Source organism: Sphingobacteriaceae bacterium, from assembly GCA_002319075.1.
Taxonomy (GTDB): Bacteria; Bacteroidota; Bacteroidia; order B-17B0; family Aurantibacillaceae; genus Aurantibacillus.
The window spans coordinates 4,321,594-4,552,279 of the sequence record NVQB01000001.1; the positions used below are offsets into that span (position 1 = coordinate 4,321,594).

At 38.4% G+C, this 230,686-nt stretch carries 209 protein-coding genes, 1 tRNA gene, 1 other RNA gene and 1 pseudogene (2 of these 212 running past the window's edge); 129 read left to right on the top strand and 83 right to left on the bottom strand.

The annotated features are described in order from the left end of the window. On the bottom strand, positions 1-276 hold the 5' portion of the coding sequence (locus CNR22_18675; GenBank protein PBQ33719.1) for a hypothetical protein. Its footprint begins 141 nt before the window's first position; the window shows 276 of its 417 coding nt (coding positions 1-276); its start codon is at positions 274-276; its stop codon lies off the left edge, out of view. Between the two features lie 140 nt (positions 277-416). Here CNR22_18675 and CNR22_18680 point away from each other — a divergent pair, with 140 nt between their 5' ends. The 7 genes from CNR22_18680 to CNR22_18710 all read left to right on the top strand — a co-directional run bounded on the left by CNR22_18680 (position 417) and on the right by CNR22_18710 (position 5,214). After that, the gene (locus CNR22_18680; protein PBQ33720.1) at positions 417-794 is read left to right on the top strand and encodes a hypothetical protein; all 378 of its coding nucleotides are present in this window, start codon (positions 417-419) and stop codon (positions 792-794) included. A 10-nt stretch (positions 795-804) separates the two neighbouring features. Next, positions 805-1,473, top strand: a complete 669-nt coding sequence (locus tag CNR22_18685; protein ID PBQ33721.1) for an ornithine aminotransferase — start codon at positions 805-807, stop codon at positions 1,471-1,473. Between the two features lie 426 nt (positions 1,474-1,899). Continuing rightward, positions 1,900-2,337 (top strand): hypothetical protein, encoded by a 438-nt coding sequence (locus CNR22_18690; protein ID PBQ33722.1) that lies wholly within the window; start codon positions 1,900-1,902, stop codon positions 2,335-2,337. A 175-nt stretch (positions 2,338-2,512) separates the two neighbouring features. Beyond that, on the top strand, positions 2,513-3,244 hold the full coding sequence (locus CNR22_18695) for a hypothetical protein (GenBank protein PBQ33723.1): 732 nt from the start codon (positions 2,513-2,515) through the stop codon (positions 3,242-3,244). 67 nt (positions 3,245-3,311) lie between these two features. Further along, positions 3,312-3,641, top strand: a complete 330-nt coding sequence (locus CNR22_18700; GenBank protein ID PBQ33724.1) for a hypothetical protein — start codon at positions 3,312-3,314, stop codon at positions 3,639-3,641. Positions 3,642-3,782: 141 nt separating this feature from the next. Beyond that, complete coding sequence (locus tag CNR22_18705) at positions 3,783-4,484, top strand: transglutaminase (protein ID PBQ34947.1); 702 nt, start codon at positions 3,783-3,785, stop codon at positions 4,482-4,484. A gap of 151 nt (positions 4,485-4,635) precedes the next feature. Beyond that, positions 4,636-5,214 carry a cyclic nucleotide-binding protein gene (locus CNR22_18710; GenBank protein PBQ34948.1) on the top strand — a complete coding sequence of 193 codons (579 nt, stop codon included), beginning with the start codon at positions 4,636-4,638 and terminating at the stop codon, positions 5,212-5,214. A gap of 11 nt (positions 5,215-5,225) precedes the next feature. Here CNR22_18710 and CNR22_18715 read toward each other — a convergent pair whose 3' ends face one another. Beyond that, positions 5,226-6,194, bottom strand: coding sequence for an NAD(P)-dependent alcohol dehydrogenase (locus CNR22_18715; protein ID PBQ33725.1), 969 nt, complete (start codon positions 6,192-6,194; stop codon positions 5,226-5,228). Between the two features lie 367 nt (positions 6,195-6,561). On the opposite strand from CNR22_18715, the gene CNR22_18720 reads away from it, so the two are divergent. The 6 genes from CNR22_18720 (at position 6,562) to CNR22_18745 (ending at position 9,425) form a co-directional block, all read left to right on the top strand. Further along, on the top strand, positions 6,562-7,008 hold the full coding sequence (locus CNR22_18720) for a hypothetical protein (GenBank protein ID PBQ33726.1): 447 nt from the start codon (positions 6,562-6,564) through the stop codon (positions 7,006-7,008). A gap of 58 nt (positions 7,009-7,066) precedes the next feature. Beyond that, positions 7,067-7,645, top strand: a complete 579-nt coding sequence (locus tag CNR22_18725) for a bacteriocin-protection protein, YdeI/OmpD-associated family (GenBank protein ID PBQ33727.1) — start codon at positions 7,067-7,069, stop codon at positions 7,643-7,645. 124 nt (positions 7,646-7,769) lie between these two features. Next, positions 7,770-8,093: a transcriptional regulator gene (locus CNR22_18730; protein PBQ33728.1), complete on the top strand. Its 324-nt coding sequence runs from the start codon at positions 7,770-7,772 to the stop codon at positions 8,091-8,093. A gap of 5 nt (positions 8,094-8,098) precedes the next feature. After that, on the top strand, positions 8,099-8,506 hold the full coding sequence (locus CNR22_18735) for a hypothetical protein (protein PBQ33729.1): 408 nt from the start codon (positions 8,099-8,101) through the stop codon (positions 8,504-8,506). Continuing rightward, a complete protein-coding gene (locus tag CNR22_18740; protein PBQ33730.1) occupies positions 8,503-8,937 on the top strand; it encodes a hypothetical protein in 435 nt (144 codons plus the stop codon). Before CNR22_18735 ends, CNR22_18740 begins: the two co-directional genes overlap by 4 nt. Beyond that, positions 8,934-9,425, top strand: coding sequence for an activator of HSP90 ATPase (locus tag CNR22_18745; GenBank protein ID PBQ33731.1), 492 nt, complete (start codon positions 8,934-8,936; stop codon positions 9,423-9,425). The genes CNR22_18740 and CNR22_18745 overlap by 4 nt, the downstream gene beginning before the upstream one ends. Positions 9,426-9,459: 34 nt before the next feature. On the opposite strand, the gene CNR22_18750 is transcribed toward CNR22_18745, so the two are convergent. Both CNR22_18750 and CNR22_18755 read right to left on the bottom strand, forming a co-directional pair. Beyond that, positions 9,460-10,320 (bottom strand): hypothetical protein, encoded by an 861-nt coding sequence (locus CNR22_18750; GenBank protein PBQ33732.1) that lies wholly within the window; start codon positions 10,318-10,320, stop codon positions 9,460-9,462. A 57-nt stretch (positions 10,321-10,377) separates the two neighbouring features. Then, entirely contained in the window at positions 10,378-10,563 is a 186-nt protein-coding gene (locus tag CNR22_18755) for a hypothetical protein (GenBank protein PBQ33733.1), read from the bottom strand. Between CNR22_18755 and CNR22_18760 the strand changes: the two genes are divergently transcribed. From CNR22_18760 to CNR22_18775, 4 genes are all read left to right on the top strand, one after another. Further along, positions 10,562-10,894: a hypothetical protein gene (locus tag CNR22_18760; GenBank protein ID PBQ33734.1), complete on the top strand. Its 333-nt coding sequence runs from the start codon at positions 10,562-10,564 to the stop codon at positions 10,892-10,894. The genes CNR22_18755 and CNR22_18760 overlap by 2 nt on opposite strands. Before the next feature lie 230 nt (positions 10,895-11,124). Beyond that, positions 11,125-11,316, top strand: coding sequence for a hypothetical protein (locus CNR22_18765; GenBank protein ID PBQ33735.1), 192 nt, complete (start codon positions 11,125-11,127; stop codon positions 11,314-11,316). A 158-nt stretch (positions 11,317-11,474) separates the two neighbouring features. Next, a complete protein-coding gene (locus CNR22_18770; GenBank protein ID PBQ33736.1) occupies positions 11,475-12,038 on the top strand; it encodes a cyclic nucleotide-binding protein in 564 nt (187 codons plus the stop codon). A 314-nt stretch (positions 12,039-12,352) separates the two neighbouring features. After that, the gene (locus CNR22_18775) at positions 12,353-13,495 is read left to right on the top strand and encodes a two-component sensor histidine kinase (GenBank protein ID PBQ33737.1); all 1,143 of its coding nucleotides are present in this window, start codon (positions 12,353-12,355) and stop codon (positions 13,493-13,495) included. A 51-nt stretch (positions 13,496-13,546) separates the two neighbouring features. Here the strand turns inward: CNR22_18775 and hemN are convergent, their stop codons facing one another. Genes hemN through CNR22_18790 form a run of 3 tightly spaced genes read right to left on the bottom strand, consistent with a single transcriptional unit; the run spans position 13,547 to position 17,062 of the window. After that, the gene (gene hemN / locus CNR22_18780; GenBank protein ID PBQ33738.1) at positions 13,547-14,899 is read right to left on the bottom strand and encodes an oxygen-independent coproporphyrinogen III oxidase; all 1,353 of its coding nucleotides are present in this window, start codon (positions 14,897-14,899) and stop codon (positions 13,547-13,549) included. Beyond that, a complete protein-coding gene (locus CNR22_18785) occupies positions 14,896-16,146 on the bottom strand; it encodes an aspartate aminotransferase family protein (GenBank protein ID PBQ33739.1) in 1,251 nt (416 codons plus the stop codon). Before CNR22_18785 ends, hemN begins: the two co-directional genes overlap by 4 nt. A 22-nt stretch (positions 16,147-16,168) precedes the next feature. Next, a complete protein-coding gene (locus CNR22_18790) occupies positions 16,169-17,062 on the bottom strand; it encodes a hypothetical protein (GenBank protein PBQ33740.1) in 894 nt (297 codons plus the stop codon). Positions 17,063-17,248: 186 nt separating this feature from the next. Here CNR22_18790 and CNR22_18795 point away from each other — a divergent pair, with 186 nt between their 5' ends. The 3 genes from CNR22_18795 (at position 17,249) to CNR22_18805 (ending at position 19,296) form a co-directional block, all read left to right on the top strand. Continuing rightward, the gene (locus tag CNR22_18795; GenBank protein PBQ33741.1) at positions 17,249-17,734 is read left to right on the top strand and encodes a hypothetical protein; all 486 of its coding nucleotides are present in this window, start codon (positions 17,249-17,251) and stop codon (positions 17,732-17,734) included. After that, positions 17,731-18,855, top strand: a complete 1,125-nt coding sequence (locus CNR22_18800) for a hypothetical protein (GenBank protein PBQ33742.1) — start codon at positions 17,731-17,733, stop codon at positions 18,853-18,855. The genes CNR22_18795 and CNR22_18800 overlap by 4 nt, the downstream gene beginning before the upstream one ends. Positions 18,856-18,972: 117 nt before the next feature. Then, positions 18,973-19,296 carry a hypothetical protein gene (locus CNR22_18805; protein ID PBQ33743.1) on the top strand — a complete coding sequence of 108 codons (324 nt, stop codon included), beginning with the start codon at positions 18,973-18,975 and terminating at the stop codon, positions 19,294-19,296. 208 nt (positions 19,297-19,504) lie between these two features. Here CNR22_18805 and CNR22_18810 read toward each other — a convergent pair whose 3' ends face one another. From CNR22_18810 to CNR22_18845, 8 genes are all read right to left on the bottom strand, one after another. Beyond that, the gene (locus tag CNR22_18810) at positions 19,505-21,379 is read right to left on the bottom strand and encodes a hypothetical protein (protein PBQ33744.1); all 1,875 of its coding nucleotides are present in this window, start codon (positions 21,377-21,379) and stop codon (positions 19,505-19,507) included. After that, positions 21,318-22,253 (bottom strand): hypothetical protein, encoded by a 936-nt coding sequence (locus CNR22_18815; GenBank protein PBQ33745.1) that lies wholly within the window; start codon positions 22,251-22,253, stop codon positions 21,318-21,320. The genes CNR22_18810 and CNR22_18815 overlap by 62 nt, the downstream gene beginning before the upstream one ends. Positions 22,254-22,257: 4 nt before the next feature. Beyond that, positions 22,258-23,601, bottom strand: coding sequence for a hypothetical protein (locus tag CNR22_18820; GenBank protein PBQ33746.1), 1,344 nt, complete (start codon positions 23,599-23,601; stop codon positions 22,258-22,260). 12 nt (positions 23,602-23,613) lie between these two features. Then, the gene (locus tag CNR22_18825; protein ID PBQ33747.1) at positions 23,614-24,057 is read right to left on the bottom strand and encodes a hypothetical protein; all 444 of its coding nucleotides are present in this window, start codon (positions 24,055-24,057) and stop codon (positions 23,614-23,616) included. Between the two features lie 50 nt (positions 24,058-24,107). Then, positions 24,108-25,109: a hypothetical protein gene (locus tag CNR22_18830; protein PBQ33748.1), complete on the bottom strand. Its 1,002-nt coding sequence runs from the start codon at positions 25,107-25,109 to the stop codon at positions 24,108-24,110. 8 nt (positions 25,110-25,117) lie between these two features. Further along, positions 25,118-35,170 carry a hypothetical protein gene (locus CNR22_18835; GenBank protein ID PBQ33749.1) on the bottom strand — a complete coding sequence of 3,351 codons (10,053 nt, stop codon included), beginning with the start codon at positions 35,168-35,170 and terminating at the stop codon, positions 25,118-25,120. Between the two features lie 395 nt (positions 35,171-35,565). Then, positions 35,566-36,690, bottom strand: a complete 1,125-nt coding sequence (locus CNR22_18840; GenBank protein ID PBQ33750.1) for a hypothetical protein — start codon at positions 36,688-36,690, stop codon at positions 35,566-35,568. A 103-nt stretch (positions 36,691-36,793) separates the two neighbouring features. Then, positions 36,794-38,005: a hypothetical protein gene (locus tag CNR22_18845; GenBank protein ID PBQ33751.1), complete on the bottom strand. Its 1,212-nt coding sequence runs from the start codon at positions 38,003-38,005 to the stop codon at positions 36,794-36,796. Between the two features lie 602 nt (positions 38,006-38,607). Here CNR22_18845 and CNR22_18850 point away from each other — a divergent pair. Together CNR22_18850 and CNR22_18855 are read left to right on the top strand one after the other, a co-directional pair. Next, entirely contained in the window at positions 38,608-39,024 is a 417-nt protein-coding gene (locus CNR22_18850; GenBank protein PBQ33752.1) for a hypothetical protein, read from the top strand. Between the two features lie 186 nt (positions 39,025-39,210). After that, complete coding sequence (locus CNR22_18855; GenBank protein ID PBQ33753.1) at positions 39,211-39,624, top strand: hypothetical protein; 414 nt, start codon at positions 39,211-39,213, stop codon at positions 39,622-39,624. Here the strand turns inward: CNR22_18855 and CNR22_18860 are convergent. From CNR22_18860 to CNR22_18925, 14 genes are all read right to left on the bottom strand, one after another. After that, positions 39,621-40,262 (bottom strand): hypothetical protein, encoded by a 642-nt coding sequence (locus CNR22_18860; GenBank protein PBQ33754.1) that lies wholly within the window; start codon positions 40,260-40,262, stop codon positions 39,621-39,623. The two genes, CNR22_18855 and CNR22_18860, sit on opposite strands and share 4 nt — an antisense overlap. 57 nt (positions 40,263-40,319) lie before the next feature. Then, positions 40,320-40,691 (bottom strand): response regulator, encoded by a 372-nt coding sequence (locus CNR22_18865; GenBank protein ID PBQ33755.1) that lies wholly within the window; start codon positions 40,689-40,691, stop codon positions 40,320-40,322. 8 nt (positions 40,692-40,699) lie between these two features. Beyond that, positions 40,700-41,779 carry a chemotaxis response regulator protein-glutamate methylesterase gene (locus tag CNR22_18870; GenBank protein PBQ33756.1) on the bottom strand — a complete coding sequence of 360 codons (1,080 nt, stop codon included), beginning with the start codon at positions 41,777-41,779 and terminating at the stop codon, positions 40,700-40,702. A gap of 1 nt (position 41,780) precedes the next feature. Beyond that, entirely contained in the window at positions 41,781-42,245 is a 465-nt protein-coding gene (locus tag CNR22_18875; GenBank protein ID PBQ33757.1) for a chemotaxis protein CheD, read from the bottom strand. Continuing rightward, complete coding sequence (locus CNR22_18880; GenBank protein PBQ33758.1) at positions 42,246-43,145, bottom strand: histidine kinase; 900 nt, start codon at positions 43,143-43,145, stop codon at positions 42,246-42,248. It abuts the gene before it with no gap. 1 nt (position 43,146) lies between these two features. Beyond that, a complete protein-coding gene (locus CNR22_18885; protein PBQ33759.1) occupies positions 43,147-44,007 on the bottom strand; it encodes a chemotaxis protein CheR in 861 nt (286 codons plus the stop codon). Between the two features lie 26 nt (positions 44,008-44,033). After that, positions 44,034-45,737, bottom strand: coding sequence for a chemotaxis protein (locus CNR22_18890; GenBank protein ID PBQ33760.1), 1,704 nt, complete (start codon positions 45,735-45,737; stop codon positions 44,034-44,036). Next, positions 45,734-47,077 carry a hypothetical protein gene (locus CNR22_18895; protein ID PBQ33761.1) on the bottom strand — a complete coding sequence of 448 codons (1,344 nt, stop codon included), beginning with the start codon at positions 47,075-47,077 and terminating at the stop codon, positions 45,734-45,736. Before CNR22_18895 ends, CNR22_18890 begins: the two co-directional genes overlap by 4 nt. Beyond that, positions 47,064-48,842 (bottom strand): chemotaxis protein, encoded by a 1,779-nt coding sequence (locus tag CNR22_18900; protein PBQ33762.1) that lies wholly within the window; start codon positions 48,840-48,842, stop codon positions 47,064-47,066. The genes CNR22_18895 and CNR22_18900 overlap by 14 nt, the downstream gene beginning before the upstream one ends. A 106-nt stretch (positions 48,843-48,948) precedes the next feature. Continuing rightward, a complete protein-coding gene (locus tag CNR22_18905; GenBank protein ID PBQ33763.1) occupies positions 48,949-49,464 on the bottom strand; it encodes a chemotaxis protein CheW in 516 nt (171 codons plus the stop codon). Further along, complete coding sequence (locus CNR22_18910; GenBank protein PBQ33764.1) at positions 49,449-51,518, bottom strand: chemotaxis protein CheA; 2,070 nt, start codon at positions 51,516-51,518, stop codon at positions 49,449-49,451. The genes CNR22_18905 and CNR22_18910 overlap by 16 nt, the downstream gene beginning before the upstream one ends. Further along, the gene (locus CNR22_18915) at positions 51,518-51,886 is read right to left on the bottom strand and encodes a two-component system response regulator (protein ID PBQ33765.1); all 369 of its coding nucleotides are present in this window, start codon (positions 51,884-51,886) and stop codon (positions 51,518-51,520) included. The genes CNR22_18910 and CNR22_18915 overlap by 1 nt, the downstream gene beginning before the upstream one ends. Positions 51,887-51,896: 10 nt before the next feature. Next, entirely contained in the window at positions 51,897-52,283 is a 387-nt protein-coding gene (locus CNR22_18920) for a hypothetical protein (GenBank protein PBQ33766.1), read from the bottom strand. A 1-nt stretch (position 52,284) separates the two neighbouring features. Next, positions 52,285-52,773: a hypothetical protein gene (locus CNR22_18925; protein ID PBQ33767.1), complete on the bottom strand. Its 489-nt coding sequence runs from the start codon at positions 52,771-52,773 to the stop codon at positions 52,285-52,287. Between the two features lie 212 nt (positions 52,774-52,985). On the opposite strand from CNR22_18925, the gene CNR22_18930 reads away from it, so the two are divergent. Both CNR22_18930 and CNR22_18935 read left to right on the top strand, forming a co-directional pair. Further along, on the top strand, positions 52,986-56,414 hold the full coding sequence (locus tag CNR22_18930) for a hypothetical protein (GenBank protein ID PBQ33768.1): 3,429 nt from the start codon (positions 52,986-52,988) through the stop codon (positions 56,412-56,414). Beyond that, complete coding sequence (locus tag CNR22_18935) at positions 56,411-57,067, top strand: DNA-binding response regulator (GenBank protein PBQ33769.1); 657 nt, start codon at positions 56,411-56,413, stop codon at positions 57,065-57,067. The genes CNR22_18930 and CNR22_18935 overlap by 4 nt, the downstream gene beginning before the upstream one ends. Positions 57,068-57,078: 11 nt before the next feature. Here the strand turns inward: CNR22_18935 and CNR22_18940 are convergent, their stop codons facing one another. Genes CNR22_18940 through CNR22_18955 form a run of 4 tightly spaced genes read right to left on the bottom strand, consistent with a single transcriptional unit; the run spans position 57,079 to position 68,014 of the window. Continuing rightward, on the bottom strand, positions 57,079-58,944 hold the full coding sequence (locus tag CNR22_18940) for a hypothetical protein (GenBank protein ID PBQ33770.1): 1,866 nt from the start codon (positions 58,942-58,944) through the stop codon (positions 57,079-57,081). 20 nt (positions 58,945-58,964) lie between these two features. Beyond that, entirely contained in the window at positions 58,965-60,554 is a 1,590-nt protein-coding gene (locus CNR22_18945) for a hypothetical protein (protein ID PBQ33771.1), read from the bottom strand. Then, positions 60,547-63,660, bottom strand: a complete 3,114-nt coding sequence (locus tag CNR22_18950) for a hypothetical protein (protein PBQ33772.1) — start codon at positions 63,658-63,660, stop codon at positions 60,547-60,549. The genes CNR22_18945 and CNR22_18950 overlap by 8 nt, the downstream gene beginning before the upstream one ends. A gap of 19 nt (positions 63,661-63,679) precedes the next feature. Further along, positions 63,680-68,014: a hypothetical protein gene (locus tag CNR22_18955; GenBank protein PBQ33773.1), complete on the bottom strand. Its 4,335-nt coding sequence runs from the start codon at positions 68,012-68,014 to the stop codon at positions 63,680-63,682. A gap of 189 nt (positions 68,015-68,203) precedes the next feature. On the opposite strand from CNR22_18955, the gene CNR22_18960 reads away from it, so the two are divergent. The 9 genes from CNR22_18960 to CNR22_19000 all read left to right on the top strand — a co-directional run bounded on the left by CNR22_18960 (position 68,204) and on the right by CNR22_19000 (position 76,895). Continuing rightward, on the top strand, positions 68,204-69,190 hold the full coding sequence (locus tag CNR22_18960) for a hypothetical protein (GenBank protein ID PBQ33774.1): 987 nt from the start codon (positions 68,204-68,206) through the stop codon (positions 69,188-69,190). A gap of 2 nt (positions 69,191-69,192) precedes the next feature. Then, positions 69,193-69,753, top strand: coding sequence for a hypothetical protein (locus CNR22_18965; protein ID PBQ33775.1), 561 nt, complete (start codon positions 69,193-69,195; stop codon positions 69,751-69,753). Continuing rightward, a complete protein-coding gene (locus CNR22_18970) occupies positions 69,737-70,279 on the top strand; it encodes a hypothetical protein (GenBank protein PBQ33776.1) in 543 nt (180 codons plus the stop codon). Before CNR22_18965 ends, CNR22_18970 begins: the two co-directional genes overlap by 17 nt. A 53-nt stretch (positions 70,280-70,332) precedes the next feature. Next, complete coding sequence (locus tag CNR22_18975; GenBank protein PBQ33777.1) at positions 70,333-70,710, top strand: nuclear pore complex subunit; 378 nt, start codon at positions 70,333-70,335, stop codon at positions 70,708-70,710. A gap of 5 nt (positions 70,711-70,715) precedes the next feature. Further along, a complete protein-coding gene (locus CNR22_18980) occupies positions 70,716-71,789 on the top strand; it encodes a hypothetical protein (GenBank protein PBQ33778.1) in 1,074 nt (357 codons plus the stop codon). Continuing rightward, positions 71,786-74,803: an ABC transporter gene (locus CNR22_18985; protein ID PBQ33779.1), complete on the top strand. Its 3,018-nt coding sequence runs from the start codon at positions 71,786-71,788 to the stop codon at positions 74,801-74,803. The genes CNR22_18980 and CNR22_18985 overlap by 4 nt, the downstream gene beginning before the upstream one ends. A 152-nt stretch (positions 74,804-74,955) precedes the next feature. Beyond that, a complete protein-coding gene (locus tag CNR22_18990) occupies positions 74,956-75,888 on the top strand; it encodes a hypothetical protein (protein PBQ33780.1) in 933 nt (310 codons plus the stop codon). A 17-nt stretch (positions 75,889-75,905) separates the two neighbouring features. Continuing rightward, the gene (locus CNR22_18995; protein PBQ33781.1) at positions 75,906-76,385 is read left to right on the top strand and encodes a hypothetical protein; all 480 of its coding nucleotides are present in this window, start codon (positions 75,906-75,908) and stop codon (positions 76,383-76,385) included. 12 nt (positions 76,386-76,397) lie between these two features. Beyond that, positions 76,398-76,895, top strand: coding sequence for a hypothetical protein (locus CNR22_19000; GenBank protein ID PBQ33782.1), 498 nt, complete (start codon positions 76,398-76,400; stop codon positions 76,893-76,895). A 7-nt stretch (positions 76,896-76,902) separates the two neighbouring features. Here the strand turns inward: CNR22_19000 and CNR22_19005 are convergent, their stop codons facing one another. Further along, entirely contained in the window at positions 76,903-78,150 is a 1,248-nt protein-coding gene (locus CNR22_19005) for a Na+/H+ antiporter (GenBank protein PBQ33783.1), read from the bottom strand. Positions 78,151-78,297: 147 nt separating this feature from the next. On the opposite strand from CNR22_19005, the gene CNR22_19010 reads away from it, so the two are divergent. Next, positions 78,298-78,660 (top strand): sulfurtransferase, encoded by a 363-nt coding sequence (locus CNR22_19010; GenBank protein ID PBQ33784.1) that lies wholly within the window; start codon positions 78,298-78,300, stop codon positions 78,658-78,660. A 38-nt stretch (positions 78,661-78,698) separates the two neighbouring features. On the opposite strand, the gene CNR22_19015 is transcribed toward CNR22_19010, so the two are convergent. Then, a complete protein-coding gene (locus tag CNR22_19015; GenBank protein PBQ33785.1) occupies positions 78,699-79,151 on the bottom strand; it encodes a hypothetical protein in 453 nt (150 codons plus the stop codon). Between the two features lie 190 nt (positions 79,152-79,341). On the opposite strand from CNR22_19015, the gene CNR22_19020 reads away from it, so the two are divergent. Then, complete coding sequence (locus CNR22_19020; GenBank protein PBQ33786.1) at positions 79,342-79,950, top strand: hypothetical protein; 609 nt, start codon at positions 79,342-79,344, stop codon at positions 79,948-79,950. A 299-nt stretch (positions 79,951-80,249) separates the two neighbouring features. Further along, the gene (locus tag CNR22_19025; protein PBQ34949.1) at positions 80,250-80,531 is read left to right on the top strand and encodes a DNA-binding protein HU; all 282 of its coding nucleotides are present in this window, start codon (positions 80,250-80,252) and stop codon (positions 80,529-80,531) included. Positions 80,532-80,595: 64 nt separating this feature from the next. On the opposite strand, the gene CNR22_19030 is transcribed toward CNR22_19025, so the two are convergent. The 6 genes from CNR22_19030 to CNR22_19055 form a co-directional block, all read right to left on the bottom strand. Further along, positions 80,596-81,651, bottom strand: coding sequence for a serine hydrolase (locus tag CNR22_19030; protein PBQ33787.1), 1,056 nt, complete (start codon positions 81,649-81,651; stop codon positions 80,596-80,598). Beyond that, positions 81,642-82,268, bottom strand: a complete 627-nt coding sequence (locus CNR22_19035) for a hypothetical protein (protein PBQ33788.1) — start codon at positions 82,266-82,268, stop codon at positions 81,642-81,644. The genes CNR22_19030 and CNR22_19035 overlap by 10 nt, the downstream gene beginning before the upstream one ends. A gap of 44 nt (positions 82,269-82,312) precedes the next feature. Beyond that, complete coding sequence (locus CNR22_19040) at positions 82,313-83,950, bottom strand: hypothetical protein (GenBank protein PBQ33789.1); 1,638 nt, start codon at positions 83,948-83,950, stop codon at positions 82,313-82,315. Between the two features lie 74 nt (positions 83,951-84,024). Further along, positions 84,025-84,228, bottom strand: a complete 204-nt coding sequence (locus CNR22_19045; GenBank protein ID PBQ34950.1) for a hypothetical protein — start codon at positions 84,226-84,228, stop codon at positions 84,025-84,027. A gap of 109 nt (positions 84,229-84,337) precedes the next feature. After that, positions 84,338-85,306 carry a heptosyltransferase gene (locus CNR22_19050; protein ID PBQ33790.1) on the bottom strand — a complete coding sequence of 323 codons (969 nt, stop codon included), beginning with the start codon at positions 85,304-85,306 and terminating at the stop codon, positions 84,338-84,340. A gap of 111 nt (positions 85,307-85,417) precedes the next feature. Then, the gene (locus tag CNR22_19055) at positions 85,418-86,002 is read right to left on the bottom strand and encodes a tRNA 2-methylthio-N6-isopentenyl adenosine(37) hydroxylase MiaE (protein PBQ33791.1); all 585 of its coding nucleotides are present in this window, start codon (positions 86,000-86,002) and stop codon (positions 85,418-85,420) included. A gap of 58 nt (positions 86,003-86,060) precedes the next feature. On the opposite strand from CNR22_19055, the gene CNR22_19060 reads away from it, so the two are divergent. The 7 genes from CNR22_19060 (at position 86,061) to CNR22_19090 (ending at position 95,149) form a co-directional block, all read left to right on the top strand. Beyond that, entirely contained in the window at positions 86,061-86,771 is a 711-nt protein-coding gene (locus CNR22_19060; protein PBQ33792.1) for an SAM-dependent methyltransferase, read from the top strand. A 195-nt stretch (positions 86,772-86,966) separates the two neighbouring features. Then, positions 86,967-88,955 carry a hypothetical protein gene (locus CNR22_19065; GenBank protein PBQ33793.1) on the top strand — a complete coding sequence of 663 codons (1,989 nt, stop codon included), beginning with the start codon at positions 86,967-86,969 and terminating at the stop codon, positions 88,953-88,955. Positions 88,956-89,017: 62 nt separating this feature from the next. After that, positions 89,018-89,767, top strand: coding sequence for a hypothetical protein (locus tag CNR22_19070; protein PBQ33794.1), 750 nt, complete (start codon positions 89,018-89,020; stop codon positions 89,765-89,767). Positions 89,768-89,776: 9 nt separating this feature from the next. Beyond that, on the top strand, positions 89,777-92,197 hold the full coding sequence (locus CNR22_19075) for a hypothetical protein (GenBank protein PBQ33795.1): 2,421 nt from the start codon (positions 89,777-89,779) through the stop codon (positions 92,195-92,197). Continuing rightward, positions 92,197-92,742, top strand: coding sequence for a dTDP-4-dehydrorhamnose 3,5-epimerase (rfbC, locus tag CNR22_19080; protein PBQ33796.1), 546 nt, complete (start codon positions 92,197-92,199; stop codon positions 92,740-92,742). The genes CNR22_19075 and rfbC overlap by 1 nt, the downstream gene beginning before the upstream one ends. 40 nt (positions 92,743-92,782) lie before the next feature. Further along, complete coding sequence (locus tag CNR22_19085) at positions 92,783-93,844, top strand: hypothetical protein (GenBank protein PBQ33797.1); 1,062 nt, start codon at positions 92,783-92,785, stop codon at positions 93,842-93,844. Between the two features lie 78 nt (positions 93,845-93,922). Then, on the top strand, positions 93,923-95,149 hold the full coding sequence (locus CNR22_19090) for a murein transglycosylase (GenBank protein ID PBQ33798.1): 1,227 nt from the start codon (positions 93,923-93,925) through the stop codon (positions 95,147-95,149). 76 nt (positions 95,150-95,225) lie between these two features. Here the strand turns inward: CNR22_19090 and CNR22_19095 are convergent, their stop codons facing one another. From CNR22_19095 to CNR22_19105, 3 genes are all read right to left on the bottom strand, one after another. Next, the gene (locus tag CNR22_19095; GenBank protein PBQ33799.1) at positions 95,226-95,849 is read right to left on the bottom strand and encodes a hypothetical protein; all 624 of its coding nucleotides are present in this window, start codon (positions 95,847-95,849) and stop codon (positions 95,226-95,228) included. A gap of 500 nt (positions 95,850-96,349) precedes the next feature. Beyond that, entirely contained in the window at positions 96,350-96,976 is a 627-nt protein-coding gene (locus tag CNR22_19100) for a hypothetical protein (protein ID PBQ33800.1), read from the bottom strand. A gap of 117 nt (positions 96,977-97,093) precedes the next feature. Then, positions 97,094-97,306, bottom strand: a complete 213-nt coding sequence (locus tag CNR22_19105; GenBank protein PBQ33801.1) for a hypothetical protein — start codon at positions 97,304-97,306, stop codon at positions 97,094-97,096. A gap of 89 nt (positions 97,307-97,395) precedes the next feature. Here CNR22_19105 and CNR22_19110 point away from each other — a divergent pair, with 89 nt between their 5' ends. Further along, positions 97,396-97,614, top strand: a complete 219-nt coding sequence (locus CNR22_19110; protein PBQ33802.1) for a transcriptional regulator — start codon at positions 97,396-97,398, stop codon at positions 97,612-97,614. Between the two features lie 15 nt (positions 97,615-97,629). Here the strand turns inward: CNR22_19110 and CNR22_19115 are convergent, their stop codons facing one another. From CNR22_19115 to CNR22_19130, 4 genes and pseudogenes are all read right to left on the bottom strand, one after another. Continuing rightward, entirely contained in the window at positions 97,630-97,956 is a 327-nt protein-coding gene (locus CNR22_19115) for a hypothetical protein (protein ID PBQ33803.1), read from the bottom strand. Between the two features lie 184 nt (positions 97,957-98,140). Further along, complete coding sequence (locus CNR22_19120) at positions 98,141-98,746, bottom strand: hypothetical protein (protein PBQ33804.1); 606 nt, start codon at positions 98,744-98,746, stop codon at positions 98,141-98,143. Between the two features lie 287 nt (positions 98,747-99,033). Beyond that, positions 99,034-99,630, bottom strand: a pseudogene (locus CNR22_19125) (hypothetical protein). Between the two features lie 226 nt (positions 99,631-99,856). Continuing rightward, positions 99,857-100,645 (bottom strand): hypothetical protein, encoded by a 789-nt coding sequence (locus CNR22_19130; GenBank protein PBQ33805.1) that lies wholly within the window; start codon positions 100,643-100,645, stop codon positions 99,857-99,859. A gap of 329 nt (positions 100,646-100,974) precedes the next feature. On the opposite strand from CNR22_19130, the gene CNR22_19135 reads away from it, so the two are divergent. The 3 genes from CNR22_19135 (at position 100,975) to CNR22_19145 (ending at position 102,181) form a co-directional block, all read left to right on the top strand. After that, positions 100,975-101,319, top strand: a complete 345-nt coding sequence (locus tag CNR22_19135; protein ID PBQ33806.1) for a single-stranded DNA-binding protein — start codon at positions 100,975-100,977, stop codon at positions 101,317-101,319. Between the two features lie 92 nt (positions 101,320-101,411). After that, positions 101,412-101,756, top strand: coding sequence for a single-stranded DNA-binding protein (locus CNR22_19140; protein ID PBQ33807.1), 345 nt, complete (start codon positions 101,412-101,414; stop codon positions 101,754-101,756). A gap of 92 nt (positions 101,757-101,848) precedes the next feature. Then, positions 101,849-102,181, top strand: a complete 333-nt coding sequence (locus tag CNR22_19145; protein ID PBQ33808.1) for a single-stranded DNA-binding protein — start codon at positions 101,849-101,851, stop codon at positions 102,179-102,181. A 61-nt stretch (positions 102,182-102,242) separates the two neighbouring features. Here the strand turns inward: CNR22_19145 and CNR22_19150 are convergent, their stop codons facing one another. Then, positions 102,243-103,505, bottom strand: coding sequence for an MFS transporter (locus CNR22_19150; GenBank protein ID PBQ33809.1), 1,263 nt, complete (start codon positions 103,503-103,505; stop codon positions 102,243-102,245). 59 nt (positions 103,506-103,564) lie between these two features. Between CNR22_19150 and CNR22_19155 the strand changes: the two genes are divergently transcribed. The 4 genes from CNR22_19155 to CNR22_19170 all read left to right on the top strand — a co-directional run bounded on the left by CNR22_19155 (position 103,565) and on the right by CNR22_19170 (position 107,915). Next, entirely contained in the window at positions 103,565-104,263 is a 699-nt protein-coding gene (locus tag CNR22_19155) for a hypothetical protein (GenBank protein ID PBQ33810.1), read from the top strand. 40 nt (positions 104,264-104,303) lie between these two features. Beyond that, positions 104,304-106,112 carry a DNA helicase gene (locus CNR22_19160; protein ID PBQ34951.1) on the top strand — a complete coding sequence of 603 codons (1,809 nt, stop codon included), beginning with the start codon at positions 104,304-104,306 and terminating at the stop codon, positions 106,110-106,112. Between the two features lie 144 nt (positions 106,113-106,256). Further along, positions 106,257-106,493: a hypothetical protein gene (locus tag CNR22_19165; GenBank protein ID PBQ33811.1), complete on the top strand. Its 237-nt coding sequence runs from the start codon at positions 106,257-106,259 to the stop codon at positions 106,491-106,493. Between the two features lie 270 nt (positions 106,494-106,763). Continuing rightward, a complete protein-coding gene (locus CNR22_19170) occupies positions 106,764-107,915 on the top strand; it encodes a UDP-N-acetylglucosamine 2-epimerase (non-hydrolyzing) (protein PBQ33812.1) in 1,152 nt (383 codons plus the stop codon). Positions 107,916-107,940: 25 nt separating this feature from the next. Here CNR22_19170 and CNR22_19175 read toward each other — a convergent pair whose 3' ends face one another. Further along, the gene (locus CNR22_19175; GenBank protein PBQ33813.1) at positions 107,941-108,660 is read right to left on the bottom strand and encodes a transporter; all 720 of its coding nucleotides are present in this window, start codon (positions 108,658-108,660) and stop codon (positions 107,941-107,943) included. Between the two features lie 33 nt (positions 108,661-108,693). On the opposite strand from CNR22_19175, the gene CNR22_19180 reads away from it, so the two are divergent. The 9 genes from CNR22_19180 to CNR22_19220 all read left to right on the top strand — a co-directional run bounded on the left by CNR22_19180 (position 108,694) and on the right by CNR22_19220 (position 116,711). Continuing rightward, entirely contained in the window at positions 108,694-110,517 is a 1,824-nt protein-coding gene (locus CNR22_19180) for a hypothetical protein (GenBank protein ID PBQ33814.1), read from the top strand. 29 nt (positions 110,518-110,546) lie between these two features. Continuing rightward, positions 110,547-111,179 (top strand): hypothetical protein, encoded by a 633-nt coding sequence (locus tag CNR22_19185; protein ID PBQ33815.1) that lies wholly within the window; start codon positions 110,547-110,549, stop codon positions 111,177-111,179. Further along, a complete protein-coding gene (locus CNR22_19190) occupies positions 111,176-112,402 on the top strand; it encodes a hypothetical protein (protein PBQ33816.1) in 1,227 nt (408 codons plus the stop codon). Before CNR22_19185 ends, CNR22_19190 begins: the two co-directional genes overlap by 4 nt. Before the next feature lies 1 nt (position 112,403). Continuing rightward, positions 112,404-113,447 carry a magnesium chelatase gene (locus tag CNR22_19195; GenBank protein PBQ33817.1) on the top strand — a complete coding sequence of 348 codons (1,044 nt, stop codon included), beginning with the start codon at positions 112,404-112,406 and terminating at the stop codon, positions 113,445-113,447. Next, the gene (locus tag CNR22_19200) at positions 113,447-114,775 is read left to right on the top strand and encodes a DUF58 domain-containing protein (GenBank protein ID PBQ33818.1); all 1,329 of its coding nucleotides are present in this window, start codon (positions 113,447-113,449) and stop codon (positions 114,773-114,775) included. The genes CNR22_19195 and CNR22_19200 overlap by 1 nt, the downstream gene beginning before the upstream one ends. A gap of 114 nt (positions 114,776-114,889) precedes the next feature. Next, positions 114,890-115,255, top strand: a complete 366-nt coding sequence (locus CNR22_19205) for a DUF805 domain-containing protein (protein ID PBQ33819.1) — start codon at positions 114,890-114,892, stop codon at positions 115,253-115,255. Positions 115,256-115,428: 173 nt separating this feature from the next. Further along, the gene (locus tag CNR22_19210; protein PBQ33820.1) at positions 115,429-115,851 is read left to right on the top strand and encodes a hypothetical protein; all 423 of its coding nucleotides are present in this window, start codon (positions 115,429-115,431) and stop codon (positions 115,849-115,851) included. A 19-nt stretch (positions 115,852-115,870) separates the two neighbouring features. Next, positions 115,871-116,287: a hypothetical protein gene (locus CNR22_19215; GenBank protein PBQ33821.1), complete on the top strand. Its 417-nt coding sequence runs from the start codon at positions 115,871-115,873 to the stop codon at positions 116,285-116,287. A gap of 10 nt (positions 116,288-116,297) precedes the next feature. Then, positions 116,298-116,711, top strand: coding sequence for a hypothetical protein (locus CNR22_19220; GenBank protein ID PBQ33822.1), 414 nt, complete (start codon positions 116,298-116,300; stop codon positions 116,709-116,711). A 103-nt stretch (positions 116,712-116,814) separates the two neighbouring features. Here CNR22_19220 and rnpB read toward each other — a convergent pair. Both rnpB and CNR22_19230 read right to left on the bottom strand, forming a co-directional pair. Next, an RNA gene (gene rnpB, locus CNR22_19225) (RNase P RNA component class A) lies at positions 116,815-117,215 on the bottom strand. A gap of 67 nt (positions 117,216-117,282) precedes the next feature. Next, complete coding sequence (locus CNR22_19230; protein PBQ33823.1) at positions 117,283-117,903, bottom strand: NUDIX hydrolase; 621 nt, start codon at positions 117,901-117,903, stop codon at positions 117,283-117,285. A gap of 43 nt (positions 117,904-117,946) precedes the next feature. Here CNR22_19230 and CNR22_19235 point away from each other — a divergent pair, with 43 nt between their 5' ends. The 4 genes from CNR22_19235 to CNR22_19250 all read left to right on the top strand — a co-directional run bounded on the left by CNR22_19235 (position 117,947) and on the right by CNR22_19250 (position 120,199). After that, positions 117,947-118,600: an orotate phosphoribosyltransferase gene (locus CNR22_19235; GenBank protein ID PBQ33824.1), complete on the top strand. Its 654-nt coding sequence runs from the start codon at positions 117,947-117,949 to the stop codon at positions 118,598-118,600. Between the two features lie 134 nt (positions 118,601-118,734). Further along, positions 118,735-119,457, top strand: coding sequence for a hypothetical protein (locus tag CNR22_19240; protein ID PBQ33825.1), 723 nt, complete (start codon positions 118,735-118,737; stop codon positions 119,455-119,457). A 45-nt stretch (positions 119,458-119,502) separates the two neighbouring features. Next, positions 119,503-119,913, top strand: coding sequence for a hypothetical protein (locus tag CNR22_19245; protein ID PBQ33826.1), 411 nt, complete (start codon positions 119,503-119,505; stop codon positions 119,911-119,913). A 4-nt stretch (positions 119,914-119,917) separates the two neighbouring features. After that, positions 119,918-120,199, top strand: coding sequence for a hypothetical protein (locus CNR22_19250; GenBank protein ID PBQ33827.1), 282 nt, complete (start codon positions 119,918-119,920; stop codon positions 120,197-120,199). A 155-nt stretch (positions 120,200-120,354) separates the two neighbouring features. Here the strand turns inward: CNR22_19250 and CNR22_19255 are convergent, their stop codons facing one another. Then, positions 120,355-120,870: a hypothetical protein gene (locus tag CNR22_19255; protein ID PBQ33828.1), complete on the bottom strand. Its 516-nt coding sequence runs from the start codon at positions 120,868-120,870 to the stop codon at positions 120,355-120,357. 117 nt (positions 120,871-120,987) lie between these two features. Between CNR22_19255 and CNR22_19260 the strand changes: the two genes are divergently transcribed. Both CNR22_19260 and CNR22_19265 read left to right on the top strand, forming a co-directional pair. Further along, entirely contained in the window at positions 120,988-121,680 is a 693-nt protein-coding gene (locus CNR22_19260; protein ID PBQ34952.1) for a hypothetical protein, read from the top strand. 88 nt (positions 121,681-121,768) lie between these two features. Further along, positions 121,769-122,227, top strand: a complete 459-nt coding sequence (locus tag CNR22_19265) for a hypothetical protein (protein PBQ33829.1) — start codon at positions 121,769-121,771, stop codon at positions 122,225-122,227. Positions 122,228-122,293: 66 nt separating this feature from the next. Here CNR22_19265 and CNR22_19270 read toward each other — a convergent pair whose 3' ends face one another. The 5 genes from CNR22_19270 to CNR22_19290 all read right to left on the bottom strand — a co-directional run bounded on the left by CNR22_19270 (position 122,294) and on the right by CNR22_19290 (position 132,749). After that, positions 122,294-123,160: a hypothetical protein gene (locus CNR22_19270; GenBank protein PBQ33830.1), complete on the bottom strand. Its 867-nt coding sequence runs from the start codon at positions 123,158-123,160 to the stop codon at positions 122,294-122,296. Further along, positions 123,161-125,608: a TonB-dependent receptor gene (locus CNR22_19275; protein ID PBQ33831.1), complete on the bottom strand. Its 2,448-nt coding sequence runs from the start codon at positions 125,606-125,608 to the stop codon at positions 123,161-123,163. A 138-nt stretch (positions 125,609-125,746) separates the two neighbouring features. Further along, positions 125,747-126,892, bottom strand: a complete 1,146-nt coding sequence (locus CNR22_19280) for a hypothetical protein (GenBank protein ID PBQ33832.1) — start codon at positions 126,890-126,892, stop codon at positions 125,747-125,749. Continuing rightward, positions 126,893-128,341 carry a membrane-bound O-acyltransferase family protein gene (locus CNR22_19285; protein ID PBQ33833.1) on the bottom strand — a complete coding sequence of 483 codons (1,449 nt, stop codon included), beginning with the start codon at positions 128,339-128,341 and terminating at the stop codon, positions 126,893-126,895. Between the two features lie 322 nt (positions 128,342-128,663). Further along, positions 128,664-132,749, bottom strand: a complete 4,086-nt coding sequence (locus tag CNR22_19290) for a hypothetical protein (GenBank protein ID PBQ33834.1) — start codon at positions 132,747-132,749, stop codon at positions 128,664-128,666. 230 nt (positions 132,750-132,979) lie between these two features. Between CNR22_19290 and CNR22_19295 the strand changes: the two genes are divergently transcribed. Further along, on the top strand, positions 132,980-135,874 hold the full coding sequence (locus CNR22_19295; protein PBQ33835.1) for an excinuclease ABC subunit A: 2,895 nt from the start codon (positions 132,980-132,982) through the stop codon (positions 135,872-135,874). 94 nt (positions 135,875-135,968) lie between these two features. Here CNR22_19295 and CNR22_19300 read toward each other — a convergent pair whose 3' ends face one another. The 3 genes from CNR22_19300 to CNR22_19310 all read right to left on the bottom strand — a co-directional run bounded on the left by CNR22_19300 (position 135,969) and on the right by CNR22_19310 (position 137,978). Then, positions 135,969-136,604, bottom strand: a complete 636-nt coding sequence (locus CNR22_19300; GenBank protein ID PBQ33836.1) for a methyltransferase — start codon at positions 136,602-136,604, stop codon at positions 135,969-135,971. A gap of 1 nt (position 136,605) precedes the next feature. After that, the gene (locus CNR22_19305; protein PBQ33837.1) at positions 136,606-137,175 is read right to left on the bottom strand and encodes a hypothetical protein; all 570 of its coding nucleotides are present in this window, start codon (positions 137,173-137,175) and stop codon (positions 136,606-136,608) included. 83 nt (positions 137,176-137,258) lie between these two features. Further along, on the bottom strand, positions 137,259-137,978 hold the full coding sequence (locus CNR22_19310) for a hypothetical protein (protein PBQ33838.1): 720 nt from the start codon (positions 137,976-137,978) through the stop codon (positions 137,259-137,261). 185 nt (positions 137,979-138,163) lie between these two features. On the opposite strand from CNR22_19310, the gene CNR22_19315 reads away from it, so the two are divergent. The 18 genes from CNR22_19315 to CNR22_19400 all read left to right on the top strand — a co-directional run bounded on the left by CNR22_19315 (position 138,164) and on the right by CNR22_19400 (position 157,462). After that, positions 138,164-139,600: a hypothetical protein gene (locus CNR22_19315; protein ID PBQ33839.1), complete on the top strand. Its 1,437-nt coding sequence runs from the start codon at positions 138,164-138,166 to the stop codon at positions 139,598-139,600. Positions 139,601-139,631: 31 nt separating this feature from the next. Continuing rightward, positions 139,632-140,834: a hypothetical protein gene (locus CNR22_19320; GenBank protein ID PBQ33840.1), complete on the top strand. Its 1,203-nt coding sequence runs from the start codon at positions 139,632-139,634 to the stop codon at positions 140,832-140,834. Positions 140,835-140,836: 2 nt separating this feature from the next. After that, on the top strand, positions 140,837-142,348 hold the full coding sequence (locus CNR22_19325) for a hypothetical protein (protein ID PBQ33841.1): 1,512 nt from the start codon (positions 140,837-140,839) through the stop codon (positions 142,346-142,348). Further along, positions 142,348-143,145, top strand: a complete 798-nt coding sequence (locus CNR22_19330) for a hypothetical protein (GenBank protein ID PBQ33842.1) — start codon at positions 142,348-142,350, stop codon at positions 143,143-143,145. Before CNR22_19325 ends, CNR22_19330 begins: the two co-directional genes overlap by 1 nt. Then, positions 143,142-144,074, top strand: a complete 933-nt coding sequence (locus CNR22_19335; GenBank protein ID PBQ33843.1) for a hypothetical protein — start codon at positions 143,142-143,144, stop codon at positions 144,072-144,074. Before CNR22_19330 ends, CNR22_19335 begins: the two co-directional genes overlap by 4 nt. Next, positions 144,071-144,850 carry a hypothetical protein gene (locus CNR22_19340; protein ID PBQ33844.1) on the top strand — a complete coding sequence of 260 codons (780 nt, stop codon included), beginning with the start codon at positions 144,071-144,073 and terminating at the stop codon, positions 144,848-144,850. The genes CNR22_19335 and CNR22_19340 overlap by 4 nt, the downstream gene beginning before the upstream one ends. Positions 144,851-144,856: 6 nt before the next feature. Further along, the gene (locus CNR22_19345; GenBank protein PBQ33845.1) at positions 144,857-146,176 is read left to right on the top strand and encodes a hypothetical protein; all 1,320 of its coding nucleotides are present in this window, start codon (positions 144,857-144,859) and stop codon (positions 146,174-146,176) included. Between the two features lie 48 nt (positions 146,177-146,224). Further along, the gene (locus tag CNR22_19350; GenBank protein PBQ33846.1) at positions 146,225-147,358 is read left to right on the top strand and encodes a glycosyl transferase family 1; all 1,134 of its coding nucleotides are present in this window, start codon (positions 146,225-146,227) and stop codon (positions 147,356-147,358) included. Positions 147,359-147,407: 49 nt separating this feature from the next. Beyond that, a complete protein-coding gene (locus CNR22_19355) occupies positions 147,408-148,511 on the top strand; it encodes a glycosyl transferase family 1 (protein ID PBQ33847.1) in 1,104 nt (367 codons plus the stop codon). Positions 148,512-148,592: 81 nt separating this feature from the next. Then, complete coding sequence (locus tag CNR22_19360) at positions 148,593-149,417, top strand: phosphate ABC transporter permease (GenBank protein PBQ33848.1); 825 nt, start codon at positions 148,593-148,595, stop codon at positions 149,415-149,417. Positions 149,418-149,603: 186 nt separating this feature from the next. Next, entirely contained in the window at positions 149,604-150,833 is a 1,230-nt protein-coding gene (locus CNR22_19365) for an ABC transporter (GenBank protein ID PBQ33849.1), read from the top strand. Beyond that, complete coding sequence (locus tag CNR22_19370) at positions 150,834-151,685, top strand: nucleotide-diphospho-sugar transferase (protein PBQ33850.1); 852 nt, start codon at positions 150,834-150,836, stop codon at positions 151,683-151,685. Then, the gene (locus CNR22_19375) at positions 151,669-152,517 is read left to right on the top strand and encodes a hypothetical protein (GenBank protein ID PBQ33851.1); all 849 of its coding nucleotides are present in this window, start codon (positions 151,669-151,671) and stop codon (positions 152,515-152,517) included. Before CNR22_19370 ends, CNR22_19375 begins: the two co-directional genes overlap by 17 nt. Before the next feature lie 81 nt (positions 152,518-152,598). Beyond that, entirely contained in the window at positions 152,599-153,666 is a 1,068-nt protein-coding gene (locus tag CNR22_19380; protein ID PBQ33852.1) for a hypothetical protein, read from the top strand. Between the two features lie 4 nt (positions 153,667-153,670). Further along, positions 153,671-154,489: a glycosyl transferase gene (locus CNR22_19385; GenBank protein ID PBQ33853.1), complete on the top strand. Its 819-nt coding sequence runs from the start codon at positions 153,671-153,673 to the stop codon at positions 154,487-154,489. A 5-nt stretch (positions 154,490-154,494) separates the two neighbouring features. After that, a complete protein-coding gene (locus CNR22_19390) occupies positions 154,495-155,586 on the top strand; it encodes a hypothetical protein (GenBank protein ID PBQ33854.1) in 1,092 nt (363 codons plus the stop codon). A 10-nt stretch (positions 155,587-155,596) separates the two neighbouring features. Then, positions 155,597-156,460: a hypothetical protein gene (locus CNR22_19395; GenBank protein PBQ33855.1), complete on the top strand. Its 864-nt coding sequence runs from the start codon at positions 155,597-155,599 to the stop codon at positions 156,458-156,460. A 15-nt stretch (positions 156,461-156,475) separates the two neighbouring features. Beyond that, on the top strand, positions 156,476-157,462 hold the full coding sequence (locus tag CNR22_19400) for a hypothetical protein (protein PBQ33856.1): 987 nt from the start codon (positions 156,476-156,478) through the stop codon (positions 157,460-157,462). Here CNR22_19400 and CNR22_19405 read toward each other — a convergent pair. Together CNR22_19405 and CNR22_19410 are read right to left on the bottom strand one after the other, a co-directional pair. After that, complete coding sequence (locus tag CNR22_19405; protein ID PBQ33857.1) at positions 157,452-158,597, bottom strand: hypothetical protein; 1,146 nt, start codon at positions 158,595-158,597, stop codon at positions 157,452-157,454. The two genes, CNR22_19400 and CNR22_19405, sit on opposite strands and share 11 nt — an antisense overlap. Next, positions 158,587-159,387: a hypothetical protein gene (locus tag CNR22_19410; GenBank protein PBQ33858.1), complete on the bottom strand. Its 801-nt coding sequence runs from the start codon at positions 159,385-159,387 to the stop codon at positions 158,587-158,589. Before CNR22_19410 ends, CNR22_19405 begins: the two co-directional genes overlap by 11 nt. Before the next feature lie 144 nt (positions 159,388-159,531). On the opposite strand from CNR22_19410, the gene CNR22_19415 reads away from it, so the two are divergent. Genes CNR22_19415 through CNR22_19445 form a run of 7 tightly spaced genes read left to right on the top strand, consistent with a single transcriptional unit; the run spans position 159,532 to position 164,718 of the window. After that, positions 159,532-160,626 (top strand): glycosyl transferase family 1, encoded by a 1,095-nt coding sequence (locus CNR22_19415; protein ID PBQ33859.1) that lies wholly within the window; start codon positions 159,532-159,534, stop codon positions 160,624-160,626. Further along, positions 160,623-161,582, top strand: a complete 960-nt coding sequence (locus tag CNR22_19420) for a hypothetical protein (GenBank protein ID PBQ33860.1) — start codon at positions 160,623-160,625, stop codon at positions 161,580-161,582. The genes CNR22_19415 and CNR22_19420 overlap by 4 nt, the downstream gene beginning before the upstream one ends. Then, on the top strand, positions 161,582-162,484 hold the full coding sequence (locus CNR22_19425; protein PBQ33861.1) for a hypothetical protein: 903 nt from the start codon (positions 161,582-161,584) through the stop codon (positions 162,482-162,484). The genes CNR22_19420 and CNR22_19425 overlap by 1 nt, the downstream gene beginning before the upstream one ends. A 19-nt stretch (positions 162,485-162,503) precedes the next feature. Then, positions 162,504-162,734: a hypothetical protein gene (locus CNR22_19430; protein PBQ33862.1), complete on the top strand. Its 231-nt coding sequence runs from the start codon at positions 162,504-162,506 to the stop codon at positions 162,732-162,734. After that, the gene (locus tag CNR22_19435) at positions 162,731-163,537 is read left to right on the top strand and encodes a hypothetical protein (GenBank protein ID PBQ33863.1); all 807 of its coding nucleotides are present in this window, start codon (positions 162,731-162,733) and stop codon (positions 163,535-163,537) included. The genes CNR22_19430 and CNR22_19435 overlap by 4 nt, the downstream gene beginning before the upstream one ends. A 35-nt stretch (positions 163,538-163,572) precedes the next feature. Continuing rightward, positions 163,573-164,058: a hypothetical protein gene (locus CNR22_19440; GenBank protein PBQ33864.1), complete on the top strand. Its 486-nt coding sequence runs from the start codon at positions 163,573-163,575 to the stop codon at positions 164,056-164,058. A gap of 9 nt (positions 164,059-164,067) precedes the next feature. Then, positions 164,068-164,718 carry a DUF4956 domain-containing protein gene (locus tag CNR22_19445; protein PBQ33865.1) on the top strand — a complete coding sequence of 217 codons (651 nt, stop codon included), beginning with the start codon at positions 164,068-164,070 and terminating at the stop codon, positions 164,716-164,718. A 4-nt stretch (positions 164,719-164,722) separates the two neighbouring features. On the opposite strand, the gene CNR22_19450 is transcribed toward CNR22_19445, so the two are convergent. The 3 genes from CNR22_19450 to CNR22_19460 all read right to left on the bottom strand — a co-directional run bounded on the left by CNR22_19450 (position 164,723) and on the right by CNR22_19460 (position 167,417). Further along, a complete protein-coding gene (locus CNR22_19450) occupies positions 164,723-165,052 on the bottom strand; it encodes a hypothetical protein (GenBank protein ID PBQ33866.1) in 330 nt (109 codons plus the stop codon). 83 nt (positions 165,053-165,135) lie between these two features. Next, positions 165,136-165,981: a hypothetical protein gene (locus tag CNR22_19455; GenBank protein PBQ33867.1), complete on the bottom strand. Its 846-nt coding sequence runs from the start codon at positions 165,979-165,981 to the stop codon at positions 165,136-165,138. 377 nt (positions 165,982-166,358) lie between these two features. Continuing rightward, positions 166,359-167,417 (bottom strand): 16S rRNA (cytosine(1402)-N(4))-methyltransferase, encoded by a 1,059-nt coding sequence (locus CNR22_19460; GenBank protein PBQ33868.1) that lies wholly within the window; start codon positions 167,415-167,417, stop codon positions 166,359-166,361. Between the two features lie 319 nt (positions 167,418-167,736). Here CNR22_19460 and CNR22_19465 point away from each other — a divergent pair, with 319 nt between their 5' ends. Next, complete coding sequence (locus CNR22_19465) at positions 167,737-167,928, top strand: cold-shock protein (GenBank protein ID PBQ33869.1); 192 nt, start codon at positions 167,737-167,739, stop codon at positions 167,926-167,928. A 70-nt stretch (positions 167,929-167,998) separates the two neighbouring features. Here the strand turns inward: CNR22_19465 and CNR22_19470 are convergent, their stop codons facing one another. Next, a complete protein-coding gene (locus CNR22_19470; protein PBQ33870.1) occupies positions 167,999-168,526 on the bottom strand; it encodes a glutathione peroxidase in 528 nt (175 codons plus the stop codon). Between the two features lie 70 nt (positions 168,527-168,596). Between CNR22_19470 and CNR22_19475 the strand changes: the two genes are divergently transcribed. Further along, positions 168,597-169,025, top strand: a complete 429-nt coding sequence (locus tag CNR22_19475; GenBank protein ID PBQ33871.1) for an esterase — start codon at positions 168,597-168,599, stop codon at positions 169,023-169,025. A gap of 146 nt (positions 169,026-169,171) precedes the next feature. Continuing rightward, a complete protein-coding gene (locus tag CNR22_19480) occupies positions 169,172-170,035 on the top strand; it encodes a hypothetical protein (GenBank protein ID PBQ33872.1) in 864 nt (287 codons plus the stop codon). 57 nt (positions 170,036-170,092) lie between these two features. Here CNR22_19480 and CNR22_19485 read toward each other — a convergent pair whose 3' ends face one another. After that, a complete protein-coding gene (locus CNR22_19485; protein ID PBQ33873.1) occupies positions 170,093-170,863 on the bottom strand; it encodes a TIGR02757 family protein in 771 nt (256 codons plus the stop codon). A gap of 103 nt (positions 170,864-170,966) precedes the next feature. Beyond that, positions 170,967-173,000 (bottom strand): hypothetical protein, encoded by a 2,034-nt coding sequence (locus CNR22_19490; GenBank protein ID PBQ33874.1) that lies wholly within the window; start codon positions 172,998-173,000, stop codon positions 170,967-170,969. A 426-nt stretch (positions 173,001-173,426) separates the two neighbouring features. Between CNR22_19490 and CNR22_19495 the strand changes: the two genes are divergently transcribed. Then, entirely contained in the window at positions 173,427-175,325 is a 1,899-nt protein-coding gene (locus CNR22_19495; protein PBQ33875.1) for a molecular chaperone HtpG, read from the top strand. Positions 175,326-175,461: 136 nt separating this feature from the next. Here the strand turns inward: CNR22_19495 and CNR22_19500 are convergent, their stop codons facing one another. Continuing rightward, entirely contained in the window at positions 175,462-175,860 is a 399-nt protein-coding gene (locus CNR22_19500; protein PBQ33876.1) for a hypothetical protein, read from the bottom strand. 23 nt (positions 175,861-175,883) lie between these two features. Further along, positions 175,884-182,273: a hypothetical protein gene (locus tag CNR22_19505; protein PBQ33877.1), complete on the bottom strand. Its 6,390-nt coding sequence runs from the start codon at positions 182,271-182,273 to the stop codon at positions 175,884-175,886. A gap of 165 nt (positions 182,274-182,438) precedes the next feature. Here CNR22_19505 and CNR22_19510 point away from each other — a divergent pair, with 165 nt between their 5' ends. The 5 genes from CNR22_19510 (at position 182,439) to CNR22_19530 (ending at position 188,305) form a co-directional block, all read left to right on the top strand. Next, on the top strand, positions 182,439-183,869 hold the full coding sequence (locus CNR22_19510; GenBank protein ID PBQ33878.1) for a hypothetical protein: 1,431 nt from the start codon (positions 182,439-182,441) through the stop codon (positions 183,867-183,869). Positions 183,870-183,973: 104 nt separating this feature from the next. After that, a complete protein-coding gene (locus CNR22_19515) occupies positions 183,974-185,416 on the top strand; it encodes a hypothetical protein (GenBank protein ID PBQ33879.1) in 1,443 nt (480 codons plus the stop codon). 162 nt (positions 185,417-185,578) lie between these two features. After that, complete coding sequence (locus CNR22_19520) at positions 185,579-186,562, top strand: pyruvate dehydrogenase complex E1 component subunit beta (GenBank protein PBQ33880.1); 984 nt, start codon at positions 185,579-185,581, stop codon at positions 186,560-186,562. Between the two features lie 95 nt (positions 186,563-186,657). Then, on the top strand, positions 186,658-187,806 hold the full coding sequence (locus CNR22_19525; protein ID PBQ33881.1) for a glycosyl transferase family 1: 1,149 nt from the start codon (positions 186,658-186,660) through the stop codon (positions 187,804-187,806). Positions 187,807-187,828: 22 nt separating this feature from the next. Further along, positions 187,829-188,305, top strand: coding sequence for a hypothetical protein (locus CNR22_19530; protein ID PBQ33882.1), 477 nt, complete (start codon positions 187,829-187,831; stop codon positions 188,303-188,305). An 18-nt stretch (positions 188,306-188,323) separates the two neighbouring features. On the opposite strand, the gene CNR22_19535 is transcribed toward CNR22_19530, so the two are convergent. After that, positions 188,324-190,207 carry a hypothetical protein gene (locus CNR22_19535; protein PBQ33883.1) on the bottom strand — a complete coding sequence of 628 codons (1,884 nt, stop codon included), beginning with the start codon at positions 190,205-190,207 and terminating at the stop codon, positions 188,324-188,326. Between the two features lie 317 nt (positions 190,208-190,524). Between CNR22_19535 and CNR22_19540 the strand changes: the two genes are divergently transcribed. The 6 genes from CNR22_19540 to CNR22_19565 all read left to right on the top strand — a co-directional run bounded on the left by CNR22_19540 (position 190,525) and on the right by CNR22_19565 (position 197,062). Beyond that, positions 190,525-191,079: an RNA polymerase subunit sigma-24 gene (locus CNR22_19540; protein ID PBQ33884.1), complete on the top strand. Its 555-nt coding sequence runs from the start codon at positions 190,525-190,527 to the stop codon at positions 191,077-191,079. 1 nt (position 191,080) lies between these two features. After that, positions 191,081-192,646 carry a hypothetical protein gene (locus CNR22_19545; GenBank protein PBQ33885.1) on the top strand — a complete coding sequence of 522 codons (1,566 nt, stop codon included), beginning with the start codon at positions 191,081-191,083 and terminating at the stop codon, positions 192,644-192,646. After that, the gene (locus CNR22_19550; GenBank protein ID PBQ33886.1) at positions 192,643-193,752 is read left to right on the top strand and encodes a hypothetical protein; all 1,110 of its coding nucleotides are present in this window, start codon (positions 192,643-192,645) and stop codon (positions 193,750-193,752) included. Before CNR22_19545 ends, CNR22_19550 begins: the two co-directional genes overlap by 4 nt. Before the next feature lie 2 nt (positions 193,753-193,754). Beyond that, on the top strand, positions 193,755-195,662 hold the full coding sequence (locus CNR22_19555) for a hypothetical protein (GenBank protein PBQ33887.1): 1,908 nt from the start codon (positions 193,755-193,757) through the stop codon (positions 195,660-195,662). A gap of 375 nt (positions 195,663-196,037) precedes the next feature. Beyond that, complete coding sequence (locus CNR22_19560) at positions 196,038-196,814, top strand: hypothetical protein (GenBank protein ID PBQ33888.1); 777 nt, start codon at positions 196,038-196,040, stop codon at positions 196,812-196,814. 173 nt (positions 196,815-196,987) lie between these two features. Continuing rightward, positions 196,988-197,062, top strand: a tRNA-Met gene (locus tag CNR22_19565). A 297-nt stretch (positions 197,063-197,359) separates the two neighbouring features. Here CNR22_19565 and CNR22_19570 read toward each other — a convergent pair. Further along, positions 197,360-198,187 carry an AraC family transcriptional regulator gene (locus tag CNR22_19570; protein ID PBQ33889.1) on the bottom strand — a complete coding sequence of 276 codons (828 nt, stop codon included), beginning with the start codon at positions 198,185-198,187 and terminating at the stop codon, positions 197,360-197,362. A 108-nt stretch (positions 198,188-198,295) separates the two neighbouring features. On the opposite strand from CNR22_19570, the gene CNR22_19575 reads away from it, so the two are divergent. From CNR22_19575 to CNR22_19595, 5 genes are all read left to right on the top strand, one after another. After that, on the top strand, positions 198,296-198,859 hold the full coding sequence (locus tag CNR22_19575; GenBank protein ID PBQ33890.1) for an acetyltransferase: 564 nt from the start codon (positions 198,296-198,298) through the stop codon (positions 198,857-198,859). Between the two features lie 10 nt (positions 198,860-198,869). After that, entirely contained in the window at positions 198,870-199,910 is a 1,041-nt protein-coding gene (locus CNR22_19580; GenBank protein ID PBQ33891.1) for a hypothetical protein, read from the top strand. 345 nt (positions 199,911-200,255) lie between these two features. Then, complete coding sequence (locus CNR22_19585) at positions 200,256-201,122, top strand: hypothetical protein (protein ID PBQ33892.1); 867 nt, start codon at positions 200,256-200,258, stop codon at positions 201,120-201,122. A 46-nt stretch (positions 201,123-201,168) separates the two neighbouring features. Further along, complete coding sequence (locus CNR22_19590) at positions 201,169-201,645, top strand: hypothetical protein (protein PBQ33893.1); 477 nt, start codon at positions 201,169-201,171, stop codon at positions 201,643-201,645. Between the two features lie 322 nt (positions 201,646-201,967). Continuing rightward, a complete protein-coding gene (locus tag CNR22_19595) occupies positions 201,968-202,414 on the top strand; it encodes a GNAT family N-acetyltransferase (GenBank protein PBQ33894.1) in 447 nt (148 codons plus the stop codon). A gap of 75 nt (positions 202,415-202,489) precedes the next feature. On the opposite strand, the gene CNR22_19600 is transcribed toward CNR22_19595, so the two are convergent. Then, positions 202,490-203,437: a hypothetical protein gene (locus CNR22_19600; protein PBQ33895.1), complete on the bottom strand. Its 948-nt coding sequence runs from the start codon at positions 203,435-203,437 to the stop codon at positions 202,490-202,492. A 189-nt stretch (positions 203,438-203,626) separates the two neighbouring features. On the opposite strand from CNR22_19600, the gene CNR22_19605 reads away from it, so the two are divergent. After that, a complete protein-coding gene (locus CNR22_19605) occupies positions 203,627-204,364 on the top strand; it encodes a hypothetical protein (protein PBQ33896.1) in 738 nt (245 codons plus the stop codon). 131 nt (positions 204,365-204,495) lie between these two features. Here CNR22_19605 and CNR22_19610 read toward each other — a convergent pair whose 3' ends face one another. Together CNR22_19610 and CNR22_19615 are read right to left on the bottom strand one after the other, a co-directional pair. Beyond that, entirely contained in the window at positions 204,496-207,048 is a 2,553-nt protein-coding gene (locus CNR22_19610; GenBank protein PBQ33897.1) for a hypothetical protein, read from the bottom strand. Between the two features lie 9 nt (positions 207,049-207,057). After that, complete coding sequence (locus tag CNR22_19615; protein PBQ33898.1) at positions 207,058-208,230, bottom strand: site-specific DNA-methyltransferase; 1,173 nt, start codon at positions 208,228-208,230, stop codon at positions 207,058-207,060. An 86-nt stretch (positions 208,231-208,316) separates the two neighbouring features. Here CNR22_19615 and CNR22_19620 point away from each other — a divergent pair, with 86 nt between their 5' ends. Genes CNR22_19620 through CNR22_19635 form a run of 4 tightly spaced genes read left to right on the top strand, consistent with a single transcriptional unit; the run spans position 208,317 to position 211,680 of the window. After that, positions 208,317-208,544: a transcriptional regulator gene (locus CNR22_19620; GenBank protein PBQ33899.1), complete on the top strand. Its 228-nt coding sequence runs from the start codon at positions 208,317-208,319 to the stop codon at positions 208,542-208,544. Next, a complete protein-coding gene (locus CNR22_19625) occupies positions 208,531-209,133 on the top strand; it encodes a restriction endonuclease (protein ID PBQ33900.1) in 603 nt (200 codons plus the stop codon). The genes CNR22_19620 and CNR22_19625 overlap by 14 nt, the downstream gene beginning before the upstream one ends. A 15-nt stretch (positions 209,134-209,148) precedes the next feature. Beyond that, positions 209,149-210,810: a hypothetical protein gene (locus CNR22_19630; protein PBQ33901.1), complete on the top strand. Its 1,662-nt coding sequence runs from the start codon at positions 209,149-209,151 to the stop codon at positions 210,808-210,810. A 3-nt stretch (positions 210,811-210,813) separates the two neighbouring features. Next, the gene (locus CNR22_19635; protein ID PBQ33902.1) at positions 210,814-211,680 is read left to right on the top strand and encodes a hypothetical protein; all 867 of its coding nucleotides are present in this window, start codon (positions 210,814-210,816) and stop codon (positions 211,678-211,680) included. Between the two features lie 376 nt (positions 211,681-212,056). Here CNR22_19635 and CNR22_19640 read toward each other — a convergent pair whose 3' ends face one another. Both CNR22_19640 and CNR22_19645 read right to left on the bottom strand, forming a co-directional pair. Beyond that, a complete protein-coding gene (locus CNR22_19640; GenBank protein PBQ33903.1) occupies positions 212,057-212,407 on the bottom strand; it encodes a growth inhibitor PemK in 351 nt (116 codons plus the stop codon). Continuing rightward, positions 212,404-213,171, bottom strand: a complete 768-nt coding sequence (locus CNR22_19645) for a hypothetical protein (protein ID PBQ33904.1) — start codon at positions 213,169-213,171, stop codon at positions 212,404-212,406. Before CNR22_19645 ends, CNR22_19640 begins: the two co-directional genes overlap by 4 nt. 153 nt (positions 213,172-213,324) lie before the next feature. On the opposite strand from CNR22_19645, the gene CNR22_19650 reads away from it, so the two are divergent. Beyond that, positions 213,325-214,422: a hypothetical protein gene (locus tag CNR22_19650; protein ID PBQ33905.1), complete on the top strand. Its 1,098-nt coding sequence runs from the start codon at positions 213,325-213,327 to the stop codon at positions 214,420-214,422. Positions 214,423-214,494: 72 nt separating this feature from the next. Here the strand turns inward: CNR22_19650 and CNR22_19655 are convergent, their stop codons facing one another. Continuing rightward, complete coding sequence (locus CNR22_19655; protein ID PBQ33906.1) at positions 214,495-214,686, bottom strand: hypothetical protein; 192 nt, start codon at positions 214,684-214,686, stop codon at positions 214,495-214,497. 367 nt (positions 214,687-215,053) lie between these two features. Here CNR22_19655 and CNR22_19660 point away from each other — a divergent pair, with 367 nt between their 5' ends. Continuing rightward, positions 215,054-216,262, top strand: coding sequence for a hypothetical protein (locus tag CNR22_19660; GenBank protein PBQ33907.1), 1,209 nt, complete (start codon positions 215,054-215,056; stop codon positions 216,260-216,262). A 1,044-nt stretch (positions 216,263-217,306) separates the two neighbouring features. On the opposite strand, the gene CNR22_19665 is transcribed toward CNR22_19660, so the two are convergent. Further along, complete coding sequence (locus tag CNR22_19665; GenBank protein PBQ33908.1) at positions 217,307-220,195, bottom strand: PAS domain-containing sensor histidine kinase; 2,889 nt, start codon at positions 220,193-220,195, stop codon at positions 217,307-217,309. 135 nt (positions 220,196-220,330) lie between these two features. Here CNR22_19665 and CNR22_19670 point away from each other — a divergent pair, with 135 nt between their 5' ends. Further along, complete coding sequence (locus CNR22_19670) at positions 220,331-220,708, top strand: response regulator (GenBank protein PBQ33909.1); 378 nt, start codon at positions 220,331-220,333, stop codon at positions 220,706-220,708. Positions 220,709-220,714: 6 nt separating this feature from the next. After that, on the top strand, positions 220,715-220,939 hold the full coding sequence (locus CNR22_19675; GenBank protein PBQ33910.1) for a hypothetical protein: 225 nt from the start codon (positions 220,715-220,717) through the stop codon (positions 220,937-220,939). Positions 220,940-221,052: 113 nt separating this feature from the next. Here CNR22_19675 and CNR22_19680 read toward each other — a convergent pair whose 3' ends face one another. Beyond that, entirely contained in the window at positions 221,053-222,318 is a 1,266-nt protein-coding gene (locus CNR22_19680) for an MFS transporter (GenBank protein PBQ33911.1), read from the bottom strand. A 127-nt stretch (positions 222,319-222,445) separates the two neighbouring features. On the opposite strand from CNR22_19680, the gene CNR22_19685 reads away from it, so the two are divergent. From CNR22_19685 to CNR22_19700, 4 genes are all read left to right on the top strand, one after another. Continuing rightward, positions 222,446-223,381: an oxidoreductase gene (locus tag CNR22_19685; GenBank protein PBQ33912.1), complete on the top strand. Its 936-nt coding sequence runs from the start codon at positions 222,446-222,448 to the stop codon at positions 223,379-223,381. A 4-nt stretch (positions 223,382-223,385) separates the two neighbouring features. Continuing rightward, entirely contained in the window at positions 223,386-224,294 is a 909-nt protein-coding gene (locus CNR22_19690; protein PBQ33913.1) for an AraC family transcriptional regulator, read from the top strand. Between the two features lie 397 nt (positions 224,295-224,691). Then, on the top strand, positions 224,692-225,261 hold the full coding sequence (locus tag CNR22_19695; GenBank protein ID PBQ33914.1) for a hypothetical protein: 570 nt from the start codon (positions 224,692-224,694) through the stop codon (positions 225,259-225,261). A gap of 66 nt (positions 225,262-225,327) precedes the next feature. Continuing rightward, positions 225,328-225,699, top strand: a complete 372-nt coding sequence (locus tag CNR22_19700) for a hypothetical protein (protein ID PBQ33915.1) — start codon at positions 225,328-225,330, stop codon at positions 225,697-225,699. 217 nt (positions 225,700-225,916) lie between these two features. Here the strand turns inward: CNR22_19700 and CNR22_19705 are convergent, their stop codons facing one another. Continuing rightward, the gene (locus tag CNR22_19705) at positions 225,917-226,291 is read right to left on the bottom strand and encodes a transcriptional regulator (GenBank protein ID PBQ33916.1); all 375 of its coding nucleotides are present in this window, start codon (positions 226,289-226,291) and stop codon (positions 225,917-225,919) included. 81 nt (positions 226,292-226,372) lie between these two features. On the opposite strand from CNR22_19705, the gene CNR22_19710 reads away from it, so the two are divergent. From CNR22_19710 to CNR22_19725, 4 genes are all read left to right on the top strand, one after another. Further along, positions 226,373-227,278 (top strand): NAD-dependent dehydratase, encoded by a 906-nt coding sequence (locus tag CNR22_19710; GenBank protein ID PBQ34953.1) that lies wholly within the window; start codon positions 226,373-226,375, stop codon positions 227,276-227,278. Positions 227,279-227,312: 34 nt separating this feature from the next. Continuing rightward, positions 227,313-227,690, top strand: a complete 378-nt coding sequence (locus tag CNR22_19715; GenBank protein PBQ34954.1) for an extradiol dioxygenase — start codon at positions 227,313-227,315, stop codon at positions 227,688-227,690. A 527-nt stretch (positions 227,691-228,217) separates the two neighbouring features. Further along, positions 228,218-228,808: a cyclic nucleotide-binding protein gene (locus CNR22_19720; GenBank protein PBQ33917.1), complete on the top strand. Its 591-nt coding sequence runs from the start codon at positions 228,218-228,220 to the stop codon at positions 228,806-228,808. Between the two features lie 55 nt (positions 228,809-228,863). After that, on the top strand, positions 228,864-229,436 hold the full coding sequence (locus CNR22_19725; protein PBQ33918.1) for a hypothetical protein: 573 nt from the start codon (positions 228,864-228,866) through the stop codon (positions 229,434-229,436). A gap of 262 nt (positions 229,437-229,698) precedes the next feature. Here CNR22_19725 and CNR22_19730 read toward each other — a convergent pair whose 3' ends face one another. After that, positions 229,699-230,686, bottom strand: the final stretch of a protein-coding gene (locus tag CNR22_19730) for a hypothetical protein (protein PBQ33919.1). It continues 1,472 nt past the right edge of the window; only the last 988 of its 2,460 coding nucleotides appear in the window; its start codon lies beyond the right edge, outside the window; it ends in the stop codon at positions 229,699-229,701.

Below are 230,686 nucleotides of genomic sequence, written 5' to 3' on the forward strand. Positions count from 1 at the left end.
CAGGAGGAGGTCGAGGCCAAGCGCGTAGAGTGTATAATTAGTCAGGAAACCGCAGAGTAAAAATAACCCACCGAAAAATTCTGCAAAGCTGGTGTAATAGGCCATAGCGCCGAGCAGGGAAGAGGGAATACGTTTGCTTTGGGCCTCTGCACTAAATGCCTGGATTACTCCCGAAATTTTTATGCGGAACAATTTATCATAACCCTGGAACAAAAACAAGATCCCTATAAATAAGCGAATCAGCAGTTCGGCAATGTGTTGATTGGTAGTTGTCATTTCTTTTTTATTCAAAGTTCGGAAAGGCTGCAGTCAAAAAAACTGATTTAGATCAGTTCTGCTGCTGATTGATCTCATTGGTATGCGAGGTCTGTGTTACGACCTTTACGGCAGTATTAACCCCTAATAAGAAAATAAATATGAAAACCTCTCTTTATAACCAACACAGCGAACACACAGAATGGCAAAACAAATTGGACTTTTACAAAGACGAAATTAAAGTCATGGAAAACCGTCTTGCAGAAGTGAGCCAAAAAAACACCGCCACAGAGATCCGCATGGAGATCGAACATTTCCAGAACCAGTTTTTGATCCAACGCGATACTATCAGCAAGATCAGTCATCATATTTCTGCAGAAGAAAAACAAATTCAGGCAGAAATTAAACATAACCCCGTTGCTTCTGATCACCGTAAAGCCGAAGACCACGTGACAGAGCGCGAAATGGTAAGCGATTTCGAAAACAACTTTACCAATTTGCGCAAAGAGTACAACACCTTTTTAAGTAAACGTTTTTAAAATTATTATCATGAAAACAGATTTCGAAATTCAACAGGATGTTATGGCGGAGCTTCTTTGGGAGCCCGCCTTAGATGGAACACAGATAGGAGTGGCCGTAAACCAGGGCGTAGTAATGCTTTCGGGAGTAGTGGATACTTATTATAAAAAAGTGGTAGCCGAGAAGGCCACAAAAAAACTCAGTGGAGTAAAAGCCGTAGCGGAAGAAATCAAAGTGGTTGTTCCCGGCAGTAAAACACGCAGCGATGTAGACATTGCCAAAGCGGTTTTAAACGCCTTGAAATGGAACAGCACGGTAGATGAAAGCAAAATTAAAGTACAGGTGGAGAATGCAGAAGTAACTTTGGAAGGCGAAGCAGAATGGAATTTTCAGAAAAGCTCCGCGCAAAAAGCCGTTGAAAACCTTGAAAGCGTCAGCCGCATCACCAACAACATCCGCGTTACCAACAAAGTAATAGCAGAGGATGTAAAACATAAAATTGCCAGTGCTTTTCAACGTCACGCGAGTTTAGACGCCAATAAAATTACAGTAGAAGTACTCGGCGATAAAGTGATCTTAACGGGTACCGTGCGTTCGTACGCCGAGAAGAGAGATGCCGAACTAACGGTTTGGTCCTCACCGGGCGTAATGAGCATCGAAAACCGCCTCGAGCTTTCTTCAGAAATTCCGGTTTATTAAAGAAAGGCCTTTTTCAACAGGGAACAATAGCGCGGAGTTTTTTATCTTTTTTTGCCACGAGTCAGAACATTTATGCTCCGCATCAAAGAAATAAAATTCAAAACAGTTTTGTGAAACGGATGGGCTATTTCTTTTTTATAGTTTTTGCCCGGTTAATTGTAAATTCGTTCAGACATCGGAGGCTTTGAAAACCGGCAAATATTTTATTTTCGCCGGCGCTTAGTCGCAATCCTTTATGCGCAAGTGGCGGACAAAACCCGCCGGACAATGTAGACAGACATGAAAAGAATTTACATATCGACTATATTACTTCTTATAGCCTCACAAATTATTTACGGACAGACGTCGACATTTACAGTAGTTCCTGGTAAAGGCTTTAATGACTTTATAATCGGAAAGACAACTTTCGAGGAAATAATAGCCAAAATGGGTACAAACAATCATGTCGACACTTTCTATGTTAAACCTTTAGGCGACGTTTTTTCAGACGATACTGTAAATATCAGGATATCAAAAACGGACATCTATTCCTACGGACTTTATTACGACTCACTAGGCATTTCTTTTTTCAGGCACAAAAACATAAAATCAATATTCTTAATCCATTTTCAAACTCCCGCTTCCGTGACCACTGACAAGAACATAAAAATAAATTATGACAACTTCAAAGAAGTGGTAACTAAATACGGACAAACACAATGGACTTATACTGCTTACAAAATATTTAAAGAATACAATGGAATCCGTTTTGAGCAATCTTCTAAAGCTAAATTACCCCTTGTGATGGACAAAGACTCGACTTTTTATTTATCAAAGAATGTTACAGGTATTAGCATTATTAAGAAAACAAAAAAGTATAAATAATAACGGCAGACACGTCAACGTGACTTATCTGTGCCGCCACCTCGCACATAACAGCGGTCTGCTCCATTTTTTGCGTGTTTACGCTCAAATGCATAATTTGGACTTAGCAAAAAAACGGCGCAAGGCCGCCAAACGTCACCAGCCATTTCAACAAACCACCATATAGACAGACAATATGTTTCACTTTGACAAAAACTTTGGGCTATTTATTGGGCAATTGACTGATAATAAATTTCACAAACATTACGCTTTGCAAATAAGTGTTGCGTCAAAATCAAATTTTACACTTTCTGTAAAAGATCACCCGGATAATATTGGTAAAGCCTTTTTTCTAAATTCAAAAGTTGAACATAAGTTAATCTGCAACACTAAGCAATTAACCATTCTCATAAATCCATTAAGTGCAATAGGACACCAGTTGTATTTAAAATATGGAACATCAAGCCATTTAACTCTGAACGGCTATTTATCTGATGAACTGATTGAAGTTCTTAATAAGTTTGAGAGCCGGGAAATAACATTTGAAAACCTATGTGTTCTAACTTTACAAATTCTGACAAAATATAAATGCAATTGTGAATTGGATAATCATTTGCAAGACGACAGAATTATCAAAGCTTTTGAGTTTATAGACAAAAATTTTGGAAAAGTATTGAGTTTAGAAGAAGTTGCCGAACATTGCTACTTATCGCCAACTCGTTTTTTGCATTTGTTTAAAGAAAAAACAAATCTAAGTTTTAGAAGGTATCAACTTTGGAATAAGGTAGTAAAATCGCTCCCTTATTTATTGAAAAATTCAATTACTGAAACAGCTTACACATTTGGCTTCTCTGACAGTTCTCACTATACCCGAACCTTCATAGAAACATTTGGAGTAACACCGAAATTTTTTCTACATCGGGAATAGCCGTTTCATGCAATTCTGAGTCTGAAATACTTCGCATTTTTGTAGTGTATAAAACCACTATGAAAGTATGAATAGATTGCAGAATGGAAGTTTTACCCCAAATTTTAATTATCAAACTCATTTTGATAATGAATCCAAAGAATATTTCACAGAAAGCCAAAATAAAAAAAGTAGTATCTTCTTCTTACGCTATGTTGGTTGTTTAGCTTGTAAGCTTGATAGTAAGCGTATTGATGACAACTTATCTTCATTTAGAAATAAAAACACAGAGGTTTTTGTTGTCTTACAAAGCACGAATGAAAGTATTGAATCTTACAAGGAAGTACAGCAAATTAATTTCTATGGGAAAAGTATTAGCGATTTACCTTCAATCGATGAATTATTACAAAAAATATAATTAGCCAGTTTATACAATTATAAGTTTTAAATGCTTCGCACCTTTGCAATGTAATTAAATCAATAAAAAATGCGAAGTATATTATTCATTTTGCTTTTGGCCTTACAAGTAAAAGCATTTTCACAATCAAACTTAAAAAGTATGAACAATTATTTAAAGGAAACCCCAATTTTAAACTTTTCAGACAGTTCCATTCAGTCGTTAGTGAAAAACAAAAATTGGTTAACAATGGACACTATTGAACGTATAAAGTCAATCTACAACTATGTTAGAGATGACATTAAATTTGGCTACAATGTGTCTGATGACATAACTGCAAAGCAAGTACTGCAAGACGGTTACGGACAGTGTAACACAAAAGCAACTTTGCTAATGGCACTTCTACGTGCCACAAAAATTCCAAATAGAATTCACGGTTTCACTATTGACAAAGCATTACAAAAAGGTGCAGTTACAGGAATTTGGTATAAACTTTCGCCAAAAAGCATCGTTCACAGTTGGGTTGAAATTTATGTTAACGACAGTTGGTATTTTCTTGAAGGTGTTATTCTTGACAAAGAATATTTAACCAAATTGCAAGAGGAAAATAAAGATTGTAAAACAACTTTTTGCGGATACGGTGCTTATACGGACAATTTTGCAAATCCGCCAATTGAATGGAACTTAAACAACACTTACATTCAAGACAAAGGGATAAATCAAGACTTTGGATTATTCGACACACCAGACGAATTTTACGCTAAACACCAGCAAAAACTTGGAGCATTTAAGAAATTTATTTTTCGTAAAATTGTAAGACACAAAATGAATAAAAACGTGGAAAGAATAAGAAATGGCAGGTAACGGCGGTTTGGCAAAAGTGCCGGTTAAGTGATCCGCAGACACATTTATGGTTAATCAAAGTTTGGTTCTCTGCATCAACGTTTGTGATAAAAGTCGCCACCTTCGCCAAGCCGCCGGCTCGTTATGCGGCAGCTTAAAAGACAAATCCAGAATGGAAAATAAAATTGTTAAATACTTTTCTCAAATTACCACCCTTAACCAAGACGAAGTAAAAGCTTTGGAAGAAGGAATGGTAGTAACCAGTGTAAAGAAAAACACCTTTTTAATTAGGGAAGGGCAAACTTCAATGGACACTTATTTTGTTTTAGAGGGATGCTTGCGTCAATATTGCACGGCTGACGGAGAAGAAAAAACAACCAATTTCTTCACCGAAGGACAATGGGTTATTTCATTGAATGGTCTAACACAAAATACACCATCATTTCATAATTTGGTTTGTATGGAAGACACTTCATTAGTTATAGGCAACGAACAAAAGGCTCAGGAACTATTTAAAAAGTTTCCTCGATTTGAAACCTTAGCCAGAGTTGTGGTTGAAAAATCTTTTGCTGATCAACAACAACTAATGACCTCTTACCATACCGACACCCCTGAACAGAGGTATTTAAAATTATTAAAATCTCGACCCGACTTGTTTCAAAGAGTTTCGCAATATCATATGGCAAGTTATATTGGTGTTAAGCCTGAATCTTTAAGTAGGATAAGAAAAAGAATAATTGGCAAACAGTAACCTGTTTTCGGTTATATAGTAATAATAACATTTCCTTTTTTGTGTCCTTTTTCTACATATCTATGTGCATCACCCATTTGCGACAAAGGATAGGAAGTATCAATTATAGTTTTAATCTTTTCAGCTTTCAGCATTTCTTTTATCTCTAATAAATAATCTAAACGCACTTTAGCCGGCAACATACCAGTTGATGAGGACTTTACCTTCCTTTTGCCAAATAAAGATGTTTTAATCATTTGAAACAAAAGTGGCATACTTATAACAGAGGAAATATAAATACCATTTTCGCCAAGCGATTTTTTACAAGATGAAAACGTGAGTTTCCCTACTGTGTCAAAAATAATATCATACTGTTTGCCATTCGTTGTAAAATTTTCACTTGTATAGTCAATGACAAAATCTGCTCCCAACTCCTTAACCATTTTTATATTTGTTGTGCTGCAAATTCCCGTTACTTCGGCGCCAAAATACTTCGCAATTTGAACGGCATAAGTTCCAAGACTTCCTGAAGCACCGTTAATCAATAACTTGTCTCCTGCCTTTATTTTAGCTAGACCTTTTAAAAAATTCATCACAGTAATGGCACTTCCACTCACAGGTGCAGCAGACTGATAATTGATATTTTCGGGTATGGTCGTTATTACATCATCAACATTGACGCAAGTGTACTCAGCATAACACCCCAGAGCTGTTGTTCCACCAAAGACTTTATCACCAACATTAAATGAAGTAACATCTTTTCCTGTTTCGACTATTTTACCAGCAAAGTCAAATCCGAGTAGTGTTGTTTTAGGTTTACTCAATCCTAAATATAACCGACCCACATAAGGTTTGCCTATTCTCATCATAATATCTGACCCTGTAACAGTGGCGGCATAAACTCTAACCAACACTTCATTAGGTTTCGGGACAGGTTTGGTGACATCTTCAATTTTGAACACCTCTGAACTTCCATAAATTTTACTTATGCTTGCTTTCATTATTTTCCTTTTTGTTAAATGAATTATTTCAAAGGACAAAATTACCTGCTCAACTTTTGCTATTCGTTGACTTTGGTTAAGAAATGAAATGAGTGACAAAAGACGAAGAAAGCCGACCGCATAACAGCGGTTTGGCAAAAGTGGCGGCCTGGATTATATACTTTAGTTTCAGAACCCGATGGACACAAGCTAAGGGTCGTAGTAGGCAACCCATAATAGCCACTAACAGAAAACATGGCGTCACTGCTTAATAGAGAAGGCTTCGTTAGATGCAAAACAATTTTATTTGCTACGCTAAGCATGGGAGGCCTCGACAAGCTATAGTTTTGCATTTGCTCAAAATAGTTTAACTTCACTGTTAGCACAAATGAAAAACATGAAACCACTATTCACTTTATTTTTCTTAGCAACAACAGCGCTAGCTTTCGCGCAAAACAGCCTTGACTACGGGCACCTTATTACGACGTGGACCCAGGGAAAAATCGATCCAAACGGTACGGTGATTCAGGCCGACGCCAGCAGGGGCGGTTCGTACCAGTTAACTCTAAACCAGGATGCAAGTGCAAGTTTTGCTAATCCCTTTACCTGTGGCTCCGGATACGAACGTCAGGGAAGTTGGAATCTTAACGAAAAAGACGGAACGCTAACACTGACATTTTCAAAAAGAGTGGGCTATATGAATGCTCCGGGAACAGCTGCGATCAACAAAATAGAAAATTACAAAATCATGAAGCTGACATCCAGTGAATTAATTTTAGTATTAACCCATAACGGAACAGACAAGATCCTTCCTTTCATCCAGGGATTACACTAGCTACAGTTTTCATTGCTTGTTAAGCCTTAATAACCTGTTGTAGAGAAAAAAACAGCCCATGTCAACAACAAATCTCCTCCCAACCCTGGAATTTAAAACGACCAAAACCTTTGAGAGCTGGCTGGAGAAAAATCACGAAAACTCCGCCGGACTTTGGCTCAAAGTGTATAAGAAAGATTCCGGGCAAAAGACCATCAGTTATGCAGAAGCATTGGAGGTAGCCCTTTGTTATGGCTGGATCGATGCTCAAAAAAAATCTTATGACGAAGTGGCCTGGCTGCAAAAATTTTGTCCCAGGAAAACAAAAAGCATCTGGTCTAAAATAAACACAGAACATGTGGAAAGATTGACACGGGAAGGCAGAATGAAAGCCGCAGGAATAAAAGCGGTGGAGCAGGCCAAAGCAGGGGGCAGCTGGGCAAAGGCTTATGATTCTCCAGGCAAATCCACCATCCCAGAAGATTTTTTAAAAGAGCTTCACAAAAATAAAAAAGCAGAAACGTTTTTTAAGACGCTCAACAAAACCAATCTTTTCTCTATCAGCTTTCGGCTTCAGACCGCCAAAAAAGAAGAGACCAGGAATAAGCGTATGAAAGAAATTATCCTGATGCTTGCCAAAGGGGAGAAGTTTCATTAAAGAGCCCGGCTTCTTCACTAAAAGCGTTTTCTTGAAAGCGCTTATTTAGTAGTTCCACAAAAAAATGAAAATAAATTTGTTTCGTCAAATGACGACATGTATATTTGTCGTCAAATAACGAAATATGGAATTAAGAAGAGATGTGTTCCAGGCCATTGCCGATCCTACAAGAAGAACAATTTTGGTGCTGCTGGCTGCAAATACGATGACGGCGGGGGCCATAGCAGACTCTTTCGATTCTGCCCGCTCCACAGTTTCTAAACATTTACAAATTCTTACCGAATGTGAGCTTTTAAAACAAGACTCTAAAGGCAGGGAAATCTACTACCAATTAAACCCCTTAAAGATGAAAGAAGTCACTGACTGGGCAGAACAGTTCCGCGAGTTGTGGGAAGGAAGATTTAAACACATGGATGCAGTTTTAAAAAAAATAAAAACTAAAAAATAGAAACGATGAAGTATTCACTTTTAAAAAGCGCGGGCGCTATCGTGGCAGGTATGGCGGCAGGAGCTGTGTTGTCTGTGATGACAGATAAAATTTTAGAAAGTACAGGCCTTATGAAAACCGATCCCTTCGATGCAAATCCTCCGGGTCTCATAGCAGTGGTTGTGTTCTACCGAACATTATTCAATCTTTTGGGTGCTTTTGTAGCCGCTAAACTGGCTCCGTCAAAACCCATGAAACATGCTCTGATTCTTGGAGTTATTGGAACGGCGATTGGAATACTTGGTACTGTAACCATGTGGCACATACCGCCGCATTGGTATCCTATCTCCCTGGTAATACTTACCATGCCTGCTGCCTGGCTGGGAGGACAATTAGCTATTAAAACCTCTAAACTTAAAAACATAGAAAAATGATTCATCCGCTTTATCCCTGTTTGTGGTTTGAAAATCAAGCCCAACAAGCTGCAAAGTTCTATTGCAGCGTATTTCCAAATTCAAAAATTTTAAACGAATCACAGATGGTGGTAAATATAGAATTAAACGGCAAACGGTTTATGCTGCTTAACGACAGGCGGCCGCCACATAAATTTAACGAAGCCGTGTCTTTTGTCATTACATGTGAGAACCAGGAAGAGATAGACTATTATTGGAATAAGCTAACAGCAGATGGAGGCGAAGAAAATATGTGCGGCTGGTGTAGTGATAAATACGGTTTATCCTGGCAGGTGATTCCTGCTGTGTTGGGAGAGCTGATGGCTGATCCTGAAATAGCTCAAAAGGTAGTTCAGGCCTTTATGAAAATGAAAAAGTTTGATATTGAAACATTAAAACAAGCAGCTTTATGACAAAACATCTTTCAGTTAGTAAAATTTTTGATGCCCCTGTAGAAGACGTCTGGCAAATTTGGACCGATGCCGGGTTATTAAAATTGTGGTGGGGTCCCGATAAATTTATTTGTGATATAGCGCAGGTAGACTTTCGGGTAGGCGGCACCACCCTTATCAATATGAAAGCTCCGCAAGCCTTTGGAGGAGCTGAGCATTTCAGTACTTGGACTTACACAAAAATAGATTTGTATGAGTCGATAGAATACATTCAAAATCTTGCAGACAAGCAAGGCGTGAAACAGAAACCCACAGCAGTAGGAATGCCCGCTGATTTTCCCGAAGACATAAGAACCCTGGTGACTTTCAAACGCATTTCTGAAAATACCACCGAGATGACTGTAAATGAATATGCCGATTTCGGACAAACGTCACACTTTGCGAAAATTGGGCTGGAACAATGTTTTGAGAAAATTGCGAAAATCTTCGCCGATCGCAAAACACAATAAAACGAAAGATCGCGAATGCTAGCCGTGAATTGCTTTAGAAGATCTTGAGGACGGGTTTGGCCTGGTAATGAAAAGCAACCACGGGAATAGTGGCATGGCGGCTTACCGTCCTGGTGATACTTTTTCCGAACACGTGATCGAAAAAGCTCCGGTAATGTGTGGCCATCATCAACATGTCTGTCGATTGATCTTCCAGGTACTCTTCGAGGCGTTGTGCGATGTTAAAACCATGAATGATCTGGAAAGATAAGTTAAAATATGTAGTGACATTTTCTACCTTCTCCATAAAGTTTTTCATCAATGTTTTTTCTTCGTCAGCACCAATAATAGAATCGCAGATATGTAATATGGTAAGTTGAGCCCCACTTACCTGGGCCAGGTCAACGGCTTTTTGAATGGCTTCCAAATCACTTTTATGATAATCGGTAGCGTAAGTGATTTTTTTAATGGTTTTGCCAGGGTTAAACTCCGCAGGGATTGCCACTACAGGGCAATCCGCCTTTTCTATCACTTTAAGACTCACGCTTCCAAAAGCCATGCTGGCGGCGCCGGTTTTTCCCTTGTTGCCCATCACTATCATTTCTGGTTTTTCAGCGCGGGCATAGTTTAAAATTGTATCCGGGGCAATTCCTTCTTCCATAAGGCATTCATAAGCGGTAAGTCCTGAAGCTTTTAGTTTTTGTTCCATGAGTTTTAAATTCAAGTCAGCTTCTTCTTTCAACATGCGTCGTTCTTCGTTAAGTACCGCAAACGATATTTCTGCTATAGGGGCAACCACCTGGTAAACATGCAGTATGCTCAATTTATAATTTAAATTTTTGGCCAGAGAGAGTGCGTAGTTAAAAGCGGTATCTGCAGGTCCTGAAAAGTCAGTGGGAATAAGAATAGTTTTCATGGTTATAATTTATACCGCAAAGTTATTTGTGGAATAAGAAAGCAGCAAGGACGAATGTCATAGATGAAACTGATCTATATCAATCCTGCAAGCTAGCTGGTTAAGAGCTGTTTCGTGCAAATGAAAAAGGATCGTGTTTAATAAAAGTTTAAAAATGATTAAGATCATCTTTTGTACCTGATCTGTGTCACCTTTCAGCAGAAGAAGGGGACGTAATTTTGAGCTATAAAAACCAATCATCATGACTACTCTCACTAAAACCTACAATCCTTCGCACAGCAATGCTCAAACAGATCACTCCGCTACTTTTTACGCACGCCTGATAAAAAAATTAGAGTTCAGTTACTTCGGTCTGATCGCTTTAAGTATTCTTATCAGTAGTTGTTTAGGAGGAATTACGACTATGCAAATTTTTGAACACGATGCTCCTTTAATTGAATTTATTTTAAGTGTAAGCTTTACAATGGCTGTGCTTGTAGCTTGCCTTTCGCAGGCTCCGGCAAAATGGATCGTAAATCTCTTCACATTAAGTATCCTCGTAAATACTGTTTTGTTGATTATTAACCTGATCTAAACAAAGCTGCATCCGGCCTTGACTTGTGGGTTGAGGCCGGATTTTTTATGCTTGTAATTTTGTGAGATGCTAACTGGCAGATCATAGAAAATTGGGAGCATGATGGTAAAAGGATGTTAGGAGTTTTTTAAAAAGCGGGAGAAGGTGCCCAAAAAGGCCCGGAATCAATCAGCAGCTTCACCATTTAGTTGATTTCCGTCAATATTTCGCATATTGCTGAATAAAAGAAGTTGGCAAAAGGGAGTGTTATTCTAGTTAACAAAAATTATAAATTTATAACTAAAACTAAAAAGCAGGATTTGGTTTTTTGCGAACTCAAATCCTATACTTACATCCTATTTAACGACTATGCAGTGTTCGAAACAGCATTTAAAAATAATCAGGTTAGTTGTTCAGCTCAAACCAGCTGCGCGTGGAAGTGACGTGGAGTGTGAAGTACACCAGAATAAATGAATTTAAATAAACATGTTGATTCATGAGTATAAATTTTTCAACCACTTCAAATGAAGTGTTGACGCCCGGTTTATAAAGTTCTTAGCGCATTCGCACAAACAGGCAGTGAAGTAAGTTCGTAAAAAGTATGGAAAATTTATTTAGATTTTTTGATCAGTTTAACCCCCTTTCTGCAGAGGCTAAAAAAGCTATCACAAGCATTTCAAAAGTGGTTTCCGAAAAAAAGAATGGTGAACTGCAATCTATTGGGCATACCTGCAAAACCATCTACTTTATTAATAAGGGCAGTGCCAGAATATATTACTTCAAAGATGGCAAGGACATTACAGAAAGTTTTTCTTTTGAAAACAACATGATTGTCCGGGTAGAAAGTCTTCTTTCCGGAGAACCGTCGCGGAAGGCTATCCACGTGCTGGAAGACACAGAATTTATAGCAGTTGATTCCCACAAACTCTTTCAGCTCTACGATACCCATCACGACATAGAACGTTTATTCAGGAAATTATTCGAAGCCGGGTATCTTGAAACGGTACATCGTCTCGAAAGTATTCAATTTCATACAGCCGAACAGCGCTATGCTAAACTCATAAAGGAGATGCCGGATATACTTAAACGTGTTCCGTTAAAGCATGTTGCTTCTTATCTGGGTATTACACAGGTAAGTTTGAGTCGTATCAGGGCAACGAAATAATTATTTATCATATGTTAAACAGTTCTACAGGATTGTAAAATATCTTTACTTTTTGTTGGTTAGCTACATGGAACACTTGCATTTTAAGAATTGCCGGAAAAACATATGTCCAAACCAAAGGCTTCAAGCAAACACCTAGGGGCAATCGAAGCCGCTTGTTTTTTAAAGTTTGATGGAGAAGCTTACTGATCTAAGTATAATGTTGAAGGTGTAGAAATCTTTGCACGAAAAAAAAAATTGGGGAACAAAATAAAATTACAAGAAAAATAATAAACTTTGTCTGTCTAAATTTGTTACACTTCCAAGCTTTTAGTATGAACCAAATAGAGGAGTTTTTAAGCAGTATCTTTGAAAGCAGTTTATGGCCAGCAAGGTGGCATTGTGGTTACTGGTCTGACTTTCACGGCTGGCTCTATATTGTGAGTGATCTTCTTATATGGGCGGCGTATTTTACCATACCACTTCTTATTCTCAATTACCTTTCAAAACGAAACAGTATTCGGTTTCATAAGGCGTATTTATACTTTGCTGCGTTTATACTGGCGTGTGGTTTAACGCATCTGGTAGATGCGGTGATGTTTTGGATTCCCGTTTACCGATTTAATGCTTTGCTTAGATTTGCTACGGCAATAATCAGCTGGTTAACCGTCTACCATTTATTTAAACTGCTCCCTACAGCTTTTTCTTTAAAGACTTCAGAAGAACTTGAAAAGGAGGTTGAGAGAAATGCCCGGTTGTTTAAAGAACTTGAGCAGTATAATTTGGAGCTAACAAAAGCAAATTCTGAACTCGAACATTTTACCTATATCTTGAGTCACGATTTAAGGGAACCCCTTCGTAAGATCCTCATATTTTCTGACGCACTTTCGAATTCAATAACGTTGCCGGCAGAAAAAAATACAGTCTTAAAAATCCAACGCAGTGCTGAACGGATGAAAAGTCTGATTCAAAATGTTTTGGAGTATGCGAGTACCGGTAAAGTAGACTCTATTACAGAAACGGTAGATCTCAACAGGATTATAAATGATATTCTGGTAGATCTTGAATTAACTATTGCTGAGAAAAAAGCGGTAGTAAAATTCGCTTCTTTACCGGATGTTCAGGGTGTAAAGTACCAAATAGGTCAGGTAGTACTCAACCTTATCACCAATGGTTTAAAATACTGTACGGAAATTCCCTGTATAGAAATTTCACACACTACTGTTGTGAAAAATAGTGATGGAAAAGACGTTCGCTTTTTGGAGATAAGTTTTAAAGATAACGGTATAGGGTTTGACGAGAAATATAAAAGCGATATATTTTTTCCTTTCAAACGTCTGGCAAACAAATCAGAATTTGAAGGTACCGGTATTGGCCTAGCCCTGGTAAAAAGAATAATTGAAGATCATAAAGGTTATGTGGATGTTGAGAGCAAACCAGGGGTGGGATCTGTTTTTAAGATTGCCTTGCCTTTATAAAGAAACGTGCCGGAGGAAACGAAGAAGCATGGCTTTAAATTCTGATGTGATTTAAGCTACCTTACTAAAAACGCCTTCTTTTGGAATGGTTTGCCAATAGCGCTTGTCAAAGCACAAACAAATATTTCTCAGGAAAGATTTTCCTGCTTCCGTCACATACAAATGTCCGGGTATCAGGTTAAGAAGTCCATCTTCTTCAAGAGGTATACAGCGTAATACGCCTTCCTGCAAAACGGAAAAATTATAGGAATCTTTTTCCCAGGTGGTTTGGTACTGACACATGAGGTTTAGAATGTGTTTGCGTACGATTTTATCTTCGTTGCTAAGACAATGTCCTTTAAAGATGGGAAAAGTATTTTTATTTACTGCTGCTGTATAAGCTTCCACTTCCTTTATATTTTGAGCAAAGGCATCCCAGGTATCGCTGATAGAAGAAGCGCCCAGGCCGATCATTAATTCGGTGTAGTTGCTGGTGTAGCCCATAAAATTGCGGTGTAGCGTTTTATTCTGAAAAGCTTTATATAAACTGTCGGAGGCCAGGGCAAAATGATCCATGCCTACATCGTGATAACCGGCGGCTTTAAATAAATTCAAACCGCTTTCATAAAGCATTCTTTTTTGTACTCCATCGGGCAGATCGCGTTCTGTAAATTTCCGCTGTCCGGGCTTAAGCCAGGGCACATGGGCATAACTGTAAAAGGCAATGCGTTCTGGTTTTAACTCTATAACGGATTGAATCGTTTTGAGGAGTTTGGCTTGTTCCTGAAAGGGAAGACCATAAACAAGATCGAAGTTAATACTGGTGTAACCTATTTCGCGCGCCATGGCTACCACCTTTTGCACATTCTCAAGTGGTTGAATGCGGTTGATGGCCAGCTGAACTTTTTCGTCAAGATCCTGCACACCAAAACTTACACGTCTGAATCCCAGGTCGTACAGCGTTTTCAGATGTTCTTTACTTGTATTGTTAGGATGGCCCTCAAAGCTAAATTCGGCATCGTCGCAAACTGCAGCGTTTGTGAGCAGTCCGGAGATTAATTTTTTGAGATTGGAGGCTGAGAAAAAAGTGGGAGTTCCGCCGCCCAGGTGCAGTTCGCGGATTCTTGGCACCTCTTTAAACAAATCAAGATACAAACTCCATTCTTTGAGCAAAGCATTTATATAGGGCTCTTCTACACCATGATTCACGGTAATGCGCGTATTGCAGGCGCAATAGGTGCACAGGCTGTCGCAAAAAGGAAGATGAATGTAAATGCTGATGCCATCTGCATCATTGGTTTTTAAAAAGGTTTCTTTTACGCTTTGTTTCCATTGCTCTTGGCTAACACGGTTTTCCCAATAGGGCAGCGTGGGGTAGCTGGTATAACGGGGCACTGCAACATTGTATTTGTCTATGAGCTTCATGCTAATAAGCGTTTAATTAGTAACTCGTCAGAAAGCTGGGAGATAAATTGATCCAATACCCCTGGTTTTACATGGGGCATCATCACGATCTTATACCAGGCAGGTTCTTCATGGTTGTCGGGTACCAACATGTATTTTCGCGCAATGTCTACGGAAATAAACTCACTTTTAATACTGATCATATTTAAGTAAGGATTGTGGTAATAGTCAACGAGCAATGCATCCAGCGCTGAACAAAGTGACCTGGTTTTATCCAACAGGTTATGCATTTTCACTGTCCAACCCACCGATCCATACATGTGAAGGATCATCCACATGCAAGCTGCATTAGCGCCAGATCTGCTTCCGCATAAGGTATAATCTTTTCCCATTACATAAGAGGCTTCGTTGGTACAAACGTATTGAAGCATGTTTTTTCTCACTAAAAAAATACCTGTACCATATGGCGCCTGAAGCATTTTATGTCCATCAACTGTTATAGAGCTTACGTGTGGGTTATTAAAATTATGTTTGCTTTTAGAATTCGTAAAGGGATAGATAAATCCTCCAAAGGCAGCATCTATATGTAATTTGTAGTTAATGCCCAGCAGATGTAAAAGATTCGTGATCTTATCAATATCGTCGACACTGCCAAACATGGTGGTAGACAAATTTATGTTAACTATAAAATAGTTTACTCCACGGTGTAATTCTTTCACCAGCTTTTGTTCGAGGTCTTGAATGTTTACTTCGCGCGTGGCTTCGTCTACGGTAAATACCAGGGAGCGGAGACCCAGTAAATTTGCAGCTTTAGGAAAAGAGTAATGCGAGTCCTGCGAATAGACGGCTACAATTTCTTCCGGTTTTGCAGCATATTCCTGCATGTAGTAATTACGGTAAATCCAAAGCGCTTCTATGTTTGCTTCAGTTCCGCCAGAAGACACATAGCCATCGCAGCTACCTTGTTCTGCACCAAAAATTTCTTCAGAGCAAATGCGTATAAGATCGCGCTCAATTTCCTGCGTGCCTTTAAACACCGGTTCTCCTTCATGGTCAAGAGTATGACACCCAATGTGATTGGGATTAGCGATCAACATGGAAAGAAAAGGGGCTTCTTTTAAAAAAGGTGCGTCTTCATAAAATACTTCACTGTCAAGAAAAGTTGCCGGAACACCGAGAATATACTCACTGCGGTAATTCAGGTTTTTTCCGAGTGCTTCAAAAATTTTTAATTTAATTTCCTGAGTACTAAGTTTTGGCCAGTTCATAAGCGTGTTTTAGAGAAATAAATTACCAGAGTCCGCCAATGCTGGCAGGTTCAATGTTTTCATCGTGCGTTTCAGGGGGAATAGATAATACCGGAATCTCAGAATCATCTACCAACTCGCGTACATAAGAACGTGAAATCAGGGAGGAAGATCCTGAATCCTGATCGGTCATTGTAACAATAAGGTCGGCATTTTTACGTTTCGCCGCGGCAAGGGTTCTGAGTGCGGGACTGTCGGTCTTTATCAGTTCGGTGCTATAAGGGAGTTCTTCTTCTTGTAAACGTTTTTCAATCTGATGCATAATTTGTCTCAGTCTGAATTCATCTTCTGCATCTCCTTTTACTAAAAGTCCAAGCAGGTCGATGTTCGCACCAAAGAGTTTTGCGACCTGAATGGCAATGATCATTTTTTGACGGGTATGTTCTGATAAATCTATCGGCACCAGAATGTTTGAGTAACCGGCACTGTGTGACTCTGAGCGAATGGTTATAACGGGTAGCGTAGATTTTGAAACGACTTTATGAGAGTTACTTCCACTTAAAAGATTGCTGACAGATTCAAAACCTTCTGTGCCCATAACAATGAGTCCAACGTTATTTTTCTCGCAAAATTTGGAGATCCCTGAAACATGTCTTCCGGTTTTAACGAGTACTTTAACTGGAATGGCATACTCTTCCCGCACTTCTGCGGCGGTTTCTTCCATTTGTATCTCGTAGTTTTTTTTCTCCTCAGCCATTTGACGGAGCTCAGCCTGAGAAAGCCCCATGTTTATAAAGGAGCGGGGTTTGCTTAAATAAAGAAGTACTAGTTCCCCTTTGTTTGCCTTTGCCAGCAATGCCGCATGGCGGATAGCTTTTTTTGCAGTGAATGAAAAATCAAAAGGAACCAGGATCCGGGAAATGTTCAGCTTTATCATGATGTCTGTATTAGTGGAACAAATGTCATTTACAAATGCTCTTGCGCGGATGATGCGGGTCAGTGAGAAATATGATTTAAGTCAGTCAATAGTGGCATAACAAAATTTACCGTTTCAGGTGTATCTTTTTCGTAGAGATTACAGTTTTCAGGGAAAAGACTCAATGAGTCGCTAACTCTTAACTTTATGGAAACACCTGCAATTCAACCAGCGATACTAGTTTCTCCTTTTAAATTTCACGAGAGGGATATAAAAATTAAAAACATTTTATGGTCTTGTTCAAGGCTCACTTTGCTTTTGATGCTGCTGAGTGCAAATTTAGCGAGCCAGATTTGCGACAAAAAAACTTCTGTTTTTTTTGATGCTGATAAATACAACATCTCAGGCAACGAAGGTCAAAAGCTGGAGAAGCTTTGTAAAGTCTTTGCGCAACAAACGGACACATTTATGCTCGAAGTTTATTCTTTCAGCGATAGCATTGCGTCTGTTGAATACAATTACAAACTGGCGGGCAAAAGATTGAAAACGATCGTGAGCTATTTAAAAAAGAATTCCTCTGCTTATTTTGAAATTAAAGAAACTATTCGGGCGAGGAAATGCCTTCGGGTAGCAATGCTACGGAGGAAGGTAGGGCAAGGAATAGACGCGTTGATATTTTTTACTGGAAAATGAAGGGTGATAAAATTACTTTAAAAGCTAAAGGTGGTACGGAGATAGACCTGGATAAAAATTATTTTGGATCGTGTGGTGTTTGTGGAAGCAAACCCGTAATGACCGAGGTGTTTACTAACGAACAGGCTGCGCAACAAGGCGTTTCACTGCAAACAACAGATGGGGATAATCTTATAACCGGCGGGATGATGAATTTAGAATTGAATTGCCCGGATAGAATTGACCGTAATAGAAAAAAAACCTGGCCGTGTTCGGATGTAGTGATCAGAATACCCGCTGCAAACTTTGACCCGGAGATGGGAGTGTGGAAGGTGAGTAGAGAAAGTACCACAGGTGCTATCAAGTGGGAGCAAGACGAGAAGGGCGAACTAGAATACGATGCCAAAAATAAATGCTACATCATGCGCGCTAATTATTGTCCCGGATTAGGCAATATGCTTTCAGGAATAAATTGCGATAAGCGGGGCGGAATGGGTACGAGTACCGGACGGTTGAAAGATTCCATAGGCCTTATTGCTGTTCCCGAACTTGCACGAAGCAGGAGAACAACGAATGTAAGAGCTGTTAATTCGGGACTTATATATGGCAATGGTGTAGAGTCTGTGAATATATGGAGGTTTAGCTACAGAGGAAAAGGAAGTGTGTTTTTTGAGGACCAGGGGCTTGCGAAAAATAACATAGGTTACATGTTTTCTGGCAACATCGATCGTTACGAGGCAGAATGTGACAGTGGGCGCATCAAAGAAAAAAAGTGCTGGTGTTTTGAAATACCTATTGAGGCTTACGACAAAATAATTTATTTTAAAAAGAAGAAAGAAATCCGCTTAAAAGTCCCCTATAAGTACAGGAACTATGCCGTGAAATTGTTTATTCCTGCGGCTGACACGCTGCTTCCGCTTAAAAAAACCGGAAACTCAGAAAGAAAATATGCCTTTAAAGAACCGTTGCCTGAGACCTATATAGTACTGTATAATGAAACTGCAAACGCTTCGGATAAGAGAGCTTATGACGGACATGTATATCTTGGAGAGGTAAAAACAAAGTACAATAAGCGTCACCACTACTACAAAGCCAAACTAAAGAGGAGACAAGTAAGGAAGGCTATCTCCAATAATTCCTGAAGCGCAGTGTAGAAAAAATTAGCACAAATGTTTTAAATTTTACTCACTTTATGCGAATACCGCGGCTTTAGCGCTGGCACGGGTTTGTAACAGTAGAGTAGAACTAAATTACCACTAATGAAAAATACTTTTCTTTCCACTATAAAAGTTGCAGCGATAACTTTTTTGCTTAGCGCTGCAGCTTGCAACGAAAACACTCCTTCGGAGGTTCCGGGCGAAACATCTACCACTTTGAGCGACACTTTAGATAGTCAATTAACGCCTGCTACAAGCACCGTTATGAATGCAGAAGGGACAGGGACAGTAGAGTCGAGACAGATTCAGGGAACAGATGGAGCAGGTGGTGCGCCCGGATCAGATGCAGTAATGTCCGCTTCGGCCCCTGCGTCAGCCAGTGCAAACGGATCGACACCAACACCTGCTGGAGCAGCTAAAAAATAAGTTTGATTTTGAAAATGACTGGTAAATCTGAAGATCCGATAGTTGTCAGGTTGGCGCAATAGCAACGAGAACAGGGCAATTTCCCAACCTTCCTGCCCTGACCAACGAAACGGTAGACGAGCTTGTACCCTATTGATGTCAGACATTCCGATTTTTCCAATCCATTTTCCGGAAAAGGAGCAGAGATTTTTGCTCCTTTTTTTATTCATTAATCTTTTCTTGGAACTTCCCTGATAACATCATCAGAACTTATTTTGGTTTCTGTGCCGCCTGAAATGAATGCGCTGAAGGTGAAGTAACCGTCTTTTGAAAGGCCAATGTTTTTTTCACCGGGATACCCGGAAATTTCTGTGGAACGAAGAGGCTCGTAGTTGGGCTCTTTTAAAAGGCTGGTAGTTTTTGTTCCAACGTAAAAACTACCAAAAACCTGGATGTCTTTTTCAGTTTTGAAGTTTAGGGTCATGCTTGTATCAGCGGTATTTTTTGAAAAATTAAAAATTACGGTGTTATGTTTCATGCCGTATCTGCTGGCTGTGAGTTGATAGGTTTTTTCTTTCTCCAGCAAAACCGTCATGTAACCTGATGTAATTTCTAAGTTAAGGGCAAGCGAATCTGTTTGGTTAGAGAGTTTGTAGCTGGTATTGTCAAAAATAGTGAGATCTCTTAAAATCAGTGAATCGTTCCTGATTGTAAATGTGAGAGGTAATTCTTCAGAAAAGCTATAGATATCTTCCGCTCCTTTACCGTTGAAACGATCGGAACTAAAAAAACCGCGGGGCTGATCTCCGTCGAAAACAATTCCAAAGTCGTTGGCGATAGAGTTAATGGGTGGTTTCAAATTGTGTACATTGTTCCATTCCCCATTTATTTTAGTGGCTCTGAAGACGTCCAATTGCCCCATTCCGGGATGTGCGTTTGAAGAGAAGTATAATTCTCCTGTAGCAGAAATGTTAGGAAATAATTCGTGACCGAAAGTATTTACTTTGTTCCCTGCATTCACAGGAGCTCCCCAGCTACCTTTAGCGTTTTTCTGAGAATAATAAATATCTGTTTTTCCAAAACCACCGGGCTTATCCGACATAAAATAAATGGTTTGTCCGTCTTGCGAAATACTGGGGTGACCTACCGAATAATTAGCACTGTTAAAATCGAAAGCGCTAACCGGAACAGACCAATGGCCTGCTGTATCTTTTTTACTATAAAAGACCTGAAGTGTTCCAAGTATTTCATTGGTTTCTTTATCGCGTTTGCCTTTAATGGTTTTCGTAAAATACAGTTCAGTGCCTTCGTTTGAAAAACAAGCGGGCCCTTCGTGCAAGGGAGTGTTAATCTCTTTGAAATTAACAAGAGTGTTTTGTATGTTTTGCTTTTCTTCAATCTTATCAATGTTGATGGTGTAAAGATCAAGTCGGTGGATGTCGCCGCCACCATCAAAGCTTATCAGGGCCCGTTTACTTCCTTCGCGCGAAGAGGAGAAGTAAAGTTCTTTTGGAGTTAAAAAGGTTGGACTGAAATCAGCAAGCTCTGTATTTATGTTTTCCAGGTTTTTCACTTCCTTTCCTAAGGTTTGGTCGAGCCAGAGTTGAGCAGAATCGCAGGATTGTAAATATACAAGACCCATTTTGTCTTCTGGTTTCATTTTAACGTACTCCTGCAGCTGAACACTGGCCTCTGCATACTTTGCACTGTTTTTTAAAGCCAGGCCATAATTTAAATAATTAAGAGGTTCTTTCTTTTTCTTTCTCAGAATTTTTTTAAATGTTTCTTCCGCCTTTTCAAATTCGCCGCTAATACGGTAACAGTTAGCCATTTTTTGAAGTGCATATTCCGCTACTTTTTTACTTTTTGAATGAATGTCCATTTCATAGTATTTAATAGCCATTTCAAATAAATTCTGATCAAAATAGCGGTCTCCTTTTTCTGAATTTTTCTGTGAATACAGCAAGGAAGTCATGCATAAGAAGAGCAAGATGACTTTTGTTTTTAGTATAGCGGGTAAATTCATAAAACTGTTTTCTGAATTAAAAATAATAACGGGGGTGAATTTCTTTTTGTGTGGGTGGCGGAGGCAGTTTAATACCATAAGTGATCATGAGTTCGTGCGCTCCTTTAACAAATGGTGAAAGTTTGGAAAGCGTGATGTCATAAGCGTAAGAAATACGAAGGCTTTCAGTAATATTTATTCGCAGCATGGTTACAAGTGCATCACCTGTACGGTACTGAATGCCTGCCCCAAAGCGTTCGTTATAATAAACCAGTGCGTTTAAATCAAGTTGTAAAGCGCTTGAAGGCTGGTATTTTAAAAGCAGCGAAGGTTCAATACTTAAGTTTTTAGAGATATCGAAAATATTACCGGCCAGGAAATAATAATGGTTATAAAGATGTGCCTGCGAAGTAAAAGGTGCAGCGTGATCAAATGTTTTATTGAAAAGATGGTAATTTGAGAAGCCTGCATAAAATTGTTTTTTTTGATAGTAGATTCCGAACGAAGCGTCAGGGATAAGAGAGGAAGCGGCATTGGGAGGAAGAGCATTGTCGCCGCGATCGTTTACAATAAGACTCTGGTAATTTGTTTTTTTATTGTAGAGGCCTGCTTCAATGCCTACTGATAATTTTCCACCGGCAAAATTGAGATGATAAGAAAGCTGCGCCGCTGCATTAAGGTTTGTCATTACACCCATTTTATCATTCACAAGTTTAAATCCAACACCGATGTGTTTTTTTTGAATGGGTGCGTGAATATTAAAGGTTTGAGTTTTGGGATGGCCGTTGATACCGGAAAATTGATTGCGGTATTTCAGGGTTGCAGCAACCCAGTTTGAACTGCCTGCAAATGCTGGATTTATAAGCATTTTATCAAACATGTAAAGTGAGTACATAGGATCCTGCTGCGCAGAAAGTGTTAGAGTTAGCCCAAGGGTAATGGTCCACAAAAAAAGCCGGGTAATGTGTTTCATTTTTTTATCGTTTTATGAGGATACAGTTGGATACAATTTTTTCACCATTCCCGAAATCAAATATGTAGTAGTACAGAGCGTCAGGAAGGTCATGGCCGCTTTCTGATTTTCCATTCCAGTTATTGGTGTAGGGGGAAGCTTTATAAAGGAGTAGTCCCCAGCGATCAAAAATCATGAGTGAGTTTTGTGGGTAATCAGTAATCTTATCGATTTCAAAAAAGTCGTTCAGGCCATCACCGTTCGGTGTAATAGCAGTTGGCAGAGGTACTATTACAGTGATAGTAACAGAATCTTTTGTGATACAGCCATGTTCATCTGTTAGTGTAAGTTGGTAAAGCGTTGTATTTAAAGGGTCGGCAAGGGGTGTAAAACTTTTTGGATCACCCAAGTATTCGGGATTATTCCATTCGGGATTTCCATTTCCACTGCCCTGGAGATTTATTTTTTCGTTTCGCGTTATAGTAACATCCTCACCGGCACTGGCTGGATTTGCATTGTGCAGGGCTATAACTGCAGGTACTGTGGTCTCAGCAGGGCAAATGCCGTTTTTTACAGTGGCTTTATACCAGTTGGTTTGTGTAACATTTGAATAAGTGGTAAAAGCACCAGTGTCTGGCAGCAGATTCCAGAGGGTTCCGTCTTTGGATGAAAACCAGGAAACTATTTTCCCGGCATATCCTGTGAGTCGCAAAGTATCGCCTGGCGCCCCGTAACAAAGAGAATCGCTTTTTGCAATGATTCCTGCTATGGTTTTTTGCTGGATGTTAAAAGAAAGAGCGGAAGTGGTGTCATCAGGACAACCAGGAATGGTATGAAGTACAACTCTGTATTTTGTGTTTTGCGTAATGACGCCGTGATTTAATTGGGTGGAGGTGTTGTTAATTGAACTCCAGTCTGCTCCTTCAGTAGTAGAAAATTGCCAGTATTTGATGTTGCCGGGTGGATTATTAAGGGCCATACTTCCAGGCTCTGCCTGATTGCAAAAATTTCCACCACCGCTTAAAGTACCAGTGTTTCCTTTCACATAAACGGTTACCGTTGAAATTGAAGAAGTGTCTTCCGGCAATTGTCCGTCGCGAACAATAGCTCTGAAGCTACTTGTTTGCTTTAGCCTGTTGTAACTTTGTGTGGAAGTGGTATTGGGTAAGTTAATCCAGGTTAGTCCTTTGTCGGTAGAAACTTCCCAACGCTGAATCTGGCCTGAATGAAGGGTCAGAGAGATAAAGCCGGAGTTTAAGGAATCGCAATATTGCACAGCACCGGTTGTAATTCCCCCCACAGATTGGGCGGACATGCAGGATGCGAGTGGGGCAGTAACGAATAACAGAACTATTTTTCTAAAGGACATGGCAGAGTTTATCTATTTTTTAAAACCTAAGATATTTAATCCGCAGCCTTTTTTTTCTCCTTCAAAAAAAGCTTCAACATAATACACACCTGTAGCAGAGCAGATGTAATTTAATGTGCCGTAAAATTTTTTGTTGCTTTTTAAATAATTTGTGGCAATGAGTTTTTTATTGCGATCTAATAAATTAACCACCATTTTTTTTCCGGCTTCGTCCTGGTCGCAAACAACAATGCGATAGTTTATACCACGGCTTAGAACATAGGAGTACTCATCTTTGTCGCCTGTTTTAGAGGTTTCGATTGGAAAAGATTTGATAAAAACATAGTCATCGAGTGATGCCGCGTATTTTTTTAAGAGTTCCTCCGGATCGCAGGTATCGCTTAAAGTAAAGGAACTGATCAATAAACAAACGCTGATTTTCGCTAAAAGTTTTGAGAATTTTGTAAGTGATGTCATGGATACTGAATTTTAAAATATATTTCTGTTTGAATTATTTTTTTTAAGCGTTAAAATTTGGGGCAGGAAACAAGTACCAATTTTGTTTTTCGCTTCTTGGGATTGCAGAGCTGAAACGACAGTGTGACTTCGTGCGCGCCCTTTGAGTAGCGGGAGAGATTAGAAATAGTTTTATCGTAACTGTAACCCACTTTTATTCTTTCGGTTTGCAAGCCCACTATAAGAGAAATTGCATCGTTGTTAGCGTAGCCTTTTTTATAGGCTTTTAAGCCCGGAATCCCTCTGTACCAAAGGCCCACAGTAAGAATGTGCTTTGTGAAATAACAGCCCAGGTCAACCTGATCAAATTTATTTTCGGCACGGTAATGAATTACCGGACTGATGTATCTTTTCAGACGTTTTTCTTTTTCTTCTTTGTCGAGGTCATATTTTGTACCCATGTGCAGGCTGTATTTTACGGGCAGTGTATTTAAGGGGTCGTTATAAAAGGACTCATTAGATTGAGTAAGGTGATAGGCGGAAACGCCTACCCAATAATCGGAGTTAATGTAGAGTGCGCCCGCACCAAGATCAAAGTAGGCTTTGCTTTGAGGGAGCTGTTCAACCGTTGCAACATTGCCGCCACGATAAATCTGATCGCCAAAAACAAGATTATTAAAATTGATACTTTTAATGGCGAAACCCGGTTGCAAGCCGAAGCGAATGGCGGAAACGCGATTGATTTTTGCCTGGTAAGAGACAGATGGATTAATGAGTGTTGTTTTTAAATTTCCTGAACCGGCATCATCCTGAGCAAAAGTAATTCCCATCCCAAAATTGCTGTTCTTAATACCATGCTCAGCCGAAACGAGTTTCGAGGTGTAAACATTCGAAATGCCCGGCCATTGACTTCTGTAGATAAGCGTTACTTTTGAGCAGGCGTTTGCTCCTGTAAAAGCAGGATTTAAATACATGGGAGCCGCGTAGAATTGCGTGAACTGAATATCCTGGGCCACAGAGCGCTGCAGCTGTAAAAGCAGAATTAAAAAACTGAGTTTAAGTAGTGAGTTCATCTATTAGTTTATCTTAATAAGGTAAGGTTGCCAGACTTTCTGAATTTTTTTCCGTTACTCAGGTGCACATTTGCTTTCCACACGTATACTCCCACCTGGCACAACTTTCCTTTATAGTAGCCGTCCCAGCCATATGCAAGGTCTGTTGATTCAAAAATTAATTCGCCCCAGCGGTTAAAAATCTGGAGGTTGTAATCCGTTACACCGGATGTGTATGGAAAAAATACGTCGTTGCTGAGACTTGAAGCACTGTAAGCGCCAAGGCTGGAGCCGTTAGTATTAGGTGTGAATGCATTAGGAAAAACAATGTCTGCGTTTGTGTTCACATACCTGTAAGCAGTGTCCAGGCAACCATAGTTTGAAATGGCTATCAATTGAATTTTTATATCACCTAAACTTTGCAGCTCAAATTGAGGGCTGTGAAGGGATGAATTCCCATCCTGCCCGAAAGTCCAGTTGTAATTAACAGCGCCGGTAGACTGGTTGGTAGCTTTCAGAATATCGTAAGGGAGATCCAGTGAGTCTGAATTTAAAACAAAGGCTGCAAAGGGTTTTGGGTAGGCATGAATAATAACAGGAGTTGAAGTGTTTGTATTGGTGCACCCTCTATCTGTGGTTACTTCCAGATTTACAGTATAGGTTCCAGCCTCTGTATAGGCATGTGTTGGGTTTTGTTCTCCTGAAAATGTTCCATCGCCAAAGTCCCACATCCACGACATAAGCGGATCTGCTGAGTTTACAGGTTTTGATTTATCGGTAAAATGAATGTTACCAGGCGAACATGTACGCAGCGTATCGGATAAAAGATCTACCAGCGGAAGGTCGTTAATTTGCACCGTAATAGAGTCCGCCAGAGATAAACCACAGGAGTTTGAAACGTTCACAATATAAGTTGTTGCTTTTTGAGGTGTAACAATATGAGGGCCGGCTTTGGGTTGAAGGCTATTGTTCCATGAGAATTTAAGCGGACCTGTGTTTCCATAGGTGGTAGCTTCGAGTATGCTGCTTCTGCCAGGACATACAAGATCGAGGCCGTCGATAGTAATATTTGCAGCGGTAAGATTATAAACGGTTATTGTGCTGGATGCATCTTTACCAGCGCAGCCGTTCTCGTCGAAGGCGAGTACTGTGTAAATTACGTTCGCAGAGGCAGTAAAGCTCAGAGATCCGGAATTGGTAACAGCTCCTGGAAGCCAGGTGTAATGATAGTTACCGGCACCGCCACTACCAATGGCTGTGAGAACTCCGGTTTGTCCATAACAGATAGTATCTGTTTTAGTTACTGAGGTCATAACCTGTGAGGGCTGTGTTATGCTAATAGTTTTTTGAGTGACACAATTGTTCAGATCTTTTATTTTAACTGTATAGTTTCCACTCACAACCGAACTCAGGATGTTTCCGGTTTGCACGGGATTGCTGTTCCATGAATAGCTATAAGGGATTTCACCGCCCGCAGCAGAAACAGTAGCGTTTCCGGTGCCACTGTAACAATGCGCGTTTTCTATACCGGTAACGGTGGATGTAGTTGGTTCGGGTTGCGGTATATTAGCAGAGATAGAAACAGTACAGTTGTTTGCGTCTTTTAATTTTACCGTGTAAGATCCTGCCGCCAGATTAGTAATGTTATTTCCGGGGAAGTTTGTATTCCAAAGATAAGTGTAGCCCGGTGTTCCTCCAGTAGCTATAACAGACACAGAGCCGTTAGTACCCGCAAAACAGGATACTTTTTTAAGCGAAATAACCGATGCAACCAGCATAGACGGTTCGTTGATTAAAGTTGTTTTTGTAGCCACACATCCTAAAGCGTCAGTAACGTTGGCGGTGTAAGTCCCAGCCAGTAAAGAAGTTGCTGTGGTAGTACTGCCGCCAAATGGAGCCCAGCTTATGGAAAAAGGCGCTGTTCCCTGGCTGATATTTAAGGTGGCAGAACCTGTATTGCCTCCAAAGCATGAAGCGTTTTTAGTAAAAGGAATGGTAAGTCCTGGACCTGGGATATTGATAAGCGAAGCCGTGAAGTTTTTTATACAACTTTGTGCATCTGTAGTTTGAAGTGTATAGGTTCCGGGTGCAAGATTATTTAAACCATTAGGGGTTAAAGCACCAGGTTGCCAAAGATATGTGTAAGGTCCCGTACCGCCCGAGATTTGAGGGAGGATGGAACCATTGGGAAGATCGCACGAAGAATTAATGGCTACCAGACTTCCTGTAATTTCAGAAGGTTGTTGGATGATAACAGGGAGACTCGTCTGGCAAAAATTTTGATCCGTTACTACTACTGTATAGGTTCCGAAACTCAAGCCTGTGGCTGTTTGTGAAGATCCGCCAGAAGGTGACCAAAGATAGGAATAACCAGGGGTTCCTCCCGCAGGCGTTACTGTAGCTGAACCATTTGTACCCCCAAAGCAGCTCACTGCAGATGTACTGTCGATTACTGAAAGGGCCTGGGAGGGTTGAGTAATACTAACGGTTGCGTCAGTAGTGCATCCATTATTATCGGTAATAATTGCGGTATAGGTTGCCGCTGAAAGAGAAGTGGCAGAAGCGGCGTTTCCTCCTGAAGGAAGCCAGTTATAAAAGTAGACCGGTGTTCCGCCATTTGCAGCAATAGTAACGCTTCCGCTTGATGCTCCAAAACAGCCCACCTGACCTGATGATACCAGGGCTACATTTAAAGCCGATGCGGGTTCGGCGATTGCAAACGTTGCGCTTTGAACGCAGGAGTTTGCGTCCTGTGCTAAGATCGTATAATTACCGGCACTTAGTGCTGAGAGAGGACTCGTAAACGAAGCTCCTGCAGGCAAAATATAAGTATATCCGGGCGTTCCACCGGCGCTGATAAAAGATGCAGAACCATTGTTGCCACCGAAACAGCTTACAGAAAAGGTTGTAACGTTCGTAGCTATAGGCAGGGGTTGGGTGATGACTGAGCTGGACGAAATAACTGTACATCCATTGGAGGCAATCACCTGGATGGAATAGATTCCCGCAGGAAGTCCAGAGGCTGTCGCAGAACTTCCTCCAGCCGGTAGCCAGGTATACAAGAAAGGACCGGAACCACCCGAAACAGAGGCACTCGCTATGCCATCGGCTCCGGCAAAGCAGCTCACATGGCTTAATGTTGCAATCGAAACCAAGGGTGCGGGATTATCGATTACTGTTTCTGTAGCAGTGCTTACACAACTGTTTGCATCGGTAACGGTTACCGTATAGTTGCCGGAGATCAAGTTAGTAGCCTGTGCATTTGTTCCACCTGAAGGACTCCAGGTATAAGTGAACGCATTGGCGCCGCCGCTGGCCGTTACAGAAAGTTGACCGTTAGCCAAACTGCAATTGGAATTTAACGCGGCGATGCTAAGTTGTATAGCGGGAAATTGACTTACGGTAATGGCGTCTGAAACAGAACAGCCTTTTGCATCGGTCGCACTTAATGTATAACTGTTTGCAATTAAATTAGAGATAGAGGAGCCGTTAATATTACCGGGCAACCAGTTAAAACTATAAGGGAATGTTCCGCCAGAAGATGCAACAGTTGCTGAACCGTTAGTTCCTCCGAAACAAGACACGGGAAGACTTGCAAGAGAAATGCTCAGTGCTGCACTTGGCTGAGCAATGGCAAACGTAGCTGTTTTAACACAAGCATTAAGGTCAGTTACTTCTATAGAATAAGTTCCGGCGCTAAATCCTGCTGCAGTACTGGTTGTTGAAACACCTGTTTGCCAGGTATAAGCAAAGGCTCCAGTACCTCCGCTTACAAAAGCAGATGCTACACCATTAGTTCCATTAAAACAACTTACCTCTGTTGTAGTAACAGCTATAAATAATTGAAAAGGTTGTGTGATCAAAGGACTTTCAGTCATAACAGTGCAGCCATTTGCAGAGCTTACTAGTACCGAATAATTTCCTGCAGTTAAACCCGTTCCGGTGTCAGCTGTTCCGCCATTCGGCATCCAGGAATAGGTAAATGGTCCTGTACCTCCTGTTACTACTGCGGCAGCGGCACCGTTGGCACCATTAAAACAACTCACATTTGTAACGGATGAAATGGAAACAAGCGGTTCGGGATTATTTAAAAGCGTTTGACTCGCACTGGAGACGCAGTTATTCCCGTCGGTTGCGATAACCGTGTAATTCCCGGCAAATAAATTGGATGCAAGAGAGGATGTTCCACCAGCGGGTAACCACGTATAAACAAACGCACCTGTGCCACCGGCAGCGGTAACAGAAACCTGACCATTTGCCAGACTACAATTTGCGTTTACGGCGCCCGTACTCAGACTTATAGGTAGAGGTTCGATAACCGAAATAACTGTTGATGCAGTACAAGATTTAAAGTCACTTGTAAGAACTGTGTAGGAGCCCGCACTTAAATTCGAAATAGTTTGGCCGGCACTATTCACTGGCTGTAAAACATAATTGTAAGGAGCTGTTCCGCCCGATGCTGTGGAAGAAACACTTCCATCACTTGCTCCAAAACAAGAAACCGAATACGCCACAGCGGAAACACTTAAAGGTGCTGCAGGCTGCGTAACTGCAAACGTTACACTTTCTATACAGCTCTGCGCATCTGTCACAGAGAGTGTATAGACATTTGCAGAGAGTCCTGAAATGGTTGTTACGCCGGATGCGCTTGGTAGCCAGTTATACGTATAGCCAGGAGTTCCACCCGATATATTTGCAGAAGCCCCTCCGTTACTACCTCCAAAACAATTTACGTTTGAAGGAAACACACTCAACACAATAGGAGGGGGTTCTGCAAGTAGTGAACTTGTTGCCAGACCTATACAACCGGCATTATCTGTAATTTGAATAACATAAAGGCCGGAGCTCAGATTGGTAGCGGTTAAGGCGGTGCCGCCAGACGGACTCCATGAATACGTGGTAGCACCCGTTCCGCCAGTGAAAGCAGCACTTAGAGCACCGTTAGATCCGCCATTGCAGGTTACATTGGTGTACGATGAAATACTTACCACGGGGCCGTTGACATTATTAATATTTACAATTTTAGTAGACACACACCCTATGGAGTCTGTTACCTGTACCGAATAGCTGCCCGCAAACAAAGCCCCTGTAACAGAAGAAGTGCCTCCCGCCGGTAACCAGTTATAGGTGAATGGCGGTGTTCCGCCACTGGTAACAGAAATAGAGGCAACACCGTTTTGCTGCGCACAATCGGCATCTGTAAAACTTGTGGCTGTGGAAATATTGATGGGTTGATTTATCGAAATGGTAGTGTTATTGGAACAGTTTTGCGCATCGCTGGTAAGGATGGAATAAGTTCCGGGTTGCAAGTTGGTAAAGTTGGCGCCAACAATATTTCCAGGCATCAGAACATGTGTGTAAGGAGAAGTGCCGCCACTCATAGCAATGGATATGGCACCGTTCGATCCACCATTACATATAACATTCGAAATGGAAGGGATTAAATTTAAAGGTGCGGGCTCCGCGATACTAACGGTATTCCCTGTGACGCATCCGTGACTATCGGAAGCAGTAACGCTGTAAATTCCTGTTGAAAGGTTATTGGCCAGGTTCGCGGTCACGGCTACAGGACTCCAGGTATATGAATAATTAGGGGTGCCACCAGAACCAACGGCAGTGGCAGAGCCGTCGTTGCCTCCATTACAACTTACATTTACCAGATTTGTAAATGAAATAGCTACAGGCGCGGGCTGACTGATAATTGCAGTTGTACTGGAAGTGCATCCCAGAATATCGCTTGCATAAACTGTATAAGTGCCACTGGCAAGATTGGAAATAGACGCCGTTGTGAACGAACCAGGCTGCCACAGATAAGAGTAACTAGCTGTACCACCCGAAGCCTGGGCAACGGACGTTCCGTTATTTAAATAATCGCAGGTCTCATTGGTAACAGTAGCAGTTATAACTAAGAGAGAGGGCTGGGAGATGCTAACCGTTTTACTTGCGCTGCAACCCAGGTTATCGGTTACTGTAAGAGTATAGATTCCTGCTGGCAAACCACCAATGCTTGGGGTAGATATAGCGCCATAACTCCAGTTAAACGTATAGGGGGCATTGCCGCCAGTTATCGAAGAAGTTATTTTTCCGTTAGTGCCGCCAAAACAGCTCACCTGCGTAGTGGTAAATACAATGGTAATGCTGGCTGATTGGCTCAGGGCATATGTGGAGCTGGCGGCGCAATTATTGGCGTCGAGTACATTAACCGTGTAAGTGCCTGCTGTTAAATTGGTGGAAGAAGGAGTTGTTTGACCTCCTGGTAACCAGAAATAAGTATAGGGAGATGTTCCTCCCGCAGGACTAAGAGAAAGAGAACCGTTGTTGCCTCCAAAGCATGCTACCGGGCCGGCAGTAATGGCGAGGGTGATAGAAGAGGGCTGAGTAATGGTAACCGTGGCTTGCGCTGCACAGGATTTACTATCGGAAACAAGCACCGTGTAAATTCCCTGACTAAGATTGGCAAGTACCGCTCCGCTAGAACCTGAAGGCAACCAGGTATAAGAATAATTGGCTGTTCCTCCGCTGGCGCCGGCGCTGGCAGATCCGTTAGTACCGCCGGGGCAACTTACCTGGGTTACATTGCTTATAGTGGCGCTTAAAGGGGCCGGCTCTCCAATTGTTACCAGGGTATTAACTGTGCATCCATTAGAGTCAGTGGCTGTAACGCTGTAATTGCCGCTTGCTAAATTTGAAAGTGTTGCCGTTGTTACAGCGCCGGGTTGCCATAGAAAAGAATAGCCAGGAGTGCCGCCCGACAACGTAACACTTGCTTTTCCATCGTTTAGATAGTTGCAGGTTTCGTTGGTAAAGCTTGTTGAAATTACAAGTAAAGAGGGTTGAGTGATGCTTACTGTTTTTTCAGCGCTGCAATTAAAAACATCGGTAGCATAAAGTGTATAGGTTCCTGCGGTTAAGCCCGAGAGAGCAGATGCTGTGGATGTTCCAGGGCTCCAGCTGTATGAAAAGTTTCCGTTTCCGCCTGATAATAGCGAGCTTAATGCTCCATCACTGCCGTTGAAACAAGTTACAGGTGTTTGTGTAAACGCTATGGTTATAGAGTTCGTTTGCGTCAGTGTCTGCGTGGCGGATATGGTACACCCTTTTACATCCGTTACCAGGGTGGTGTAAGTACCGGCACTAAGTCCCGTTATAACGGAAGCTGTCTGACCGGAAGGTAGCCAGAAAAAGGAGTAGGGCGAAGTGCCACCAGTAACTGTAGAGGTGGCGCTGCCATCGCTGCCTCCGAAGCAAGTAATGTTTGTCTGCGTGTTGCTCAGTGTTAAGGAAGAAGGTTGAGAAATGGTTAAGGAGGCTGTGGTAGTGCAGGATTTTGTATCGCTCACCACCAGCGTGTAACTTCCGCTGCCAAGATTTGTATAGGTTGCCGAAGACGAAGCTAAAGGCGACCACGAATAAGTATAGCTGGGAGTTCCGCCGGAAACATTGGCTGTCACACTGCCTGTAGTTCCGCCAAAACATTTTACAGCTGTTGGATTGATAAAGTTTATGAGTAACGGGCCAGGCTCTGTCACAGTGAGTACCGTTGTTTGCGAGCATCCTTTCACATCCGTAACCTGTAACGAATAATTTCCACTTGTTAGATTCGAAATTGCACTTGTTGTGAAAGAACCGGGTAGCCATAAATAAGTGTATCCTGCGGTGCCACCCGAAACAAGTGCTCCCGCAGATCCGTTATTAAGATAGCTGCAGCTTTCATTAGTTACTGTGCTTGTTACGGTTAATGAACTGGGCTGTGTGATACTAACGGTTTTTGCAAGCACGCAGTTGAGATTGTCTGTTATGGTCAAACTGTATATAGCAGCTGTCAGGTTTGAAATGGCTGGAGAGCTTGCTCCACCGGGATTCCAACTATAGGTGTAAGGAACCGAGCCGCCGCTTACTAGAGCACTGATACTGCCATTTGATCCGTTAAAACAGCTTACCTGTGTTTGAGTAAAAGCAACTGCAAGCGAAGAAGGTTGAGTAACAGGCAGAGTACTGGTTAATATGCAGTTTTTTGAATCGGTTACTTTAACCGAATATGTGCCTGCGGTTAAATTTGTAAGTGTTGCAGTGGTTTGGTTTCCGGGTGTCCAGGAGTAAGTGTAAGGCGCTGATCCTCCAACTACAGCAACACTAAGTGAACCGTTAGTTCCCGCAAAACAGGAAACATTGCTGAGAGTTGAATTTAGTGCTATGGGCAAAGGTTGGGTAATTGCAACAGTTTCCTGCCGTTCGCAGCCAATAGCATCTTTAACCGTTACAGAATAAATACCCAATGAAAGATTGGATGCAGTTGCTGTGCTCTGCGTGGGCACGGTGGTCCAAAGATAAGTATGAGGTCCCTTTCCTCCGGCCACGTTTACCGACGCAGTACCATTACTTCCACCATAACAACTTATTGGATTTGTAAAACTGGAAACCGTTCCGGTGAATCCTGAATAATAGATGGTAATTAAATCTGTTGCAGAAGGACAGGCGCCGCTACCAGTAGTGGTTAGAGAAAGAGTTACGAAACCTGCCGATAATTCAGAAGCGCCGGGGGTGTAGAATAAATTAGAAGTGGTAGTATTATTGGGGCTAAAAGTTCCTGTACCACCAGACCATAGGCCTCCACTGGCGCCAGTTACAGTGGCATTTAAAGAAGTAACAGGACTTGTAATACAAACCGTTTTGTCGGCTCCCGCATTAACAGAAACAGGAACAGAATAAGAAATGACAACGGCTGAACTATAGGCGGGCGGACAACCCGAAGCATCTGTTAATTTAATGTTGTAGGTGCCAGCGCCCACACTAATGGTTTGCGTTGGATTTATATTGTTCCATAAATAAGTATAAGGCGGCGTTCCCCCGGATCCAAGGGCAGAAAGAGTAGTGGAGGTTTGTCCATTGCAAAGGGCAGGATTTCCGGGAGTTATAGACACACTGAGTGGTGGATTAAAATACACTCTGAAAGTATCGCAAACATTATTTGCCAGGCAGTTAGTGGCGATACCGCAAACAACAAAGTCGGCGTAGGGAGGCGGAGTGCCAGTTGTAGCTGCTATTGTGGGACTGAGGCAGCCGGAGGTGCAGGATAAATATCCGTTATAGGCTCCCGGTGTACCTGGATAAATCGATTGCCAGGTTGCAGAGGTTGATGTAATACCGGTAGCAGTTACTTTTACCGAGCAGCCATTATTAATTGTCATGTTTGAAACAGCCAGTGTTGGCGGAGGAGCGGGGCAGTTTAACACATTAAATTGAAAGTCGCGAAGGGTTTGAGAAATGTAAACGCCGTTACGGTATTCTTTCACCCGGACACCTACAACAAACTGCCCTATTGTGGTGGGAGTACCCGTTAATATTCCTGTGGCAGAATTTAAATTAAATGGCGTAGCCCCCAATGGATTGTTGGTGGTGTAACCACTTTGATAAACAACTTGCGGAAAAAATGCAACGTTGTTAGTGTAGGTAGGAGCAGTATTGTCGTCGTAAGGCGTGTATAAAGAGTATACCAGCGAATCGCCGTTGGCGTCGGTGGCAGAATGATTAAATGAAAAAGGCTGGTTTGCACAAATAAATAAAGGAGGAAAAAGCGAAAAGACCGCATTGCTGTTTGAATTAGAGCTCACGGTATTGTCCGGTATATACGCATAGAAGCTTTCTCCAATGCAGTTGCAGGCGCCATTAATATTGGTGAGAGAAAGATTACGTGCAGAAACCTGGTAGTATAGATGATAGCCGCCCGTATTTGCAGGCAATGAAATGGTTTGTGTATAGATGCCTTGCTGAACACATGGAACCGGATTGGGCGCCACCGCACACGGCATAAGGTTAGCTGATAAAGTCGTTATTGTTCCAAGACTTATAGTCAGGTCTTTGCTTGGCGAAAAGTTGGCGCCATTGTTTCCTTTAATTTTAATGGTTGCACTATTGGGAAAAGAAGCCGAAGAGGAACCGCAATCGCGGTAAAGCTTTAAGGTAATTGTATAAATGTTTCCGCCGTTGTAGGTGTAGTTTAATACGCCACCCACAATATGCGTAGAAAATGATAAATATGGTAGTGATAAGAAAATCAGCCATAGTGTTATTTTTTTTAGCATGTTCGGTTCTCGTTTTTAGATTAATAGAGATGGTTTTGATAGTAACGTTAGGTTTAACTGATTAGCAGATATATCAAGCAGATATTCATAACTATGGCGAAAATGGCAAACGCTATTCTCAATAAGATTTCTCTGGGATCCAGTTCAGATTTTAGCTTCAGATTCATAGGACAAAATTATCCCCGCAACCCTCGTAAATGTGTAAGGCAATAATTTAAAAACAGATAAAAAAACGCTTAAAAGCAAATGCAGATTTCTAAGGAAAAAGCCTTAGAAGGATCTAAATAAAACACTTAGAAAGAGCCTCTCCGGTTTACCGGTAAAGTGGAATAAAAAAATCCTGAAAGTTTTCTTTCAGGATTTAAATGAGAATTTGATTTAAAATGCAGTGGGGCTTAGGCGCTGATAAGATCGGCTGGTGAAGTTGAAATGAAATTGAATGATCTGTTAATAATTGAGGCGTAGTGCTCTCCGGTTTCTTTCATTTCCTCATCATCTTCTTCAAAGTGCCAGTAAAATTTTACAGAACATCCTTTCGTTTCGAGCTCCAGAGACTTTTGCATAAGTTGAAGGATAATTTTTGAGGCGTAGGTATTGAAGAAGTTAAGGTTAAAATGGACTGAGAAACTGTCGGGTGCTGTATCTTTTAATTTCTCAAGCCAGTAAAACACAGGTTTGTAAAAATTAAGCGGATGATTGGTCATAGAAATTCCTTCCATTTCAATACGATTCTGAAGACTATTTAAAATAACTTTCGGACTCCGCTCTGTTGCTGGAATTTCAATACGCGGAAGGCTGCTTATGTTTACAATTATTTTTGATGAAAGGTCGTTAAGAGTCAGGTTATACTCTCCAAGTAAATTCATTACCGCACCTGCGTACGGCAGAACATCGCCTTCCTTTATTCCGTAATTACAATCGTGGTCGCAAAGGGATATGATTTTAAAAAGCATGTTGTTAACCGATTTTATGTTTCGGACCCAGATCTTAAAACGGAAAGCAGGATTGTAGATAACTCTAAAGCCATCTATTACTTTAATATAATCAGGTGGTTCATGTGTAAGTAGTAACGAGTCGTGGTAGTCTTCTTCCTTTGGCTCATCAGAAAAAAATAATTCTTTGATCCTTCTTGTTTGATTTTGATTGTAAGAGAATATTTCTGCAATACAAAATAGAGCCCGGTCAAGATGTGTGTTGTTTTCTTGCTTATTGTATTTAATGAGTTTGAGAACAAGTGTTATAAAGATAAGTTTCTGATGCGGATTCATGTTCAGGCGAACCTTATCCGCTAGCCGGTTTATCTCGATAATAAGTTTGGTGGGATGCTGATATTTTTCCAGCAGGAAATAATGATCGGCAAGATTAAAAATAGACTTTAAGATAGCATGGTATTCAGACTCGTTAACCAATGAGCTGAGAGAAGATCTCAATTCATTGTAGTTTATCCTTTTGGGTTTGGCAATCAGTTTTTGGCAATGCAAAAACAAACTGACATTATTTTTTTGAGTTTCTCTATTCATTATCAGGGGTAGGTTTGGTAAGTGGTACTTGCTGTTTTTTTTCAAAAGAATATTTTTTTAACTGCTTATTGCTTTTAGTTCTTACTTACCAGTACTCAGTTTATTATTTTGACCTGCTTTTATTTTTCATGGCTTTATTAAAGGCATTAAAGCGAACTGAAATTCCAGCTGAAATAAAATAATCAGGAGATATTTCACTTAAACCAATTCCACCAGAACAGTCTAACTGGATATTGTTGTTGATCAAATAAGTAAAGCCCCCATCCAGGCGATTATCTGCTGCTGCATTTTCTTTGAGAAAGCCGTATGCTTCTACAAACATTGACAAATTGCGGCATACAGATATTCCCAGTGAAGCTGTGTAGATCTCTGTAGACACACTAGAGCCGTCTTCCCATTCAGCACCAAGATTATAAGAAAAAGTAAATCTGTCATTTAAAGTATGTGCAAACAAAAAACGAAAACGTGGAATGATATTTATGGGTTTATAATTGTCGGAGCCGAAAAACGGAAGTTCAAGATGTGTAATTAAGCTAATTTCGGGTATTATACCATGTTGTTTCTGAAGTGCTATTTTCGAACCTATTGCAATAGGATTAAATCCACTCATGGTAAAAGTAGTGTCAGGCAGATCGGAGCGGCCTTTAAATTGCATTTTATCTGCAGCATATTCGGTAATCAAACGTAATTCAAAATTTTTCGTAACCCCATATTTCCAAAGCGTTGTGTTGTACAGGGAGCTTTGTGTTTTCACTTTATTGATTTTATCCTCGTCGTATTCTGTTTGAGTACCAATTTCTATCTGAAAAAATCCAACCGGTGTTAATTGAGGGGCTTCTGTTTGATCGGGACGATCGGTTACAATATTTTCAGGAAAGTCTTCGTAAAGATTAATTGTGGGAGAGGCGATGCCACCGGTATCATGCGTGGTGCTTAATTTTGGCTTAAGATCAGCCGGATAAGGTGCATTTGTAAGATCGAAAAATTTATTTGCATAGTAAACTTCAATAAACCGTTTAGCTGCCACTGATCTTTTAATATCGCTGCAACTTACACCTTCAAGATAACTTATTAAATCTATAACTGTTGATTCTACGTCTTCCGTTAGATCATTTTCAAGGGTTCTTGCCTCGTTAGACAAATAGTGTTCGAAGATAACGATAGCTTCTTCCAAAGAAACAATTTCATCTTTGTTTTTATCTACGTATTTGATACTTGGAGGCAGTTTCATTTTATCGTCGTTGCCATCTTCACCCGCAATTACGAGTTGGTTCATCCCCAGGAAAACCATCAGTAAGAGTATTATTTTTTTCATCTTGCTTTGTTTTTTAAATTTTCGGTATTTTTTTTGTAAAGGTAGATGGGCCCTTATGCGCGACTTATAGTGACTTTATATAATTTTTGTAAGTGATTTCTACTACAGTTTTATTTTCGGCTTAAGGTTTTTCAGAGGCAAAAAGTTGCTGACTGCTTTTCTTGTTGGGGGAGATTGAACGAGTTGGCCTGGTGTTTTTTTATAAAGCCGAACAACTTACATGAATTGCAGTAACCAGGTTTGGAAATGAAACTATGGCAGAAATTATTTTAAGAGGCAAAATGGATCATTAAACGACGCAATTTTGGATCTTAAACAGCGGTTTTCGTCTTATTTTTTCTTGTTTGAAGATTAATATTCTTACTTTTGATAGACACACCGTTTATTTATAGTATCTGGCAGCTGAGTCTGTTTAATTTCTTTGTTAGTTTTTTTAATTAGAAATGTGTTTATGCGCATGCTTCCCGTAAAAAAATATCTCTCACCCGTTATGTAAAAGAAGATAATTTGGCTGCGCTATTTAAATACAAACAGATAGGATTTGAAATGGAGTGGATTGATAAAAGAGTTTGCAATTTGTGAAACATTTAATTGATCAATTTATGACGATAAAGGATTACAATACCGGCGTTAAAATTTTGGCTCAAGCTACCATTACGATTTACACAATAACCTATAGAGACGATGGCATTTTGAACGGCCATGTATCTAAGGGCGGTAAATGGAAACCCGAAGATTACGAAATCCTGTTTCCCGCGATTGGTGAAATGGTAAATTATAAGAAAGTTCCGCTGCTGGCTACTTACGACAAAGGTGTGTTCCCTACCGCCGAATCTACTGCCTATTGGGCTGATCCTAAGACTACCTGTCCGTATTTTTCCTGCGAAGCGTTAATTATGGATTCTCTTCCATTAAAAATTCTTGGCAATTTTTATGTGGAGTATAAAAAGCCTGCCCGCCCAACAAAGATTTTTGACAATCATGAAAAAGCAGTGGAGTGGCTAAAATCATTTTTGTAACATTACGCAAACGTTTGCGTAAAGGGGAAATTAATTTTTGCATAAAATTAGGCCCCCAAAACGTTGGGTTTATCTAAAATACGGGCAGAATTGTGTTTTTATTTGTGAAAATTATTTCTTTAACATCTGTATACCAGATCATCCTGATACCTTTGCGCTTTATTTTCCAGTACGGAAAACAATGCAATGAAAAATTCAACAAAATCAAAACGTCAAACAGAGAACGAGGCCCTTATTTCTCTGAAATTAAATTCAAAAAACATTGTTGAGATCGAGTTAGCGCCAACTCTTTCTAAAATCAGAAAAAGCCATCTGCTGTATATTAACAAAAATATCCAGGATCTGGGTGGAGGTAAAAAATTGCCTGCATGCATTCATTTTACTGGCTTTATGATGCTTTCAAAAAGTGCAATTAAATACCGTTCAACAGAGGAGTACGCCAGGTACAGGCTTGCTAACGCGTTTTTAGTCGATTCCTTTTCCAAAGCTGTTATCTATAATTTTTACCTCGAGGCCGACACTTCCAGCGTACCGGTGGCCTCCTTTAAAGAACAAAAAAAAGCGTTTGACTGGTTAGAAACCTTTATGGTAGCGGCTTAGGCAAAATCATTCACCTCCAGTTTTGTAATGTTCGCATTGTCAAGTGCAAAAGATTTGATACTATCTAAAAACGTTGTGTCAAATAGCCAAATAAATTCCGGATTAAAATTTAGTTGCGAAGACTTGAACTGCGTATTGAAATTAATAATGTAAAGGTCTTGCAAAAAATGAGAGGTCATGTAGTCGTTCATTTCCACAGAGCTAAGTTTTTTCAGTTCAGGCACGCCACCATATATTTTATGGTTGAGAATGTTTGAGAACTGAGTAATTACTGAAGCCGAAATGATATTGTCGACTTCCAGCATAATGGCGTCTGACATTTCAGCCATGAGCTCAGGGTTAGAAACTATTTCAGGAGGAAGGGCAGTATGACGTAATTTGTCGGCTTCCTGCTCTGAAAAAATCAAACAACATACTCCTTTTAATTCGCCAATAACATTTGTGATTAAAAGGTGAATATTTTCGCCTGATTTTTGTGTGAAGTTTGTATCCGGGTTTAATTTATTAATACTAAAACTCAGTTCTTTGAAGCTGATTTGTTCTTTCATAAAAAATGAAAGCGACTCGGCAGCCTTCGATAGCCCCTGGTTGATGATTGATTTTGCAGCAAATAATTCTGTGGTATTTAAATTTTCCATTACTCTTTTTAATTCTTTATTTTAAATTTTACTTTAACCCAAAGGCGTAACTCCTGACTAGTTAAGATCAAGTGCCAGCTTATCCATGCGTTCGATAAGACTTTCGTTGCTGAATGGCTTAACGAGGTAATCATCGGCACCTGAATTTCTGCACTCCTGAATAATACTTTCCTGGCCAACAGCGCTTACCATAATTATTTTTGCCGAAACTTCTTCTTTTCGCAGTTCTTTAATAATGTCGATACCAAGCATGTCTGGTAAAATATTATCCATTGTGATAATGTCGGGTTGAAGATCAAGCGAAAGTTCAATGCCCTGGTCGCCCGTTGCTGCCTCGCCTACCACGAGGTATTTTCCGCTGTTAATCAACGTGCTTTTAATAGATTGTCTCATAAATAGAGAGTCGTCAACGATAAGTACTTTTTTCATGGTTCTGTTTAGTTTTTAATTTTATTGATTATATAAGTTGATATGTGATCGAGTGGTAATATTTCGTTCGCGGCGTTTAATTTTATGGCTTCCTTAGGCATACCAAAAACAACGCACGATTTTTCATCCTGAGCAATCGTGAAAGCACCGGCCTCTTTCATTTCCAGTAAGCCTTTAGCACCGTCGTCGCCCATGCCGGTCATGATAACGCCAAGAGCATTTTTTCCGGCATAGCGCGCCACCGATCTGAACAGCACGTCTACAGCCGGACGATGCCTGTTTACTAATGGTCCGTCTTTCACTTCCACGTGATATCTTGCCCCGCTGCGCTTTAGCAATAAATGCATATTACCCGGTGCAATAAGGGCCTGGCCGGGAAGTACAGCGTCTCCATTTTCAGCTTCTTTTACAGTGATAGCGCATAAGCTGTCCAGGCGTTTAGCAAATTGTTTGGTGAAGAGTTCAGGCATGTGCTGAACAATAACAATTCCGGGAGCATCCACCGGCATATTTACCAGAAACGTTTTAAGGGCCTCAGTGCCGCCTGTGGAAGCACCAACAGCTATAACTATTTCTGTGGTTTGAATTAAACTTTGGGATGTTTTTTTGCTTAACATCGCATCTGCAGATAATTTCGGCGCAACCTTTGCCGAATGAGTGCCGTCAGAAATGGCTCTTCTTTTTACAAATGCCATGGAGGCTATTTTAATTTTCTCACAAAGCTCGTTACTCACTTTTTCAAGGAGATCTTTTGTGTTTACTTTAGGCTTAGCTACCACTTCCACCGCTCCTGATTCCAAAGCATGAAGAGCTGTATCGGTTCCTTTTTCTGTTAGCGTTGAAATGATCACAACGGGTATGGGATGCTGCGACATCAGTTTTTTGAGAAAAGTAAGCCCGTCCATCCGTGGCATTTCTACATCGAGTGTAATAACATCGGGAGTAACTTCGTTGATTTTTTGTGCGGCAATGTATGGATCGGCGGCCGTTCCCACCACTTCTATAGCAGGGTCAGCAGAAAGAATATCCGACAAGGTTTGCCGTACCAGTGCAGAATCGTCGATGATCAATACTTTTATTTTTTTCATCTTATTGTTTTGATAGAAATTTCATTAGTACTTCTCCGGTTGACGAATCGAAACGGATTTTCCGGCCAATAGTACCACCCAGATTTTCCTTCGCTATTTTTATTCCATAAGAAGAAAGTTGCTCTTTCGCTATCTGGATATTTCTGTCGCCGACATTGATCGACGAGTTTATCTGATTGGCTCCTCCGAATATTTTTGCAATCAGATTTTGTTTTGATGAGCCCAGTTTGATTATTTTTTCAATTAATTTTTCATTCGCAATATTACCGTACTTTGGTGAAGCGAGTCCTTCACCATTCCAAAGAGGCAACATGTAGTGATTCATGCCTCCAATTTTAAGTTTCGTATCATACAAACAAACAGCCACGCACGACCCCAGAATGGTGTCGATAAGGTATCCTTCCTTCTCCACAAAAAGTGTGGATGGAAATAAATAGTGTTTGTTTAATAAATCTGTTGTTGTCATTTAAAATACGATGTTTTCACTATCTGCAAATAAAAAGTCATTACCATCAGAAGAAAAGATGTCGTTTTGCGATCCTGAGTTTTCAGATTCTTTAATGCGAATAGAGAATAAACTGCCTTTATCTTTTTCACTTTCCAGCATTATTTCGCCTTCCAGAAGTTCCAGCAGCGATTTTGTAATGCAAAGTCCAAGCCCATGTCCACCATAAGTTTTGGTCGATCCTTCTTCTATCTGGCGAAAGCGGTCAAAAATAATAGTTCTGTTAACTTCACTTATTCCCGGCCCACTGTCTAAAATGGCAAAGCATAATTGTCCTTCTTCGATTTCAAATCTTATTTGAACAGATCCGCCCACCTTACTAAATTGTATAGCATTAGAGAGAAGGTTGCTCAGAATTAAATGGAGTTTTTCAGGGTCGGAGCAGAAGGTAGCGTTCGTATTTATGGAGCTGCTAAGATGTAAATGGATGTGTTTTTTCTCTACCTGATGTTTAAAAGAAGAGATCGTGTTCTCTACCAGCGATACTATGTTCACTGAAACAGCAGATACGATTGCTTCGCCGGCTTCAATTTCTGCTGAAGCGAAAATATTACGCAACTGAAAGTCTAAACCAAAGGTTTCACTATAAATAAGCTTGGCGAATTTTTTAATGTTTTCTGCACTCATGTTGCCTTCCGAAATATTTTTTGCCAGTTCGAGAATAGATGCTACCGGGTTATTAATTTCGTTTCGTATGTTGGATAAAAAATTACTTTTTAATCCTTCAGAAACTACCAGTTTTTCATTGACACTTTTAAGTTCTGTCATTAGCAAAAGCTGCTCTCTGAATAGCTGTTCGTTTTTTTCGAAACGCTCTTTTAATTCATTTATGAGTTCTGTATCTGTAAGCGTAGTTGTCATGCTATTTGATTTTTCTGAAAATGGTGGGTTTAATTTGTTTTAGCGGAACATTAATTCCGGTGATGGACTCAGAGTGGCCCAGGAAAAAGTATCCATCGGGCTTTAGGTGCTCACACAATTTATTTATTACTTTTTCTTGTGTGGGTCTGTCAAAATAGATCAGCACGTTTCTGCAAAAAACCACGTCGTGATTTCGGGGAATCTGCTGATATTCATTATCCATCAGGTTAAGGCGCGTAAAGTTTGTTCTCTGTCTTATGTCTGAAACAATGCGCACGCTTGGGTTTTCTCTGTTTTTGCTTTTTAGTAAATATTTTCGTTTAAGACTTAAAGGGATATTTGCCACACGGTCTTCGGTGTATACTGCGTTAGCTGCTTTATCGAGAATACGTGTAGATATATCGGTTCCTAGGATAGAGTAATCAAAATGATTTTTACCATTCAGGTATTCATTAATCACCATGCCAATAGTGTAAACTTCTTCGCCGCTCGAACAGGCAGAGCTCCATACTTTGAGTGTGTCTCCCGACGAGGTAGTTTGAAATTCAGGCAAAACAGTGGAGTGCATAAAATCAAAATGGGCAGCTTCACGGTAAAAATCTGTTTTATTCGTTGATACCACGTCGATCATCTGAATTACTTCCAGATCGCCATTTTTCATAGAAAGCACAAAATCACAATAGTCTTTAAAAGAACTCATATTGTTTTCACGCAACCTTCCCTGCAGTCTTGCTTGTAGCATGCCTTTTTTAGCGGGAGGCATTTTTATTCCGTAGTTGGAATATATAAACTGACTCAGCCGTCTGAAATCAGCGTCGCTCAACTCTTTATTATACTGATTTATAAAATTCTGTGCTTGCATGATAATTTTTGCGTTGAGTCTTTTTATTAAAAACTTTCGTAATCACTGTCTGCCAAATCTAACTTCTGAGTTTTAGCAGTCGGTTTTCGTGATACAGGCATTTTAGAGTAGGGCGATGTTTTTTGTTTTACCGGATTAGTTTTGGAAGTGGTGGTAACCGTTGAACTGGTTTCTTTTTTTGTGTGCAAAGAAAGATTCTCTTCTAATTTAAAAAACGAAACCATCTCTTTCAGGCTTTCTGCCTGGGCGTTTAACTCCTCTGCTCCGGCAGCCATTTCTTCTGCGGTGGCAGCGTTTTCCTGAACTACCTGGTTTAACTGTTGAATAGCATTATTTACCTGGTCGGCTCCGGCATTTTGCTCCACACTCGAAGCGCTTATTTCCTGAACCAGGTCGGATGTTTTTTGAATGTTGGGAACCACACTGTTTAAAAGCTCGCCAGATTTTTGTGCAATGTCTACACTAGCGGAAGACACTTCGTTAATTTCTGTAGCAGCTAACTGACTGCGTTCGGCTAATTTTCTTACTTCTGCAGCTACCACAGCAAAGCCCTTTCCGTGTTCTCCTGCTCTGGCAGCTTCTACAGCTGCATTTAAGGCCAATAGATTTGTTTGGCGCGAAATTTCTCCGATGATTGAAATTTTAGTGGCAATGGTTTTCATAGAGTGTACTGTTTTACCAACGGCCTCATTGCTTTCTGTTACGTCTTTTGCCGCATTTCGTGCAATTTTTTCGGTTTGCTTTGAATTATTGGTGTTTTGTTGAATGTTAGCCGCCATTTCTTCCATCGACGAAGAGATTTCTTCTACCGAACTCGCCTGTTCGTTTGCTCCTTCCGACATTTGTTGGGCCGATGAACTCATTTGATTGCTGGCTGTAGAAATGCTAAGCGATGTTGCAACTACTCCCGAAATAACTTCATTCAGTTTTTCCATCATCACTTTAAGATCTTTGTATAAACCTACTTCACGTGTTTTTGTATATTCCCAGGTTAATTTACCGTTGGCCAGGTTGTTGGCAATGCTGGCAGCTTCGTATGGTTCACATCCTAACTGTCGTACAATGCTACGGGTTAGTAAAACACCCGAAAGGACAAGAAATATCAATACTACAGCGAAGAAAAGAAAAGCTATCTGTTTTATTTTTTTGGCCTGATCTATACTGGCAAGGTATTCTACTTCAGTTTGTTTCGAGCTTATTTCGGTGAGTTCGTTAATAGCTTCACGCATTTTATCAAAGTCGTTAATGTATTCACCGAAGTACAAAAGGGATGCGTCTGTGAATTTTTTATCCTTAATAAGCTGCTCCAGTGAAATTGACATGTCTTTTACGGAGTTGAATTTTTTGTCAAACACATCAAATGAGGAAGTGTTTTTTCCGCCCGTAGAAAGAAAAGTTGTTTTGAATTTACCAAAGCGTGTATTAAGCTGCTCAAGATTTTCATTAACATCTTTAAAGTCTACTGTTAACTTCTTGCTGCTATCGTCTTTTGCTACAAATGCCGTATTAATAACTTCACTGATGGTGAGGCGCGACTGGTAGGCGTCACGGTCGCCTTCTAATAAGGCAGTAATACTCAGCAAGCGATTGCTGTATATGCTGGTAACGTTTTGCGTGATCCCATCCAGATTAATAATGTTATAAGCAATGTTTACAATGTAAAGCGTGGTAATAACAATAAAGGTTATTAATACGCGCTGTCCTACTTTTAAATTTGAGAGTGATTTCATTTTTGTATGTCTATTTTTACGTTTGGTTGGTTTTCTGATTTTTTACTTTTAAAAAAAGTGGGACTAATGGTTACTACTGCATAAACATATTGTTTTTGTTTACTGACTTTTCCGCCAAAAAAGGCATCTAATGTAGGAGTACCAAACATAATGCAATGGCCCAGACTTGCTTTTATTGTTGATGACACTTTATAGTGTAAACTAAAATCATTTTCTGTGCCCAGGTAGCTTGGCAGTGTTATGTCCTTGTTTTTAGTGTCGTTTATTTTCGCATCTGTTTCAAAATAGTGTACATCATTTTCCAGAGAAAGTTTTGATGTAATCTTTAGTTTTGTTTTAAGATACATGTCTCTGATGCCGCAGAGTGTTGGTGTGTTTACATAAAAATAATCGAGTTGTCCGAAGTGCGCATGGGGCGATCCATATAGCCTGTCGAAGGTTTGCGATTTAGTATAAGAAGCGTCTTTCTGGTGGTTTTGACTCGTACCTGATCCAACATCCAGGCCCAGTGTCAGATCAAGAAATTTAGTCATCTTATAAGTAAGGTTCGCAGAATAGAAGTAGGCCGATACCTCTTTTTTGCTGGTGTTTTTTCCCATTTGGTAATAGAATAAACCTTTGAAAGAAAATCTTTTGCTGATTTCAAAACTCAGGTCAGGGCCAAACGTTTGGGTATAGTATATATTTGTAGTCGTGTCGCCTTTTTCCATACCATGGTTAAGGAAGATAAAAGAGACTTTAGCTTTTGTGAAATCCTGGTGCAACCATAAAAATTGCATGTTTTTGTAGAACTTATAAATATAGGGTTCGCGCTTCAGGTCCTGTCCGTTAGCGTTAAAAGCAAAACCCAGGTGCGACTTGAACGAAAATTTTTCAAATTTCAGTAAGCCGGCATCGTGCGCTCTTGTTCCCACCCAGTTAGGATCACTGAGTAAATATTCTGAATCATAAACAAATCCTTGTCTGCCTGCACGCACTGAAAAAGAAGGCGTAAAATGTTTTTCTACCCATCCCCTGTATAGCGCTATGTTTGGTAAATCGTCGCGGTCGCTTTGATCTCCCCAGAAGCGTCTATCCTGAATGATAATTTCGGCATCGAGATCATTTTCTTTTTTAAATCCAAAAATGATCCGGGTACGTTGAAGATTAAAAAAAGACGGTTTGTCTCCGGCATAGTGTGGCTTTCTGAAGCCCATGGAGTATAAGGGATTTAGTCTGAACTCGCCGTCAATACTTATCTCCTGTGCCTTTGTAGCAGTGTTGAATGCCATTGCCAGGCTGAAACAAAAAAGCAATCGGGTAGGAAGCTTCATCCTTGTTATAATCTTAAAATTTTTCATAGTCGCTATCTAATGCTAATACGGGCTCCGCCTGCAGGTCTAGTTTTACTTCTTTTATTTTTTTTGCCATTTTTGATGTGGTTGCGTGCAAATTTCGCAGCGCTGAAGGTTGGTGTGATTTTTGTTTTACGAGGTTTAGCGTACCCGATTCAATTTTAAAAAACGAAACCATGTCTTTAAGACTTTCCGCCTGCGCATTTAATTCTTCCGAACCGGCGGCCATTTCCTCGGCGGTAGCGGCATTTTCCTGAACTACCTGATTGAGTTGTTGGATGGCGTTATTCACCTGGTCGGCTCCGGCGTTTTGCTCCACGCTTGAAGAACTGATTTCCTGAACCAGATCTGATGTTTTTTGAATGTTAGGAACTACACTGTTTAAAAGCTCACCTGATCTTGTTGCAATATCAACACTTAGAGAAGAAAGCTCGTTGATTTCAGTTGCAGCTAGCTGACTTCTTTCGGCTAGTTTTCTTACCTCGGCAGCCACAACAGCAAATCCTTTTCCGTGTTCGCCGGCTCTTGCGGCTTCTACTGCTGCGTTAAGAGCGAGTAAATTAGTTTGTCGAGAAATTTCACCAATAATTGAAATTTTATTGGCAATTGTTTTCATTGAACCTACTGTTTTTGCTACGGCCTCGTTGCTTTCAGTAACATCTTTTGCTGCACTGCGCGCTATTTTTTCTGTCTCTTTTGAGTTGTTTGTGTTTTGTTGAATGTTAGCGGCCATCTCTTCCATAGAAGAAGAGATCTCTTCTACTGAACTGGCTTGCTCGGTGGCTCCTTCAGACATTTGTTGGGCTGACGAACTCATTTGGTTGCTGGCCACGGAAATGCTTTGAGAAGCGCTAACTACAAAGCCAATAACCTCCTGGAGCTTGGTTGCCATTTTTTTCAAAGAAGCTGCCAGGTCTCCCACTTCATCTTTTTGCTCGATAGTAATGGTCGCCGTAAGGTCTCCGTTTGCAATCTTTTCTGCAAGTTCCGAAGCTGCTTTTAAAGGACCGGCAATAGATTTGGTAATAGCCATGCCAATGAGTATGGATACTAAAATACTTGCCAGTGAAGTTATAAGAATGCCTGTAATAGAAGCCGCTACCAGGTCATCGGTGGCTTTCGCAGAACCTTCAACGATAAGGGCAATGTCATCCTCTGTCTTGAGTAATTCTGCATTCACACTATTTGCAATTTTGTCGAAAGCGTGGTCAGTCTTACTAAGTTCCTTCTTAGTGGTTTCAAGTAATACTTTAAATTTCTCTGTTTCCACGGGATTTGCTATAGCGTGAACCTGGCTTGTGTTTTCTAAAAGTTTTAGGTACTCGATTTTCTGAGCATGAAGTTTATTAAATAGGGGGGTAAGCTCTGTGTTATGCGTTTCATCAAGGGTTCGGGCTATTTTACTGACCCTTTCTTTTATGGTATCAAATTTTAAACCCCATTCTTTAGTACCACAAAGCTCTTGTATGATATTAATATTTTTGTCGAATCCTTTTATGGCCTCGGTGTGATTGGTTACCTGCTCCTCTACTTCTTCAGTAGCTTCAGAAGCTAAAACTTCCATTACCAGTTGTTTATCCCAGGTGAGATTATATTTCGCTTCGTTAAGCGCATCTGAAAGCTTCATGCTTTCGGTGATGTCGTTGCCTTGCTTATCGATCTGGTTAAGAGTGTAAACTATAGAGCAGGAGAGACCAATGAGTATTAACGTCACGAGTCCAAAAGCAACGGTTAGTTTAAATTTTATTTTTAAATTTTTTAATAATTTCATTTTTGTTTTATTTAATGTTTGTAAAAGTAGGTCCAGTACCAACGTTAACTTGTAATTGCTTTATACAGTTTTTGTAAGTGATTTCCCTTAGCTACACTTACAAGTTTTAAGCGACCTGGTTTTCGGTTTTAGGTTCCAGAATCGCTTCCAGGTCTTGCGAGGTGAAAACTTTATCAATGTCTAACAGCATCATGAACTGATCTTTCTCCTTAATCATTCCCTGGATAAAATCTGCGCGGTATTTTGAGCCAATGCTTGGAGAGGGTTGAATGTATTTTTCCTCCATTTCAAATACTTCGGATACAGAATCCACCATGGCGCCAACCGTTACTGTTTCGTCATTCAGGCCAATACTTAAAACGAGAATACATGTATCCACAGTCATTTCAATGGGTTGTAAGCCAAATTTGATACGGGCATCGATTACCGGCAACACGCCGCCTCTCAGGTTTACCACGCCTTTTAAAAAGTCGGGCGCGTGTGGAACTTTGGTGATTTTTGGAACTTCCAGAATTTCCATAATTTTCATTACTTCTATGGCGAAATGTTCTTCCGCTAGTTTGAACGATAAAAATGATTTTGTAGCTTCTGTTTTTTCGTCCCTGATTAATTTAGTTGCCATGATTTTTCTTCGGTTTGAATTTTTTTAATGAATAATTCTATTAGTTTGTTTGTATCGAGTACAAGCGCAATAGTGCCATCACCCAGAATGGATGCGCCTGAAACAAAATCTTGTTTTGTATAGTATTTGCCAAGGGGTTTTACAACTGCCTGGTATTCTCCAATAATAGTGTCAACACTTATTCCTACTTTACGTTCGCCGTTGTTAACCACTATCATTTGCGATTGAGCGTTTGGCATAGAAGAGTAGCCAAATTCATCTCTTAAATGAATAAAGGGAACTTGTTCTTCATCGAGTATGAGCAGGTTATTAAAACTACCCATCATGTCTTTATTATTTACTGCATAGCATTTGGTTATCACCGATAGTGGAATGATATAATTTACATGGTCGATCACTACCAGTAAGCCGTCAATAATAGAGAGGGTAAGTGGAAGTTTAATGGTAAGGGTAGTACCTTCGTCTATTTTCGACTCTACTAAAATCGTTCCTTTTAAATCCGTTATATTCCGTTTTACAACGTCCATTCCTACGCCTCTCCCTGAAACGTCTGTTACTTTTTGCGCTGTTGAAAAACCCGGGTAGAAGATGAGGTCGAAAATTTCTTTCTCACTCAAAAAGTCGGTTGATTTAATAATTCCTTTGCTGATGGCTTTAGAACGAACAGCGTCTACATCAATTCCTTTACCATCATCCACAATCTGAATGTATACAAACACTCCTGAATAAAAGGCTTTTAGTACTACCTTGCCTGAACGGGATTTACCTTTAGCCTCGCGCTCTTCGGCCCTTTCGATACCATGATCAAGACTGTTTCGGAGAATATGCATCAAAGGGTCCGTCAACGTTTCGATAATGGTTTTATCAAGTTCTGTTTCGCCGCCTTCTGTCAGAAATTCAATTTCTTTTCCCAGCACTCCCGATACATCTCTTACCATGCGTTGAAAACGTCCGAACATATTATTTATGGGAACCAGCGTCATTCCAAAAGCAATGTCTCTTAATCTTCTTGAAAGTTTTTCAACGTTTTCGGTAATGACTTCTAATTCGGTAATTTTATTGTTAGCTGCAAACAAAGACAAGCCCGCTTGCGTTGTTACAAGCTCACTCACAAGGTTCATGAGTTCATCCAGTTTGTCAGATGAAACGCGTATGCTGGAGATGGTTTTTTCTACTTTTTCCTTTTTAACAGATTTTAGTTCTGTTGTTTTTACCGTTTCAGCTGTTTCCGTTTTACCACTGCTTAGCTCCTGTAGTTTTCCTGCGAAAGCTTTTATTTCTTCCAGGTCGGTTTTTACATGCTTATAAATACCACGGTTAATGAATGCATCAAATTCTTTATTGTTTACAAGGTCTAGCGATCCTAGTTCTGTTATTTCTATTTTTGAACTGTCTTCTACAAATACAAAAACATCCATAAGGTCTTTGTCATTTTTTTCTGTTTCGAGGTAGATATCCCAGTAGGTAAAACAGCTTTCTGAAGCAAATTCCTGATTTTCTTCCGGCACTTTAAAATGGGGAATCATTTTACTTACGCCCATCGCCGCGAGTTCGCTTATTAAGAAAAGTGGATTGGTACCATTGTTAAAGATGCTCGCGTGAGGTTCAAAATAAATATGATAGGTTTTTAAAGTGTGTTCTGAGTTTGCCTGCTCTTGTTTGCCTGTGCTTAAGCCTTTTTGATTAATAAAATTAGTGATCTGGTGAATGAGCGTTTCGTGGTTGTTTTTATTTACAGGGTTCGAAAGATCTGAGTCGTGAATAATTATTTTTAGGTGATCGAGACATGAAAAAGTACAGTCGAGCAATTCTTTACTTAACTGCATTTCCCCCAGGCGGATCTTGTCATAAATGGTTTCGAGGTCGTGCACAAATTCGGCTATTACAGGCAAGCCAAACATGCTGCTATTGCCCTTAAGCGTGTGCATAACGCGAAACACTTCTTCAATGTAGGATTTATCGTTTGCGTTTGTTTCTAAAGCAAGCAAAGCTCTTTCCAGGTTCGATAGCAAATCGTTTGCTTCTTCCAGGTAGGTAGTTCTCATTGCGTCCATCAGCGTACAACTTTTTTTATAACGTTTATAAGTTTTTCTTTAGAGAATGGCTTTATGATCCAACCTGTAGCACCGGCATTGCGAGCCTCCTGTTTCTTTGCTTCCTGCGATTCGGTGGTTAGAATTATAACGGGCAGGTATTTGTGTTTTTCAGATTTACGAACCTCTTTCAAAAAACTAATGCCATCCATTACCGGCATATTTAAATCGGTGATAATTAGCTCAAGTGAAGGGTTGGCAGCAAGACATTTTAGTCCGTCTTCACCGTTTATTCCTTTAATAACAGTGTAGCCTGCACTTTCAAGTCCTGTAGCAATTACTTCACGTATGCTCTCAGAGTCATCGATTATTAAAATGTTTTTTTTCATGCGTTTTTCGTTAATCCGTTAATTTTGTTTTTGTAAGCAATGCCATTAAACCGGCATTAAATAATAATGACCTGTCTTCTTTTGATAGTTCAGCATCAAGACTGATATGTTTGTTAGAAAGGGCAGCGTTTGTTTTGAGTAAATGCGCTACCTGAATAGCAGCAAGGTCTATCTGCTCAATGTTTTTTAAAGTAATATCTATGAAATCATAGGCGTGCAACGACAGGGATATTTTTTCCTTAACAAACCCTGCGTTTTGAAGAGTAAACATTCCTTCAATAAGAATACTTATCTTTTTTGTTTTTTTTCTTTTTGAAGGCTGGAAAGACAGTTTTACGCCCTGTTCCTCTACGATGGAAGGAAGAAAATCGGCATTGGTATCGAATTCTGCTGACATTTTATTGTAATGAAGTGTTTAGTTGTGTTGGGTAGTACGAAATTTTCTTTTCCGCGTCTGACGCATTTTGATCTGAAACAGACAGTGTGCCGCTGGTGTAACTTTCATGTACAAACTCATAGTAGCTGGTAATTAACACCCTGTCGGGGTGTCTTCTGTAATGAAATTTTACCAGCTTCTTGAGCTCATCTTCTTTTATTCTTTTATCGTCAGCCACGCAGAGTAGCTGATTATCTTTTAAAATCCAGCTTCCGGCTTTATACCATACATAAAGATCTTTCTCAATTTTGTTATCATAGATTCCAAAATTGAGAAAACTGCCATCTGCGTAGAAAATGAGTTCAGCAGATTTGTGCGCCGAGAGGGAATCACGGAGCGCGAATTTTTTATAGATGGCCTTTTCCTGGGTTTGTGTGTGTATGGCGCCGGTTGACAGTAAATACAACACGCATATCAGGAGGGTTTGTTTTTTATAAAGGAAATTGAACATACTTTCGCTAATTGATCAGGACTCAAAATTACCGGCTCTATTCTGAAAGAAAGTAAGGGTTGTTTTTAGAAAAACTAAGGGTTTTATTTAGTGCAAAATAGGTGATTAACTCCAGTGGAATCCTTTACCGGTTTTTTACTTTTGTCTGAAATGAGCCGGTATGCCCAATAACCAGTAAATAGAACCTAGGAATGACACTTTGTAAGTGAAAAATGACAAGAACGAATACTATACTGTTATTGGAAAAAGATACCGTTATAGCGAGGGACATTGAGTCGACTCTTCGCAATTTTGGGTATGGTGTTTCAGATCATAAAACTAAATCATCCGATGTTTTTAGTTGGATATTGAAAGAAAAACCTGACTTACTTATAATGGAGGTAGAGTCTGGTGAAGAACAAAAATATTTAGAAACCGCCAGGTTGGTTTATCAAAACTATCAAATTCCGGTGGTGTTTCTCACAACAGTGGAGGGTAAGGAAGTAATGCGAAAATTAAAGTCTTCCACCTTACACGATTTTGTTTTAAAACCTGTTGTAGAAAAAGAGTTGGTTGACACCGTAGAACTAACTTTGTTTCGTCATGCCATGAAATGCAAGCTCCAGGAAAGCGAAAAAAAATACAATGAACTTTCTAACGCAATTCTTCAAACCGTTATCGAATGTGACCTCGGGGGAAAGATACTTAAACTCAACCGGCATGGTATGGAGATGTTTGGCATTACGGAAATTGAAATAGAACGTGGCCTTATGCTAACGGATTATATTTCCGGCAATGAATCGGGCTCTGTTTTAGAAGTAAGTAAGCAAAGTTGTTTTATTGATTCTGTGAATGTTAAGAGAGAGTTTTTGCTAGTAAACACCTTCAAAAAGGAATATAGTATTGAGGCAGCTTTAACTCCTTTATACGTAGATTACAAGCATAGCGGCTATAGGGGCATTTTGGTAGATGTAACGCACAAAAAGATTAAAAAAGAATTATTTGAACTTTTAGATAAGCTGAGTTTTTTATATGATCGTTCCGATGCCGACATCACAGAAGTAACAACCTATGTTGCCAGCGAGATAAGCAAAATAATTCCGGATTTGGATGCTGTTTGGTTTGAAGATTTTAATGGGCAAACTTCTCCATCTGAGTTTCTAAATACACAAAAGTCTGCACCGAGTTTTGCGGGCTATGCCGAATTTGTTGCAGGTTCAAAGAAGCCTTTGTTGCTGCGTGGAAAAGAGTTTGAAGTATTTAACCGTAAAGAAAAATTCCAAAATCCTTTAAATCTCAGCGCTTGCTGGATGGCCTTCCCCATAGAGGTTAAGAACGCGTCTTTGGGTGTATTCGTGCTAAATTCAGAAAGAAACCGCAGTGCATTGTCACTTGAAGATTTCGACAACTTAAATTGGTTTTTTAAAAGTGTTAATCTGTTTCTCGACAAATTAAACTGTATGAAAGAGTTATCGAGAAGCGAAAACCTTTTTAAAACGGCAGTTAACGCAAGTAATGAAGGATTTATTAAAATTGATTTAGATTCTAAAGTTGTTTTTGCTAATACCAAATTAGGTGAATTGTCTGGCTACACGAATGAAGATGTACTGGGCCGGAATTGTAGATTTTTTCTGCAGCGCAAAGATTTTAAACAACTGGCAGACACTATTGCCACGCGGAAAAAAGGTTTGAGTAGCCGGTACGAACTGAGAATAAAAACGAAATCCGGGGAGTTGAAGAATTTTTATGTCAGCGGAACGCCTTACCACGATGAAAACGGAAAGGTGATTGGCTCTATTGCAACTTTAACCGATCTTTCCGTTAAAAAAGAACAACTAGCTCTGTATGCGGCTACTGAAACGCTTTTACGTGAAATTACCAGTAAAAGCGACGTAGCTTTCTGGGTCTTTTCTTTCGAAACCAAAAGTATTCAATATTTAAGTCCGGCTTTTAAACTGCTGTATGAAATAACACTGGAGGAAATGTATAAAGTAGAAGGCCTTCGCAAATATATTCATCCCGATGATGTAGATAAAGTGCTTGGAAGAACCCTTAAAAACCTGAGCAGCGACGAACATGTTGTAAAGTACAGGATTATTACACCAGATGGGCGCCTGAAGTGGATTTGTGATAAGTCAATCGTTGTAAAAAATTCAGAAGGACGAGCCACAAAACTAATTGGTTACGCTCAGGAAATTACGAAAATTAAATTGCTTGAAGAGGAATGGCTCGGTGGAGAATTAGAAAAGGCAAAGATCATACGCTCTATTGCAGATTCTTTCATGATCGTTGACCAGGAGGGTAAAATAATTCAGTCTTATTTCAGAAAGAGCGAAAAATTATTTTTGCCTCACAAATCAGCACACATTGCAGGTAAAAAAATTGAGGAAGTAGTTGATGAAAGAGTTGCCGGGCGTATTCTCGAAAATGCCGGTAAAATTAACGGTACGCTCACTACTGCGGTGGTTGAAGTAGATGTTTACCGCAACGAACTGTTCAACTGGTACGAAATAAGAATGACTTCTTTTAAAGACGGAAGAATACTCATGATTGTACGCGATATAACTTCCAATAAAAACAGCATTGATAAAGTTCATAAGCTTTTTAATCTTGCAGAGCAAACTCACGAATTAATAGTGATAACCGATCGAAGCGGTAAAGTGGAATATGTTAATCCTATGTTTACAAACGTTACAGGTTACGAGTTTCATGAAGTTATTGGCAACACTCCTGATCTTCTGAGATCTGGCAGGCACAGCAAATCATTTTACAAAAACCTCTGGAATACTTTGAAATCAGGCCAGCCTTTTAAAGCAGATTTTTACAACAAGAATAAATTTGGCGAAGTCTTTATTGAAGAGAAAATTATTACGCCTTACTTAGACATCAAGGGAGAAATCACTAACTTTATATCTACAGGAAGAGATGTTACACACGAAAGGCAGGAGGCTCTTAAAACTGTTAGAAACAATCATCTTGAACAAACACTGGCAATTAAGAGACAAAAAAGCAGAACTCTGTCATTAGCTCAGGGGCATGAAAACGAAAGAAGGAAGTTTGCAAAAGAGATTCATGAAGGGCTAAATCAGATGCTTTCAGTGGCTATGATGAATCTTGAGAATATTGGAGATAATGAGTTAATTACTGTTGAACAAAAGAATAAAATTGAATTTGTAAATAAGATTATCGGAGAAATTATGAAAGATCTAAGAGGCCTTTCGAGCAATCTTTCTCCTGTAAGTCTTTTTGAATTTGGTTTGTATGCTGTCTTTGCTCAACTGGTTAAAAAACTCCATACTGAGTTTAAAACCCTTGATATTACGTTTAAGTCGAATATAGAAAATCTAAGATTTCCCGAGGCAGTGGAACTTAATTTTTATAGGATAATACAGGAGGCTTTGCAAAATGCGCTGAAACATTCGGGGGCAAGCACTATAAACATGGCACTGAATTATCGCGATGGCAAACTTATGTTTCTTATAAAAGACAATGGAATAGGAATAAACAAAAGAGAATTGGCTGCAAAAAAGAAAAAACTTTTTGGCCTTTCAACTCTTGAACAAAGAGCGGTGCTTATTGGAGCAGAATTAGAAATAACCACTACTAAAAATAAAGGTTTCGAAATTAATATAGCGGTAAAAACAAAAACAATAAAACTATGATAAAAATACATCTCGTTGAAGATCACCACATCGTGAGATATGGAATCAAGAATATGCTGGACCTGAATCCTGAATTTAAAGTAATTGGCGAGTCAGATAATGCTGAAGATCTTTTGCTGGAGCTCCCTGCCTTAGATGCCGATCTCGTAATCACTGATATTTCTATGGAAGGAATGAACGGCATTGAACTTACCAAAAAAGTGCGGAAGATCAGGAACGGTGCAATAAAAGTTCTGGTTATCAGTATGCATGCCGATGATCTTTATATTAACCAGTGTTTCGAAGCTGGCGCAAATGGCTATCTTTTGAAGGATTTTAAAAAGAGCGAACTCTACGCAGCCATTGAGAAAATCGTAAAAGGTGAAAAATACATTAGCAGGTCAGTATCACAAATTCTGGCGGATAATTTTATTAATAAAGAATACAATAGTAAAACCGCCGGAGGTTATAAAATTGAAATAACAAAGCGTGAAAAGGAAATTATACAACTTATAAGTGAAGGGTTAAGCAATAAGGAAATTGCCTCCAACCTTCTCTTGAGCATCAGCACAGTGGATGCTCACAGGTATAACATCTTAAAAAAACTGGAAGTGAAAAATACAGCTGAGATGATTACCAAAGCCATAAAGCTTAAACTTATTATTATTAATTAGGGAGTCTTTGTTCAGCGTTCTGACTCAAAATAACAGTCAATATTTATAAGTTCTTCGGCAATTAACCTGAAATGATCCATAAGGTCTTCTGTTGAAGCACTTTTGTGGATCTTTGGCAAGTCCTTTAAATACTCACGCAGCAGTTCAACACCAAAATAGCTGGTGTAATTATTCAGTTCGTGAAATATTTTACTTTCCGTCGAATAGTCATTTGCCTTAATAATAGAATCTACTTCTAAAATCCCTTTTTTTACAAGGTCTTTAAAATGATTCATCCAGTTTTTGATCAGTTTTTGGTCGCCGTTGCTAAGGATGTTTAACCGGTCTAAATTGTACTGGTTCACCTCTTTAACCTGTATTGCAATGTTTGCGAAGTTTTTAACTTTTGCCACAGCGTTTGGATTTTTGTTTTTTTCAAACTCACCTAAAACTATTTTGTGAAGATCGCTTATTTCAAAAGGTTTTAATAGAAAAGAATTCATACCCGCATCTTTGCATTTTTCGAGGGAGCTTTTGTCTGAATATCCTGATATGGCTATAATGGGAGTTTGTATGGCATGTCGGTTCCGTATAACTTTTGTTACCTCAATCCCGTTTAATAAAGGAACATTCACGTCCATTAAAATAACATCGTAGGGTTGACTTAAAATTTTTTCCAGAGCTTCTTCACCGTTGGTGGCAATTGTAGTATGCGCTCCGTAACTTTGAAGTACGCTTTCAATCAGGCGTTGATTCAATTCGCTGTCTTCTACCACTAAAATGTTTTTTCCCGAAAAAGACGCACAGCTTGGTTTTTCTTCACGCTGTGTTTTGTGTACAAAGCGTTCTAACGAAATTTCAATCGCGAAATTGGGGCTTAAAGAAGCCCCTGGTGTACTTGTAATTTTTCCATTAACAAAAAGTAGAAGTTCTCTTGCAGTGAGCAGGCTTATTTCATGCAAAGACGAGCTGTCATAGGTTTCGGCCACAAATCCTTTTTCTTTGTAAAGATTATTAATCTCCAGTAAAATAACATCGTATTTATCACGCCGTTCTTTTACGCTTGCTGTAACAGTAATAAACCCTTTTTCAGACTGATTAAGCAGCGCACTAACAAGCCGCACTAATGCTTGCAGCAATTTATTTTTATTGCCTGTGTATAAGTCAGGAACGGCATGAGCATCAATTACAAAATTATTCGCGGTGTTTTTTAGCGTAATGTCTACTTTGGTCTGAAGAATTTCTAACAGTTCTTTTAACCTGAACACTTCTTGATTTTCTTTACTGTTATTTGGTTCCTCTGTATATACCAGGTCGGTTAAATTGCTGGTGAATTTCATGATGGCATTTACCGAGGCATTAATTTGTTCAAGGCTTATTTTAAAAGCTTCGGGAAACGAATTTTGGGAAAGGAGATCGGAGTTTTGCAGGAGCTGTGAAAGGGGAGTTGTAATACCGTTACTGATATTTTTTAAAACATAAGATCTGAACCGCAGTTCTCTTTCCAGGTTCTCTCTTTCTGTTTTTTGTTTGAGGTGATTTTTTATTCGTAAAATTAATTCATCCGGGTTAAAAGGCTTCGCAATGTAGTCAGCTCCACCCGCATCAAAACCGTTTTTAATGCTTTCAATTTCAACCGATGCTGTTAAAAAGATTATGGGAATTCTGCAAGTAGAGTCGTTTTGTTTTAACGCTTCACATACTTCGAAGCCATTCATCTCAGGCATCATTACATCGAGCAGTATCAGGTCGGGCTGTTTGCCTGCCGCCAGTGCCAGCGCTTGTTTACCTGTGAGGGCGGCCAGTATGTTAAAGCCGGCGTTTTTTAAACTATTGCCAAGTAACTTGAGATTTTCTGATGAATCATCAACTATGAGTATGGTTGTATGGGTGGTCATATTTGGGAGGGTATGGGGGTTTATTTAATTTTAACTCCAATTAAAAGCATATCGTCGGTTTGTTCACCATTGCCTTTCCATTCTGAAATGGCATTTTGGAAAATTGTTTTCTGTTCAATCATCGGTTTTGCGTTTGCTGAAAGTATAATTTTTTCTAAATTTTTTTTCATGAATTTTTTTTGTTTGCTCCCGCCAATCTGGTCTGTTATACCGTCTGAAAGCAGGTATACACAACTTCCTTGTACGGGATGAATGAGATGCTTTTGGAAGGTTTTGTTAGCGTTCCCGTCTCCAATATCATGGCGACTGGCTTTCACTTCAAAGATATCGTCTCCGTGTGCCATCAGCAGTGAGCGTTTTGCTCCCGCATAATTAAGAGTGCCTGATTTTCTGTCAAACACGCAAATTGCCATTTCAAGCCCCACATGCATGCCGCCGTTTTTTTGTTTAAGGGTTTCTGCTACCAAAACATCCATTTGTGAAAGAATTTTTTCAGGAGAGGTAATCTTATTATCTTTTACAAGGCGTTCGAGTAATACTATACTTATGGTAGTTAATAAGGCACCTGGAACTCCATGCCCCGTGCAATCGCCAAGCACAAGAATGTCTTTGTTTCCCGAACGGTGCGACCAGTAAAAATCACCACTGACTTTTTCTTTGGAGTTAAAAAGTATAAAGTGATCCGGGAACTGTTTATTCAGTATTGCTTGCTGTGGATAAATAGATTTTTGAATGTAACTCGCGTAAGACAGGCTTTCCTGTGTTTCAGTATAAATGTCTTTAAGCTTTTTGTGATAGTCGTTGGCCCTTATTGCATATTCTTTTTTTTCGGTAATGTCGGTTCCGTTTACAAGGCACCCAACTATTGAGCCTTGTTTATTCTGGATAGGCTCCAAGAGATATTGAAACCAGTAGTGCTTGTTATCTGCATCGTATTTCCGTTCAAAAGAAAGTGTTTTCCCGGTAAATACGCTTTTTACTTTTGTTTCAAAGGAAAGTCTGTTAGCAAGAGGAATGTAATGTAATATTGAATCACCGATCCTATACAATTTTTGGTTAAAAAGAAATTCTCTTTCGTTTGCTATTTCATTAAACGCAACGATCTCGAGTTGCTTATTAAGCGTTATAAAAGAATGATACCTGCTTTCAAAAAGCGCACCTAATTGCCCTGAAGAGGTGTGTGTTTTTAAATGATTTTTTACACGCGCCAGTACTTCCGGGGGGTTAAAAGGTTTCCTGATGTAATCCACGGCTCCCAGTTCAAGTCCTTTTAAAAGACTCTCGGTTTCCGAAAGTGCGCTGATAAAAATAATGGGAATTTCCCGGGTCTTTTTTTTGGATTTTAGAAGGCTGCATACTTCAAATCCATTCATGTCAGGCATCATCACATCAAGCAGTATAAGGTCGGGGAGTTTTGATTCGGTAATCAGCACTCCTTTGCGGGCATCCAAAGCTGTAAGTACTTCGTAACCTTCTTTGCTCAGTAAAGATGCTATGATCTTTACGTTGGCCGAAGAGTCATCTATAATCATGATGCGCGGCCGGTTAAGACGGCTGTGGTGCTGGTCTATCGCTGTGTGCGACGTTGTATAGAGTTGCGGATCAGTCATTGGGGTAGTCGTTCAAAACGGTTTTAAGTGCATAAAAAGCAGCATTCATTTTTTCAATATCAAAGTTTTCAGCATGTTTTAATAAATTCTCACAATGTGTTTCCAATGATTTACTGTGAATGGTAGAAGCATAGGTGCTCAATTTATTTGTAAAGCTAATGATGTCGTCTATACTCATAAGTTTTGATATTTTGAGCCAGTGGTTCCAGAAGTTGGCGCTAAGCTCTTGTCGTAAATCTTCTGAAAGATCATTCACAAGAAATTCTTTTTGTTCCGGCAAAGGCATTCTTTCTTCGTCTGTGCGAATTTTATGTGCAAGGTAGCAACTGAGCACACTCACAAGATTTTTTTTACTCACGGGTTTTCGCAAGTAGTCGTTGCACAAGGCCCTGATCTCTATCTCACTTTGTTTTAAAGCTGATGCAGTAAGAGCAATAACAGGAATATTCAGATATTTCCTTTTTTTACGGATAATTTTTACAGCAGTGTACCCATCCATTACAGGCATCATCATATCCATTAAAATAAGATCGGGTGTTTCCTTCTTAAGCAAGTCTATAGCGTCCTGCCCGTTTTCGGCAATAATTATCTGAAGATTTAAAGGTTCGAGAAATCCTTTTATTATTTCGCGGTTGGAAGCAACATCTTCTACAAGTAAAATTTTTTGGCCCATGAACTTATAATTAAACTCATGTCCCGCGCATTCATCTTCTTCTATACTCGATACACTTACGTCCGGTATCATAACAGAAAAAGTGGATCCTTTTTCGGCTTCACTTTCGAGTGTAATGTTTCCATTCATAATGTCAACGAGTCGTTTCGTAATGGTTAATCCAAGACCTGTTCCTCCATATTTGCGATTACTTTGCCCGTCTTGTTGTTTAAAAGATTCAAAGATAAGCTGATGCTGATTTTCGGGAATACCAATGCCCGTATCTATTACTTTAAAAAGTAAAGAGATCTTACTTTGGTCTCTTGTTTTATTTATGCTTTCTATCGAAAGGGTAACCGATCCCTGGTGTGTAAATTTCAGCGCATTGCCTAAAAGGTTAAATAATACCTGACGAATACGTGTTTCATCGATGAGTATATTTTTTGGTAATTCGTTTTCAAAGCGGATAATGAAGTCTAAGCCTTTTTCGTAGGCTTTGTGAGAAAATAATTGTTTGAATTCACTAGCCAGTTTCTCCAGGTTTACCGCCATGCTTTGAATGGTCATCTGTCCGGCCTCAATTTTTGAAAGGTCAAGAATGTCACCAATAAGTGAGAGTAAATTTTTTCCGCCGGATAGAATACCATCAATGTAACTTTCGTATTTTGGCCCTTTAGTGTTTCCTTTTAAGAGTTCCGAGAATCCTAAAACAGCGTTCAAAGGGGTACGTATCTCATGACTCATGTTCGCTAAAAACTCCGTCTTGGCCTTATTTGCTCTTTCAGCTTCTTCTTTAGCCTCAAGTATTTTAAGCTGAGCTTCTTTCATATCATCAAATTCTGAGATATAACCGTACCATATTCTTGAATTGTCTTCCTGTTTTTCAGGACTAGCTTCCATTTTTTTCCAGGAAATTTTTCCACCCTGGTCTTCAAGTATGGTCCTGTATTCGAGGTTAATACTTTTTAGAGTACGTGAAGATTCAGCAAAGGCAAGTTTCATCCGCTCCAGGTCTTCAGGATGGATTTGTTTCCAGGATAATTCGGCATTTTGTTTTAGTACTTCCACATCAACTCCTAATCGTGTGGCAGCCTTCTCGCTGAGTGAATTAAATCGCCGTTCGCCTGTTTCAAAAATCTGGTATTCAAAAATAATGCCGGGTACCTGGTCATTCAAACGCTTATAAGCTCCGTTTATTTTTTTAAGTTTTAATTCGGCACGCTTTAACTGAGTGATGTCCTGTATAATTCCAAGTGACCGGTATTGTTTTCCGTGGTCATCAAAGTAAGTGATGCATTTGTCTGTAATCCATTTTATTCTACCGTCTTTCATCAACAGCCTGTAAGAAATTTCGTATTCGGTAATTCCGTCTTTCAGGGCTTTTTGGTAGGAACGCAAAACATAAGGAGCGTCTTCCGGGTGAATGTATTTTGTATAGAGATCGTCGGATGATTCTATCTCGTGGGGCTCCAGTTCCATCAGCCGGTACAAACCTTCAGACCATAAAAGTTTATTGGATGGAACATGTAATTCCCACCAGCCTATTTTCGAGAAATTCTGTAAAACCGTAAAATCGCGCAGTATGTGTTTTTGTTCTTCGGTGTCGGTAGCAATAATACAGACGGATGTAACCTGTTTGTCTTTCTTTATGGGGATAAACTTTATAGCATACACTATAGTTGTTTTTCCCTCCAACAACAAAGGTATTTCTAAATAGTCAATATTTCCAAAGTCAAAACAATGTGAGAGTGTTTTTAGAAAAGTAGCTTTTAGGTTAACAGGCACAATGTGGAGGATGGCGTCTGCCATAAAACCAGATCCTTCGGACGGAAATGTATTGGTATTCGTGTCAATCACACAAAGTTCTTTGTCGATCACAAAAACAATGTCATTGTCATTCTTTTTAAGCAGGACATTCTCTTCAATAGGAGCATTTAATTTTTCGCTCTCTTTTAAAAGGAAAGGAATTATTTTTTGTACCTGTTGGATAAAATAGGTAAGTGATTTTTGACTGCAGAATACATGAGGCTCTTCAAAACCCAGCACTAACGAGCCCAGCGAACGCCCTTCATTTACCATTCCGATATAATTAAGGCTCGAGCATTTTAAACCATAAAGGGAAAGTGAATCGTCTGGCAAACACTGTGTGAATGTTTCAGCAAGCACAGTAGCACCCATTAAACTTTCATTCAGCCAGGTAGCTTTGATCAGGCGACGGTTCGCCGTTTCAATAGAGCCGGATACACAATGTGTTTCCAGTAGTGCTGTCTTTTCTTTAAAAATGTTAATCAGGCACCAGCTCGCTCCGGATAAGGTTAACGCGTCGTCGCAAATGGTTTGCAGCGACAAATGTGTTTTATCATGCCCAAAATAGTTAGATAAGATGTCGAGCAGATGGTCCTGACTATCCGGTTCTCTGCTCAAAGTTGCTTCTGTAGGTCGTTTTATTTCCATGCGCTTGCAAATTAAATACTTACTTAGGGCAGTCTGTTGGATCTTCGATTAACCTGGAGAAGACTAAAAAAGTGGCGTTCATTTTTTCTATCTCAAAATTATCGGCAAATTCCAAAAGCATTTTACTGTACTCTTCCAGATCACTGTTTCTCGTTTTAATGGCGTAACCCAGCAGAAGTTGACCAAATTTAATAATGTCATCTATGCTCATTAATCTGGCGGCCTCCTTCCAGTAATCAAGAAAATTTTGTCTTAAGAGTTCTCTTGCTTCAAACGATAATTCAGGAAAAGTTTTATCACGTTGGGGTTTAGTGATTTTCTTTTTTTTATGGGTGAGTTTATGCTCCAGAAAATTACCCAGCACCTGCACCAGAGCTTTTTTACTTACCGGTTTTCTTAAATAGTCGTTACAAAATTCTCTGATCTCTAATTCACTTTGTTTTAATGCTGAAGCTGTAAGGGCAATGATCGGGATTTTATCGTAGCGCGGTTTTCCACGAATAATCCTGGTGGCAGTGTATCCATCCATAATTGGCATCATCATGTCCATTAAAATAAGGTCGGGAAGGCTTGATTTTAAAATATCCAGCGCATCCTGTCCGTTTTCCGCAATGGTGATTTCCAGGTTCAGAGGCTCTAAAAATCCTTTAATAATTTCTCTGTTGGATGGAACGTCTTCTACCAGTAAAATTTTTTGTCCCTCAAAAGTGTAGTCAGGAGATTCAACGATCGCTTCATCATCTTCTTCTCTTACCACTGCTATGTCAATGTCGTGAAGGGTAACAGAAAAACTAGCGCCTTTGCCGGCTACGCTTTCCAGGTGAATGGTACCATTCATCATATCTACCAGGCGTTTTGTGATCGTTAACCCAAGGCCTGTGCCACCGTATTTACGATTGCTTTGTCCATCTTGTTGTTTAAAGGATTCAAAAATAAGGGTGTGCTGATTTTGTGGAATGCCTATGCCGGTGTCGCTTACCTTGAATATCAGCGAGATTTTGCTATCCTCATGGCTTGCTATCTCAGATATCGAAAGTGTTACAGAACCCGTGTGTGTGAACTTAAATGCATTGCCAAGAAGGTTGAAGAGTACCTGGCGAATACGTGTTTCATCAATAAGTATGTTTTTCGGAAGTCCCTTTTCAAAATCTATAATAAACTCAATTCCCTTCTCCTCAGCCTTTTGAGCGAAAAGTTGCCGGAACTCATTTGCCAGTTTTTCTACATTTACAGATACATTCTGAATATTCATCTGCCCTGCCTCAATCTTAGAAAGATCCAGAATGTCATCGATCAAAGAAAGCAGGTTTTTACCTCCTGAAAGAATACCGTTTATATAGCTTTCGTATTTTGGCCCTTTGGTGTTCCCTTTTAAGAGTTCAGAAAATCCTAACACCGCATTCATAGGTGTGCGTATTTCGTGACTCATGTTCGCAAGGAATTCGGTTTTTGCTTTGTTAGCTCTCTCGGCTTCTTCTTTAGCTTCCAGTATTTTTAACTGGGCCGATTTCATTTCGTCAATGCCGCCCAGGTATCCGTAGAAAATGATATTGTCGTTGTTATCACGTTCGGGAGTTGCTTGTAAAAGTCTCCAGGAATAGCTGTTTGTGAGGTCTGATTTTAGCCTTATTTCCATGTTAATGGAACTCATTTGCTTTGTAGACGTGTCGAGGATATTCAGTAAAGCATTCCTGTCTTCCGGGTGAATGATATCGAAAACCTGGCTCAAATGAGGCATGGTACTGTAATAATCCTTTCCGGGAGGTTTCAAAAGATCACTCAGGAAAATAAATTCGGTTTCTCCTTCGTTTGAGATTTTTAATTGAAAAACGGTTCCGGGAATTTGGCGGATGATCTTTTTGATAAAATCATGCGAACGTTTTGCTTCTTCTTCAGCCTTTAAAATCTTTCGCTCGTAATTTTTTTGGAAATCAATATTGGCAACATACCCGTACCATACCACTGAGTTGTCTTTCTGCAACTCCGGCGTGGCTTGTATACCCTGCCAGAGTGGTAGTTCATGATCAGGATGATTTACCCTGAATTCAACATTTAGATCCTCTAAGGTTTGTGCCGATTTCTGAAAGCCCTGGATTAATTTAAGTGTGTCGTCGGGATGTACATTTCTCCAGGCATCTGAAGCGTCTTCTAAAAGTCCGTCGGTATCTATGCCCAGCAGCGGTTTAAACTTTTGACTCATGTACATGAAATTTGAACTCCCATCCGATTTCATGCGGAATTGAAAAATTAGGCCGGGTACCTGGTAGATTAATTTTTCATAAAGTCTGTTGTTTTTCTCAAGTTGTTTTTCGGCAATTTTCCGGGCGGTTATATCAGAGGTTACTCCGTTTACCCGCGAGCGATTGTCTTTGTCGTCTTTAATCAACCATACCCTAACAAAAAAGTAAATGTTCTTACCATCCTTAACTGAGCTTTGTTCGAATTCGCAATAGCCTTTTTCAAACAGCTCTGTTCTTTTCAGATATCTAAGTTGAACGTCTTCGGGCTGATATAAATTTTGCCAGAGAACTTTTTCAGCGTTAAATTCTTTAAGTGTGTATCCGAATAATTTTTCCCCCGCAGGATTAATATAAAGCATTTCACCTTGCGATAAACTAATAGACCAGATAGCGTCTTCAATAGAGGTGAGCACATTATCAAGCCTGTTTTTAGTGAGTTTTAATTCAAACTCGTTATGTTTTTTTTCAGTAATATCATTCCTGATAAATAAATATTCTTCAATTTTTCCAACAGTGTTTTTAATCGGAATCACAAAGGTATCGGTCCAGAAATAAGAACCGTTTTTTGCCTTGTTTTTTATTTCTCCGCGCCACACAAGGCCACTGGATACTTGAGCATGCCGACGCTCCCAAAAAGCAGGCGAATGATAGTGCGCGTTAATTAATAAATGTGATTTTCCAATTAATTCGGCGGCAGAAAAACCACTGATGTTTTCAAAATTTTGATTTACGAAAGTAATAATTTCGTTTTCATCTGTCTTGGAAATAATGCTGGCCTCATTTAAAGCAAACTGAAATTGAGCTAATTGGTTACTTGTTGTTTTTTGTTCGTCTGCTAAAGTTTTGAGCTCGGTAATGTCTTGCGTTGTGCCATACAGTCCGGTAATATTATTGTTTTCAAATTTTGGTTTAGAAAAGTGTTTAAGCCATTTTTTGTTTCCATCAAATGTGGTTTGGTGGGCCTCAAAGGAAAAACTTTGTCCCAATTGTTTTGCTTTGAGGATAGAATTGATCAGTATTTTTTGATCATCCCACTCAAAGGTTGAAAATATTTTATCAAAAGAAGTTATGGTCCCTTTTTTTAGCCCATAGATATCAGAAAGGGCTTCACTCGACACTATTGTGTTCGACTCAAAATCGAGCTCCCATCCGCCAAACTTAGCCAGGTGACCGGCTTGTTCAAAAATAAGTTTTTGTTTATTCAGCTTGTCAAGCAGTCGCTCATTTTCTGTTACATCGGTCGAAATGATGTACACAGATTCTACCGATTTGTTACTGAGCAAAGGAATAAACTGCATAGAATACCGTGTTTTGGCGCTATTCGGACCCCAGGCAGTCATTTTACCGCGAACTATTTTTTTTGTTTCGAAGGCTTCTTTAAGCCACGAGTCAAAAAGTTGCTTGTATTTTTGCGGCACAAACGTCAGGATGTTTTTTCCAAGAAGATCAGAAGCTTTGTTAAGCTTACTTTTATTTATAAAAAGTATCTCTCTCTCTTTATTAACTATTTGCAGAAGATCAGGAGAGTTCTCAGATATAACCTTAAGCTTTAGCTTCTCTTCCGAAAGTTCTCGTTCCTTTTCGATGCGCAACATCAAACGCCCTATATGTTTTGCGAAATATTCGATCTCTTCATTGTACTCAATCTGCTGATCTCTTTTTAAAACAAGTACCAGGTCGCCAACCACTTTTTCTTTATCAAATAAACCGAGCCTGTAGAGTTTTCCAATGTTGAATGTTTTTTTAAGAACGTCGCCAATTATATTTTTGAAAAAGCTATTGGCATCCTCCAGTTCTCCGAGGTATACCAATGAATGGGATTGCATGCCATTAGAGAGCTGCTCATCCAATGGCCACTCTTTGCCAATCAGCTTTTGCTTAAATAGACCGAAGATTTTTTGAATATTTTTCTGAATACCAGATACCGCTACCGTTTTTGTGGTTTGTCCTCCAGGCGTGAGCAAATTTAAGACCACGTAAGATGCCTCCGATAGATGAAGCATATCATCACAGATGCTTTCTACCGATATTTCATCGAACGATAGTTCCAGATACTTCGACGAAAGCTCAAACAAAAGCTTTTGCTTTTCAATTAAGTTGTGTAAAGGGCTCATGCAATTCTATTGTTTATCCGGGTGTGACGAATTCTCAATAGTATGTAGTTACTATACATCAAATGTACTTAAATTACCTCTTTTTTTATAAGGGGGAAACACTATTCTTACCTAAATAAAACCCTTAGTTTTTTTACAAACAACCCTTAGATTTTTGCCAGGTTGGCAGGGTAATTTTGTAGCATCATTATGGAAAAAGAAATACAGATAGTGCCCACGGAATCCATTCAAATGCTGCAAAAGGAAAATGAAAACCTAAAAACAGAATTGAGCGGACTAAAGTTATATTTCACAGAACTCGAAGAAACAAATAATCATCTTGTTGCTGCCACATGGCGCGAACGGGAGATGAAAAAGAAGCTTTCTGAAACACTCGACGAACTAAACAATACCAGGCAAATTGTTGAAAGTCAAAATAAACGTATTACTGAAAGTATTAATTATTCTCGTAAGATTCAGCTGGCAATCAATCCAACAGAGCACGATCTTAAATCTTACAATCCGGATAGTTTTATTCTGTATCTCCCAAAAGACGTTATCAGCGGCGACTTCCCCTGGCTGTATGAAACGGGAGATTATCTGTATCTGGCGGCTGTAGACTGCACTGGTCATGGTGTTCCGGGAGCAATGATGTCGATGATTGGCAACTTATTATTAAACGATATTGTAAACGACGGTGAAATGCTTATGCCCTCGGTTATCTTAAGACGATTACACGAGGCAGTTGTAAAAACACTGAAACAGGATTCGTCAGACGGTAACTCCAACGACGGTATGGATATTGGCCTCTGCTGCATTAATAAAAAGAAAGCTGAAGTTATTTTTAGCGGAGCACACCGCCCCCTTTTCTTTTTGCAGGATGGCAAAGTAGAAATAATCAGCGGTGACAAATTTCCTATAGGGGGCATGCATTACAAAGGACTTAACAAATTTACAGATCATGTGCTCCCTTATAAAAAGGGCGATAGTATGTTTTTGTTCACCGATGGATTGCCCGACCAGACAGGAGGCCCTGAAAAAAGAAAATTAATGACCCGTAATTTGAAACAGTTCATGGAAGAAAATGCTCACCTCGAAATGCAGTCATTCAAAGAAACACTCTACACTTATCTCGAAGCGTGGAAGGGCACGAATAAACAGGTAGACGACATTTTAATTTTAGGCCTTAATTTTTAATTATGAAAATAGATTTAACAAAAAAAATATATGATAAAATGGTAGCCCACCAATTTGTCATGTCAATCATGGGAAGTTTTAATCAGGGTTTGCTGCTGTCGCTCCTGAATATTACCGATAAAAAACTAACAAGCCTCGAAATTGATACCACAATTAAGAAAAAGATTTTTCACTTTATGATTGAGTGCGCGCAAAATCTGTCGCGCATCGAACAAAACGACCAGTTTACCGGAGATAATATTTTTCTCATTGGAAAAAATAATGATCAGTATACGGTTCATCTCGGCTGCGCCATGAAAAAGTCAGAAACAGATAATATTCAAAAACTACTGGATATAGTAAATAGCCTGGAAACGGAAGAGGTAAAAACAAAATTTTACAGTGAATTAAGTACCAAAGAACTTGCCAACCAAAACCCTTTACTGATGAGCCTTCTGGACATCTCTAAAAAAACAAAAGAGAAAATAAATTACGAGTTGATTCGCATTGACGATGAAAACACTTTTTTATCTTTTAAAACAACTATTTCCAATTTAAAACTTACAGATGGAATCTACAATTAATATCTACGACATTTATAAGACCATGTCGGATAACAAGATTATCCTTATTTACCAGGGAATTTTTGACCAGGTAATGATAAAGTCTGTAATCTCTATGACAGAGAAAAAATTAATTCAGGAAAATATCGAAGAAGGTTTGCGCCGCAAACTTTTTAACGTCATGGTAGAAGGTTTGCAAAATATATGCAAACATCAGCTGGTAACAAATGAGCATGTTCAAAATCCTTTTTTAATGATAGGCAAGGAAGAGATGGCATACAATGTGGTTACCGGAAATTTTATCAAGAATGATAAAATAGCCATAGTGCAAAAGAAAATTGATTTCATCAATTCTTTAAATAAAGACGAGTTAAAAGAACATTACAAAACGGCTCGTTTAAACAGTGTAATCAGCGAGGTTGGTGGCGCCGGACTCGGATTTATCGACATGGTCAGAAAATCGGGAAATCCTTTGGATTATAAATTCTATGACTCTGATAATGACTTTTCTTTCTTTATTCTTCACAGTAAAATCAGCAGTAACTAACATAAACCACAAGCAATTCTATTTACCAATACTTTACAAACAAATAATTCCCTATGCAAACGCTCAACATCTCAGCAACAGAAGACACACCAGAAATTACGTTTAACGGTGAGGCAAATGAATTCCTGATCTCAGGACGTTCTCTGCCAGAAGACGTAACTACATTTTACAAGCCGGTTTTTGAATGGCTTGAAGTGTTTTCAGACACCGACACGCCAACTACAACTTTTAAATTCAAACTCGAATATTTCAATACAGCTTCTTCTAAAATTATCCTCGATATCTTAATGAAACTGGAAGATATGATGGAAGCAAAACAATCTAAACTTAAAATAGAATGGTATTATTTTGAGTCAGACGACGATATGTTAGAGGCTGGCGAAGAATACAAAGAGCTGGTAGAAATTCCCTTCCATTTAATTTCCTGTTAAAAAAAATGAGAATTCAATCACAGGTTAACCTCTCCGGGTATATTACGGAACTTTTGCGCGCGGGCAAAAAGAAGTCCGACAAGGATTTACTTGCTCTTGGGAAAACCTTTACCTATAATTCAGAGATAGCAAAACTAAAATCTTTGTTTGCCAGCTTAAGACCCTGGCCAAAAAATGCTATTCCCCTGGAATTTGATGTAACCGACCCTGTGGCTGCATTCTACATCTTCGTACTGTTTTTTCATAAATATTTTAATTCCTATTCAAAAAAAAGAGTGCGCGAATCGGAAAATAAAATAAGTAAGCTGGCAGAGCTGTTAGCAATTAGTGATGAGGATAAACAGCAGCTCACTTCTTTTTTCCTTAACGAAGAGCCTTATACTGACAAAATTAAAGCGGTTTATTTTACGGCTCAAAAAAGAGGTGGATTAAATGTTCATGTGGGAGCTCACATTATGCATGCAGCAAACAGAAACAATGAAATTGTTTACCTGAAGTATTTTGAAAAATACGGCGTGTTCCTTTCTAAAGTTTTTATTAAAGAAAATAACCCTTATCATTTTATAGAAGCAGTAAGCGTTAAAGAAATAGACATTGTTACGTCAGGAAACTATTTAATGAACGATTTTGGTTACCATACCTTTGACGAAATTGTGGAAGCAGTATTAAGTCACAGGCCTTTTCAATATTACGAACTGGCTGCTACCAGCAATACGCCTAAAATAGTGCTCGACCCCGAAAACGGGAAAGTTATTATTTCCGGCTCCTCATCCCCTTTTTCGCCCACAAATTTTTTTACACCGATTCTTGAATGGCTCGACGGTTATGCCTCTATGGGGAAAAAGCCACTTCAGATTTTTATCATGCTCGACTATTTTAATACTTACACTTCAAAATTCCTGGTACGACTATGCAGGCAATGCGATACCATGGCTAAAGACGCTAAAGAGGTGAACATTTACTGGTATTTCGATCCGGAAGATACCGACATGCGCGAGTTTGGCGAACATCTCGCGGGCATTTATAAAAAGGGTTTTTCAAATTGTTTAATAAGCGACGGAATAGAAGAATTGGTATGAGCGAAGAAATTTTAAAGGCATTAATGCAGCTTTTTGCCATTATTGCTAAACAGGATGGTGTATTGATCGAAAATCACGAAAAGTACGTTTTCGATTTTTTATCTTCACAGTTGAGTGTAGATCGTGTGCAGGAGTATCTCGATCTTTACAATGAGTTTTTAAATGAAGCAAAACCAGAACCGGTTAACGCTGAAGTGAAAGACAAAGCGCGAACGTCGATGAAAGATTCGGTAAGAACGCTGGCTATTTGCAAAAAAATTAATAAGACACTTGCACAAAAACAAAAAACAATTGTATTAATAAGGTTGTTAGAATTCTTTAAAAACGATTCTCAAAAGTCTATCAACCGTATTCAGATCGTAGAAACTGTTGCCGATGTTTTTAAAATTGAAAAACAGGAGTTCCTGGAAATAAAAAACTTTTTATTTGAAGGACAGGAAGAAACAAGTGAAAATGAAATTGTAATTGGAGAAGAAAGTCTCAAGGAGACCTGTAACTGTAAGCACTATCTGCCATTTCAGCACTACCAGGGTAATTGTAAGTTTATTTATTTAAAAAACATAAACATTATTCTTTTAAAATACCATGGAAGTGTAGAACTGTTTTTAAACGGAGTAGTTATAAAACCTGAGAACATTTATTTGTTTCCGCACGGCAGCACTTTACGCTTACCGCAAACAACAATTTATTATTCCAACATCATTTCTAAGTTTACCGAAGATCAGGCCGGAGAGTCTTTTTCTTTTGAAGCACACATTACTGAGCATAAATTTCCTAATGGAAAAAAGGCACTGAATGAATTAAAAATTGCTGAAACTTCGGGTAATTTAGTAGGAATAATGGGAGCAAGCGGCTCTGGTAAAACTACTTTACTCACACTTCTTTCGGGACAGGAAAAGCCTTCTAACGGCCTGGTGAAGATTAATGACCTTGATCTGAACAAAAATAGTGAAGAGCTAAAAGGTGCCATTGGTTATGTGCCACAGGACGATCTTTTAATTGAAGATCTTACTGTATTTGAAAATTTATATTACAATGCAAAACTTTGTTTTAAAGGATTGAGTGAAAATGAAATTACTCAGAAAATCTCCAAAACATTAGTATCCCTGGGACTCGCCGAAATAGCCACCATTAAGGTGGGAAGCCCTCTGAATAAGAAAATCAGCGGCGGTCAAAGGAAACGTCTCAATATTGCGCTTGAATTGATTCGTGAGCCGCACATTCTGTTTTTAGATGAACCAACATCCGGTCTTTCCTCCCGGGATTCTGAAAATGTAATGGATCTTTTGAAAGAGTTGACTTTCAGAGGGAAATTAATTTTTGTGGTTATTCATCAACCTTCGTCCGATATTTTTAAAATGTTCGATAAGATACTGATTCTCGACACAGGCGGGTATCCTTCCTATTACGGAAACCCCATTGAAGGAGTAATGTATTTTAAAAAAATTACCAACCAGATAAATAGTGAAGTAGGGGAGTGTTATGCTTGTGGAAGTGTGAACCCCGAAACAATTTTTAACCTGGTGGAATTAAAAGAAATTGATGAGTACGGAAACTACACGGACAAAAGAAAAATTCAGCCTGTAAAGTTTTATGAATACTACAAAGAGCGGTTTTTTGAAAAGATAAATGTAAAAACCGTAATGGGCAAACTACAAAGCACCTTTAGCGTGCCGAATAGATTTGTACAAACGAAGTACTTTTTTCTGAGAGATTTTTTCTCTAAACTATCCAACAAACAATATATTTTGATTAACCTGGTAGAAGTGCCTGTGTTAGTGCTCTTTCTGAGTTTGATCATCCGCTACGTAGATAAAACAAAAGAAGAAAATTACAGTTATTTCCACAATACAAATATTCCTTCGTATTTTTTTATGTCCATCATTGTGGCACTACTAGTTGGTTTAACGATAAGCGCAGAGGAAATTTTTAAAGATCAGAAGATTTTAAAGCGTGAAAAATTTCTTCATTTGAGCAGACTATCTTATTTGTCTTCCAAGGTTATTTTACTTTTTGCCATCTCAGCTATTCAATCTGTTTTATTTGTGGCAATAGGCAACCTTGTTCTGCAAATTCATTCGGGTTACCTGAGTTTTTTCTTCATGCTGTTCTCGGTGTTTTGCTTTTCAAATATTCTGGGACTTATTCTTTCTTCTACTTTTAATAGTCCTGTTACCATTTACATCATCATTCCTTTAATCATCATTCCACAATTAATTTTGGGTGGCGCAATGTTCAGCTATTCTAAACTCAGCGCACTATTTGGCGGCGGCTATAAGGTTCCCTTGGTGGCTAACATGATGGTTTCCCGTTGGGCTTACGAAGGCCTGGCTGTAGATCTTTATACCACTAATCCTTATAATAAAGACAGGTTTATTTATTCAAAAATAGAATCCAAGTTTAATTACAAGTTGGTTTATCTTATTCCAAAACTAGAAGAGATCGTAAAAGCAAGAGATCCTCAATTGAAAGATGAGTTCATTGCTAAAACGGATCTTTTAAGAACGGAACTTGAAAAGGATGCCGTAGAATCTAAAAAACTCGGTTTTAAAGACGAGCTTCCGGATTTTAAAAATTCCGAATCTGTTTTAGCCTATCTGCAGAATTTAAACACCTTTTATGGAGAAAAATTTAATCATGCTTCGAGATTAAAAGAAGAGTTTATAGCAAAACAGGTAAAGATGCTCGGAAGTGAAGCCAGGTGCGAAGAACAGAAGCTGAATTATTTTAGCAATAGCCTCGACGAGATTATGACAGGAAGTCTTGTAAAAGAAAAAATCGTTGTGGAAGATAACGCCCTTGTTCAGATTGTAGATCCCGTTTTTCAGGATCCCGACAATAAAAATACCTTATTCAGCACGCGAACTCATTTTCTTTCGGCAAGTAAATATCTTTTTAACAAGCTTATACCCACTTATTATTTTAATCTTTTAGTTATCTGGTTAATGAATGGTGTCTTATTCCTTTTCCTTTATCTGGATGTGTTTAAGAGAGTTTTTACTAAGATGAAGTAAGAGAAATCCCTTAGAAGAAATAAATATAAACTCAATAATAAAATAAAAACAATAAACCAATTTTGCAAAATAAAATAGTCAGACGAATGTGAAGCAAAATGCATTGCCAAAACGCCTGTAAAAATTCACTGCTTAGCCCATCCCTAAAAATAATGATAGTTAAAAACAACAGTAAACGTATGAAAAAAATAACAATGATCGCTTTATCCGCTCTAATCCTTATGAGCTGCGGCAATTCCAAAAACTCAGAGTTGGAAGCGGAATTAATGAATGATTCCGCCGACAGTTCACAAAGTATTTCTATTTCAAGAGATGTTTTGGATGAAATGATGCAAACCCTGCCATCGCCTATAGAGACGGCAAATCTGATCACTCAGTCTAAAAGTAGTTTTAAAAAAGAGCTTTTAATTCCTGCTCAGAATGCAGTAAACTTTCCGAATAAATATACACAGGCTCTTGCCCTTGGTGGTTACGGCGTGGATCTTGGATACATTAACCTTAACAATAAGATGCTTTATGTAGTTGAATACCTCGAAAGTGTAAACACCATTTCCAAGGAATTAAAAGTAAACCAATTCCTAGACTTCTCAACCTTAAACAACCTGGCAAAAAACAGGGACAATGTAGATTCTTTGATCCGTATTTCAACAGAAAACTTTAACCACATCGATGAATACCTTCGCAGCAAAGAACGTGGCGACCTGAGCGTACTTATTCTTATTGGCTCCTGGGTAGAAGGTCTTCACATGTTTAATAACATCGCAAAAGAAAATCCTTCAGAAGAAATCACTAAACGCATAGGCGAGCAAAAAATTATCATAAACAATATTTACGCTATTCTCGATAAAATAGATAAGATCGCTTACTACAGAGAATTAAAAGAGAAGTTAAAAGGATTGAAAGATGTTTATGCAAACGTAAAAGTCTCTTACGTATACAAAGAACCTGTAACCAAGGAAGTAAACGGTGAGTTGGTGATCGAAGACGGTTCTGAATCGGTAGTGGAAGTAACGGCTAAAGATCTGGAAGCGATTGACAGAGAAATTACCAAACTAAGAAATGCGATTTTTATAGTTTACAAATAATTTTACGCTCAGGCTATATGAAGAAAGTACAGGAAAAAATCAAGCTGCTGGTTCTGGCGCTAAGTTTAATTTTTGTGTGTTCTGGTTTTTTTACTTTTAAGAAAGGAGATTGCAGCACTTCAAAGATGACCGCAACTGCCGTAGATCAGTTGAAAAAATTTACTATGATCCAGGAATTTCCTTTTTACATGAAGAAAAAAAAGAAAGACGCGGAGACCGAGTATAAGAAACAAATTATAACATTGAACAGGGGAGTGCGTTACAAGTTTTTTGCCGTAAGAAATGCAGAATATGAAGGCCAGCCAATACTCTGCATTTACAACAACGAGAAGCAGGAGTTTCTCTTAGGATCAACCTATAATGTAACATTTAAAAAATTTTATAATGAATTGGAGTTTGAATGTAAAACTACCGGCAACTACTGTCTTTCGTTCAGTTTTCTGGATGGTATGGAAGGTTGTGCGCTAGGTGTTTTTTCTTCCCTTGTTAAAGAATAATACAGATTTAATATGACGCGCTTAATTTTAATCATTCTGTTATGCACTACGCATATCGCCTTTTCTCAAAATCCAGTCCTCAATATTTACCTGGATACAAAAGAAGTAAACAAAACAAAAGTTCCTGTTTATGCTTTTGTGAAATCGAATGGCAAATATTATTCTATTTTAAAAACGCAGGAAAGTAAAATAAATTTACCTGAACATGTTCAACTACATGAAATAGAAGCCCTGACATTCATTATTAAAAATGATACAATCACTTTTACGGTAGCAAAGCTACTTGAAGATTTAAAAACACACCCTGAGAAGAACGCCGTTGATGAATTGTACTACATGTTTAAGGAAATTAAAAAATGGGATCTGCGGATCGATAATTTTAAATACGCCAGCAAAGAACATCATTTAATAGCGAGTAAGGTTGAGAAAGAGAAAACTGCGGCAGGGAAAGATTATAAAGTATATAGCCTGCTTACCACTTCGTTTAAATATTATATTGTAAAAGTATAGCTGAGAACTACCTGGTTTGTTGTAGTTTTTTTACGATCCAGGGCAGGGTAAGTCCCTGTCCAACCAGCGTAAAAATTACCACGGCAACCGAAATAAAAATAAGCGGATCTCTAAAGGGAAATTTTGAACCGTCTGCTAACTCCTGGGGCAAACCAAGCGCAATAGCCAAAGACACAATACCACGCATACCCGACCAGCTGATTATAATACTGCTTTTAAAATCCAGTAAGGCATCTTTGGTTATCCTTCTTCTCTGGCCTCTAAAAGACTTAAGTAAGTTACGACGTTGAAGAAAAACGTAAATGATTCTTAAGAGTAATGCCACAAGTGTAATGATAAAGGCATAGAGCGTAAAGCGCAGAATATCTTCAGGATGAATACTTTTAAGAAGATAAGGAAACTGAAGCCCGATTAAAATAAAGATAAGTCCATTTAGAAGGAAAATTATAATGTCCCAAATGGCTTTCGACTGCATTTTAAGGTCTTCCGGAAATATGGTTTTACTGAAGCGTGAAATCATAAGTCCCAGCATAACAACGGCAATTACACCCGACACATGCACTTCTTCCGCAACCAGGTAGGTAACAAAAGGCATTAATAACATTAAGCCAATGGTTACCATAAAATTATGGTGCAGTCTGCTCAAAAAGAATCCTAGCAGCCTGGCCATAATCACGCCCACCAAAAATCCTCCAGCCATAAGAATGACAAACTCCAGCGAAGCTTTCCAGAAAACAAATGAGCTTCCCGTAACAGCGGCAACAGCAAACCGGTAGGCTACAAGCGCAGAGGCGTCATTCACCAGGCTTTCACCCTCCAGAATAGTGTTTGTAGAATGTGAAAGTCCCAGGCCTTTGGTGATGCTCATGGCGGCAACTGCATCGGTGGCTGAAAGAATGGATCCCAGCACAAAGGCAAGGGGCCAGGTCATGCCGGGAATTAAATAATAGGCAGCTACAGCAACACCAATGGCGGTCATAAACACAAGGGAAATAGCCAATGTGCTAATGGTGCTGATATTTGTTTTAAAAGTCGGGAAAGATAAATTAAAGGCAGCATCGTATAATAAAGGGGGAAGAAAAATCAGGAAAATAACTTCCGGGTTTATTTCAGTTCTTGGTAAAGAAGGAATAAAGCCCAGGCCAATGCCTGCAGCTATCAAAAGTACCGGGTAAGGGATCTTTATCTTATCAGCCAGGGCAGAGAGGCCAATCATAATGGCCATAATAACTATAATAACACTGTAATTTTCCATAAAATCTTGCCCCGAATTTCGCCCGCTAAAGATATGGCTTATTCTCATGGCAAACCAGTTTTAAATAAGTGCTGATTTCGCTCTTTTTAAACCGCGCAATAACATACCATTTAGTATGTTTTGTATATTTGTCTAAATTCAAAATGTATGAAGACTCTTACTGTTATTGCCTGTGTTTTACTTACTGTGTATTTCACATACAAAACGTACCGTTATTTTACCCTTGAGAAAAAGCTGGTGCAAAAATTAAATCCAGCAACGGTTATTCTGGATGTGCGAACCGAGCGGGAATATAGAACCGGGCACATAGAAGGGGCTGTAAACATTCCTCTGAGCAAGTTGCATGAAGATTCTATTGCTCTTGATAAAACCAAAGTGATTGTAACCTGCTGTTCACATGGTCTTAGAAGTGTAAAAGCCGTAACTTTATTAAAGGAGCATGGATTTAAAGAGGTATATAATGGGGGTGCCTGGCCTGACCTGGAAGAAATGATCAGACAAAAAAAATGACGCCGTAAGACGCCATTCTGTAGTAGTAGGTTAGCGGCTTAAGAAATGGGATTCATTTTAATCTCATAAATTATATACATGTCTTCTTCTTTACCGTCAAAAAACTTATCGAGTACTTGACGAATGTTGTTACAATAGAAAACGGAAGGCGCCGGCTTTGTATCGTCGGAGCCAACAATTTTTTTCGCCCAGATCACCGTAAAGGAATGATACTCTTCGCGGTGAGTCTTAATGTAATTTAAAACCTTGGTAAGCGCGTCTTCTTTCGAAATTTCACTACTAACGGTTGCCAGTGTGAAAAATTCAACAAGCAAAGGATTAAACGTTGTTACTTTTACTTCAAAAGGATCTGAATAAGTAAATTGAACCGTGTGTTTGGGATTGGTTTTACGGACTTCTTCCAGTATTTCTGCCTCCAGTAATGCAATGGTCTTAGGATCGGTGGTGTGTTGAGTTTTCATAATAAACTTTGAAAGTTTAAAGGTAAGCATTTAATAACAGATGTATTTTACATTAGGAGCAAAAGCAAAATGCCAAGCAGTTGGTATTTTTTGAAATTTCTTTCCCTATTTTGTGGTGGCAAATCTACATTTAATTTTAAAAAAGCCCGTTTTTACTGGGAAACAGTGCTTGGTACGTTATTGTAAATAGTTTAAGTAAATGTTATTAAACTAAACTACTATGAAAAAATTAACTTTACTATTAGCTCTTGTGTCTGGATCCCTGGCATCTTTCGCGCAAAACAACAACGATATCATTCCTCCGGCTCCTATCGAAGAATCGAAATTTTCGCTCGGTGTGAAAGGTGGCTTTGGACACGCTTTTTTAATTCCTTATGGAAATTATAAATTTATGCCATCGTGGGATGCAGGATTGTCGGCAGTTTATTCGCCTTATGTACACTTTGGGTTCGGCCTGGATGCAACTTATTCTACAGAGGGTTCTAAACTCCAGAATTCTGATTATACAAGTACAATAGATCTCAATTACATTCGCCTTGCTCCAAAAGCGATTTATTTTTTTAGATCTTATGAAATGGATTTTCGTCCTAAGATCTCCCTTGCTCCCACAGTTGGGTTCTTAACTAACTCTGCCGATGCCAAAGGATTTAATAAAACAGATTTTGGTGCCAGCGCTTCTTTAGGCTTTAACTACCGTTTGGTAAGAGCAATCTGGCTGAGCGTTGATGCAAGCTACTATCAAGGGTTAATTGATACTTATCCTTCGAATGGTGTAACAGATCTGAATGGGAATGCCCGTTTGGACGTAGGTTTCAACTTCGGATTTTAGTAATTAGTTATTCTCTTGCATAAATAAAGAGCGCTTTAAAAAAGGCGCTCTTTGTTTTTTATCTTTTTTGGTTTTCATTCGTCATTCTAAAATGTACATATACTATACGTTTCCGGGCTTCATTACTTGTAAAAATCTCTGAGATTAGCTATCCGGGCCGCTTTTATTCAATTATTTATTAAAAAAGAGCCGGGTTATCAACAAAATAGGGCTTTTTTTTGGGTAGACACTTGACAGGCTTAGATAATGCTCTTATGTTTGTGCCAGAATTAAATTGTTTAACCTTAAAAAAAAACAAAATGAACAAAGAAGAATTGATCGAAGCTATCGCAACTGGCTCAAATTTGACAAAAGCAGACGCTGGTCGTGCATTAGCTGCAACTATCGAAGCTATTGAAAAATCCCTAAAAAAAGGTGACCGTGTTGGTTTAGTAGGTTTTGGCGCTTTCTCAGTAGCTAAACGTGCTGCTCGTATGGGACGTAATCCTCAAACAGGAAAAGCTATTAAAATTGCTGCTAAAAAAGTAGTAAAATTTAAAGCTGGTGCTGATTTAGCAACTGCTGTTAATAAAGGAAAATAATTTTCGGCAACGAGAATTCAGAAAGGATGTTGAGAAATCAACATCCTTTTTTTTGGCAATAAACTTAATTTTTAGTTTGTTTTTTTAGATCTTCCTCAACAAGCATTAAAATGTTGAGGTGGTAAAAAAAGTTGAGTGCCATGTAATCACTGTACACAATGTTTTGCAAAATAATGACGCTTGTTTTAGATTCGGGAAAGAAAAAATTAAGTGAGACAAATCCCGGTGTAAATCCTGTTAAACCAAAACTTGTAATATCTCCCTTCTCTTCCCTGGTAATACCATAGCCGTAGTAGGTGGTTCCAAATAATGGGTGATTGCGGATGGCCATTTTCTTTTGAGTCACCATTAATTCTAAAGTAGCAGGTTTCAGAAGTTTATTCGCAAACAACGCATTATTCCAGATCAGAAGATCCTCTGCCGTAGAAATAAAAGTTCCCGCGGCCGCATAATTTCGAAAGGAATTATATTCCACCTGTAAAACACTATTGCTATCTAAAGTGTAACCTTTTGTAAAACCCGGATAGCTCAGAAATTCAGGATGTAAAGTTTTTCCCATACCACAACTTTTAAAAAGTTCGCTCGAATAAGCAGCAAACGATTTTCCCGATATTCTTTCAATTATCTGTGACAGCAGTTCGTAGCCCAATTGAGAATAGGAGAATTTTGTCCCGGGCTTAAATTCCGTTGAATTAGTGAGATCTACAATTCCATGTGTGTGAGTAAGAAGTTGGTGCACTGTTACGGTGTCTGCCCATGAAGGTTTTAGCTCCGGAAGATATAAACTTATAGGAGCAAAGAGATCGATGTGTCCTTTTTCATATTCCTGCAAAATCATAACGGCAGTAAATTGCTTGCTCAATGAGCCAATTACAAACTGCTGATCTTTTTTCAAAGGTGTTTTATCCGTAAAGTGTGAATAGCCTTTAACCTTACAATAAATTTGTTTTCCATCCCGACTAATCAAAACTACTCCATTAAAACGAAATTTCTTATCTGAGAGCAATGAATTAATTTGTCGGTTTAACTGAGCCGGAAATTTTCCGACAAAAACAAGAAATATTAAAAAGTTTAAAATGGGTTTCAATTTATTGAAATTGAGTAAGGATACTAAGTTGATTCTAAAAGTTTGGCCTGAACGGGTGGGGGAATCACCAGTTCCTCACTTAGTTCGGGCATTTCTGTGCGCAGCGTCTTAAGATCTTTGCCAGATGTATCCATAAAATACCAGTGTTTGCCGGCATCCTTTGAAATTACGATCAATACAGATTTGGTGATAAGCAATCCGCGTTTAACTTTCATTTCAAGTGTTTCTGTAACGGTTGTCTGCAGTTCATTACCAACGGCAAGAACTTTATTGGGTTCATCAACAAGTATTTTAGTTATTGAATTTCCGGCGGTTTTCATTTCTTTGAAACCATTTTTTAAGGCAACTATCATTTCGGCTTCTCCACCGAGTTTATTTACAAGAGCGGGATTGGCATACTTTATGAATGATTTGTAATCTTTCTTCAATAGAAAAACATTCATTTGATTAGCCTGGCGCACTATTTCTTTTTTGTATTCCACATCTTTTTCAAGGGGCGCACTTACTTTAACGCTGTCTTTGCGCGCCATTGGAATACTATCTACCCTTGATTTTAGAGAGTCTTCTTTTACTACTCCAGAAGTAGTATCGCGCGAATCGCAGGCTAAAAGAAAAACTAAAGGAAGAAAAAAATGGAGTTTAGAGAACATCTGTTTTTGGTTTAAAATTTTCACGGAAGATCATCTTCGATTTTTTATTTTCCAATTGCTGATTTATTTCCCAATTGACGGGCTCTTTCATAAAATCCGGTGGCTTGCTGACGCATACCCAAATATTCCATGTAAGCTCCCATGTAAAAATTTGTTTCACCATTATTCGGATCTAACGCGTAAGCATGGTTAAAAAGTATTCCGGCAGTATCTATCTTCATTTTTTTGGAATACATCAGTCCCAGGTTATTCAAAGCAGGAATGTAATCTTTATCAATTGTCAAAGCTTTTTTGAAAAAGTACATGGCACTGTCTGGCTCGCGCAATTCTGAAAGCGACCAGCCATAATTATTTAAAAATATAGGGTCGTTGGGTTTAATATGCATGGCTTCAAGAAGTGACTCCCGGCCCTTTTGGAAATTGTTTGAGGAGTTGTAGTAAAAACCGAGATTGTTTAAAGCATAGGGATCTCCAGCTTCTGATTTAAGCTCCTGCGTAAAGAGCGTCAAGGTGTTTTTCCAGGCAAGAGATCTTTTAAAAGTAAGGATAGTAAATAAGATAGTTAGCACTATCAGGCCGTTTTTAACCTGGGCAGGATTCAGTTTAAAGCGCTGCAGCCAAACAAACACAACAGCGGCAGGAAATATGATGGAAATATAAAAATAGCGTTCATTTACATAAGAATGATTGTTGTCGTCTAATTGTAAAAGTGGAATTACAAGAATTAGCCAACAGATAAATAGCGTATGAATGACCTTATTCTGCGTTTTTAAAAGAGAATAGAGAAAAACAGCGAGTAAAACAACTGCCGAAACCGCGTACAGGAGTAAACCGGCGCTTTCCATCAAATGTTCAGGCGAGGGAAAAAGATAAATTACCTGCTGATTCCAGGGCATAAAGGGTTTAAAGAAATAAAAACCAATGGCAGCAAATGCAATGACTATTTTTTCAAGCACACCATAATGCAAATTGTTTTCGTTAAGGTTTTTCCCGCCGCTAACACTATAAAAAGTTAGCAGTGAAAAAAGTACTGCTGCTAAAAAAAACGGTAGTAGTTTTAAGCTGTAAGGTTTGTGTCCTTTTCCATAGATGAATAGAATGTAAACCAGCATGAGGGCCGGAAGCGTTACAGCCATTGGTTTACTGAAACAAGCCAGGATAAAAAACAGGAAAGAAAGCCCCAGATCTTTTCTTTTTGAAGACTGAAGGAAATCAAGAAAACGCAAAGCCGATAGGAAATAAAACAAACAATAAAGAACGTCCTTTCGCTCTGTGATCCAGGCAACGCTTTCAGACACAAGCGGACTAATAGAAAAGAAAAGTAAAATGAAACAGGTAATAAATAGATCTTTTACTTTAAGAGCCTGTAAAATTTTAAAGAGCAGCAAAGCATTTAAAATGTGTAAAACCAAATTGATGAAGTGAAAAGCGAAAGGCTTCTCTCCAAATAAAAGGCTTTGTAGTAAATAACTGAGATGCGTAAGCGGCACGTAGAGCAAACTGGCTTTCCCTTTAAAAATAGCGATGATGTTCTGAAGCGAAAACTGTTTGATGTAAGGATTGTTCAGAACATATTCAGGATCATCGTAATTAACGAAGTCCGCTTTAAAAACAGGAATAAAAGCAATCACACAGAGGCTGATAATTCCAATGTTTATATTTTGTTTTGTTTTAGGATCCATCTTGTTTTTTTAATTCGTGAAAAAAAATGCCTCACGATTTTTAAAAATACAATTTTTGCGGCAACCTGAAAAACTTAAGATTTTATTGCATACCCTGCAAGGATGATCATAGGCAGAAGCATAACCGGCAGAAAAAGAAGATAAGTAACAGGATGAGCGAAATTAGCTGTTGAACCACTATTCCATTTGTTTTCATGGCGCTTGGGAACGAAGAGCCTTGTATCTTTTGTATTGTAATAGAAAACACCTAGTCTCCAGTTTTTTGGATCCTGATGCATGTCATTTTCTAAATTTTCCTTCTCAGTCATGTGGTGAGAGTTTTAAACGAATATCGGGAAGAGAAATTATATGTCAAAATTTAAAAGTGCTGAGATTTTCGTTGGAGTGTTAAAGTACCATCTCATGCCCGCATTTAAAATGACCAAGGGGACAAGTCTTGTAACCATGAAGTCCGCAAGGTTTGCAAGCTAAACCTTTTACTTCTATAATAGTTTTATTATCAGATAAAGGACCAAAGCCGAATTCAGGAACCGTGGAGCAAAAAAATGCCGTAACGGCGGCGTTCAAAGAGGAGGCCAGGTGCAAAGGTCCGCTGTCGTTTACATAATTCATTTCTGCCGATTGCATTAAGGCTGAAGATTGCAAAAGTGAAAGCTGGCCCGCAACAATTTTTATAGCAGGATGTGAAGATTTATTTTTAATGTTCTCGCACAAAGCAATATCGCCGGGAGCCCCCAGCAAATAAATGCTTTGTGAAGCATCTGTTTTATTACACAATTCAACCCATTTTTCTACCGGTAATTGTTTTGTATACCAAACGGAAGCGGGTGCCATGCAAACATAGTTTGCTTCCTGAAATGTTTTTACAAATTCGTAATCTTTTGCAGAAGGATACAGTTTTGGTTTGAAAATCTTTGTATCAGTAAAATCTTCAATCAATGCATTATAACGTTCTGTTTCGTGGCGACCATCACCTATAACGTGCCGCGTTGTATAGTTAAAAGCGAAAGAGAAGGGATTCTCTTTGTAACCTGCGGTATGACGCGCACCTGAGAAGGCAGTCAAAAAACCGGAGCTTCCGTAGCGATGGCAATTAATTACAGTATCGTAGTTATTTTTGCGAATGCGTCCTAAGAGTTTAAAAAGGTTTTTAAGTTTCCCTTCTTTTTTATTCCACACCAAAGTCTCCTGTAAAAACGGATGTTCTGCATAAATACTTTCATTGCCTTTTCTTACCAGAATACTCACAGCTGCCTGCGGAAAATAAGCATGCAGTTTTTCAACCAGGCTCGAAGCCAATATGGCATCACCAATAAAGGCGGTTTGGATGATTAATATTTTTTTAGGTGCAAGCAATAAGATAAATTTAAATTGGTTTGCCTTTTAGATCTGCGAAATTTAAGCGAAGCTTCCCGTTTTTTACAGCTTAAGAATTTCATTCTGTGAAATCTGCGTCAAAAGTAACGCTTACCCGTGAATGGTCTCGCTCTTCCCATAACTTTTTACCACATTGGCTTCATAGTCCAGCCACTGCTGCCAGCGTGCGTTCACATCTTCAATGGCGTTTCCGTATTTTCGTGCAAAAGCCAAAAAAGTAGTGTAGTGATTTGCTTCACTTATCATTAATTCGTGATAAAATTCACGTAAGTCTAAATCATTAATATGCAATGATAAAATCCTGAAACGCTCGCAACTCCTTGCTTCTACCATGGCAGAAAACAAAAGGCGGTCGATAAGTACAATTTCTTTTTTATGCCCCTTGCGCATAAATTTATAAAGTTCGTTCACATATTCATCGCGGCGTTCGAAGCCCAGCTTATAACCCCGGTCTTTTATTTTCTGATGCACCATTTCAAAATGGCTGAGTTCTTCCTTTGCAAGACTTAAAAGTTCGTCAACCAAATCGCTGTGATAGGGGTAACTGATCATGATAGAAATGGCATTGGTAGCCGCTTTTTGCTCACACCAGGCATGATCGGTAAGAATCTCTTCAATGTTTTTTTCAACTATATTTACCCAGTGAGGATCAGTTTCGAGTTTTAAGCCCAGCATGTTTATTAGTTTAATAGAATACAAAGTAACGATAAAATATTTTATTTAATATTACAGCATGGGTCATTTAGGAAAATTATACTTATTGCCGGTGCCAATCATAGAGGAGGGTGGACATAAGTTTATTCCTTCTTACAACTCTGAAATCATCTCAACGCTTAAGACGTTTATTGCGGAAGATGCTAAAACAGCAAGGCGTTGTTTAAAAGGTTTTGCTTATCCAAACCTTCCCGGGGCGGAAATTCTTTTACTTAACGAACATACAAAAAGTGGAGATCTTTCTGCTTTGCTAAAACCTCTGCTAAACGGGCAGAATGTGGGTTTGATGAGTGATGCAGGTTGTCCTGGTATTGCCGACCCGGGCGCTGATGTTGTAAAACTCGCCCATCAAAGCGGCATTGAGGTTGTTCCCCTGGTTGGCCCCAGCTCCATTGTTTTAAGCATTATGGCCAGTGGGTTTAATGGTCAGAATTTTGCCTTTGTGGGATATCTTCCCATCGAAAAACCATTAAAAGTAAAACGGCTCAAAGAACTGGAGATCCTTGCCCAAAAGCAAAACCAGGCGCAGTTTTTTATTGAGACCCCCTACCGCAATGAACAAATGCTGGATACCATTTTAGAAAGTCTCGCCCCGCAAACCCTTGTGTTTATAGGACGCGATATTTCTTCATCCAAACAATTACTGCTTTCAAAAACAGTCGCAGAATGGAAAAAAGGCCCGAAACCCGCTATGCACAAAGTTCCTGTGGTTTACGGAATTTATCGTTAGCAAACCGGAATTATATCTGCCAGCGGTATTGGTCAGATTTGCGTCTTTCAAAAAACTACTGCCAGGTACCATTTAAAGATCCGCGAATCAGTGGAATCTGGAGCCAAAGACCTGCTTTTTAGTATTAAGAATCCAGTGTTTAAAACCCTATCTTTACAAGAACCTTTTTAAGCCCTAAAATTCTTTCTTTGTATAGTGAATATTCTAGCGTATATACAGGCAAAACACAATCTTGTTTTTAAAATGGTGATTGTGGCTTTTGTTTCTTTTTTGATTGCATTCATGCTTCCAAACAAAGAAATTAAGGGACATAAAGTAGATTCATTTACGCCTATCTGGCCCTACGCCGACCTGGTGGTGGACCAGGATTTTCTCATCAGTAAATTGGGTTCTGAATTGAAGATCGAAAAAGAACAGATCAAACGCGAATCGCCCCTCTTTTTTGAAGCAAACACCGCCGAGCGCGATCTTAAAATGACTCAACTCGATAATCTTGAGTTAACCGATCCGAAAGCCTACCGACTTCTAAGACCTTTATTTGACAGTATTTACAGGCGCGGAGTTATTGAGAGCCTGGACGAAGACTCAAAGAAAAAAAGTATTTTTATTTCCAGCGGAAGTTATGCAGAGTCGGCGATGTATTACGATTTCTTTACCATTCAAACCGCTGTTGAGTTTTTGAGCCGCAACCTGAGTTCTGAATTGCCCGATAAAAATTACCTGGATTTTCTTACCGTTACTTATTTTCTAAACAAAGAAAAAACCAATCTTTTTCTAAACGCAAAACTTGAACAAATTTCACTTTACAAAAATGTTGTAAAGCAGGGGCAGGTTCTTGTAAAGCAAGCAGAGCCTCTTACCAATAACAAGCGCTTTTTGATTAACCGGTATTTTAATTCTCAAAATCAGAATGCAGCCTTTTCGTTAATAAAGTTTTTGGGTAAATGGGGCCTTACCTTCATTCTTTGCATGGTTCTGCTGGTATTTCTGGCCTTTTTCAGAAAAGCAATATTTGGACAGAATAAACAGGTCTCTTTTCTTTTTTTATTGATGCTTTTTTCCGTTTTCGGGATTTTCTTTTTTCACCGTTACGGATTGATGATGCTTGCCTTACCTTTTGCATTGGTGCCAATTCTGGTACGGGTGTTTTTTGATGGACGAACAGCTTTGTTTACCTACCTGATGATTCTTTTGCTCTGTTGTTTTTTTATGGCAGACAGACTTGAATTTATTTTACTCGAACTCATTCCCGGCATTGGCACTTTGTTTGTGGTAGCTGAAATGCGGAGGAGGCAGCAGATTTTGAATGCTGCCATTATTGTATTTTTATTTTACGTTTTTATTTTCATCACCTATCAGTTGAGTTACGGTACCATACAAACCGTTACTAAACTGAGTTCTTATGTCCCTTTCCTCATCAGTTCTATGCTGGTTTTGCTGGCTTACCCTTTAATTTACCTCACTGAAAAGTTCTTTGGTTTTATTTCAGACTTTAAACTTTTAGAATTAAGTGATCTTAATCATCCCTTGTTACGGAAGCTCTCCAAAGAAGTTCCGGGAACGTTTCAGCATAGTTTACAAGTAGCCAACCTTGCCGAAGAAGCTATCTATTATATCGGTGGAAACTCTTTACTTGTAAGAACCGGGGCCATGTACCACGATATTGGTAAACTCGAAAATCCTTATTTTTTTACAGAAAATCAACCAGATGGTTTTAGTCCGCACCAGGAGATTGACCCTATTGATAGTGCTAAGATCATTATTAACCACGTTATAATTGGGGTTGAACTTGCTAAAAAGTATAAATTACCCGAGCAGATAATCGATTTTATACGCACGCACCACGGTACCACATCGGTACGCTATTTCCTCCATCTTTTCCGAAAACAAGGGCACGACTCTAAAATTGCAGAAAGCCAGTTCCGTTATCCAGGCCCCATTCCTTTCAGCAAAGAAACGGCCGTACTAATGATTGCAGACGGAGTAGAGGCAGCCTCCCGCAGTTTAAAAAAACACGATGCTGTTACGATCAATGATTTGGTAGACAATATTATTGACTACAAGATCGCCAACAATCAATTTATCAATTCAGATATTACCTTTAAAGATATTACGACCATTAAAAAAATATTCAAAAAACGCTTAATGAACATTTACCATGCTCGCATCGAATATCCATCTTAACGGGGCCTGGAAACGTTTTTTAGCTCGTAAACACTAAAAAAAACATATATTTGTCCACAATTATGCGGTATATAACAATTTTCCTGTTTTCCATCCTTATTTTATCATCCTGTAAGGTTTTCAGACCAAATCTCATGCTTAAAACGCCTAAAGATTTTACTTACGATAAACTCGTGGATTCACTTAGCCGACTGGACTATAGAATAGCAAAAAACGATGTTATTTTGTTTCGCCTGTATCCAAACAACGGATTCAAATTGATTAACCTGGCTTCGGAATCAAATAATATTTTCAGAAACGACATTGAAGTGATCGTTGAGAGTACAGACTCAGTGAAAATGCCGGGTCTTGGAAGAATAAAAATTGCAGGACTTACCATAAAAGAAGCTGAGAAATTACTGCAGGAAAAATACGCTGATTACTATGTTGAGCCTTTTGTGTTTCTTAAGGTGAATAACCGCAGGGTTATTGTGTTTCCGGGTAACGGCGGTCTTGCAAAAGTTTTACCTATAGTAAATAATAACACAACGGTTATGGAGGCTATTGCCAGCGCGGGTGGTATTGTTGACGATGGTAAAGCCTACAAAGTAAAGCTTATTCGCAATAACCCCGACCCATTACAAAAACCACAGGTATACCTGATGGATCTTTCACACGTAGATGGCATTCTGGCAGGACAAAGTATAGTGCAGGCGGGAGATATCATTTATGTAGAACCGCGTTACAAACCTTTGGCTACTTTTTCAAAAGAAGTTGCTCCTGTAATAACTTTGCTCACTGCATTCATAATTATTTACCAGTTTTCACGCTAGTCCCTCACCATGTTTAACCCACAGGTAGAATCGGCCAATAACCAGCTAAAGGACATTACCGAAAAGTTTAACTCCGGTTTTGATATCGGCGTAATTGCTTTTCTGTTCATGAAAAGCAGAATTTACATTGTTCTGTTTTTTGTTATTTCCTTCTCTCTTGCCTTTCTTTACCTGCGCTATAGCCAACCCATTTATGAATCGCGGGCTATAATTCAGATCAATGATGCCAATCAGGCTGACGACATTTTAAAATTGAATAGTTTAAGTAACAACGGTAATGTACTTGCCGAAGCTATCGAACAAATTCGCTCTAAAGTGTTTTTAAAACGTGTAGTAGAAAAACTTGACATAAGCGTAAACTATTACAGTGAGGGTGTTTTTAAAAATAACGAGCTTTATGATTCCTCGCCCTACCTTATAAAAATCAACGCTAAGAAAGGAACCGTTTACGGCAGTCAGATTAAAGTTGAACTTAATAAGCAGCTTACAGGTGGTGTGCTGAAAATTGGCACTCAAAAATTAAATTTCGCTTTAAATTCATGGCTTAAGACTGCTGACTTTGACATAAATATCTACCTGAACCCGAATATCCAGGCGTCAGTGATCAACGAAATTGTAAAAGATAATAAAGGGTTTTATTTTATTGTTCATGATGTGGATGCCGTTACAGCCCAACTGCAGGCCAAAGTAGAATTAAAACTTTTAAATGAACTGGCTAAAACAATTTTAATTCGTGTAAAAGATGTCAATGCGGCAAAGTCGTCCGATATAGTAAATGCTATTACAGAAGAGTACCTGGCATTTGACGTTGAACGTAAGAGTGAAAGTTCGCGTAATATTATTTCTTTTATCGATAGTCAGTTAGGCAATGTTTACGATGCTTTGAAAGATACCGAAGGTGATCTTCAGAAATTTAAGAAGGACAAGAATATCAGCGAAAAAGATAAGATCATTACCACAGAATTAATGCGCTATTCCACCATTGAAGATCAAATGCTTCAGGCGCAAATGGAAGAGACGCTCATCACAGAGATTCAGGCGAACATTGCCAAAAACAAAAACATCGATATTTACCAGCTTATTTCGCTCATGTCAGGAACGGAATATGAAAGTGTTATCAAAGATGTTACCCAGAATATTCAAAAGCTCTTGAGTGAAAAAGAAAATTTGCTTTACGCGGTAACTCCAAATTCTGAGAATATTAAACAGGTTAATTACCAGTTAGAGAACCAGAGAAAATTGTTACTGGAAAGTCTCGATGGGGTGCGTTTAAAATACAAAAGTAAATACAAAAGCCTGCTCGAAAAGTCTTCCAGTTATAAGAACAGGTTAACTCAGAGTCCCGAAGACGAAGTGGAGTTCTCGCGTCTTACACGTTTGTATTCCATCAGCGAAAAATATTATACTATGTTACTGGAAAAGAAAACGGAGTTCCGTATTTCAAATGCAGGTTACGTTTCTAAAAATATTATACTCGAAAAGGCTCTTGGCCTTGGTACACAGGTTTCCCCGAGTCAACGGAACGCGGTCGTAATAGCCTTTTTAGTGTCTCTTTTATTTTCTATGGGTCTTGTATTTATCCGCTATATTTTTCACGATAAAATTTACTCTCTTGCCGATATTACAAAACATTCAAGCGGAAATGTTTCTTTACTGGGCATTATTCCGAAATACGAAAATGACATCCCGGTGTCTCAGCTCATCGTGGATAAAAATCCTAAAGCATTAATCAGCGAGGCCTTCAGAACGGTAAGAACAAATCTTGGATTTATTTCTGCAAAGGAAGGAACGAAAATTGTTTCCATAACCTCTACTATCAGCGGCGAAGGTAAAACGTTTGTCGCCATTAATATTGCCGGAGTATTGGCTTTTACCGGTAAAAAAGTTGTTATCATTGACCTGGATATGCGTAAACCTAAAATCCACAAGGGTTTTGGAGTAAATAACAATATTGGAATGAGCACTATTTTAACCGGAATTACTGCGGTGGAAGATTGTTTTATGAATAGCCCCATGGATAATCTGAAATTTATCACGGCCGGTCCTTCGCCTCCAAACCCTTCTGAGTTAATTTTGAGCAGCAAGCTGGATGAGGTGCTCGACTATTTAAGAACAAAATTTGATTACATAGTTATAGATAACGCCCCTATTGGATTGGTGACAGATGGTATTGCTACGATTCAAAGGGCTGATTACCCCATTTATGTTTTTAGGGCCGGATATTCGCGTAAGTTATTTACGCAGATTCTCGACAGGCTTAAAAACGAGTCGCAGGTTAAAAATTTATCAGTGGTATTAAACGATGTGGATGTAAGCCGCAAAATTTACAGTTACAATTACGGATATGGCTACGGTTACGGCTACGGCTACGGCAGCGGGTATTATAGCGACGACGAAAAATTTAAAAACAGAACCAAGAAGAAAAAATAATGGAAGTTATTGAAACAAAATTAAAAGGTGTAGTGGTTCTTCAACCTAAAGTGTTTGAAGATGAGCGTGGGTATTTTTATGAAAGTTATAATGCAAAACTATTTAAAGCAGCGGGACTGGATTTAAATTTTGTGCAGGACAATCAATCCCTGTCACAAAAAGGTGTTTTACGCGGACTTCACTTTCAAAATAATCCATGGGCTCAGGGTAAACTTGTGCGTGTAATCAAAGGTTCTGTGTATGATGTTGCGGTGGATATTCGCAAAAGTTCTCCAACCTACGGTCAATGGTTTGGCATTGAGCTTAATGAGAAAAATAAAACCATGATGTACATTCCTGCAGGTTTTGCACACGGATTCGCTACACTTGAAAATGATACCATATTTTCCTACAAATGCACGAATTTTTACGATAAGGCTTCTGAATATAGTCTCTTATGGAACGATCCGGATATCGGTATTGAATGGCCTATCAGTGATCCGCTGTTGTCTGAAAAAGATATGCTGGGAAAACGCATTAAAGATTTTGTAAGTTTATTCGCATAGATACTTTGTTACCCAAACAAACAGTATTAAAAAAAAATTAATGAATTTAAGTTTCCATTTTATACTTACCACTATTTTTATGGTGTGCTTTGTTTTTTCATTGCTCATCAATTATATTTTGCTGCGCTTTGCACAAACACTGGGCATGCGCAACCGCGAAATACAACAACAGGTGCGCTGGAATCCTGATTCTAAACCTTCATTGGGCGGGATCTCGTTTTATGTGGTTTTTCTTTTTGCTTTTATTTTTACCATTATTCTGCCTCACCAAAATGCGGGTTTTAATATCCAGATCATCGGTATTCTTATGGCGGCTACGCTTGCTTTCCTTATGGGACTTGCTGACGATGCTTTTAATACCCAACCCTTATTAAAATTTCTGACGCAGATTTTTTGTGCGCTTATTATTATTTTTTCGGGACACAGTATTATTATTTTTCAGAATCAGTTCTTAAATCACCTGGTTACCATTATTTGGGTAGTGGGTTTAATGAACTCCATAAACATGCTGGATAATATGGATGGCATTAGCTGTCTGGTGTCGATCCTGGCTTGTTTTTTTATGGTAGGGGTAAATGTTTCGCTTTTTAAAACCAGCAGTTACGCCACCACTCTTAATCTGGGAGTTCTGGGGGCCTTGTGTGGATTTTTAATTTTTAATTTCCACCCCTCTAAAATGTTTATGGGAGATACGGGAAGTCAGTTCCTGGGTTTGTTTCTCGCTGTAATGGGAATAGATAATTGCTGGAATAATCCAACCTCTCCTTCGCTTAACGGCTTTCCGCTTGCTAACATTGTTATAGTTTTACTGGTTTTTTTATTGCCCCTTACAGATACTATTACTGTAGTTATAAACCGGTTAAAAGAAGGAAGATCTCCTTTTATAGGAGGTAAAGATCATACGACACATCATTTGTTTTTTAGAGGACTTACAGAGAAAAAAATCGCGATCTTATTTTTTGGTCTCGGCGGTGTCGGAATTCTATTTGCGTATTTATTGGTAATCCATTTTTCATATATCCTGTTTTTTATTTCAATTTTCTACATTTTGTCGGTATTTATTTCTTTGTACCTTGTCACTGTCCTTAAAAGGAAGACCTGATCCGTTTCCGTTCCAGTAGCTATTGGATGCAACGAAATAGCTGGGTCTTCGTATAACTAATTTCTCCTTAATGGTGATATGAAATTAACAAGTATGAAGCTCAGGCATACCTTATTCAGGAACAACTTCACACGTCCTTTCGTGCTGCTTTTTGCTTTTGTTGTTTTTTACTTTTTTCTGAAAGCGTATATCCTTCCACCGCTTCCCAATTCTGTTTCCTACACAAATAATAATTTTTATGTTTTCGACCTTAATATTCCACCAGATTTACAATTTTGTGGCGAAAAAATTCCTTCCAACGATTTTGATATCAAGAAGGACCTGGAGAAAGAGTTTTTTAATAGCGCTTATTGGAAAAATAATTCCCTCGCGCTTTTTCAAAAGGCACAACGCTGGTTTCCCTATATAGAACCAATTTTAAAAAAAGAAGGCGTGCCTGATGATTTTAAATACCTCTGCGTGATAGAAAGTCATTTGTCTAATGCAGCCTCGCCGGCAGGTGCAGCAGGCTTCTGGCAACTAGTACCAAATTCTGCCCGCAATTATGGCCTCGAAGTGAACTCAGAAGTAGATGAACGCTACCACGTTGAAAAGGCTACTCATGCGGCATGCGGACATATTAAAGATGCTTACGCGGTTTTTAAAAACTGGACGCTTTCTGCGGCAGCCTATAACCGTGGTATTGGTGGAATTCAAAGTGCTATGGCGAAACAAAAAACGGATAATTACCACGATCTTTTGCTAAACCGTGAAACAGGAAGTTTTGTGTACCGTATTCTTGCCTACAAAACATTGTTCTCGAGTCCGGGTCATTTTGGAATTAAGAAAAAGAAATGGACTTATTACCCAAAAATTCCGGTGCGTGTTTTAAAAGTGGATTCTACTATCAGCAGTTTATCCGCTTTTGCTAAATCGCAGGGAGTAACAGCAGGAGTAATTCGTTTGTATAATCCCTGGCTTTTGGGAGATCAGTTAAATAATCCTGCAAAAAAAGTTTACGAAATCAGCATTCCAAAAAACCTGGAGGCCGACTACTCAGGGTATTTAAAGGATCTTTTAGCTGAAGAGGGGCAAGTAGTGCATTATGCCTCAGATCCCGTTGCAACGCTTCAGGTTGCAGATACTGACACAACAGGCACAGTAAAAAAATCTATCAGTTATGTGGTGAAGATAGATGAACCCTTAAAAAATCTTGCTACTTTTTTAAAAGTGAGCGAAGAAGACATTCGTAAATGGAATAACCTATCTGAAACGCAGCAAGCGGTGGCAGGGCAAACACTAATCATTCACTATCAAACGAAGTGATAGGTCATCTAAAATTCACTACAGCATAAAGCGTTAGTCCTCCGGCTTTTTTTAATGGCCGGTTTTAATCAAAAACTTAAGGTGTTTTAAAATAGTCTTTGTACCACTCAATTTCGTGGTGGTCAAGTTTACCTGGGTCAATTTGGTGTGTGGGGTCAATTTTGGAATACAAAATTTCAAGGGAAGCATAATCTCTTTGACTTATCACTTTAAAACCATTTCTTATTAACTGAGCCGCAGCAACTCCTGCACCGATTTGATAAGCCTTATTGCCAGAAAACCTGTTACCTTCATAGATTACTTGACTACCGCAAGCTGCACTAATGTCCATCAATACAGCAATTTCAATTTTTTCGTGATGAGCGATGTCCAGCATTTTTTCTGAGGCTCTAATTATCCCTTCTGTCCAGTCTTTTCCGCTTTCAGTTAAAAGTTTCGCCTTTCCATCTAACACATCAAACCCTGTCCCGCCATGAATGTCACACATTTCTCTTGGAGAGCCAAAAGAAAATTCCTCAGGACAAAATTTTACAACCTTTACCGTTGGGTACTTCACTATTTTTAATGCAGAAGGATATTCGCCGTTTGCCGTTCCGTCCCAGCCACAAGCCAGGCCCGACAAACAAGCACTCATCAAAATTCTAAGAGGATTGTCTTTTGTTGGAATTCTTAGTTGTTTTAAATAGTCTCTATCTGTCATAGTCTATGTGTGTTGCAAGTTAATCTGACCGCTAATGTTTGCGAATGGGCCTTATGCTCAATTTCAAAGGGTACTTTCCATAATTATCGGGGCTGGTTTTTGCCCTAAAGCTAAAATAGTACAACAAACCGAGATACGCAATCCGGGAAAAGTCCGGTGTATTTTTGAGCGAGTATGCGCGTTTGCAAAATAAAAACGCCAAGCGATAAAACTATGATCGCTGGTTTTGGAACAAAGGTATGTCCGTATAGTACCGAGCCGTTAGTTAGGAGTAATGGCCTGCAAAGACGAACAACTGGCAATCTGGACGGACGGCGCAAAAATTCTTAAATCAAGTGTAAAAAAAGATAAATAAACTGACCATTACGAACAATTTAAATGTAATCGAAGAGTTAACCAGTTTGACTGATAAACCAGAACATGTTTTAATTCACCTAATTCAAAAAATTACGCTTTTTTGGTGTTAGCGGTTCGATTTGCGTACACCGCTTACGTCTCGTTTACGCGTCAGCAATTTCACGATTAATAGTTTTGTTAGCGTTTATATTACCATTAACTTTTGCTTTTGAAAGCCAGTGTAACGCCCAACGTTTTGATAGCTTAACACCGTCACCATGCAGATAACATAGTCCTAAATTGAATTGAGCTTTATTATCACCTTTTAGTGCGGCTTTTTTGTACCAAGAAACTGCTGATATTTTATTAGTCTTTACTCCAAGTCCATAAAAATAGGAGTAACCTACTTCGCGCATCGCTTCAATGTCGCCACTGTCCGCAGATTTTTTGTACCAGTAAAACGCTTTTCTCAAATTTTTATATAAGCCCTCACCGTTACGATATGAATAGCCCACATTGTATTGCGCCACAGAATGTCCGGCCTTAGCTGCCAAAATATACCAATGCATAGCCTTATGAATATTTTTTTTAACTCCATTGCCAAAGTCAAAACATGTACCTAAATAAAATTTTGCTCTTGTGTGTCCTTGTTCAGCAGATGCACTCCAAAGTTTAATAATGTCTGCCCATTTTTTTCGCTTGCCGCCAAATGCAAGTCGATACCCAAGTTTAAATAGAGCGTCTTTGTCGCCGGAGTTTGCTTTTTGTTTAAGATATGAAGTTGTCTCCATCGTTTTTTGTATACCGAAACCTCTGTCTGCAAGAGGATTGCACGCTGGCTTTCGTTTTTGAGAAGCCCAAGTTATGCATTTAGGTGATACTGCGCAAAAATGGCGCCACGCTTTCCGTTAAGGGCTATTTGTTTCTGTCTTTAGGTCAGCCTTCTCAAGAAAATCGATTAAAAAATAAAAGTCCTCGGTAATTGTGTCGAAGTCCTGGGGTAATGAGTTTTTATTGTTTAATAGGAAATTAAAAAATACATGGTTTAGGCTCCTTCTTAGGCTGTGTGGTTCTGCAAACTCGAATAACTCTTCGAGTGATGTTATTACTTTTTTGTCCATAAAAGTGTTTTTGTTAAAGGTAGTATAAAAAACACCGAGGTGGTATATATGCTACCGATAATTTTGTTTAAAAGTCAGAATATTGTTTCATGTCCGACCAACAAAAATTCCTAAAGTCATTAGGAAAACATATTGATAAAATAAGGAAGAAGCAGGATTTGTCCTTTCAGGAACTGGCCTTACGATGTGATATTGAGAAGTCGAACCTTGTTAAGTTAACTAGTCAGGGTTCAAATATTACTGTCGCCAGTCTTTATAAAATTGCCAAAGGTTTGGATGTCCCAGTGTCCGAATTGTTGAAGTTCTGATTATTTAGATTATTCTTAAGAGTCTGTTTTTTCCTCGTCTAATTTGTCAAGGTCTGGACTTGCATAAATTCGAGAATTAAATTCAGTCGCTCCCATTTTTTTAGAAATATTTGTGGCAAGGGTAATTCCAATAACTAACCCGACAATAGAAATTAAACTTCCAAAGATTAAACCAACAACATCAGGCTTATATAGATAAAATAGGAACCCAAGAAACAGACCCAAAATTGTTGGTGAGGCAGCTATATTGAGCCAACTTAAAGCTTCCACTATCCATTCTAATATCTTCATTTTTACTTTTCTGTTAAAATCAACAAATCGCTTCTTTTGTTTGGTAAGCAATTACCCGAACTCAAAGTTAACCTGAAAAAACAAAACGAGAAACTTATAATCCTCTGGTTTGTCCATGTTGTAAAAAAGAAACGATGATCACTTTATTAATTTTTGACATGCGTGTGAGCGAAGCTGGTGCGCGTAAATATGCTCTCTTCCGGCTGGCGCTATGGCTCCGTGTTATCTGCAGTGCCTAATCCACGTAAAACCATTTGTCAGCGTCGGCTCGAAGATGTCCAACGTAACCGTCGAAGGAAATGTAATAAATCTCACAATTCGGTCCGTCTTTGTCATTGAATGTTTGATAATGAAAAGGTCGAAAGGGTAGACTTGATTTGTTTAGGTCTATGAAAAAAGGATCTTCCAGGTTTTTGGGATATGCGCCAAACTTATTTTTATATTCTTTGATTGTTGTCAAAATTAAGTTGCCTTTATTCTCAGTAGCTACTATCAATCGTTTCTTTGTCGGCCCGAACAAGGAAAGTGCAATTAGCAATATGCCAACTGTTAAAATAGAATATCGTTTAAATTTGAAAGAAAATCTTCTGTCCAACCAAATCGTGAATAATAAAAAGATAATAGTCGGGGTGCAAACGAATGCAATAATTGCGTCCCTTTGAAACCACCACATAAATGAAATAATATACAGTGCTGCAGATATTAAAGTTGTCATGCTAAGACCGAAGATTAAAAGTGCGGAGAATTTCGGATGTGTTATTTTGTGTATCATGGCATTGGAGGTAACGGTTGCGGACTTTGCGTTGGTGAGCTTTTGAAACCGAAAACTGTATGCCAGCACCAACGTTTATTAATTGCTTAAATGGTTCTATTCGCACCGTCAGCTCGCTAACGCAAAACCCGTGTTAGCTCCTGGCACTCCTATCGTTCCCATATTTTTCTAACTAGTTTCAGTAATCGAAATTCTTTCCGGTCAGTTGGTTTGTTAAATGGAGTGTCGTTATTGTGAGTTTGTGTGGTAACTATGGTTGTTTCACTTTGACTGTCGTTATAATTTTTTATTTCTAATTCAAATCGTTCATCTTCATCAAGTGGTTGTTCCAAGTCTGCATTACCTTTGTGTGCAAATTGAATATAGTCTTTTGGTGGTGTTGGCAATTTGCGTTCACATTCCTTTGAACAGAGATTTGTCAAAAGAGGTAAAACGTCTGTGCCTACTTTTAAAGAAATCCAAAGTTGATTTGTTTGCTCGTAAGTCATAGTCTTACCACAAACGCTACACTTTACAGTGTCGCCTGAATACCGAACCGGATTACGGGTTAAACAAGGAAAACCCATTCTGTTTTTCCAATTGCCATACAGGGCTCTTGTGCTCACTCTACTGTCTTTAAGATTTTTGCACTTTGTAATTTCGTGGGGAAACCAGTGTAAGTCGTATGAAGTATAAGGGTCAAAATATTCAAGTGCTTCCATTTGTCCAATTTCTGGTGGAATACGTTTTAGTTTACTACCATAAAGCCAGACTTTTTTAACCTTTGTTAGTTTTGAGATTGTCTCAGGTAAAGTATGTATTTGGGAAAACAACTCTTGTCCAAGTTCCTCTACGGGTGAAAATTCGTCCCGGTTTTCTGCTGCTACCTTGTCAACATAGTCACATAGTTTTTTCCAAGCAACAGAATTTCTGTCTTGCACGTCATTCTCTATATTGGAAATTCTTTTGTTCATTATCGTGTCTTATTGTGCGATGTCGTCTATGCTTGCCACTAACGGATGGCGACTAATAGCCGTTGGGCTTTTGGAACACTCAACTTTCTTAACCGACAAAAGGTTATTTAAAGATACCAATGTTTATTAGCCGCCGCAAATTAAATTTCGCGAAGCGACCTTGTTAATAGCGCGCGGCGATGACCCTCGTCCGCCCAATGGCCATTAGTTGCTGTTAGGTGCTGGCTTACGTGTCGGTCGATACGTTGTCCCAGTCTTGGTTCATATATTTTATTAACCAGTTAAAGGAATAATGTCTTTCAACTACGACGCTTCTGTCGAGTTTGCTTGGCGCTTGTTCATTTTTAACTTGTGCGCTTACACAAGCCCAATTAAGTCTTAGTATTAAGTCGGCTTGATCAAGAATTTCTTTTTTGCTTCTCAACTTAGCTTTTTTTCGAAATTCGTCTGGCGTTAAGTCATGAATGATTTTAACGTCGTCGGTAACATTACAGACTTGGTCAGGATAATTTAAACTATCAACAAACCCTAATGCCCAAAGCATAACGTGCAAACTTTCATATCTCCAGTTTGCGTCTATTTTTTGTTGTTCTGTCGGTTGTTTAGCAGTTGCATATGCAATTTCATTAGGGCTTAGTTTTGTTGAAATACCGAAATCCTTGTCCATTTTGTCAAGGTGAACTTGTTCTAGGCCTTCGCTTTTTAAGCCTAAATAGCAAAGCGCAAAAGCTCTGTCAACAACCTCGTCTTGCGTACGAATTGTTACTTCATTTTCGGGATCAACAAACAAGGAATTTGGAGTATTGTAAACTGGAACATTATGAGATTTGCAATAGTCTTCAGATTTTTTTCGCCTTTCCTGTTGGTCTTTAGTCGCTGTGATATTTTCCACGGGCTTTGTAATTGTCGGCACGGTTGAATTGTCAACGTTATTGCAGGAGAATAAAAATATTGTCGAAATAATAAGGAATTCTTTTTTCATGCTGTTTGTCTTAAGCTTGCACCTAACTACCATCTAATATTACCAAATATCCAACAATTAACGTACAAAACTAAAATTAAACGAGCTTTTTTTGGAATTCTTCTAGTTTGTTTAAGTCGCTGTAAATTAGTGTTATAAGCCGATTTCAAACGTTTACAATTGCTTTTATACGGATGTAAATGCGTAAGAACCGAATAAAGTTTGGAAGTCGCCAGACCTTTGTATCGTCGATTTGAGAAAACGAATTTTCAGATCAAGAAATAAGAAGCCACAGATTGCCCAGATAACACAGATTGACTATCGATATAGATCTGCAAATCAAAAAATCTACGGCCCAAAAAAATAAATAAAAAAAACAAAAAATGATGAACATCAAAAATCACGTACACTTAATCGGACGTTTAGGTGCAAACCCGGAAGTAAAAGTATTAGAGAATGGTAACAAGCTTGCCCGCTTTAACATCGCCGTATCACAAACCTACAAAACAAAATCGGGTGAAAAAGTAACGGACGTACAATGGCACTCCATTGTGGCCTGGGGCAACCTTGCGGAGATCGCAGAAAAGATTCTTCAAAAAGGTACACAGGTAAATGTGGACGGAAAATTATTTAACCGCTCTTACACAAATAAAGAAGGCGTGAAGCGCAGCAGTACAGAAATTGTTGCGAACGAATTATTAGTATTCACACAAAAGAGTGCAGCATAAAACATAATAACAGTGACGAAGGCACATGTTCGAAGATCTGTGTCATCAGCGTCATCTGTGGCAAAAATATAAATCCATAAAAATCAGAAATCATGATGAACATTAAAAATCACGTACACTTAATCGGACGTTTAGGTGCAAACCCGGAAGTAAAAGTATTAGAGAATGGTAACAAGCTTGCCCGCTTTAACATCGCCGTATCACAAACCTACAAAACAAAATCGGGTGAAAAAGTAACGGACGTACAATGGCACTCCATTGTGGCCTGGGGCAACCTTGCGGAGATCGCAGAAAAGATTCTTCAAAAAGGTACACAGGTAAATGTGGACGGAAAATTATTTAACCGCTCTTACACAAATAAAGAAGGCGTGAAGCGCAGCAGTACAGAAATTGTTGCGAACGAATTATTAGTATTCACACAAAAGAGTGCAGCATAAAACATAATAACAGTGACGAAGGCATATGTTCTAAGATCTGTGTCATCAGCGTCATCTGTGGAAAAAATATAAATCCATAAAAATCAGAAATCATGAATACAGTAAACAGAGTACAATTAACAGGCAACCTTGGCAGCGACCCGGAAATTAAAACTTTTGAAAGCGGCAAGCTTGCAAAATTTTCGATAGCAACAAAAGAAGAATTTACAACCCGCGGCGGAGAAAGATCTGCAGACACCCAATGGCACTTTATCGTGGCCTGGAACAAAGTGGCAGAGCGGGTAGAAAGCGAACTTAAAAAAGGGAGCTTTGTAAGCATCGAGGGAAGATTAGTGACCCGGAATTATACGGACAAGAACGGAGTGAAAAAATACATCACTGAAGTTGTAGCAAACGATGTGGTAATTAACCAGAAACAATCTTAAAATTATAGAGAGGCTGCTTCCACTTAGTTTGCGATGGAGCAAATGGAAGCAGCAGCTCTTTTTAAGAAATGGCGTTAATATCCAGCTTTTTCAATTTCGGATTGAGTTTGTTAATACCGAGCACTACAAGAATAGTCATGCCACCCCCAAAAGCAATGGATGGTACAAGGCCCAGAAGTTTAGCAGCAACTCCGCTTTCAAAAGCGCCAATTTCATTACTGCTTCCTATAAAAATATTATTGATAGCACTCACTCGGCCCCGCATATTATTCGGAGTCATTAACTGTAAAATACTATGTCTCACAACCACGCTCACATTGTCAAAAGCACCGGTCATAAACAAGGCGGCGCAAGCCAACCAATAATTTGTACAAAATCCAAACAAAATGGTGAAAATTCCAAAAGCAATAACCGACCACAATAAAGCAACGCCGGCTTTTTTAGCAGGAGGATATGCGGCCATAATAAATGCAGAAATAACAGCGCCTATTGCAGGAGCGGTTCTTAAAAGTCCGTATGCCTCGGGGCCTAAATGCAACACCTTATCTGTAAAGGCAGGAATTAGTACAACGGCACCACCAAACAAAACAGCAAACAGATCGAGTGAAATTGCGCTAAGAACCATTTTATTACTGAAAACAAAATTAAGGCCCACTTTCATACTATCAAAAATGTTCTCCTTCTTTTCAGAAACTTCTGAAGAACCAGGATTCTTAATTTGGTAAAGAAGAAATAAAGACACAAGAAATAAAACGACTTCGATAGCGTGACACCATTCTGCGTTGAAAGTACCCTTGTGTCCGTAAACAAACCCTGCAAGTACTGGACCAAGTATGGCGCCGGTGTGCCAGGCAGTGCTGTTCCAGGTAGCGGAATGCGTGTAATCTTTTCGTGGAACAAGCTGGCTGAGATAAGGATTAGTTGCAGCTCCTAAAAAAGCGCGGACGATGCCGAAAAGAAAAACAACTGAAAATAAAACAACGATTCCTGCGCTGTGCAGCAGGTGAATCATGACTTGAGCGTTTAAAAATAAGAACAAAGCCCCAAGCATTAACAAAGCACTGCAGGAAAAAATGATTTTCTTTTTAGAAATAAGATCAACATAATGCCCGCTGAAAAAAGATGTAATGATAAAAGGGATGGCCTCCGCAAGCCCTATAAAACCAAGAGTTAACTCATCTTTTGAATGTTCATAATAAACCTGCAGGTAAATGGTACTAAACTGCATTTGAATGGCAAGGGTTAAAAACAAACGAACAAGAACAAACAGTCTGAATTCTTTTATTTTAAAAACCTGGAGGGAATCCGTTTTGATGAAAGACATAAATCGGCTGTAAAATTAAGCAAAAGCAAATAACAATAACAGTATTAAACAGAAACCCCATGGAAGAATATGCAAAACATTTAAACATTAAAGCACTGGCGGAAGACGATCGCCCAAGAGAAAAGTTTTCTGGATTAGGGCGTCATTCCTTGAGTGATGCAGAATTAATAGCCATTATCCTTGGCTCGGGAAACCGGGATGAAACTGCCGTACAGCTGGCAAGGCGCATTTTGGCTGCCTGTGGCAACAATATTAACGAACTGGCCAAATTAAGTCTGGCCGACTTGAAAAAATTTAAAGGGGTAGGGGAGGTTAAAGCAATTACTCTTGCGGCTGCTTTTGAATTGGGGCGAAGGCGCAAAGAATCCGAATCTATTAAGAAACCCAAAATAACTTCCAGCAATGTGGCTTACGAACTTTTGAATAAACGTTTAAGCGATCTGCCGCACGAAGAATTTTGGGTACTTCTTCTGGACCGCGCCAACCAGGTAACAAGAGAAGAATGTTTAAGTAAAGGCGGGATTTCAGGAACTGTAGTAGATGTGCGTCTCATTTGCAAGATGGCAGTGGAGTCATCTTCTAGTGGTGTTATTATTGCACACAATCATCCCAGTGGACAAATTCTTCCCAGTGAGCAGGATAAATCGATTACCAAAAAATTAAAAGAGGCCCTGAAGCTTTTTGAGATTTCTTTGCTAGACCATGTGATCATCGGCGATCAGAAGTACTGTAGTTTTTCAGATGACGGCTTACTTTAAAATTATAACCATGAAAGAATTGATATACTCAAAATCTATGATATCACTGAGCGAGGAACAAAAAAGCATAATTGCATCTGCCGGAAATATAAAAATAAATGCAGTAGCGGGATCCGGAAAAACAACAACGGTAATTGAATACGCGAAAACACGCCCCGATAAATCGCTTATACTTTATTTAGCTTTTAATAAATCAGTAAAGTTAGAAGCTGAAGAGAAATTCAGAAACAATGGGCTTCATAATGTAAAAGTAGAGACGGCACACTCTTTGGCATATAAACATGTGGTAATTGGAAGCAGGTACAAAGTGCGGCATATGACTTATAAAACCCATGAGATCGCTGAAATACTTGGACTAAACGGAGGGGGAGAAAAACACGCAGAGTTTGTGCTGGCTAATCACATCTTAAAATTTATTTCCTACTTCTGCAATAGTGACAAAGAAAGAATAAAGGATCTCAATTATCTGGAAGTTCTTACTGACTTTAACGCCAGAGACTTTGTGAAAAGTTGCTATCGTTACATCGAGATGCAGGCAGAAAAATTATTTCAAAAAATGGAACTTGCAGAAATTGAAGTCACACATGATTTTTATCTCAAGAAATTTCAATTGACCAGGCCGCAGTTAAAGTATGACTACATACTTTTTGATGAAGGCCAGGATGCTTCTGCAGCTGTTCTTGATGTGTTTTTGAAACAAGCCGGTACAAAAGTGATAGTGGGCGATACACATCAGCAAATTTATGGCTGGCGTTATGCTATAAACTCTCTTGAAAAAGTAAATTTTCAGACCTTCCATTTATCCACCAGCTTTCGTTTTGGTAAAGACATAGCGCATCTGGCAAATCGTGTACTGGGTTGGAAAAATTATTTCAGGGCTCAGGAGAACATAGTTATAAACGGTGGGGGACAAACAACGGGTCTTAAAATAAAAGCGATTATTGCGCGAACAAACCTGGGATTACTTTTAGAAGCCATTAGTTTTATCACCAAAAAAGAACATGGCACAAGTATTTATTTTGAGGGAAATATAAATTCATACACCTACGCAGAAGATGGAGCTTCATTGTATGATGTGCTCCATCTTTACAATAGAAAGCGCGGTGCTATAAAAGATAAAATAATTCGCACCATGCGAAATCTTGACGAGCTGGAAGAGTATATTGAAAAAACAGAGGATGCTCAGTTGGGCATAATGGTTGAAATTGTAAAAGAATATGGTAACGCAATTCCCGGGCTAATCAGAGACCTGAAATCCCGCCATGTACAAGGAGATGAAAAGCAGAAAGCAGAATGGATCTTTTCTACCGTGCATCGCTGCAAAGGCATGGAGTATGACGAAATTTACCTGGCGCCTGATTTTATTACCGAAAAAAAAGTAATAGACGCGTCGAAAAAGTTGCGGGAGGAAAATGCAAAAGCAAAATTGCTTGAAGAAATAAATCTTTTATACGTGGCTTTAACCAGAACAAAACATCTTTTACACATTCACGCTAAAACTTTGCCGGAAGATTTCCCTGCTTCTAAAACTATTTGCGTAATAAAAGAAGAGGTATCGGAAGATGCAAAAGTAGGTCCCGTCGGCGACAAGTTATCGAATACTGCTCTGGATCCGGATTCTGCTATTCTTCTGGAGGCTTCTCCAACAAAAGAAAAAGCATACAACGTGGAAAAGATGCGTGAAACATATAAAGGTGCATACAGTCCATGGACAGAGGCCTTGGATAAAGAACTAGAAACTTTGATGATGAACTTGTCTGTAAAAAAATTGGCGCTGCATTTTGGCCGGACGGAAGGTTCGATTAGGTCGCGGATAAAGAAGTTGGAGAAAACAAGTTTATGTAAGTAATACTAAGTTTTATGAAGTATGATAAATACATAGTTAGTGTTGATTCAAAATTTCTTTTTTTTCAGTTTAAAAGTGTTGGTCACAGAGGAGAAATAATTAAACAAGTAGAGTTCAGCGAGACGAGTTTGCCAGGATATAATAATCTTGGTTTCGGGGATAGGCGAAATTGACGGTACGGTTAATTCTGATAATGGTGATTTAAGAAAAGTTGTTTCAACAGTTGTGTCTATCGTTCATGTATTTACAAATCAATTTCCTGAGGCCCGGATATTCTTTAAAGGAAGTAATGAAATAAGGACACGACTATATAGAATCGTAATAACTAACAATCTGGTGGAATTAGAAGACGATTTTATCCTCTTTGGATTGAAAGGGGAATAGTGGCTCGTATTTAGTAAAGGGATAGAGTTTGAAGCGTTTTTATTTCAAAAAAAACATGTAAATTTAAAGTATGAAAACCTCCGTTAAAAAACTTAGAAAATCAAAGATTGTCATTGAAATTTTAAAAGATTTGGAGAGAGACGAAAATGTTGTATTATTTCCTGAAAAACTAAAGGAAGCTAACGAAATACTTAGTAGAGGGGAACTTCTGAATACAAATAATAAGATCTGAACAAATAAACGAGGACTTTCTTTTTTCACTTTATCTTTATGTTAACAATTGTCACCATCATAGGCGCACGTCCGCAAATTATTAAAGCTGCTGCACTAAGCCGCGCTATCAAAACAAAATTCAGTACAGAAATTAAAGAGATTATAGTTCATACGGGCCAGCATTACGATGCCAACATGAGCCAGGTATTTTTCGATGAACTGGGAATTCCCACACCGGATTACAATTTGAACGTAGGAAGTGGAAGTCATGGTAAACAAACAGCTACAATGCTTGCTGGCATTGAAGAAATTCTTTTAAAAGAAAAACCTAATGCCATTGTACTTTACGGAGATACGAATTCTACTTTGGCGGGCGGAATTGCGGCCAGTAAAATTCACGTTCCTGTGGTGCATATCGAAGCGGGACTGAGATCTTTTAGCAAAGCCATGCCGGAAGAAGTGAACCGTATTATGTGCGATCACGTCAGTACACTTTTATTTTCCCCCACTAAAACCGGTTTTGAAAATTTGGTGCGCGAAGGCTTTAATAAAGATGCGCAAGCGCCTTTCTCTGCTGATAATCCTAAAATCTATCACTGCGGCGATGTGATGTATGATAACAGTTTGTTTTTTAGCGAAGTTTCAGAAAATAAAACAGACATCATTCAGAAATTAAAGCTTGAAAAAAATAAATTTATTCTTGCTACAATTCATCGTAACAACAATACCGACGAGCCTGAAAGATTAAATGCGCTTTTTAGATCTTTACAGGACATTTCTGTAAAGCATGATTTGGAAGTAGTACTTCCTTTACATCCGCGGACTTCCAAATTATTGGAAACCAACCTCGATAAAACTTTGTACGCGCAAATTCAATCCAATTCGAAATTCAGAATTATTGAACCGGCCTCTTTTTTAGAAATGGTAGCGCTGGAAAAAAATTGTAAACTTGTTATGACCGACAGTGGCGGTGTTCAAAAAGAAGCCTTTTATTTTGAGAAACCCTGTGTGATCTTGCGTCCCGAAACGGAGTGGGTAGAACTCGTAGAATGTGGTGCGGCTATTGTGGCGGATGCAGACGAGAAAAGGATTAAAGAGGCTTTCGAAAAATTAACTTCAAAAACAGATTTAAAATTTCCAAAGTTGTACGGTGATGGAAAAGCTGCAGAGTTTATTTGCGGGGAGTTTGTGAAGAATCTTGCGAGCTAGTGTGCCCGGAATTTCAAAATCCTAACTACCGCGTCAAAATGATGTAATCTTTCAAAAGCGTTTTTAGAAAAGCCTGGTTGTCTTTTGGTGCTTTAAGATTTAATTCTTTTACCATTTTATCGGTCAATAAAGTTAAAGCTTCATCGTGCGCCGGGTTATTAACCGTTAGTTTTTTGCTGAGTGTTTCCTTTACAATTAACATGGCTTCTTCCGACATTTTTGCCACTTGCGGATAAGTTACTTTATGATCTTTTGTTTTGTAAAGCTTTAAGAGTGTATCCAGTGCCATGCGCTCACTTTTGCCCACATTTACAACTACTGTATTGGCCAATAAATCGCCTAAACGTTGGTTGTATTTGGAAGAAATGGCGCTCAATACAGCTACACCCCCTATAGAAAAATAAATGTCAAGTGCCCTGAAAATCCAACGCATCAAATAGTCTAAAAAAGTTGCCTGCTCTCCATCCATGCGTATAACCCTTAGCTTGAGAACGCGTTTTCCGAACGATTGTCCATTATTAAGTTGCTCAAAACCAAGACTGTAAAGTAAAACAAAGGGCAAAACGAAAAAGTATAGCAGGTAATCTACCTCCATACCGATCAGACCTTGAATACCAAATATTAAAAGGGTTACCAGGCCCATCAAAATTAAATCGAGGGCTAATGCAAGAGCACGTTCCCACGGATTTGCAAGGCCATATTGGATAGTAACATTTTGTGAGGTGGTTATTTCAATATTCTTCAATTTTTATGTAATTTGGGACGTTCACATTACCCAATGAAGGAGTCCGAATTTATTGAGCAAAATAAGGAAAAATGGCTGGAGTTTGAAAATAATCTCCAGAAAAATGATGTTGATCCCGCAAAGACCAGCAAACTTTTCGTTCAGATTACTGACGATCTTTCTTACGCGCGCACGTTTTATAAGAGCCGCTCCGTTAAACTTTATTTAAATGGCACCGCCAAATTATTATTCAACGATTTAAATAAATCACAAAAGAAAGGATCTGCTGCTTTCATAAAGTTTTGGAAAACCGATCTTCCACTAACTATGTACCATTCGCGCAGAGCCATGCTGATCTCTTTCCTGGTTTTTGTAGCTTGTTTTATTCTTGGAGTGGTAACAAGCATCCAGGATAAAGAGTTTGCAGCTTCAATTTTAAGTAAAGATTATGTAAACATGACCAATGAAAACATTGCGAAGGGCGATGCCATGGGCGTTTACAAAAGAGATAGTGAGATGAAAACCTTTCTTCCTATTCTTTACAATAATTTAAAAGTAGATTTCCTTACTTTTTTCTCCGGCATTTTTATGGCCATAGGTTCTTTGGTAATAATGGTAGTAAATGGGGTAATGGTAGGTGTTTTTCAATATTTTTTTATCGAGAAAGGGTTGTTTTGGGAATCTTTTTTAGGAATCTGGACGCATGGGTCTCTGGAGATTCCGGCAATCATTCTGAGTGGTGGTGCAGGACTGACGCTCGGACGAGGTCTTTTATTTCCCGGAACACATTCACGCTTCCAGGCTTTTAAATTAAGTGGCATGAATGGCCTCAAAATAATTATAGGAGTTGCACCACTTACTTTGTTGGCGGCTTTTATAGAAGGTTTTTTAACCCGTCATACAGATATTCCCGATCTCATCCGTTTTGTTTTTATTTTAATTGCATTTTCATTCGTACTTATTTATTTTTTCATATACCCCCGCAGGGTGGCTAAGTCTCAAAAGGATGAAACTACAGAAACAAAAAGCCTCATTTACAAAGCACCTGTAGTCTTTGATCCTTCCGAAATATATACGGGCGCTAAAATTCTGACCGAGACTTTCCGTTTATTGTTTAGTTATTTTGCTTTCTTTGGACGTTATATTCTTTTGTTCTCTTTGCTCTGCGCCTTTCTTGTAGCCAGTAATCCTTTAAATCTTTTTCATTTTTTTGAAGATTATAGTTTTGCTATGACTAACTTTTTTGATTACGACGAGTTCCCTTTTCTTGGAGTAGCCTCACTTCTCATTTTTGGAATCACTATTACAGCCTCTCTTATTTATCTTAAAAATAAATTAAAACCGAAAGAGAAGGATGGGTCTGCTTCTCAAACGCAGGTCTCCTTAAAATTAGTTGCTTCGGTTTTTTTGAGTCTTGCTCTATATGTCTTTATTATTTTCACAGATATTGATTTTACTTTTACACTGGCGCAAATTTTCTTTCCTTTTATAATCTTTATTTGCTGTGTTTCTAATTACGAAGACATAACTGTGTTGGAAGCTATACAGCGAACCCCGACACTGCTGGCTGGTTCCTGGTCAAAATTTCTCTCGTCGGCAGTGGTGTTTTTTATTCTGAGTATGATCCTTTATTCAACAGCTATGTATGGATTAAAACTCTTATTTATTCAAGACGCTTTGGTCTGGATTTTGACAGACGATGAAACCACAGCCGAGAAAATTTCTATGGGACTTCTGGCATTTCAAAGCTTTTTTAGCTTCCTGTTATATAGTTCATTATCTGTCATTTCAAATAGTCTTTTATATTTCACCGTAAAAGAAACACAGTCGGCCGAACACCTTATTAAAAAAATTAAAACCATAAGCCTGCAAAAATGAAGTTTTACAGATGGATCTTAATTTTTAGTATGGCTGTTCTATCCCTTCAACTGGATGCTCAAAAGGATGCAGCAACACCAATAAGTCAAGAGGAATGGAAAGAGATGTCTGATGGTGTAGACTATACCGAGACTTATAAAGAACAGGAGCAAAATAAGAAGAATGAACAGGTTAAAACAAGCGACTTTAAAACTGATTTTCGCTTTGGAGCTTTTAACTATATTTTTTACATCGTGGTATTTGTTGTTATAGGTCTTTTGATCTATTGGATCTTCAGGAATTTAGGTTCCAATAAAGAAGTGAAACCACTCACGGTAACCATTGATTCCATGACTCATATTGAAGAACATATTCATGAGGTAAATCTTGAAGCTTTGTTAAACGAGGCCGTATTAGCAAAAAATTACAGGATAGCGCTACGACTCAATTTTCTTATTGTCATAAAACTACTTTCGCAAAGAGATAAAATAAACTGGGCTAAAGAAAAAACTAACTGGGAATACCATTCCGAGTTAAAAGAAACGGTTTTAGCTGACCAGTTTAAAGAGATCATTAAAAGTTTTGAAATCTTCTGGTACGGAGAGCACCTGTTAACTGAATTAGATTATCATAACACGGAACCTGCTTACAAGGCTCTGCAAAACCAACTGAAGACAAGATGAGCAGAAGCCTGATAGTTTTTAGTTTGCTCATAGCGCTGCTTATAGGAGTGTTCATTTACTATAAGAATGCTTACTTTCCAAAGTACAATTGGACACCCGATTACAAAATAAATAGTGAACAACCATATGGACTAAAATTAGCCTACACAACGATTAAAAATAACCATTCAACAACCATCATTTACAATCAATCCTATCATTTGCTTGACACAAATAGTTCTAACAGTAATCTTGTTTTTATTGGGGACGACTTTTACATTGATTCTGTCGCCGCCTCCAGCCTCATAAAATACGTGGAGAAGGGAAATAATGTTTTAATCTCGAGTAATTATAGTCCCCTGGAGATTTTGCGCAATTTTATTCCACTACACGATACCATTTATGGTTTCGGGGGAAGAATGGATAGTTTGATAAGTCTTGATTTTAGGGGCGATTCGGTTCCTTTTAAAAAGAAAATAGATTTCCATTATCAGTATTTGAAAGATACTGCAAGTACTTACTGGAGTTACTACGGAAGCAACTATTACAAGGATACCTTAAGTACATACGATTTTGAACCTATTTCTTTTTTAAATGATTCAAACCTCAATGCCTTTTATGTGCGTTGCGGAAAAGGAAAATTTATTCTACACGCGAATCCAGTGTTATTTACCAATTATTACATGGTTGGACAGAATGGTTTTGAGCATGCAAATAACATGCTTTCGAAATTGCATAAGGGCCCTGTGTATTGGGATGATCATACCTCTGTTCAATCAAATAGCAGTCGTAGCGCCCATGTTAATCCTCTGAAATTTTTATTTTCGCATCCCCATTTAAAGTGGGCCTGGTATTTATTTTTAATTACCATTGTTTTATACCTTGTTTTCCGTTCAAAGAGAGAACAGCGCATAATTCCTTTAATGCCCGTAAATACAAATGCTTCTGTGGAATATACAAAAGCTATTGGCACGCTTTATTTTCAAAGCAAGGGGCACACACATATTGCAAACGAAATGTATATTCTTTTTTTATCAGAGATTCGCACCCGCTACAATCTTTCTACCGACATGGCTGAACTCGATCTGGTAGAACTATTAAGTATACGTTCGGGTATAGACAAATCTGTTTTATATAATTTGTTTAAACAGTTTAAATTTATTCGTTCCAGTGAGGACGCAAGTGCTGATGATTTAATAAATCTTCATAACGCTATAGAAAATTACAATAAAAAACGAAAATAATATGAGTATAGAAAATCCATCGTCGGAAGAAAATACACCGGAAAAAGTTGAAATACAGCAGTCAGATTCTTCCGCAGTGCCGATACCTGAGAAACTGGATATAGAATTTGTGCATTCTATTTACGAAAAAACAAAAAGAGAAATTCACAAAGTGATTATTGGCAACGATGATCTCATTCAGCTTATTCTTGCTGCTATGTTTAGCGGGGGTCATATTCTTTTAGAAGGTGTGCCGGGTGTTGCCAAGACTATGATGGCCAAATTAATTTCGCAGTGTTTGCATATCGATTTTAAACGTATTCAGTTTACTCCCGATTTATTGCCTTCCGATTTAATTGGTGTGACGTTGTTTAACATGCAAAAAACAGAATTCACCTTTAAAAAAGGACCTATTTTTTCGAATCTTGTTTTAATTGATGAAATTAATCGCTCGCCGGCAAAGACACAGGCAGCTTTATTTGAAGCGATGGAAGAAAAACAAGTTACTGTTGACGGCGAAACTTATCCTTTAGGCGTTCCCTTCTTTGTAATAGGTACTCAAAATCCAATAGAGCAGGAGGGAACCTATAAGTTACCAGAGGCGCAACTCGACAGGTTTTTATTTAAATTGCACGTTGATTATCCTGATCTTAACAATGAAGTCGCTATCCTGCAACGTTTTAAAGGCGATTTCCAGCAGAAAAAAACAGAGACTGTAAATTCAGTGGTGCACGCGCACGATATTGAAAAGTGTCTTTCTATTATTGAGAAGGTGCATATTAAGGATGAACTCATTACTTATATAGCAACCATTGTTCACCAAACGCGTAATAATGGAAATTTATTTATAGGAGCTTCGCCGCGTGCCTCAATGGCCATTCTTAAAACTTCTAAAGCAATTGCCGCCTTAAAAGGAAGAGATTTTGTAACGCCTGATGATATTCAATTAGTGTGTTATCCTGTATTAAGTCACCGCATTATTTTATCACCCGAAAAAGAAATGGAAGGAATAACTATTCAGCATGTTATTCGTGAAATGATTAAAGAGATTGAAGTGCCGAGATAATGAAAGTTTTTAAAAGTCTATATCTTACCGATAGAGTTTTCTATGCTTTAGGAACATGTATATTTCTGTTCTTCGTTTCATTCGTGTATGCTGTAGTTTTTTACATCGCTCTCTTTTTGCTTTTCGCCTTCTGTATGGCGGTTTTAGCAGATCTGGTTTTTCTTTATAAATCAACGTTGGTTTCCGCAGCAAGAAATGTCGCCAGTGTTTTGTCTTTAAGTGATAAAAACAAAGTGATTTTAACGGTTACCAATCTTTCCGGGCGTTTTATCGATCTTAAAATTATTGATGAAATTCCCTACCAGTTTAACGAAAGGGATTTTAAAGTTCATGTGCGTCTTGAAAAAGAAAAAACAGAAACAATCAATTACCACGTGAAACCCCTGGTTAGGGGAGAATATCTTTTTGGAGATATAAATGTTTTTGTGAAAACAAAAATCGGACTAGTTTACAAAAAGGAAACCACGGAGGCCGAAAAGCTTGTAGCTGTTTATCCATCCATCATCCAGATGAGTCAGCAGGAGCTTGTTGCGATGAATCATCCGTCGTTTGTGCAGGGAGAGAATAAGAACCGGAAATTAGGGCAGAGCTATGAGTTCGACCAGATCAAAGTATATGTTCCGGGTGATGATACGCGACACATAAATTGGAAAGCCAGCAGCACCTTAAATGAGCTCATGGTGAACAATTACGAGGACGAACGTTCGCAACAGATCTATTCTATCATAGACAAAAGTCGTGTTATGAAAATGCCTTTCAATGGTCTTACGCTAATGGATTATGCGATTAATGCAAGCCTGGCTTTTTCAAACATAGTGCTTAAAAAACAGGATAAAGCGGGTCTCATTATTTTTTCAAAAGGCATTGGAGGTTTGCTAAAAGCAGATCGGGGCCCACGCCATTTGAAAAAAATCATGTATGCTTTGTACAAAGAAAAGTACGATTACTCTGAAGCAAATTACGAAGCGCTTTACAGCACAATTCGTAAAACCATTCCCAACCGAAGCTTATTATTTCTGTACACAAATTTTGACAGCATTTATGCTTTGGAAAGAAATATACGCGTACTGCGTTTAATAAATAAAAATCATTTGCTTGTGGTGGTTTTCTTTGAAAACGAGGAGTTAGAGGCGTATACAAAGACTGAAGCCTCAGACTTGCTCGATATTTACCAACTTACCATAGCAAGGAAGTTTATTTTTGAGAAAAGGCAAATTTTTAAAGAATTACAAAAACATGGAATTCAGGCTATAAAATGCACTCCCGAAAATTTATCGGTCTCTGCTATTAATAAATATTTAGAGCTTAAAAACCGGGGACTTATCTAATGTCGGTTAATAAATTCCTAAGAAATCGTCTTTTTTGTTAAAGATGAAAATAATTGGAAATTTTATTTAGCTTTAAACAATCTAAAATTATTATTAACCTAAAAACTCAAACTTATGAATTGGTATTTAATGGTATTAAAAAGATATGCTGAATTTACTGGCAGATCAAGAAGAAAAGAATATTGGATGTTCGTTTTGATAAACTTTATCATCTCCCTGATCCTTGGATTTGTTGGAGGCATGGTAGAATTTATTTATTTGGGCAACATTTATTCTTTGGTAGTGCTTGTTCCAACCATTGCTGTGGGCGTTCGTAGAATGCACGATGTTAACAAAAGCGGATGGTTCTTATTAATTCCTATTTACAATCTAATTCTTGCTTGTACTGAAGGTGATGCTGGTCCAAACAGATTTGGAGCAGATCCTAAAGGTCAGGATTCGTTTAACCAGGAAGCTCTAGACAGCCACCTTGCTAACTAAATTTCTACTGAAATTATAAAAGGACTCTGTAATATACGGGGTCTTTTTTTTTACAAAAATAAATGACTTTCAGGATTTGAAAACACTTTTGTCTGTCTGCTATTTTCAATTTCCCTTTAAAATTTTATTTTAACTTTAAAAGTTATTTAGTTTATTAATCTTGAATTTTTTTTATGAATTGGTATTTAAAAGTAATAAAGCAATACGCCGACTTTAAAGGCAGAGCAAGAAGAAAAGAATTCTGGATGTTTACACTTGTATCCATTCTCATTGGTTTTGCTCTGCAGCTATTAGACTACATGCTAGGAATTCAATTTTCTAGTTTAGGCATGTATGGTCGCGATTATGGACCTCTCTATAGTATTTATTCGTTGGTTATGTTGGTGCCTTCACTGGCTGTTAGCGTAAGGCGTTTGCATGATGTTAATAAATCGGGCTGGTATCTTCTTCTTTGGTTGTTTTTAATCATAGGATGGATTTGGTTACTAGTACTTCATTGTACGGAAGGTACTAAGGGACCAAATAAATATGGCGCTGATCCAAAAAACGGAGAGTCCTTTAACGACGACGCTTTGGACAGTCACCTCACAACTTAATTACTATAAATTTGTAATCATGAATTGGTATTTAAAAGTATTAAAGCAATATGCTGACTTTAAAGGCAGAGCGAGAAGAAAAGAATATTGGATGTTTTTTCTTTTCAATTTTATAATCTGGATGGTCATGGTCGCTGTAAGTATGATTTTGGCCATCACCGGTGGCATGGCCGCTGCGCCGGTGTTAAGCATCCTTTTAGCCATTTATTACCTCGGTATTATAGTACCAGGTCTGGCCGTTACAGTGAGACGGCTCCACGATCAAAACAAGAGTGGAACCTGGTTTTTTTTAGCTTTCTTTCCTTTAATAGGAGGTATTTGGCTTCTTGTGCTTATGTGTACGGAAGGCACTTCAGGTCCGAATCAATATGGTGCTGACCCAAAAAACGGAGAGTCATTTAACGAAGACGCCTTAGATAGCCATCTCAGCACTTAGCCAAACTATTATGAACTGGTATTTAAAAGTATTAAAGCAATATGCCGATTTTAAAGGCAGAGCCAGAAGAAAAGAGTTCTGGATGTTTTTTCTTTTTAATTTATTAATTTGGATGGCATTGCTCGTACTGAGTTCTTTTTTGACAAACGGAAGCGATGAAACCGATACAGTCATCACCTATCTTTTAATCGGCCATTTTTTCATCATGCTGATACCAGGTTTGGCCGTTACAGTTAGGCGCCTGCACGATATGGGCAAAAGTGGCAGTTGGTTTTTTATTTATTTCGTTCCCGTGGTGGGAGGAATATGGTTGCTATCGCTACTATGTACGGATGGCGTGTCAGGTCCAAATCAATATGGCCCCGATCCGAAAAACGAGGTCTCTTTTAACGAAGACGCCTTAGATAGTCATCTCGCAAATTAAGTGAAAAATAAAAAGACCCTGGTTTAGCAGGGTCTTTTTTTTGTTGTGAAGAATGATGTTGTAAACTTTACGATCGTTTATTGGCGATCAGAAGTTTTTTATGAATAAATGCAAGCGTGTAAGCCGGGTTCTGTTTCGTCTTTCTTTTTAAGGAGAAAGGTATATCTACCATTTATCTTTGCGACCTACCCATTGCGGCTCCTTGCTTTCGCAAGAATAAGACGGGTCGCCTTAACTACCGCAACCTATTTGGCCTTTCAACATCCGAGGTTTACCCTGCAAAACTATTACTAATTCTGCCTGTGAGCTCTTACCTCACATTTTCACTATCACCCTGATGCAAAGCGCAAGCACTTGCTTCAAGGCTACCTTGCTTTCTGTGGCACTTTCTGTTACAAAAACATTCCTGCTTTTGCACCCATCCTTTCAAATGGCGGATTACCCTGTGTTGCCCGGACTTTCCTCTATGTAATTTGCATACATAGCGGTAGAACAACTTGCCTTTAAAGATAAGCAAAAAAACTGACGTCGCTGTAAAACGACTTACTCCAAAAGCGTTTTTAAAAGAAATTTATTTTTTGAGACCTTCCCGAGTTACATCACTGATGGTGTAATAGGTGTCTTTCAAAATACTGGACTCAATCTCTTCGCGGCTGCACCATCTCACCTCAGTAATACTTTCTTCTGCCTGGGGAATAAGTTTCTCAGAATAATCGGTGGTCATATAAAACCAATACGATTGTTTTATCGCATAGCCTTTTTTATATTGATAAATATGAAAGGAAGAGGGAAGTTGCTTTTTCAGTGTTAAGTTTTTAATCGCGCACTCCTCTTCACATTCTCGTACGGCTGCTTCTTCAATAGTTTCTCCTTTTTCCAGTTTTCCCTTAGGAAGATCCCATCGGTTGTGCCTGCGGATAAATAAAAATTCATTGTTCTTTTCAATAAATCCACCTGCAGCTTCAATGTAGTGGAGCGACTTTTTTAGAATGGGAAATGCTTTTTCGAATGCTAATCCAGATATAAAAACAGAGTTTTTCTGTGTTTCATCAGTAAAGTTTTCTATAATTTGCTTTAACTTTTTTTCACTCTCTTCGCTCTCATCTAATTTAATTGATTGATCTTGCGAAGGTTGCGTACCAAGGGATACGAACTCTAAAAATTTGTCATTTAAATATATTCGTGTGTTCATAAATATCTGATTTTGTAAAGGAACTAAACTTTAATTTTGCGGCATGACTTCGTTTGATGATGCCGAGTATAAAGTTGCTGAATTTTTATTACAAATAAAAGCTGTAAAACTTCAGCCTGAAAATCCTTTTACATGGGCAAGTGGATTAAAATCACCAATTTATTGTGATAACAGGAAAACCTTATCCTATCCGAAAATAAGGACGTATATCCGCCAGCATTTTGTGGAAACTATTAATGAGCATTTTGCCAAACCTGATGTGATAGCTGGTGTAGCCACCGGCGGCATCGCCATTGGAGCACTCGTAGCGCAGGAAATGGGATTGCCGTTTGTATATGTGAGAAGCGAAGCTAAAAAGCACGGTCTCACTAACATGATTGAGGGCGAAATTGAAAAAGGCCAGTCTGTTGTAGTAGTAGAAGATCTTATCAGTACAGGAGGAAGCAGCTTAAAGGCTGTGGAAGCTCTTCGCGAGAAAGGGTGCGATGTAAAGGGTATGGTAGCCATTTTTACTTATGGTTTTGATGAAGCTGTTCAGAATTTCAAGAAAGCCAAGTGCAGAATAGAAACACTTACCAATTATACCACTCTCATAAATGCAGCTCTTCAAAAGGAGTACATTGATGAAAAAGATATCAAGAGTTTGAAAGAATGGCGTGCTAATCCGGCCAAATGGAGCGAAAGCATTGCAAAATAAGCGAATGTGAAATAAGTATAATTCTCTCTCCTATTAAATTCTAATGCATACTTTTGGTATGCATTTTTATTTTAGAGATTTATGGAATTCTTTTATTTCATGCATCTCCATAATAAGAACTAAAAAACAGATATATGAAAAAAATAATTTTGATCGTAGCCGGACTCTTATTTGCATGCTCAGTTAGTAATGCCCAGGTAACAGATAATCTCACAAACAAAAGGTATATAGAAATTACCGGGACAAACGAAATGGAAATCACGCCAGATGAATTGTATATTACTATTACGCTTCTCGAAAGAATGGAGGGTAAAGAAAAAATTACCATAGACAAACAAGAAGCAGAACTTAAAAAAAGTTTAAAAGAATTAAATATTGATCTTGCTAATCTAACGCTAAGCAAAGCAGACGCAGATTACGGAAAGGTTCGTAAATCTAACAAAGATGTTCTTGTAAGCAAAGCCTATATTTTAAAAGTAGGAGATGCAGAGATGTTATCGAAAGTCTATGAAAAACTGGACAAGATAAATGCTTACGATGCTTATATTTCAAGATACACACATTCTAAAATTCTTGACTTCCAAAAAGAATGCCGCATTAAAGCAATTAAGGTTGCCAAAGAAAAAGTAGATTATATTTTAGCCGCAGTAGATCAAAAAGCAGGAACTCCCATACAAATAATGGAGACCGAAAATTATGTTCAGGATCAACCTCCCGTGTATGGTTATGGGCGTATGGATAAAATGGCTATGAATAGTGTTAGTGTAGGTGGTAATGCCGAAAGTTCAGACATCTCATTCAAAAAAATTAAAATCCGTTCAGGCTTTTTAGTGAGGTATGAAATCCTAACTAAGTAAAATACACCTACTCACTACTTACTACTCACAACTTAAAACTAAACCGTGGCAAAATTCACTATCATTAGCGGAACAAATAAAACCGCTTCTCCTTTAAAAAATCTCTACACTTTTCTAAGTGATTTTAAAAACTTCGGTTCTTTATTACCAGAAGACAAAGTAGATAATTTTAAATATACCGAAACCGAGTGTTCTTTTAATATCAAAGGCATTACACCTATGACTATTAAGGTAGCAGAAAAAGTGCCTTACGAATTTATTTTATTTTCAAGTGATGGACTTGCAAAATTCAATTTCAGTTTAAAGGTGCAATTCATTGGAGATGCTGAACAAACTGGCGAATGCAAAATAGATTTACTGGGCGACCTCAATCCTTTTATAAAAGCCATGGCAGAGAAACCTCTGACAGGACTGGTGAATACCATGTCTTTAAAATTATCTCAACTAACCGTTTAAGAAAATGAAAATAAACGCCGCCATTCAATTATTACCACTAGGAGCTAAAGGAAGCCGCTACGAAGTTATAGATAAAGCCATAGCACTCATTCAAAACAGCGGACTCAACTATAAAGTTTGTCCTTTCGAAACGGTAGTAGAAGGAGAAACAGAGCCCGTTTATAAACTCATAAGAGATATACAGGAAGAAACCTTAAAACATAATTGCGATGAGTTGCTTATCAATATCAAGATACATGCGGCAACGCGGGACCTCAGGTTTAGTGAGAAACTGGAGAAGTATTGATTTTCTAAAAAATCTAAAGAGGTATCACAGGGGTGATACCTCTTTGGTTTTACAGATCTGCGAAATTAGTTTACTGGTTGAAAGCGAATTCATCCGGTAAATTTATAGTCAGCATAATTCAGCAAAATCTGTTAAATCAACTTCTAACCTTCCCTTTAACCCTTCATTAGCACATCTCTGTTACGCAACCACACCGCTTTATTTAAATGCCTTCTCGATCTGTAAATTTCGGTCAATCCAATTGAATAGGCACCAACGCCGCCGCCAAAACCAATTGCAAATACTGGAATCGCAATAACCGGCGCAGCAGCTGCTACAGTTAGAAAAGCAACTCCTCCTGCAATGGCAAGTATTTTTCCGCGTTTGGTTTGTTTTCTAAAACGTTTGTATTCTTGTTGACTTTCAGGACCCACGTTTTCGAACTCAGTATTTATTTTCTTCCCAAAGAAACCAATCTTCTTTGTTGTATTATTTTTAGTGTAACAATTTGTATTTAAATCTAATAAGACGGTTTCCTTTTCATACTTTTCTTTAAAAACGCTGTCTCTGTTCTGCGCATTTAAGTTCGAAAACAGAAGGGGAACATGGCAAACTGCCAGCAAAATTAGAAATTGATTTTTACTCAAGCATTTTGCTTTTGGTAAAAGACTTTTGAGAATCTTCGATTTCATGGTGTTTATAGTTTTAGCATTAACGGTTAAATCTTTGATTTAGTGTTCGACTGTATGTAAGACGAAATGCTTAACAGAATGTTACACGGGTGGCATCAGTTTTTCTTGAAAGGGATTATGGATTATGCTTTCGAATGGGACAGGATACTGTTTAACGGTTTACCAGGCCATTTTTTATTTGAAGTGGTGTTACGTTCTTCTGTAATGTTTATCACTTTACTCATTGTATTAACTTTAACGGGCAAGCGGGGCGTAAAACAATTATCTGTTTTTGAAACAGTAATCATTATAGCACTCGGCTCGGCTGCTGGAGACCCGATGTTTTACGAAGATGTAGGCATTGTTCCTGCCGTTACGGTTTTTGTAATTGTGCTTTTACTTTATCGGGCGGTAACCTGGCTCACGGGTAAGAGTCCGTGGTTTGAAAGACTCGTGGAAGGAAAAACGGAATGCTTAATTATAGATGGCAAATTTTCTTTTTCGAAATTTGATCGCGAGAGTTTAGCGCAGGATGAATTTTTTACGGAATTGCGTTTAAAAAGTGTGGAACATTTGGGACAAGTGAGACGGGCATATATTGAAACAACGGGCGATGTAAGTATCTTTTTTTACGAAGATGAAGATGTAAAAGATGGTTTACCAATTGTAACAGAACTCTTTTGTGAAAAGACTAAGGTTATAGCTGATTCGGGCTTATATGCCTGTTCAAAATGTGCGGATGTTCAGAAACTTTCAGTGGGGGAGAAAAGGTGCGAGGTCTGCGAGAATACTGAATGGGTAAAGACCATAAAGACACGACGCATTACCTAATGTTCGTCTTTAAAAGATTAACCTGCATAGCGTAATGTGGATTTAGTTATGTGATAATTCATTTCTAACCTTTTATATTACTTACCAAATGGTAAAGCATAATTCTTCTTCTAAAAAAGCGGCTAGTCAGCTTAAAAAATTAAATTTTTTGATCGGTGTATGGCATACGAGTGGCCGGATTTTAAATGCTCCGTCGGCCTCTGCTAACACTATTAGAGGAATGGATAGTTATGAATGGGTGTCATCAGGGGCGTTTATACTGCACCGTGTAGATGTTTTTATGGGCGAAGAAAGAACAGAAGCTGTTGAAATAATTGGTTATGATGAAAATCGTAAATCCTATTTTATGAAATCTTTTGACAGCCAGGGTGCCTCCCTTTTAATGTACGCCACTTCAGAAAAACCGGGAGTTTTAGTGTTTGGAGATAAAAAGATGAGGGCCACCTTAAAAGCAGGCAAAGCCAGCCAAAGTATGAAGGCAATATGGGAGATTTCTGAAAATGGAAAAACCTGGCAGCCATGGATGACCCTTCAATTGGATAAATAGAGGGGCTTAGCATTCTCTATAGAGGAACTTTCGAAAATGTTCAGGAAGTGTTTTTAACTGGAAATATTATTTTTTCTCTTTAGGAATAATAATCGTATCAAAGACAGGTGAATAGGCTACAAAGGAACCAAAACACTTTTCGTAATTGTCGAACATGCTTTTTACGTTTGCGGGAGCGCTGAATGGATTGCCGTTGCTTAATTTATTTTGATAATAAGTAAACCAGAAATCATATTCCTTTCTTCCTATTTTACAAAATTTTACAACTATGGTATCTTCGGCTTTAAAATAGCCACGCTCAGGATCATTTTCACTTTGGGTGAAAGAATTCGGTTGTCGCCCACGATCGTAACTAAAATCAAAAGTTCTTCCATCCACAAATTTATCGTCAAAAGCTGAATTAAAAGGAGCTGCGTAAAATTGATCGCGTCCTAAACGCTTTGCAAACCAACGGTAACAGTCTCCGCTACCTGCCGGTTCTGATAACTTCTGACCAATAAAACCGAGTGTATCGCCTCTGACTTCTACAAAGTACAAACTGTCCAGCTTAACAGGCTTAAGAATGGTGCTGCTTGTTGTGTACGTTTCTCCATTTACCTGCACGGTTATTCTATAGGTTTTACCTATTTGTCCTTTCAGGTTGAATCCTGCGTACACATAACCATAAGAAGGATCAAGCTCGGTTAAAGTTTCTTTAGTGGTTCCATCGCTTATAGTAACTACCGCTCCTTTAATAAACGCTTTTTCTGGAGTGGTATAATCAAAATCTCCGAAGTAGGGAACAGAATAAGACAGATACACCAACGCAGTGCCTCCTGCTTCAATAGCAGCTTCTATCACCACCTTTTCCTGGTAATCCGGCAAGGTGAGTTTCACATCTTTCCTGCAGGAAGACAAGAGAAAAAAAATAATTATGCTTACTGTTTTTTTCATTTAAAATTTAAAGTTCCAGGTGACGCTTGGCAATACAGGGAAGAGTGACACTTGTTTTGCTCCCACTTTAAGTGTGCCATTGCTAAAATCGCCATCACGGGTGAGGTAAATAAAATATGGATTATAACGGTTGTAAACATTAAATACACTAATTGTAAAACTATTACTGAAATTTCTGTTCCACCTTTTAGTCAGCTGTATGTTAGATGTATCTCTGCCTTGTTGCAGGTACATCTCCACAAGAAGACGTTTGCGTTTTTCGAGTTTCTTTGTTCTGTCGGGTGTAAAGGTTGCATTAAGATCCATACGGTGGTAGGGCACAAACTGGTACGAATTTCTTAAACCATAATCGTTACTCAAACTACCCTCGTAAAGAAAAAATCCGTTGGGGAGTGTTCCTCTGTTACCCGATCCGTAAACCCAAACCATTCCAAAATTCCATTTTTTATTGGCTTCATAAGTTAGTACCAATGAGGCATCATGTCTACGGTCGTATTTAGCTAAAAATTTTAATCCGTAGTTAATTTCGTTGAATTGTCGCCAGGTCCATGAAAGGGTATAGCCTATCCAGCCTGTAAATTTACCCCTGCTTTTTTTGAGAAAAAATTCAGCGCCGTACGCCCAGCCTTTACCAAAAGTGAAAGCATTATCAGGATTGTCGTAAATGTTATCGGTTGGTTGAGAGCCTTCTTTATATTCAATCTGGTTGCTCATCGTTTTATAATAAACTTCTACGCTGCTTTCATAGGTATTGTCTTTCGAATTTTTAAAAATCCCCAAAGCATACTGATTCGATTCTTGTGGTTTGATGACTTCTGTAGATGGCATCCAAACGTCGGTTGGAAGGCTAATAGAGGAAACAGAAGCAAGGTGTATGTATTGGAAGTTACGCGAATAGGAACCTTTTAAAGAGAGTGTTTTGCTGAGCGAGTACCGGATTGAAAAACGCGGTTCAAGACCGTTGTAATTGGCTACGACCTGATTGGTACGGTAAGTAACAGTGTCGTAGATCACGCCAAAATCATCTTTTTTATAGCGGGTAAACGGACCAATCTGGGTAAAGTTCGAAAATCTTAGTCCCACATTCAATCGGATTCTTTGGCTTACATCCCAATCGTCGCTCACATAAATAGCAGCATCGTGAGAATACAATTTAATTTTTTTTCCAAGATCAAATTCCGTTGAACCTTGTCTTGCGCTCACACTTGTTGGCACAAAGGTGTGAAAGATATAATTTACCCCGGTTTTAATGCTATGCCTGGAATTTGGAAAATAACTGAGATCATATTTTAAGATATAATCTGTTATTCCTGATTTTATGATAAGTTCAAAATCCTGTTGTTGCGCTCCGAAACTAAAATCGTAATTTGTAAAAATGGCGGAGGTATTGGCAACGAGTTTAGAATTAAATACATGATTCCATCTTAACGTGGCAGCGGCGTTTCCCCAGGGAATAGCAGCCTTAAAATCACCCTCCTCGTCGTTGTAAATAAATTTATCACGACCAAAATAGCCACTCAAATAGAGCCGGTTTTTATTATTTATCGTGTAGCTCAACTTCCCGTTGAGGTCGTAAAAGAAATAAGAAGTCCCTTTAAAATCCGACTTATTAATATAAGGTTTTGCAAGAACATCCAAATAAGTTCTCCGGGCGCTGACAATAAACGACGCTTTATTTTTAAGGATCGGGCCTTGAATGGTAAGACGGGATGCGATCAAACCAATTCCCCCATCTACATGAAACTCTTTATTGTTTCCATCTGCCATGCTAATATCGAGTACAGACGATAGGCGACCTCCATATTGAGCTGGCATGTTGCCTTTATACAAAGTAATATCGCTTATAGCATCGCTATTGAATACCGAAAAAAAGCCAAGTAAGTGCGACGCGTTGTAAATGTTGGCTCCGTCAAGTAAAATTAAATTCTGGTCGGGCCCTCCGCCACGGACATAGAATCCTGTGTTTCCGTCTCCCGCATTTTTTATTCCAGGTAAAAGTTGAATGGTTTTTAAAATATCTACTTCTCCCATAAATGCAGGGATTTTTTTAATTTCTGCCATATCCAGCTGCACAACGCCCATCTGAGTGCTTTTTACGTTTTGATCTGTATGTTTTGTATTTATTTCAACTTCTTCCAGGTCAGTCTCTGCACGCACGAAAGACATATTCAGGGTAATGTCGTGGTCAAGAGATAGTTGTTGAGTAATGGTTTTGTATCCGGTAAAAGAAAATACCAATGTATATAAGCCCTTGGGAGCATTTAAAGAGAAAAATCCGTTTAAGTCACTGTTTGTGGAGCTGTTTATTTCTTTAAGAAAGATAGTTGCTCCAACTAACGTGTCACCATTCGTAGCGTCTTTAATATTTCCACTCACAGAAAAGTTTTGTGAGGAAAGAGCGCCGCCGAATAGAATTAAGGAAAGGAATATGGGTGTAAAAATCTTCACGCAATTAAAGTTACCGAAATGTCGTTTTGCTTTTGTAACCGCAAGGGCTAAAAAATCATAATTACGTTATTTTTTGACATATGATAAAAAATAACATTTCATCTTCAAGATACGAGGATAAGTAACAAACGGATGACGTTAGTGTTTAATTCTGGGAGAACTCTTGAGAAAACTTCTAAGGATAGGTTCGTTAATCATAAGTAAAACGGCGTCAGGTTTTTCCTGGGCAACAATTTCTTCATGAATCTGGTATTGCCAGGAATCGAAAATCTTAACGGTTTTGCTGAAATTTTCAGAAAGAAAGGGGAAAATACTGCGTCCAAAAGAGTCGCTGATAATAAGCAGTTTTGGCTTTTTAGAAGGACTTATTTCCCGAACCTTTTCGTATTCCCAGGGATAAGCAAATCCGGGTGTGGACGGGTAATTTGCTTTGTCGGCATCATGGGCGAGCAGGTTTTTCTTTGGTTTAAGTGCTACATAGGATTCTGAAAAAACGCCTAGATTTCCTAACATTTTTTCAAGGTTTCCTGCAGGTTTTTCCGAATAATTTAGTGTGTAATCACTCAGGTTTAAAGGTTCAATTTCAGTAAAGTCGGTGTGCATGCGCTTTAAAACTTCGTTTGCTGTGTAAAATGCGCCCAGGTCATTCCAGTGATTGTCGAGTTTGTAAAAGAGGTTTTGAGTGCCTTTGTATTTTCTCAAAGAATCAAATACTTCAATAGGTTTAACAGAAGTGTTTTTATTCAAGTAAGAATTTAGTTGTTCTCCCCAAGAGTCTTTATGCATTCTGAAATATTCGTAACCAATATTCTCCGTGTGAATACTTGCTTTACATGGTACAACAAGAAAATAAAATTTGATGCCTCGTTGTTCAAAATAGTTTTTGCGGTAGGTAAGTTCGGCGTTAAAATCGCCGAGTTCTTTTTCTGAGAATCGGTTTTTGCCCATGTAAGAATCCATTTCCTCACCCATAATATAGAGCCAATTGTCTTTTCCAATAACTACCGAGGGCAGGGGTGATTTGCGATAAGTAAGTACGTTGTAAATATTAAAATATCTTATGTAGCGATTTCTTAAATCAAAATGATCGGTGTAAAAAGTGTCATAGCGTGCAGGAAAAGGATCGAGGTGTTCAATGTCAAATACGGGCTTCTTTGCCATTGCGCGATTTTCGAAACTTTGAATGTCGTGGAGCAAATGCAGGCGGCTATTTATCAGCGGGAAAGAGATCGCCGCCAGAAAAAGTATCACTAAGGCATATATGCGGAATTTATTTTCTTTCATTTAAAAGCGGTAATAAATAAAAGGATTATAAGTACCAGCAACCAGGTATAGCGTGCATAAGGCAATAATGCCTGCGTATAACAGAATAGAGAAAGTATGCAATCCAAAAATGAGTGACCTGGCAGCAGGGTTTGACGAAAAAGTAAGTTGTTCTATTTTTTTATGCGGCCATTCGAAAAATCCGAATGCTCCTGCTACCGCAATAGCCAGGGCAATTATGAGTTCACGGTTAATAGAACGCATAAAAATACTTAGCTGTTCAGAGCTTACATTAAAATCAAAAAGGGCTTTCCAGTAGTTTATTGCATAAGTTAATGTATCGGCTCTGAACAAAACCCAGGCAAACATTACAACGAGTAAGGTGTAGAGCGTAGAAAAAGGTTTCCATAGCTTGTCAAGAATTTTTTCGACACCGAGGCGTTCAATTACCATGAAAAATCCATGAAATAACCCCCATACGACGAAACTCCAGCTAGCACCATGCCAGAAACCCGTTAGTAAAAAAACCAGGAGTAGATTGAGATATGTCCGTGCATTACCTACGCGGTTACCGCCAAGGGGAAAGTAAACGTAATCTCTGAAAAAAGTGGATAACGAAATATGCCATCTTCGCCAGAACTCTTTTACTGAGCTTGCCATATAAGGGAAATTAAAATTCTCCTTAAAATCAAAACCAAACATGCGCCCCAATCCTATGGCCATATCGGAATACCCCGCGAAATCGCAATAAATCTGTAAGGTGTAACACACTATGCTCAGCCAGGCATTGGCAGCACCCAGAGTGGTTACATCGCTTGTAAACATTAGATCTGCAACTCTGGCAAAGGTATTTGCAAGTAAAACTTTTTTACCGAGACCAATCAGAAAACGTTCTACTCCTGAAGAAAATTTAATGAGGGTATGTGTGCGTTCTGTTAGCTGTTGCCATACGTCGCTGTAGCGAATTATAGGACCTGCAATTAATTGTGAGAACATACAAATGTAAAGCGCAAGATCGAAAATGTTTTTTTGCGCCAGTGTTTTTCCTTTATAAATGTCTACTAGATAGGAGAGCGAATGAAAAGTGTAAAAAGAAATTCCGATAGGAAGAATGATAGAACTTTGAGGCAGGGTAGGGGCCATCATGAAGTCAAGAAAATTATTGAGATTGTAAATGAAAAAGTTTCCATACTTGTAAAAAGCAAGTAAGCATATATTTACAGAAACGCCGGTAAATGTCCACCAATAGCCTTTTCGCGAGTCGCTATTTTTTTGGATTAATCTTCCGAAAAAATAATTTAGAATGATGGAAGCCAGGAGAATTGCGGTAAGACTGACGCCACCCCAGGCAAAAAATATCAAGCTGGTTAAAAGGAGCCAATAATTTTTTATTTTGTAGGGTGAAAGATAGTAGCCCAACAGCGTTATCGGCAGAAAGAGATATAAAAACTGGAGCGAACTGAACAACATAATCCTATGCGATAATACCAATTAAATTTCTTTTAGCGAAACGCCCTGAAAGCCATTTTTGAGAAATAATAAAATTAATGGGTGATATATGTAAGATCCTTCGGTAGGTTTTGTAGCTAATCCAGATTGATTTGATCTACACCTATCAGGATTTTTGTAAGAAGCTTACCGGATCTTACTTTACAAAAAGCACTATGAAATTCCTTTAACAGATTTGGTGCAAACCAGTTGGTCGCAATTTGCTGTGATTAGTTTTACGGATCGCTACTAAACAAAAAAGGTCCGGATTTTTCCGGACCTTTTTTTGCTGAAGTTATTTCTTTTAATTCTTAATAAGCGTCTTAGTGTAAATAACAGCATTGTTTTTAGTGATGCTGATGTAGTAAACTCCGTTATCAAAGCTTTCTAAAGAAAGTCTGTTAACTAATTCTGCTTTGCTATTCAGAAGCAGTTGACCAACTACGTTACGAATTGTAATTACAGCAGTTGAGGCATCTTCCAATTCAACAGTAAAATCACCATGAGTTGGATTCGGATACAATTTTACGGTAGTGTTTGCAACGATAGAGTTAAGACCAGTACAGTCACTCACTTTTACTACGAGTGAAAATGTTCCAACACAACCCTCGTTATTTGTTCCTGCAATAGAGTAAGATGTTTGAACTGTAGGACTTACTGAAATAGATGTACTAGTACTACCTGTATTCCAGATGTAAGAAGACGCTCCGCTTGCAGATAAATCGACCGTGGTACCTGTGCAAATAATCGTTTGGCCACTAATGGCAACAACAGGGTTAGCATTAACAGTAATAAAAACAGCGGCAGAAGAAGAACAACCTAAAGTAGTAGTTCCAATTACTGTGTAATTTGTGCTTGCCGTTGGATTAACTGTAATTGTAGCCGTATTTGCCACGTTTGTCCATGTGTAGGAATCGGCGCCGCTGGCATTTAATGTTACCGGCGAACCTTCACAAACCGTTGTACTTGAACTTGAGACCGTAATAGTAGGATTAGGGTAAACATCAAGGTTTACAGGAGTAGTAGTATTTACACATCCATTTGCATCCGAACCAGAAACTGAATAAAAAGTACTGGTGCCCGGGCTTACAGAAATAGGATTAATAGTGGCTCCATTGCTCCAGGTATAAGAAGTTGCACCGGAAGCAGTTAATGCTGTTGAAGAACCGAAGCATATTGCACTACTTCCGGATATAGAAAGAGTGGGGAGTGGTTGAGCAGTTACGTTTATAACGCCGGTAGATTGACAACCTGTAAGTGTTACGTATCCTATTACTGAATAACTAGTAAGTTGAAGAGGGGTAACAACGGTAGACGCAGTGAATGAGGAATTGTCCCACAAATATGAGTCGGCCCCAGAAGCCGTGAGTGTTGCAGAGTTTCCTACACAAACAGAAGAACTTCCATTAATAGTTATCGTCGGGTTTGCATTAACACTCACCGTTACTACAGCAGTATTAGAACATGTTCCTGATGCACCGGTTACACTATATGTTGTTGTAACTGTTGGAAAAACTGTGATGCTTGAACTTGAAGTGCCGTCGTTCCATGTATACGTAGTTGCTCCCAATCCATCCAGATCAACTGGGTAGCCAGAACAAATAACCGTTGGCCCCGCAATAGATACCGATAAAGATGAAGCAACTGACACGAATTGAGTGTAAGTTTTAGAACATCCTAAAGCACTTGTTCCAATTACAGAATACGTAGTACTTATGCTTGGCGTTACTACAATTAGGGAGTTTGTTGAAGATGTACTCCATGAATAGGAATTTGCGCCAAGTGCTATTAGCGTGGCGCTTTGTCCGGTGCATATACCGGTTGCTCCGTTAAGTGTTACAGATGGGGCTGAATTAACAGTAAGTGTTTTGGTAGAAGCGCCTGAACATCCGGCTGAGCTTAATCCGGTAAGTGTGTAAACAGTTGTAACGCTTGGCGAAACAACAATAGAGGTTGATGAACCAAGTCCGCCAGTCCATGAATAAGTTGACGCACCGCCAGCTACAAGACTGGTAGTAAGTCCTTCACAAATGGATGTTGTACCGGTAATAGTCACCAGAGGTAATGTATTAACGCTTACCGTTTTTATAACAGGCATACCTGCGCAACCTTCAGCGCTGATACCTACTACAGTGTAGCTTGTAGTTACTGTTGGATTTACACTAATTGAGGGACTAGGTGCTGATACTCCAAACACATAAGTAGATGCGCCAGTTGCAACCAAAGTTGCAGAACCGCCTGTGCAAATTGCTGAGGGGCCGGAAACTGTTACAGTTGGTAAAGCATTCACTGTAATGGACGCAACGGCCTGAATCGCACTAACGCAACCAAGGGAGTTGGTTCCTGAAACGGAATAACTGGTATTAGAAGCTGGTGTTACAGAAATGCTTGTGGCAGTAGAACCATTGTTCCAGGTATAAGTGCTTGCTCCCGTTACCGTGAATCCTGCAGAAGCACCGGCACAAATAGCTGTTGTTTCGCTGGTTATACTTAAAACCGGTAAAGCATGCACAGTAACAGTTGTAACAGCATTAGAAGCACTTGCACAGCCGTCGGCACTTGTTCCTGAAACTGAATAACTTGTATTTGCAGAGGGTGTTACGCTTATTACAGCAGTCGTTTCTGATGTATTCCATGTATAAGTAGAAGCCCCACTTGCGCTTAAATTAACAGAAGATCCTGCGCAAACTTCGTTGGTTCCTGTAATAGAAACGAGCGGCAACGTATGAACAGTTAGTTCTGTAGTTGCTTGTACTAAATTTACACAACCATCGCTGCTGGTTCCTGATAAAGAGTAAGTAGTCGTAAGGGTTGGAGTCACAGAAATGCTCCCCGCGTTTGTTCCTGTACTCCACGTGTAAGTGGCAGCACCGTTTGCCGTTAAGGTTGCTGATGTTCCTTCGCACAAAGCATTTGTACCGGTGATAGAAACTACTGGTAAAGTATGAACAGTTACGCTTATTAAATTATTAGTGCCCACGCAACCTTCGTTACTTGTTCCTGAAACCGTATAATTACTTGTACTTGCAGGTGTAACTGTATCAGAACCTGAACTGTATGTATAAGATGCGGCTCCCGATGGTACTAATACAAATGATGCGCCTTCACAAATAGTTCCGTTAGGTACAGAAATAACAGGTAAGGAATTTACGCTAACGGTAACCGGAGCGCTAATGCCAATACATCCTAAAGTAGAAGTTCCTGAAACAGTATAGGTTGTGTTTGCAGCTGGACTCACACTAATACTTGAGGTAGTTTCGTTGGTTGACCAGGTAAAGGTCGAACCTGCAGCAGTACTGTTGGCTGACAAAGTTAAGGCATTGCCGGTACAAACCGTTCCCGCACCTGTAATGGATAAAGTTGGATTTTCGATGGTTACGGCTCCGGAGATATTACTCTTTGCACTTGTTGTGCCGGTGCCGTTCGCAATACAATAATAGTATAAAGTTCCCGCCGAAAGAGTGGAAGGGGTATAAGAATCAGTGGTTAAAGAAGAAGTGTGGGTGGCAACAAGCGTTCCTCCTGAATTAACCGCACTTGTATTGCTGTACCACTGGTAGTTTGTAAGAGTGGTAGATAGAACCGCAGTGGTAACGGTCAATGGACTAATTGTTCCGTTAAGACAAGCACTGTTAGCCAGCGTTGACGGTTGACCGATAACTTTTATTCCATTGTCAACTAAAATCCATAGTTTACGTGTGGTGTATGTTCCGGCATTATAAGCGAATGTCCAGTCAGGGTCATTAACAGATCTTGTTCCAATTCCAAGGTCATCGTTTGAATTGGTGTTATTCATAAAACTATTCCAGGCAAACAAAGTTTTTCCAGCAGTATAATCGTGAACCTGGAATGAGCCAAAGCAATTAGTGTTTGCATTACGGGTATCGTTATAGTCGTAAGTCGCTCCACTTCCGCCAATACCTGCCAAAGAAGCTCCCTGATTATAGCAGTCAGGCCATATCTCTATATTACCATTAATGCCAGTTGTACTTGTAACACCGGAAGTAGGACTTCCAACAACATTCATTGCTGTTACCGTTTGCTGAAAGATGATACCAGAATTATTGTAAGGGATACCTAACTGAGCATTTGTAGTATTAAATTTGTTCATAGACACCCACACCCAATTGCCGTCTACCTGCATAAAGTAGGCCACACGGTTGTAGTTAAGTGTTAAGGTGGAGTTGTTGATGGCATAAATGGGTAATACAGTGCCGGTGTAATTTGCATCTACCGGAATATCAATCTGATACAACACTCCATAGAGTGCAGCTTCGGGAACATTCGTTAATGCTAAGGTTGGAGAGGGGGCCAGCTGCGAATACATTTTTGAAGTAAAAGAGAAAAGCAGAACGAGGGCCAAAGTAACTCGGGTCATAATTTTTGTCATGGGTAGAAGATTAGTGTCTATTTATTTTTTGCAAAGGACGACCTAAATCCTCTGAGAAAAAACTTCTTTATGTGATTTTTTATTATATTAAAGTTGCTTGTGTTACCAGTGTTAAACACCCTTTACCTTTTAGTTAATGATTGGTAAATATTCTTGTTAAATCCTCTCTTCCTCATTAACTTTAAAGGTTTGCTTTTGGATCTTTTTTTCAAAGCAACATACCACTATTTATGGCAGCAGAATTTATTGAGGACGAAAATATAGAAGTAATTGGTGCACGTTCGCACAACTTAAAAGATATCTCCATTACTATTCCACGTAATAAGCTAGTAGTTATTACGGGTTTAAGTGGAAGTGGAAAATCTTCACTGGCTTTTGATACAATTTATGCAGAAGGGCAAAGACGTTACATTGAAAGTTTCTCGTCTTATGCGAGGCATTTTCTGGGAAATATGGAGCGCCCCGATGTAGATAAAATTTCAGGATTAAGTCCGGTAATTTCTATCGAACAGAAAACGGTAAACAAGAATCCGCGCTCTACAGTGGGTACTATTACCGAAATTTATGACTTTATGCGCCTGTTATATGCACGTGCAGGGGAAGCTTATTCCTATAATACCGGCGAAAAAATGGTGCGTTACAGCGACGACCAGATCGTGGATCTTATTATTGAAGATTACAAAGCAAAAAAAATTAATTTACTTGCCCCTGTTGTAAAAGGCCGTAAAGGTCATTACCGTGAGCTTTTCGAAGATGTTCGCAAACGCGGATTTAATAAAGTTCGTATTGATGGAGAAATAAAAGACATTGTTCCAAAAATGCAGGTAGACCGTTACAAAATTCATGACATCGAAATTGTAATCGATCGCCTGGAAGTTACTCCTGACATTCGTTCACGCCTTTATCAGTCTCTTCAAACAGCTATGAAACATGGCAAGGGAACCATCATGGTGATTGAACATGTGGAAGAAGATCCTAAAGCAAAAAAAACTGCAAAAACAAAAACAGTAGGTTTCGGATTTGGAAAGGTTCGTTTTTTTAGCCGGTTTTTAATGTGCCCTACAACCGGCATCAGCTACGATGAAACGGCTCCGAACTTATTTTCTTTTAATTCCCCTTATGGTGCTTGTACCCAATGCAATGGCCTGGGAGAGATCTCCGAAATTGATATCAATAAGATCATAACGGATCCGAAACTTTCTATAGGTAAAGGTGCTATTGCGCCCATTGGTTCACAAAAAGCCTGGGGCGGCGGAAGTTGGATTTTTAAACAGGTAGAAGCTATCGGCAGCACTTATGGCTTTACACTGGAGACCCCTTTTGAAGATATCAGCGAAGAAGCAGTAAATGTGCTGCTATATGGCAGCGACGAAATGTTTGTGGTAACTACTGAAGCAGGAAGTTACAATACAAATTTTGAAGGTATCGCTACATTTATAACGCGTCAGTCTGAAGATGATCCTAGCCCTGCGATGTTAAAGTGGGCGCAGGGTTTTACAGATAAAAAAGAATGTCCCACCTGTCATGGCGCACGCTTAAAAAAAGAGGCTCTGTATTTTAAAATTGCTGACAAAAATATTTCGGAGGTTGCAGAGATGGATATTTCTGTTCTCCAGGTTTGGTTTAAGGACATCGAAAAAAAATTAAGCAAGAATCAAAACATCATCGCCATAGAAGTTTTAAAGGAGATTCGCGCGCGCATTCAGTTTTTAGTGGAGGTTGGTTTAGATTACGTCACTCTCAACAGATCATCCAAATCGCTTAGTGGAGGCGAAGCACAAAGGATTCGTTTAGCCACACAAATTGGTTCGCAATTGGTTGGTGTCTTATACATTCTCGATGAACCAAGTATCGGGCTTCATCAACGCGATAACGTGCGTTTGATTTCAGCTCTTAAAAATTTGCGCGATGTAGGAAATAGTGTTCTTGTTGTAGAACATGATAAAGACATGATGATGGAAAGTGATTATGTTATCGATATTGGCCCGGGCGCAGGAGTACACGGTGGTCGTATAGTGGCGGCATCAACACCTCAGGAGATGCTAAAGTTTGATACAATGACCGCGAACTATATGACGGGCAAGATGAACATTGAAGTTCCGAAAACGCGTCGTAAAGGCAATGGAAAAAAAATAAGTCTGAAAGGCTGCACGGGACATAATCTTAAAAATGTAAGCGTTGATTTTCCATTGGGGAAATTTATTTGTGTTACAGGCGTAAGTGGAAGCGGGAAGAGTAGTTTAATTAACGAAACACTCTATCCTTTGCTGGCAGAGCATTTTTATAACTCAGAGAAAAAGCCCTTAAAATATAAATCCATTACAGGTTTAGATAACGTAGATAAGGTTATTGATATTAATCAGTCTCCCATTGGCAGAACACCTCGAAGTAATCCTGCTACGTACACAAATGTTTTTTCCGACATTAGAAATTTATTTTCTGAAATTCCTGAAGCGAAAATTCGCGGCTATAAACCGGGAAGATTTTCATTTAATGTAAAAGGTGGACGCTGTGAAACCTGCGGTGGTGCTGGCGTTAAAACTATCGAAATGAATTTTTTGCCTGATGTTTACGTGAATTGTGATGTCTGCAATGGAAAGCGTTACAACAGAGAAACACTGGAAGTACGCTTTAAAGGAAAATCCATCAGCGATGTGTTAAACATGACCATTGATCAGGCCTGCGATTTTTTTGCAAATGTCCCGAATATTTTCAGGCAGATAAAAACTTTACAGGATGTTGGTTTGGGCTACATTACACTTGGACAGCAAGCTACAACACTCAGTGGCGGCGAAGCTCAGCGCGTAAAATTGTCTACAGAATTAAGCAAACGCGACACCGGAAACACCTTTTATATTTTAGATGAGCCTACAACAGGTCTTCATTTTGAAGATATTCGCATTCTTCTGGGAGTTTTAAATCGTCTCGTAGAAAATGGAAATACAGTTTTAGTAATCGAACACAATCTTGATATTATTAAAGTTGCCGATCACATTATCGATCTTGGTCCCGAAGGTGGAAAGGGTGGAGGAGAGATCTTATTTACCGGAACTCCGGAAGAACTGGCTAAGGATAAAAAAAGCTACACGGCTCCTTTTTTGAAAAAGGAACTACAACAAAAATAGTCACGGATAACACAAATTTCAGGGAGTTATTTTTCAGCCTGATCTGTTGTATCCGTAAAATACTTAGTTATCTTCCCGAAAGGGCAGATGCTATCTAATTTTTCCGCATCACCATTAAACCATCTCTTACCGGAAGCAAGAGATTAGACACTCTTGAGTCATTCTGGATTTTCGCATTAAAATCGTGAATGATCTGAGTATCTGCGTCTTTTTTTTCATCTAACACTTTGCCACTCCATAGAACGTTATCCGCGATGATCAGGCCGCCTGAATTCACTTTATCAATCACCAGATCGAAGTAAAGCCCGTAATTTTTTTTATCAGCGTCGATAAAAACCAGATCAAATTTGTGATGTAAACCTGGAATAACCTTGTCTGCCTTATCCTCGATCAATTCAATTTTTGTTTTGAGAGATGAGTTAGCAATAAATTGTTTGGCAAAATGATTGGTTTCCTCATTGGGATCAATGGTGATCAATTTCCCTCCTTCTCTTAACCCTTCGGCCAGGCACAGGGCTGAATAACCCGTATAAGTACCTATCTCGAGAATAAAAGCGGGCTGAATCATCTTTGCAAAGAAACTTAGCAAACGCCCCTGCAGATGTCCGCTCAGCATTCTCGGACTTCCAATCTTTAAATGAGTTTCGCGATTCAACTTGGTAAGCAGCTCACTTTCTTTATCCGAAAAATTTTCGCAGTACTCTAAAAGTTCGTCCTGAATAAATTCCATATTAACTGAGGCGCTTGGTGATTATCTTACTTACATTTCCAAAAACCTGGCCAGGTGAAAACTTACGCCAGTCAAAGTCATCCAGCTCTCCACCTGAAATGAAATAGTAGTCGAGCCCGGCTTGTTTAAATTCTTTAAGAACATGCTCTCTGAAATTTAGCATCACCACCCAACCATCTTCTCCATTATCGTCGAACCATTCTTCGTAATAACTATCGTCGCTTTGATGGAAATTAAGAACATTTTCTCCTACCAGGATATATTTGTTTATACCGTGATAATTTAATTCATCAATGATATCGCGCTTGAGCAGCATAATATCATTGGTAATAGCATCGTTCCATTCTCCTATTATTTCGATAACGGCGTATTTCTCCTCGTAATCAACAAACAAAATTTTTATGTAAAGTGTTTCACTTCCAATGTCATCCCATTGAGGATGGATGTAAAAATTATAGATGGTATTGGTAAATTCAAATTCGCTGTATTCCCTGCCATAAAAGGGAGATTCAGGGTCTTCGGCCGCAATGTAGAGATGTTGCCAGTTATAAAAAGGTTCAATAGTATGCACAGGTAAATTTAGTATTAATGCAGTTAAAAATAAAGAAACAGGAAGAACTTAATTAGAGAAAGAAGAACAGGAAACAGAAAATTTTAATTTTGATCTCTGCTGGAAGGCATTTTCTTGGTTACCTTGATTTTTAATGCTTCACGCACTGTTTCAAGTGCTGTTAGCAGAATAATACGAATATCCATTCCCGTGGTAGCATGTTCTACATAATACAGGTCCCATTGCAGACGTTTATAGATGGAACGAATATTTGGTGTGGGTCCGCGAAAACCATTGATTTGAGCTAGCCCGGTAATTCCTGGTTCAACAAGATAACGGTTATAATAACCTGGAAAAATCTCCGCAAAATATTCAGAATCCTTCAGCATGTGGGGACGAGGACCAACTATGGACATATCGCCGATAAGAACATTTATAAATTGAGGCAATTCATCCAGATTAGAAACCCTTAAAAACCTTCCCATTCTTGTAATGCGGGGATCGTTAATGGCTGCCTGCAGATCATTAGCTTTTTTGTTCACCTGCATGGTACGCAGTTTAAAACAATTAAAAGTTTTTCCTTTGTAGCCTGTACGTTTTTGTTTGAAAAAAATCGGCCCCCTTGAATCCAGCTTTATAAGAATTGCCAGAATAGGCATCAGCCAGCTTAGGATAAGAAGAACAATTAACATAGAAACAACAATATCCACAGCACGTTTTAAGAAGAGAAAACTTTTTCTTCTGTTTTCTACAGCTTCTGCCAGTTGTACATTATGCTCAAGGGTAAAAGCATCTTTATCAAATATTGCACTGTTTTGAGTCAATCGTTAAATAAATGTTGATTAATGGAAAACAAAATTACTCTAAAATCGCGAATCTCTTTTAACTTTGAGCGCATAAAACTGCTAAAAGACCTTAATTTTATAAGGATAAATTTAACTAAATACAGCTTGTAATCTTTGATTTTAAAAAAGATTAGTGAACACTAAGGTGTTAGTGAAAAGAAACTATGAATTCAACGCCCGGCAAGAAAAAACTGATCAGGGACATATCAGCTAACACCCTTCAAACAGTGATTACACAAGTGTTTGGGTTAATGATTTTTTACTTCACTTCAAAGTATCTTATAAAAGACGATTTTGGTGATTTTAATTGGTGTATGGCGGTTTGTTCTACTTTGATCGCCATCTCATCATTAGGTCTTGATCTTGTTTTTGTAAAACGTATCGCTCATGGTAAAGATGTTCTTGTAATGAGTGGTATTCATTTTTTTCATACGCTTCTCGTAGCTCTTATTCTCGGGGTTGGCATCTTTTTTGTTCAGCAATTTGTTCCTTCTTTCACCAATCGTTATCCATTTTTCTTCTATGTTTTTTTAAATCTGGCTATCGCTAACGTGGCCAATTCTTTTAAACTTTGCTTAAACGGGTTAGAGGCCTATAAACACCTTGCTTTAATATCTTTGTGTGTGAACTTAATCAAGTTCACACTTATTCTTTTGCTCTACCTTTTAGGGTACTTCACCATTTTGAACGTTGTTTTTGCTTACACCGTTACATCTCTTATAGAATTTGTATTGGGATATCTTTTAATCAATAAGAATTTGTCAGCTCCAGTAAAACCTCTGTTAAGGATTACCGACTATAAATACTTTATTCTTGAATCATTACCTCAATTAGGCGTGGTTTTATTTGATTCAGCTCTGGCGCGAATCGATTGGATTTTATTAGGTTTAATAAGCACGCTTGCTGCTACGGCCGAATATAGCTTTGCGTATAAAGTCTTTGAAATATCAAAATTGCCATTGCTGATTATTGCACCAGTTCTACTAACCCGGTTTTCCAAACTCTTTAAAAATGAAGAAGAAATAACTTTAAAACAAAAAGAGGAAATCAATTTTTTCTTCAAACTGGAAATGTTTGCGATTATGATCATCCCTGTATTCTTAATTTCTTCGTGGACACCACTTGTAGATTATTTCACAAATAATAAATACGGGGCTGTCAACGAAACTAATTTCCGCATTCTTGCTGCCTGTATTCCCCTGCACGCCGTAATAAATTTTCTTTGGACACTTGGCTTTGTGCAGGGACAATTAAAGCCTATTCTCATCATTACCATCATAGTTTCAGTATTAAATATTGTTGCAAATGCTATTTTGATCCCGTTATATTCTGCAACGGGTTCTTCCCTTGCATTTTTAATTTGCACGCTTATTCAGCTTGCTCTTTATCTTAAATATATCGACCAAAGTAAAATCAAGATTAGTGCTGGTCCGGCAGTTTTATCGTTTTTTACTGCACTCGGAGCAATTGTACTAAGCGTTAATTTAATTAATAGTGTTATTTTTGCTACGCTTGCCGCTTTGTCAGTGTATGTAGGCCTGACATTTGTAACAAGACAAATAAGCCTCCGTCAAATAAAAAAAATATTGTTAGAAAAGTAATGTTTTATTACCAAATAAGATTGTACCCCCAATGAATATCCTCTTTATTTGCGACGAGTATCCCCCTGGAAAAAACGGCGGTATAGGAACGGTGGTTCAGGTGTTGGGCAGAGAGCTTGTGCGTCAGGGACACCGTGTTTTTGTGGTGGGTTTGTACGCTTATAGCTATGGGCAAAAAAACTATGAAGAAGATCAAGGTGTTCAAGTATGGCGCATGCGCTACGGTTTGAATTTAAAACTCGGTGCTGATAACATTATTCATAAAATAGTTAATAAAATACCAGGGCCAATAAAGCAGTATTTAAACGGACGGCAAGCTTTTAACAGGTATGTTGCTTTTATCGAGAAAATAATTTCAGATGAAAAAATTGACATTGTAGAAATTCCTGACTGGAACACGTTTGCAATGCGTATCGGTTTTTTAGTAAAATGGCCTAAATTTAAAGTGCCTCTCCTTCTTAAATCTCATGGGTCTTACACCTATTTTGCTCATGAAATGAAGGAGCCGCTTAAAAGAAAACTAAATGCTATTGATAGTGCTTTGTATGAAAGAGCTGATGCTTTATCTGCAGTGAGTTTATACACAGCCAGTATAAACAGAAAATTGTTCGGTGTTACCCGCGAAATTAAAGTACTCTACAACGCCATTGAAAATCCGGGCATAGATTTTAAAAAGGATAAAGAAAAGGAAACCGTTATTTTTACGGGAAGCCTTATCGCAAAAAAAGGCATATTTCAACTTATAAAAGCATGGAGGCTTGTGCATAAGAAACACCCTTCTGCACAACTTATCGTATTTGGTAAAGGCGATACGGATCTATTGAAAAAAGAACTTCCGGTGGAAACTCTTTCCAGCGTTAGTTTTAGAGGACATGTGAGCCGATCTGAACTTTTTAAAACCCTGTCTACTGCTACTATGGCGGTTTTTCCTTCGTATTCTGAATGCTTTGCCCTTGCTCCCATGGAAGCAATGGCGGTGGGTTGTCCTGTTATTTATACAAAAAGGTCTTCTGGTAAAGAGCTTATCACTGATCAAATCAATGGCGTACTCATTGATCCGGATAATGTTACGGAAATTGCAGAAAAGATATCAGAGCTTTTTAAAGATGCAGCACGTCAAAAAACCTATGCTGAAAATGGGATAGAGACGATAAATAGCAAATTCAATCTTTCAGAGATCGCTCGTGAACATATTAAACATTATAGTCAAGTTATTATTAATTTCAATTCATAATTATGTTACAACAACTCATTTCAAATATTAAAAGCAAATTGAATCTTTTTGATTACACGCTATTGATATTTATCATTATGATGTCTCAGGATCGCATCCCTGTTAAATTGGCGGCCATCATTTTTATTTTTATACTACGTTTTAATTTAAAATTCGGGCTTAAAGACAAGAGACTTCCTTTGTTTTATTTGTTTATCATAGCTGGGGAAGTTGTAAAGTACTTTTTAATGGGCAATCTCTACCTGGGTAACTGGGCCACTGTGTTAGTGAGTTCGTTGTATTGGGGAATGAGTTTTTTAGCATTGCATCAGGTTAAACTAAGTATTGAAAAGAATGGGTACGAAAAATCTGAAAATACTTTGAAGGCTTTCACACTCTTAAATTTTGCAGTATGTATTGGGCAGTTTATTCATGTAATGATTCTAACACATTCTCTGAATCCCTATTCGGTGCATGTATTAGCGCCTGATATTCGTTTTCCGGATGTCATGTTTCCGTATGGTCAGTCTTCAGGCGACCAGATTCGCGGTATTTTTTACGATAATCACATTAATGCCATAGCTTCACAACTTTGTTTTATCTTCTTTATTTATAACAGAAAATACCTTTTCGCCTTCTTGACTTTTGTCATTATTGCAGTAATTTGTTTTAACTTGGTTACTCTTACAACATTGCTTGCTCTTGCGGTTCTGTTTTTTGTACTGAAAGAAAAAAAGGCAAAATTATTTATTTCTTCTCTGGTGCTTCTTACGGCACTTTTTTACGCGTTCGTAACACCAGAAAATGCTGGTTATCTGAGGGAGCGGATTCTGAAGTCGGCTTCTTCGGCAATGAGCAACGAATATCCTCTCATCGCCGAGAGCAAACCAGTAGAAAACAAGCCTGTAACAGTGGATACGAATGTTAAGAGTAGAGACACGCAAACAGAAAACACTCCCCGGCAGGTTATACCAAGCGCACCAGTGGTAGCAGTCGATGAAACTTTGCTGAATATAGATTCCTCTTATAATTTTGATAAAGTTTCGGGAAAGAGAATAAGTTACACGCAAACTCTTAAATTTTTAAAAACAAAATATGCTTACACAGCCTTAGGTTCAGGAGCGGGAATGTTTTCTTCTAAACTCGCCAATAATTTTTCAGGAGTATTTTACGGTCCAACGCTTCTTAACAAAAATTTACCAGTTCCTTCTTATAAGGTATTTAACGCCTATCATGGTTCGTTGTACCGGTATATCAAAGGCCTGGAGATTGGTAAACACTCCATAAATAATTTCCCCAACGGGGTTTACGATCAGTTGCTGTCTGAGTATGGTCTTGTAGGTTTAATTTTGTTTTTTTGTTTTTACATAGGCTTTTTTGTGAAGCGCTTTCGTCAGCTCACTTTTGGTTTAGTGTTAATTCCTTTGCTGTTAATAGGATTTAATTATGGCTATTTTTTCGAGTCACTCGATATTACTATTTTCTTTGAATTTTTAATGTTTCTGGATTTAAGTAAAAAAAGTAAGTTGTCTTAATGCTCGTATCTATTGTTATTCCGTGTTATAATTACGCACTGTTTTTAAACGATGCTGTTCAAAGTGTAGTGGATCAAACCTACACAAAATGGGAGTGTCTTATAATAGATGATGGCTCAAAAGACAACACAGCCGAAGTGGCAAAACAGCTTGCTGAAAAACATACAGGTGTTTATTATCATTACAAAGATAATGGCGGACTTTCCTCTGCCCGCAATTATGGTATCGAACGCGCTAAAGGTAGTTTTATCTGTTTTCTCGATGCAGATGATTTACTCGACAAAAATAAGCTTCTTAAACAAGTCGATTGTTTTACGCAAAATCCTAATGCGGATATTGTTTACGGTAAGGCAATGTTTTTTGAGACCTCCGACCCTTCAAAAATTTATGGAAATAAATTGAAATCAAAAGAGTCTTCCCTGCCCACTTTTAGTGGTAAAGGAACTAAATTGATAGCTTTATTAACTGAACAAAATTTAACTGTGGTAAGTTCGCCCCTGTTGCGTATACAGGTTTTCGCAAAAACAGGAAATTTTGATCCTGCTTATAAGTCCTACGAAGACTGGCATTTCTGGATAAGATGTGCCCTTGCGGGAATCGAATTTAAGTATTGCGGGCAGCCGGCAGTTTCTACATACATTAGATTTGGTCACGAAAGTATGATGTCCGACAAACGTAAGCTAATTCTTGCAGGAGTTCAGCTTCGAAAATTTATGGCAAAAAATTTGCCTCTGCGTTTTAAAGTATATAATTTTTATAGGCTTACCAGATCAAGACTTAAATTATTTATTTCATGAAGTATACAGCTATTTTGGTTATAAACTGGAATGGTGGCGCCGATACTATCCGCTGCCTTGAATCATTACTCCCCACTTTAACGCCAACAGAGTTTTTATTTTTAATCGACAATGGTTCAACGGATACTTCGGTTACAGACATCAAATCTTTCTTTACTGCGAAAGGGCTCACGTTGAGGTCTACGCACCGGGAAAACTTCGTTCAGAATTTTGATCTCCAGCAAAAATGGTATTTGGTAACAAATTCAGAAAACCTGGGCTTCGGTGCCGGAAATAATGTTGTTCTTAAATATCTGAAAGATCTGGATAAAAATTTTGAGTTCGCCTGGCTCTTAAATAATGATGCTGTGCCTGAGCAGAAGGCTCTGGCGCTTTTAAAGCAAAAGCTTTCACAAGACCCAACAATTGGAGCAGCAGGCTCTCTCTTGCTAAACTATCCAGACAATGGATTGATTCAGTGCACAGGAGTTAAACATTATAAGTTTTTCGGAGTTTCAAAACTTATAAATAAAAATAAGCCTTATAAAGAGCTGGACAGAAAACACGAGATAAACTTTGATTATTTAAATGGAGCCAGCTTGCTGCTTAATCTTGGCGCACTTGAAAAAACCGGCTATTTTGACGAAAGGTTTTTTCTGTATTCAGAGGAGCTGGATCTTGAATTACGGTTGCAGCAAAACAATTACCGGCTCGTGCTGGACCTCGACAGTACAGTGTACCACAAGCTGGGCGGGGGCACAAACAGAAAAAAATACCTTTTTTACTACTATTATAATACTTCAGCGGTGCTGTTAAGCAGAAAGCATTATGGCGTGTTTTATACCACCTGTGCAATTGTTAACTTACTTGCCATCACCTGTATTCGAACATTTCCATCTTTTAAAAGTTTTAAATGGGGAATAAAAGGTATTTTAACCGGACTTAAGTGAAATTTACTACAAACATATTTGGATATAATTTTATTTGCGACACTAGCTACGAAGCTTTGTCAGATGAAATTATTGCTGAAATAAGTTCAGGTACTTTAGGCATTAGCAATTTTATTACGCCAAATGCTCACGGCATTAATATGTACGCCAAATATCCTGAACTGAACGAATTTTGTAAACACTCAAAATATGTTTTACCAGATGGACAACCCCTTGTATGGTTGAGTAAATTTACAAAGCATCCCATAAAAAAGCGTTTAACAGGCAGTGATTTCTTTCCCGTTATTTTTAATAAAGTAAAAACGAGAGACTTTAGATGTCTTTTTATTTTGAGTAAAGAGTCTCTGAAAGAAAAATTTTTATCAGAAAAACCTGATGCTTCTTTTATAATACCGGAGTTTTTTGAAATGAATGAACCTGCTAAATTGAATGCAGTAGGGGATCTTATGGTTTCAGAAATTGTAAGCCGAAATTTAAATTACGTTTTTATTGGAATATCAGAACCTAAACAAGGAGCTCTTGCTAAAAATGTTACTGAAAAACTTCAGGCGCTGAATTATAAAAGTTCGTGTTTGTTCTTTTTTCTCGGGGCTTCTTATGAATTTTATTTTGGAATTAAAAAAAGAGCTCCGGCTATTTTTCAAAAAACCGGAATGGAATGGTTTTACCGCTTATTGAGCGAACCCAAAAGAATGTATAAACGTTACATTTTTGGGAATTTTATATTTATACTGAAAGCTATAAAATGGCTGCTAACAAAAAAATCTGAATTATAAATTGTTTTGAAATCCCTGCATTTAAAATATAAAGAAATCGTTTCGCAGTTTAAAAGTTATTCTGCCCTGCAAAATATCCAGCTCTTGCTGCTACTTATTTTCACGGTATCCTTAACCTTAAGTCAAAAACTGAACAGTCTGGCTTTATTTGTTTTTTTGTTCACGCTTTTATTCAGCCTCAGATTTATAAACCTGAGAAGGAATATCATTCCCGTTCTCATATTTACTCTTTGCTTTTTTATTTCTGTATTTTCTTTATACTACAGCTCTAATAAGCCTGAAGGGTATCGTGTTCTTGAACGTCAGCTGGCTCTTTTGTTTATTCCAGTAATTGGCTTCACGGCTTTTAAAATAGATGGATTTAAATTTCACCTGGTCATTCGCATGTTCTTCATTTCTATCGTAATGGTGAGCGCATATTTACTCGAGTATTCTGCTGAAAAATTTATGATCATGCGCGTTCCTCTTGAAGAGTGGTTTGTGCAGGGGAACATGTATCATGCTTTTGCCAGGCCTGTTGGTATGCATGCAACATACCTTTCTCTTTATGTAGGCTTGGGAATTTTTATTGGCTTCGACTGGATTGTGAAGAAGAATAACTGGAAGATTAAAGTTCTGGTGTTCTTAGGCAACATTGTCCTTCTGGCAACCCTCTTACTGCTCTCTTCCCGAATGGTAATCTCTTCGGTGGTGGCCATTCTGTTTTTGATTTATCCTTTTTTTATAGGGCGACTCAGATATATTATAGTGCTGGCAATGGCCGGTGTAGTTATCTGTTCTATATCCATCTTTTTATTGAGGGAAAGTAATTTTATAAAAGACCGCTTCTTAGATGATATCAGCGATGAGATCAAATTAAAACCTTTTCTTAAAGCAGACTCTACCTATAAACCGGAGTATGGCGGAGAAACACGTGCTGACAGATGGTTTTGCGCCATTGAAATAATTAAAGAAAAACCAGGATTGGGTTGCGGTACCGGGAGCGAAAAAGAAGTGCTGATGCAGAAATATCAAAAGTACAATCTTAAGAATGCTGAAATAAATAATTACGATGCCCATAATCAATACCTGGCATTCGGTATTAAATCTGGAATAATAGGAATAACCGCGTTTCTTATCTCAATACTTTATGCAATTTACACGGCTTTAAAAAACAGAAACTTCCTTTACCTGGCTTTCACATTGCTTTTTTCTGTAAGTTGTATTACAGAAAATGTTCTTGAAAGTAATAAGGGCATTTTTTTCTACGCCTTTTTTAATTTTTTATTTTGTTCTTTTTGTCTATTTAAAAAGGATGAAATTGTATCCGGATCCCCAAAGGTTTAAGTTCTGAGGTTTGTTCTGCCCGAAAAGGCATTTAGGTAAGTAGAGTTTATGCGCAGCGAAAAAAAGAGAAAGGTTTTGTTCATTATGCAACTTCCGCCACCTGTGCATGGCGTGTCTGTTATGAGTAAGATCATAAAAGAGAGTAAACTATTAAATGAACAGTTTCAGTGCGACTATATTAATCTGGCAACGTCGTCGCAAATCAGCGATCTGCAGAAATCTTCCCCTGCTAAGTTCTTGAGAACTTTTAAAATTATTTTTGAAGTTCTTGCTAAGTTGATGTTTAAGCGGTACGACAAGGTTTACATAACGATCTTTCCATTTGGATTCTCTTTTTTTAAAGATGCTGGCGTGGTTTTTATTTGCAAGCTGTTTAACTACAAACCTCTTCTGCACTTGCATACCTATGGGTTTAAAAAAGCAGCACGAACCTCCGCATGGCGATTTAAGCTTTACAAATATGTGTTCAAAAAAGTACAGGTTATTTGTTTGTCAGAACGCTTAATTGAAGATGTTGAGGAGATCTATCATGGAGAGGTACTTGTTTTGCCAAATGGAATTCCACAAGTGAATTTTGTAAATACTTACAGTTTAAAAACTGAACCCATCCAGCTTTTATATCTTTCTAATCTTGTAACTGGCAAGGGTATTCTTATTTTACTCGATGCTTTAAGCCTGATAAAGAATGCCGGCTTGCAATTTCATCTGCGGATAGCGGGCGCAGAAAATGACATTACCTATCCGATGCTTCAGACTATTCTCAATGAAAAAGGACTTTCCTCGCAGGTAACGCTTGTTGGACCAAAATTCGGAGTGGACAAATACCTTGAGCTAAAAAATGCAGACATCTTTATTTTGCCGACTAATTACGATACGTTCGGGCTTGTATTGCTCGAGGCTATGCAATTCGGGCTTCCCTGCATTTCTACCTCTGTTGGAGCAATTCCCGAGGTTTTAGCAGACGGTAGGGGACTTGTTCTTAAAAGTATAACTCCGGCCGAACTCTGTAACACAATTGTGTATTTAATCGAAAATCCTGCCCTAAGACTGAACATGAGCGTAAAGTCTTTCGAGTATTTTAAAATGCATTTTACCAGTGCTGTATTCGAGAAAAACCTTGCGGCCATACTTAATAACCAACCTTTTAATGTAGATCATCGTCTTGTAACTAAGAAGGTCTGAAACAGAAGTATATAAAAACAATAATATCTTTAGACTATAAAAATCAGGTATGAGAATTGGAATTATAGGAACACGAGGAATTCCAAACAATTATGGAGGATTTGAGCAGCTGGCTCAGCATCTTTCGGTGGGTTTAAAAAACCTGGGTCATGAGGTTTATGTTTATAATTCACACACACATTTTTATAAGGCTAAAACCTGGCAGGGTGTAAATATTATTCATCAATTCGATCCGGAAAATTTTCTGGGTGCAACAGGGCAATTTGTTTACGATTTTAATTGTATTCTCAATGCAAGAAAACAAAATCTCGATGTTATTCTTAACCTCGGTTATACCAGTAGTTCTGTCTGGTTAAGATTATTCCCGAAAAAATCGTTCGTTATCACAAATATGGATGGTTTAGAATGGAAACGCAGTAAATACAGCAAAAAAATCCAGGGCTTTTTAAAATATGCTGAAAAGCTTGCCGTGCACCACTCAGACCTGCTGGTGGCAGATTCGCATTTTATTCAAACTTACATTACCCAAAAATACGGCGTCCGTCCTGAATTTATTGCTTATGGTGCCGAGCTTTTCGATTCGCCGGATGCTGCTGCACTCAAACCGTTTAATGTGCAGCCTTTTAACTACAATATGATAGTAGCCAGGATGGAGCCGGAAAATAATATCGAAATGATACTGGACGGCATTGATCTGTCACGATCTGACATGATCTTTTTTGTGGTTGGAAATACCAGAAATAAATTTGGAACGTACCTTAAAAATAAATTCAGAAATAACAAAGCAATTGTGTTTACCGAGGCTATCTACGACTCCAATATTCTGAATAGCCTCAGGTACTATTCAAAATTTTATTTTCATGGACATTCTGTTGGCGGCACAAATCCTTCCTTACTGGAAGCCATGGGTTGCCAGGCTTTTATAATTGCCCACGATAACGAATTTAACAGAAGTGTTTTAGGAGAGGATACTTTTTACTTTAATAAAGTAGAAGATATTGCCTCGCTGCTGCTAAACTGCGACAGAATGTCCAGTGAATCGAAAAGAAAAATCAGGAACAATTACGAGAGAATATCCGAAAATTATTCCTGGAATAAAATTATAAAACAGTACGAGCAATTGATGATAGAGCATAGTCGCAAGTCGATGTAAGAGCTTCACAAGTTTCGTTCCAGAGGGCCCAAATTCACGCAAAATCTTATTTTTAATGTATATTTACAATCTCTAAATTAAATGAAGACTGTAATAACAAGCGATGATAGATCCTTCCTGAACATCGGGGAATTAAAGCGTTACGGCAGCCTGTTCAATAACCTGGCACGACGCGATTTCCTTATCCGCTACAAACAAGCTTTTGCGGGTATTCTTTGGGCACTTATAAAGCCTCTGGTCAATATCCTGGTGTTTGGATACATTTCCAGCAAAGTAAATAGCGGCGAGAGTACAATCAACAACTTTATTTATGTAGCCGCCGCAATGGTTTTATGGCAACTGTTCTCAAACGTTTTTAATGATGTTAGCAATTCAATAGTTGGAAATTCTAATTTGTTTTCCAAAGTTTATTTTCCAAAGGTCATTATCCCAATAAGTGCCACCTTTGTTTGTCTTATTGATTTTTTAATTTCTCTCGTTATCCTGGTGGTTCTCTTTGTTATTTCCGGACAAAGCCTCCACTGGCAAATAATTTTTGCGCCGCTTTTCATCCTCCTTACCTTGATTAACGGATTTGGTTTAGGTCTTTATTTTGCCACTATCAATGTAAAATACAGAGATATTAAATTTATTGTTCCTGTAATGATTCAGTTTGGTATGTATGTAACTCCTGTTATTTTCTCATCCAGTTATTATCTTGAAAGACTTCCAACGAGTCTTCACTGGCTGTTTTGTCTCAATCCTATGGTAGCTGCTATAGATGGGTTTAAGTACGCTTTGTTCACAACCCCCTTAAACTACAATCCGCTCTATTTCGTTTTGTCTTTAATCTCTTCCTTCGTTTTTCTTATAGTAGGCATCCGTTATTTTTACAAGTTTGAGAAAGACTTTGTAGATTATATCTAGCCTGAGATTTCGCGCAAATTATTAAATCCCGAGCGTTTATAAACTGGCTTATCAGGCCTTTAAAAATAGAGGTAAATCCCTTTTTTTGTGTTAATTTTAAGGGTTGAAAAAATGAACGGGAATGTTCTCCCGCGCGCGTTTCAAATCTATACGAAAGATTATTTTAAATACTAGATACAGAATTGAATGGGTGAAAATTCTATTATTAAAGTAGAAGGATTAAGTAAAAAATACTTGATCAGTAAAAACACGTCTCAAAAAACAGATACGTTATATGGATCTGTGCTAAACTCGTTCAAAAATGCAAAGGCTTTTACTAAAAAAACGGTAAAAGAAGAATTCTGGGCATTGAAAGATGTGTCCTTCGAAATACAAAAAGGAGATAGGGTAGGAATTATCGGACGCAACGGAGCAGGCAAATCGACCTTACTAAAAATACTTTCACGTATTACGCCTCCCACATCCGGAAAAATCGAATATACCGGAAGAATGGCATCTTTACTGGAAGTAGGTACAGGATTTCATGGCGATTTAACCGGGCGCGAAAATATTTATCTCAACGGTTCTATACTCGGAATGTCGAAAGGGGAGATTGACCGTAAGTTTGATGAGATTGTAAGTTTTTCTGAAGTAGAAAGATTTATAGATACTCCTGTAAAGCGTTATAGCAGTGGTATGTATGTTCGCCTCGCATTTTCAGTTGCCGCGCATCTCGACCAGGAAATATTAATTTTGGATGAAGTACTGGCCGTTGGCGATTCGGTGTTTCAAAAAAAATGTATTGATAAACTCAACTCCATTTCCAGAGAGGGCAGAACTGTTCTATTTGTATCGCATAATTTTGCAGCTATAGAATCTTTATGCAACACAGCTATCCTGCTGGAAAAAGGCAAGTTGATTCTACAGGGCGCCGTTACCGAGGTCTTTAATAATTACAACAGTAACTATAAAATGAGCGAGACTTCTTTTAATTTACTGGATATTGAAAGAACCGATCACGCCAGAGAAATAATTTACAGTAAAATTGTTTTTGATGAGATGCCTGTAAAGTTTGGCGCACCAATAAGTTTTTACGTGCAGTTTAAATCTTTTATCTCTAAAACCTTTAAAGATATTGACATAGGTATTAATATTTGTAACCAGAATTATCAAACAGTTTATCACGCCAGTAACAGGTTCGTTGACGCGCGGTTCGACCATGACAGCGACGACAGCAAATACAGAATAGAGATAGAAAATAATCTAAAGCCAGGCGATTATTATCTGGTTCTTTTTTTAAGGGCGGAAGATGTAATACAGGATTTTCTTTTATACACTATAAGTTTTGAAGTTCTTGATGGAAATCCTTATGGGTTCAATGATACAGGGCAGATTCAGGGAATGGTGTTGCCACGTTTTACAATAACAAAAAAATAAATGTTTAGTACTCCCATATTATTTATCATATTTAATCGTCCTGACCACACAGAAAAGGTAATTGAAAATTTCAGAAGGGTAAAGCCCGCGCGTGTATATGTTGCTGCAGATGGCCCCCGCGAGGGTAATGCAAAGGACAAGGAATTGTGCGAAAGAACAAGAAGCCTCATCGATACGATTGACTGGCCATGCGAGGTGAAAAAATTATATCGCACGGCTAACCTTGGTTGCGGAAAGGCTGTGAGTCAGGCAATATCCTGGTTTTTCGATAATGAAGAAATGGGTATTGTACTGGAAGACGATATCTTACCCGACCTTTCATTTTATAGTTATTGTGCTGACCTGCTTGACCGTTATAAAAATGATGAGCAAATTATGCATATTAACGGATGTAATTTTCAGCAGGGCGTTGTAAGAGGAGAGGGTTCTTATTATTTTAGTGCATTTCCTCACGTTTGGGGATGGGCCGGCTGGAGGAGGGCTTGGAAGAAGTATGAGTTTAATCTGTCGGACATCAATTATTTCTATAACTTAGATAAGTTGAATTATTACTTTAACAATAAAAAAGCGAAAGCGAGTTGGTACGAGATTTTTTTTAAGATGAATCAGAAAATGATCGATACCTGGGACTATCAGTGGAATTATGCGATCTGGAAAAATCAGGGTAAAGTAATTACTCCCAACGTCAACCTGATTAGTAATATTGGCTTTGGCGCTAACGCCACCCACACTTTTGACTCAGACAATAAATTTTCAAATCTCGCAACTTCTTTTTTAAAAATAACTACGCATCCTAAAGAGAGGCGTATTGATTCAGAAGCAGATAAATTTACCATTGAATACACAAGTTGAAAATATGATTAATTGCAAAATTTGTAATAGTACAACCGATAAATTTTATAGTACCACGGTGCTTCAAAAATATGAGGCTGATTATTATAAATGCAGCTCTTGTGGGTTCATCCAGACTTCGGAACCCGTGTGGATTAAAGAGGCGTATTCTTCGGCAATCACTTCGTTAGACATTGGTTTGATACAAAGAAACCTGGAACTTAAAGTTCAGGTAGCCAATATCATAGACCGTGTTTTTGCCGACAGTACAGTTATGATAGATTATGGAGGGGGTTACGGCTTGTTCGTAAGGATGATGCGTGATTTGGGTTATAATTTTTACCGTCAGGATATTTACTGTGAAAATCTTTTCGCAAAGTGTTTCGACCTTGAAGATCTCCCGGCTAAAACTAAGTTCGACCTGCTCACCACTTTTGAGGTTTTTGAACACCTTATTAATCCAGTGGAAGAGATTGCCAAAATGTTGACTTTATCCGAAACATTAATTTTTAGCACTGTTCTGGCGCCTGATACCACTGCAGATTTTAAAACATGGTGGTATGTTTCTCCCTTAACAGGTCAACACGTTGCATTCTATAGCTTCAGAACTTTAGAGTTTCTTGCTAAAAAATTCAATAAGCAGCTCTATTCTAACGGCGTTAATCTGCATATTTTGACGGCTAAAGTGATCGATAAAACAACGTTAGACGCTGTATTTTCAGGTGAGAAAAAATCTTTTTCAGAAAAACTAATACGACGTATTTTTAATAAGCCGGTACAAGAAGCCAAAAAGCAATCGTTGCTGCCTCAGGATTATGCTTTCATTGAAAAAAAGCTTTTATCTAAGTCTTAGTTTGCTTTGAGTTTACTTCAAAAAATACATACGTATCAAAATAGAATTTTGAGTAAAATACTCTCAAAGGCTGAAACTTTATTGTTCAGCAAAAAGACAGTTCGTACAAAAAAAAAATCACTTTTACTTTTACGATTAGATTCTATAGGCGATTATGTGATCTTCCGTAATTTTATTGATTCCTTAAAAAGTTCTTCCCGTTACCAGAACTATGAAATTACTCTATGTGGGAACATCTGGTGGAAAGAACTTTCTGAAAAACTGGATTCACAGACAGTAAGCTCATTCATCTGGATTGATTACATGAAAATGGCAGACCCTTTGTACAGGTTCAAAGTACTCAGGAAAATTCATAACCGGGGATTTGAAATACTTATTCATCCTACCTATTCACGTGATTCAGTTGGTGACCTCATAGTAGCAAACAGCGGTGCAGAAATTAAAATTGGTTTTTCAGGCGATCTTGTTAATCTTACTTTGTCTCAAAAGGAAAACAATAATCGGGCTTACTCTGAACTTATAGAATCTCCTTCAGAATGTATGTTTGAGTTTTACCGGAATAAACTTTTTTTTGAAAGTATTCTTGCCGAAAAAATCAGCCTTTCACGACCATCTATTACATCTGAGAACCAGCTGGAAAATAAAATTATTATTTGTCCCGGAGCAAAGGATTCTTTCAGACGCTGGTCACCCTTTAATTTTGCTGCCTTGTGCGATAAATTAAAAATTGATTTCCCTGAAAAAGATTTTGTGATCTGCGGATCGGCTGCCGATAGTGTTTTCGCAAAAGAAATTATAAGAAATTCTACGGTGCATTTTCAGGACTCCACAGGCGAGCTCGGACTTAATGAACTGCTTTCTGTATTTTCAAATGCAAAGTTGATTGTAACAAACGATTCAGGACCTTTTCATATTGCGGTGGCACTCGGTAAAAAAGCCGTCTGCATCTCTAACGGAAATAACTATGGACGCTTCACGCCGTATCCAGCAGAAATGCAGACATCCAGCGCGGTAATTTATCCCGATGAACTTTTAAATCTTCCCTCCGAAGAAGAGAAATGGGAAAAGTACTGTAAACACGGATCGCCACTTGATATTAATAGTATCGGCGTTGCAAAGGTATATGAAACCATTAAAAAATTAGTATAGCAGAATGAAAAAAATATCTGTTATAACAATTAATTATAATAATGCTGCGGGGCTTGAAAAGACCATAAAAAGTGTTATTGGACAAACTTTTAAGGATAGGCTCGAATATATTGTCATTGATGGCGGATCAAGCGATGGAAGCAAAGATATTCTTGCAAAATATGCCAACGAACTCGATTATTCAGTTTCTGAAAGAGATAGCGGTATTTATAATGCCATGAACAAAGGCATTGCAAAGGCCAATGGAGAGTATTGCCTTTTTTTAAACAGCGGTGATTACTTATCTGAAAAGGAGGTGTTGTCTCAAGTGGCTGTACACCTGGATGGAACGGATATTGTGTACGGTGATATTTATACGGAAGAGGCTTCAAATAAACGGTCTTACATCCGTTCACAAGATAATTTAGATTTTAGGCATTTTGTAGTTTCCACTTTATGGCATCCTGCCTCTTTTATCAAACGAGAACTATTTGCAAAATACGGATGCTATGATGAAGGTTATAAAATAGCCGCAGACTATGGATTTTTTGTAAAAACTGTGGTAAAGTACAAGGTGAGTGCAAAACATATTCCACTCGCCATCGCTGTCTTTAATCTGGATGGAGTTAGTAATAATTCAGCATCATTTCAACTAATGGTGGACGAAAGAAAAAAAATTCAGGCGCTTTTTTTTAGCCCCGAGCAATTAAAGGATGCTGAACTTTTGGAAATAAGGAATCTGGGACGAAACTCGGTTTTTTATAAGTTTATTCCAGCAATAGAATGGATAAATGTAGCCTACGATAAATTTTATTATCATTGGTATAAGAGACGAACAAGTTAAAAGGAATGAAATCAGGTAAAAAGCATATTCTTTTTATAACACCTTCTTTGGCCAGCACCGGTTCTGAGGTCTTGTTATTTCACTTCATCAATTTTATTGCAAAGCAGTATGCTGTTTCTGTTATTTGTTTTAATCATGGAAACCTAATAAGCGCGCTCGACAAATCGGTAAAAGTTCATAGTTTAAAAATTGGTAATCCTGCAACCATTCCGGCAAAAATCATCAGGCGATTTAAAATTCACATAGCATTGCCTTTTCTTTTGAAGCGTTATAAAAAACACTTATGGTATGTAAATACTATTATTCTTCCTATACCTGTTAAATACGCTGTTGACAATAAGATCGACTTTTGCCTGCATGTACATGAATTAAAGCACATGTACTCTGTTTTATCGGCACTACAGCTGGATTTTGCTCTCAATAAATCCACGCGCTTAATAGCAAATTCTAAAATCACAAAACAACATTTGATAGAAGCAGGATCAAAAAAAGAAATTGATGTACTGCCGCCCTTTATTGATGTAGATTTGATTGACTCTTTAAAAGTGGAAAAAGAGACGAGGCAATCAGCAAAAACTACCTGGGTTATGGCTGGTTCTATTGATAGAAATAAAAATCCTCTGCTATTTATTGAAATTGCCCGGGAGACAAAAAAACAAAATTTACCCTACAATTTTGTATGGCTCTACAATTCCAAATCAGAACCAGACTTGTTTTCGGAAATAAGCGCTATACTGAAGAAAGAAGATCTTCCTGTAAACTTTATCCAAACGCAAAATTATAACGATTATATTCGAAAATTTTCTTCCTGTGACGGGTTTTTACTTACTTCAAGTTATGAATCTTTTTCCATGGCTACCCTTGAAGCATTGGCACTTGGGCTGTCTTTGGTGGTAAATGACTGCGGTGGAGTTGCCGAATTTTTAAATAACAACCTGGCCTCTATCATTGCTTTAGGCAGTTTGCCGGAGAGTTATTTGAAACAGATGCAGTTCGAATTACAGCGGGCTGAAAATAACAAATCAGCGAAATATGCCTTGGCCATGTCTTTTAACAAGCCACAAATTCTTGAAAACTGGGAGAAATTATTACATTAATGTTTGAAAGATGAAATCAATCTGCCTGTTTGCCTCCTATTTTCCTAGTGAAGAGATTCCTTACTACGTTACTGTTTATTTAAAGGAACTAAAAAAACAGTTTGGAGAAGTACTACTATTGGTAGCCAAAGAAAAATTAGCGGCATCTGGTTATGAGTTTTTAAAAAAAGAAGGAATTCAGGTGGATTTACAAAAGGAAAATAAGGGTTTTGATTTTGGACTTTGGTACAACGCTTTTCAGACTTTAGATTTAGATGCTTATGATGAAATAGCTTTGGTAAATGATTCAAGCGTTTTGTTTAAATCCCTCGATGGGTTCACAAAATGGAGCAGAAGCAATGGATCTGATCTTAAGGGGATTACTTATTCAGATGCCATTTATCCTCACATACAATCTTATTTTTTAGTTTTAAATCGCGCCGCTGTTAAACTTACAGCAGACTATTTTCAAAAGCATAAAGTTTTAAATACCATTTCTGAAGTGATTTCTACTTACGAAGTTGGATTAAGTAAATATCTGCAGGAAGGAGGCTTAAAGATTGCGGCCTTTATAGACAATAACGGTTATAGTGGTGAGTTTAGCCCTTATTACCATTGCATTGATTATCATATTTACAAAGGTGTACCCATGATCAAAAAGAAGATAATGTTTGCTTCTTACAGAAAAACGGAACTTTTTACTTTGGCGAGAATGAACTTTAATATTGATCGCAATTATTATTTGGATCTTATAAAAAGAACAAGCCCGGATTTAATTATTGATTTAGATAAATTAAAAGATCAAAAAGAGGAAATGAATCTTTTAGATAAGTTAAAATATCAGAGTTCAAGAACTTTAATCCGAATGTATAAACTAATAAAAAAGAACAGGTAGTTTTACGTGGAAATCATGACAGAACCTTTTGTAAGCATATGTATTCCAACGTATAACGGTGAAGCCTGGCTTAAGCAGTGTCTTGATTCCTGTTTGAACCAAAGTTATACGAATTATGAACTCGTTATTTGCGATGATGGGTCAACGGATACTTCAGCTTTGATCATAGAAGAGTATCGCACTAAATACAAAAACATAAGTTTCTTTAAGAATGAAAAAAATCTGGGACTTGTTGCAAACTGGAATCGCTGCGTACAACTATCAAAAGGAGAGTGGATCAAGTTTGTTTTCCAGGATGATTACATTACGCAGAATTGTTTACAGCGGTTTGTACAAACTGTAAATCCTTCTGTTCCAATAAGTGTGTGCGCCAGGAATTTTATTCTACCGGAAAATGCTTCAAAGGACTATATTGATTATTATACAAAGGTGGTCAGGACCCTCGAAAATACAAGTACTCACAAAGACACCCATTATCCTGCTGAACTTATCGCGAAAATTGCAGTAGAAAATATGTGCATGAACTTTATCGGAGAACCGAGTCTTATCTTCTTTAAAAAATCAATAACCCAGGAACTCGGTTTTTTTAACGCTGACCTGAAACAAATTTGTGATCTTGAATTTGCCCTGAGAGTCTCAGGGAAATACGGACTGACATATATTCCTGAAAAACTTTGTGCTTTTCGTATTCATAATCAATCTACAACTACAACTAACGTTACACAGAACTATTTTCAGCTGCATTATATTGAACCCATGGTGTTTGCGTGGTTATTGCTTTTCGACAAAGTTTATATGATCTTCCGGTCTCACTTATCCATAAAGCTCAGCTTTAAATTAAATTTTTACTTTCAATGGAAATGTTACCAGGCCTACCAGGTCAATCTAAAAGAAAACCGTCAGCATAATTTGTTTCTGGAAGAACAAACGAAGTTTAAGGAAATTCACCAGTATAAAAACGGAACACCCTGGGTAAGGCTTCTGTCAAGGCTTAAGAAATAAGCGCCAGCAATTTATCAGTATAGTTTTTCCAGCTGAAGTCCTTTACCCTTGCATGTGAATTCAGCGCCATTCTTTGGTAAATTTCGGGAGAACAAGAAAGCATCTTTTCTAAAATGTCTGCCAGCTCAGCACTTGCGCCACTGTTAACATACGTTCCAAAGTCTATTTTGTCGCCGTAAGTTTTTACAAATTCGCTATAAGCACTTGTTATTACAGGTGTGTAGTAATACATGGCTTCTGTCATGGCAGAAAAAGCCCCCCATCCCTGAGTGGTATTCACAATGCAGCGTGCAGAGGAAAGCAATTCGTAGTACTGTTTGTTTTCTGAAACTGTTCCTTTATCCAGGTAGCCATAATAGAAGATGTCTTTTCCTGTCACGCCTGTAACCGCACTTTCGAGGCCAATCAAATGCAATTGAGCAAGACTGCATTTTTTCTTGAGCTCAGTAAATGCAGCAATCAGATCCATGGCACCCTGCAGATATTTTTTATTACCGATGAAGAGTAGCGACTGACTTTTCGATTTCAACTCAAGCAGTTTTTCTTCGTTAATTACGTTTTCAGAATTGATAACGTTTCCAAGATAAAAACAGTTTGCCGCCGGGTAATTATTTTTATTAAATTCAAGCGATCCTGGAAATAAGCTTAGAGCAAGGTCTGCAGACTCTATAATTTTTTTTTCCCGCTTCAGGGCTTTTTTCTCAAACCAATAAGGATCACGGTTAAAAAGATTCCGGATTCTGTACAAATAACTCCAATCGCTGAAAAGTACACAATTTTCAGAGCTTGTTTGTTTACCACAAAAACTGTAAGTCAGAAAGATAAAAGCATCAGACGTTGCGTGTTTTTTCTTTGCAGATTTAATCTTAAGATTCGTGAGAAAATAATTTAATCCAGAACGAAAATAAGTGTGATCAGAATTCCTGTAAAAAATTTTCAAAACGGCGAAAACAGAATATTTATAGAGAATTTTTAAAGAAACATTCTCTTCAATATTCACCCTGTTAACTTTAATATTTTTTTCTTCGAAACTTTTAGTGAAAAAATAAGGAACATTCGACCACGCACTTAGCTCACTGGCATCTCCTACTGTAAATACAGTTATTTCTTTCAGGTCTGCCAACTTAGTTAACAAGCATTCTTTTTAAAATTCTCAGGCGGAGAAAAAGTCCAAGCTTCGAAAAAAATCTCCCCCCATAAAGCTGGTTGATTTTTAACTGTTCTTTAAGAAAACGGTAATCCTGGCTTCCAGACTTAGATGTTTTATAATACCTGAAATAAGAAACGTTAGCGTCGACTTTTGCAACCTTGGCGTCATTTTTAAGACATCTTAAAATATATTCGTAGTCAAAAGCAAAATGAAAGGAAGATAGTTCTCCGATGGTATCTGTAAATTGTTTGCGAAAAAACGAACCTGGTTGACTTATAGAAGCATCATCAAAAACGAGCTTTTCAAGCGTCAATTCGCCAGTACTTGATTCTTTATGAAATTTAGAATGTTCGTCAATATAGGCCACATTACCATAAATGTAGTCGATGTTAGTACGCAGATCCAAATACTGTGTGATCTTAAAAAAACCATCAATATCGATAAGGTCGTCGGTGTTTAGCCAGGTCCAGTATGTTCCTTTAACTAGCTTCAAGCCTTTATTGATAGCGTCGAACTGACCTTTATCTTTTTCAATTACAAGGTTATTTATAACGTCTTTATAAGAATTAATTATTCTTAAAGTGGGAGCATTAGAACAATTGTCAACAACAATAATCTGGATAACAATATTGGTACTCTCAGCTTTTTTCTTAAGTTCGGCAAGATTAGCGAGCGTTTGCTCAATAAATGTTTCCTGATTGTAAGAGGGTACGATTATGGAATAGGTTGCCACATTACAAATATAAGCTTTATGATCGCTATCTATAAACTTAATTCGGTAAGGCCCCTTATTTGCTCAAAAATCACCTGAAAAATAGCTACTTATTCTGATAAATATTTATCTTTATTAATATCTTTGGCGCTTTATAAAGAAATACAATGCTATCACTATTTTCCTAAATCAATCGTATTTTTTTAAATGAAAATCCTGCTTTTATCTGACACGTACAGTGAACATACCGAAAAATGGGCGCTTGGACTTGCCAATAAGGGTGTAGAAGTAGGTTTGTTTAGTTTTAATAAAGCCTCTTACGAATGGTACGCACATCCAAATATTACTGTTTTTTTTGAACCTGAGCAGAAGATCAATGCTGAAAGCACACTTACAAAGCTGGCCTATCTGAAATATGTGACAATTCTTAAAAAAATCATCAAACATTTTAAGCCTGACGTTCTACATGCGCACTATGCTACAAGTTATGGCCTGGTGGGGGCACTCAGCCATTTTCATCCTTACGTTATTTCCAGCTGGGGCACCGATGTGATGAAATTTCCAAATAAGAATTTTGTCGCTAAATCTCTTCTCAAATATAATTTTAAAAGTGCCGATGTATTATGCGCTACTTCTGAAACTATCAGGAAGTGTATTCATGAAGTCATTCAAAAAGACGTTAGTGTAGTTCCCTTTGGGGTGGATGTGGCAAACTTTGCTCCGCGAAAAGTAACCTCCTTATTTGAAGAAGGTGACTTTGTTCTTGGCAGTATTAAGCCTTTAGAGGAATTGTATAATATTGATATTTTAATTAAGAGCTTCGCAGCATTAAGATCAAAATATCCGCAGCTTAAGTTGTTAATTGCAGGAGAAGGTTCTGCAGAAAAGGAGCTGAGAAATCTTGCCAGCGGTTTAAATGCCGCAGATGCCATAATCTTTGCAGGAAGAATTCCATTTAAAGAGATTCATAAATATTATAATATGATCGATGTGCTCGTTAACATAAGCGAATACGAAAGTTTTGGCGTTTCTGTAATTGAAGCCATGGCCTGCGAAAAGCCTGTTATTGTTACAAATGTAGGTGGTTTAAAAGATATTGTAAAGGACGATAGTCTGGGACTTAAGGTTGAGGTACGCAATGTTGAGCAAACAATAACTGCAATGGATGCTTTAATAAGTGATAAAGATGCTTATAACCGCATTGCAAAAAATTCGAGAAAACATGTGATTGAAAATTATAGCTGGAATGGAAACCTCGATCAGATGATGCAAATTTATTCAGACTTAACCGAAAAGAAGTGATACTTAAAACTATAACAAGAGAAGTTTACACTGAAAAAGCAGAAGCATCTATAGGTGTTTTTGGCAGCGCTAAATGGCTTTCAGCCTATGAAGAGTCTCTTGATTTTATTGGAATATTTAAAGATGAACACCAGATGATTGGTGGGTTTTATTTGATGAAAACTACAAAGTTTGGTTTTGCCTTTATAAAACTACCTCCTTACACGCCGCATTGCGGTTTGTTTTTTACTTCAGAAAGCAAAAATCAGTCTTCTGTAAATAGTTTTTCTAAAGAAGTAATTTCAGAAGTCTGCACTTATATTTCTCAGCAGAAAGCTGCTTTAACGGTTCTGGCCTTTCCAAGTTCTGTTGTGGATATGCAACCTTTTATCTGGGAGAAGTATAAAGTTATTCCAAACTACACTTATAGAATTGATCTTCAAAAATCCATGGAAGAGATCAAAGGAAATTTTGATTCAAAAAACAGAAATGTCATAAATAAAGCTATTAAAGAGGAAGTTGTTGTATCGAAAAACACTTTGAACAAACAAAATCTCTATGATTTTTTCGTGAATTCCTTAAGCACAACGGGTGCCAATATTTACACAAAGGAATTAAAAAATGTTTTTTTAAAATTTTCAGATAATTCCAATTCCTTTAGTCTGGAGGCTAAAAAGAACAATGAGCTTTTAGGCGTGGTTTTCTGTGTTTTTGATAAAACGTCCTGCTACTACCTGCTCGGAGGCGTGAATAAAACAGCCGGGGTGGGAGGGATTAATAATATCTTAGTACAACGTGCTATTGAAACAGCAAAAGAATTAAATTGCCGGATTTTTGATTTTGAAGGCTCTATGTTGAAAGGCGTAGAGAAATTTTTCAGGGGTTTTGGTCCTGAATTATTTCCGTATTACACGGTTAATAAAGGAAATATGCCATTGGAAATACTGCTGAAATTTAAAAAACGTGAATTGTTTTAATGTCAAACCTTGCATACATAAAACATAAGGACATTGATTTTAAAAAATGGGATGAAACTATTTTGCATTCTGAATTCCCTACAGTATTCGCCCAATCGTATTATTTGAATGCAACCAGTCCTGGCTGGGATGCCCTCGTGATAAACAATTACGAAAGTATTTTTCCGCTGACCTGGAAAAATAAACTTGGGATCACTTATCTTCCTCAGCCTTATTTTACTTCGCAATTAGGAGCTTTTGGAAAAGTAAATCCCCAAATCGAAAAAGAATTTAGAGACTTTATTGAAAAAAAATACAAGCTAATAGAAATTGAATTAAATGTTTCTAATCAACTTGATTCAACTTACAACCGTCCAAAAAATACGTTTGTTATAAAGTATGCCAATCAATTTAAATACAATCAGAATACCACAAGGAATATTGCAAAAGCTAGAGCCAGCGGATTGGTTGTAAAACAGGTTCCTGATCTGGAGATTTTAGATCTTTCTGAAAAATTATTAAACCCATTCTTATTAGAGGAACTTAAATTACCAAAGAACGAAGTGGCAAAATTTGGCAGTTTATTGGTGAACTGTATGGAAAACCACTCTTTGCTAACATTCAAAACTGTTAATGAAACGAATGAGATTAAAGCGATGGGACATTTTGTTTTTAACAAAAGATATGCGCTATTTTTAAAAGGTACAACCATCGATAAGCAAGACAATTCCGGCAGTATGCATATTCTTATAAGTTACGCTATTGATTATTTTAAAGATAAATGCGAAATTTTTGACTTCGGTGGCGGCTCTTTGAACGCTGGACTGGCTGGCTTTTATAAAGGGCTGGGAGGAACACAACTTAATTATTATTTTTTACGGATAAATAATCTGAACCCATTACTTAAACTTTTAAAAAAATAGTTTACAGATCATAGAACTAATGAAAAAATTACTCAGCACTATAAAGCAGGAAATTTTTCACACTTTAAAAGTGTATCCTGCCTGTAAACTTATTCAAAAAATAAACCAACACTTTCCCTTAAAAGGAACTGGGGCGCTGGAAGCATTTGCTTCCACCCGCGCTCTTCAAACCGGGGCTTATAAACACTATTATTTTCAACAACACACTTTAATTTATTACCTGGTGTTACATTTAAAAAAAAATAAATGAAGGCTATAATCTCGCATGATATAGACCACATAACTGTCTGGGAACATTTATTCAGGGATACCATTATTCCCAAGTACCTGGCGCGAATGCATATTGAATTGTTCGCCGGAAAAATTTCCACGCGTGAATATACTTTGCGCTGGTCCGATTTTTTTAAAAATAAATGGCAGAATATTGATGAGCTTATTACATTCAATAATATCAATAATGTGCCTTCTTCTTTTTTTATTGCGGTTAATAAAGGTATCGGTCTAAATTATTCTAATGAGGCGGCACTCCTGTGGATCGAACAAATGAAACTTCGCAATTGCGAAATTGGACTTCATGGTATAGCTTACGATAGTCCGGAGATGATCAAAGCGGAATTTGATCTCTTTAAAAACTTAACGCAATCTGAAAATTTTGGTATTCGTATGCATTATGTGCGCAATACGGAAAGCACTTATAAACTGCTCTCCGGAGCCGGTTACAGCTACGACAGTACCGAACATGCATTTAAAAATCCATATAAAATTGGAAACATGTGGGAGTTCCCATTTCAGATCATGGATGGCTGGATCATAGAGAATTATAAAAAATGGCAGTCTTTGAACCTTCTTCAGGCAAAGGAAAATACCATACGGATGATTGATAAAGCCTTTGAAAATAAGTTGAACTACCTTGGCATTGATTTTCACGACCGTTATTTTTCACACAGCTTTAAAACCTGGCTCGATTGGTACATATGGCTTGTAGACTACTTAAAAACAAACGATATTGAGTGTCTTAACTTTAACCAGGCTATTAAAGAACTTGAAAAATAAAATAAAACCGACGAAGACTAAATTTAAAGGAAATAATGAATAGTGGCTTGAAATATTTTATAATGCTATTGCTTACTTTTTTTATTTTTTGCTCTAAAGCTCAAAAGAAAAAGGAAATAAAAAAGTATGGTGTGAAAACTATAACAAGCACAAAAACGCTGGGCGCAAGGATACTCAGGGATGAAAAACTTACCTATAACAGTGCGGGACTTTTAATTGAAGAAATAAAATACAATAACGACGGAAACCTGGCATCAATACTTCGTTATAAGTACAACAGCGATGAAGATGTTATTGAAGAAACGGAATATAATGAGAAGAATGTGCTGAAAGAGAAGAGGACGATGGTGTACAATGTTTTGGCTCAAAAGACAGAAGAACGTGTTGTGAATGGTGGCGGTAAACAAATCAAACGTTTTGTCTATACTTACAATTCAAAAGGTCTGAGAACCGAAAAAAAGACTTACGATGCAGCCAATGTTCTGGTTACGACAAAAAAAATAGTTTACGGATATAAATAAATTTAGATTATGATTTTTCTTTCCTTGCTTCAGATTGCGGATGAGCCGGTAGTAACCGGGATAGATGCTTTGCAGAAAATATCTTTTAAACTCTTTTACCGCCTGCTAATAGATTTTGTTTCTGTATTTGTTTTAATTCGTGGGGTGTATTATCACGTTTACAAACGATTGGAATTATTTTTCACCTTTTTTATTTTTAATCTCGTTATCTTCCTTATCTGCTTTTTACTAAATAAAGTCGATCTCAGTATGGGCGCAGCATTTGGACTTTTTGCGGTATTCAGTATGTTGCGTTACAAAACTGAAGATATCAGCATCAAAGACATGTCGTACCTTTTTCTGGTAATAGCGATCGGATTAATCAGCGCTGTTACCAAAATTAAAAATGCGGAGGATTCTTTTGAGTATGTTTTTCTTATTCTTATAAACGGAACTATTATTTTACTTGCCTACTTACTTGAAAGTAAAATCCTCTTTAAAAAAGAAGCCATTCAGGTAATTAATTACGATAACATGGAACTTGTACGTCAGGCGGATCAGACTTTATTGATAGAGGATATCAAACAACGCACGGGCATTAACGCACACCGTATTTCAATTAATAAAATAGATCTGATAAAACCTTCTGTGCAAATTAAGGTTTATTACTTTGAAGAATAGCTGTCTAAATTCCTTCGTAAACTAAAACAAGTTCTGATCCTATAGCTGCAGGCTTGTCGGTCTCAATGAAGCAGTAGTCGTAAGCTTTATCGAGGCTGTTGTAAATTGGTTTGAAATTGAATTTCGACTTTTCAGGATCGGCCTTAAATTGAATGTAGGCCAGGTCATCAAAATTTCGGGTTTCCAGATCTGTTTTTCCATAAGAAAAGTAAATTTTAATATCACCGGGTTTTGAGCTTCCTGCTAAATTTACAGTTAAGTGTTTGGCATGAAAAGCTTTTGGAATAAAGCTGATGATCTTAATGACTTCTCCAATTTTTAAACGAATTTCCATATCCCTAAGGTCTGTATAAACAATTCAGTAATCTTTGTTTTAGTTTTATAAATAAACTTACTTATCAACCAGTTGAAACGGGTTTAAACTTCATCGTCAAGATGCATGACCATCATGGGGAGTTGTGTTGACAACGCCATTTTTGCAGTAATACTCTTGTGGGTCAGATTCGCCCAAAAGTTACGGTGTTTGCTGGCAAAAGCCATAAGTTGAATGGTATTAGACGCGCAATAATTCTGCAATTCTGCAACCGTATCGTTGCCGTAGACAGTCGATTTTTTATAAGCCAGGTTTGCCGGATAGCTTTGCAACAAACCGCTCCAGTCTATATCTTTTTGTTTAGGTTCAAGAATGGGATCATAATTTCGCACATTTACGAAGTGTACATTGGTATGAAGCGCCTGGGCAAATTCGGTGATCTTATTTACAAATACTGAGGTTAGCGAATCGTAATCGCTTGCAAACATCACCTGGCTTATTGCCTGCCATTTTGCATCCGATGGAACTAGGATAACGGGACAATGAGCCTGGTTAGAAATTTTGAGCGATGTTGAACCAAGGAGCGTTGTCATTACCTTCGACAAACCTGTAGTTCCAAGAATAAGTATATCCGTACCCGTATTTTCAGGTAATTCACTAAGTGTAGAAACAGCGTTTCCCGTTAAAATTTTAATTTTAATTTCCTTTACTTTTTCTGTTGCTGAATTTTCCTGGGCGATAATTTTCTCTAGTTCTTTTACAAGACTTTCGTTGTCTTCTGGTGGGAAAGAAGGAATCATCACATCTGATACAATTACCGGACTCTCTTTCACATGCACTAACGTGAGTGAAGCATTAATACTCCTGGCAAAAGATCGTGCATAGTGAAATGCATTTACAGAGTTTTCTGAGAAATCAATGCCTACCGTAATGTTATTTATTTTTTTCATACTTAGTTTGAACCTTTTTATTTTTTTGGGTGCTTTATGTCGGGTGGCAGGAACGGCTCAATCTCAGGTACAACAGGTATTTCGGGAACTTTTTCAGTTTGCGGACCTATCTCTGGTTTCTGAGGAATAACCGGATTTGTTTCGGGCTCGGGACGAATTGTAGGTTTTTCTTTTGGTGAATTTTTCATAGTTTAAAATTTAACGATCACGAAATTGCGTTCGATAAATGAATGCAAATTTCAAACCTCTTTTAAATCACGCTTTCAAATTCACAAGCAGGTCATACGGTGCGGCTTGAGACGATAGGTGCATCGCTTTTAGATGCACATAATGGGAAGGTTGAAGAAACTATCCCGATTTGGGGCGTACAAAATGGCTTAAGCCTTCACAGCCCATCTAAGCTTCGCCGATTTAGCACGTGGATTCGTAAAACATTCTTCCGCCGAGGCACGTATAGGATCTGGAGCAATTGAACTGTAAGCACCTTCCCTGAAATGATGTTGAAACCACTTCTTTACACGACGATCTTCCCCCGAATGAAATGTAAGAATAGCAACGCGACCCCCGGAGGCCAATGCATCAGGAAGTTTTTCTAAAAATTGATCAAGTACTCCAAACTCATTATTTACCTCAATACGCAAAGCCTGAAAGCACCGTTGACAAGATTTTTTAATGTCTTCTTTACTTGTTTTAGGTGAAAAAGAAGTAATTGCTTTTGTTATAAGGTCTTTTAGTTGAATGGTAGTTTCAAGAGGTTGCTTCTTGTCAATTGCTGTTATAATAGCATCCGATATTTGTTGGTAGAAAGGTTCGTCAGAGTTTTCATCCAAAATAGTTTCTAAGTGTTCGGGTGAAATAGTTTTTAAGAGCGCGGCGGCAGACTTACCGTTTTTGGGATTTAATCGCAGATCTAATGGGCCTTCAAACTTAAAAGTAAATCCTCTTTCAGGATTATCAATCTGCATGGAGGAAACGCCAAGGTCAGCCAGCACAAAATTTAACGGCCCCGATTCGTAAACAATCCGGTCGATTCCTGAAAAATTCATTTGTCTCAAAACCAAATAGTCTTCGGTATAACCGAGATTCTGCAAGCGCTCTCTCGTACGTGGCAGTTCAAAGGGATCAACGTCTGTTGCGAACAATCGTCCTTCTTTATTTAGCGCTTTTAAAATTTCAAGACTATGACCTCCGTATCCCAAAGTAGCGTCCAAACCTGTTTCACCGGGTGCCACTTTCAGTATATCCATTATTTCTTTCACACAAATCGAACGGTGCATGCCGGCAGGAGTCCGGCCTTGTTGCATCACTTTTGCAACGTCTTCAGAATACAGTTCGGGCTGTTGTTCCTTGTATTTTTCGGTAAACTCTTTTGGATGCGAACCCTTGTAGCGCTCGCGACGCACGTGTTTTGGCTTTTGATCATCTTCCATGCTCATAGGTATTTGGAATGTTTCTCGAATCAGACGATTGATTCTCAGATAGCTGTTTTAATAGACGCTTTTACGCTACTAAATTAGGTAAAAGTCGTGTTTTTACTAATTTTTAATAATGGTTGCAAATACAATTAAATACTGTACCTTACGATGACCTGATTAAGTTACAACACAAGTCAAAACAAAAGAGTGATTCTTTAGACCTGTGAAACGGAAAGTCGTTTAAACCCCCTTAAAATCTTCAGTGGAAAAAGCCATTTGGCACTGCTGAAAACTGAAATGCAAATTCAATTAAATAAATAACAAATAAAAAACAACAACAATGAAAAAAGGTAAAGTAAAATTTTTTAACGACGCTAAAGGTTTCGGATTTATACTAGGCGACGATGGACAAGAAGTATTTGTGCATGCATCTGCTCTAAAACAAGACATTCGTGAAAATGATGAAGTAACTTATGATACTGAAAACGGTAAAAAAGGTTTAAACGCCATTAACGTTTCTTTGGTAAACTAATTAGATTTACAAAAAAAAAGAGCTGCATCATAACGATGCGGCTCTTTTTTGTTTCAAAGGGGTAGATTTTTTATTTTTTATTCAACCAGTTTATGATTTTTTTTGAATCTGGCTTTTTAAGAGGTGGCACCATATCTACGAGGTATCCCTGTTCGTCAATCATGTACTTTTGAAAGTTCCATTTCACATGAGAGTTCATCACACCGTTTTCAGATTTAGAAGTAAGCCATTTGTAAATTGGATGGATGCTGTCTCCCTTTACTGTTATTTTTTCCATCATTAAAAAGCTTACACCGTAATTGCGCTCGCAAAATGATTTTATTTCCGTGTTGGTTCCTGGATCCTGGTGTTTAAAATCATTAGCCGGAAAACCAATGATCATAAGGCCTTTATCCTTATAGGCATCATAAACTTCCTGCAATTGCTTAAACTGTGGGGTTAATCCACATTCGCTTGCCGTGTTAACGATCAAAAGTTTTTTCCCTTTAAAAGTTGACAGGTCCACTGTTTTTCCTTCTATGCTGTTAGCGGTAAACTGATGTATACTGCTCGTAGGCTGCCCTTTAAAAAGCGCAGGAAAGTTTAAAAATTGTAACATCAGAAATAGTTTAAGGTGTAGTGATTTCAAAGCGAATGTTTAAATTTAAGCCTATTATTTTTATTTACCTATGAGTATCTGGAATGGAGAAGTAACCACTGAGTTAATTAACAACCTTGGAAAGGGAAGCCTCGGTGAGTTTTTTGAGATCAATTTCACGGAAGTTGGCCCCGATTTTTTAAAAGCTACAATGCCTGTAAATCATAAAACCAAACAACCTTTCGGACTTTTGCATGGCGGTGCTTCCGTTGCCCTGGCTGAAACCATAGGGAGTGTGGCAAGCTGGTGCTCCGTAAACCGCGACTTGTTTATTGGAGTGGGAGTGGAGATCAATGCGAATCACATAAAATCGGTTACTGAAGGACTTGTTACCGCAGTGTGCACTCCCATTAAAGTAGGAGGTAAAATACATGTATGGGATATTCGCATAACCGATCATAAAAACGAAGTGTGTTGCGTGTGCAGGTTTACATGCATGGTGGTACCCATGCGTAAATAGTAGGGAACCAAGCCTGAGAAAAAACGCTGCAAGCTTAAGCTTTTAAGAGGTGATTTTCAGCTTTATAGCTGGCTTTTTGCGCATAAAAATAACATTGGTATTTCAAAAATTAAGTTATTTTTGTCCATCTAAAATTAAAAACTCAAATGACATTATCACACAAATTTATGGCCTTTGGTGCTGCGGCTTTATTGTTAAGCGCTTGCGGTGGGGCAAAAGAAACAGATGCAACTGCTGAGAATGCTGATTCTACAGTTGTAGTGCAAGACACAACGCCGGTAACGGTTGACGATACCACGAAATTTAAATTTGATTTTGCTATTGCAAATATACCTTCCCCTGCTAACGCTATGCAGGAGCTTGGGCAATGGGGTGTTACCTACGATAACGCAATTCTGAATAACCCGAAAAATGCTTCAAAATATACCACTGAATACCAGAGAAGTATTAACCTTGGAGTTTATAATATTGACATGGCTTATGCCATGATGAATGAAAAAGGTCCGGATGTTTTACAATACATGAAAGACATTTTAATTCTTAGCGATGCATTGGGCTTAAAAGGTGCAGTAGATCAAATGATTGGCAAAAGAGCTGAGTCTAACTTAAATAGTAAAGACAGCTTATTCAAAATTTTGGATGAGATCTTTATCAGAAGCGATTCCTATCTTAAAACAAATGAACGTGTTTACACCGCAGCAACGGTATTTGCCGGAAGCTGGTTAGAAAGTCTTTATTTAACCTGTAAAATCAATGAACAGGTAACAGACCCTGCTTTAAAAGAAAAAGCCCGCAAACACTTATGGGAACAACGTTTCCATTTAGGAAATCTTATTAATTTATTGGGTGACTATAAAGACAAAAAAGAATGCGCTGAATTAATCAAGGACCTTAAATCTATTCATGAGGAAATTGTTGCGGTGAAAGATCCGAAAGAAATGAACGATGCGAAATTCAAAGCGATCTCGGATAAAGTGGTTGTCTTAAGAAATAAGTTGACTAACAACTAATCAAAAATTGTAAAATAAAAAAGGAGGGTTATTTCTAACCCTCTTTTTTTTATGCCTTTACTTTAAAAATTTATCTACTCCCAAACCAAACAAAGCAAAATCGTATTTCACAGGATCTTTAGGATCCATACTTCTCAAAACGCTTGTGATTTCTTCTACAGCCTGCCAATCGTTTTGTTTTCTTGTCAATAAACCAAGGCCTCTGCTTACATTGCCGGTATGCACATCCAGCGGCAAACACAGTTGTGAGGGAGAAATGTTTTTCCAAATACCAAAGTCTACCCCCTTTTTATCTTTCCGCACCATCCACCTTAAATACATGCACAAACGTTTGGCGCTCGATTTTTGAAGCGGATTTGAAATATGCTTTTCCGCCCGCTTTAGATGCTCAGCCTCCAAAAATACAGTTCTGAATTGTGTAATATTATCTATAAGTCCTGCGCTGTTCACTTTTGTGAAAGCACTTTCAAGACCGTTATGATTCGTGTAAATATTCTGAAGAGACTCTATAAAAAAAATGCAATCCGATCCGTTAAAGGTGCGGTGTACAAATTTCTCGAAAACTTTTCTGTCCTTTTTTTTATGATGTAAAATAAATTCATGAGGCGAATGATCCATCCAGTTCATGAGCTTCATGCCATTGTTAATGATAGATTTCCGGTTTCCCCAGGCGATAGTAGCGGCAAGAAACCCTGCAATTTCACGGTCTTCCTTTTTTGTAAAAAGATGAGGTATGCTTACGGGGTCCAGTTCAATAAAATCTTTAGAGTTATAATGAAAATATTTTTCATCTAAAAACTCCTTAATAGTTTTGTCGTCTGTATGCATGGATTATACAAAGATACAGCCTATGCCTTAAAAAAGAATCCCATTTCCTGTTAAAGAAATGGGATTCATTCTGGTTTTTATTAAGGTAATTCTATAGTTGGGATTATTTAGCCACAACTATTTTTTGACGAATTTGCTGATTATCTTTTTCACCACTTAAGAAATAAATTCCTTTTGATAAGTCACTTACAGAAACTTTGTAATCATTAGCTCCGGATAATTCAATACTACGAATGAGTTGACCTAAATCATTTACAAGCGTTAATTTTAAGTTACCTGCAGATTTAATTACAAATTCTCCGTTGCTAGGATTAGGATAAACATTTAAACCAATATTTACAGCGTTTAATTCGCCAACACCAACGCAGGCAGAAACTTTTACCTGAACCGTCATAGTATTCTCGCAGCTATTTGCATCCTGACCAGTTACAGTATAATTCGTATTAACAGTAGGAGATACAGCAACAACTTGTCCAACATCACCAGTATTCCATACATAACTTACACCTCCGTCAGCAGTAAGATCAACAGATTCGCCAGAGCAAATAGGTGTTCTTTGAGCAACCGCAGTAATTGTAGGGTTAAAATAGATACTTACATCAATGGTTCTTGTAGTAATACAGTTTTGAGCACTTCCGGTGCTTGTACTTGCTACCAAAGTGTATTGTGCTGTAGCGGTAAGCGATCCGATAGTAAGTCCGGAGTTAGTGCTTGTAGGGCTGCTACTGCCTGGAACAGTATACCATTTATAAGCTTGCCCGCCGGTTCCTCCGTTTGCAAAAAGAGATAAGCCTTTACCGATACATGTAGCAGTAGGGCCTGTAACAGAGATGGTAGGAATAAACACTGCCACTGCCACCGTAGCTTCAGATTGACATGTTGTAATGGTATTAGTTCCGCTCACTGTGTAGACAACCGGGCCTGTAACCGAGCTTGCAGGATTTACAACAGTTGTTGGTGTAAGTGCACCAGTACTCCATGTGTAGGAATGTACCGCAAATCCACCGCTACCAGAATTAGCGCCAATGGAAGTACTACCACCTGAACACACCATAGTTTTTGTGCCAACAATGCTGGCTGTGATAGTTGGTATAGGAGACACTACTACGATCTGATTATAGGTAGTATAACAGTTAAAAGAATTTACTCCTGTTATGGCGTATGAAGTGGCCTGGGTAAGTGTTTGCGTAAAAGGCACAGAAGTAAGAGTCTGGTTTGGATTAGAAGAAGATACAATGGTAAAGTTGTTACTTCCAAAAGCATTAATAGTAACAGAATTGCCCGAACAAATTGTAGATGGAGTAGCTGATGCAGTAATCGTTGGATTAGGATTAGTAAGCAATTCTACGGTAGTTGTATTAACACAGGTTCCATCATGCGCAGCAACTGTATAAATTGTGTTTACCGGTGGAAACACCTGGGCAGTAGCTCCTCCAAAAGTAAACGAGGCCACTGAAGGTGGGTTTCCTGGAGAAGTCCAGGTATAAGTTTGACCACCTGCAACCGTTACCTGTGCTGGTTTTCCTGCACAAACAATGGTAGGACTAACGATGGCAAAAACGGTTGGTAATGCGTTTACAATAAGGATACGCTGGGCAGTACTGGTACAGCCCGAAATGGCTCTTGTTACTGTAAAGTTATTAATTCCTGCAGGAGGAGTAACAAGGTAAGTGTTTGTATTGGCAGATGCAGAGCCACCGGTCCAGGTATAAGTTGTACCTGCAGCACCTGTAGCAGTAAGTACCGCCGATTTACCTTCACATATCATCGAAGGAGTTGCCGTTGGGGCAAGAGTTGGAGTTAACACAACGCTAACCGTTACCACAGCTGTACTCGGACAATTAGCCGCACTCATGGCGCTTAAAGTATAAGTTGTTGTAACTGTTGGTGAAACGATCAGAGCCGCTGAAATAGAATTTCCAGGACTCCATGAATAATTACTGATGGCATCGCTTGTAATAGTTACGCTGTTTCCACTGCAGAGCACGCTATTGGTATTTAATCCGCTAACAGTAAGATTAATAGTGCATTGAGCATTACTTGTTGTTGCTAATCCTGATAAGAGAAGCAAGTTAAAAAGGGGATTTTTCAAACATGTTTTAAAAACATTTTTAAGTCCGAGGTAGATGTTCTTCATTTGTTTTTTTTTGTTAGGTTTTAAGATTAAAGATTAGTTGTGTCTGGTTTGTTTAATTTTAACTTCGATTTTATAAATTTATTGCAGAACTCTCGATTTCACAAGGGTTCAACGTATTTATCCATGCTCTTTATAAATTTTTGGCAATCCAGGAGAGTCATTTAACACGTCCACCCGTTTTATATGCCTTCACATTCAATTTATCACCTGTATAATAGCATCTAAATATACAAAAAAAATTAGTTTTTTGCCTTGTACACACCGCTTATGCTACAAATAGGCGAGATACTGCCTAAACCAATTTTAAATAAAACCTAATTTGATTTTTAAGGAAACTTTACCATTTCTGATTAAATTTTGACATTTTGGCACAATTGATCGGATGGCCCTATATTTGTTGGTATCAAGCGAAATCAAAAAATCACCATGAGCACGACAGGAAAAATAAACGTACAAACCGAAAACATCTTCCCGATTATTAAAAAATTTCTTTACAGCGATAACGAGATTTTTTTAAGAGAATTAGTTAGTAATGCGGTAGATGCTACTCAGAAATTGAAAGCACTTGCCAGTATGGGCGAGGCAAAGGGCAATCTTGGCGACCTTAAAATTGAGGTAGAAGTTAATAAAGAAGCTAAAACCATTACCATTAAAGATAAAGGTATTGGTATGACTAAAGAGGATGTTGAAAAATACATCGCACAAATTGCATTTAGCGGGGCAGAAGAATTCGTAAATAAATACAAAGATAAAGTTGACAAAAATGTAGTAATAGGTCATTTTGGCTTAGGGTTTTATTCCGCATTTATGGTAGCCCAAAAAGTGGAGATCTTTTCTTTATCTTACAAAGACGGATCTAAAGCTGTGCGTTGGGAATGTGACGGAAGTCCTGAATACCAGATTGAAGAAGTCGATACTAAAAAAGAAAGAGGAACCGATATCGTTCTTCATATTGCAGACGACTGTGAAGAGTATCTTGAAAAGTTTAAAATTGAAGAGCTCTTAAATAAATATTGTAAGTTTTTACCTGTAGAAATTAAGTTTGGAATGCGTAAAGACCGCATCACCCCTGAACCTAAAGAAGGTCAAAAACCTGAAGATGTAAAAACGGAAGAGATTGAGGTGGACAATATCATTAACAATCCCACTCCGGCATGGACTAAAAAGCCTGCAGATTTAAAAGACGAAGATTACAAAAGTTTTTACAGGGAGTTATATCCTATGCAGTTTGATGAACCCTTATTCTGGATTCATTTAAATGTGGATTTTCCGTTTAACCTTACGGGTATTTTATATTTTCCAAAACTTAGCAATAAACTCGAAATGCCTAAGGACAGGATACAATTGTATTCCAACCAGGTATTTGTAACAGATAACGTAGAAAATATCGTTCCCGACTTTTTAACCTTATTACGTGGAGTAATTGATAGCCCGGATATTCCATTAAATGTTAGCCGGAGTTATTTACAGGCCGATGGGAACGTGAAAAAAATTGCAAGTCACATCACCAAAAAAGTAGCAGATAAACTGGAAGAACTTTATAAAAAAGAACGCGCAGATTTTGAAGCCAAATGGGACGATATTAAAATATTTGTGCAGTATGGAATGATCAGCGACGAAAAGTTTTACGAAAAAGCCGTAAAGTTCGCACTCTTCAAAACAACTGAAAATAAGTACTTTACTTTCGAAGAATTTGAAAATCATGTAAAGCCTTTACAAACTAATAAAGAGAACAAACTGGTTTATTTGTATGCCACCAATGTAAATGAACAACATGCCTATATCGACGCTGCTAAAAATCGTGGTTACGAGGTGCTGTTGATGGAAACTATGTTGGATCCGCATTACATTAATCAATTGGAAAGTAAATTAAATGTTTCTTTTGTGCGTGTTGACGCTGATACTATTGATAAACTCATCAGCAAAGACGAAAACACGGTAAGTAAGATCAGTGAAGAAGAACAAAAAACACTTCAACCTATTATTGAAGAAGTGGTGAGCAAAGATCAATTTAGTGTGGTGTTTGAAAATCTCAGCGAGAAAGACTCGCCAATGATCATTACCCGTCCTGAATTTATGCGTCGTATGAAAGACATGAATCAAATGGGTGGAGGCGCTGCGGGCTTTTATGGATCAATGCCTGACATGTACAACCTCGTGGTAAATTCAAATCACCCTTTGATCTCAAAAATTTTAGCCGAAGGCGATAAAGAAAAACAAAGTACACTTGCTAAACAAGCGGCTGACTTAGCTTTATTATCTCAGGGCTTATTGAAAGGTGAAAAACTCACTAACTTTATTAAACGTAGTCTAGAGATGATCTGATCTTTGTCTAGATTATAAATTGTAAAACGCCTGCAAGAAATTGTAGGCGTTTTTTTTGATTTTGAATCGTCCTGATGGTGTGATTTTTACATACTCAAAACTGCCACACGGCGTAGCTCCTTCACTTAACTATCTCTCATCTATCAAGAAGTGTGTTAGCACTTTTGGCCATTACCGAGTTGGTGAAGGTTTGGACAGAAATTGGTGTTATCTTTAATGCCTTATGAGTATCTACAGATGTCGAATCTTTTATAAAAACATCTAAGTACTTCATGTTATAGGCATTTATCTCACTTTCAATAAATAGGTGTCGTCTGGATGAGTCTGTGCAAACTTTCTTACAGTTTTGCACGATGACAGCGGATATTTGAGGAGATTGCTGAAGAACTAATTCCATCTCATTTGAATTTTCATATTTCCGGAGTTTGATCTTACCAAAAACAGAAACTTCTTTTTCAATGCCGTCATTTTCAAAATACCCACAATCTGTCAAAAAAATACTACAAAAAAGTAGAATAGGAAAAATGTTCTTCATGAATATCTGATAGGTCTTGCGGCTTACCGTAAATAATTCTCCGCTTCAGGACCATACAATTTTTTACCGTCACGGTAAACCGTTACAAATGCATCTGTAATTCCTAATCGTACAGCTTCGTCTTTTAAACGTTTTGCGTTGTTAGCATCGCCAAAATTTCCAATGTTGTAAATAAATAAACCATTGATCTGTTTATTGTCAACCGGCCAGTTGCGGATAGCCGAAAACTTCGCTGCTACATCATCTGGCACTTGTTTACTGAAAGCGCCGATTTGAACCTTGTAAGTTATTCCTTCTTCGTTCGTTTTAACGCCATTTTCGGCGGTTGGAGCAGGGTAGTTACTAACCTCGTTTTTAAACGGAGTAACCGGACTCACTAATAATTTTTCCAGAGGGTCAGCCACAAATGTAGAATTAGACGAAGGAAAAACAATTGGATTCTCAGCCTGTACTTTTAACGTTGCGTCGTTCGAAGCTTGTCTGTCTCTGGCCTCAGCAAACGGAACGCGCTTACCATTTAAATACGCCGATACAAAAGCGTCGCGAATGCCCATATTCACAACTCTGCTTTTATCTGCTAATAATTTTTCAGGATTGTTATAGATCCCGGCAGTATATCTGTAAAGTCCGTTTTTAAGTTGCTCTCTGAAAATAGGACGCAGACTTAATATTTGTGACTTAGTAATTTCTTTTGTATAAACACCAATCTGAATCGTGTAAAGAAGTCCGTCTGTTTGTTCCAACTCTTTACTTACCGTAACACTTTCAAGCATTACAGGGTTGGCGGCAGCTTTCGGAACATTTACATTGGATGTTATGCCGGCAGTTTGTGGTGCATTAGGATCTACTGACTTACCTTGTTTTTCTAGTTCTGCTAGTGCTTCAGCAAGGCTAATCCTTTTTCCGTTAAAGTAAACAACTACAAAAGCATCCCTGTATCCCAGGTTACGAAGATCATTTTTTACGGCATTTGCATTCTCCACCTTCACGAAATTACCGGCGGTGTAACGAATATACCCGTTGCCGGCCGTTTCTCCGTTTAGCGGACTTAATCCTTTAAAAGCATTATTTGGTAAAGGCGTTTTAAACGCACCTATCTGAACTCTGAATATCAGGCCGCTTTCCATTGGGGCATCCATAGGAATTGGATTAGATGCAGAGTAAGCGTTCCCTCGCGTAACTTCCAGGCCGTCAATTTTAATGGCACCTTCACCCTGATTTCTTTTAGGTGTATTCGCCTTGTTTGGTTTTGATGGAACATCCGAATTGGATTTACTGATATTCTCTCCAATTGTTTCCAGATCATCAAAGTCACCACGATTTTTTGTAGCTGGAGTAAATTTAGGCAGCACTTTGTTTAATTTTTCAACGGCAGCATTTCCAGATTTCGCAGCAAGAGTTAAGAGTTTAATTTTTTCATTCTCATTTTTAGTCTGAGAAGATTGAATCAATAAACGTTTTGATTCAGCATTTAATTCGTCGGCATTAGCCTTAACAGCTTGTTGATCAGCATTGAGTTTACCCGGAACATTAGTTTTAGAAGATTCATATTCAAGACTTAAACCATTTGTCAGATTCGTAAGTTCTGAATATTGTTTTTCGCGCAACTGCGATTTTTTTTGCTGAAGATCTGCCGTTTTTTCTTCCGGACTTTGGTTGCTTTGCGCGGCAGCATAATCTGGATATTTTTTCTTTAACTCCGAAAGCAATACATTTTGTTTTTGTATGAGCTCAAGTTCTTTTTCTTCTGCGTTACTAATTGCCCCCAGCTTAGCCGCCTTATTACTCAAAGCATTGGCTTCACTTCTCAGATTGCTGATCTGTGTTTTTAAAGGCGATAATTCATCACGCCTTGCCTCAATATCTGAAGCCATAGCGGGATCGTCAGATTTTAGTTTTGCAAGAAGCTCAGAAATGGAACTCGTGTTAGCCCTGTATTCGCCTTCATTGGCTTGCTGCTTGAAATCCGCAGCTTCTATCATTTTATCCTGACTTTGGGTCTCTAATTCTTTTGACTGAGTAAGTAAAGCCTCTTTTTCAGTACCCTCCTTACCTTCGGCTTCCTTCTTTAATGCAAAAGATTTTCCGCTCAATGTCTCTGCTTCATCCCATAACACGTCGGCTCTGGTGTTTAATTCCTGTGTATTAACAGCAGCTTCAGAAGGAGCTTCTGATTCACTACCCACCTTACTTAAGGCATTATCAAGAGTTGCTTCCTGGGCTTCAATATCTTTTAGCTGACTTAGCGATGTTTTTACGCTAGAACTTGCCTGGGGATTTCTTAAAGTAACATTAGAATTATCAAAATAAGATAATACCTGTCCTGTAGTCGTATCTTTTTCCGCCAGTTGCGAGACTTCTATCTTTCTTGTATCTACTTCTGAAAGTAAACCAAGCTCATCTGTTACAAAAGTTTCAGTGGCTGTTGCTGCTGCGGTAGGAGTGGCAGGACTATCATTAAAAAAAAGATCATCCGGATTAGTAGTGGTAGTTTCGGTAACCGCTATGCCTGTGTCTACTTTAGAGGTTACTGCCACGTTTGCCGGAGCAGAACTAACATTGAGAGAAACTTTTATAGCATTAAGTTGTTTAATGGCCTCTGTTTGTTTCTTATTAGAGGCTATAAGACCGTTTAATTTTTCATTTGGATTAGCGCTGTTGTCAGAGGTCTGCTTCAAAGTTTTAGCGGCTTCCACTTTATTAGTTGCTGAAATAAAATCCGTTTTTACGCTGGGAGTATTGTTCGCGGAATTTTGATTGGCATTTATTTCGCTTACTAATTGATCAATTTCAGCTGTGTTGGCTTCGTAAAGTTTTTGGTACGATTCAATTTTTATGGCAGCAAGATCTGTAAGCCCGCTATTTACTGTTTGCAACTTAGAAAGAACGTCGGCACTGCTACCGGCATTTTCGGTGGGAGCAGAAGAACTTGTAATAGCTGTTTTTAATTGTAAGGTTGTATTCGATTTGGTTAGAATATCAAGAGCCTGTTGTTGTTTCTGAATAGCCTCCGCTTCTTTTTCTTCGGCATTGCTAAAACTACCAAGTTTGGCGCCGGCAGTGCTTAAAGAATTGCCTTCTACACGAATATCTGACGCTTTTTTGAATGCAATCTTAGCTTCTTCATTCAGTTTTTTTGCTTTTTCCACTTCGGCATCAGATGATTTTCCGTCGTTGATAAGGTTTTGAATATTTTCCTGATTTGCAGCTACAATGGCACTATTGTCAGCACGCGTAACATCTGCCGCTTCAATAAACTTTGTATTGGCTTTTTCTTCCAGGTTTTTCGCTTCACTTAGCAGCTTTTCTTTCTCAGCGCCTTTACTGCCTTTTGCTTCGTTATTTAGTTTTTGAGATTGCGTTAAATACTCATCACCTTCTTTACTCAGCTGCTCAGAGCTAAGCGTTTGGCCACTTTTTTGAAGCTCTTGTTTAGAGGTACTTATATCTTCTTTTAGTTTTTTCTGTTTAGCTATAGCATCGTTTATTTTTGCATCTGCCTCAATTTTTAAATTCTGTGCGGCAACATTTTGATAACCGTTATAATCAAAATTCTCATTATCAGTAGCAATTAACTGCGTACTCAGATTATCGAGTTTGCTAACAGCCTCGCTGCTGTTTTCTGCTGTTATAGGATCGAAGGTGTTTTTAACGGCTTCTGCATTAGGAAGCTTGTTCAGTTCTGTGAGCCTGGCATTATTAGCTGCAATTTGTGATGTATTTTGTTTTTTGCTTGCTTCTGCTTTTTTTATTTCTGCATTTAACTTCGCTTTTGAATCGGGATTTCTCGTTTTAGATACTTCCGTTTTGTTTTTGCTGATCAGCTGGTCAAGTTCTCTGTTAAAGTTGTTTAGCTGCAAGGTGCTCTCTTCTACATTCGACCGGCTATTCGGATCAGTGATAGCAGTTGTGTTTTTGTATTTTTCTTCTAAACTTGTTGTAGAAATTTTTTCAGAAACAGCAGGAGTAGTAACCGGAACAGCAGCATTTACATGTTCTGTGGTAATTTTGGTAGCCACGTCCAGTTGATTTTTAGAAACTGTCAGATCTTCATTTAATGTTTTCAGTTCTGCATCGTTAGAGGCAATTTGTTTCAGCTTCTCATCCTGCTCGGTTTTTAATCCGTCTATCTGAGTAGTTAGTTCTTTTTTAGCCGCCTTCTTTTTCGTCTTATCCAGTTCTGTTTCCTTTTCAGTGATTGCCGTTTTAATTTCTTCGAGACTTGTTTTCGCTATGGTATTTGACTGCTCTACATCAGCAATTTGTTTTTCTTTCTGTTCAATGTCGGCCTTAATTTCTTTAACTAAATTTTCTGAGGCATTTGTTTTATTGGGAAGTGCGGAAATTTGTTTTTGAAGATCGGCCAGTTTTTCGGGCGAGGCTTTTGGATCTTTTTTAATTGTTTTCTCCAACTCGTTTGCATACTGAGTATTTAGTTTTGCTTCCTTTTCCTTAGTCTTAGCGTCTTCGTCGAGTGATTGCGCCAACTTTAATATTTTAGCAGCTGTTGCCTGATCATTCTCTGCAGCGAGCTTCAACACATTGGCATTGTCGACTGCTATTTTTCTCTCAGCGGGATCAGAAATAGTTTCGGCCTTAAACAATGCATCGCTGGCCTCTACTGCTTTTTTATCTGCTTCCTCTTTTTGTTTTAAACCGGTTTCATTTGCTGCCACAAAGTCTCTGTGTAATTGGCCGGCTTCCTGCAACGATTCATCCGCATCCTGCCGCGCCATACTCGCTAATTGTTTATTATCCATGCCTGACGCGCGTTCTGGGGTGGCAGTAGTTGGTGTAACTGCAGTTTCAGTTGCAGTTTCAGGATTTGTTTTTGAAGCAGATTCAGGTGTTACCTCAGGGTTGCTGGTGTTTACTGCTAGAGGAGCTGCAGGGCTTTCTGCTGTGACATCAAGTTTTGCTTTCTTTTCAATAACGGAGAGGTATTGTAAATAAGAATTGTCATTTACTGCTTCATCAAAATAATTCAGAATTTTCAATTTGCCTTTATCGTAGGAAATGGTTTGTTTAAAGTTTTTAGCAGCAGAGGCCAGTGGGATAGAGACCTGGGCAGATTGGGTTTCCAGTCCCGGGGTTTCAACGGTAAAGAGAAGCTTCCCGCCATTTGGCAATTCCATGCTATAGCTTCCGTCTTCTTCTGAACTATAGGTGCCTAGTTCGTTTTGAGTGAACACATCTTTAACATTGATGGTACTTCTTAATCCATATTCCGGCGATCCTGGAATGATGCTGCCCTTGAGCGCAACCACATCAATTGGTCGGCGTTTGGTCTTAACTTTCAAAACATCAATTTTCCCCGGAGGACTCTGTCTGCCAGTACTGAAGTAGGCCATGGTTTCGAGAGAATCGGTTACAAAAAGAAAATCATCGTCGGGCGAGTTGATCGGAAATTCAAGATTTACCGGGCTACCCCAGCTTTTAGTGTCTTCATTGTAAACCGATTTAAAGATATCGTAGCCACCCATACTATTATGGCCTTTGCTGGCAAAGTACAGCGTCTTACCATCTGGATGAAGAAAAGGGTAATCCTCATCGAACTCTGTATTAATTCCACCTACTTTTTCGCCCTTACTGAAAGTACCGTTAGCCTGCTTCGAAGCGCTGTAAATATCCCTGCCGGTTTCTGAATTTTCGCCAAAGCTACTGTAGTAAACAACGTCGCTACCGTTAGGAAGAAAAATCACTGATTTTTCTTTTTTCTTTTTATCCGCAGGCGTTTTAAATTCGTCTGGCTTTACGAGAAGTTTGCCACCTACTTTTTTATAATTACGAAAATAATCGTTTTCAGAAAGCTCAGTTTTACTAAGCACTTCAAGGTCGGTAAGATTGCTTAGAAGATGTTTTCCATAGGAACAGGCCTTGATCTCCCGGTCTACCTCCAGTTTTTTTATCTGAGAAGCGGAGGCATTGAGCTTATAGGCGTTGTAATTTTTTATGGCATCGTCAAACCGGTAGTTAATGTGATACCCCTTACCAAGATAAAACAGCACATCTTTAAGTTCTTTGTTTTCGGAATTAGCAGCAGCGAATTTTAAATAAGGAAGACACTTTTTTTTATCAGGTTCGCTGTAAATCATGCAAACGCCCAGTCTGAAGTTGTAAACCGGGTCTTTAGGGAAATTTGAAACGAGCTGTGAATAAAGTTTATAGGCCTTTGAATAATCTTCTTCTTCGAATAATTTATTGGCCTGTTTTTTAAGATCTTCGTTAGAGGAGGGGCTTTGAGAATAGGTGTTACTTGCTAAAAGCAATAGTAATACGACTAAAGGCTTCTTAGCAAACTTTAGGGTAGCACAACATACTAAGGCAAAAAACCTTAAACTCATAGACACAATTGCTGTAAATTTAATAATATTTAAAAATCGATAAAACTTTTTAATTTTAAATATGAACACTTTGTTTCTAATAAGATGCTATATGTCCTCAAATTCCATACTGAGGGTTTTGCAGCGTTTTTGGAATAAACAATCGCCTTTTAAGAATTTGCATAAGAATATGCTAAATCAAGGATTTTTTTTCATATTTTTGAGAAAACCAAATTAAAACCTAAAAGTATAAAGATGAAAAAACTACTACTTGCCACTGCCCTCTTTGTGTCCTGTTTTGCTGGGAACGCTCAGGCGCAAGGTCTTTCAAAAACAACTTCAACAAATTCAATGGTTGTTAATGACGTATTACATTACTATCTTAATAAGCACTATTTTAAAACCGGACAAACTGATCTAAAAACCTATCCGTTTTTTATAACTAACGCAACTGCCTTAGCATCGAGTACTGCTGTCACATTTTGTGGGGCTAAATTTGAAGTGCCGGCCGGTGAATCGGTTGTTATTACAGGATTAGAAGCGTATGCTACTAAATCGGTAACTACCGCAAACCTTCAGGTAAACGTAAAATTATATTTATTTAATGTTAGTCCTTCAACAGGCATGCCTATTATGCCTCCTTTGGATTCTGTTAGTACAGTAGTTTCATCAACTGTACCGGTTCAGGTAGGTGGTAATTTTGATCCGCTTCACCCTGTAAGAACTATGACAAACACTTATGCAGTAGCCATGAGAAATATGTCGCCTGTAAGTGGAGATTATGCTATGCTCCTGAGAACAGACGCAGTAACTCAAACAAATCCTAATGGGCCAAAACGTTACAGTGATGGTTTTGGATTTGTGCGTTACCTGGGTAATTTTTACAGCACTGCAGATTTTTCTTTAGCTCCGGGCTTTGGTGCCGGAACTTCGTATGAGTTTATGGTTGCACCCCGTGTAACTTACACCGCGCAGTTAAGCCAGGCTTTCCCTCAGGGAGTTGTTTCAGTAAATGATACAGTGAATGTTGCAGATACCATGTGTACAAGAGGAGATCTCATTTACACCAACACTTCTTCAAAATTCTTTTCACACAGACAATATAACCTTAACTCTTTCTACACAAAGTGGAACCTCTATGATCCATTGTATTTTCAGAGTTCTTTTTCTGCAGACTCTTCTATTACCTGGAGTTTTGAATATTACGACAACGTGCCTCCGGGAAATGATTCCCGTAAATTCCTTCCTTATGTAAACACAGGTACAATTAATGCTCCGACGGGTTACGCTGTTTATCCAAGCTGCTTTACTGACAATGAATTCAGAGGTCGATTAAAACCAATGGCTGCACAGGGTGTAGGAACTCAATTAGTTTTTAACGAGAAATTTATTGTGTGTTTAAGATATTGCAATGGTGATACAGTTGGGTTATCAAAATTAAACAACTACGAAAATCTGAAAGTTTATCCGAATCCATCCATAAATGGTAAAACAACTATTAGTGGTTTAACAGGTACAAACTCTATACTGGTTTATAACATGCTTGGACAGGCCATTATAACTGAAACTACCGAAAGCAGTAATTTCGAAGTGAATCTTGCAAAACAGCCAAAAGGTACTTATTTGGTGAGGATTACTAATTCTCAAAATAATATCAAAGTGGTTAAAATATTAAACGAGCACTAAACGCATTTGTTAATTTTAAAGCCCTTCCGTGATCCGGAAGGGCTTTTTTATTTCCGTTTGTTTAATTTTTTTCTATTTTTGATTAACCCTCTAACCCAAAACCCATGAAAAAACTACAGCCTGTTTTCATCTTTTTGTTTTTTGCCTGTTTTATTAAAGCACAAACGCCGCCTTTTGCAAAGCCCGCTTCTACCAACTCTATGGTTATTCACGATACTTTGCATTATTACCTGAATAAACATTATTTTAAAACAGGTGATACAAGCATGGCCAACTATCCTTACTATTATACTGATGCCACAGCAATGGCATCTTTCACCAACATTACTTACTGTGGGTCGATATTTGAAGTGCCCCCGGGAGAAACAGTTGTGGTGACCGGCTTAGAAGCCTTTGCCTCTAAAAATCTGCAAAATGGAAATCTTGGTGTGCCTGTAAAATTATATTTATTTAATATTGATGCTGCCACGGGTTTGCCCAAACCACTGATTGTTGATTCAGTATCAACCATTGTAGCCACTAATGGCCTTTACCCCACAAAAGTTGGTGGCAATTTTACCAGTACGCTTACTTTAGCGGCCAGAACCATGACTTCTGCCTTTGGTGTCGCCGTGAGAAATATGGCACCTATTGCTGGAGATTTTGCAAGATTCTACAGAACAGATGCAGTAACCCCAAGCAACTGGAATGGTCCGAAACGTTACAGCGATGGTTACGGATTTGTGCGCTACAAAAGTACATTTTACAGCACCGCTGACTTCACCTTAAATCCTGCATTTGGCACGGGAACCTCCTATGAATTCATGGTAGCCCCACGGGTTACGTATACGGCGCAATTGAGTCAAACCTTTCCTGCAGGTGTAGTTTCGGTAAATGATACAGAGAACGTTGCCGATACGATGTGTACGAGGGGAGACCTGATTTATACCAACACCTCTTCAAAGTTCTTTGAGCATAGGCAGTATAATCTTAACTCTTTCTACAGGAAATGGAATTTATACGATCCCTTATATTTCCCAAGTTACTTTTCAGCAGACTCTTCTATTACCTGGAGTTTTGAATATTACGACAATGTGCCTCCGGGAAACGACTCCCGTAAATTTCTTCCTTATGTTAACACCGGAACCATTAATGCACCCACGGGGTATGCTGTATATCCAGATTGTTTTACGGATAACGAATTCAGAGGCCGTCTAAAGCCTATGGGAGCAAAGGCAAGAGTTGCCCAATACGTTTTTAATGAAAAATTTATAGTGTGTTTAAGGTTTTGTAATGGTGATACTGTGGGACTTTCAAAATTGAACAATTACAACCATCTGAAAGTTTATCCTAATCCGGCAGCAGGCGGTAAAACAACTATTTCAGGGTTAACGGGCTCAAACTCCATCCTGGTATATAATATGCTTGGACAGGCCATTATAAAAGAGATTACCGAAAGCGCCAATTTCGAAGTAAACCTTGCAAAACAACCTAAAGGTACCTACGTAGTAAGAATTGCCAATTCTGAAAATAAAGTAAAAGTATTCAAAATTTTAAACGACCACTAAAAGGTTTTTATAAGAGCTAAGAAGCCCTTCCGCATGCCGGGAGGGCTTTTTTTATTTTGCTTTAGTCTCCTGGCATCGTTTGCGTGATTGTTTTTAGTCTTCATTTTCTTTGCACTAATTGTTGCTAATTATTCTTATTTTTGAGCCCTACAAATTACTACTATGAGAGTTATAGAATTCAGAGAAGCACTTCGTGAAGCCATGTCAGAAGAGATGCGCCGCGACGATAAAATATTTTTAATGGGTGAGGAAGTTGCCGAATATAATGGCGCTTATAAAGTAAGTAAAGGCATGCTGGCCGAATTTGGCGCAAAACGTGTAATTGATACTCCCATTGCTGAACTTGGTTTTGCAGGCATTGGAGTAGGTGCGGCTTCAAATGGCTTACGTCCTATTATCGAATTCATGACTTTTAATTTTAGTCTTGTAGCTATTGATCAGATCATTAACAGTGCTGCGAAAATGTATAGCATGAGCGGCGGACAATACAATGTACCCATCGTTTTTCGTGGCCCTACTGCCAGCGCCGGAATGTTAAGCTCTCAGCACTCACAGGCATTCGAAAACTGGTTTGCCAATTGTCCGGGTTTAAAAGTGGTTGTACCAAGTAATCCTTACGATGCTAAAGGACTTTTAAAAAGTGCTATCCGTGACAACGATCCTGTAATTTTTATGGAGAGTGAGCAGATGTATGGTGACAAAGCTGAGGTTCCGGAAGAAGAATACTTAATTCCAATAGGAGTAGCTGATATTAAAAAAGCAGGAACGGATGTAACCATTGTTTCATTTGGTAAAATTATGAAGGTAGCTATGGCCGCTGCTAAAGAATTAGAAGGTGAAGGCATCAGCGTTGAGGTGGTAGATCTAAGATCAGTAAGACCAATTGATTATGCCACGGTTATTGAATCGGTGAAAAAAACAAATCGTCTAGTTATTGTAGAAGAAGCATGGCCGCTTGCCAGCATCTCCTCAGAAATAACCTTTAAGGTACAAAAAGAAGCCTTTGATTATTTAGATGCTCCTATTTTAAGGGTAACTACTGCTGATACCCCATTACCCTACGCTCCAACTTTAATTGAAGCCAGCTTACCAAACGTTAGTCGCGTGGTTAAAGCGGTTAAAGAAGTAATGTACGTTAAAAAATAAGGTGAGATGTAAGATGGGAAATGCAGAGAAAGTATAACCCTCCATGTAATTTAAACCCATTTTTAATCTTTACTTTTCCATCATACCTATTCTAAATGCGTGTAGCCCTTATTACAGATGGTATCTGGCCTTACGTACTAGGAGGGATGCAAAAGCATTCTTATTATCTTTGTAAATATCTTGCGCAGAAACAGGTTTATGTAGACTTGTTTCATTTTAACAGCAGCAACTACGACGTTACAAAACTTGAGTTTTTTACAGAGGAAGAAAAAAAATTTATTACTTCCTACACGGTTCCTTTTCCTGCGAGTTTTCCTTTTCCCGGACATTACCTTTACAATTCTTACCGGCATTCGAAACTCATTTATGAGCTGGTTAAAGATAAATTAGATACTTATGATCTCCTTTACACGAAGGGATTTACCGGTTGGTACCTGATTAACCAAAAATATAAAGGGAAAATTAAAGCACCGAAGATCGCCGTTAAATTTCATGGTTATGAAATGTTTCAGAAACCCCCGGATCTTAAAATTAAACTTCAGCATATTTTTTTACTGAGAAATCCTGTTAGAAGCCTTTCTAAAAAAGCAGACCTTGTGTATTCTTATGGTGGAAAAATAACAGAGATCATCAAGTCAATTGGTGTTGATCCCTCTAAGATCATAGAGCTTCCTTCAGGTGTAGAAGAATCTATCTTAGCAGGCAGCATTCATCCCGTTAAAGACAAACTAAAATTTGTTTTTCTTGGTCGTTACGAAAGAAGAAAAGGCATTGAAGAATTAAATACAGCCATTCAATTACTTTTTGCATCGGCACAGCCTGTGAATGCAGAATTTCATTTTATCGGGCCTATCCCTTCTGACAAAAGACTGCAAAATTCAAATGTTGTTTATCACGGAGAAATCCGCGACAAGGCCACTCTTCAAAATTTATTGCGCAGCTCCGACATTCTTATTTGTCCCAGCTGGGCTGAAGGTATGCCAAACGTTATTCTCGAAGCCATGGCTAACGGCCTGGCTGTTGTGGCCACAGATGTTGGTGCTACAAATGTGTTGGTAAGCGAAGCAACCGGCTGGCTTCTTAAAAATTCAGATGCCGGTGAAATAAGATCCGTGATAGATCTTATCCTGGCCACAGACCCGTCTGTGATCTCCTCTAAAAAACAAAAAGCACTTCAGCTTATGAAAGATCACTTTACCTGGGAAAAACTTATCGAATCTTTTCAAAAAGTCTTACAGGCATAAGTAGATTTTTTATCTTTAGGTAATGAAGTTTATTTTTCCTTTCCTCATAGTGCTTATGGCATTGATTTGTTGTACAAAAGATCAGGGTAAAAACCCTTCTCTGGCTTATACTGATTACGCCTTGCTGGATAGCTGTAAACAAAACAGGCATTACTATTATAAGGATGATGCCACCACTTTGTTGTCTGGAGCGCATGGCCCGCATGGCACTTTTAAATTACGCTTTAATACCATCGCCTACAGGGCGCTTACAGATAAAGGTACTTTGCCTGTAGGAAATGTTTTTCCGGATGGTTCGCTGATCATAAAAGATATTTATTCAGGGGGGGCTTTGAACCTTTACGCGCTCATGTATAAAAGATCAGGAACCTGGTTGTGGGCCGAAATAGAGCCAGGAGGCAACATCCATCACAGTATTAATTCAGCAGAAAGTATTTGCACAGGGTGCCATAGTCAATCCGGCAACAGAGATCTTGCAGTCAGCTTTAATTTTTATTGATCTTAAGAGTTTAGGAAATTAGTCCATCACTAATTTTCCTGATCCTGAGCTTTTGGAGCGCGTTTTAAGTTGGTAATAATAAATTCCCCGCACCAAATTCGGCTTCACTTTTGTAGATTCATTTGCCAGCAATTCAGAATAAACCATCTGTCCGAGTGCATTAAACACTGTAAATTCGGAGTTCAAGTCTGCCTCGTTTATGCGGATGGTAAATTCTCCGTTGGCAGGATTAGGGAAAAGCGAATACTCAACAGCGTTGCTTGTTTTATCCATAGCAGTGCAAGCAAGCACCGTTTCGGTAAAGACTGCAGAGTACCTGCATCCTTTTGAATCTGCTGTTAAAACAGTGTAAGTGGTGCTAATGGAGGGAGCAATAACGTTGTATGACAGTATAGAAGTGTTGTTTAACCACAAATAATTAGTAGATCCTACAACCGTTAAAGAAGTAGATTCGCCAGCGCAAATAACACTATCGCGTGCCGTGATAGTCATGGTGATAGGACTGATAAAACAATTTGTGTATTTCCATAAATCATTCAGATCGCCTGCACTACCTGAAGAGGTATACCCATAACCTCCAAAAAAGTATAGATCATTTTGCGAATCAATCCATCCTGCGTGAATACTTCTTGCCCCTGGATTGTTTGTGAACGCTGCTACGTTTTGCGTTCCATAGTTTGCTAATTGATTTAAAATTGCGCTGCCTTTGGTCCATATCCATTCACCTGTGTTTAGATTGTATCTCCAGAGATCATTCAGTGACCCCGCAGTTGTACCCGAAATAGGAAAGCCTTCTCCGGCAAATAACCAGAGGTTTCCTACCGCATCTTTCCAGCTGATGGCACCTGAGCGTGAACCAGGCATATTTGTGCTGCTGCTGATGCCTTGTGTGCCATATAAGCCCAGTTGTGAATTTGTATTTGTTCCGCCCACCCATGTCCATTGATTAGTTGCCATGTTGTATTTCCAAAGATCGTTTAATAAGGCGGAAGCGGATGTAGTAGTGGCATCCCAGCCATCCCCGCCAAACATCCAGAAATTTCCTGAACCATCCACCCATCCGCATGCGGACATACGGCTGCCCGGATTATTAGATATAGCGGTGGTTCCCAGCGTTCCGTAATTGCCATTTAAATTGAGTGTGGTGCTGCCTTTCATCCAGGTCCAGGCATTTGTACTTATATCGTATTGCCAAACATCGCTGATGTGCCCGGTACTGAGCGACGAAGTTGTAGTGCCTAAACCAGAAGATACCCAGAGATTACCATTGGGGCCTACCCAGCTTAGGGCACCCATTCTTCCGCCTGGAGTGTTTGTATTAGAGCCAATGCCAATTGTGCCATAAGTGCCGGGAGAATAAGCAACGGTGCTTCCGTTGGCATAAGTCCATTCGTTTGTGTTGGGATTGTATTTCCAGAGATCATTTAAATAGCCAATTCCCGCTGAGGAGTGTCCATATCCTCCAAAAAGCCAAAGGTTGCCTGAAACGTCTACCCATGTGGCGCAAGAACTTCTTCCACCTGGTTTAGCTGTTGCGGTAGAAACTCCCAGGGGACCGTAATCGGACAGTTGTGCAACAAAGTCGCTGCCTTTCATATAAGTCCATTGATTGGTAGTGACGCTGTATTTCCAAAGATCGCTTAAGAGGCCATAGTTTCCAATGTAGTCATACCCGTCTCCACCAAATAACCAGAAGTTTCCACTGGCATCGGTCCATGTTACAGCGCCATCACGCGCTCCCGGACTAGTAGTTGATTGTGGAACTCCCATTTGGCCGTAGTGACCATTTTGCCCTGTAAGATTACTTCCTTTAATCCAGGTAAAATCCTGGGCAAACGAGCTATTAAAAATTAAGAAAAAAGCGCAAAAAGCACTTAGTTTTTTAAGTAATGTTTTAGTCATAAGTGGAGATTGATTGTATTACGAATGTAAACAAAATCAGCAATAAATCTAAAAAAATAAGGGCTGAAAGTCTTAATAATTGGCTGTTTTAAGCAATATGTAGTTTTGAAGAAAACTTCATCAGTGTTTTTTGACCATTGGTCTAAAATGGATGCTTTTTTTCATAAAAAGACAAACCCGATTTTAGAAAAGGGAGTTCGGTTAATTTTTTTCCACTGTTAATTTCGGCAGGGAAGAAAAAATAAAGTTTAATTTTAAGGAAGACCCAACCCCAATGCCCTGTTAAGTGTTTATTAGTAAAAAGCCTGTTGTAACTTATGGAGATTCATCCAGACCTGATTGCACGTTGTGCAAACGGCGATAGAAAGGCAGAAAATGAATTGTACAAGAATTTGTATGGTTTTCTCATGAGCATATGCAGGCGTTACATCCGCCAGGAAGAAAAAGCACGGGAAGTGTTGAATATTGGATTTTGCAGAGTGCTTTTAAACATTGGCAAGTATAAGCCGGTGGCGCCTTTTCAGTATTGGGCAAGAAGAATCATGGTAAATGTGCTTATTAACGAACATAAGAAGGAAAAACTGCACTACGGAAATTATATGTATGTGGAAACTTTGCATGATGACGAAAAATATTCGGAAATAAATAATGCCATAGAAAAATTTAATGTGAATCGCATAGCGCTGATGATAGAAAAATTACCCGCTGCCACCCGCCAGGTTTTTAATCTTTTTATTGTGGATGGGTATTCGCATCACGAAATATCAGAAATGTTGGATATCTCCGAAGGAACGTCCAAATGGCATTTGAATGCGGCCAGGGAAAAATTAAAAGGAATGCTCGCTGAAAAAAAAATTAAACTAGAAATTTAAAATGAAGCAGGAAGATAAATTAAAGAAAACTCTTCGTGAGTATTATGATAACCAGGAGGCATCTTTCTCAGAGAATGAGTGGGAGCGTGCCAGTGCTCATCTTGACCAGCAAAGAAAAAATGGCAGGAGGAGAAAACTGGCATTCATTTTAGTATTCCTGCTTGGTATTTCTGTTACACTTTTTAAAATTCTGACTCCCCAGGATACGCCCAAACATTTGGCAACAGGCATTTCCCGGCAGGGAGCACAAAATAGTCTTGAAGAACATGAGGTAGTTGTCGCCGAGCTTCCTCAGCCGAAAATGGCCGACTCAAAAAAAAGAAACAAAATCAAAATTGTTGAACCTAAAGAAAATAATTTAAAAAAGAAGAGCTCCGTATTTTTTAATACACCTGTGGAAACTAAAACTACAGAGGCCAGTTCTGGACAAGAAACAGGCCTGGTAAAATCCCCGGCTTCAACTAATAAAGTTGAAAAACAAATTCCTGGAATAGAAAATTATCCTGAACGAAAAGTCGAGCCGGCTAAAGAAGCCGCAACGCCTGAACCCGGATTAATACAAGAGAATGATGACGATCTGGTAGAGGCGAACTCAGGATCAGCAGTGAAGACAGAAGAACAGTCTGATGCTGGTTCTGAAGCGAAAAGCAGCGCCACTAACAAGAGCAACTCTGCTAGCGTTGAGAATGTGAATAATGAAGAGCAAGAGAAAACCACTCAAGCAGAAAAACAAGAAGAACACATAAAAGGGGAATCGCAAAGCAGCCTGGTGGCGGAACAAAAACAGAATATAGGTGAAAATAACCATGTAGTCGCTGCAAATGAAGAAAAACTTCAACCCAATTCTACAGATGCTTCTTCTGTTGCTATTGCTGATTCAGAATCATCAGCTGAGATGGCATTTGCAGATACACTCTTGCCTTCGTACGTTCCTCTTTCGGGCGAAGGACTGTTTTACGAACTTGGTGCCGTTGGTTACTATGGTTGGAAAGGGGCTAAACAACGCGATGCGCGCAGTGTTTCTCCTTTAACAGGAATTAATTATATGAATCGTCTTGGTAAAAAATCTGCTCTGTCTTTTGGTGTTCAGTATTTACAAGTTGGAAATTTAAGCAGCAGCAGTAAGATGTCCCGCGTATCGACTTACAAATATGGAGAGCAAAGTAAGGTGACAGTAGTTACTCCAACAACCTTACATTATCTCGTGGCACCTTTACGCTTCCATTATTTTGTGGATCAGAAAAATGCTTTTGGTGGCGGGGTTAATTTCGCTTATCTCTTAACTGTAGTTTCTAAGGTAACTACTTATGATGAAAAACCAGGAGTAAAGGAAAATTACAGCACTGTGAAACTAAGCGGCTATACAGATGGATTCTCCTGGTACGACAGCCAGGTTGCGGTCTTTTACAGAAGAAAATTCTTAAACTCGCTAGCGTTGCAAGCTGAGGTTCTTGTGGGACTTACGGACATTAAACAAGACGCGTTTTTTGGTGTGGATGGTAAGGAAAGAAATTCAGGACTGAAACTCTCGCTAATTTATTTTGCATTCAAAAAAGATAAAAGATGAAAAACTTAAAATTGTCGGGGATATTACTTTTATGTTTGCTTGCAGCTGCCTGCGGGAAAAGAAAATACCCTGAGGAAAATGTTCAGTTAGAAAAAGAAGATATTTATGTTACAGGTTCTGTAGATGGAGAACCTGTAAATCTGAAAATAGGAGCAGACGGATACTACTGCTATTCGTCTTATAAACAACGTACGGACAGCGTATATCTTTTTAGTGGAGAGCTTAGAAAGTTTGATTGTAATCCCTGCTCGAACGCTTTGCAGGTAGAATTATCAGATTCCAAAACACGTGCCCCGGGATCTTCTGTTGAGGTTGAATCTTCTTTTGGTAAAGGGTCACGCATTTTTATTCCGGGACTCGAGAAAATGAAAAGCATAAAGCTTGTGGCAAATTCTAATAAAGAAATTTCCGCGGTTCACTGGAATATCAGTACCGGTGCAAGTTCAGAAAGCACGGAGATGAATTGCGAATTTGGTCAGCCGGGAGTGCAAACCGTTTCTTTAACTGTGCGGACAAAAAACAATTGCGAGAGCAGGGTAGTGAATAAAATTTATGTGGATGCCAGTGGCTACTTTGCATGTGAGGTTAATGCCACTCTGATTCAAAATTTGACTTCAACATTTAAAGCCGTTATTCAGGGCGGTAAAGCGCCATATAGATTTGAGTGGAGTTTTGGCGATGGGGCAGTGAGCAGCGATAAATCTCCTGATCACACTTACCAATGGACAGGTAGTTACCCGGTAACAGTGAAGGTATGGGATGCAGATAATCGTTTCTGTGAAACAAACTATATACACATTGCCGGAAATGATCCATCTTCGTGCTCGGCAAACATTACCTTATCTGATCTGGGCACACGTAACCTGTTTTTAAATGGTGTTAAAATTCAGTGGAAAGATCAGGCAAACAGAGTTTTAAGATCTGATAGCATTACGCAACCCGCAGGAAGTTATTTTGAAGTTGTTGGTTCGGAGCCTTATGCAGAGAATGAAAGAGGCGAGTCGGGAAGGTTGTTGACTTTACGTTTTAATGTATTATTGTCGGGTGGCGGTCGCAAAGTTTGGTTTAAAAGTGATAATGCTGCAATAGCGGTAACTTATAAATAAGCATGACAACAGTTTTTAAAATCATAATAGGCCTGCTTCTTGTTTTACTGTTTTTTCCGGCAGGAGCCCAGACCATTTCTATTTGCGCCGGTACCACTACCGTTATAAGCGCGCAGAATAGTCAGAATCTCACAAATGCTTCTTATTCACTGAATCCGGGAGGACTTGTTTCTTCAAACCCTTCTTTTACTGTTTCTCCACTGGCCAGCACAGTATATACTTTGTATGTAACAGGCACGAATAGTAATTCGTTGCTTGTTACTACAATCAATAATGTATACGTACAGGTAAGTGGTGTAGCTTTCAACCTGGTTTCGCCCAACTCCTTTAGTTTGGGCTGTGGTACAAAGAGCGTTGGCATTATAAATATTGTGAATGCTCAAACAATTCCCATATCGGGTGGTCCGATTAGTTATACATTTCTGCCTCCCGGGAGTTCGTCAGTAATCCCCGGGGGACCATTGGGGTCTGTTGCAGCCCTAACTTTAACTACACCGGGTTTGTGGACTATTGTAGTAAGAGATAACACTAGTTTGTGTGAGTCGTGGAGTTCCGCAACTGTTACGCTCGATAACGCTGCACCCACAAATAGTATACAGGTGCCTAACAACGTGCTCAGTTGTGCAGTGCCGACGGTAACGCTCAGTACAAATGCAGTTTCGGGAGTTTCTTGTTATTGGCTCACAAGTAATGGTTCCGGACCTGTTTACGGAAACAGTCTGAATGCATCTGTTAACCTCGCAGCGCCCAGCCAGAGTATTTTAGGCACTTATACTTTAGTAGCAACCAAAACTAACAATACCTGTGAGTTCATGTCCTCAACACTCATTTACCAGAACATTTACAAACCTAATGCTGTGATTTATGCTCCCAATTTTAGTTTTTGCACACCTACGGTTGTATTAACTAATCAAAGTACAAGTGCTATTCCTCCGGGAATATTTCCCAAAAATTTGCCTGTAATTGTTCAACAGTGGCAGGGTCCGGCAGGCTCCGGCTCATCCACTACGGTGTTTGTGGCAAACACTTCAGGAACCTACACCATGGTTGTAGAAGATTCCAATAACGGCTGCATAAATGTTGCAACTGTGAGTGTCGTTCTTGGAGCTTCACCTGCCTTCGTTCATACTATTACGAGTGGTCAGGCCACATTTAACGATGTCTCTATGAGTTCGAGTGTAAACGCTTCTTATTTCTGGGATTTCGGTGACGGGACAAGTTCTACCTTTCAAAACCCGACTCACACGTATTTAAACACAGGAGCTTACCTGGTGAAGTTTAAAATCACGAACAGCATGTTGATGTGTTCTGACAGTGTAATTCAGTCGGTAAATATATCTGGTATTGCCTGCACAGCGAATTCTAATTTCTCATTGGTGCCAACAGCTACCGCGCAGGTATGGAATGTTATTCCCACATATCCCTGGAATGTAAGTGCTGCCACCTGGAGCTGGGGAGATGGATCAAGTTCAAACACGCTTTATACTTCGCACCAATACGCAGCAGCAGGTATGTACAGTATTTGCCTGACGGTAACAGTCTCCTGTGGTGATGTGTCTACCAGTTGCACCTCCTACAGTGTTTACAGAACTACAGAGGAAGCGAAAATTGTTTTTATAAACGTAATGAAGCCAGGCCTGGTGGCATGGCTGAGCGAAACCAGACAAGAAGCTCTTTCGTGGAGCATAGCGCCCAATCCGAATGCCGGTGAATTTACTTTGTTCAATAAGGGTGACGCGTCAGATGCTGCTCGGATTTTTATTACAGATCTTACAGGCAGAGTGGTTTATGCTGAAAGAAACTTGCAGTTTAATTCTCTGATCAAAACCGGGCTTCCGCAAGGTGTTTATCTTGTAACACTCGAAACCCAGCAGGCCAGGGCAGTGAAGCGCATCGTTATCCTGCACTAAGAGCAGTGTTAAGACTCCTGTGCAGCAGTGACAAGATCGTTCCCCAAAAACTGCACCTTTCCCTTTTTTGAGGCTTGCCCTGCGCGTTTGGCCATCCTTTAGTCCTGCTCAGGAGTTATAAAGGGCGCCTGAACGGGAGTGAGGTCGCCTGAGAGACTTGTTTATCACCTGGTATGGCAAAGCTGTTAACATAATACCCCTGCCTTTAGATCGTCTTGCATGTGCAGAGTACCGGGGCAGGTGGTTTCACGTGGATGTGTTAAAGGTACCAGGCAGGATACTGGTATTATAGAGGCAATATCCTGCTAATGTACTGCTATCTGGTATTTTGAGGGTTCAGGGCTAATTGCTATCTTTAGTCTACTTTTTAAGCTCATGGCAAAATTAGACGGCATTATAAAATTTACCGGAACGATAGACGGTATTACTTTTTATAACAGCAAGTATGGCTGGCTGGCCCGCAAGAAGGGCGGACCGGACCCGGATAAAATGAAAACAGACAAAAGGTTTGTTCGCGTGAGAGAGAATGGAAAGGAATTCGGAGCTTGCGGAAAAGCTGCTGGTCAGGTGCGAAGAGCATTGGCCTTGTATCTTGGTACGAGGCGTGATCCACAGTTGATCGGGCGGCTCACTAAAAGTTTCATCAAAATTAAAAATATGGACACCGTATCGAAACGTGGTTTACGTTCGATAGAAGTGGGCTTAACTCAACAGGCAGCAAGAGATCTATTTAAGGGATTTAATTTTAACGGGTCGCTGGCACTCGCTGAGGTTTTAAAAGCCTCTTATACTTTTGATATGGCTGCAGGGACTTTTTCAGTGAAAGGCTTGCAGCCTAAACTACACATAGTTGCCCCGAAAGGCGCGACGCACATTGTGTTTAAATCTATTTTAGTGTGCGTGGATGTAAGTAAAAATGCCACGGCTGTGCAGGAAAGTGAGGAAGTGCGCGTGAGTTTAAAAAGTACAAAAAGCAATTTACTCTTAGCCGCCGAGCCGCTGTTAATGAAACAAGGAATTCGCCTGTTGGTTTTAAAGTTGAGTTTTGAGCAAGAGATCAATAAAACCTTTTATCCTATTAAAAGCCTGAGTCACTCGGTATTGGAGCTGCTAGACACCGACGTTGTAAGCAAACCCCTGCGTTTAAAGTGAGTTTGCAGAAAGTTACTTCGGAAAAGTTTGCCCGAAGTGCCGGCTAATTTCAGAATTGTTAATAATTAATTTGCATAGTACCGAAACTAGTAGTATATTTGCACTCCGAATTTGATACCTCAATTATAATTCGGGACACACTAAGTTTGTAAATCACAAAATTTAAGATATAGTGCGGGATAGAGCAGGGGTAGCTCGTTGGGCTCATAACCCAAAGGTCGTTGGTTCGAATCCATCTCCCGCTACCAAAGGAAACCTTTCAGCTTCGCTGAAAGGTTTTTTAATTTTACATCAAGCCGCAAGCGAGCTTGCAGGTGAAGATGGAAAATTAAAAAACCAAGCCTTGCTCCTTCAGCAAGGCTTGGTTTCATTTGGTAAAGCCCTTCCCTAAGGATCAGCGAAGCTAATCCATCTCCCGCTACTTGAAGGATAATGGCAGTTATTGGCCGGTATTGAAGATAAAGTCACCTATTGGTGACCTTTTTTTATGAATATGATCTCATCAAAACTTCAGTTTCCTAAATTATTTTTCCAGTTCATGATTATTATTTCAACCGATTCCTGTATTCACTCGGTGTCATCCCTAGTAGCTTTTTTACATATCTCGTAAAAAAAGACCGGGTGGAGAAATTCATCTCGTCTGCAATTTCCGAAATATTTAATTTCTCATTTTCAAGAAATCTTTTGATTCTTTCAATTGTGTGCCGTTGAATCCAATCTGATGCTGTGATTCCGGTATTTTGCTTACTAACATAGTTTAGATACTTTGGTGTAATATTCAATTTATCTGCGTAAAACTTAACTTCTCGGTTCCTTGTGCTGTGCTCAAGCATCAACTCCATAAACCTTTCATATAAAGTTCCGCTATGAACTGAGCGCTTCCTACGCTCATAATTGTTTGCAAATGTGTGCCACATGTCAAGAATAAATAGCTGCATTTGACGTCGTAAAACTTCTTCATAGAACCGATGAGTCTTTTCTAAATAACGCTCATTCAAAGATCGAAAATTCAAAAGGACTTTTTCTTGATCCTTTTCGTCGTCTAAATGCAACACCGGATTCTGACTGGAATATAAAAAAGCGTCCATGCTCAGCTTTTGATCAGGAATATTCTCATTTAGAAAATTCATTTCAACGAGCAGAACTTTTGCTTTGAAATTCTTAGAAAACCTGAAATCACTGGATTTGCTGTTCGCGAAGAAAAAAACAAATCCTCCACCTTCACATGTATATGGCCTGTCATTAAAAGTAAAACTGAATTTTCCTGCCAGACAAATAATATGTGTATGAAACTGATGGGATAAATACCCTGGAAATTTTATATTCCTGTTCGCTTCTAAGACCAGTATTCTTGGCGAGGTTTCCTTATTCATGGATTAACAGACTTTCACAAAGATAAGTCATTTGTGACATTATGTGCTCTTAAAGTGTAACTTATTACGCATTTAATCTCCCGATCTTCGTGTTAGAAAGTTAGAAAAATGGAAATTCAGAAAAATATTTTTACGCGGCTACTTAGCGGGCAGTCGGTTCCGTTCACTGATCCCCATTATAGCAGCATTATAGAGAGTTGTAATGAAACCAGAAAGATCCTGATTCAGATGAACGCGGCAGCCACGCGACAAGAAATTCATCAGTTATTGAGCGACATAACAGGTTCCTCTATTGATGCCACGACAACGATTTTCCCTCCGTTTCAAATAAATTACGGAAAGCATACCAAAATTGGAAAGAATGTATTTATCAATTTTGATTGCACATTCCTGGATTTAGGTGGCATTGTTATAGAGGATAATGTGATGATCGCTCCTAAAGTAAGTCTATTAACTGAAGGACACCCTACAGGAATTAAAGATAGACAGATGCTGACTGTAGGTAAAATTATAATAAGAAAGAATGCGTGGATTGGAGCTAACGCAACTATTTTGCAGGGAGTAACTATCGGTGAAAACTCAGTTGTTGCGGCAGGAGCAGTAGTATCGGAGGATGTTCCCAGTAATACGATTGTAGGTGGAATTCCTGCAAAAATTTTAAAAACAATTTAAACACAAGTAAATGAAAAAAGCTTTGGTAATTGCAGTGGCGTTTCTAATAGTAGGGAGCACATCTGCACAAAATGTAAAATCAAAATCTGAAAAAATGAATAAAGAAGAGCATTACACTTTTACGTTAAGTGATAAAGTAACCCGTCAAAAAGTTAAATTTAAGAACCGTTATGGGATTGAACTTTCTGGTGACTTATATATGCCTAAAAATAGTGATGAAAAAAAACTTCCTGCTCTGGCAATTAGCGGGCCTTTTGGCGCGGTAAAAGAACAGTCGTCAGGGCTCTATGCTAATCAAATGGCAGAACGAGGATTTATTGCGATCGCTTTTGACCCCTCTTATACCGGTGAAAGTAGTGGTGAACCTCGTAATGTGGCTTCTCCAGATATTAATACGGAAGATTTTAGTGCTGCTGTAGATTTTATAGGTCTTCAAAAAAATGTGGACAGAGAGAAAATTGGGATTATAGGTATCTGTGGTTTTGGCGGTTTTGCATTAAACGCAACAGCGGTTGACAAGCGAGTAAAAGCTGTTGTTGCTTCTAATATGTATGATATGACAAGGGTAATGTCTAAAGGATATAATGATGCTGTAAATTTAGAACAACGCACCCAAACTCTAAAACAATTAGGGCAGCAGAGGTGGAAAGATGCTGAAAATGGCACATTTGCTTATGGACCAGAGGGCAATAAAGCATTGAAAGGTGATGAACCACAATTTTTAAAAGAGTATTATGATTATTATCGTACGCCACGAGGTTTTCATAAGCGTTCGGTAAATTCTGGAAATTCCTGGACATCAACTACGCCTTTATCGTTTATGAACATGCCTATCTTAACCTACATAAAAGAAATATCACCCAGACCGGTTTTAATTATTGCAGGAGAAAAAGCACACTCACTATATTTTAGCGAAACAGCTTTTGCTGATGCAAACGAGCCAAAAGAACTAATGATCATTCCGAATGCAGTTCACACAGATTTATATGATAAGGTAGATGTTATTCCCTTTGATAAGTTAGCTACATTCTTTAATCAAAATTTGAAATAAGTGGAACATTCTATAAAGGCAGGTCACTTGTTGTTCTTCTTTTATTTTTTGAAAAATCAAAATAAATCCTGTGCAACAAATGAACAATAAAATAATATTTAGCATAGTGATGTTTTCATTGCTATCATTAGGATGTAAAGAAAAAACTTCAGATGAAAATACAAATCTGGAAGGCTCTATTTTTCCACTTATACCTCTAAAAATACGATTTCAATGACAACCAACAAGGACGTTTTCCCGGATCGTAGTTGGGGGTCTGCAAAAGAATTGTAAGGAGTCTTATAATCATTTTTATAATAACATAAGTATTCTGAAGCAAATTTTTATATTTGCTCTGCAAACCTTATGAAAACCGACCTTACCCATCTTCCGGAACACAAGCAGGCCGAGCTTAAAGCTATCCGGGATGCAATTATCCCCAGGTATGGAGAGATCGAAATGATCATTCTGTTTGGAAGCTATGCGCGGGGTAACTATGTGGAAGATAAATACGAGGACAAGGGCATTACTTACGAATACAAATCAGATTACGATCTACTAATAATCACAACAAAAAATGCTCAGGCGGATAGCGACAGCCTGACGAATTCCATAAGCGGTAAACTGGAAGAACTTAATTTGCCTACGCCTGTGAATCCAATCTTTCATGGGATTGATTTTGTAAATAAAGAACTCCGCGACGGTAATTATTTTTTTGATGAAATAAAAAGGGATGGTGTGCAGATCTTCACTTCTAACCGTTATCAGCTGGACGAAAAGCAACCGAAGAGTGCGGAAGAACAAAGAGAAAAAGCACAAAAGTATTTTGATGGTTGGTTTGAAAGCGCTGATGGTTTTTATACTTTTTTTGAACACGGGATGCGTGACGGAAATTTGAAGGGAGCCGCATTCCAATTACACCAAGCTACAGAACGATACTTAGGCACGATTCAATTGGTGTTTACTGGCTACAAGCCGAAAACTCACGACATTGAAGTTCTTAGCAGATTTGCAAAAGCGGTTGACATGGAATTCGGAAAAGTGTTCCCCCGTGCAACTATTGAAGAACGTCGCCGGTTTACGCTTTTGAGGAAAGCTTATGTGGAAGCCCGTTATAACATGGATTACAACATTGGCAAAGCTGATTTGGAGTATTTGAGTGAGCGGGTGCAATTACTTAAGAACTTAACAGAACAAATTTGTAAACGTAAAATAGAAAGCTTTACCAAATAATTTTTCAGTGGTTGATCCTGATTGTTAAATCAAACCAATCAACTTTATGAAAAATAAAAGCGACCTAATTACCGCAAAAGATATTGCTTCTCTTAAAACCAAGGCAGCAAAGGTTCTTTTTACACCCATTTTAAGTCCACTGGAACTGACCGCTCTCAATAAAAAGTGGCAACCCTTCACTTACAAAATTGCCGATCTGAAAATCTACATTTCAGCCCTGCATTGTAAGCATCTTTTAATTTCCACATTACACAAACTGCAGCGGCTAAATGCGGCAGTAACTAAAGACAAGTTAAGCCAAGGAATTCCTATTAAGCTGCGGGAAACATTTGACGATCCCAAGATAGTTCTTTCACTAATTCCTCCTTTACGCAATAAACTTTGTAAACTGGAGTGCTACACCCTTTTTTCTATTATGCAAAAAGGAAAAGCGTTTTTCGAACAACATAAATTTAGCGCCGCGAATATTGCGGCGCTTGAAAATCTGTTTATGAAATACAGTTGCTCTAAACTATTTAAGTAGGCCAATAACGCTCAATAACCGCCAATAACGTCAATAACTGAAGGTTCCGGCAACGGAGCCTTTTTTGCTTTCTACCTTTGATGCCGGATTCGTTTTACTGCTTTTGGATTCGACGATCTTTGACGTATTGATATGAATGCCCTGCTCTTTGAGCAGGGTTTACTTTTAAGATTGAAAGAAAATAATTAGATTTGAAGCATGACTGCGTAATTTTTTTGCTTTGGTATTTTTGAAAACTGCCATCCGGCGGACTTTTTTTTCATGCACATCCGTTGCTATTGTACCTAAGATTTTCCTATTAATAATTTTAAAAATTACGACAATGAAAAAAATAACAATAATTAAGATTGAATCACCCAAGTCTCTGCCCAGTTGTGCCGAGGTGTTAGTTAACGCTTACAACTCAGAGCCGTGGAATGATGAGTGGACGAAAGATAAAGCGCTCGAAAAATTGATGTGCTTTTATAACTCTCCTAAATTTCTGGGTTGGATGGCATATGAAAACGACAAACTTTTAGGTTGTTGTGTTGGTAATATTGAACCTTATTTTTCTGGTGATTACTTTTACCTGAAAGAAATGTTTGTTTCCTTCGATGCGCAGCACAAAGGTATAGGACGGGAACTTATGAACGTTCTCACAGCTGAGTTAGAACGAATTAATATCAACGCAATTATTCTTTTTACGTCATCAGAATTCTTTCCGTTCGAATTTTACAATAAAGTAGGATTTAACGAAATGGAAGGAATGAAGATGATGCATCGGGGTTGACTATAAAATCAGCTACCTTTATTACCTAGTAAAGCCCTGCGGTACGGCAGGGCTTCTATTTATCCTTGGCGTTGGTTATTTTTTCTTAGCTATTTTTTTAGCAGCTACTTTTTTTGGCGCTGTCTTCGCTGGAGATTTTTTGGTACTTACAGCTTTAGAAGGTTCTATAGTAACTTTCGTTTTGTCGATAAAGTAGCGCTTGGCAACATCCTTAGCAGGTTGGCCGTTTTCATAGGCAACCATTACAGAAGAAATTACATCTTCCTTTTCTTTGTAAGTTGCTTTCTGTCCTGCTATAATATTTAAAATCTCCTCTACAAATTTGTAAAATTTACCGTGCGATGCTCCTTTTACTTTTTGGTTCTTCACGTGTTTAGGAGTAGCTTTTTCTTTACCTGCTTCCTTTGCGGCTTTGATGGCGTCTTCAACTTCCTCCAGCATTTTGGCTTCATCACCTTTAATAGCTTGAATAATTTGTATTACGGCATGTGCACTGATCTTTCCGCTTTTGATGTAGTCCCTTATCTTTGCAGGGGCGTTCGCTAATAAGATCAGGTTTTCAATGTAGCCTCTTGCTTTTCCCGTCCGAGCCACCACCTCGGTAACCTTCAGTCCGAAATTTATCAGTTGTTTAATCACTTCCGATTGTTCTAACATTGTGAATGGCTTGCCGTCATTGTTGATCAGGAACTCCAACGTGCGCTCTTCCTCGCTCATTTTGCGTTCATCAAGTATCACCGGAATGCGCTCTATTTTTTTGCCTTCTTTCAATGCAAGGTTTACCGCTCTCATTCTTCGGAAGCCCTCACGTAAATATATTTTACCATCCTTATCGGTAAAAGCTTTTACAGGGTTGCGTACTCCGTTCTGAACTATCGAGTTCATTAGTTCTTCGATGTTCCCGTACTCTTCACGGATGTTTTTCTTTTCATCTACGATCAAAGAGCTTGGCGCCATCATCACATAGTTTTTTTGTTGTACTGTAGCTAGTACTTTGCTTTCTGAGTTTTTTGTTGTTTTCATTTTTTAATGATTTTTAAATTTTGTGTACGATGTGGATCATACACTGTGCCACGAATCTCTTGTCAGGAAAGGATTTCACGTCAAATGGCTACTTTTGTCTTTTGGCAGTCAGTGTTTCGGACTTTGTGTCCGCAAATGCGTCGTAAAACATTGGCCAATGGCAAATTAAAATAATTAGTATTTTTATACATGGCTTCAAACATTAAGAAAACCAAAGCAGGTTTTGTATATATTCTTGCTAATTCTATTAATACAGATGTGATTAAGGTTGGCGAGGCGAACAATGCGGAGGAAAGGGCAGAACTACTTTCGCGTCAGACTGGATCGATGGGCGAGTACTCTGTAATTTGGAAGCATAAAATTGAGGATGACAATCAATCGGTTGAAAAAGCACTTCATTATAAACTGCGTGAATATCACTTAAACAAAGAGTACTTTAAAATTGATAAAAAGAAAGCTATAAAGATAGCTGCGCAGTTAATGAAAGATATTAAGCCTTTAAAAAATCCAAAGGCAAAAAGAGTTGAAGCGTTTAAGAAGGATAATAATTCTAAAGAATATAAATTAGCTTCGAAAACTGAATGGAAAGAAGTTTCACGAGCAACATCCAAAGAATTTATAAAGGAAGCTATTATGCTTTGCCTGAAAGAAGGGAAGGTTGGTCAACCTCAATACAGGCGGTTTTCGGCAATTAGAAATTCAGCGTTTACAACAATAGGTGGATTTGATCTTTATGTAATGAATCAGCATTTAAGAGTGGGAGTAACATTCGATTCCAAAGTAAAGGCAAAAAAACTTATTAAGGCGAAGATTGGAAGCCAGGTTAATACAAAAGATTGGGAGGGTGGTGTTACTTTTATTATTAGTAATCAGAAAGAGTTTAACGCAATGAAAAGATGGTTGAGGCTGGGGCAAAAACAATCCTAGGATAATACCCTCAAAGAAACGTACCACGTGGTAAGCCCTAAAGTGACAACATACTAATCGCCTTTCTATTTTATTATAAGAATAGAATAAAAGACACTGGATCTAAGGGCTTGAGAATTATTAATATTTAATCAATTAATTTGCAATTTCGCAAACACGAACGGAATGTAAGAATTCCCGGAGCTCCTCAATGCGTCCTCAAAAACAACAAATTCTTGGACAAAATCGAGCTCCTTGTATTTCGATTTTTTTAGTTCTAAAACAAATTTTTCAATACTTCCAAAAACAGTATCCACGATACCACTGACACTATATTGTTTATCATCGGATCTTCGGTCTATATTGGTAATAGATTGTAAATAACCTTTTAATATTTTCGAGTTCTTAAACACGAACTCAATTTGAATTTTTCTCGCGCCATCTAATATTTTATTTTCTAGAGACCCAGATGGTCCAGTAACTTTTTCAATGCAGTTGTGAAACAGGGCCCAAAAAAGTTGTTCAAATTCTTGTCTTTCGTTACAGTATTTTTGAAAATAGTATAAAAGGTACTTTTCTACTTCTGTTTGACCAAGAATGAAATCGCTACTAAATGTCCCGGACAAAAAACTTAGGAACTCTGATTCATTGTAATAGGGAAACTTTGCTGAATCAAGAGTACGCAACAAAAAATTCTTGTAATCTACAATCTGTCCATCGTAAAATTTATTAGCGATTGATTTCTGGTAGTACAATTTATTGAATAGTTCCCTTGAAGGAAATTCATGATACTCTTTTTTTGAACCGCTTGGAATATTGCCCAAGTAAAACATACTTGTGATGACCTTTTCAAAATCTTCCTTTGAATTACAGTCTTCAGTAGTATTAAAGTGAGTAAATTTTTCAACTAATGCCCGTCTCTTCCCTCCGTTGACTAGCTCGGTCATTTCTGTATTAACTTCGGATAGACTTTTATTCAATAGTATTCTAAAATCTCTATAACTCAAATCTATTTCTGAGTCTGTTTCTCTGAAATAAGCATTAATATTATTTATACGTTTTATAGACTTAATAGGAACTTTAGAGTGCACAGGCGAAACAACGAACAATGTCCTAAGTAACTCAAATAACTTTTGCTTATCAGCCAGATCTATTTGCAGGGTGCTCGAATTTTCTTCGATGTAATTAAATAGAATCAATTGTTCAGGCTTTCCATTTACTGCGGTCAAGGTACTAACACCGTTATCTGTTTCAATGAAGAATGATTCTCGACTAAAATATAGTCGCCTTAACAATGTTGGATAGCGAAGTTGTAAGATCGAGTAGTTAATATAATCAGTAAGATCAATTTCTTCGTGTCTTTTGTTGTAAGTTGATAAAAAATTGTTTGCGAATCTCTTAACGTCTCTAAGATTCACTAAAAAATGCTTCACATGCGTGGTTCTAGAAAAAACCGGTTTAATTTTATCAATTGTTGGAAGAGCGGAAGGTATTATGTTTTCACTTAAAATTTTTAAGATGGCTGCTTCGATTGCCGTTGAACCTACGGGAGACAGCGAATGTTCATATAGAATTATTTTTTCAAGATAAGCGGTGAAATTGTATTCATTGATAGTCTTAAGTGCACTTAACAAATAGCCACGATCATATGCAAGAACGAATTTAAGATTGTAAAAATCTGCCGTATTCCTAACAAGTTTTACAATATCGGCAATTTCATTTGATGCAAGTCGATCCAAATCGTCAATGAAAACTATAAAACTTCGATCGATTTTTCTTAGCGCGCGGTTGATTTCTTCGTGTTGCTCTTCAAGAGAATCTGGGATGAAGAGATTAGTACCTACACTTACGATAGACTCCAAAAAGTTATCTTTAGAACTCGCCAAAGTGTCGCTATACTTCTTAAGATCTACACGCAATAAATCACTTTGCTTTCCTACTGCTTCACTTAAACAAATAAAGAAATCGTTGTATAACGCACTTTGCCTGTACCCTCTCCAAGGATTAAAGTCGAGAATTACTGCTCGGCGATCATTATTCAACTTATCCTTCATCATTTGTGTAAAGGAACTTTTTCCAGAACCCCACTCTCCGTTTATTCCGATCACGATTGAACGGTCGCTATTTGTAACTAACATCCGGTTAACTAATTCTTCCGCATCAGAACGACGATTTAAAAGGTCATCTTCATGTGCTTTCAAAGCTTCATCCAAAATGAAAGGTGTAAAGTGTTTTGACCCCTTTTTATTCGACAACTTTCGACTAAGGAATGCCACAAACTTATGTATAGAGCAAATGTTAACTAAAAATAATGTTACTCCTACAAGAAAAGGAAAAAAAAGCGCGTCAAGATAATAAATGTCCAAAGAGTAAAAACGATGAAAGCTCCACGGAAATTTAAGTGCCCGGTAATAAACAAAACTTGAAAGAAGTGCGAGATAAACTGCGAAGTTGAATGAACCGACAAGATAACCTCTGCGCAATCTGTTTAGTCCAATAACAAGCGTACAAATAATTATTGAAAGGAACAAAATATCGTGAATAATATTTGAGCGAATGTGTGAAAGATACGGTGTTACAATTTTTAGCGACACCCAACTTTCTAGTTTAGGTCTAAAAAGTATAGCTGCAAAAAGAATCGAACTTAAAATTATCCATTTGGTTTTGTAAACTTTAAACTCAATAAAATCAAAAACTTTTTTCATTTATAGGGTTTATTTAAAACTGTCATCAGTCCACATCTTTAGTTGTTTTCTTTTGAGTTTTATCTCTGTCGGAAAAAGTTTGTTGTAATTTGAGCGATACTTGTCGAGCAACTGTTTTTCTTCTACTAACATATCAAACCTTTCAACAATTGCGTCTATGGGGCCTAGTTCAGCACCAATCCATTTCCTACCTTTCAACTCAGCAGTAACGTAGGTGGTTCCTGATCCGCCGAAAGGATCAAAAACAATGTCGCCAGGCTTCGTAGACATTTCGATAATTCTATCTAAAAGTTTAATTGAAAGTTCATTTGCCTCCAATCTTCTTTTGTACTTTTTATGTCTTACGGGCGGAATGTCGTACCAAACATCTGTTAAGTTTATGCCGTCGGGATTCATCTTATTTTTATAACCACCATAATCTTTAAGATCAACGTAACAGGAGGGGCAGAGCTCCATTTGCATTCGGTCTGGTGTAAAAGTATTCGGCCTTTCTCCTTTGACATAATAAAGAAGTGAGTAATGAGAAGGATAAAGGCGACCAGAGATTGGAAGACTAAATTTTATATCTGTCGCAATCCAGTGGCGAAATGTCAATCTGCTGTTTAAGTAATTTGAAAAATATGTGTTCCATTTAGGAATATTCCAGATAAAAAGACTTCCGCCAGGCTTCAACACTCTTATGCAGTCATTTAGCCATTCCTCTGTCCATCTAATATATTCATTCTGTGGTAAATCATCATCGATACTTGATAAGTAGAATTTCTTTAAGTTAAAAGGTGGATCAGCAAAAACCATATCAACGGAATCTGTCTCAAGTGATTGTAGTAGGCTTATGCAGTCGCCCTTATACATTTTTCCCAATCTTGTTTTGAATGCTGGTTTTTGCAGGTCTAGTTTATGCTTTTTTTGCGCTTTATCGGCTTCCGTATTTACCGCTCCATGCTTAGAAGCCAAAAACTCCCTGACCGTGTAATCGAAAATACCCATTCTGATTTTAAACGTCGTCTCATCTATTTTTAAATGAGCCAGAATACGATTCAAATCATTGTCGAATGGCAGGATTCCATTTGAGTCGTAATATTTCAAACTCGCTGCGCTCACCTCAGTTTTATTGATAAAATCCTGCAAAGACTTTTTATCGCCGATCGGTATGCCGCAAGCACTTAAGAGAGGATGTTTCATGACTGATAAAGATAAACATTTTGTAGACTATAGTCTGTGGCGCAGCAGTTTTTTTATTAACAAATTTGTAGACAATAGTCCGCAAAATGACAGAGGAAGTATTTGGTGATATATTACGTGAGCTTAGAACAGAAAAAGGGTTTAGTCAAGAACACTTAGCTGAACTTTCTGGGCTTGACAGAACCTATGTTTCGCTTTTAGAAAGGGGTTTACGACAACCCACTTTATCGACTTTGTTTAGTCTGGCAAATGCTCTTGAAGTAGCGCCGAGTAAAATCGTTCAACTTATCGAGAAGCAAAATGCAAGCAAATAAGAAGATAATATTTGCTCGTGGCTGTAAGTTCTTTGAAGAACCGGAGTTTAAAGTTATACTGGAAGAACTAGATGCAGCAATAATGGCTGTAACGTGGGGACATGAATCAAGATTTCACATAAAACCAGTACGTAGAGGTAACGGTGTTGTTCCAATTAAATCGAATTTTGTAAAGTACCTAGTTAGCAAAGGCTGGCTTCCAGAACAAAGAATGGCGTTTACAAGTGGGATAAACCCAGGGCCGGTAGACGTGCTAAAAAAAACCTCCGCTGGAATTTTTGTTGTAGAGTGGGAAACCGGAAATATATCATCTTCTCACCGCGCACTTAATAAGATCGCTATTGGCATTCAACAGAAGAGTATCATTGGAGGTATTCTTATTTTGCCTGATCGTGTTTTGGCAAATTACTTAACAGATAGAATTGGAAATTTCGAAGAGATTGAACCATATTTTTCCCTTTACGAGAGTGTTGTACAAGAAGGGATTATGGGAGTATATTCGGTGACATTCGATTCGGATGAATTTGATATTCTTGCCGCAGATCCACCTTTGATTCCAAAAGGCAAAGATGGTAATGCAAAAAAATAAAAAATAATTTAGTTAATGCTGATCCAGGTAATAGAAGAAAAGGGTACCCCTCGAGAGTCCCAAGATAATAGAGTATACTTTTATCTTGTTCACGATAACTGGGACGATTTTCATTTTAAAACTAGTTATCAACTCTACGTGTCTGGAAGATTCACCAAAGATCGGACTCCCGGTTTGATTGGTTTGGTGAAGATTTTAAAGAGAAATCAGAAAGAGGGTGATCAACTTCAACTCCGTGGTGGATTGTTGGAAGCTCTCCCGGCAAACTATTGCTCTTTAGGTCAATCACTCGACTATTACCAACGTATTGCGGAACTAGAAGTTAATATCAGAAATCAATTGATTGAGTCTCTGAGAGACATCGCTTTAAATTTAGAAATTCGGGAAGATTTTAGTGCTGAAAAGGGTCTACGTGCCAGTCTTATGCGAGATTTTGCTGCTAATGATGATATTTTTGCCTTAGCTCCGATGTTAATTTCGCGGGAATTTCACAAATTACCTAGTTTAGATTTACATTTTACATTCAAGACTAGCGGAATGGAGCAGCCAATAACCTTTGATTTTGACTCTCCTGAATATGGATTTTCAGAAAGCTTGCCAAATCGCATTGCCGTCCTAATTGGTCGCAATGGCTCCGGTAAAAGTTCATTTCTAGCAAAAATGTCTCGAATTGTCTTCGCCTCTACAACAGACCGGAAAACTAGCGGTTTAAAACAAGTTGGAGAATTGACACCTGTGGGCTTGGGGTTCCCAAGAATTATTAATCTGGCTTACAACGCATTTGACAGTTTTCATGTGCCCGGTATTCATATTCAAGAAAAAGAACAAATCGCCAAAGATGTAAAAATGGGCGAGGGACGGTATATTTTTTGTGGTGTCCGGGATATTGCAGCAGAATTAAAGTCTCAATTGCCCTTTTTTCATCCGGACCCGGATGGCCGACTATCCGTCGCAGATATACTTAAGGACAGGCAGATGGATACAGTCCTGAAATCTAGTCATCAATTGGGCGTCGAGTTTTTTACTTGTCTTGAAGGAATTAAAAACTCTAATCGCCGTGAAAATCTGGAAAGAGTATTTAATATTTTAATTGAGGAATCTTCAATGAACTCTGCCATACCTTTAGATATTTTTGATTTGGGTAAGAAAGCGATTGATTTTTTTAATGAATTAAGCACAGGGCACAAATTTGTGCTTCATTCCTTGATTAGTGTGGTGTGGTATATTCAGCCACGAAGCCTTTTGCTGTTTGATGAACCCGAGAATCATTTACATCCACCCCTTCTTGCAGTATTAATGAAAGCACTCAGGAATGTGATAGTGGAAATGAACGGTTTCATGATTGTCGCTACTCATTCACCAGTGGTAGTTCAGGAGACACTATCTAAACATGTTTTTATAATAAGGAGAGAAGGAGATTTTCTTAAAATCAATAAACCGAGCATTCAAACTTTCGGTGAGAATATTGGAATAATAACATCGCATGTTTTCGGTTTATCGACAGACATTACCGATTACCATGAGGTTTTAGAAAATATTGTTGCAACTTACACTTATCGAGAAAAGAATTTTAACAAGGAAAAAATACTTGCTGAAATAGAATCACTTTTCGATGGAAATCTGAGTATGCAAGCGAGAGCTTTCGTTTTAAGTAAACTATCCGAACGCCAAAACTAAAATATGTGGAAAGTTCAGTTGCCAGATAATACAGATGCCATACCTGAACTTTTTGTAGGGCTAACTTATGTAGGGGGTGAACCAAAACATAGTCTTACGGCTGCCGAATGGAGAACAGTCGAAATTACGTTCGAAAGATATGATAATTTAAGAGGTGTTGCGCATGATGACTTGTTAGCGAATTCATTATTACCCGGATCGAAAGATGCAATTCATGACGCCTACGATGAAATTCAGGAGAAACGCCGACTTTCTGATCTTCGGTCCAGACTGTTACTTTCATCTGACAGGTGCCCGTGTTGCGGTATCTCAGCTGCTGACGAACTTGATCACCATCTTCCTAGATCTGTCTATCACGCTTTAGCTACCTACAGCCGCAACCTTGTCCCCATTTGCCATAAATGCAATAACAAGAAACGCACTGTTACGGGAGAAAATCCGCTAGAGAGATTTATTCATGTTTATTATGACGATGTTCCGCAAGCAGAACAGTTCCTTAATGTAATAGTTACGATTTCCGGTAATACACTTCAAACTACCTTCTCAATTATACAATCTGCATCAATGCTCGACGAAGTTTTTCATAAACTTAGTTTTCAGATCCGCCGGGTGAACTTAGACCAGAGACTAAAGCGAGAAGTAAATACATTTTTATTTTCAGCTTGCGAAAGTTTAAACGAGGCTTATGCTGCACATAACAATGCGGATAATATTCGAATATTATTGTCCAGAACAGCAAGGCAACACCAAAACAGATTCGGTCTCAATGACTGGCGAACAGTATTACTAAGTGCCTTAGCAAATAATGCAGCATTTTGTGATGGTGGTTTCGTTGGTATTCTCAATTATCAACCTGTGATTATTGATTAATCTAATTTACTTACAGAAATTATATAGAATTAATTGAACCACTTTTTAGAAGTCATTTTTAAAAAAAAACTAAGTGTAGACTTTATAATTTGCAGCACTTTACGTATTATGTAGGGTGAGTAAAATGGTAGACTCGGAATTTAATAAATCTTTTTTAATGATACTCGAAGAGACAATTAAACAGAATCAAGTTAGTTTATCACTTACATTCGGCACAGCCGAAAATGGTCGATAAAAACTAAGTAACCCAAACGAATAGTAGCTTTACTTGAAAACAACCTTCGAAAAGTTGTTAAAATAGGCTTTAAGCTAGTTGGGGTAACAGAGAAAAAACTGGAAAAACATTTTAAGCCATTTTATGTAGTATAAAAATGGTTCACAACTCTAGGGTGTCAGAAAGCACCGCTTTAATTTTAAGAAAATCTTTTGTTCCTAATTTCCCAATAGACTTTTGGATTCTATCAAAAGAAACGGTGCGAATTTGATGGCAAAGCACAAATGAATCTTTTGTTAAACCAGCTTCACCTGCTGGAACAAGCACATATGTATATAAGTGTGAGGGTGGACTTGACCCTGTAACAGGTAGTACGACCGCTAATTGCATACTCGAAAAACTTTTGATAACCACGCAGGGCCGAAGTTTCGCCTGTTCGTGTCCTTTAATCGAAGTGGGCGGAAGACCCAGGTCTACATTAACTATTTCCCCCTTTAAAAAGTCCTTTCTCATGCAGCTGGCCAATCTTGAGCATTGAACCCCTCATCAGCTATGGCTTTTTGCTGTAAAACAAAAGTACTGTCAAAATTTAATTGAGAACGGGAATTTGGAGTGGATTCAGTTTTTAATAAACCTAGTTCTGTGGCAAGTGCAATATATTCCTGCGCAGCATCAGAAATGAGAAATGCGAGTTCGTTTATGTTTTCTGGTGAAGCCTGAACATTTTCTTCATCAATGATCACGGCTGCAGTTGCAACAAATTCAATGAAGAGTGAGCTATTAATCCAGTCAAGAAACTTCTGAGTTGCCTCCGCATCAGGTATACTAAGGGCAATTCCAGTAACAAATTGCTCATATGTTATTGAGGATAACTGCGACACGCTTTTACCTACTGATTCTTCAGAGAAACCTTCAATAGTACTGAGTTTTTCCACTACTTTTTTATTACACCGCAGAGCAAATAGAATATTTTCCGCCAGTATTTCAAGACGAGGATTATTTTTCAATTTTTCAATTTGCGGATATACTTCGTCAATTATATTGGAAAAATCTAATTCACCTTCTTCAATCAGCCAAATCATACCCTTAATTCTAAGGTTAAAAATTTGCGGTAAAGCGCTGATGACATGCTTTTTTATAGGGCTGCTTGAACCAACTATTCTTTTTATTGAATCTAATAAGCCAGACACTTCTTTTTGCAAAGGATGATCAAGCTCTTCAAAATGGTTTTTCATTTGAAGACAGAACACATCAATGTTTTTGGCAGTGGCTAACATATTACAAAGATACTAATTTCCAATTAGTTGTGCTAATTTGATGCCAGAGGCGACTGATATCCAATAATTTATATACTTTGATAACCTAAGAAAAAACGAGTATTAAACGAAACAGAAGTATAATTTTCATTTAAAAACCCTATTGATTTAAAAATGATAACAAGAAAAGAATTTTACGCCCTTCTTTGGTCAACACCACTGACATCCATTCTTAAACACTATAATCTCACATATACACAGGTTCGGAAAATTTGTAAGGACATGGACATTCCAACTCCAAGGGTCGGTCACTGGGAGAAACTGAAAGCCCATAAAGGAGTAATTTTAGTAAAGCTACCAGAATTTAATGGCCCGGAAGAAATTGAACTTAATGTTAGAGAAAACGGAAGGGAAAACTGTATGAGCTTACTAGCTCCGGAAAAGAAGATAATTCTGGAAATTGAAAAAGATTCAACAATATATCTCAATGTGCCGGAAAAACTCTCTAAGCCGCATAAACTAATATCAGGAGCGCAGCAGAACATACGTCATAACTCCGGGTACCAAAGGGGTAATATGTCAAGGACTTCGGGCGAAAGCTTGCGGATCATAGCGAGTAAAAGTAACATGCCGAGAGCCTTTAGAATTATGGATACCTTAATCAAAGCGTTCATCCAACGGGGGCATCAGGTAGTATTGAAAAACAATCTGACTTTTATTGTTGTTTTTGGTGAGGAATTTGAAGTTAATCTGAGAGAAAAAATAAAAAGAGTTCCGAAGCCGAGCAATTACAGTTGGCAAGAGTATGATTATGTTCCCACCGGGAAACTGGCTTTTATCGCGAAGATCAGTTGGCGAAATGTTGAATGGAAGGACGGAACTGTGCTTTTAGAAAATCAGATTGCCAGAATTATTGCCAAGCTAGAAATCAAAGGCGAAGAAGAAAGGCATGCGACTGAGCGGAGAAGAGCGCAGCAATCTATTGACGAAGAAAAACGAAAAATCGAGCAGGAATTGATGCATAGAAAGGAAAAAGAGTTAGTTGAGTTTAAAACATTGCTGAAAAATGCAAGACGTTGGCACGAAGCTATGTTTATTCGGAACTATCTATCGGATCTGAAGAGCATAAGTAAAAGCGGCGATAACCAAAAATATCTCGAATGGGCGGAGAAAAAAGTAAACTGGTATGATCCGCTTATTGAAAGCGATGATGAATTGTTGCAAGAGGTTGACAGAGATAGCCTGATTTTAGGGAATAAATATTTCAATTAAAACAACTGCGTTATCCATCCCCCTGTAAGTGTATCCAATTTTTCTCGACAAGGAAATTAATAATGTTCATGGCTAAGCTTGACTTATCAAAATATTGCCATACACATCCCATAATTGAGCAAGAAACCGCGTATCTTCTAGCAACTCGTTCGAAATTTGTATCGGAGGGGCTACCAAATGAAACCTTTCAGCTTCGCTGAAAGGTTTCATTTGGTAAAGCCCTTCCCTAAGGATCAGCGAAGCTAATCCATCTCCCGCTACCAAAGCAAGAAAAACCCTTGATAAGTAATATTATCAAGGGTTTTTTCGTTCGAAACGCTTGCATTAAGTTTTGTTTTAATTAATCTTATTTATTCTGAGGTACTTACTGTTCTATTCTAGAAGGGTATTTATTTCATTAAGAAAAAGGAGAAAGGTCAAATTTTGGCCTTTGGCAGTGAGGGTTTCGGACTTAGTGTCCGAGAAACGCTGCGAACCAACCAAATAGTAACTTACTGTATCGTTACTTCGGGTTATGATGGCCCCGTATTCGCTTTAAATCCAGAAAAAAAGTTATTTTTAAGAATTTAGTGTTAGACGGTAAATCCATGTATTATCAAGAAGCCTATTTTTATCGGACAATATCCCAAGCATGAAGAGATTTTTCCAGATTTCCGGTTTAATTTATTTATTTCTGTACATGTTCCCGTTCCCGCTGGAGAATTTTTTCGGTGGAATTTTCGACCCAGTAATATTTTTTGTAGGAGAAGCATTGTTCGGTTTAACCTTACTTGCAAAAAAATCGAGCCATAGCGGAGATACAACTTTTGATTATGTGAGAATTGGCACTCTATTACTTTTGTCTATTTTCTCAGGTCTAATCTATTTGCTGACATTAAAAAACAAATTTCCGATTCAACGGCTAAGAAACGTTACGTTTTTATATGCTAAATATTACGTTGGACTTTTCATGATTAATTATGGAATAGCCAAACTTTGCGAGGGGCAATTTAGCATGCCATCCTATGGAAAACTTGAACAGACATTTGGTAACTCATCTCCGATGGGTCTACTATGGACTTTTATGGGAGTTTCAAAGCCATATACTATTTTTATTGGTTGCTCACAAATTTTTTCGGGTTATCTAATTTTATTTAAGCGAACACAAACAGTTGGTTTGCTTTTAACTACTGTTATCATGATCAATGTTGTCTTAATCAACTTTTGTTATGATGTTCCGGTTAAATTATTTTCCTCGCATCTTGTCCTTATAACGGTATTTCTAGCCATTCCAGATTTAAAATCTCTATACGCATTCTTTATTTTACGTCTGCCTGCACAATTGCCTGTCATCGTGAGTTTGGAAACCAAACACAAAACTGCCAGGTTTATTTTGAAGGCACTAGTAATTGTAGGTTATACAGTTTTTTGCTTCACTATTTTTTTAAATTATTCCTTTACCTCAGGGCCTTACGCTGCTCAAAGTAGAATTAATGGAGCGTACTATACCGATAAGTTTGTAATTGAAAATGATACTGTGCCGCCACTTACTTCCGATTCAATTCGATGGAAAAGTATAATAATTTCTCAGAGTTTCTCAAAAGTAACAAAGATGACGGATAGCGTAGAGAGGTTTAATATCGCGGTGGATAGCATTGCCAGGACTATCACATTTTCGCCATTAGACAAAGCTGAAATAAAATACAGACTCAACTATGCTGAAAATGACGGAAGGTTTCAGCTCACAGGTATATGGAAAGGAAAAAGGGTAACGGCTTTTTTTAGTAAAAAAACCTATGGTGACTACCCTTTAATAAACAGAGGGTTTCATTGGATCAATGAGACAATTTATAACACGTAAACATTAATATGAAAATTAAACTAACAATCGTCATAGTTTTATTAAGTTACTTTCAGCCGATGCTTGTACTGTATATAAGATAACAATGTTTGGTGAAAATTTTGTGGGTAATAACGAAAACTCATAGGTCGGCTTCATCCTTTCAAATAAATCAGAATATGATGTGGGACACATAATATCTCAATTACCCATAAAGGAAATTAGGGCACTGCCAAATATGTTTTAATTAAAAGAGTTATTTCAAAGACAAAGACTTACTTAAAATAAATCATTAGATAAGGTTAGTAAAACAGAAATTAGCCTTGCTGGACAAAGCATCCAATAAAAACTTATGGATCAGTGACGATTCGTAATTTTACTGTTTATGCCCGTTTATACCGGTTACTCTTTTAACGGATTCACGTTTACACTTTTCGGCATTTTGAGGGCTAACGAAGTTTCGAACTGGGTAACTTTCTTTCCGCAAAGAGGAACTTACATATTCCTAGTTATTTGTTCGATGTTACTGTAGTGATCCCAAATTTGAGCAAGAACCCGCGTGTCTTCTAGCAAGTCGTTCGAAATTTGTATCGGAGGGGCTACCGGAAGGAAAGCCGCTGATTATCAGTGGCTTTTTTAATATCGCCTATCTGTAACGTAAATCCAGCGTTGATTTTCAGTGACTTGTATGTTCGAGTCCCGTATTGTTGTTTTGTAGTTTAGTTGTTTTCTTATTCACTAAGTATACTTTTCGCGTTTTTGTATTATAGGAACAAAACCCAATTCAACCTTATGAGAAGATTAATACTAGCCCTGATTACAATTCTTACTGTATTATCATCTCAATCACAAGTAAGTTGGAGAATAGATAACACACACGGTTACTTCGGTTTTTCGCTAAAATATATGGAACTGGGCGATTATCAAGGTCAATTCAAAATGTATGACGGGAAAATATAATCTAAATCTGAAATTTATTTTACAGACGCGGTATTTAATATTCTAATGTAACCGACCGGTAACTTACTAATTGGTTAGTTTTTAAATGTAGTCCTTTTATTGAGTTTAAGAATGTAGGATCACATGAAAAGTAGTTCCTGCTCCTGGTTCCGATTCAGTAAATAAGTGCCCTCCATGATTGATCACAATACGCCTGCATAAAGCAAGCCCTATTCCTGAACCTGGATAAGCATCTTTGCCATGTAGACGTTTAAACACTTCAAATATTTGATCAGAGTGTTTTGTTTCAAAACCAATTCCGTTATCCTTAACAGTAATGTGATAGTAGGTTTTACCAGGAATTACTTTTTGAATATAAGTAGCGAGATTATCTTTAGTGAGTTCTGAATAACTGATCTGGATTATAGGAGGCACATCGGGCTGCGTAAATTTGAGAGAGTTACTGATGAGATTATAAAACAATTGATTCATTTGCAAAGCCACACCTTCAACTTTTGGTAACGCGCCAATATTAATGACCGCATGTTTTTCAGAAATCAACAATTCAAAATCCTTAATGATTTCTTTGAGCGTTGCATTCAGATTCACAGTTATAGTTGTATCTTCTTTTTTGGCGAGGCTTGAAAAATTTAAAAGGTCTTTAATTAATAAAGTCATTCGTTCTGCTGACTGCGCTATCTTATTGACAAGAGGTTTATTCTCTTCTGAAATAGTTTTTTGTTTTATCAGCATATTTGAAAAAACCTGTATTTTACGAAGAGGTTCCTGAAGGTCATGACTAGCAACATAAGCATATTGAGAAAGATCTTCATTAGATGCTGTTAGCCTGTCATTTAACTTGAACAGTTCTTCATTAGTAGCGCTTACTTCTTCATTAGTTGCTTCTAACTCTTCGGTCCGAAGTTGCACCTCGTTTTCCAAAGCCATTTGAAGCTCGTGCTGAATGGTTATATCCTGTGCTGTTCCATTCATGCGAATGACTTTTCCTGTATTGTCCTTAATAGCTTTACCCTGTGCATGAAGAATTCTTTTCTTGCCCGTCTTAGGATGAATAACGGTATAGATCTCATCATAAACGCCATCCGAGTCAGGATCTAAAGCTTTGGCAACAGCTTTGGCAACGCGTTCCTGGTCTGCATCACTTAATATGGGGATCACTTGGTTGTATTCCTGTGCTGCAGGATCATACCCAAACCATTCAATAAGTCTGTCCGAATAGGTTAAGCCATTGGTGGCAGCGTCAATACTCCATGTGCCCAGTTGCGCAAGTTCTACTGCGCCCCGCATGCTTAATTCCGCTTCTTCTAATTGATGCTGTGTTTTTATTTGTGCAGTCACATCTATAGCAATATCTAAAATAGCATAGACCTTGCCATCACTATCAAAAACCGGTGTATAAGAAATATTGTAGTAGTTATTGTTAAGAACGCCATTCTGAACGATCTTCACAAGTGCAGCAGGAGCGAGAAATGGTTTGCCTGTTTCAAAAATATCGTCTAAGATCTTAAGAAAAGGTTGTCCCTCTGCAAGAAGCTCTGGCATGGCTTCTCTAAGCGGTAAGCCCTCAATAGTTGGTCCTTTGCCAACAATATCTATAAATGTTTGATTGGCATTTTGAATAATAAGATCGCGCCCTACAAACAAGCCTATACCGGCAGGGGCGGCTGCAATAATGCTTTTTAGTTTTGCTTCACTTTCTTCAACTTTCTGCCTGCTCGTTACTTGCAGAGTAACATCGGTGGCAACAACGAGAATTCCTGAAACCGCTCCGGAACTTTCTATTCTAGGTTGGTAAGTGAGATTAACATAGATCGTCTCAAGTTTGTTATTGCGAAATAGCTGTGCAGCGACTTCTTCATTAATAAAAGGTTTAGCCGTAGTGATGACACCCTTCAACAAATCATCAAAGCCCTGCCCTTTAAGTTCCGGAAGCGCGTCTAATAAAGGCTTTCCAATAATGTCCTTTGGTTTTCTTCCCACAAGAACGCCGTAAAACGCATTGGCTGATTCAAATACCAGATCATCAGTTGCACTTAGTGTAGCAATGCCAACAGGGGACTCTTCAAAGAGAGATAATAATTGACGTTGACTTTCTTCCGTACGTTCTTTTGCGAGGTAACTTTCCGTTATATCCTGGATAGTACCGTTAAATCGAAGCGGCTGTTTTTGCTCATCAAAAATGGTACGTCCAATTGCTCTTACATATCGTACTTCTCCAGTTTTATTATTGACGATGCTATGTTCCACTAAATAGTCACCGCCAGACTCCCAGGTTAACGCTTTTGCGATGCCATCAGAAACTTTTTTCCTGTCCTTTTCAGGAATTGCGTTTACGGCGTCGGTGTATGCAAAATCACCTTCAAGAGGTAAGCCGAACCATTCTTTTAAACGCCTGCTCGCAACGAATTTATGGGTTGTAGGGTTAAGTTCCCAGGTAGCGAGCTGCGAAGCTTCAATAGCGGCATTCAATTGGGTATTGGATTCAGTAAGCCTGTTATGCGCGAGAACTTTTTCTGTAGTTTCAGTACAGGTAACAAGTACACCTTTATTATTGCCCTCGTCATCCAATACCAGACTATAGCTAAATGTCCAGTACACATCTTCAAGTCTTCCATTTCTGTAAATAGGAATTAATTGATCTTCACTCCAGGTGGATTCTCCGGTTGCCAGCACGCTGTCTATAAGAGGCATGATGACAGGCCAGATTTCCTGCCAGGTATCCACACCTTTGCTACCCAATGCTGAGGGATGTTTACCCCCATTGCCAAGGCTTGGTCGGTAGGCATCATTATAAAATTGCACAAGATCAGAACCCCACCATAAAAACATTGGAAATTTAGAACGGAGAATAGTGCTCACCATCGTGCGCAGGCTCTGAGGCCATGTTTCGGGACTTCCAACCGATGTTTGTGACCAATCAAACGTGCGAGTCAATTCGCCCATTTCTTCCCCGCCAGCTAGAAAGGGGAGCGTTTTATTAGAAATCTTATTCATTTTCTCAATAGTAACTTGTAAATCAAATATAATTAATAATTAAATAAAGGGCTTTTTAGCCCCTCACATTGTACTTTCTAATTTCGCGCCAGTGTGGTTATATCTTGTTTTTTCTGGCTATCTTTAACTCCCTACATGAAAAAGATCTTTCTTATTGACGATGATTCTGACGACAGAGATGTTTTTCAGGCTGCGTTAAATTCCATAGAACTTCAAAGCGATTTTGTACAAGCTGAAAATGGCGAGCAAGCATTAGCAATGGTTTCGAATAAAGAGTTCAAAGCTCCTGATATAATTTTCCTGGACTTGAACATGCCAAAGATGGGAGGATTGGAATTTCTTCAAAAAATCAGGCTTATTCCAGAATATAAACAAGTTCAGATTTTAATCTACACAACTTCATCACTTCAAAAAGATAAAGACTCTGTTTTAGCAGCGGGAGCAAATGGTGTTATCACGAAACATTATAGTTTTGACGCACTCTGTGATGAGTTGACATTTTTATTTAAATAGCGATTGGTGCTTTTAATCAAAGCGGTTTCAACTTCTGGTTCTCTATATTACAAGTTCGTTGGGGTCGTGGCAAGTTGTTGGCTGGAAAGAAAAATGGGAAAATATATTATGGGAAAGGGTGGAGACTCCATTGTTAACGTTTATACTAGAGCTTCAGAAAAAGCTGAACTCGAGAAACAACCGATACATCAACCAAATGTGTACAAAGACGAGGGTAAATTTATAATGTAAGCAATCACAAACCAATCATCTTATTTTTTCTGAAGTACTTACTGTTCGATTCTCGAACGGTATTTGTTTCATTAAGAAAAAGGAGAAAAGGACGAATTACTCAGTGGATGAGCTTACTCAGGTATGCGTGTTTTAATTATTTGGTTGACCCGATAAATAAAAAATACTCCAACGAGTGATAATAATGCTGCCACAATACCCAAGGTATTGTAATGTTCTAACGGACTGAATCTGTCTTGTTGATATACAATCGATCCTCCCATGGTAGCGGCAACGCCACCAGCTATTTGATGTAAAGATGAGTTAATACTCATAAAAGCTCCTCGATCCTGGATTTGAGGCAAACTGGTCACGAGCGCCATTGAAGGTACCATGCGACTCATAATACCAATCATCATTAATACATAACAGACCATAGCCATGTAAAAAGGAACAGGGGTTAGATTTGTGTAAATTAAAACAGTTACAATCATCCAAAGTGACGCGACGCCAAATAATTTGAGCTTATCTATTTTATCGCTAAGTTTCCCTACCAAGGGCATAATAAATAAGGCGCTCACACCGCCAACCATAAATAAGATCGGCAGACGATCTTGCGAAACGTGTAAGTTGTTGATCGCAAAAGTGCTTCCCCATGGAAGTATCATGAAACTCCCTACAGAGAGCAAAGAAGTCGCTAAAAATCCAATGCGGTAGCGACGTTGTTTAATTGTGAGCCATAGATGAGTTAAGGCATTGCGATTACTTTTAATTTCAAGATGTTTTGTAATAGGCTGAATACGAATCAAAATAACTAACCAAATAAGAGTGGCTAAACAAACAATCATGAGGAAAGGGGTCTTCCAGCCCCATGTATTGGCGAGGAACAAGCTAATTGGAATTCCTAGAATCTGACTGGCACCGAAACCCATCTGTACGAAACCTACAACAGTACCGCGTTTATCTAATGAAAAGATATCTGTTATTATAGTCATGGAAATAGAACCGATTACACCTCCAAATAGACCGGTGAAGATCCTTGCGGTAATCAATGTTTCGTAATTTGTTGCAAGCGCGCAAAATAAAGTCCCAATAATAAATCCAATATAAAAAAACAGCAGTAATCTTTTACGATCAAATTTATCTGCGAAGCCGGCCGTCAAAAGTCCCGAAACACCGGCACTAAAAGCATATCCTGATACAACAAAGCCAAATTGGCCAGTAGTCAATCCCATTGATTTTGTGAGCATATCGCCCAGCGGCGCCATTACCATAAAATCCAGGACAACTGTAAATTGTGTAAGCGCTAGTAAAAGGATTATAGAAACCTCGTAGCGTGTAAATTTTAGTTTTGATTGATTTGTCTGCGGTTGGTCTTCAAGAGAGAATGTTTCTTCCATTTTTAGTTCGGCAAAAGTATTTTTTATTTTATTTTCATTTTAATTAAATTTGCCTCAACTCCATTTTGGCTAAACAATAATTCGGTTAGGCTAAATCACTATTATGATTTGTCCCGACCTTTGAGATATGAAAGCATTCTTATTATATGAAGCCGGAGGAGCCGATAAGCTGGTTCTAGGCGAAGCGCAAAGACCAACTTTAAAAAGTGGCGAGGTCTTAGTCAAAGTAAAAGCAATAGGTATAAATCCTGCTGATACAATTTATCGCAACAACACGGCCTTTATTTCCGCAATATTCGGGCAAGAGCGACCAGTCGTAATGGGCTGGGACATTTCCGGCGAGGTTGTTGAAAAGGCTGAGAATACAGAGGGGTTTGAGATAGGCGATGCGGTTTTCGCGTTGTTACAAAATGCGCGCGGTTACGCCGAATTTGTAGCTGTCAATGTTGAGTTGTTAGCGCGTAAACCGGATAGTATTAGTTATGAAGAAGCTGCAGCATCACCAATGGCTGGCTTGTTAGCATGGCAGTCATTGATTCTTGGAATGAATATCAAAAAAGGCGACAAGGTTCTCATTCATGGAGCCGCAGGTGGTGTAGGCCACTTTGCCGTGCAAATAGCTAAACAGCTGGGTGCGGAAGTAATTGCCACATCTTCTGCTAAAAACCGCGATTTTATTTTGTCTCTTGGAGCAGATAACCATATTGATTACCAAACAGAAAATTTCTGGCAAATAGTTAAAGAGGTGGATTTTGTTTTTGATACTGTAAGCGGTGAGACTTTAGAACATTCTATCAATATAACTAAGCCGGGAGGAACAATTATTTCAATTTTGGCTCTTACTAAAGATGGCCTTATGGAAAAAGCGAAGGAAAAAAATGTAAATTTGTCTTTAAGGGCACTGCAATTTAGTGGTGAAAATCTTAGAGCGTTCGCAGACCTTTTGTCCAAAGGAGTGGTGAAATCACACATAGCTAAAACGTATCCTTTCGATTCAATGGCAGAAGCACATCAACAGGTTGAAACCCGTCGCACCGCCGGAAAAGTCGTGCTTACAATGTGATTCAATGATCCATCAAATAAAAACAATTGAGCAATTTTACAAGTTAAGAAATTTACCTGCGCCTGCGAATCCGCTGATTGGTCTTATAGATGTTGCCAAAGTTCCAAAATACAGGCAAATTGAATCAGGAAATGTAGTATTCGGCTTTTATGTTATATCGTTTAAAAGAGGCCATGCAACTAAGCCTAAACGTGGTCAACGAATTAAATATTTTGCAAAGGGAGTACTGGGTTTCCGCGCACCTGGACAAGTTGTGAAGGTTGAACCTGATAAAACAGCAATATCTTCTATGTCAGGTTGGATGCTTTGTATTCATCCGGATTTCTTACTGCATACTCCACTAGCAAAGAAAATCAGGAGTTACGATTTCTTTTACAATGATCTTAAGGAACCGTTATTTCTATCTGAAGAAGAACAATTCCTAATCCATACCCTCGTACTAAATATTTCTCGTGAGTTTCAAAAGATATCTGATAAGCTTAGTAAAAAAATTTCTATTGCTTTAATAGATGCGCTGCTGGCGTACATCGAGCGATTTTATCAAACGCAATTTAATACTGACAGCGTGGCAAGTCACACATTGCTTGATAAATTATACAACCAGCTAAACAAACATTTTGATAGTGAAAAACTGTATAAATCGGGCTTGCCAACCGTGTCTATGTTCGCTGACAAGCTAAATGTTTCTCCACATTATTTGAGCGCGGCGTTGAGGGCTATAACTGGAAAGAATGCTCAGCAGCATATTCACGAAAAACTTATTTCCAAAGCGAAAGAACTTTTGTCCACGACTGAATTATCGGTAAGTGAAATTGCTTATGCCTTGGGCTTCGAACATTTGCAATCGTTCAGCAAACTATTTAAGGCAAAAACAAAACTAACACCACTGCAATTCAAACGATCTTTTAATTAATAGGAGTAAGATTCTTGTACAAGTAAGATTTAGCATGTCTGTACAGTTCCCAATTTTGAGCAGGAACCCGCGTGTTTTCTAGCAAACGTTTGAAATTTGTATCGGAGGGGCTACCTGAAGGAAAGCCTTGTCTGAGGTTAATTCCTGCTTTTTACCCTGTTCGTTCTCTACAAGCGCTTAAGTTTTTTGTTGCTGTTTTCGTTTTTATGGTTTTAAAATTTCGTGTACGGTGTGTATCATACGTTGTGTCACGAATGTATTATCAGAGAGGGATTTCAGGGCAAATGGCTTCTTTTGGCTTTTGGCAGTGAGGTTTTCGGACTTAGTGTTCTGAATAATCCTTTAATTAGGAGTTAAGCTCTATGGTAATTATTTTAATCTTTTTGTATATTTGACTATGGCTGACTCAAAATTGATAGAGCTTCTTACGCTCCTTATTCCTGAATATCCAGAGGCCATACATCAATTAGAAAATAACTTTGAAAAGAAGAGTCTCAATAGCGGCGATGTGATTCTAAACGCAGGTGAAATTTGTAATGCCTTTTATGTTGTTGAAAAAGGACATCTCTATACTTGTTATCTTAAAGATGGGATTAATCTCGCTACACATTTTCATTTTGAAGGCAACATAATTTCTGATCATAGGAATGCAAAAGCCGGAATTCCTTCTTCATTCTCGCTAAAAGCAGGTGAAAAAAGTGAAGTTTGGATATTGAACAGAAAACAATTAGAAGCGTTATGTTATTCCAACGATGAGATGATGACTTTCGGAAGACGTTTGGTAGCCAGAATGGCGCTGGATTTGCAGGATGACAGTACGTTATTGAAAATATACTCACCCACAGAACGCTACGCATACATAAAAGAACATGCTCCCAATCTTTTACAACGTGTGTCGGTTTCAAACCTTGCTTCCTATCTTGGTATGAACCGAAGAACGATAACCCGTATTAGGGCAAAAAAATAATTTTGAGACTTTTGTCTCACATCCGAACGATCCTTAATCTGTAATTTTGAATCCCATTGGGCAATAGTGCCCGGGTTAACTATAAACAGCATAAGAGCAATGGAGAATGCACAAAGCAATAATACTTTACAAACCAAATGGTATCACTATCTTTTAATTTTTTTGGCAGGTGTTTTTCTGACCAATATTCTGCCTCATTTTATTAATGGAATTACCGGTAAATCTTTTCCAACGCCGTTTGCTAACCCTCCCGGCAAGGGACTTTCCTCTCCAACTCTAAATGTTTTGTGGGCCAGTATTAACTTTCTTGTTGGATTTTCTATATTGTTTTTTGTAAAAATCAGGGAACGCAATAAGTTAATCTGGATCGCACTGTTTTTCGGCATTATTTTTATGTCTTTCTATCTCGCGAGTTATTTTGGCTCATTAGCGGTATAAGAATTCAAGCTTTTGTCCATCTGGCATTGCCTGTTAACAGCTTGAGTTTCGAATTGGGTAACGTTCCGCGCAAAAAAAACAAAACCTCTGGTGAGTGAATCATCAGAGGTTTGTATGGTTCGTAATTTCTTATATGTTCTTCGGCTGGTTACTAAATTGTATGATTCAGAGTCAATGTAGGTTCGAACACTGGTTTGGACTTCCAAAGCATAACTTATCAGGCCATTTTTAATCTTTTGAAACTTTTACTGTCTTTCACAGCCCAATCAGCCATCGCCATGAGAACGGGTCCCAATTTTTTACCTGAAGGAGTTAAAGAATAAATTGTGATCGGAGGCATAATCTGCTCTACTTTTTTTACGATCAAATTATCTTCCTGCAATTGCTTTAAGTGTTGCACTAACATCTTCTCGGTAATAGCTGGAATTGTTCTTTTCAGCTCACTATAGCGCTTAGGACTATCTATGAGATAATACAAAATGATTGTTTTCCAGTGTCCACCAATCTTATTCATAACGTAGGTTATAGGGCAAAGTGTTGCAGAAATTCCTTTGTTGTAATTTAGGGTTGAACTCTCTTTTATTTTTGTCATGGTTACTTACTTTGGGGTATGTACTTGTAATTAAGTATGTGCAAATATACCTTTGACGAAACAAATAAACAATTCTTAAAAATGAAAATTACCATTACAGGATCACTAGGGAATATCAGTAAGCCGCTTGCTGAAAAATTAATTAAAAACGGTCACGAGGTTACGATAATAAGTAATGACGAGAAGAAGATAGGTGCTATTGAAGCCTTAGGAGCAAAAGCGGCAATAGGTTCTGTTTCAGATGTTCAGTTTCTAACAAAAAGTTTTACAGGCGCCGATGCCGTTTACACGATGGTACCGCCAAACTGGGGAGTAGCAAATTACCGAGAATATATTAATCAAACAGGTAAAAATTATTTTGAAGCGATTAAACACTCTCACATAAAACGGGTCGTAAACTTAAGCAGCATTGGGGCGCATTTAAGTGAAGGTACAGGCCCGATAGCCGGACTGTATGACGTGGAACAAACGTTTAGTAAATTGGAACACGTCTCTGTAAAACATTTACGAGCGGGGATCTTCTACATTAATTTCTTTTTTGATATACCGCTTATTAAACACATGGGGATTATGGGAAATAACTATGATCAAGGAACAAAGGTAGTGATGGTGCATCCAAGAGACATAGCAGTGGTAGCAGCGGAAGAACTGCAAAATTCATTTAATGGTAATAGTCACCGTTACGTTACGAGTGACGAACGTAAGGTATCAGAAATTGTAAAGGAACTTGGCGTCTCTATTGGAAAACCTGAATTACCCTGGGTGCAATTTTCGGATGAAGAGACACTTGCAGGAATGACCAGCGCAGGAATGTCACCGGCTATTGCTGCTACGTATGTAGAAATGGGTAATGCGATAAACAGCGGAAAATTATTTGAAGATTTCAATAAGAATAAACCTGCGGTTTGGGGCGCAACAAAATTTGCCGACTTTTTGAATGAGTTTGCTCACGTTTATAATTCACAAAATTCATCATCATTGGTATAAAGTTAAACTTGTATCGAACCTAAAAATAAAAAACATGTTAGATCACGTTATTATTACAGTAAGCAATTTCAAAATTTCAACAACCTTTTACACGCTTGCGTTTAAGGCGCTAGGGCTAAAACTAAGTATGGAGTACAAAGGAGAAGGTCAACACCCTGATCTCAATGGTTTCGGGAATGCATCAAGTGCCTTTTTTTGGTTGAAAGAAGGAAAGGCCGATTCCAACTCCGTACACATTGGACTGGTGGCAAAAAACCATGCAGAGGTTGATGCTTTTTACAAGGCGGCTATAGCGGCAGGAGCAAAAGTTATACATGCTCCAAGAATTTTCCCGGAATACTATCCTGGTTATTACGCAACGTGGGTACTTGATCCGGACGGTTATGAAATCGAAGTTGTAAATAAAAGCTAACCAATTTTCCTTTTGAAACGAACTTTCGGCATCTAGATATTTTGATAGCTTCTTGAATTTTGCCTTTATGGCAGTAAAGAAAAACTAAAAATGGCTTGTAAATCCCTTGGTAAAAGATTCGGAATGTTGCCCCTCTTTTGCAGTAAAGAGAGACGGAACATTTTCTTTTTTATACATTAGATACTTTAACGTACAAGTCCCAAATCCAGGCAAGAAGCCTCGCGTCTTCTAGCAAACGTTCGAAATTTGTATCGGAGGGGCTACCAAAGGAAACCCTGTCTGAGGTTAATTCCTGCTTTTTACCCTGTTCGTTCTCTTCAAGCGCTTAATTTTTTTTTGCTGTGTTCATCTTTATGGTTTTAAAATTTTGTGTACGCTGTGTATCATTCGTTGTGCCACGAATGTATTGTCAGAGAGGAATTTCAGGGCAAATGGCTTCTTTTGGCTTTTGGCAATGAGGGTTTCGGACTTTGTGTCCGTTAAGTCACAGATTTTGCGTTGGCTTATAAATCGTTAACTTTGCCGGGATGAGTATAGTAAGCAGCTTTCAGGTATTTCTTAATGAAGTTGTTCCGTTGTCAGACGTGGAGCTTTCTCAAACTATGAAATACTTTAAGAGTGTGACTCTTCAAAAAGGAGAGTTCTTCGTGCAGGCGGGATCGACCTGTTCGCGGGCGGCATTTATAGGTACAGGGATTTTGCGCACCTTTTATATGAATGAAAAAGGAGAAGATACAAGCTACTGCTTTTGTACTGAAAATAAGTTAACTACCTCTTTTAAAAGTTTTGTATCTCAAACCGAGTCATCCCTTTCAATACAGGCTTTAGAAAAATCTGAGCTCCTTGAGATTAACTATAGCGACCTTCAGGAGCTATACGCTACTATACCAGCATGGCAAGCTATTGGTCGTATTCTTGTTGAAAAAGAATTCCTTGTCATGGAAAAGTATGCATCTACCCTGAACAGAGAAACTGCAAAGGAGAAATACCTTCGCTTGCTAAGTGATCAACCGTCTATCATTCGTCGCGCATCTCTCCAGCACATTGCATCTTACCTTGGCGTATCCCGTGAAACACTTAGCAGGATCAGAAATCAGGCAGCTACTTCTATTTTGTGACATTTGTCAAATAGCTTTCATTTGATGCATTCTAATTTTACGGGTAAAAACTACTATGGAATTCGCATTTATTATTTCAATCGTTTTACTGATCCTTTTTGCCTTATTAGGTTTATATGATGGATTTTACCTGCACATATTTAAATACCGTCTGTATGAAAATCCTGCAAGTCGAAAAGAACATTTAACGCATACCATCAGGGGAGCATTATTTCCTGGTATTCTTTATTTTCTTTATTTAAGACAAGACTGCGCTGCTTGTTTTTATATTGGGATGGCTTTTGTACTGGCCGATATTATCACATTGGTTTTTGATGCTTACCTTGAAAAAGATAGCCGCGATTTTATGGGTGGCCTGCCAAGATGGGAGTACATAATTCATTTATTCGTGAATGGATTTCATTTTGCTTCCATAGCAGTTTTGCTGATCATTAAGTTAAACGTGACGGAGCACAGCATAGAGCTCCGTTCTGATTTTTCTTCAGTTGGTAATTATCCTGCTTTTGTGTGGTTGGTTAAAAACCTCATTCCTGGAGGCATTTTAATGAGCTTATTGCATCTCATGGTTCTTTTTCCTTCAACAGCCCACTACTGGAATAGGTTTCGTTCGAAAATTATATGCTGCTGATCTAAGCTACTTTTTCAATTTAATCAAATTGTAAACTTGCCTTTACATTTCCATTAACTAGAGTACTTTGCAAAAATTCAGCGTAACAAAACGATTAAATGCGCTGTACCTTTACTTTTGGAAAATCTTATGTGTTAAGATTTTTTTTCATAGAGAGGCGCTCTTCATAGGAACTGAAGGGCGCTTTTCAATTTTATACAAACGGCTGCAAATAAAAAAAGCCGGATAAATGCATATCCGGCCTTTAGATTATTAAGAATGATTAGTGATTGATAATCATTTTAATTGTGTTGGCTTTAGAACCAGTGTTTATTTTAACGAAGTAATTTCCGTTCTTCAGATGAGTGGTATTCAGGATGATTTCTCTTTCGCCTTTTTCTAAGTCCTTAGTTTGCGAAGCTAATACTTCCTTACCTTGTATGTCAGTCACAGTAATAACAACGTGAGCGTTATTTTCCAACGTGAATTTCAAAGTAGCATCATCTTTAGCAGGATTAGGGAATAGTGTTACAAAGCTATTTGTTCTTTCAATGTTGTTTATACCAACATCCATTGCGCCTTGACCTGAAATTTTGTAATCGTATAAGGTTTCGTCAGCATCGTTACTCATAATGCTAACATTCGCTGTGTGATTAGCAACAACCATTGGCTGATATTGTACTTCAAAAGTTTGAGAGGCGCTCGCAGCAATGTTTAGAGGAAAAGCAGGAGCATTAAGCAGTGTGAAGAAGCTGCTGCCAGAACCCGAAATATTAATCCCTGAAACAGATAGTGTACCTGTACCAGTATTTTTAATTTCAAAAGTTTTGGTAACCATCATATTGTAAATTACTGTTCCGAAATCAGTATTATTTGTTTGGCTGGTGCTTGTACTACCATCTGTAATTACGGCACTATTTCCTTCCAAATTAATTTCCGGAGCTACACCATTACCTTGAATTGCAAACGTATACAGGTGCTCATCGTAATCACTGCTCGTAACATTGATGATTCCGTTACGCACTCCCAATAGGGCAGGGTTAAATTGTACCGTAATACTATAAGAGCCATTTGGTGCGATGCTGTATGGGAATGAAGGTGCATTCGTTATTACAAAGTCCCCTGCATTTGTTCCGCTCATGCTTAACGCAGAAACAATTAAAGTACCTGAGTTTGTATTTTGAATAACAAAGGTTTTTGTAATGGGCGTATTAAGATTTGAAGATCCAAAATTTGTATTGTCTCCTGCGCTAATGGCTGTATTTCCACTA

Excerpts from the sequence above, each read along its gene's own strand:
- CNR22_18980 (PBQ33778.1), top strand. The coding sequence starts at position 70,716 with ATGAGAATTCAATCACAGGTTAACCTCTCCGGGTATATTACGGAACTT.
- CNR22_19395 (PBQ33855.1), top strand. The coding sequence starts at position 155,597 with ATGAAATCAATCTGCCTGTTTGCCTCCTATTTTCCTAGTGAAGAGATT.
- CNR22_19045 (PBQ34950.1), bottom strand. The coding sequence starts at position 84,228 with ATGCATCAGGATCCAAAAAACTGGAGACTAGGTGTTTTCTATTACAAT.
- CNR22_19415 (PBQ33859.1), top strand. The coding sequence starts at position 159,532 with ATGAAAATCCTGCTTTTATCTGACACGTACAGTGAACATACCGAAAAA.
- CNR22_19635 (PBQ33902.1), top strand. The coding sequence starts at position 210,814 with ATGTGGAAAGTTCAGTTGCCAGATAATACAGATGCCATACCTGAACTT.
- CNR22_18730 (PBQ33728.1), top strand. The coding sequence starts at position 7,770 with ATGGAATTAAGAAGAGATGTGTTCCAGGCCATTGCCGATCCTACAAGA.
- CNR22_19325 (PBQ33841.1), top strand. The coding sequence starts at position 140,837 with ATGTTACAACAACTCATTTCAAATATTAAAAGCAAATTGAATCTTTTT.
- CNR22_18690 (PBQ33722.1), top strand. The coding sequence starts at position 1,900 with ATGGGTACAAACAATCATGTCGACACTTTCTATGTTAAACCTTTAGGC.
- CNR22_19330 (PBQ33842.1), top strand. The coding sequence starts at position 142,348 with ATGCTCGTATCTATTGTTATTCCGTGTTATAATTACGCACTGTTTTTA.
- CNR22_18885 (PBQ33759.1), bottom strand. The coding sequence starts at position 44,007 with ATGCAAGCACAGAATTTTATAAATCAGTATAATAAAGAGTTGAGCGAC.
- CNR22_19280 (PBQ33832.1), bottom strand. The coding sequence starts at position 126,892 with ATGAAAGAAAATAAATTCCGCATATATGCCTTAGTGATACTTTTTCTG.
- CNR22_19260 (PBQ34952.1), top strand. The coding sequence starts at position 120,988 with ATGGATTATGCTTTCGAATGGGACAGGATACTGTTTAACGGTTTACCA.
- CNR22_19100 (PBQ33800.1), bottom strand. The coding sequence starts at position 96,976 with ATGGAGACAACTTCATATCTTAAACAAAAAGCAAACTCCGGCGACAAA.
- CNR22_19610 (PBQ33897.1), bottom strand. The coding sequence starts at position 207,048 with ATGAAAAAAGTTTTTGATTTTATTGAGTTTAAAGTTTACAAAACCAAA.
- CNR22_18790 (PBQ33740.1), bottom strand. The coding sequence starts at position 17,062 with ATGATAAAGCTGAACATTTCCCGGATCCTGGTTCCTTTTGATTTTTCA.
- CNR22_19180 (PBQ33814.1), top strand. The coding sequence starts at position 108,694 with ATGAAGGAGTCCGAATTTATTGAGCAAAATAAGGAAAAATGGCTGGAG.
- CNR22_18900 (PBQ33762.1), bottom strand. The coding sequence starts at position 48,842 with ATGAAATTATTAAAAAATTTAAAAATAAAATTTAAACTAACCGTTGCT.
- CNR22_19300 (PBQ33836.1), bottom strand. The coding sequence starts at position 136,604 with ATGGAATTTATTCAGGACGAACTTTTAGAGTACTGCGAAAATTTTTCG.
- CNR22_19195 (PBQ33817.1), top strand. The coding sequence starts at position 112,404 with ATGAGTATAGAAAATCCATCGTCGGAAGAAAATACACCGGAAAAAGTT.
- CNR22_19695 (PBQ33914.1), top strand. The coding sequence starts at position 224,692 with ATGGCTGACTCAAAATTGATAGAGCTTCTTACGCTCCTTATTCCTGAA.
- CNR22_18705 (PBQ34947.1), top strand. The coding sequence starts at position 3,783 with ATGAACAATTATTTAAAGGAAACCCCAATTTTAAACTTTTCAGACAGT.
- CNR22_19590 (PBQ33893.1), top strand. The coding sequence starts at position 201,169 with ATGAAAAATAAAAGCGACCTAATTACCGCAAAAGATATTGCTTCTCTT.
- CNR22_18970 (PBQ33776.1), top strand. The coding sequence starts at position 69,737 with ATGGAATCTACAATTAATATCTACGACATTTATAAGACCATGTCGGAT.
- CNR22_19295 (PBQ33835.1), top strand. The coding sequence starts at position 132,980 with ATGGCAGCAGAATTTATTGAGGACGAAAATATAGAAGTAATTGGTGCA.
- CNR22_19580 (PBQ33891.1), top strand. The coding sequence starts at position 198,870 with ATGAAAAAAGCTTTGGTAATTGCAGTGGCGTTTCTAATAGTAGGGAGC.
- CNR22_19240 (PBQ33825.1), top strand. The coding sequence starts at position 118,735 with ATGAAAAAAATAATTTTGATCGTAGCCGGACTCTTATTTGCATGCTCA.
- CNR22_19725 (PBQ33918.1), top strand. The coding sequence starts at position 228,864 with ATGGAATTCGCATTTATTATTTCAATCGTTTTACTGATCCTTTTTGCC.
- CNR22_19600 (PBQ33895.1), bottom strand. The coding sequence starts at position 203,437 with ATGAAAACAACAAAAAACTCAGAAAGCAAAGTACTAGCTACAGTACAA.
- CNR22_19205 (PBQ33819.1), top strand. The coding sequence starts at position 114,890 with ATGAATTGGTATTTAATGGTATTAAAAAGATATGCTGAATTTACTGGC.
- CNR22_19555 (PBQ33887.1), top strand. The coding sequence starts at position 193,755 with ATGACAACAGTTTTTAAAATCATAATAGGCCTGCTTCTTGTTTTACTG.
- CNR22_18725 (PBQ33727.1), top strand. The coding sequence starts at position 7,067 with ATGTCAACAACAAATCTCCTCCCAACCCTGGAATTTAAAACGACCAAA.
- CNR22_19210 (PBQ33820.1), top strand. The coding sequence starts at position 115,429 with ATGAATTGGTATTTAAAAGTAATAAAGCAATACGCCGACTTTAAAGGC.
- CNR22_19650 (PBQ33905.1), top strand. The coding sequence starts at position 213,325 with ATGATAACAAGAAAAGAATTTTACGCCCTTCTTTGGTCAACACCACTG.
- CNR22_19465 (PBQ33869.1), top strand. The coding sequence starts at position 167,737 with ATGAAAAAAGGTAAAGTAAAATTTTTTAACGACGCTAAAGGTTTCGGA.
- CNR22_18945 (PBQ33771.1), bottom strand. The coding sequence starts at position 60,554 with ATGACTGATCCGCAACTCTATACAACGTCGCACACAGCGATAGACCAG.
- CNR22_18895 (PBQ33761.1), bottom strand. The coding sequence starts at position 47,077 with ATGAAAAATTTTAAGATTATAACAAGGATGAAGCTTCCTACCCGATTG.
- CNR22_19670 (PBQ33909.1), top strand. The coding sequence starts at position 220,331 with ATGAAAAAGATCTTTCTTATTGACGATGATTCTGACGACAGAGATGTT.
- CNR22_19625 (PBQ33900.1), top strand. The coding sequence starts at position 208,531 with ATGCAAGCAAATAAGAAGATAATATTTGCTCGTGGCTGTAAGTTCTTT.
- CNR22_19055 (PBQ33791.1), bottom strand. The coding sequence starts at position 86,002 with ATGCTGGGCTTAAAACTCGAAACTGATCCTCACTGGGTAAATATAGTT.
- CNR22_19220 (PBQ33822.1), top strand. The coding sequence starts at position 116,298 with ATGAACTGGTATTTAAAAGTATTAAAGCAATATGCCGATTTTAAAGGC.
- CNR22_19190 (PBQ33816.1), top strand. The coding sequence starts at position 111,176 with ATGAGCAGAAGCCTGATAGTTTTTAGTTTGCTCATAGCGCTGCTTATA.
- CNR22_19370 (PBQ33850.1), top strand. The coding sequence starts at position 150,834 with ATGTTTAGTACTCCCATATTATTTATCATATTTAATCGTCCTGACCAC.
- CNR22_18890 (PBQ33760.1), bottom strand. The coding sequence starts at position 45,737 with ATGAAATCACTCTCAAATTTAAAAGTAGGACAGCGCGTATTAATAACC.
- CNR22_19025 (PBQ34949.1), top strand. The coding sequence starts at position 80,250 with ATGAACAAAGAAGAATTGATCGAAGCTATCGCAACTGGCTCAAATTTG.
- CNR22_19170 (PBQ33812.1), top strand. The coding sequence starts at position 106,764 with ATGTTAACAATTGTCACCATCATAGGCGCACGTCCGCAAATTATTAAA.
- CNR22_19315 (PBQ33839.1), top strand. The coding sequence starts at position 138,164 with ATGAATTCAACGCCCGGCAAGAAAAAACTGATCAGGGACATATCAGCT.
- CNR22_18910 (PBQ33764.1), bottom strand. The coding sequence starts at position 51,518 with ATGGACGCAATGAGAACTACCTACCTGGAAGAAGCAAACGATTTGCTA.
- CNR22_19185 (PBQ33815.1), top strand. The coding sequence starts at position 110,547 with ATGGCTGTTCTATCCCTTCAACTGGATGCTCAAAAGGATGCAGCAACA.
- CNR22_19535 (PBQ33883.1), bottom strand. The coding sequence starts at position 190,207 with ATGACTAAAACATTACTTAAAAAACTAAGTGCTTTTTGCGCTTTTTTC.
- CNR22_19605 (PBQ33896.1), top strand. The coding sequence starts at position 203,627 with ATGGCTTCAAACATTAAGAAAACCAAAGCAGGTTTTGTATATATTCTT.
- CNR22_19285 (PBQ33833.1), bottom strand. The coding sequence starts at position 128,341 with ATGTTGTTCAGTTCGCTCCAGTTTTTATATCTCTTTCTGCCGATAACG.
- CNR22_19620 (PBQ33899.1), top strand. The coding sequence starts at position 208,317 with ATGACAGAGGAAGTATTTGGTGATATATTACGTGAGCTTAGAACAGAA.
- CNR22_18985 (PBQ33779.1), top strand. The coding sequence starts at position 71,786 with ATGAGCGAAGAAATTTTAAAGGCATTAATGCAGCTTTTTGCCATTATT.
- CNR22_19690 (PBQ33913.1), top strand. The coding sequence starts at position 223,386 with ATGATCCATCAAATAAAAACAATTGAGCAATTTTACAAGTTAAGAAAT.
- CNR22_19685 (PBQ33912.1), top strand. The coding sequence starts at position 222,446 with ATGAAAGCATTCTTATTATATGAAGCCGGAGGAGCCGATAAGCTGGTT.
- CNR22_19525 (PBQ33881.1), top strand. The coding sequence starts at position 186,658 with ATGCGTGTAGCCCTTATTACAGATGGTATCTGGCCTTACGTACTAGGA.
- CNR22_18760 (PBQ33734.1), top strand. The coding sequence starts at position 10,562 with ATGACTACTCTCACTAAAACCTACAATCCTTCGCACAGCAATGCTCAA.
- CNR22_19550 (PBQ33886.1), top strand. The coding sequence starts at position 192,643 with ATGAAAAACTTAAAATTGTCGGGGATATTACTTTTATGTTTGCTTGCA.
- CNR22_18915 (PBQ33765.1), bottom strand. The coding sequence starts at position 51,886 with ATGAAAAAAAACATTTTAATAATCGATGACTCTGAGAGCATACGTGAA.
- CNR22_18935 (PBQ33769.1), top strand. The coding sequence starts at position 56,411 with ATGATAAAAATACATCTCGTTGAAGATCACCACATCGTGAGATATGGA.
- CNR22_18710 (PBQ34948.1), top strand. The coding sequence starts at position 4,636 with ATGGAAAATAAAATTGTTAAATACTTTTCTCAAATTACCACCCTTAAC.
- CNR22_19005 (PBQ33783.1), bottom strand. The coding sequence starts at position 78,150 with ATGGAAAATTACAGTGTTATTATAGTTATTATGGCCATTATGATTGGC.
- CNR22_19355 (PBQ33847.1), top strand. The coding sequence starts at position 147,408 with ATGAGAATTGGAATTATAGGAACACGAGGAATTCCAAACAATTATGGA.
- CNR22_19150 (PBQ33809.1), bottom strand. The coding sequence starts at position 103,505 with ATGTCTTTCATCAAAACGGATTCCCTCCAGGTTTTTAAAATAAAAGAA.
- CNR22_19480 (PBQ33872.1), top strand. The coding sequence starts at position 169,172 with ATGACATTATCACACAAATTTATGGCCTTTGGTGCTGCGGCTTTATTG.
- CNR22_18875 (PBQ33757.1), bottom strand. The coding sequence starts at position 42,245 with ATGACAACAACAGATTTATTAAACAAACACTATTTATTTCCATCCACA.
- CNR22_19630 (PBQ33901.1), top strand. The coding sequence starts at position 209,149 with ATGCTGATCCAGGTAATAGAAGAAAAGGGTACCCCTCGAGAGTCCCAA.
- CNR22_19385 (PBQ33853.1), top strand. The coding sequence starts at position 153,671 with ATGAAAAAAATATCTGTTATAACAATTAATTATAATAATGCTGCGGGG.
- CNR22_18955 (PBQ33773.1), bottom strand. The coding sequence starts at position 68,014 with ATGAGCCCTTTACACAACTTAATTGAAAAGCAAAAGCTTTTGTTTGAG.
- rfbC (PBQ33796.1), top strand. The coding sequence starts at position 92,197 with ATGGAAGTTATTGAAACAAAATTAAAAGGTGTAGTGGTTCTTCAACCT.
- CNR22_18800 (PBQ33742.1), top strand. The coding sequence starts at position 17,731 with ATGAAGGGTGATAAAATTACTTTAAAAGCTAAAGGTGGTACGGAGATA.
- CNR22_19560 (PBQ33888.1), top strand. The coding sequence starts at position 196,038 with ATGGCAAAATTAGACGGCATTATAAAATTTACCGGAACGATAGACGGT.
- CNR22_19540 (PBQ33884.1), top strand. The coding sequence starts at position 190,525 with ATGGAGATTCATCCAGACCTGATTGCACGTTGTGCAAACGGCGATAGA.
- CNR22_19155 (PBQ33810.1), top strand. The coding sequence starts at position 103,565 with ATGGAAGAATATGCAAAACATTTAAACATTAAAGCACTGGCGGAAGAC.
- CNR22_18960 (PBQ33774.1), top strand. The coding sequence starts at position 68,204 with ATGGAAAAAGAAATACAGATAGTGCCCACGGAATCCATTCAAATGCTG.
- CNR22_18740 (PBQ33730.1), top strand. The coding sequence starts at position 8,503 with ATGATTCATCCGCTTTATCCCTGTTTGTGGTTTGAAAATCAAGCCCAA.
- CNR22_18775 (PBQ33737.1), top strand. The coding sequence starts at position 12,353 with ATGAACCAAATAGAGGAGTTTTTAAGCAGTATCTTTGAAAGCAGTTTA.
- CNR22_18840 (PBQ33750.1), bottom strand. The coding sequence starts at position 36,690 with ATGAATAGAGAAACTCAAAAAAATAATGTCAGTTTGTTTTTGCATTGC.
- CNR22_18755 (PBQ33733.1), bottom strand. The coding sequence starts at position 10,563 with ATGATGATTGGTTTTTATAGCTCAAAATTACGTCCCCTTCTTCTGCTG.
- CNR22_18880 (PBQ33758.1), bottom strand. The coding sequence starts at position 43,145 with ATGACAACTACGCTTACAGATACAGAACTCATAAATGAATTAAAAGAG.
- CNR22_19460 (PBQ33868.1), bottom strand. The coding sequence starts at position 167,417 with ATGAGCATGGAAGATGATCAAAAGCCAAAACACGTGCGTCGCGAGCGC.
- CNR22_18920 (PBQ33766.1), bottom strand. The coding sequence starts at position 52,283 with ATGTCAGCAGAATTCGATACCAATGCCGATTTTCTTCCTTCCATCGTA.
- CNR22_19680 (PBQ33911.1), bottom strand. The coding sequence starts at position 222,318 with ATGGAAGAAACATTCTCTCTTGAAGACCAACCGCAGACAAATCAATCA.
- CNR22_19575 (PBQ33890.1), top strand. The coding sequence starts at position 198,296 with ATGGAAATTCAGAAAAATATTTTTACGCGGCTACTTAGCGGGCAGTCG.
- CNR22_19490 (PBQ33874.1), bottom strand. The coding sequence starts at position 173,000 with ATGAAGAACATCTACCTCGGACTTAAAAATGTTTTTAAAACATGTTTG.
- CNR22_19400 (PBQ33856.1), top strand. The coding sequence starts at position 156,476 with ATGACAGAACCTTTTGTAAGCATATGTATTCCAACGTATAACGGTGAA.
- CNR22_18720 (PBQ33726.1), top strand. The coding sequence starts at position 6,562 with ATGAAAAACATGAAACCACTATTCACTTTATTTTTCTTAGCAACAACA.
- CNR22_19520 (PBQ33880.1), top strand. The coding sequence starts at position 185,579 with ATGAGAGTTATAGAATTCAGAGAAGCACTTCGTGAAGCCATGTCAGAA.
- CNR22_19020 (PBQ33786.1), top strand. The coding sequence starts at position 79,342 with ATGAAAAAATTAACTTTACTATTAGCTCTTGTGTCTGGATCCCTGGCA.
- CNR22_18715 (PBQ33725.1), bottom strand. The coding sequence starts at position 6,194 with ATGAAAGCAAGCATAAGTAAAATTTATGGAAGTTCAGAGGTGTTCAAA.
- CNR22_19660 (PBQ33907.1), top strand. The coding sequence starts at position 215,054 with ATGAAGAGATTTTTCCAGATTTCCGGTTTAATTTATTTATTTCTGTAC.
- CNR22_19015 (PBQ33785.1), bottom strand. The coding sequence starts at position 79,151 with ATGCTTACCTTTAAACTTTCAAAGTTTATTATGAAAACTCAACACACC.
- CNR22_19705 (PBQ33916.1), bottom strand. The coding sequence starts at position 226,291 with ATGACAAAAATAAAAGAGAGTTCAACCCTAAATTACAACAAAGGAATT.
- CNR22_18750 (PBQ33732.1), bottom strand. The coding sequence starts at position 10,320 with ATGAAAACTATTCTTATTCCCACTGACTTTTCAGGACCTGCAGATACC.
- CNR22_18795 (PBQ33741.1), top strand. The coding sequence starts at position 17,249 with ATGGAAACACCTGCAATTCAACCAGCGATACTAGTTTCTCCTTTTAAA.
- CNR22_19475 (PBQ33871.1), top strand. The coding sequence starts at position 168,597 with ATGAGTATCTGGAATGGAGAAGTAACCACTGAGTTAATTAACAACCTT.
- CNR22_18855 (PBQ33753.1), top strand. The coding sequence starts at position 39,211 with ATGAAAAATTCAACAAAATCAAAACGTCAAACAGAGAACGAGGCCCTT.
- CNR22_18685 (PBQ33721.1), top strand. The coding sequence starts at position 805 with ATGAAAACAGATTTCGAAATTCAACAGGATGTTATGGCGGAGCTTCTT.
- CNR22_19500 (PBQ33876.1), bottom strand. The coding sequence starts at position 175,860 with ATGAAGAACATTTTTCCTATTCTACTTTTTTGTAGTATTTTTTTGACA.
- CNR22_19010 (PBQ33784.1), top strand. The coding sequence starts at position 78,298 with ATGAAGACTCTTACTGTTATTGCCTGTGTTTTACTTACTGTGTATTTC.
- CNR22_19470 (PBQ33870.1), bottom strand. The coding sequence starts at position 168,526 with ATGTTACAATTTTTAAACTTTCCTGCGCTTTTTAAAGGGCAGCCTACG.
- CNR22_19595 (PBQ33894.1), top strand. The coding sequence starts at position 201,968 with ATGAAAAAAATAACAATAATTAAGATTGAATCACCCAAGTCTCTGCCC.
- CNR22_18830 (PBQ33748.1), bottom strand. The coding sequence starts at position 25,109 with ATGAACTCACTACTTAAACTCAGTTTTTTAATTCTGCTTTTACAGCTG.
- CNR22_19255 (PBQ33828.1), bottom strand. The coding sequence starts at position 120,870 with ATGAAATCGAAGATTCTCAAAAGTCTTTTACCAAAAGCAAAATGCTTG.
- CNR22_19390 (PBQ33854.1), top strand. The coding sequence starts at position 154,495 with ATGAAATCAGGTAAAAAGCATATTCTTTTTATAACACCTTCTTTGGCC.
- CNR22_19085 (PBQ33797.1), top strand. The coding sequence starts at position 92,783 with ATGAATTTAAGTTTCCATTTTATACTTACCACTATTTTTATGGTGTGC.
- CNR22_19425 (PBQ33861.1), top strand. The coding sequence starts at position 161,582 with ATGTCAAACCTTGCATACATAAAACATAAGGACATTGATTTTAAAAAA.
- CNR22_19530 (PBQ33882.1), top strand. The coding sequence starts at position 187,829 with ATGAAGTTTATTTTTCCTTTCCTCATAGTGCTTATGGCATTGATTTGT.
- CNR22_19335 (PBQ33843.1), top strand. The coding sequence starts at position 143,142 with ATGAAGTATACAGCTATTTTGGTTATAAACTGGAATGGTGGCGCCGAT.
- CNR22_19545 (PBQ33885.1), top strand. The coding sequence starts at position 191,081 with ATGAAGCAGGAAGATAAATTAAAGAAAACTCTTCGTGAGTATTATGAT.
- CNR22_19215 (PBQ33821.1), top strand. The coding sequence starts at position 115,871 with ATGAATTGGTATTTAAAAGTATTAAAGCAATATGCTGACTTTAAAGGC.
- CNR22_19645 (PBQ33904.1), bottom strand. The coding sequence starts at position 213,171 with ATGTTAGCCACTGCCAAAAACATTGATGTGTTCTGTCTTCAAATGAAA.
- CNR22_19200 (PBQ33818.1), top strand. The coding sequence starts at position 113,447 with ATGAAAGTTTTTAAAAGTCTATATCTTACCGATAGAGTTTTCTATGCT.
- CNR22_19615 (PBQ33898.1), bottom strand. The coding sequence starts at position 208,230 with ATGAAACATCCTCTCTTAAGTGCTTGCGGCATACCGATCGGCGATAAA.
- CNR22_19060 (PBQ33792.1), top strand. The coding sequence starts at position 86,061 with ATGGGTCATTTAGGAAAATTATACTTATTGCCGGTGCCAATCATAGAG.
- CNR22_18735 (PBQ33729.1), top strand. The coding sequence starts at position 8,099 with ATGAAGTATTCACTTTTAAAAAGCGCGGGCGCTATCGTGGCAGGTATG.
- CNR22_18785 (PBQ33739.1), bottom strand. The coding sequence starts at position 16,146 with ATGAACTGGCCAAAACTTAGTACTCAGGAAATTAAATTAAAAATTTTT.
- CNR22_18745 (PBQ33731.1), top strand. The coding sequence starts at position 8,934 with ATGACAAAACATCTTTCAGTTAGTAAAATTTTTGATGCCCCTGTAGAA.
- CNR22_18995 (PBQ33781.1), top strand. The coding sequence starts at position 75,906 with ATGAAGAAAGTACAGGAAAAAATCAAGCTGCTGGTTCTGGCGCTAAGT.
- CNR22_19715 (PBQ34954.1), top strand. The coding sequence starts at position 227,313 with ATGTTAGATCACGTTATTATTACAGTAAGCAATTTCAAAATTTCAACA.
- CNR22_19710 (PBQ34953.1), top strand. The coding sequence starts at position 226,373 with ATGAAAATTACCATTACAGGATCACTAGGGAATATCAGTAAGCCGCTT.
- CNR22_18815 (PBQ33745.1), bottom strand. The coding sequence starts at position 22,253 with ATGAAACACATTACCCGGCTTTTTTTGTGGACCATTACCCTTGGGCTA.
- CNR22_19570 (PBQ33889.1), bottom strand. The coding sequence starts at position 198,187 with ATGAATAAGGAAACCTCGCCAAGAATACTGGTCTTAGAAGCGAACAGG.
- CNR22_18825 (PBQ33747.1), bottom strand. The coding sequence starts at position 24,057 with ATGACATCACTTACAAAATTCTCAAAACTTTTAGCGAAAATCAGCGTT.
- CNR22_18680 (PBQ33720.1), top strand. The coding sequence starts at position 417 with ATGAAAACCTCTCTTTATAACCAACACAGCGAACACACAGAATGGCAA.
- CNR22_18820 (PBQ33746.1), bottom strand. The coding sequence starts at position 23,601 with ATGTCCTTTAGAAAAATAGTTCTGTTATTCGTTACTGCCCCACTCGCA.
- CNR22_19320 (PBQ33840.1), top strand. The coding sequence starts at position 139,632 with ATGAATATCCTCTTTATTTGCGACGAGTATCCCCCTGGAAAAAACGGC.
- CNR22_19235 (PBQ33824.1), top strand. The coding sequence starts at position 117,947 with ATGACTTCGTTTGATGATGCCGAGTATAAAGTTGCTGAATTTTTATTA.
- CNR22_19455 (PBQ33867.1), bottom strand. The coding sequence starts at position 165,981 with ATGAAAAAAATAAATAACATTACGGTAGGCATTGATTTCTCAGAAAAC.
- CNR22_19130 (PBQ33805.1), bottom strand. The coding sequence starts at position 100,645 with ATGGTAGTTAGGTGCAAGCTTAAGACAAACAGCATGAAAAAAGAATTC.
- CNR22_19495 (PBQ33875.1), top strand. The coding sequence starts at position 173,427 with ATGAGCACGACAGGAAAAATAAACGTACAAACCGAAAACATCTTCCCG.
- CNR22_19515 (PBQ33879.1), top strand. The coding sequence starts at position 183,974 with ATGAAAAAACTACAGCCTGTTTTCATCTTTTTGTTTTTTGCCTGTTTT.
- CNR22_19350 (PBQ33846.1), top strand. The coding sequence starts at position 146,225 with ATGCGCAGCGAAAAAAAGAGAAAGGTTTTGTTCATTATGCAACTTCCG.
- CNR22_19140 (PBQ33807.1), top strand. The coding sequence starts at position 101,412 with ATGATGAACATTAAAAATCACGTACACTTAATCGGACGTTTAGGTGCA.
- CNR22_19075 (PBQ33795.1), top strand. The coding sequence starts at position 89,777 with ATGTTTAACCCACAGGTAGAATCGGCCAATAACCAGCTAAAGGACATT.
- CNR22_19440 (PBQ33864.1), top strand. The coding sequence starts at position 163,573 with ATGAATAGTGGCTTGAAATATTTTATAATGCTATTGCTTACTTTTTTT.
- CNR22_18950 (PBQ33772.1), bottom strand. The coding sequence starts at position 63,660 with ATGGAAATAAAACGACCTACAGAAGCAACTTTGAGCAGAGAACCGGAT.
- CNR22_18860 (PBQ33754.1), bottom strand. The coding sequence starts at position 40,262 with ATGGAAAATTTAAATACCACAGAATTATTTGCTGCAAAATCAATCATC.
- CNR22_18850 (PBQ33752.1), top strand. The coding sequence starts at position 38,608 with ATGACGATAAAGGATTACAATACCGGCGTTAAAATTTTGGCTCAAGCT.
- CNR22_19145 (PBQ33808.1), top strand. The coding sequence starts at position 101,849 with ATGAATACAGTAAACAGAGTACAATTAACAGGCAACCTTGGCAGCGAC.
- CNR22_19510 (PBQ33878.1), top strand. The coding sequence starts at position 182,439 with ATGAAAAAACTACTACTTGCCACTGCCCTCTTTGTGTCCTGTTTTGCT.
- CNR22_18695 (PBQ33723.1), top strand. The coding sequence starts at position 2,513 with ATGTTTCACTTTGACAAAAACTTTGGGCTATTTATTGGGCAATTGACT.
- CNR22_19270 (PBQ33830.1), bottom strand. The coding sequence starts at position 123,160 with ATGAAAAAAACAGTAAGCATAATTATTTTTTTTCTCTTGTCTTCCTGC.
- CNR22_18925 (PBQ33767.1), bottom strand. The coding sequence starts at position 52,773 with ATGTTCAATTTCCTTTATAAAAAACAAACCCTCCTGATATGCGTGTTG.
- CNR22_18870 (PBQ33756.1), bottom strand. The coding sequence starts at position 41,779 with ATGAAAAAAATAAAAGTATTGATCATCGACGATTCTGCACTGGTACGG.
- CNR22_19435 (PBQ33863.1), top strand. The coding sequence starts at position 162,731 with ATGAAGGCTATAATCTCGCATGATATAGACCACATAACTGTCTGGGAA.
- CNR22_18835 (PBQ33749.1), bottom strand. The coding sequence starts at position 35,170 with ATGCTAAAAAAAATAACACTATGGCTGATTTTCTTATCACTACCATAT.
- CNR22_18930 (PBQ33768.1), top strand. The coding sequence starts at position 52,986 with ATGACAAGAACGAATACTATACTGTTATTGGAAAAAGATACCGTTATA.
- CNR22_19640 (PBQ33903.1), bottom strand. The coding sequence starts at position 212,407 with ATGAGAAAGGACTTTTTAAAGGGGGAAATAGTTAATGTAGACCTGGGT.
- CNR22_18940 (PBQ33770.1), bottom strand. The coding sequence starts at position 58,944 with ATGACCACCCATACAACCATACTCATAGTTGATGATTCATCAGAAAAT.
- CNR22_19365 (PBQ33849.1), top strand. The coding sequence starts at position 149,604 with ATGGGTGAAAATTCTATTATTAAAGTAGAAGGATTAAGTAAAAAATAC.
- CNR22_19035 (PBQ33788.1), bottom strand. The coding sequence starts at position 82,268 with ATGTTCTCTAAACTCCATTTTTTTCTTCCTTTAGTTTTTCTTTTAGCC.
- CNR22_19485 (PBQ33873.1), bottom strand. The coding sequence starts at position 170,863 with ATGCATACAGACGACAAAACTATTAAGGAGTTTTTAGATGAAAAATAT.
- CNR22_19230 (PBQ33823.1), bottom strand. The coding sequence starts at position 117,903 with ATGAACACACGAATATATTTAAATGACAAATTTTTAGAGTTCGTATCC.
- CNR22_18810 (PBQ33744.1), bottom strand. The coding sequence starts at position 21,379 with ATGGTATTAAACTGCCTCCGCCACCCACACAAAAAGAAATTCACCCCC.
- CNR22_19105 (PBQ33801.1), bottom strand. The coding sequence starts at position 97,306 with ATGGACAAAAAAGTAATAACATCACTCGAAGAGTTATTCGAGTTTGCA.
- CNR22_19290 (PBQ33834.1), bottom strand. The coding sequence starts at position 132,749 with ATGACAAAAATTATGACCCGAGTTACTTTGGCCCTCGTTCTGCTTTTC.
- CNR22_19095 (PBQ33799.1), bottom strand. The coding sequence starts at position 95,849 with ATGACAGATAGAGACTATTTAAAACAACTAAGAATTCCAACAAAAGAC.
- CNR22_19265 (PBQ33829.1), top strand. The coding sequence starts at position 121,769 with ATGGTAAAGCATAATTCTTCTTCTAAAAAAGCGGCTAGTCAGCTTAAA.
- CNR22_19040 (PBQ33789.1), bottom strand. The coding sequence starts at position 83,950 with ATGGATCCTAAAACAAAACAAAATATAAACATTGGAATTATCAGCCTC.
- CNR22_19360 (PBQ33848.1), top strand. The coding sequence starts at position 148,593 with ATGAAGACTGTAATAACAAGCGATGATAGATCCTTCCTGAACATCGGG.
- CNR22_19110 (PBQ33802.1), top strand. The coding sequence starts at position 97,396 with ATGTCCGACCAACAAAAATTCCTAAAGTCATTAGGAAAACATATTGAT.
- CNR22_18975 (PBQ33777.1), top strand. The coding sequence starts at position 70,333 with ATGCAAACGCTCAACATCTCAGCAACAGAAGACACACCAGAAATTACG.
- CNR22_19665 (PBQ33908.1), bottom strand. The coding sequence starts at position 220,195 with ATGAATAAGATTTCTAATAAAACGCTCCCCTTTCTAGCTGGCGGGGAA.
- CNR22_19450 (PBQ33866.1), bottom strand. The coding sequence starts at position 165,052 with ATGGAAATTCGTTTAAAAATTGGAGAAGTCATTAAGATCATCAGCTTT.
- CNR22_19135 (PBQ33806.1), top strand. The coding sequence starts at position 100,975 with ATGATGAACATCAAAAATCACGTACACTTAATCGGACGTTTAGGTGCA.
- CNR22_19430 (PBQ33862.1), top strand. The coding sequence starts at position 162,504 with ATGAAAAAATTACTCAGCACTATAAAGCAGGAAATTTTTCACACTTTA.
- CNR22_18770 (PBQ33736.1), top strand. The coding sequence starts at position 11,475 with ATGGAAAATTTATTTAGATTTTTTGATCAGTTTAACCCCCTTTCTGCA.
- hemN (PBQ33738.1), bottom strand. The coding sequence starts at position 14,899 with ATGAAGCTCATAGACAAATACAATGTTGCAGTGCCCCGTTATACCAGC.
- CNR22_18805 (PBQ33743.1), top strand. The coding sequence starts at position 18,973 with ATGAAAAATACTTTTCTTTCCACTATAAAAGTTGCAGCGATAACTTTT.
- CNR22_19250 (PBQ33827.1), top strand. The coding sequence starts at position 119,918 with ATGAAAATAAACGCCGCCATTCAATTATTACCACTAGGAGCTAAAGGA.
- CNR22_18990 (PBQ33780.1), top strand. The coding sequence starts at position 74,956 with ATGATAGTTAAAAACAACAGTAAACGTATGAAAAAAATAACAATGATC.
- CNR22_19000 (PBQ33782.1), top strand. The coding sequence starts at position 76,398 with ATGACGCGCTTAATTTTAATCATTCTGTTATGCACTACGCATATCGCC.
- CNR22_18965 (PBQ33775.1), top strand. The coding sequence starts at position 69,193 with ATGAAAATAGATTTAACAAAAAAAATATATGATAAAATGGTAGCCCAC.
- CNR22_19090 (PBQ33798.1), top strand. The coding sequence starts at position 93,923 with ATGAAATTAACAAGTATGAAGCTCAGGCATACCTTATTCAGGAACAAC.
- CNR22_18905 (PBQ33763.1), bottom strand. The coding sequence starts at position 49,464 with ATGGCAACTAAATTAATCAGGGACGAAAAAACAGAAGCTACAAAATCA.
- CNR22_18700 (PBQ33724.1), top strand. The coding sequence starts at position 3,312 with ATGAATAGATTGCAGAATGGAAGTTTTACCCCAAATTTTAATTATCAA.
- CNR22_19585 (PBQ33892.1), top strand. The coding sequence starts at position 200,256 with ATGAAAACCGACCTTACCCATCTTCCGGAACACAAGCAGGCCGAGCTT.
- CNR22_19445 (PBQ33865.1), top strand. The coding sequence starts at position 164,068 with ATGATTTTTCTTTCCTTGCTTCAGATTGCGGATGAGCCGGTAGTAACC.
- CNR22_19070 (PBQ33794.1), top strand. The coding sequence starts at position 89,018 with ATGCGGTATATAACAATTTTCCTGTTTTCCATCCTTATTTTATCATCC.
- CNR22_19720 (PBQ33917.1), top strand. The coding sequence starts at position 228,218 with ATGAGTATAGTAAGCAGCTTTCAGGTATTTCTTAATGAAGTTGTTCCG.
- CNR22_18865 (PBQ33755.1), bottom strand. The coding sequence starts at position 40,691 with ATGAAAAAAGTACTTATCGTTGACGACTCTCTATTTATGAGACAATCT.
- CNR22_18845 (PBQ33751.1), bottom strand. The coding sequence starts at position 38,005 with ATGAAAAAAATAATACTCTTACTGATGGTTTTCCTGGGGATGAACCAA.